Source organism: Tropicimonas marinistellae (assembly GCF_001509585.1).
Lineage (GTDB): Bacteria > Pseudomonadota > Alphaproteobacteria > Rhodobacterales > Rhodobacteraceae > Tropicimonas > Tropicimonas marinistellae.
In genome coordinates this window covers 114,203-344,888 of sequence record NZ_LNCI01000001.1, presented here as the reverse complement: position 1 = coordinate 344,888, position 230,686 = coordinate 114,203, and the positions used below count along the sequence as shown (strand labels likewise).

The following is a 230,686-nucleotide window of genomic DNA, read 5'->3' as shown; positions in this document are numbered from 1 at the left end:
GCGCCGCTGGCTCCAACCTGCGGGCGAAGACACATTCGACGGTCGCATTGCCTTTTGCGCCGCAGGCTTGGAGGCAGCGGCCCAGATAGTCGGTGGAGGCTCCGGCGAGTTCGGGTAAAAGCACCTTAAGCCGCCACGGACGGGCGCGCGGCGACATTGGCGCGCCACTTTCGATTGCCGCGCGTGCCTGCTCGACCCTCTGTCGCGTGGTCTCCCGGACAGTCCCGCGGTTATGCAGCACTCGGTCGACCGTCGCCGTTCCAACCCCCGCCAGTCGGGCAATCTCGGCAATCGTGGCGCGGCGGCTCACGTCCATGGCGTAGAACTCCAAATCAAATCACATCATTCACCTCATTTAGCATCACCAATGATGTAACTGGTGCATCAGTATTTATCCGTGATCCGAAATTGATTGCGACTCTACCGCCGGTTCCGGCTTGCTTAGAGGGACACTTGGAGAGGAACGTATGGACAAGCTGCGTGTAGGCCTGATCGGGTGCGGAAAGATCAGCGATATCTACATTAAGAACTGCAAGAGCTTTGACCGCCTGGAGATCGTCGCCTGTGCGAGCCTCGACATTTCCGAGAGCCGGGCGAAGGCGGCGCAATACGGCATCCCGCGTGCAACGGTTCCCGAAGCGGTCATTGCTGCGCAAGACGTGGATGCGATCCTGAACCTGACCATCCCAGCGGCGCATTCGCAGATCAGCCGCGCAGCGCTGGAATCTGGCAAGCATGTCTATTCCGAGAAACCCTTCGTGACCGATCTGGACGAGGGGCGGGCAATCCTGTCGCTTGGCCGGGACAAGGGCCTGCTCGTGGGCAACGCGCCCGACACGTTCCTCGGCGGGCGCTGGCAGACCGTGCGAAAACTGCTCGACAGCGGCGTGATCGGCGCGCCCACGGGCGTGGCCGCCTTCGTGCCGACCCATGGTGTAGAGCGGCACCATCCCAACCCCGATTTCTACTATGCGACGGGCGGCGGGCCGCTTCTGGACCTTGGCCCGTACTACCTAACGGCCCTCGTGTTTTGCCTCGGCCCCATTCGGCGCGTGGCGGGCATGGCGCGCAAGACCTTCCCCGAGCGCATGATCGAGAACGGCCCGCGTCATGGCGAGATGATGCCGGTCGCGGTCGACACCCATTGTCTCAGCCTGATGGAGTTCGACTCCGGCGTCATCGGCCAGATGATGGTGAGTTTCGATGTCTGGGAGAGCGAGACGCCCCGGCTGGAGATCTATGGAGAAGAGGGCACGATCTGTATCCCCGATCCCGATCCCGGCGATGGCGCGAATATCTTTCAGGGGCCGGTCTGGTACCGGACCCGGGCCACGTCGCGCTGGACCATGCGTCCCCGGCCCAAGGCGCCGGCGGAATGGTCGGTGGCCGAAAACACGCATGGGTACAACTACGACGCCCGCGGGATCGGCCTGCTCGATATGGCGCAGGCGGTCCGGGAAGGCCGCCAGCCGCGCGCCAGCGGCGAGATGGCCTTTCACGTCTACGAGGCGATGGAGGGGATGCTCTCCTCCGCCGAGACCGGCCGCTTTGTCGATCTGACCAGCCGCTGCGCGCAGCCTGAACCCCTACCTGAAACCTTCCCGCAAGGCCGAAACTGATGCCGATCGAAACCCTCTCCATCTCCGAGCCATTTTTCACAACGCGCATCGTCTCCGATGAGCCCAAACTGGAGATTCATGGCAAGGTCATCGTGCTGAACCTGAGCGAAACGCCGATTGGCATCCGCGACCAAGAGCTTCGTTACTTGCAATCGACGGTTGTGCGCGATGTTGAGCTGCGCGATCTCGACCATGCCGTGATTGTTGAACGCTTCGCCGACTATCCCGACGAGGCGGCGCTTTTTGAGGAGGTCAAGAAGGTCTGGCCCTCGGCTTTCGACGTCCGGCAGGAAGAGCGCCTGCGCGGCGTCAGCCATTACATGTCGCCCAAGGTCTGGATCGGTCAGTTCGGCTTCACCTTCTACCATTCCGGCTCGGTTCCGCTGAATGTCGGGCTGCACCGCGACCACGCCTTCTGCCCGGTGCCGGGCTTCCGCGAGGTGCATACCCAGATCGTGGGCTTCGGAAAGATGCAGCAATGCCGCGAAAGGGATGTCGACACGCTCTATCTCGAAGAGCCGATGGCGCCCGGCAGCACGCATCGCCCGATGTTCGATGCCGAAGGGAACTATCCCTGGCACCAGTTCGAAACGATCACGCCCTCGATTTTTATGGCAGTTGAAATGCTGCCCGAAGGCGCCACGCCCCCAGAATGAGGCCCGCGATGAAGCTATTCCCCGAAAATCAAGACTTCGACGGTCCTTTTCCGCAGCTCAACCGCAGGCTGCGCCTCGGGATCGCTGGCGGCGGGCGGATCGCCGCGACGCAGGCAATGGCCGCCCGGATGAGCGACCACTGGGAGGTGGTCGCCGGCGCGCTTTCCTCCGATCCGGAAAATGCGAAGGCACGAGCGGCCGGGTTCCGGATCGCCCCGGATCGCGCCTATGCCTCCTTCGAGGAGATGGCCGAGGGCGAGGCGCGCCATCCCGAGGGTGTGGACGCAGTGATGATCACGACGCCCAACCACCTGCACCACGCTGCAGCTAAGGCTTTCCTGAATGCCGGCATCGACGTGCTCTGTGACAAGCCGCTGACCAACGAGATGTCCGAGGCCGAGGATCTGATCGGGCTTGCCGAAACCTCGGGCTGCGTCTTCGGCGTGTCTTATGTGATGTCCTGCTTTCCGATGATCCGGCAAGCGCGCCAGATCGTGGCCGAGGGCGGGCTGGGCCGGATCAACCAGATCCATGTCGAGTTTCTGCAGGACTGGATGACGCCCGACGAGGTGGCCGACGCGCCCCACGTCAAATGGCGCCTCGACCCGTCCAAGACCGGGAAAACCAGCTGCGTCGGCGATATCGGAACCCATGCCGCGCATCTGGCACAATTCGTCAGCGGGCTCACGCTGACCGATCTCAGGGCCGAGTTCCACGTCTGCGGCGCTCCCAAACCCGTGGAGGACACGTTCTTCGCCTGGACCCGCCATACCGGCGAGGTGCCGGGAACATTGATGGCAACCCGGTTGGCACCGGGGAACCGTGGTGGTCTGCGGCTGCGCATTTTCGGCTCCGAAGGGGGCATCGAGTGGGATCTGGAGAAGGCCGAACAGCTCCGGTTCAATCGCTTCGGCGAGGCGGACCGGATCATCAGCCGCGGTCACGGCCACGGCGTCAGCCCGTCGGTTGAACGGCTGGTGCGGACCGCGCGCGGATTCCCGGAAGGCATCATCGAGGCCTGGGGCAATCTCTACACGGAGTTCGCCATGGCCGTCGTGGCGCGCAAGGATGGGGTCGGTATCCCCGAGGGGTGGCTGGGCCTGCCAACTGTTGCCCACGGCGCTGACGGGGTACGGTTCATAGAAGCCACCGTTCGTTCGAACGAGGCGGGCGGAGAATGGGTGCGGCTGTAACGGCCCGCCCGACAGGCGAAAGGTAAGGCGGGAGAGACGCCATGTATGACAAGCATTCGTCCAGCTATCCCGCCGCGCAACGGCGTCTGCGGCTCGGCTTCGTCGGCGGCGGGCGCGGCTCGCTGGTCGCTCAATGGCACGCGAATGGCGCGCGCCTTTCGGGTCGCTGGGAGATCGTCGCCGGGGCCCTGTCGTCGGACCCGGAAACGGCGCGCAGGTCCGGGAAAGACTGGCTCATCGCCGAAGAGCGCAGCTATTCCGACTTTTCCGTGATGGCGCGGGAAGAGGCGGCGCGGACCGATGGTATCGACGCGGTCGCGATCTGCACGCCCAATTTCCTGCACAGGCCGGTCGCCGAGGCGTTCATGGCGGCCGGGATCGATATCATCTGCGACAAGCCCGTTGCGCTCACGCGGCAAGACTGCGCCGCGATGGCCGAGATCGCGGAAAACACCGGCGTCGTCTTTGCCGTCACCTATCCCTACGCCTATCATCCCATGGTTGTTCAAGCGGCCTGCATGGTTGCCGAGGGGGCAATCGGCTCCGTGCGCCAGGTCATGGTCGAATATGCGCAGGACGGGCGCGCAGGTGCATTCGACCCGAGCGTCAAGCAACTGGCCTGGCGGCTGGACCCCGCCAAAGGCGGCAGAACGGCCACGACCGGAGATATTGGCACCCACGCCGTCCACATGATGGAGTTCGTCACCGGCCAGCGGATCGCGAAGCTGCGTGCGGATTTCCACGTCTGCGGCGGCGAGAAGCCGATGGAAGACACGTCCTTCATCAACTTCCGGCTGGAAAACGGCGCTCCGGGCGTGATGTGGCTGTCGCAGGCCGCAATTGGCAACACGACTGGGCTGCGCTTGCGGGTGTACGGCGAAAAGGGCGGGATCGAATGGGATCATGAGATGCCCGAACACCTGCACGTAAACATGCGCAACGCACCACGTCAGACGATCACCCGTGGTGCCGGCGCGGGCATGCATCCCCGCGCGGAGCGCATGATCCGCTTGCCGCGCGGCCACGGCGAGGCGCTGTCCGATGCCTGGGCCAATCTCTATACCGAGGCGGCGGTTGCCATTGAGGCGCGTCGCGACCGGGTTGCGCTTGAGGATGGTCTGCTCAACCTTCCGCTGCTCGCAGAGGGCGCGCGTGGGGTCGACTTCTTTCATGCCGCGGCTGACAGCAACGATGCCGGAGGGGCTTGGACAGACCTATAGTCATTGTCTCGCCGCATGTTCAGCATTTTGCAGTAGACGAAATTGGGGCTGGACCGTTTTCATCGATAAGCAACATGTATACTCGTTCCACTGCCCGCCGGTCAGCCTGCGTCCAAGAAATCGTTCATTACGTACGTTGCCGACATCGTTGCGCCGTACAATTAACGGCCGGAGCGCGCCCTTCTTGAACGATGCCGCGTTTGCGAACGGTGTTGATGGATACCAACGTCGAACGGCAGGTTGGTAGGTTACAGCCGCCGTACGCTGGGCTTCGGAGATCTCCCGAAAGCAGCCCCAAAGGCAAATCCCGGGTCGCCGACGCCGGGTTGGCGCTGCGGATGGGAGTGGCGGATCTGAGGAAACGTCATGGAAAACGTAGACCTTCCTGTTGTCCGAGCTTGCCGACAACCGTGGAACAAGGGGCGAATTGTCGGTCAGAAGCGACCGCTGCTGCCCAAGCAGGTTTGGGCCATCCGGGAACGACTGGAACTTGCCGAGCGGTATCGTGACCTGGCCCTCTTCAATCTTGCCATCGACAGCAAACTGCGAGGGTGCGATCTCGTGAAACTCAAGGTCGCGGATGTTTACGCTGCCGGACTGGTCAAGGAGCGCGCTTCGATCATCCAAAGCAAAACGGACAAACCAGTTCGGTTCGAGATTTCGGAAGGAACGCGCAGATCGATCTCGCAGTGAATCGCGGATCCTTTGATGATCGGTTCGGAGTTCCTATGGCCAGGCCGCTTCCATGAGCGGCCGCTCGTCTCCAGCCGCAAGTATGCGCGCCTGGTTCGAGAATGGGTCCAGTCGATCGGCCCGGACCCCACTTCGTACGGAACGCATTCGATGCGTCGAACCAAGGTTGCGCAGATATATCGTAAGACTGGCAACCTGAGAGCGGTGCAACTCCTACTGGGACAAATGAAGATGGATAGCACTGTCCGTTATCTCGGTGTCGATCTGGAAGATGCGCTCTCAATCGCCGAGTCCGTCGAGCTTTGACGAGTTGGGCCGATCTACCCGATCGGCCCACCACTTCACGACGTTTTCAGAGTCAGCTTAGCCGACTTCGCGGACATCCGCGGCAGCGCAGCACTCCCTGCGTGGTCGCCAGTTGTCAGACTCTGCAATCAGGAACCGGACATTCTTCGCTCACCACATCAAAGGTGAATCTGTCGGACAGACCGTTTTTCATGGAGAACCCAACTGTCGCATCGTAGTCGTAGCAATCTGCATGGTTCGGATCGGCGAATTCCGATAAGCATCGCCCCTCTGCCAATTCGGGTTCTTTCAAACGCGTTTCGCATCTCCGACACCCTGATTTGGGTCTCAGGGAGTACGGAGTAAGTATTAACAGTGAGCCTGATTGAGCGGAGGTATGTCGTATGCTCAGGTATATTTCGAAGCGCACTTTGATAAGTGGGTTGGTTGCTGTGGCAGCGGTGATCAGCGCTGGCATCATCTGGATTATTTCTTATGGACCCGGGGCTTGGACTGACAATATCTCGAATCGCGAACTCTTCGACACGACCGCGGACGCAGGCCTTCCGAGAGAGGCAAATGGACAATCTGCTGAGCTCCTTTCGGCCTTTCACGGGCTCGATGCGCTGCCACGCCTCTCCAATGTGATTTGCAGAGGATCAGAGGGCAAAACTGGAATGCCTGTGATCTTCTCAACGGAGATAGACGTCGCCACGATGCAGGCGGGTGACTTTCAGGTCACAACACGGTCAGGTGCGATCGGGACTATGCACTGCGCGTCAGTTTTGCCCGCCACCGATCCGGGCGAGTTGCGCACGGTCCTTCTGATAGGGCAACTGGGACCTGCTGACAGCGATCCGCCGGTCAAAGTTGACGTCGTCGGGCATCTGCACTCCATCGACGGAACAGTGGATTTTCGTGGAGCCAGCGTGTCGGTGATACCCCTCGAAGACGGGCCGTCGATCACTCTGGCCGAAGTCGTGGAAGACTGGACACTTGTCGGAACTCTGGGCCCGCGTCGCGTTAGGGGCAGCCTCTGCCCAAAAGAGGGCATCGTCCAGGCAATCCGTGTCACGTGGGAGGGCGGCGTGACGCTGGAAGACGGTACCGAACCAGGCGAGGCGGAGCGCGATCTTTACACGATCACGGTCGAGGCAACCGATGGGACACGGCGCGACGTAAAGCCTGCAGCTCTGGCCAACCTGGGTGATGGGGACAACAACCACATGCTCTGCATGGACACGAAAGACCAGCCGATCTCGGTTTCTTTCCCAGAGGGCATCCTGACGGACCCGAATGATGATCTGAACCCGGCCACAAAGGTGGACGTCACACTGTAACGCTGAGCGTTTGAAGTCCTATTCTTGGCTCTGGGACCTGCTTCCTCGGCACACGTCCATGATAGCGCGGGATCGACCCATAGGACGGTCCTTGCACAACCGGACTGAGCGACCTCTCTCGGGCGCGCTACTGCCAATCACCGCTCCGTTGCGTGTTCGCCAGCACAGCCATAGTCCCCAGACCGACCGTCGGCGGGCGCCGTCAACCAACAAAGTCCGCTGCCGTCATTCGCAGCGCTGGCAAGGAGTTGGGAAGATGCGGACAAAGGTGCCGATGAGGTTGGCCAATTGGATGGCCGATCTTGCTGCTCGGCCTCAGCGTGCTCCAAGCATGGATGTCGCGCCTCGACCCGCGGCGTACATCTGATCTGGCGTCGCCTTTGCTCGCAGCAATGCCGAGATGCCCACCACCGAGTTCACGAAATGCGCCGCGAGATCGTCCAGGTCTGCCGCGTCGTCCACATCGCCTTCTTTGCGTGCGTTCTCGAGAGCGTTGCGGAACCCCTTCGCAAGGCGTTGTAGATAGGCATCGACATACCTCGCACTGCCTGGATCAAGGGCCGCCCTTTCGACAGCGGTGTTTGCCATGAGGCAACCAAGACCCCGATACCTTGTTTCGCTCGCGGAGGCGTATCCGAGAAAGGCTTCGCGTATTGTTTGAGCGTTCGCGCCTCGAGCCTCTATCGGAGAAAGCACACGCGCGAGGTTGATTTCGCTATAGCGCTCGAGCGCGGCTTCAAAGAGTTCCTGCTTCGACCCGAACTCGGCATACATACTCTTCCGGTTCATCCCCAGCTCTTCCACCAGTTCCGCCGTGCTTGTGGCGGAATAGCCTTGCCTTCGAAACAGCTCTATCGCGCGGTCCAGAACGTCCTCGCGTTTGTATCCCTTTGGGCTTGGCATCGTCGTCCTCACTTTTTTCGTTGACTCAAAGGTAATCGATCAGTTACCCATGTCAAGGTAACCGATCAGTTACCTAAGCAGAGCTGATCAGACGAAGCCTGGACACGGAGAGAGAACATGGACACCAACGCAGTTACAGTCGTCTACAAATGGACGGCCAAGCCGGGCCGGCTTGCGGCTCTGACGACGATCTACAAAGGCGTCACAGACGCCATGGAAGCCAACGAGCCCGGGGCATTGGCCGTACATGTCTACGTGTCGGAGGACGAAGGCGCGCTCTATGTCCGCGACGAGTTTGCAGACGCGGCTGCAGTCGGCTTCCACCTTCAGGAAACGGCGGGACCCCACTTCCAAAGCCTGCTCGAAGTGGCCACGCCCGGCGCGTTCTACTTTTTCGGCAAACTTCCATCAGAGTTAAAGCAGGCCATTCAAGGCATGGGCTTGGCTGCCGAGTTCGGCGACCATGTCGCTGGCTTCAATCGCTAAATCCAGTCAACTTCACCTGACAAAGGATAGACCAATGTTCAACACGAGCCTCAAAGCCACAGCCGCTGCAGCACTGATCGCCATCGGCTGATGTTACAGTCGGCGGCGTAAAGGGTCGCGGCAATGTCGAGCAGATCATGCACCATTTCCGGGACAGCCGTGACCTGCTTGCGACCAAGCTCGCCAACCCGAAAACGCATGCTGACGGCGGTGCCGTCGATGTCGAAGGGCAATTGCTCCTTCTGCCCGCCCGCAAGCGGGCCGTTCAGGCGGATGCGGACCTCACGCGGCATCGCTCCGCCGTTCCAGCTCGCTCCGCAGCTTCTTCATCGAGAAGAGGGTGAACTCGCGGATGTCCTCCGGTTCGGCCCCGCGGCCTTGCCAGATCGTCTTGCCGTACCAGCCACCGGCATAGCTCTCCACGATCCGCGCAGCTTCCCAGGCATGTTGGTCCAGCACCTGATCGAAGGCCCGGCGATCTGCGTCATTGGCAAAACGCTGTCCCGGGCCTACGTGATTAGAAAGCTCGCGGCGGAGATAATGTTGCAGCGTCTGCTCCACGGCGCGGGCGAAATAACTGCGCGTCAGGGAGCCGAAGCGGTCACCCGAGGCGAGCCGACCGAGCGCGGTACGGATCCGGGCTGGCGTGGGATCGAAAAGGCTCGGCAGGTCCCGATCAAAGCGCTCCGATAGTGTTGTCAGCAGGGATGTCAGCCCGATCTCGCCAATGTCGGTGCGGTGCCCGGCCCTCAGCCATTCACGGTCGACCGCCTACGCGATCCCGGAGAGCAGCGCGGGAACGGAATCGAGATTTGTGATGCCAAGCCCAGCCATGGAATCACGCAAGGCGGGGCCTCGCGCCGTGTGCGGCAATTCGGTGAGCAGGCCGACAACGGTCAGGACTGCGGGTCTCTGGCTGCGCTCCTCAGCGCGTCTCTCGCGGCAATAGCTGCTGCCGAAGCAACCGCCGCGACCGCGCGTCCGCTTGCAGGAGGTCGACAACCTCCCGCCATTTCCGCGTCTGCGGCAGATCGCCAGGCCGAAAATGCCCCAAAACCCGTTCCTCCCACATGGGAGGACGCCCGATCTCGCCTCAAGGCCAGATGGAATCGCATCAGATGCCTTTCAAATCCCGGACGGATCAGCGCGGGCAATCGCCAACCCGGCCAGAAATGGTGCGATCCCGGTGCGATCGGGGCGCAAGTTGCCTGTCGCGGGCGCCATCTAACTGTCTGATTTCATTGGTGGAGCCGATCGGGATCGAACCGACGACCTCGTCATTGCGAACGACGCGCTCTCCCAACTGAGCTACGGCCCCACGGGGGCTTCCCTTCGCCCAACGGTGCCGCGATGTCAAGCCGGAAGCGACGCGTGATCGCGCACGAAGGCCGCGATCTGCGCTGCCGGGCGGGCACCGGACAAGCGCGCCACCTCTCGGCCACGGTCGAACAGGATCAGCTGCGGGATACCGCGGATATTGTAATGCACCGTCGCGTCGGGGTTGCGTTGCGTGTCCACCTTTGCAAACCGCACCTTGCCGCGCAGCGTCTCCGCCGCCTTGGAAAACTCCGGCGCCATCGCCCGGCACGGGCCGCACCACGGCGCCCAGAAATCCACCAGAAGCGGCAGACCGTCATGGCGGATCGCCGACTGCATGTCCCGGAAGTCCAGTTCGTGCACGCGCCCGTCCGCCAGGCGCGCACCGCAGGTGCCGCACTTGGGGCCCGCTTCCATCTTTCCGGCCGGGAGCCGGTTGGTCACACCGCAGGAAAAGCACGTAAGTTTCAGGTCGCGGCCCATGGGATCGGCTCCTTAACATTCATCATCACGAATATATAGGGCGCGGCATCGCCGTTCCAACCCCGCCCGATCCCCGGCAGGGACTCACTCACGCCCACCGGAAATCAATGGCATTCCACCGGAATCCGGTGTCGGGGCCGCCGATTCCTGACGATATTTTCATCACGCGCATCCAGCGAGCCCCGAAACAGCCGTGCAAGACCCGCAGTTTGCGCTGAATCAAATCCGCGGTTCGCATTTCCGTGACACTCTCATGCAAGGGAGGCCGTAACGCCAGCAAGGAGTAAGCGATGCCGCCGACACAAGACGACATAACGCGGGTCAAGCAGAGCTTCGAAGATCTGCGCCCATATTTGGAGCCAACCTCCGTGCACTTCTACGAAGCGCTGTTCAAGCGCGCACCGGAGTTGCGCGAGTTGTTCCGGGAGGATCTGAAGGGTCAGGGCATGCGGTTCATGAACACCCTCGGCCTGATCCTCGCCGACATGGAGCACCCCGAGGATTCGACCATCGACTACGCGGAGCTCGGACGCCTGCACACGACGCTCGGCATACGCCAGTCGCATTTCGTCCCGATGGAAGACGCGCTGATCGAGTCGCTGGCCGACAAGCTCGGCGATGCCCTGACGCCCGAACTGGAGGACGCCTGGCGGCGTGCCTACAAGGCGTTCAGCGCCAAGCTCATCGAAGCGGGCGACATTCCCGCCTAGAATGTGGGGCGACCGCCTGACAGCGAGTGTCAGGCATCGCTCCGTCCGCCACGCGCCGTGCTCATCGCGGCCTGCGCCGGACGATGGTCCGGGCCGAACCGGAAGGTGTGGATCACCCCGTAGCCGGGCGCGGGGTGAGGTGTGGGATGCGTCTCACAGATCGACGTCCGGCCGGGAGGTCCCTCGCGACGAAGCCGTCGCGCGGAGGGAGCGAAAAATCTCCAACAATTTCTGATCGTTGTTCGAATGCCGGATGCGTGATAGGCTCTTCTGACTTTTTTCGCGGTTTTCTAAGTAAAGAGACAGGGGGGACAAATGGCTATCTGGAAGTACTACGAAGCGAACAAGGGAATTCACGGTTTCCGGTGGGATACGGAATATTATGACATCAATCCCAAGTCGAACAAGATCGTGCTGACCTACAATGAGAGCCTCGGGCGGAGTTTTGAGGACGACCGGAATGCCTATCGTATCGAGTTCCTGACAAAGGGCGCAAAGACCTACAAGCCAGAGGAAGGCCCCAACAAGGGCGAGGATCAGTACTACGCAGGCTCAGTTACCGAAATCCGGATGTTTGATGCGACCGGAAACCTTCAGATCAAGGTGACGAATATCGACGTGCCGCTGGTCGCCATGCAAGGCTGGTACAACCGGGAAGAGGATTTCGACCGCGTCTTCACCTTTCTCGATAGCTTCAAGTCCACGCATATGGGCTCCGACAACGGCAAGCCGAAAACCTGGGACCTGGAGCTGAGCTGGGACGATATCCGCACCGGACGCGGCAACGACACGGTCAATGCCAATGGCGGTCATGATTTCATCCAGGACATGGGAGGGAAGGATTCCTACAACGGTGGCGCCGGGTACGACCAATTGAGCTACGAGGAATGGTACTATAACCCGGATGGCGCCGTTTCGGGGATCAAGGCCGATCTGAAGGCCGGAACGATTGTCGGCCCCGACGGAGCGAAGGACAGCGTCAAGGGCATCGAAGGGGTCCGCGGCACGTTCCTCAAGGATGTCATCCGCGGCGATGGAAAGGACAACACGATGGTCGGCTTTGCCGGCAACGACGTCCTCGACGGCCGCGGCGGCTGGGACAGGCTTCGTTACGACCGCGACGACGACCAGGGCGGCTATGCCGGCATCCGTGCCGACATGAAGAAAGGGAAGATCAAGGACGGGTTCGGCACCACCGATACCATCAAGAGCATCGAACGGGTCGACGGCTCGGACGAGCGCGATGTCTTCATCGACAGCGGGAAGGACCACGGTTTCAGAGGCCGCGACGGGAATGACTTGTTCCGCATCTACGGCGGCAACGACTGGATGAACGGCGACGAGGGCGCCGACACCTTCAAGTTCTATGGTGACAGCTTCGGATCGGACTATGTCGGCGATTACAACGCCGGCGACGGCGACAGCCTGACCATCATGGCCGCGACCAAGAAGAGCGATCTGAAGATCCTGTCACGCGATGGCGGCAACGACACGCTGGTACGCCTGAACAAGAACGCCGAAGTCTATCTGGAAGACGTGAACCCCGGGAGCGTGGACGCGGGCGACTTCATCGCCTGAGGCGCGCCCGCGCCTTTTTCCCTCTTTCTGGTCGGCCGCCGATCGGCTCGCAGCGGGCGCCGCATTCGGCGCCCGTTGATCTTTCCTGGTCGTCACGCCCAACCGGCGGTGGCCGGTCGCGCGGTGGCTTTGTGGCGCGAGCGGCCTCATCGGTTAAGACCATGGGCACGGCCGTGCCGCTCAGCCGGGATCGGGGGCACACATCCCCCCGGTGATTTCATCGGGGGCTCCTTGCCGTCGAACTCTCGTTGTCACAAAGAACCCGGCCCGCCCCCTCGCCACGAACTGGTGCGCAAGCACCCGTGTTGAAGGTCAATCAGCTTGCTTCCCGTCGATCCATCCGCCCGCGGCTGCCATTGGCGGCCGCAGGCGGCAACCGCGCGTCAGCCCAGAACGTCGTTGCAACGCCCGCAGGTGCCCGCGTGGGCATGCGTTCCCACGTCCGGCAGGATCTTCCAGCAGCGTTGGCATTTCTCGCCCTCGGCCCGGGCGAAGATCACGCCGACACCTGGCACGTCCTCCAGGGTAAAGGCCCCGTCCGGGACCGGCGTGGCGGTGACGGTGATCGCCGAGGTGATGCAGAGATCGGCGAAGAAATCCGGATTGAGCAGCTCCAGCATGTCCTCGGGCACATGGACGACAGGTGCCGCCTCCAGCGAGGAGCCGATCACCTTGTCGCGCCGCGCGATTTCCAGCGCGCCGGTCACGACGCGGCGCACGTCGCGGATGCGTACGCCCTTCTCCGCCAGCTCCGGGTTCAGCCATTCCTTCGGCGTTTCGGGGAAATCCTGCAGGTGGACGGAGCTGTCCTCGCCCGGGAAGCGCTCCAGCCAGACCTCCTCCATGGTGAAGACCAGGATCGGCGCAAGCCACGTGGTCAGCCGATGGAACAGGATGTCGAGCATGGTGAGCGCGGCCAGGCGGCGCGGGTTGTGGTCGGCGTCGCAGTAGAGCGCATCCTTGCGCACGTCGAGGTAGTAGGACGACAGGTTGAGCGTCGCGAAGTTGAAGACCGCTTGCAGCACGCTCTGGAAATCGAACTTCGCATACCCCTCGCGGACGACCACGTCGAGTTCCGCCAGCCGGTGCAGAACCACCTTTTCCAGCATCGGCATGTCGTCGTAGGCGACACGCTTCTCCTCCTCGAACTCGGGCAGTGACCCGAGGATGAAGCGCAGCGTGTTGCGCAGCCGCCGGTAGCTGTCGGCCACGCCTTTCAGGATCTCCGGCCCGATCCGCTGGTCGGCGGTGTAATCCGTCTGCGCAACCCACAGGCGCAGGATGTCCGCGCCGTACTGCCGGATCACGTCCTCCGGCGCGACCGTGTTGCCGAGCGACTTGGACATCTTGTTGCCCTTCTCGTCCAGCGTGAACCCGTGCGTTACCACGTTGCGGTAGGGCGCGCGCCCGAGCGTGCCGCAGGCCTGCAGCAGCGAGGAATGGAACCAGCCGCGGTGCTGGTCGGTGCCCTCCATGTAGACATCGGCGATGCCGTCCTCGGTGCCGTCCTCGCGGTCGCGCAGCACGAAGGCATGGGTGGATCCGGAATCGAACCAGACATCGAGGATGTCGAAGATCTGCTCGTAGGCGTCCGGATCGTGATCGTTGCCGAGGAAGCGCGCCTTGGCGCCATCGGCATACCAGGCATCCGCGCCTTCCGCTTCGAAGGCGGCGACGATGCGGGCGTTGACGGCCGGGTCGCGCAGCAGGAAATCCGGATCGTCCGGCCGGGCACCGGCCTTGACGAAACAGGTGAGCGGCACGCCCCAGGCGCGCTGCCGCGACAGCACCCAGTCGGGCCGCGTCTCGATCATCGAATGCAGGCGGTTGCGGCCGGCCGGCGGCGTCCAGGCCACCAGCTCGTCGATGGAACGCAGGGCGCGCGCGCGTACCGTCTTGCCATAGGTGTCCTGCCCGTCGCCCACCTCGCGGTCGATGGCGACGAACCATTGCGGCGTGTTGCGGAAGATCAGCGGCGCCTTGGAGCGCCAGGAATGCGGGTAGGAATGCTTGATCCGGCCGCGCGCGATCAGCGCCCCGGCGCCGGCCATCGCGTCGATCACCCGCTTGTTGGCGTCCTTCTCCTTGCCCTTGTGATCGAAGATCACCGCGCCGCCGAAAAGCGGCAGGTCGGGCCGGAACGTGCCGTCTTCCAGCACGTTATAGGTCATCGGCAGCCCATGCTTGACACCGAGGATGTAGTCGTCGGCACCGTGGCTGGGCGCGGTATGGACAAAGCCGGTGCCCGCCTCGTCGGTCACGTGATCGCCCGGCAGGAGCGGCACGTCGTAATCCCACTCGCCCTCGCCGCCCGTGATCCCGCGGAACGGATGCGCGCAGACCATCAGGTCGAGCTGCCCGGCCGTGACATCGCGCAACCGCTCGAACCCCTCGACCCGCGCGGCCTTCATCACCTCCCCGGCCAGGTTGTCCGCGAGCAGGTACTGCTCGCCCACCGTCGCCCAGTTGTCCTCCGGCGCCGCCGTCACTTCGTAGAGCCCGTAGGACAGCGCCGGGTTGAAGGCCACCGCCCGGTTCGACGGGATCGTCCAGGGCGTCGTGGTCCAGATCACCACGTTCACGCCGCGCAGTTCCGACCGCGCGCCGGTGGGCTCGACCGCCCGGATCACCGGGAACTTCACCCAGATCGTGTGGCTCTGGTGGTCGTGGTATTCCACCTCCGCCTCGGCCAGCGCGGTTTTCTCCACCACCGACCACATGACCGGCTTGGACCCCTGGTAGAGCGTCCCGTTCATCAGGAATTTCATGAATTCCTCGGCGATCACCGCCTCCGCATGGAAGTCCATGGTCAGGTACGGATCGTCCCACTTGCCGGTCACGCCCAGCCGCTTGAACTCCTCGCGCTGGATACCGACCCATTTCTCGGCAAAGGCGCGGCATTCCTGGCGCAGCTCCAGCACCGGAACCTCGTCCTTGTTCTTGCCCTTCTGGCGGTACTGCTCCTCGATCTTCCATTCGATCGGCAGGCCATGGCAGTCCCAGCCGGGCACGTAGCGGGAATCGTGGCCGAGCATCTGGTGCGACCGCACGATCATGTCCTTGATCGTCTTGTTCAGCGCATGGCCGATGTGCAGGTTCCCGTTGGCATAGGGCGGGCCGTCATGCAGCGTGAAGGGCGTACGCGGTTCCGCCTCCGCCTTCTCCCGCAGCCGCTCGTAGATGCCGATCTGCTCCCACCGCTCCAGCCAGCCGGGTTCGCGCTTCGGCAATCCGGCACGCATCGGGAAACCCGTGCGCGGCAGGTTGAGGGTGTCCTTGTAATCGGGGGCGGTCGTCTCGGGTGTATCGGCACACATGGCCTGCGTCCTTCGGATTGGTCGTCTTGTCGGGGAGAGGGTCGGCGCGGGCTTCCATGCGCCTTGTCCCGGCGGCTCGATACTCAGAGCGCCGGGCTGCTAATTCGAATGATGATCGACCGTATCAGCATCTTGCCCAGCGCTATACCCGCCCCGCCCGCAAGGGTCCAGAGCGTGCGACGCCGAGGGAGCCGGAGCGCAACGGGAGCCGCGCCAGCACCGGCCCGTGGGAGTGAGCCGGGACCGTGGCCCCGGTGGGGCCGCGCAAGCCCGGCGAACGCTCCTACGCCGGAACGTCGACCTTTAGTGTGCAACCAACTGCATCGCTCGGGCGGCGCACCCTGCCCCACCAAAGCGCCAGCCCGCCCGGACGGGCCGGCGCCGGCACGGCGGCTTCGCCTCGTTCCGTGCCGGGATTTCTCCAAAAACCTGCGCTGAGCCGGCCATTGTCCGCTGTACGGCGCTTCGCACTTGCAGCATGGGACGACGCTGTCACGACCGGCCCGGAGCCGACCTTGCGGTCATTCTCGGCAGCGCAGCAATCCCTAGTTTGCAAAGCTTGTAGCCAGCCCTTCGAGTGAGTGCCGGACGTTCGCGTCGGGCAACATGAAGGTCAGTTCAGCGGACAAAGTCGTCGTCCGTGCGAGGGGCCGCTACAACTGCAATTGGCGCATAGCTTTCATATGAAGGCACAGGGTTCATAGGCCATCCAAAACAGTCCATCGACGCAGGATGCAACGAACGTCTCGAACGTGCACAAAGTGCACGTTGTGTGGGTGCAGAAACCCTGTTCTGTTGGTGAAGCCCTGAAATGCTCACTACGGACTCTGAGCGGCGATCAACGCCACCAGTTCTCGCTCGAACGTCGCCAGGTCATTTCTGACACTCTTGGACATTTTACGAACAAAGCCTGCAACGAGCAAAAAAATGACGACAGGCAGCCCTAAATTATACACGAGAATTCCGTAACCGTAGTAGCAGCTAACTGGTACGTTGAGGTTTAATGTGGAGTAACCGAGCCCCGCAACTGCAATCGCAACAAGAACTAGAACTGCCCCGAATACGGTTGCTCCAAAGGACTGCACACTTTGCTCTAGAGTCACCAACTGGTTTCTAATTCTTCTTACGCGCTGCCGTTGACCGTTTAAGTTGTTCGACTCAACTGCATCACGCAGACGGTCAGTCTTTCGGTAGAGACTAGACAACCCTCCGACAGTGATGATTTGTAGCACCGCGAGGCCCAAAAACAGGCCGATACCGACGCTCTGGACGCTTGAAAATTCTCTCAATTCAATCGTATGAGGGTAGCAGGCGCAAATTTTTTCGAGCAAGGAAATCATTGTGAGTACCTTAGGTCCAGCCGTTGTTGACGCTCTGACCAAAAGAGAGATGAGCGTCGCGGAGTTGGCAGATCGTGCAGACGTTCCAATAGATGAACTCGCTGATGCGATTGAGCGCAATAGCTCTCTCACCGACGATCAACTTTTTCGAGTTGCTGACGAGCTTGCGGTTCCGATTAGGGCACTGTTTTCTGAGGTGCCTCTTCCTCTGAGCGTAGTTCCTGACTTCAGACGGAGAACTCCAAGGCCGGGCCTCTACCACAAAGGGACACTTAACGCGCTTGGTTTTGTCGAGAAGCTATCGAGTACGTTGTCTTCGCTGCCCCACAACGTCGCGCCGAACTCGACAGTCGAACGTTTCGACGGACAATTAACCAAGAGAAACGCAATCAATCTCGCCGAGTCATGGCGGAAAAGGTGGGGAATTACCGACCGCCAGCAACTCGACTGGAGGAGTTCTCACGCCGTCTACAACAGCCTGCGCGACTTCATCGAAGGCATGGGCGTGTTTGTTGTTCACCGGACCTTTGGGACTGATGAAGTTGCAGGCGTCTACACCAAAGTCGGTGACGGCCCAGATGTGGTTGTCATCAACACCACCGGTTCAAACAAAGCTCGGAAACTGTTTACGCTCGCCCATGAGTTTTGCCACGTTCTCATTGGCAAGACCGGCGCCTCCAATCCGTCTGTTCTCAAGAACAGTGTTGAAAGGTTCTGCAACAAGTTCGCGGCGCATCTTCTAGCGCCCGATCATTTGATTGGGCGCGCTATTAAGGAGTTCAAGTATCCAGGCGGCTTGGATCGAGACGACGTGCGGCGGTTTGCTGCGAAAATTGGTCTTAGCCAACATGCGACAGCTCTTCGGCTCGTTGAATTCGGTGCCGCTTCCGACGCGAACTACTCGAGATGGCGATCGTTGTTCGCAGGAGTAGTGCCGCCCGGCGATCAAAGTGACGGGGGCGGTGGGACCAGTGACCCAATTCGAAACAAAAGGACGCAGTACGGTACCTCTTTGATCCGAGCGCTCGCGGTAGCCGTTCGCGAAGACTATCTCGACGAGATTGATGTCTATCGTCTCTCGGGTATCAAACCAAAATATCAGAAACCACTTTTCGAGGGCTGACTCACATGGCCTCCGAAAAAGTAGTTCCTGAGATGGTGATCGACCTTCACGGGATCGTAGAAGCGCTTACGACCGGCAACAACCAAGTGAAGTCTACCGTCATCGACTCCATTCAAAGCGGCAAGATGCAAGTCGTGGGCGGAGTAAGCAAAGAGTTGAAGGATCTGTATCCCGACACCTATCAGGACTTTCAGACCATCAAGCCGAAGAAGTACATGCACGTTCGTGTCGCCCACGAAACGGCTTCGGGCGTTCTCATGGAGAGCTTTGGCGCAGGCATTCTTGGCGGAATACCACTTCCAGAGAGGTTTGAGCTTCTAGCTCTCTGCTTGAAGGAAGGCGTAGATCTCGTTACCGCCGGCAAGTCTCTACGGGATTGCAAGTCGATCAAAAAGAAATGTTCTCTCAATGGAACGCAGGTGATCGACGTCAAGAAACTGTCGTAGCTCAACGTCAGATTTTTGGTGCCCGCTGGGTATTCTCAGTTGATCGCTACCCCTGGTATCAATCACGTCGTCGCTCAGTCCTAACAATACGGAGCTGCCATCCGGGTTGGAAAAAGCAGACCTTCACGACGTTCAGGGACAAAGCCCGGGTCTCATGCACCGCGATTGGTACTCGCGGAACCACAAGCACAGCGGCTTTGATGATACGAGTGCCGCTTCTCTGATGGATAGGTGATGGGCTCTCCACAGCCAATCGCAGCACCGATCCTGAACGGCGGCTTCGGGTTCAGGGAATGACGCTGCACGTGCGAAGCGCCCGCACAACGTGAGCGGCAGATATGCGCAGATAGCAGCCGCACGGGCCGAGCAGATGAACGACGGAATATTCCGCAATTCGACCATTGCATATCTTACGATAAACGTCTGCTCTCCCTCGCCTTGGCCGGTTTCCGACTGACCAGGTTTCTATTGGTCACGAACGACGCGCGTGGCTCGAAGATCGGCACGCCCACCACGGAAATTCGGTGAGGGGCAACCGCGCGACGGATGGCGGCGGCTGACGCCCCAAAGCGTTAAGCCTTGGTAAAGACGCCCCCACAAGCCCTTGATTTTCCTCAACCGGACCGGTGTCTCACGCGTGGGACACGCCACGTCCCCCGACCCTATTCCGCCGACCCGAAGAGCCCCGCGAGAGCCCGTTTGACCAGCGAGGAGACCGAAGGCTTGTTCAGCCGCACGAAAGGCAGCGGCCGGCAGACCTCGATCGCCGCAACCCCCACGCGGGCCGTCAGCGCGCCGTTGACCACCCCCTCGCCGAAGCGCCGCGAGACCCGGCTGAGCAGGCCGCCCCCGGCCACCGACTGGATCAGGTCGTCGCCCACAGCCACCGCGCCGGTCGCCACCAGGTGGGTCAGCACGGAGCGGGTGAGCCGCAGGCTGCCCAGCGTGCCGGAGCGGCCGCCATAGATCTCCCCGATCCGCCGGATCATCCGAATGGTGGAGACCAGCGCCGTGATCATGTCCGCCAGCGCCAGCGGCACGATCGCGGTGACCGTGGCCACGTTCCGCGCGGCCGTCTCGACCTCCCGCCGCGCCGCCTCGTCCAGCGGCGCCATCAGCTCCGCCTCCGCAAGCCCGAGCAGCGCATCCGCGTCGAATTGCTCGCCGGCCCGCTCCTTGAGCCGCTGCCGGCCCCATTCCATCTCCCGCCGCGGGGCATAGAGCGCGTCGAGCCGGGCCACGACCTTCCGGGCCGCGCCGAGATCCTGCGCGGCCAATGCCGCGCCCGCCTCGCGGTGAATCCCGTCGAGCCGGCCGAGGCGGAAGAAGCCCGCAGCCTCCCGCAAAGCAAGCCCCAGCAGCGACAGGCCGAGGACCGCGACCAATGCGAGCGCCACGCCGCCGAGCAGCGCGTTGCTTGCCAGCAAGCCCGTCACGAAATTCCACGCCGCCACCGACGCCGCAAACCCGATCAGCGACAGCAGCGCGCCCAGGAAAACGCGACCAAGCGGCGAGCCCCGCCGCCCGCCCAGCGCGACCACCGATTGCATCGCCCGCCCCTGCGGCGGCCTCTCCGGCAGATCCGGAACCGGTGGCGCCTCGGCCGGGCCGGGGGAGGCCGAACCGGACGGCGCCTCGATATCGATGACGACGGGTTTCTTGGTCGGCTCACTCATTGTCGGCTCCATTCCAGCCGCACATCTGGCAGCCGCTCCGCGTTCTCAGATCCGTCCGTCGTCCCGACCTCCCGGAACCCATGGCACCGATAGAATCGGCGTGCACGCCCATTTGCCTTGAAGGTCCAGAGCGCAAGATGCGGCCGGGCTTCCTGGGCCGCACCCAGCAAGGCCGAGCCTATACCCGCGCATCGCGCCGAATGCGCCACATAGAGCGCCGGTATCTCCGCCCCGTCGAGGCTCAGAAAACCCGTCACGGCGGGTGCGTCGGCCTGCTCAATTTCCGCGACGGTGATCTTCGTCTCGCTTTGGAGCCGTGCGAGGAATTGCTCTGTCTCCGAAAGGTCGTGCAGCGCGGGCATCCAGGCGGTCGCGTCCAGCCATTCCTGCAGTATTTCGGCCATGGCCGGCACGTCGGCCGGGGTTGCTGGTCGGAGCCGTGTCATGTCAGCCGGTCCCCGATCAGGAATTCGGTCGCCTGATCGAGCCGGATATGCGGCGGCCCCTCGCCCAGCTTCAAGGTTTCCGCCGCGGGCGCGAAACGCATGACCGAGAAATCGTCGTCAAGCCAGCTCTCCGCGCCGTTCCGCGCCGGAGCGAGCAGACGGGCCGGGTCCTCCGGCAGGGTTCCCGGGTACAGGGCGGCTTCCCGCCCGGTATCCATCAGACGGCCGCGCACCATGTCGAGCTCGGTTCCATCCACCTCGCGCGTTTCCTCCACCGTCGCCCGCAACGCGGCGATTGCCATCGCGCGGGTTTTCGCGCCGGCGAAATCCGCCCGGTCCCGCGCCTGACGCAGCAGCGCCTCCATAATTGCGGTCATCCGGCCGTGCTGGCTGTGGTGGATATGATCGGCCTTTGTTGCGGCGAAGAGAATCCGGTCCACCCGTTTCTGCCCCAGCAGGCGGGCAAGCCACGCGGTCGGACCGGGCCGAAACGCGCCGAGGATGCTGTTCATGGATCGACCGAGGTCCTCCATCGCACGCGGTCCGGCGTGAACGGCACCAAGCAGATCCACCAGCACCACCTGCCGGTCGATCCGAGCAAAGTGCTCCCTGAAGAACGGTTTGACGACCCGCGATTTATAGGCCTCGTAGCGCCGCTCCATTTCACGCCTGAGCGAGCCGCGCCCGGAAGAGGCCGCAGGCATCGGCACGAAGGTGAGCGCAGGCGAACCCTCCATCTCGCCGGGCATCAGGAACCGTCCGGGTGTGCAATCCGAATATCCCGCGGCGCGTGCCGCCCGCAGGTATCCGGTGTAGCTGTGCGTGAGTGCCTGCGCAGCGGGTTCCTCAAAGCCCATCGCCGGGTCCGATGCGTCGAGCGTGGCAAGAAACTCTGCCGCTTCAGGTCGAGATCGCGCCAGGGCCAGAACACCCTCGGACCAGGCTTCGTAGTCCCTGTCGAGCAGTTCGAGATCGAGCAGCCATTCGCCGGGATAGTCGATGATGTCCAGATGCACAGTGCGTGGCCCCGATAGGGAACCCAACATGCCGCGCGGCTGGATCCTGAGCGACAGGCGTAGCTCAGAGACCGCGCTCGTGGGTTCTGGCCAGCGCGGCTGCGGACCGGTGAGCGCGGCGAGATGGTCTTCGAAGGCGAAGCGCGGGATGGTGTCGTCGGGCTGCGGTTGCAGCCACGCGGCGGTGATCTGACCATCCGCCGCAGCACGCAGCCCGGGCATCCTGCCGCGATCCATCAGGTTTGACACCAGCGAGGTGATGAAAACGGTCTTTCCGGCGCGGGCGAACCCCGTCACGCCAAGGCGGATCGTCGGCTCGAAGAACGCCTCCGAGACAACGGCGCCGGCCGCTTCCACGCCCTGCGCGAGCCCATCTGCAATCCGACCGATGACCACCAGCACTCCCCATTTCAGCCCAGCCCTACATATGGCCGGCAATCGGCCCTGCCTAGGGTACGATGTGCGCTGAAGAACCGACGAATGGACAGGACGCCTCGGGAAGGGTAAGCGCCGGGCATGCCCCGCTACGCACTGAAGATCGAATATGACGGCGCACCCTTCGCCGGCTGGCAGCGCCAAAAGGACCATCCGTCGGTCCAGCAAGCCGTCGAGGCTGCGATTGCGCGCCTGCAGCCTGGCCCGATCACCATTGCGGCCGCCGGCCGGACGGACGCGGGGGTGCACGCGCTCGGCCAGGTCGCACACGTGGACATGGCCCGGGCATGGGACCCGTTCCGCCTGTCCGAAGCCCTAAATTTTCACTTGAAGCCGAACCCGGTGGCCATTGTCGCCATCGCCCCCGTCCCGGATGACTGGCACGCTCGGTTTTCCGCGACAGAGCGGCAGTACTTGTTCCGCCTTTTGATGCGGCGCGCACCCGCTACCTTGCTGGCCGGGCAGGTCTGGCAAGTGCCGCACGCGCTTGACGCCAGCGCCATGCAGGCGGCGGCCGGATTTCTTGTCGGACGGCACGATTTCACGACATTCCGCGCCTCCGAGTGCCAGGCGGACAGCCCGGTGCGCACGCTGGATCAGCTGGATATCGAACCTGTGGATGGGCCCATGGGGCAGGAAATCCACTTCCACGTTCGTGCACGGTCGTTTCTTCACAACCAGGTGCGTAGTTTCGTGGGAACGCTGGAACGTGTCGGCGCGGGCGCATGGACGCCCGGTGACGTCAAAGAAGCGTTAGACGCGCAAGACAGGGCCGCATGTGGGCCGGTGTGCCCGCCACAGGGGCTGTACCTGGCCAGGGTGGGCTATCCGGACGATCCGTTTGTGGGGTCGCTTCCGGGCTGACGACGGTCGGGCGTCAGAACCGGTCAAGCAGCCGCTTCAGGTAGTCGAGTTCCAGCTCGGGCCGCTCCCGGTCTCCGGACCGCCGACGGATTTCATCGAGCAGGTCGCGTGCGCGACGATAGATGTCCTCGCCTTGGAGCAGGTTCTCGTCGCTGCCGAAGCTCCCCGAGGTGCCGGCCTCGCGCCCGAGCGGGTCACGTTGCGTGTCGCTGTCGGCCCGCCCGAACTGCTCGCCCTGCCCCTCCTGGCCGCGCTGCTGCTGCGCCATTGCCTCGCCAAGGTTGCGCATCCCCTCGCGGATTGCCTCCATCGCCCGGGATTGCTCATCTATTGCACCGGCCAGATCGTTGCCCTCCAGCGCGTCCTCGGCGCGATCCATCGCGCCCTCGGCTTCACCCAGCGATTCACGCGCCGCATCGCCGGCCTCCGTGCCCGCACCGGGAAGATTCTGCCGCAACCCTTCCAGCCGCCTGCGGAGCGCCCCCTGGCGTTCTGCAAGCTCTTCTGCGTCCGGTGCTCCCTGCTGGCCGGATTGTCCGGGCTGCGACGGTTGGCCATCGGGACTTGCATCGCCCATCTGGCCCTGACCTTGCTGGCCCTGCCCCATCTGACCCTGCCCCGGCTGGCCCTGACCTTGCTGACCCTGTTGACCCTGCTGACCGAAATTCGGATTGAACTGTTCCTGCAGATTGCGGAATGCCTCGTCAGACAGGCCCTGCTGGTCGCGCAACGTCTCTGCCAACCCCTGCATCGCCTGATCGCCCGGCGACTGGCCTTGCTGCCCCTGCCCGCCCTGCGTGACCTGCATGTTCTCCATCATCTGGCGAAGCTGCTCCATCAGAGCCATCGCTTCCTCGGTCCGACCCTCCTCCATGAGCTGCTGCAACCGGTCCAGCAGCTCCTGCAGCTGATCGCCGGTCATCGTCTGGGTATTCTCGGACATTTCTGTCTGCGCATTCGGGTCCTGCTGTTCGGCAAGCTGACGCATGTAGTCCTGAAGCGCCTCGCGGAACTCATCCATCAGCGCCGCGATTTCCTCATCTGTTGCGCCGTCCCGGATCGCCTCGGTCAGCCTGTCCTGCGCCCGGCGCAAACGCTCCAGGGCGTCTGACAGATCGCCTTCCTCGATCTGCAAGGCGATGATCCAGAGCGCTTCGGCAACCTCCTCCTGCACCTCCGCGGAGAGACCGCCTGCGGCGTCCGTTCCGACTTCCAGCCGGCGGATCGCGACGCGGAGCGGCAAATAGCTCCCACCGTCGCGAATGATCTCGTCGGGGCGGTGCGTTACCGCCCGCAGCACTTGCGCCACCCGCGGTCCGTTCGCCCGCGCCCAGAGAAGGTCGCGGCGTTGTTCGATCAGCGCCGCAGCCAATGGATCGAAGAACCGCCGCCCCGGAAGATGCATCTCCAGCGGCGCGCTCTCGCCCTCCTGACCCGCCGCATCCACCGCCGTGAAGGTAAGCGCTACCGGCAGCCCGACCCAAGGGTGTTTCGAGAAATCCTCGATCAGTGTTTCGACGAAATCCCGCCGGTCGCCGGAGATCGTCATCGGCAGATCCAACGTGATCGGCTCACGCGGATCGGGTTCGACCGCTAGACCGTGTTGCCGCGACAAGGCCGGCATATCGAGCGAGATCAGCGCCTGCCCCGCCGACACCCCGTAGTCGTCGGTGGCCCGGAATGGCTGGCTCATCCGGCCATTGGCTTCGCGCTCCAGGTCGCCTTCCGCGGCAATGCTCGGCGGAGCGTCCGACACGATCTCAACGCGCCATTCCCGTCCGCCCGGCCCCATGATTGCCAGCCGTCCGCCTTGTGCGATCTCGAAGTCCTGGTTCGCGTCGGTGGCCGGGACGATTTCTTCGCCCTCACGTCCTGAGACGGTCTCGTCCACGCTGAGCGCACCGACTTCGCCGTACAGGCGCAACGTCACCCGGCTTCCGGCCGGAGCCGACAGGACGCCGGCGCCAATATCGTTCAGATAGAGGCTCGGCAGGCCCGTATAGGCTGGAGGTTCCACCCATCCTTCCCAAGCGGGCCCGCCCGCGAGATCCAGATCGCTGCCGCGTGCAACCGTCTGGCCCACATTGGCGACGTGCCAGATCGAGCCAAAGAGCACCCCGAGCACCAGGGCCACGAGGGCGACGTAGCGAAGCGCGAAAGGGTCTCGCGTGGACAATCTCAGATCCGGCGGCACCCGCCGGGCAGACGCGGCGCGCTCCGCCATGCGGCGCTGGTGTGCCTCCCAGACCGCGGTCGATTCCGCGTCTCCCGCACCGATCGCCTGAACGTCGCCCAATGCTTGAAGCGGACGACCGGGCAGCGTCTCGTCCAGCCGCGCGACCGCTTCTGCGCGGCTAGGCCAGCGAAAACGGCGGAGGCCCGCGACGATGAACCAAAGCAACGTGGCGGTAACCGCCAGCGCCCCGATCCAGAGAACCTCGACCGGCGCTGTTTCGTGCAAGCCGAGCAAAACGAGCGCAGCAACGCTAAAGAGAACCGTCCAGACGGGCCAGAAGGCTATCGTCAGGCGTTCGGCGACCATCCCCAGGCGAGTGAGCCGCAAGGGTCTGCCAAGGCGCTCGAGAGCGGGTGGTCTTGGGGCGTCCGGCTCCATCTCGCTCCTTTCGATGCCCGCCTGGCGGGCAGGGAGGGGGGCCGTACTACAACAGCCACTCGGGAATGTTATCGCGCGAGATCATTTCGTCAAAGGTCGGACGCGCGCGAATGACGGCGAATTGATCCCCGCGCACCAGCACCTCCGGGATCAGCGGCCTGGTGTTGTATTCTGAAGCCATCACTGCCCCGTAGGCGCCGGCTGACCGGAAAGCGACGAGATCGCCTGCCTTTAGGGGGGGCATGTGCCGCCCGCGAGCAAAGGTATCGCCGGTTTCACAGACCGGGCCAACGATGTCGAACGGCACCTGTTCCACACCTGCGGCGGGTTCGACCACGGGCACGATATCGTGATGTGCATCGTACATCGACGGGCGTACCAGATCGTTCATTGCGCCATCGAGAATCAGGAAATCCCGACCTTCTCCGTTTTTCACGTAGATGACCGCGCTCACCATGATCCCGGCGTTGCCCGAAATCAGCCGCCCCGGCTCTATCTCCACCTCGCACCCCAGGTGCCCAACGGTGCGCTTGATCATCTCACCGTAATCGCTGGGCAAGGGCGGCGCTTCGTTGCTGCGGGTGTAGGGAATGCCGAGGCCACCGCCGAGGTCGAGCCGCCGGATGGCGTGCCCATCTGCGCGCAGCAGTTCAACGAGCCCCGCCACCTTGGTATAGGCAAGTTCGAAGGGTTCGAGTTCGGTAAGCTGCGAGCCGATATGGACGTCGACACCGATCACCTCAAGCCCCGGCAGCGCCGCCGCCCGCGCGTAAACCTCGCGCGCCCGCGCTATTGGAATACCGAACTTGTTCTCCGACTTCCCGGTCGCGATCTTCGCATGCGTGCGAGCATCGACGTCGGGATTGATCCGCAATGTAACCGGCGCGGTGACGCCCATGCTGTCGGCAATCGCGCTCAGGATCTCCAGTTCCGGCTCGCTTTCGACGTTGAACTGCCGGATGCCGCCTTCCAACGCGGCGCGCATCTCCGAGCCGGTCTTGCCGACGCCGGAGAAAACGATCCGTTCCCCTGGCACCCCGGCAGCCTTGGCTCGTGCATATTCGCCGCCCGAGACCACGTCCATTCCCGCACCAAGGGCGGCCAGCGTTCGCAATATGGCCTGGTTCGAATTCGACTTCATCGCAAAGCAGACGAGGTGGTCCAGCGGGTCAAGTGCCTCGTCAAACAAGCGGAAATGCCGCTCGAGCGTCGCGGTAGAGTACACATACACGGGCGTACCAACCGCCGCGGCGATCTCGGCGACCGGTACGTCTTCGGCATAAAGCGCGCCGTCGCGGTAAAGAAAATGGTCCATGCTGGCGCGTCCCTGGCGGCTCCGGTCGAATCCGGGTCTTACCACACCAACGAGTGGCCGCAATCGCGGGACTCGCTTTCAGTGACAGGATCGATGTATCAACGCGGTCCAACAGGGGCGGGTGCTCCGAAGAAACAACGACAAAACGACGGAAACCGGCCGAATGGACTCACTCAGCAAGAGAGTGCGAAAGCGCGTTGAAACGATGATCGACAGCCCGGCGATATCTGGTCCGATCTGTCGAGTAATCTCTCGCAACTTACGCGCCCGGGCGGACAACATCGAATGGAGTTACGAAGGACGCGATGCGCTGGCGGCGGAGGTGCAATCGGGCCAGGCAGTGATCATGGTACTCTGGCACGGGCGTTTGCCGGCGGCACCGATTGGCTGGGACACCAATTGGGGCAAGCTCTGCGTGGTGACCTCTGCGGCACCGCCCGGAAAGATGGTGGGGCGCGTCATGCAGCAATTCGGGCATGACACGATCCGGATGCGCGACCGAAAGGCGAACAGGGCCGCCGTGATGCAGGTTGCCCGCATGGCACGCGGCCGCACCTCCATCGGATTTGCGGCTGACGGCCCGCTCGGACCGGCACGGAAGGCAAAATCCGTCCCAATCGACTGGGCACGCCTCACGGGCGCTCCGATCTGGCTCTATTCCGCGTCCTACGAGCGATTTCGCTGCATTGAAAAATCATGGGACAGGATGGCGATGCCCGTGTCGGGCGGGCGGGGAATAATGCTCTACGAACGGTGGGACGCAGAAATCCCGAAACGGATGGATGCCGATTGCCGAGAAAAGCTGCGCCTCAAACTTGAGGACGATCTCAATGCCCTGACATTGCGGGCAGACCAGCGTGTCGGTCACTCGGGGTTGATCAACTGAGCCGATCTCCCTCCGGGCGAGCATCGGACGGACCTAACAGCGGTTGCAGATCAGCGGATTCAACTGCCCCCGACAACGCCAACACTCGCAGTACCGCTGATCGTTACACCCGGTGCGCTCGTGTCGGAATTGTCGGCTGGCGGAAGCGGCTCTCCATCCACGCCACAGGATGCCAGCGTCAACACAATCGTCAAAGGCGCCAGTAGTCTCAATATCCGTTCCATGAAATTCCCTCGATGTAATTGCCGTTCGGGCCTAGCCGATGCGCGTCTTCCACTCGGCGATCCGGGACCGCACCTGATCGGGAGCGGTTCCGCCAAAGGACGTCCGGCTCGCGACCGAGTTCTCGACGCCCAACACATCGAAGACGGCATCGGTGATACCGGCGTGAACCGATTGCATGTCCTGCAAACTCAGGTCCGGTAAGTCGCACGCCTGCGCCTCGGCCATGGCAACCAGCGACCCGGTGACATGGTGCGCCTCTCGGAACGGCAGGTCGAGCACGCGCACCAGCCAGTCGGCCAGATCGGTCGCGGTCGAAAAGCCGCTCGATGCCGCAGCGGCCAGTGCGTCGCGGTTGGCGACCATGTCGCTGACCATGCCTGTCATCGCCGCCAGCGCCAGCATTAGCGTATCGGCCGCATCGAACACCTGCTCCTTGTCCTCCTGCATGTCCTTGGAATAGGCCAGCGGAAGACCCTTCATCACCGTGAGCAAGGCGATGTTCGCGCCCAGGATACGGCCGATCTTCGCCCGGATCAGCTCGGCAGCGTCCGGGTTCTTTTTCTGCGGCATGATCGAAGAGCCGGTGGAGAAGCGGTCCGACAAGGTCACGAAACGGAACTGCGCCGACGACCAGATCACCAGTTCTTCTGCCAGGCGGCTGAGATGCATCGCGCAAATGCTGGCGGCGGCCAGGAACTCCAGCGCAAAATCGCGGTCGCTGACCGCGTCGAGCGAGTTTGCCATCGGGCGGTCGAACCCGAGCGCCGATGCGGTCGCTTCCCGATCAATGGGAAAGGACGTGCCGGCAAGGGCCGCCGCGCCGAGCGGGCATTCATTCATTCGCGCACGCGCATCCTGAAACCGGCTCAGGTCCCGCCCGAACATCTCGACATAGGCCATCATGTGGTGGCCCCAGGTCACCGGCTGCGCTGTTTGCAGATGGGTAAAGCCGGGCATCACCCAGCCGGCCCCGACCTCGGCCTGCTCCAGCAGCGCCTCTTGCAACGCGCGCAAGCCGTCGATGGCCGCATCGCACTGGTCCCGCACCCACAACCGGAAATCCGTCGCAACCTGATCGTTGCGCGACCGTGCCGTGTGCAGCCTTCCCGCCGGCTCGCCGATCAGTTCCTTCAGCCGCGCCTCGACATTCATGTGAATATCTTCCAGGGCAGCGGAGAACTCGAACGAACCGCCCTCGATCTCTGACAAGACCGTGAGAAGCCCTTCCCGTATCGCCTCGGCATCGCTATCGCTTACGATGCCCGTTGCTGCCAGCATCGCGGCGTGGGCGCGGGAGCCCTCGATGTCCTGACGGGCCAGGCGGCGGTCGAAATCGATGGAGGCGTTGATGGCCTCCATGATCGCGTCGGGACCGGCGGCAAAGCGCCCGCCCCACATCTGGTTGGCGGCCTTGGAAGAGACATCGGTCATGGATCGGACCCCGGAGGAAAAGATGAAGCACTTGTTGGCCGCAGTGGTCTATACGGGCCTCGCTCTGATGGCAAATCCAGGCGCTGCGGACATCGCGGATCTGGAAGCTCTGCGCGATGGCGACATGAAAAAGCTCGTGTTCCATGCCCAGCCGCAGCCGGTGCCGGACATTGCCGTGATCGACGCGGATGGAGCCGAACGCCGCCTGTCAGAGATGCAGGGCGACTGGCTGGTCGTGAATTTCTGGGCGACTTGGTGCGCACCCTGCCGCAAGGAGATGCCGACACTCTCCAACCTGCAGACGCACTTTTCCGAGCAACCCGTCGAGGTCGTCACGATTGCCACGGGCCGGAATGCACCTGCCGCGATCCGGCGGTTTTTCGACGAAATCGACGTAGCAAACCTGCCCGAACTCCGGGATCCGAAACAGGAACTGGCGCGGAAGATGGGAATCCTCGGGCTCCCTATCACGGTGATCATCGACCCGCAGGGTCAGGAAGTGGCACGGCTTCGGGGCGACGCCCATTGGGACAGTGACAGCGCCATTGCGATTCTGGACGCGCTCGTAGCCGGTTCATGAGGCCGTTGCCCACGGGTAGTGTACGCCCGACGCCAAAATAGCACACCGCTAGACGAGCCTGCGGGTATGATTTGCCGAACGTGCGAAATCGCGCGATTATTACGTAGTAGTCACTCACTCACAGTCAGGCCTTGAGATCGTCGCCGGTCGTTCCACTCACTCGGCAAGCGTTGGGCATATTCGAAGACGTCGCGCATCAACGGCGATGGTTCTGGGTCAAGGCCCGGGAAAAGGAAATGGCGTTCAGTTACTCGGTTCACGCGGATCTCAACCTACTCTTCATGCGCTATTCGGGGTGCGTCTCGCTAAACGACCAACGGCGCCTGGTCAGATACTTGGCGAGCGACGATGTCTACCGGCCGGAACTCGCGAAGCTCTGCGATTCGTCGAGCCTGGTCGAGGCAAACCTCCGCCTCAGCGACCTGATCGCGCTGCGCGACCGGTTGCATGCACGGTACGTCGGGCTACCGGGGCCGATCCTGTGGGCGCACTATGCACCCTCCGACTATGCGTTCGGAATGGCGCGCATGTGGAACATGTTGCTGGAGGAGATCCCCGCGATCCATTGCGAGGTCTTCTCGCACGCAGAAGAAACGCTTGAATTTCTTGGTATGAATCGCCCCGAAATCGCGAACCGTCTTGGCCTCGCTATCTAGGTGTCCCGACAGTGAGACCATGCGCGCCCCCGCGCGCATACACACTCCGTCAGGTGGAGATCTGGCCACCCGCGGCTTGCCAATTGCCAAGCGATCCCAGGTCGTAGACCTCATTGTGCCCGAGTTTGCGCAATAGCTTGCCCGCAATGGCGGAACGCGCTCCCGTCGCACAATAGACGATCACTGCCTGCGCCCGCACGAGGGATGGTTCGCAACTCGCGTTCCTTGGATCCGCGCGCTCACGAAGCGCCCCAAGCGGTATGTTGATCGCCCCTCGGGCATGTCCGCTCTGCCGCAGCTCTGCCAGTTCGCGCACGTCGATCAAGGCCGCCTCACCGGATTCCACCAGTTCAACCGCCCGCGTACCGCTCACAGGTTTTGCCTTCTCCGCAAAGGGATTCAGCAGTGTCATCAGCATCGCCATCGCGCCTCGTATATGTTTTCCTGCATATATCCACGAAGGCGCTAGGCGTTCAACCTGCACTGGTCACCTGCGCATCGCGGCAACCTCGGCGTGGCGCGGACAAGTGATCAAATGGTCGTTCACCATGCCAACGGCTTGCATGAAGGCATAGACGATGGTGGGCCCGCAGAACCGGAACCCCGCGGCCTTCAACTCTTTGGAGAGCGTGCGCGACAGGTCGGTTTGTGCGGGAACCTCTGCCATAGTTGAAAACCGGTTGCAGATCGGCACACCGTCAAGCCTGTCCCACAAAAAGGTAGAGAAGCCCTTTTGCGCCTCGATCTCCAAATAGGCACGCGCATTCCCGATCGTCGCCTCGATCTTTCCTCTGTGGCGCACGATTCCCGGGTTGGCGAGCAGGGTTTCGATTTCGGCCTCACCCCAGCCCGCAATCACTTCCGGTGCGAATCCGCAAAACGCATCCTGAAAGTTCTCGCGTTTCTTGAGGATCGTGATCCACGACAAACCGGCCTGGAACCCGTCGAGGATGAGTTTCTCCCAGAGGGCCCGGGAGTCGAACTCCGGAACTCCCCATTCCGTGTCGTGGTAGGCCACGTAAATGGGCTCCTGCCCAACCCAGCCGCATCGCTCGCCCATTGCCGATTCCACCCCAGCATCAAAACCAATTTCGAACAAAATTAGAACAAAACGCGAAGATTTACCAGATATTCAAAACCCGGAGCGTAAATGTGGCGGCGCATTCGCGGGAGTAGCCATGCAACCCGAACCGGAAATAAGCATTCTCGACAGCGTTGGTGTCGACGGGCTGGCCAATCCACTGGCCGCGGCCGTATCGCAACGCGACAAGAACGTTTTGTCGCTGGTCCGCCGGTCGCTCGACCGCAAGGACGTGCTCCTTGCATTCCAGCCGGTCGTCGAAGCACGACGGACCGATCATACCGCCTTCTACGAGGGGCTCATACGTGTGGTCGACGACACGGGACGGATCATTCCGGCGAAGGACTTCATCGATGTTTGCGAGACGAACGAGATCGGTCGAATCATGGATTGTCTCGCTCTCGAACTGGGGCTTACTTCGTTGAGCAGGGCGCCGAACCTGCGGCTGGCAATCAATATGTCGGCCCGCTCCATCGGGTATCCCCGGTGGACGAAGACATTGGAGGAGGGTCTCCAAGCGGATGCGACCGCAGGGGAGCGACTGATAATCGAGATCACGGAATCGTCTGCCATCCTGATGCCTGACATCACCAAGGTGTTCATGGAGCGGCTGCAAGATATGGGAATCAGCTTCGCACTGGACGATTTCGGTGCCGGCTACACGGCCTTCCGCCACCTCAGGGACCTGGACTTCGACATCATCAAGATTGCCGGCGAGTTCATCACCGGCATTCACGCAAACCCGGACAACCGGATTCTCACGCAAGCACTGGTCTCAATCGCCCAGCAGTTCGACATGCTGACCGTTGCCGAAGCAGTGGAAAGCCAGGCAGACGCGCTCCTGTTGTCACAGATGGGTGTGGACTGTCTGCAAGGGTTCTTCTTCGGCGTGCCAACCACACGGCCGACATGGCCGGAGTTTCCGTCGCGAGCGCGCAGCACAGCGTAGGAGACCACCGCCCGCGCATTCCGAATTGAGTTCACACCGATCGCGACGTCAAATTCGGCTGCGGGCCTCTCGCCTTCCCAAAGGCATTCATTCTCCGCGCGGACCACAGTACAACGATTCGACCGGAATGGATGGGCGAACCACCCAATCCCGAGCCCCGTATGAGCCCGCTGTTTTGCGCACTCGGTCACCGAACGGTTCTCCAGAAATCGCACAACCCACGGTTTTTCCAACCCAATCGCCTCGCGTCGCAAGGCCGTTAACTCCGCAGGACGCGCGGATTTGAATGCGGCCGGGGTGGGACACCCTGTCTGTTGCAACGAACCCTAGCCCCCCCTTACCAAGTTGTTAGCTTGGGGGGGCCAGGTCTGAATCGACGGAAACATGCCCCCGAAACGATGACTTGAAAAGGAGCCATCATGACCAACGTCGTTATCGCATCGGCCGGCCGCACCGCCGTCGGCAGTTTCCTCGGATCGTTTGCCAATACCCCGGCACATGATCTGGGCGCCACGGTGCTCAAGGCAGTCGTCGAACGCGCCGGCGTGGACCCTTCCGAGGTTTCGGAGACAATTCTGGGCCAGGTGCTGACCGCCGCTCAGGGTCAGAACCCCGCCCGTCAGGCGCATATCAATGCCGGGTTTCCGCAGGAATCCGCCGCCTGGGGCATCAACCAGGTCTGCGGCTCGGGGCTGCGCACCGTTGCGCTTGCCGCGCAGCACATTCAACTGGGCGACGCCGCCATTGTCGCCGCTGGCGGCCAGGAGAGCATGTCGCTTTCGCCCCATGCCGCTGCATTGCGCGCTGGCCAGAAGATGGGCGACATGAAGTATGTCGACACGATGATCAAGGACGGCCTTTGGGACGCCTTCAACGGCTACCACATGGGACAGACCGCTGAGAACGTCGCCGAGAAATGGCAGATCTCCCGCGACATGCAGGATGAATTCGCCGTCGCCTCGCAGAACAAGGCCGAGGCAGCGCAGGCCGCCGGCAAGTTTGCCGATGAGATCGTTCCCTTCACCGTCAAGACCCGCAAGGGCGACATCGTGGTCGAAAGCGACGAGTACATCCGCAAGGGCGCCACGATCGAGGCCATGCAGAAGCTGCGCCCGGCCTTCATCAAGGACGGCACCGTCACGGCCGCCAATGCCTCGGGCATCAATGACGGCGCGGCCGCGGTGCTCTGCATGAGCGCAGATGAAGCCGAGAAGCGCGGCATCGAGCCCCTCGCCCGCATTGCCTCCTATGCCACCGCTGGTCTCGACCCGTCGATCATGGGCGTCGGGCCAATCTACGCCTCGCGCAAGGCACTGGAGAAAGCCGGCTGGTCCGTGGACGACCTCGATCTGGTCGAAGCCAACGAAGCCTTCGCCGCCCAGGCCTGCGCCGTGAACAAGGACATGGGCTGGGATCCGTCGATCGTGAACGTGAACGGCGGCGCCATCGCAATCGGCCACCCGATCGGCGCTTCTGGCTGCCGCGTACTCAACACCCTGCTGTTCGAGATGAAGCGTCGCGACGCGAAAAAGGGCCTTGCAACGCTGTGCATCGGTGGCGGCATGGGCGTGGCCCTATGCGTCGAACGCCCGTAACACCTCGGCCCCGGAGGAATATGGACCAAGGGGCGCCCGTCCGGCGCCCCTTTTCTTTCTGTTTCGACGGCGCCGCCCCTTGATGCGACACGTAGACTACGCAAGATTGTTGCTGGGGAGGCGGCAGGTCGATTAACAGAGTTGCCGAAGATTTATGCCAGACTGGAGGAAAGCCATGGCAAGAGTTGCAGTCGTCACCGGAGGAACCCGAGGCATCGGCGCCGCGATTTCGATGGGATTGAAAGAAGCCGGTTACGAAGTCGCCGCGAACTTCGGAGGGAACGAGGAGGCAGCCGCCAAGTTTTCCGCGGAGACCGGGATCAAGACCTACAAATGGTCCGTGGCCGATTACGAAGGTTGCGAGAACGGCATCAAGCAGGTCGAGGCCGATCTCGGCCCGGTCGACATCCTGATCAACAATGCTGGCATTACCCGGGATGCCATGTTCCACCGTATGACCGTGCAGCAGTGGAACGACGTGATCGACACCAACCTGCACGGCGTCTTCAACATGACCCACCCGGTCTACCCCGGCATGCGCGAGCGCAAGTGGGGCCGTATCGTCAACATCTCGTCGATCAATGGCCAGAAGGGTCAGGCCGGACAGACGAACTACTCGGCGTCAAAGGCAGGCGACCTGGGCTTCACGAAGGCTCTGGCACAGGAAGGCGCACGCTTCGGCGTCACTGTGAACGCCGTGTGCCCGGGGTACATCGGCACCGAGATGGTGAAGGCGATCGACGAGAAGATCCTCAACGAAAAGATCATTCCGCTGATCCCGGTTGGCCGCCTCGGCGAACCCGAAGAGATCGCCCGCTGCGTGGTCTTCCTCGCTTCCGAAGAGGCCGGTTTCATCACCGGATCGACGATTTCCGCCAATGGTGGACAATTCTTCGTCTAGGTCAGGCACGTCGTCTCTACGCAGCCCCCGCCGGCGTTCCGGCGGGGGTTTTTTCGTGCCCGATTCACACGCTGACCGTCCGGCTGCGAGGACGCCGCAGGTAGAAGACAGGGCGACGCAACGCACCAAAAATATGCGCGAAAACCTCCGCGCGTTCGCGATGGGCGCGGCGAATGGCCAAACGGTTGATATTGCTCGTGGGGACTTCGAACATTGTTTGCTCCGAAGGCTTGGATTCAGCATAATTGATGTGAAACCACTATGCGCATCACCAAACTTGAGGACAAACGAGACTTCTCAAGCCTTCAGTTAAGTTTTACTTGATTGATATGAGCAACCGCCTTCCTCCTCTCACCGCTTTGCGTGCATTCGAAGCCGCAGCAAGGCACCTGTCATTTTCAAAGGCCGCGGAAGAATTGCGGGTCACGCCAGCAGCCCTTTCCTTCCAAATAAAGTCTCTGGAGGAACACCTCGGCCAACCGGTATTCCGCCGCCTGAACCGCGCGGTAGAACTCACCGAAGCCGGGCGTGTGCTGGCGCCAGGAGTGAGCGACGGCTTTTCGGCGCTCAACAGCGCCTGGCGGTCGGCCCGGCGACTTCAGGAGACACAAACGCTCAACATAACCGCGGGTCCGGCATTTACCTCCAAGTGGCTTGCGCCGCGCCTCTTCGACTTCGCCGCAGCCCACCCAGACCTGGAGCTGCGCTTCGTCGCGACGCTGAAGTTGGCCGACCTGGAACGCGACCCGGTCGATGCTGCCATTCGGTTCGGCGAAGTGGTGGACCCGGCACTGTTCTCGCGCGAGATTTTTCGGGACTGGGTAACCCCGATGATGAGCCCCGCCCTCGCGGAACAGGTCACGGGCATGGAGTGCTTGCGGAAATTCCCGATATTGCACCAGGACGACATCGGCTTTCTGCGGCATCCGGTGGATTGGGCGGCCTGGTTTCGCGCGGCCGGTCTTGGAAAGGCGCCCACGTCGGGCCCGCACTTCGGTCAGGCCGACCACGCGATCAATGCGGCCGTGGCCGGACTGGGCATTGTGCTAGGCCGCGCCACACTCGCGGAGGACGATATCAAGGCCGGCCGGCTCGTGGCGCCATTCCCGCTCGCACTGCGTTCCAGCGCGGCCTACCGGTTTCTCTGTCGCCGTGGCGCGGAGACACAACCGAAGATCGCTGCGTTCCTGGACTGGATGATATCGGAATCGCGCGGCCACGCTGAGTTGGAAAAGGGCCGGACATTTGTCGACGCCGGACAGCTTCCACCGGCTTGACCTGACACGGCGCCTCACGCAAAGGGGACCCATGACACGATCTCGCGCCACCGCCATCGGTTTCATTGCCGTTCTGCTCTGGGCTCTGTTGGCGCTCTTTACCGTCGGGAGCGCGCCCGTGCCCCCGTTGCAACTGACTGCGATGAGCTTCCTGATCGGCGGCGCAATCGGCGTGGTCTGGACACTCGCCTCCGGCGGACTTCACCGCTTGCGGGGCGTCAGCTGGAAGGTCTACGCATTCGGCACGGCGGGCCTTTTCGGCTATCATTTCTTCTATTTCTCCGCGTTGCGCCTCGCCCCTCCCGCCCAAGCGGGGCTAATCGCTTATCTCTGGCCATTGCTGATTGTGCTCATGTCGGGACTTTTGCCTGGCGAACGCCTGCGGGCCGGTCACTTGCTGGGCGGTGCGCTTGGCTTTGCCGGTGCCGCGCTGATCATCCTGGGCGATGGGGCCGGTTTCAGCGGATCTGCGCTGCCAGGATACGGCCTGGCACTGCTCTGCGCTTTCTTTTGGTCAGGGTACTCCGTGCTGTCGCGCCGCCTCGGACACGCGCCGACGGAAACGGTCGCGGTGTTCTGCCTGGCAACCGCATTACTTTCGGCAGTCGCGCATTTGACGTTGGAAGAAACGGTTCTGCCGCAATCACTCACCGGCTGGGCGAGCATTGTCGCTCTCGGCCTCGGCCCTGTCGGCCTCGCATTCTACGTATGGGATATCGGGGTGAAGCAGGGAGATATACAGCTTTTGGGTGTGGCTAGCTATGCAGCGCCCTTGTTGTCCACCCTGGCGCTGGTACTCGCCGGTCTGGCCGCTCCGACGCCAAGGCTTGCCCTGGCGGCGGCGTTGATCACAGGGGGCGCTGCGCTGGCCGCCTGGGCCGGAAGCCGCGCCCCCAAGAAGGTTACACAGCGCTCAGCCGTGTGATCTCTTCCTTGATTCGGAGCTTCTGTTTCTTGAGTTCTACGATTTCGAGGTCGTCGGAGCCTGGAGCCTGTTGAATTTGTTCCACCTGGGCCGAAAGTGCAGCGTGCTTCTTACGAAGTTCCACAACGCGGGCGGACTCGGACATGGTCGATCTCTCCTCTCAAGCTATGGTCACGACTCAAGTCGACCACGATTTTTTTCGCTTGTCACGCTGAACCCGCATCCAAGGTAATTATTTTGCGTCTCCCCTGTGAAGCTTTGGCGACAATGCTTATATGTCCGCCGCACCGAAACCAGGAAGCGCGTTGCCGTTGCGTAGGACGGATGAGATTTCCGGCGTGTAGTCATCGCCGTCGCGCAGATGCCGGTCGCCAGCGTGCACAACCAGCGGCGCATGGAGCCGCAATGGCGCGCGCGCGCCCTTTCTCGCCCTCAGGAGAATCAGCCGTGCATCCCGCCCCTGTCTGGGAGACAGGGGTTGAAGCTGGATTGAACCCAATCCGGAAAGGCCGCGGAGAATTTGGTCGAGCCGGTCGGCTCGATGGATCATCGTGAGCCAGCCCTTCGGGGCCAGTCGGCGGCCAGCAACATCCAGCCAGACATCGAGCGGCGTCTCTTCGCCCATTGCCGCTTCGCGCGCGGTATGCGGCGAGGCATGCGACTGCCAGCGCTGGAAGTACGGTGGGTTCGCGATGACGTGATCGAACCGCTGCTGGCGGATCTCCGTCGGAATGGACGTGAGATCGCATGTCTCGACGTGTAACGGCAATCCGGTTTCCGCCGCGTTGCGTCGTGCGAGGTCGGCAATCTCCGGCTGCCGTTCCAATCCAACCACGCGCAGCTCCTGCACGCGCGTCGCCAGGCAAAGCGATGCCGTACCGACCCCACAGCCCAACTCCAGCACCGATTGTCCGGGTGCGGCGGGGCATGCAGCTGCCAGCAGGACCGGGTCGATCCCGGCCCGGTAACCGCGCGCGGGCTGCCATAGCGACAAGCGACCACCGAGGTAATCGTCGCGGGTAAGCGCCTCGCCGCGTGCGGCATCCATGTCACCGGTCCTCTGTCACATCCAGATCATTGTCGCGCAGTGCAGCACGGGCCATGAACAGATCCGCGTCGCGCACCATCAACCGGCGCGGCAAAACGCCGATCGACCCTTCGAGGACGCTCATATGGACGTCCATTTCGAAGCAGTCTATATCCTCTCCAGCGAGGAGGGATTTCGCAAAAGCGATGACCGTCGGGTCGTTGGTGCGCAAAACCTCTTTCATGGCATTGACTTAAGCAAACCCCTCCGGCGCTGTCGAGATGGGGTGACGAGAGCGTGATGAGCCTGGACGACGCTTCCGAGAAACCGCACGACCGGCTGGCCCGGGTTCTGGCCGATGACATGGGCCGCGTGAACGATCTCATCCGCACCCGGATGGCCTCCGAACACGCGCCGCGCATACCGGAGGTAACGGCGCATCTGGTCGAGGCCGGTGGCAAGCGGCTCCGCCCGATGCTGACGCTGGCGGCGGCCCGGATGTGCGGATACAGCGGCGAAAACCACGTGAAGCTCGCAGCGACAGTGGAGTTCATCCACACCGCCACGCTGCTGCACGACGATGTTGTGGATGAAAGCGCGCAACGGCGCGGACGCCCGACGGCCAACCTTTTGTGGGACAACAAGTCGTCGGTTCTGGTGGGCGACTACCTCTTCGCCCGGTCCTTCCAGCTGATGGTCGAGACCGAAAGCCTCCGGGTGATGGACATCCTGTCTGACGCCTCTGCGACGATCGCGGAGGGCGAGGTTCTCCAACTGACCGCGGCGCAGGATCTTTCGACGGACGAGGCGATCTATCTGCAAGTAATCCGCGGCAAGACAGCCGCGCTCTTTGCCGCCGCCTGTGAAGTTGGCGGTGTGGTGGCCGGGGTGGAGGAAGCGAAGATCGCCGCCTTGCGTGCCTATGGCGATGCGCTCGGCGTCAGCTTCCAAATCGTCGACGACCTTCTGGATTACGGCGGCGACACCGTGGCGACAGGCAAGAATATCGGCGACGACTTCCGCGAACGAAAGCTGACGCTGCCGGTGATCAAGGCCGTCGCCAGGGCCGACGCGGAAGAGCGTGCATTCTGGGAACGCGTGATCGAGAAGGGGCGTCAGGAAGACGGCGACCTGGAAGAGGCACTCTCCTTGCTCGACAGGCACAACGCCATGGATGACACCCGCGCCGAAGCGCTCGATTGGGCAAGTAAGGCGAAATCGGCACTCCACGAACTGCCCGAGGGCGAAATCCGCGACATGCTTGTGGACTTGGCAGATTTCGTGGTGGCACGGGTGCACTGATAGGCCCTGTGCCTCCCGCGCGGATGGCACACAGCGACCGGCGATGATGCCTCTTTTCTACCCAAGCGTGGTTGCGGCGACCCACCATTCCGGCTGACCCGCTGAAATCACCTCGGCGGCTGCGCGCGCGGCGGTGCCCGTTGGGAAGAGCCCGAAACAGGTCGCCCCTGACCCGGACATACGCGCCAGAAGGCAATCCGACTGTGCACGCAAGGCGTTGAGCACGGATGCGACGGCAGGTGCGACGGAAATCGCGGGGGATTCGAGATCGTTGCGTTGCGCCGCAATCCATCGAGACGTCTCGACTGGGTTGAAGAAATGCTCCGGTAAAGTCGGCATCGCGGCATTGTCCCGGCTGTCGAGCGCAGCAAAAACCGCTGGCGTTGCCACTTCGACACCGGGGTTGACGAGTACGGCTGGAAGCGGCGGAAGCGGCGTCACGTCCGAGAGCCGCTCACCAACGCCCTGCATGCGTACCGCCTTTCCATGCAGGCAAACCGGAACATCTGCACCCAGCCCGAGGACAGCCTCCGGCGAGGGCATGTAGCCCCCGGTGAGTCGGGAAAGGGCACGCAGAGTGGCCGCCGCATCTGCCGAGCCGCCGCCGATACCAGAGGCGGCCGGAAGATGTTTGTCGAGCGTCAGCGCCGCCGTGACCCCATTCATGAGGCCAGCAGCTTGCAAAACAAGGTTGCGCCCGTCCGTGGGCACGCCCACGGCGCGGCGCCCCGTGACCGTCAGGCCCAGCTCCGGCGCGACCGCCGCGACGATCCGGTCCCCGACATCGGCGAACGACACAAGGCTGTCGAGCAGATGGTACCCATCGGCCCGTCGGCCCGTGACATGCAGTGTCAGATTGACTTTGGCCGGCGCAAATTCCTCAACCGCCGTCATTGGCTACGGCGAGCGGCTCGGCGCCTTCTTCCTTCAGCACGATGTCCAGGCCGACCTCGAGCTTGCGACGGATACGCTTGGCCTCTTCGGGCTCTGGATCAAAGGAGAGCGCCCGGTGCCACTGGAACTCCGCCTCGATCCGTCGCCCAACAGCCCAATAGGCATCGCCCAGATGGTCGTTCACGATCGGATCTACGGCCATCAACTCCGCCGCACGTTCCAGTTCGACGACGGCCTCGTCGTACCGACCGAGCCGGTAGAGCACCCAACCTAGGGAATCGGTGATGTAGCCGCTCCCCGGTTGTGCGGCGACGGCTTCCTCGATCATTTGCAACGCCTCGTCGAGGTTGGTCTGCATCTCGACATAGGAATAGCCGAGGTAATTCAGGACTTGCGGCTGTCCGGGGTTAAGCTCCAGCGCCTTGCGGAAATCGGCCTCTGCCTGCTCCCACCGCTTCTCGCGCTCATGAGTAATGCCGCGAGCATAGTAGACGATCCACTGTCCGCGCTCATCCTCCTCGAACAGCGCAACTGCGGCGTCGTAGGCCTTGCTCGCTTCGTCGTAGCGTTCCTCCCCACGAAGTGCGTCGCCAAGCGTGATCTGCACGACGGGCAATGTCCCGTGAGTTTCGGCAAGCTGTTCGAGCACCTCAATCGCCGCTTCCTTGCGGCCAGCGGAATGCAATGCATCTGCGCGCCCGATCTCGGCCACGTGGAAACCCGGGTCGTCGCGCGGAACGCGGTTGTACGCCTCCGTCGCCAACTCGTATTGCTCTTGCGATTCCAGCAAGTTGGCGGTGAGCAGGATCGCGTCCACGTGGTCCGGCTGCAGATACTCCGCGATACGCGCGTAGAGCAGCGTGTAGCTATCGGCTGCCTCACCCTCCAGGGCACCAGCGACGGTGTAAAACACTTCGGACAGACCGTCCTGAACGCTCCCGATCTGCGTGTAGGGGACAGTCTCGCCGTTCTCCAGGCGCGTTTTGAGTTCCTCAAGCCCCTTGTCCAGGTCGCTGCCCCAACCGGCCTCGATAAGCTCAAGTGCCGCTGCGTTTTGGCCTAGCTGGCTGAGCACTTGCGAGTGAGCAAACGCTCCGCGCCGTGTGAGACGCAGGGGCGCGCCGCCGTCACCAGAGAAGATGCGCTCCGCGCCTTCGAAGTCGCCGGCAAACCCCAGGGCCAAAGCCTTGTGGTACAGCGCGAAGGCGGACATGCCCGTGTTCTCTGCAGCAGCGTCGAAGGCAGCCATCGCGGCATCGACTTCGCCGGCGCCGAGCAAGCACCAGGCGACGACGAGTCCGTCGACCAACGGGCCAACCGACATGTCCTTCGCAACGCCGTCAACGACGCCCTTGTACTCGCCATCGGCTAGCATGTTCGCCATGACTGCCATGTTGGCCATCTGGCTGCCGATTCCGAGTTCGCGCATCTGGCGGGCCACGGTCACGGCAGAATCCAGCTTTCCGAGGCCGATAAACGCCATCAGCGCGTTTTCCTGCAGGCCCGGGTTGTCCCGGTCGCGCACCAGCGCTTGTGTGTAATAGTCCGCAGCGGCGCGGAAATCGCTGTGGAAACTGGCGTGGCGCGCTGCGAGGTAGGCGCCGGCAAAGCCGCGTCCCAGCGGCTCTTCGTCAGCACCCGCTGGGAGCGAAAGCGTCAGGCCAAGGGCGAGGGACAGGCAGATCGGTCGGATGAAGGGCAAGTGCAGCCTCGTTTGCAATTGATGCGGCAGAGCGTAGCGCTGCAAGGCGGCCGAAACAATACAGGCACAGCCGTTGCGGCCGCCGCACGACCCTCACCTGACGGCATCGTGAGCGAAGGCATGCCTGTTCCCCGCCGCAAAGGCGCCCGCCAGCCGCTCACATGTTCGGGTAGTTCGGCCCATCGCCACCCTGCGGGACCGTCCAGGTGATGTTTTGGCTGGGATCCTTGATATCGCAGGTCTTGCAATGCACGCAGTTCTGAAAATTGATCACAAAGCGCGGCGCCTTGTCGTCCTCCTCCACGAATTCGTAAACACCTGCCGGGCAATAGCGGGCGGAGGGCCCGGCGAATTTCGGCAGGTTCGTTTTCACAGGCACGGCCGGATCAGCTAACCGCAGGTGGCAGGGTTGGCTCTCTTCGTGATTGGTGAACGAGAAGCTGACATTGGTGAGCCGGTCGAAGGAGAGGACACCGTCTGGCTTCGGATAGGCGATCGGTTCGAACTTCGACGCCTCGCCAGTGGCCGCGGCATCCGTTTTCCCGTGTTTCATCGTGCCGAACGGGTTCCAGCCCACGGTCGAACCGAGCCACATGTCCAACCCGCCCAGGGCCAACCCTCCAACGAGTCCGAACTTCGACCAGAGTGGCTTGACGTTCCGGACCGGCTTGAGGTCCTTGCCGACTGGCCCGCTGCGCAGGGCGTCGTCGTAGGATGCGAGAACATCGCCTTCGCGGCCGGCCTGAAGCCCCTCGAAAGCCGCCTCTGCCGCGGCTTTGCCTGAGTGCATGGCATTGTGGATCCCCTTGATCCGCGGCACGTTGATGAGCCCCGACGAACAGCCAAGCAGCAAACCGCCTGGAAACGCGCTTTGCGGAATCGACTGGAACCCGCCCTCGGAGATCGCGCGGGCACCGTAGGCCACCCGCTTTCCGCCCTTCAGCAACTCCGCCACCATCGGATGATGCTTGAACCGCTGGAACTCCATGTAGGGGAACAGATGCGGGTTGGCGTAGTTCAGATGGACCACGAAACCGACGCAGACCTGGTTGTTCTCCATGTGATAGATGAACGATCCGCCACCTGCGTTTGACCCAAGCGGCCAGCCCATCGTGTGCGTGACGGTCCCTTCGCGATGCTTGGCCGGGTCGATCTCCCACAGCTCCTTCATGCCAAGGCCGAACTTTGGCACGTCGCTATCGGCATCCAGCCCGTATTTCGCGATAGCTTCCTTGGCGAGCGACCCGCGCACCCCTTCGGAGATGAACACGTACTTGCCGTTCAGGATCATGCCGGGCTCATAGGCCGGCCCTGGCGTGCCATCGGCATTCTTGCCGAACTCGCCGGCAACCACGCCTTTCACCTCTCCGTTCTCGCCATAGACCAGTTCAGAACAGGCCATGCCGGGGAAGATCTCCACGCCCATCGCCTCGGCCTGTTCGGCCATCCAGCGGCACACGTTCCCGAGGCTGACAATGTAGCAGTGATGATTGTCCATCAGCGGCGGCATCATCGCGTTCGGCAGGCGAACCTCGCCGCCTTCGCCCAGAACGAAGAACTCGTCCTGCTTGACTGCGGTGGTGATTGGCGCACCGCGTTCTTTCCAGTCGGGAATGAGCGCATCCAGCCCCGCCGGGTCCATCACCGCGCCGGAGAGGATGTGCGCCCCGACCTCGGAGCCCTTCTCCAAAACGACGACGTTCAGATCCGGGTCAAGTTGCTTCAGGCGGATCGCTGCCGACAATCCCGAGGGCCCCGCCCCGACAATGACGACATCGCAATCCATCGCTTCGCGTTCGATTTCGCTCATGGCTTTTCCCGATTCTGGCTCTGGCTTGTTCAGAAATTAGCGTTCGCCATGCGTAATGGACAGAAAAGTACCCCGTCAATTGTGACGCGGCAGCACAATGACGCAGTGCAGCGACACGTCTCATTGGGTGGAAACTGCGGGTGTGCGCCGCTGGCGGATACTGGCTTTGCGTTTCGGGAGCGGTGCGCCGGAGGCTTGACAATCCTTGGCCCGCTTGGGTTAAGGGCGTTCAACCAAATCCCCACAACCGGAAACCGTGCAAGGGAAAGAATGGAAAAGATACCTATGACCCGCGCGGGTTTTGCCGCGCTGGACGACGAACTGAAAGTGCTGAAATCGGTCGACCGGCCCGCCATCATCAAGGCGATTGCCGAAGCGCGGGAACATGGCGATCTGTCGGAAAACGCCGAATACCATTCCGCCCGGGAAAAGCAGAGCTTCATCGAGGGCCGGATCAAGGAACTTGAAGCGCTGATCTCGCTGGCAAACGTTATCGACCCGTCTTCACTCTCCGGCGCGATCAAGTTCGGCGCCACCGTGACCATCGTCGACGAGGATACCGACGAGGAAAAGACCTACCAGATCGTCGGCGAGCCGGAAGCGGACCTCGAAAAGGGCCTCCTTAACATCAAATCGCCGATCGCGAGCGCACTGATCGGCAAGGAAGAGGGCGACAGTATCGAAGTTCGCACACCGGGCGGCGAAAGAAGCTATGAGGTACTTACCATCAAGTATGTCTGAGTCGGGCTGAAGGCGCGCATGAATCTCAACGGACATTCATCGGAGCAAGGCAGCAACGGGCGCGCAAGCGCGCGCGGCGGCATGGACGCAACAGACGTGATTGCGCTCGTTTTGAGCGCCCTCTGGCTGCTCGGGACCGGGCTTTTCTTCCTCGTTCTTCCGGAAGCGTCGCCGGCTGATCAAGCGGTCAATGATCCGGTGCGCTTCCTGATGATGGTGCTCGCCGCGGTCCTTCCTGTCGCGATGATCTGGGTCGCCGCAACGGCCGCAAAAAGCGCCCGGCACATGCGGGAGGAGAGCCGCCGGTTGAATGCATCCATTGATGCGGTGCGATTGGCTCAGGCGAGTCATGCCGAAACACGTCCCGATGGTCTTCGCCCGCCACTGGAGCAGAAGCTCGACGAGCTCGTGCGGGTCCAGAAGAAAACCGAAGCTGCACTGGCGCATCTCACGTCCGTCAATGCACGCGCGGCCACAGCGGCGCACGACGCCGCGGCCGTCTCGGCACGCCCCGCGCTTGGCGCGGCGGAGTCAACGCCGGCCGAGAAACCCGAACCCGAACAGCCCTCGCTTGCGCTCGGCACCACGGCGGAACACTTGGCCGAACCGCTCTCCGCGGCGGATTTCATCAAGGCACTGAATTTCCCTGAAGACACGCAGGACAAGGACGGTTTTCGCGCTCTGCGGCTTGCCCTTAAGGACCGAACCGCGAGTCCGCTCGTCCGGTCCGCACAAGATGTACTGACCTTGCTTGCCGAGGACGGCATCTACATGGATGACCTTTCGCCGGATCGTGCACGACCGGAGATATGGCGCAAGTTCGCCGCCGGTGATCGCGGACGCACCATTGCATCCCTTGGCGGCATTCGCGATCGCTCCAGCCTGGCGCTGACGGCAGGGCGCATGCGGCAGGATCCGGTGTTCCGCGATTGCGCGCACCATTTCCTGCGCCGTTTCGATTCCACGTTCGCCACCTTCGAAAAGGGTGCCGACGATGCAGAGATCGCAGCGTTCGCCGATACGCGTAGCGCCCGCGCGTTCATGTTGATTGGACGTGTCTCCGGAACCTTCGACTGAGACCTACCGGCGGTCGACTGGACGGCACATCGTGGTGGCGTGGTGAAACCCGAAAAGAGAGGCGAAGATACCCGTGTCTTCCCGGCCTTTCGGCAGGAAGCCGTGGCGCTCGTAGAGGGCACGGGCCCGCAAGTTGGTATCGACAACGCTCAGTCTAACCTCTGTCAGGCCCCGCTCGCGCGCCTCTGAAACCACCGCATCGATGAGGGCCGAACCGATGCCCATTCCACGCACGTCCTGATCGACGAATATGCCATCCAGCAACAATTGTCCGTCTTTGAGTTGGCGGTCCATCAGGTCCAGCAACGGCCCACGCCAGAGGGCTCCGAACCGGCCATAGACGCGGGCAAGGTCTGAAAAATCACCCGAGATGAGACCGCCATGGCGCGTCTTGAAGCCCGCGACACCCAGAATCCGTCCGGTATCTGAGCGCGCGACAAGCGCATGATCGAGGCGCAACGCTTTTTCGATGAACTTGAGCGCGCGCATTTCCGGGGCCATGATCCGACCGAGTTTTCCAGAAAACGCCTGCCAGAACAGCGCTGCCACCTGGGCACGCTCCTCCTCATCGAAACCACGTTCGATCGTTGCACGCGGCATGCTCCGGCAGCCACCGGTCGCTTCCCGGACCTGCCACGTTGCTCGGAACGCGTCTCGTTGGATTGCAAGTCTACTCTGCATCGCCTATCCGCCTCACGGTGCAATCTAGAGATCGCCCGTGCCCGACTCAAACCTCAAATCGATATATTTCAGCGGGCTCCGCGCAAGCGCGCCGTTCCTGCTCGTGGTCGCGCCATTTGCCATTCTCTTCGGCGTTGTGGCAATGGAGGCCGGGCTGGACCTTGCCCAGACCATGGGATTTACCGTGGTTGTCGTTGCCGGAGCTGCCCAGTTCACCGCCCTGCAATTGATGTCGGACGAGGCACCGGCGATTGTTGTGCTCGTTTCCGCGCTCGCCGTGAACCTGCGAATGGCCATGTATTCCGCGTCAATGGTGCCCTATCTGGGCGCCGCCCCTCTCTGGCAGCGGGCGCTCATCAGCTATTCTCTCTTCGATCAGAACTACGCGGCCTGCATCGCGCGATATGAGCTCGATCGGCAAATGACCTTGCCGCAGCGCGTTGCCTTCTACCTTGGCGCGACCACACCGCTGCTGCCGGTCTGGATTGGCTTCACATTGTTGGGCGCATTGATCGGGCGTCAGATCCCGCCGGCGCTCGCCCTGGATTTTGCCCTTCCGATCACCTTTATCGCCCTTGTCGGCCCCGCTTTGCGCACCGTTGCGCATGTCGCGGCGGCATTTGTATCGGTCGCGCTGTCGCTCGCATTCGCCGGGCTGCCATTCAATCTCGGTCTGATCGTCGCCGCCGTCGCCGCCCTGGCGACCGGTGCAGAGGTCGAGCGGCGCTTCTACCCGCGGGGGCTGCCATGAATTACTCCGATATCACGGTCTGGACCATCATCCTCGTGCTCGGCGTGGGGACGTTCCTGATCAGGTTCTCGTTCCTGGGGCTCATCGGTGAACGAAAGCTGCCGGATTGGGTGCTGCGTCACCTGCGGTATACACCGGTTGCGGTCATCCCGGGGCTGATCGCCCCGCTCGTTGCCTGGCCAGACGCCACCGGCGGCTCTCCCGATCCGGCCCGGATGATTGCGGCGGCCGTGACGGCACTCGTGGGCTATCTGACCCGGAACGTGCTCGCCGCCGTCTTGTCCGGCATGGCGAGCCTCTATGCCGGACTCGCGCTCATCGGCTAGACCTGGGAGCGCGCGCCTCCAAGGAGTGCTGACGTTTATTGTTGGCGCGCTGCGGCCGCCGCAGCCGCTTGCTGCCGCCGCCGCTCCTGTACGCTGGGCTCCGGACCGTAAACCACGCGGATGTCCTCGCGCGCCTTTGGGCTGTCGGTGATGAGGTCCGAACGGTCGTCTGGACTGTCATCGTAATAACGCCGGATCGTCGCGCCCGGGATCTCGTCGAACGCCCGCATGACCTTTTTGGGTCGCGGCGACGCCGGAATGCTCTCAAACCCGGGTACGCCCCGCACGATGCGATGGATCGACGTGGTACAGAATGCCTTCGAAACCGCACCGTAGGCCTGCGCGCGCTGCAGCGCGATCTCTGCCTGTTCCGGTGTCACGACCACGTCATGGCGTACGACGTGGTAGGTCTCTCGCGCATGATAGTCGATGTAGAAGTCGACCATGCTGTCGGTGATGCCGTAGTGCACATCGGCACGCTGCGGCACATGGGGATGATAGAAGGTGCCGGCCGGATCGAAGATGATCCGCTGCGACCCGCTGATCATGAGTCCGCTGTGCGCCCCGTCGTGGGAACGGTTGTTGATCATCGTGAACAACGTGATCGTCGGCGGGCCGTCGTCCCGGAACGCCGCCGCCTGCACCTCCTGATCCGTCGCCCAGGGCCCGGTATCGGTACAGGCTCCCAGCAGAAGTGGCAGACATACTGCCAGAACGATGGCTCTCATATGCCCGCGCCGCCTCTCAGTTCTTTTGTCAGCCGTTGACCAGAGCCATGAAGATCAGCACGACGATGCAGAGGATCGAGACCCTGACGACCATCTTGATGAAGCCGTCGAAGGTTTGTTCCTGCGTGGTCGTATCCATACTTCCGTGCTCGTAGGTGTGTTCCGACATGTTGCGGGCTCCCTGTCTCTGTCCTGTGGCCCGCCCTGCTTAGCCCAGATGCCCGAGCCTGTTAAGAGCCGCAATGCCCCCCGTGGCAACCCGGCATCAGCTTGCCTGATCGCCGGCCAGGGCTTCGGCCAGCCTGAACCCGATGCGGCGAGGCTCGCCGACCTCCGGCCGCTTCGGCAAGGCACGCAAGATCACGTTGAGCTGGCTCACGTGCTGAATAAGCTGCGTTCGCGTTCCATCAGCATCCGATCCGTAGAACGTTACGATATCAGGGTCGAAATAGCCGATCCCCTCGATTCGCAGCACGCCCGCGCTGGCGCCGGTGAACCCCATGGCGATCTCGTGATCCCCGTCCAACAGCTCCTCGAAATTCTTGATGTAGAGGATCAGGCGCTCATAGGCCCATTTGGCCGGGCTCTTGCTCTCGGGCGGAGTCCGCGCAATCTCCGGCAAGGGTTGGCATTCAACTGTCCGTGCACCGGGGTCCGCGTGAATGGCATGGGCGCGGGGCACCCCTCGCCCGGCGGCTTCCCTATCGTCGCTCCCCATTGTCTCCTCCGCGATTCCGTTACCCCTCCCCGGCCCGTCTCCATGCCCACGCACCGTCTTCGCGGCGCTGGCGAGTGATGCGACCGGCGCGATACAGATGATTGAGGTGGCCGATGGATTCCGCAAGGGCAAGTCCGTATTCCCCTGCCCCGATCTCCCGGCGGAAGAGCGCCGGGAAGCAATCGTGCGCGGTTCGGGGCTCTGTCAGATGCTCCATCAACCGCTCGAGAGCGAAATGGTGGTTCTCCACCAGTTGCCGCATCCTGGCAGGGAGACCGGTGAAGGGAAGCTTGTGCCCCGGCAGGACCAGCTGCTCCTCCGTCGCGAAACGGGCCAGACGCTCGCAACTCTCAATCCAGGCACCCACCGGGTCCGAATCCGGCTCCGTGGGATAGACGCCGAGATTGGGCGAAATCGACGGCAGAAGCTGGTCGCCGCCCAGCACCAGCGGCTCCTCCCTGCACCAGAATGTCGCGTGTTCTGCCGCATGACCGTTGCCCATGTGCACGTCCCACGTGCGCCCGCCGATACGAACCGTGTCGCCTTCGGCGATGCGGGTGAACCCCAGCGGCATCGGCCAAACCACGTCAGCGAAGTTGAAGGGGCGTTCCGAGGCGCGTTTGTCGAACACCTCCTGCTCCATGCCCGCAGCCCGATAGAATGCCAGTGTTTCCTCCGGCCACGTATCCTGCTCATCCAGCGTCAGCATTCGCGCATAGAGCCAGGCGGTTCGGCTTGCGACCAAATCGGCCCCGTGCTCCGACTGAAACCAACCCACGAGCCCGACGTGATCGGGGTGATGATGCGTCAGCACGACACGGCGCACCGGTTTGCCGGACAGCGGCCCATGCTCCAGGATCGATGTCCAGATCGCCCGTATCTTTGGGCTGGAGAGCCCGGTGTCGATCACCGTCCAACCGTCGCCGTCGTCCAGGGCAAAAATGTTGACGTGATTGAGTGCCATCGGCAGCGGTAAACGCAGCCAAAACACGCCCTCGGCCACTTCGATGGCAGCGCCCTCCGCTGGCGGCGCCTCCCAAGGATACCGGATCGGATCGAAACCTAGAATTTCCAAAGGGTTACACCGCCTCCAGGTCTTCAACCGAAAGGTCAAATAGCCCGCCAGCGCCCTCCCCGACTGCCGCCAGAAGCCCCTGATGCTCAGGCAGAATACGGGTAATGAAAAAACGCGCCAGCGCAGTTCGGGCACCGCTGCCACCCTCCGCCAGCGCGGCTTTGAGGTGGTAATGCCCCCCCAACACGCGTGCGAAGGCGCGCAGATAGGCCACGCAGCCGGCGAAACGGTCCTGCATCTCCTGCTCGACGAGCCATTCGGTCGCCTCCCGGAGTGTCTCGGCGGCCTTCCACACGGGTTCAGCCATTGCCGGAAGAAACTCCCGTGCAGCCTCCGCTCCCGCTTCGACCTCGTCAAGCAAGGCGAATGCCGCGGCGCCGCCATCCATCATCTTGCGAGCGACCAGGTCCATCGCCTGGATCCCGTTGGTTCCCTCGTAGATCTGCGTCACCCGAACATCGCGCGCGAATTGTGCGGCGCCGGTTTCTTCAACGTAGCCCATCCCGCCGTGCACCTGTATGCCGAGTTGCGCCATCTCGTGCCCGATGTCGGTCCCATGCGCCTTGGCGATCGGCGTCAGCAACGCGGCGCGCGCGGTCCAATCCACGTCGCCCGTGGCATGACCCATGTCGATCGAAAGCGCCGTATCGAGTGCGATCGCGCGCGCGGCAAAGGTCTCTGCCCGCATCTGTGTCACCATCCGGCGCACGTCGGGATGCTCGATGATCGTCCCGGTGCCGCCGACCCTGCCCTGCTTGCGCTCCAGCGCAAATCCGACGGCTTTCTGTGTCGCCGCCTCGGCGATACCGATCCCCTGGCACCCGACGCCGAGGCGGGCGTTGTTCATCATGGTGAACATTGCTGCCATGCCACCGTTCTGTTCACCGACGAGCCAACCGGTCGCGCCGTCGAACTCCATCACGCAGGTGGCCGAACCGTGAAGGCCCAACTTGTGCTCGAGGCTCACGACCCTGACGTTGTTCGAAACGCCCGGATTCCCGCTAGCTTCTGGCAGGTTCCGCGGCACCAGGAACAGGCTGATGCCCTTGGTCCCGGGAACGGCGCCGGGTAGCCGCGCCAGCACGAGATGGCAGACGTTGTCGACGAAATCCGCATCGCCCCAGGTAATGAAGATCTTCTGTCCGGAAATGGTGTAGCTGCCGTCACCCTTGGGTTCCGCTTTCGTCACCAGCGCGCCGACGTCCGATCCGGCGCCGGGTTCCGTGAGGTTCATCGTACCGGACCATTCCCCGGAAATGAGTTTGGGCAGGTAAAGCGCCTTCAACTCGTCGGTTGCATGCGCCGCGAGCGCCTCGATTTGTCCTTGGGTCAACAGCGGGTTCAACTGCAGTGAAAGGTTGGCCCCGGACATCATATCGTTAATCGCCGTCTGCAGTGTCACCGGCAGGCCCATGCCTCCGTGTTCTTCCGGGGCGGAAACGCACACCCAGCCGCCCTCGGCAATCGCCGCGTAGGCTTCTGCAAAGCCCGGTGCCGCACGCACGCGACCATTCTCCAGACGCGACGGCGTTTCGTCGCCCGCCCGATTCACGGGTGCAATGACCTCTTCACATAGCTTTCCGGCCTCCGTCAGGATCGCGTCGGATACGTCTGGCGTCGCATCCGCGAAGTGATCCGTTTTGGCCAGCAGGCCGAAATTCACGACATTTGCGAGCAGGAAGCGAAAATCCGATACCGGAGCGCGATATGACATGTTTGGTCACCCCTATGTGTGGCCTTGGCAGGACGCCGCAAGATGCGTATCACCCTTGGCTTCAGGACAAACTAGCGAGTGCGCAATGAACGCACAAAGACCGACGCAGCGTCACGAGAGCGCATGAGCCAAGTAACCGAACGTCTCGACCCGGATGACGCTGGTCTTGCAAGAGCCGCGCAACTGCTGGCGCAGGGGCAGCTTGTCGCCTTTCCGACCGAGACGGTCTACGGCCTCGGCGCGGATGCGCGGCAGGGCGAGGCCGTGGCGCATATCTTCGAGGCAAAAGGGCGGCCACGCTTCAATCCGCTTATCGTGCATGTGGCCGATTTCGAAGCCGCGCAGCAGATCGGTCGTTTCAATGCGGATGCCGCCGCGCTTGCGGATGCCTTCTGGCCGGGTCCGCTCACACTCGTTGTACCGCTGCGTGACGATGCGGGTTTGTCCGACCTCGTCACGGCCGGTCTTCAGACCGTTGGCATCCGCGTTCCGGCCGGCGCCGTTTCACAAGCGTTGCTGAACGGCTTCGGCGGTCCGGTGGCCGCACCTTCGGCCAACCCGTCCGGCAAGGTCAGCCCGACCGAGGCTGCGCATGTTCTCGATGGCCTCGACGGTCGTATCGCGGCGGTCGTCGATGGCGGTGCGGCCAAGGTCGGCGTGGAATCGACGATTGTCGGTGCGTTCGATCACCCTCGCTTGCTGCGTCCAGGAGGCTTGCCGGCAGAAGCAATCGAGGATGCACTTGGCCGTCCGCTGGCCCATGCCCCTGCCGGGCCGACCCCAAACGCCCCGGGTCAGCTTGCCTCGCATTATGCACCCAACGCGCCGCTGAGGTTGAACGTCACGCATCCGCGGTCAGGCGAACGCCTTCTTGGTTTCGGCCCCGCTGCGGAAAGGGCAACGCTTAACCTTTCGCCTTCGGGGGATCTCGTGGAGGCAGCGGCAAACCTTTTTGCGTTCCTGCGCCGGATTGACGGACCTTCGCCAATCGCGGTTTCCCCGATCCCCGATCATGGGTTGGGGCGCGCAATCAACGACCGGCTGGTCCGCGCCGCAGCGCCTCGCAACTGAACCACAGGAGACAATGCGGGCGGCTGACGTGCCGCGCGTGGTCACGCGCGTCCAGCGCTTGCGCTCAGCGTCAGCGGATCGACCCCGAGGGTCGCGAGCGCCATTTCCCATTTCTGCGAATTGTCACGGCAGAAAACGATCTCGCTCGTGGCGTCGCAGGTTAACCACCCGTTGTGTGCGATCTCCCCCTCCAGCTGCCCAGGCGCCCAACCGGAGTACCCCAGAGCCAGAAGCGCCTGGCGGGGTCCACGGTGATGCGCCATGTCCTCCAGTATCTCCAGCGTCGCGGTCATCGCGAAGGTGTCATCCACCTTCAGCGTCGCGTCCGTAAGACTGTATTCGCCCGAATGCAGCACGAAGCCACGGCCGTGTTCCACCGGGCCGCCCACGTGAATCTGCGTCGGCAGGTCCGCGTCCGAAGCGTCGATATCCAGCTGCTCCAGCAGGTCAGCCAAGGCAAGATCCATCGCTGGCTGGTTGATGATAAGCCCCATGGCGCCGTCTTCTGAATGGGCGCACATAAAGATGACCGACCGATCGAAACGGGGGTCACCCATACCGGGCATGGCAATGAGCAATTTGCCGGAGAGATCCATCGAAGTGTCGGTCATTGCCCAAACAATGCGCCTCTGCGGCGACGCGCACAAGTGCCTGTGATCTGCGGGCGGCGTTCCGTCGCCACTATGTGATTTCCCTCCGAGACGCGTCTGGCTAATGTTCGGCCCATGATCGTGAAGCTGTTCCACACAACCATCGCCGCCCTCACCGCCATCGCGGTTTCGCCCGTTGCGGTTGCAGGCGGCGGTCTGCCGTCCAACGTCGTGACCGGCGACGTCAGGGAAGGGTGGGTAACGGAATCAGGTACACGCATGGTCGCGCTGCACCTGCAGCTTGCGCCGGGATGGAAAACCTACTGGCGCGCACCCGGAGATGCCGGCATTCCGCCAACCTTCACTTGGGAAGGATCCGAGAACCTTGGCGGTGTTAGCTATCACTGGCCAAGCCCGGAAGTCTTCACCTCCTACGGAATGCGCAGCATCGGCTACAAGCACGAGCTGGTCCTTCCCCTCGAATTGCATCCAACCGCACCGGGCGTTCCGATCCGCCTTCGCGGTACGATGGACCTCGGCGTTTGCGAAACGATCTGCGTGCCGGCCCGTTTGACCTTTCACGCCGACCTGGAAGGTGCGGGCCATTCAGACCCCGAAATCCACCGGGCACTTGCTAAGCGGCCCGTGCCGGGCCAGCGGGCAGGTGTGGATGGTGTCGACTGCAACCTGGACCCGATCCCCGACGGACTGCAGCTCAGCGCGACCATTCAAATGCCGAGAATCGGGGGCGAGGAGGTCGCGTTGGTGGAAGCCGGCGATCCACGAATCTGGGTGTCGGAACCAGAAACGTATCGAAGCGGCGGCACGCTTCAGGTCCGCGCGGATCTTGTCCCGCCCGACGGAAAGCCAATGGCTCTGGACCGCAGCGCATTGCGTTTCACGGTGATCGGCGCGCGGCAAGCCGTTGACATCCGCGGTTGCGCAACCAACTGACGACGCAATTGCGGCATTCCCCCACTGGTCGGCGAGACGACGCACGCGTCAAGGAAGCTCGCTAGCCCGTGGCCGCGATGCGGTCAGCCAAACAGCGCCCAGGACGAACACGCCCAGGACGATCGCCACGCAGCCGATGGAGAATAGCCCAAGCGCCGCGCGCGCGCTTTCCGGATCGATGCCGGTGAGCTCGGCGAGTGGCGGCCAGACGCCACCGGCAAACAGCGCATGCCCCATGGTCGATGTAAACAGCGCCACGATCAGCCCGGCGGCCGTCAGCGTGAACCGCGACACGGCCCGAGCGCGGCCGGGCCGGCGGAATGAGCGCAACAGCGTCTCAAACTGGCGTACCACGTCCTGCTGGATCGCGAGCAGCGACGGAACCAGCAGCAGCACAAGAACCACGCCGAAGCCCAGACCGTAGATGAGCGTAATGACGGTAGGTTTGAGAAACTGTGCCTGCCGTGAGGGTTCGTACAGCAGCGGCGCCAGACCGATCACGGTCGTCATCGTGGTCAGCAGCACGGGGCGCAAACGGTCGGCAGCCGCATCGACGATTGCCGGCAGAACTCCCCTTTCGCGGGCGTATTCGTCGACGGTTGTGACCAGGACGATGGAATCGTTGATGATGATACCCGACATTCCAATGAGCCCGATGACAGAGAACATCGAGAACGGCAGCCCCCAAGCGGCATGGCCGAAGATCGCGCCGATGAAGCCGAACGGGATCACAGCCATGATGAGCAATGGCCGGAACCAGCTCGAAAAGACCCATGACAGCGTCAGGTAGATCCCCATCAGGCAAAAGCCGAAACCGACCATAGCGTCGTTCAGGAAGTCCCGCTCCTGCTCGGCAAGTCCCGACAGACGATAAGAGACGCCGAATTCGGCTTCGATCTGCGGGAGCACGTCATCCCGCAGGGTGTCCACGATTTCCTGCGCCCGCACCGGATCGTCGTCGGCGATATCGCCCGTAACGCTGACGACCCGAATTCCGTTCTCGCGCCGGATGGTCGTGAAGCCGTCGCGGCGGCTCACCTCTACGATATCCGCCAGCGGAACGTACTCGCCGGAGGGCGTGCGCAGTTGCGTCCGGCTCATGAAGTCGGCCGTCAGTTCGTTCTCAGGAAGTTCCACGCGAATCTCGGCGCTGCGCGGCCCCATCGGGTAGGTCGCCGCTTCGATCCCGTTGAGCCGGTTGCGCAGGACCCGGCCAAGCGCCTCGATGGTGAAGCCGAGCGCCTCGCCCTGCGGGGTGAGGTCGAGGATCAGCTCTTCCTTGTCGTAGGCAAGGTTGTCCTCGACAGCCGATACCTCCCCGAACCGTGCAACTTCGCCCTTCAATCGCTCGGCCGCCGCTTTCAGCACAGAGGGGCTGGCCCCGAAGAACTGCACGTCCAGCGAGTCACCGCCCGGCCCGGCACGCCAACCGCGGAAGGAGATCGTTTCGACCAGAGGGTGTCGCTCCACCCGGTCCTGCAGGTCACTGACAAACTGGAAGCTGGAATAGGGGCGCAAGTCCGGATCGATCAGTTCCACGGCAATCGAGCCGAGCTGGTCGGAGTCCTTCCCTTCGGTTCCCGACAGGCCACGACCGGTATTGCCACCCACCTCAGCCAGCGCATAAGCCACCGGTCGCGTACCGTATTTTTCACCGTACTCGACATCGAGCGCCTCAACCGCTGCCTGAAAAGCCCGCATCTGAGCCAGGGATTCCGCGCGCCCGGCACCGGGGGCCATGGCGAAATTTCCCGACACCGATCCCTCCTCCGGCGCGGAGAAAAACCGCCATTGCACGTCTCCGCGCACGAACACTGCGACCTGCGTCGACAGAATGAAGATCAGCCCCGCCACAACCGGGTAGCGGGCGCGGATAACCAAGGCCATGAATGGCCGGAAGACCCTGTCACGGAACCAGACGAAGCCGCGATTGACCGTGCGCGACGGCCAATCGTACCAGGAGTCGTTCTTGCTCGACGCGTGCAGCGAATGAGCCAGGTGGTTCGGAAGGATCAGGAAACACTCCACCAGCGACGCAATCAGCACGACAATCACGGTGAAGGGAATGTCGGCGATCAAGTCGCCGAAGCGCCCTCCGATAAAGGTCAGGCCGGCAAAGGCAATCACGGTGGTCACGGTGGCGGAAAAGACCGGCGCAGTCATCCGACGCGCGGCGTTTTCAGACGCAACGACAGGATGCTCGCCGAGGCGTCGCACGCGGAAATCTGCATGTTCGCCAACAACGATGGCGTCGTCGACGATGATGCCGAGCGTGATCAGCAGTGCGAAGAGCGAGATCATGTTTAGGGTGAGCCCGGCCATCCACATCAGGAAGATCGCGGTCAGCATGGCAACCGGTATACCGGCGGCCACCCACAGCGCCGTGCGGGCATTCAGAAACAGGAACAACAGCCCCACAACCAGCGCCAGGCCCATCCCCGCATTCTCGATCAGAACCTTTAGACGGCTCGAGATCGCTTCGGACCGCGTGCGGATCAATTCGATGCTGACGCCATCCGGAAGGCCCTCCAGCATGGAAGCTGCAACCTCCTCCACCGTCGCCTGTATCTCCAGAGCATCGCCTTGGGCAGACCGGTCCACACGTAGCGAGATCGCCGGGTGCTCTCCACGGAAGTAGCTTCGGTCGCGATCCGTGCCTTCGACGCGAATCGTCGCCAGGTCACCGATTGTCAGCCGCGTCCCGTCCCGATTAGAGCGAAGGATGATCCCGGCGATTTCCTCGGCCGAACGCTTTTCCGTGCCGGTCCTGACGCGTGCATTCGCCCCGGACACCTCCCCGGCCGGGGCGGCGTCGACCTCCCCGGCAATCGCCTGGGCGATCTCGGCCATGGTTACGTTGTGCCGCACAAGAGACAGCGTCGGCACTTCGACCACGACCTGCGGCGCGGCCAAGCCCCGGATTGTCGTGCGTGTCACACCCTCGGAGTAAAGCCGCAGGACGAACTCATCGGTGTAGCGGGCCAAGAGATCGACACTCACCGGACCGGCGATGACAACGTCCGACACCCTGTCGCGCCAGGCATCGCGCCGCACGCTCGGTTCGTCGGCATCTTCAGGCAGCGTGGTGATCGCATCGACGGCCTGCTGCACGTCATCGGCGGCCCGGCCCATGTCATAGCCGGGCTCGAACTCCAGCTCTATGGAAGCCCGTCCCTCCCTCGCAATCGATTCCGAGCTTTCCACCCCATCGACAGCCAGAAGAGTCGGTTCCAGGATCTCCACGATGGCGGCGTCGACATCCTCGGCGCCGGCGCCGTCCCAGGTGACGGAGACGGTGACGCTGTCGAGCACGACATCGGGGAAGTACTGCGCGCGCATTCGTGGGAAGGCCGCGAGACCGGCAACGATCAGTATCACGAGGAGGAGGTTTGCCGCCGTGCGGTGGCGTGTGAAATAGCTCAGGATACCGGGGCGTTGCGGCTTGGGAGCGTCGGCGTGCATGCCCTCAGCCCCCCATCCGGCTCTCGATACGTTCGACCATCCCGGCCGGCACGTTGTCTTCCTGCAGTTGCGACAGGATACGCGCCTTGGCCTCCGCAGGCATCCGGCTGTTCGCTTCGACCGCGGCAATCAGCGCCGCGCGACGCTCCGTCGACAACGTGATCATTGCTCCGTCACCGGACGCAGCACCTGCCAGTGCAGGCGCGTTTTCGGCCGTCAGGTCTCGTACGCGAATGCCCGCTCCAAGGAGTGGGGAGCGTTCGGCAACGATGCGCCGGCCCTCCAGCCCGGCGGCAGCGACGATAACGTCGTCACCCTGCCGACGCAGCAACTCGGTTTGAGCGACCTCAAGCCGGTCGTCTTCGTCGATGGCGAGCACGGTGTTGGCGGAATCCAGCGCCGTTGCCGGTAGGACCGCGACGTCGGTCAGAGCCGGTTCCTCCACGTGAACCGTTACAAAATCTCCCGGGCGGAAGCCGGCAAAGCGATCCAGACGCGCGAATAGCAAGCGCCCCGTCTGACCCTCGCCAACCGACGCGTCCACGCGCGAGATGTGACCGGCGGCCTCCAGATCCAAGCCCAGAACATCCAAAGTGACCCGGACCGGCGCCCCGATCAGGCGGCCGGTATCGTCCAGCAGCCGGGCGTATTGCGTGGTGGAAAGCCTGAACGCCACTTCCAGAGCCTCCGGGTCGATCAGCGTGCCGAGCCTCTCGTTTTGCGTCACCAGACCGCCCTCGACGACCGAGACGTCGGCAAGGGTTCCGCTGAATGCCGCGCGCACCTCCGTATCCTCAAGGTCGCGCTCGGCTTCATCCAGCGCGATGCGCGCCCGCGCCAGCAGGTTGCCCGCCAGATCCACCCTGTTCTCCGCCGCGGCCTCCGCCATACGACGGCTCACAACCGCCTGGTTCGCGCTCGCCTCCGCCAGGGCGGCGGTTTCGATTGCCGCCTCAGTGCCGACGCCGCGCCGTGCCAAGTCCTGTTGCCGGATCAACGCCTGTGTTCGCAGGTCCGCCTGCGCCTGGGAGGCCTGTAATTCGTCCCGCACGAGTTGCAGGTTGCGCTCCGCGTCCCTGAGTTCTGCTTCCGCTTCGGCAACCTCGGTGCGCGCGATTTCGAAAGCGGCTTCGGCGTCCTTCGGGTCCACGCGCGCCAGGAGCGCACCCGCGGCGACGAACCCGCCAGACTCCATGTTCTCGGCCAGTTCGACAATCCGTCCGCCCGCGCCGGCCCGCACCTCCAGCGTCCGCCTGCTTTGAATCTCGCCGAACGCAAGCATCGTGGGCGTGATCTGCGTCGAAACCACGTCCACCGAATTCACACCGAAAACCCGTTCACTCGCGGGGCGCTGTTGCGTCTCGCGATTCATCCGCACCTCGACAGCATCGAGGAACACCCGACCGCCGTAGGCGAGCAACCCGACCGTCAATGACAGCAGCAACAATCCGGTCAGGGATCTGCGTAGAAATTTCATTCGGGCGCGCCCTTTTCGTCAGAGACAACCGCTTTCCAAATCTATTCCGAAACGTCAATTCGGCAAAGCCACAGACCTGTTACGGGCGTCCCGGCTGTTTCTGTCGCGCGTAATTCACTTTTAACCGCTCATTTCCGGCGCAGATGCTCGTCGAGGCGGGGGAGTATTTCCACGAAGTTGCAGGGCCGGTGGCGATAGTCGAGTTGCGGCGCGAGGATTTCGTCCCACGCGTCTTTGCACGCTCCTGGGCTACCGGGAAGCGCGAAAAGATACGTTCCGCGTGCCACACCGCCGGTTGCGCGGGACTGTACCGCGGATGTGCCGATCTTTTTCATCGATACAAAGGTGAACACCGTACCGAAGGCGTCGATCTCCTTTTCATAGACGTCCCTGTGAGCCTCCACGGTCACATCGCGCCCCGTGAGGCCGGTTCCGCCGGTAGAGATGACCACATCGACCTCGGCATCGTCGCACCAATGGGAGAGTTGCGCGGCAATCTCGGTGCGCTCATCGGTCAATATCTTGCGGTCTGCCAGGGTGTGACCCGCCGCTTCGATCCGACCGGCAAGAACGTCACCGGAGCGATCATCCGACAGTGACCGACTGTCGGAGACCGTCAGCACTGCGATTCGAACTGGTACGAACGGTTTTTCTTCGTCGATACGGCTCATGGACGCTCCTCAGCCCTGCTGCGCAACCGGGCTTTCAGGGACAGAAGATCCGACCAGGCCTCACGTTTGGCCGCCGGATTGCGCAAGAGATATGCGGGATGGAACATGGGCAGCGCCGGCAGGCCAAGCACATCAGCCCAATTGCCGCGAAGCCGGGTAATACCGCGCCGCCCGAGCATTGCCTGACAGGAAATATTCCCCATCAGCACCAGCAGGTCCGGCTCGACCAGCGCGACGTGACGCTCCACGAAGGGCTTGAGCATCGCGATTTCTTCCGGTTTCGGATCGCGATTCTGCGGTGGCCGCCATGGCAGGATATTGGTGATGTAGACAGCGGATCCCGGATCGGGTGCCCCGCGCGCCAAACCGATGGCGCCCAGCATCCGGTCGAGCAATTGCCCCGCGCGCCCAACGAAGGGCTTTCCCTGAATGTCCTCGTCGCGGCCGGGTGCTTCGCCGATGATCATTACGCGCGCCCCCGGCTGGCCGTCGGAAAAGACGAGCGTGCGCGCCGCTTTCTTGAGTTCGCAATGCTCGTAGGCCGCTAGCGCCGCGCGCAGTTCTTCCAGCGTCGTGGCCCCTGCGGCGGCGGCGCGCGCCTCGCCAATCGGATCTTCCTTGGCCTTTGGCTGAACGGCAGGCGTGACTTGCCGCCCTGTCCCGACCTGCGCCGGTGCAGCAGCCGCGGCACGCCGCCGCTCCGCTTCCTCCCGGCTCAGCGCATAGCGGTCGAGCGGCGCATCCGCGACACAGGTATCGGCCCCGAGCGCGATCTGGAAATCGAGCGCGGCGATCATCGCTTCCGTGGATAGGTCGTTGGCCATACGCCCTTGCTAGCCGATTGCGCAGGTATCGGGAAGCGGTCGCGGATGCCGCGACCGGAGCGGCGCGGTGCCGCGGCGAGGCACGGCCCGTTGCCCGGCCCTGCCCCTCTGCTATAAGCGCGCCAGCAGATCGGAGGCGCCTATGACATTCCGCGGCAGACATCTTCTGGGAATCGAACCGCTTCACCCGATCGAAATCGCGACGATCCTGGATCTCGCCGATACCTATGTGGACCTCAACAGGGGCGCGGTGAAACACTCCGACACCCTCGCCGGGCTCACCCAGATCAACATGTTCTTTGAGAATTCCACCCGCACACAGGCGAGCTTCGAGCTTGCCGGCAAGCGTCTCGGCGCGGACGTGATGAACATGGCGATGCAGGCCAGTTCCATCAAAAAGGGCGAAACGCTGATCGATACCGCGCTCACGCTCAATGCGATGCACCCCGATCTTCTGGTCGTGCGGCACCCTCACTCCGGCGCCGTCGACCTGCTGTCGCAGAAGGTCAATTGCGCGGTGTTGAACGCCGGCGACGGGCGGCACGAACATCCCACGCAAGCCTTGCTGGACGCATTGACCATCCAACGCGCGAAAGGGCGGCTTAACCGGCTCAATATCGCGATCTGCGGCGACATCGCCCATAGCCGCGTCGCGAGGTCGAATATCCTGCTGCTCGGCAAGATGGAAAACCGCGTGAGACTGGTCGGGCCGCCGACGCTGATCCCCTCCGGCGCGGCCGATTGGGGCGTCGAAGTCTATGGCGACATGGCCGAAGGGCTGGAAGGCTGCGACGTTGTGATGATGCTACGGCTCCAGAAGGAGCGTATGGACGGTGGTTTCATCCCGTCGGAGCGGGAGTATTACCATCGTTTCGGCTTGGATGCCGAGAAGCTGGCACATGCGAAGAAGGATGCCATCGTCATGCACCCCGGTCCCATGAACCGTGGCGTGGAGATCGACGGCACCATCGCAGACGACATCAACCGTTCGGTGATCCAGGAACAGGTGGAAATGGGCGTCGCGGTACGCATGGCGGCGATGGACCTGCTGGCGCGCAACCTGCGGGAGGCGCGTGGCGATGACAGTGTCTGAGGCGCCGACAGCGGGACGGGTCATGCAGAGCTGGAGCGCTGATCGGCGGGTCTACATTCGTGACCATATTCGCCTCGCCCTGTTCGGCGCGGCGGCAACGACGGCTATCTTGTATTTGCTGGGCAATCCGAGCGCTTGGGTGGGGATACCCGCATCGCTGCTCGCGATCGGAATCCGAGGCTGGTATGTGGCCTCGGAGGAACTCGCGATACGGTGGGATCTGACCGATCTCGCCGTCGCAGGCTCCCATGGTCGCCAAGTGCCGCTGGGCGACATCGCGAAGGTGCGGCGGCTGGGCAGTGCCGTACAAATCATCACCCATGCCGGTGACAAGCTCCTGATGAAGTACCTCGCCGATCCGGATGCGACGCGTACGGCCATCGCGCGAACCGCGGGAGTGTCAGCCGAATGAGCGGCACACGCGGCGATTGGGACGGGATTCTCGCACCTGGGGAAAAAATCCTATGGCAGGGGCGTCCCGAGCCGGGGCTGTCGTTTCGCGGGCTCGATCCAAGGCGCGTTCTTTTCGGACTGGCGATGCTCGCCATCGCGGTGTTCTGGACCCTGGGCGCCGCCCGCGCGACGAGCGACGCGCCGCTGGTCTTGCGTCTGCTGTTCCCGCTGGTGGGCGTCTTGTTCATCGCACAAGGGGCGCGGCTCGCGGGTGGCGCGCGCGTTTGGCAGGCTTGGTTACGGGCGCGGAGCTGGTACTCGCTCAGCAACCGGCGCGCATTCATCGCAACCGAGATCTTCGGTCGGCGAGGGCTGAACTCATGGCCAATCACTGCCGACACCGCGATTGGCTTCGACGAAGGTCCGCCGGCAAGCGTGTACTTCGCCGATGCCGGGTCGCGTTTTGGCAGGGGCGGCCGAGTCGGATTTGAACGCATATCGGAGGGGCGCGAGGTGTTGAACCTGATGCGCCGGATCCAGAGGGGGGCCGCATGACGGAGCAGACACTCACCAATGTCCGGCTGATCGACCCGGAGGCGGGGACTGACCGGATCGGCACGCTGACGATCCGGGACGGCCAAATTGCCTCCGTGGCGGTTGGATCCGCGGCCGCAGCCGGCGCCGTGGACTGCCGCGGCAAATGTCTCGCACCGGGGATCGTCGATATCGGCGTGAAGGTGTGCGAACCCGGCGAGCGGCACAAGGAGAGCTTCCGCTCAGCGGGCCGGGCGGCGGCAGCGGGTGGCGTCACGACGATGGTCACGCGCGCTGACACGTTGCCAGCCATCGACACGCCCGAGTCGCTCGAATTCGTCACCCGCCGGGCCTTGGAAGACAGCCCGGTTCGGATCGCGCCGCTGGCAGCGCTCACAAAGGGGCGACAGGGTCGCGAGATGGTTGAAATCGGCTTCCTACAGGATGCCGGTGCCGTCGCCTTCTCCGATGGCGACACCGTTACGACGGATACCAAGGTGCTGAGCCGCGCGCTCACCTATGCCCGGTCGCTCGATGCGCTCGTGATCGCGCATCCGCAGGAGCCGGGCCTGTCCGGGGGCGCGGCTGTCACCTCGGGCAAATTCGCCTCGCTCAAGGGGCTACCGGCCGTCTCGCCAATGGCCGAGCGGATGGGACTCGACCGGGATATCGCGCTCGTGGAGATGACGGGCGTGAAGTATCACGCCGACCAGATCACCACTCGGCGCGCGCTGCCGGCGCTGGAGCGGGCAAAGAACAACGGCTTTGACGTTACCGCCGGTACGTCAATCCACCATCTCACGCTCAACCTTCTGGACGTTGGAGAATACCGCACCTTCTTCAAGATCAAGCCGCCGCTCCGGTCGGAGAGTGACCGCCTGGCCGTTGTGGAAGCCGTGGGCTCCGGATTGATCGACACGATCTCCTCCATGCACACGCCGCAGGACGAGGAGAGTAAGCGCCTGCCCTTCGAGGAAGCGGCGTCCGGCGCCGTGGCGCTGGAAACGCTCTTGCCTGCTGCCATGCGGCTCTACCATGCGGAGCTGTTGACCCTGCCGCAGCTCTTCCGGGCAATGGCACTCAACCCTGCGCGGCGCCTTGGCCTCCCCGGCGGGCGCCTTAGCCCCGGCGCACCGGCCGATCTGGTATTGTTCGACCCGGATGCCCCCTTCATCCTCGACCGGTTCAAGCTCCGGTCGAAATCAAAGAACACCCCTTTCGACGGCCAGCGCATGGAAGGGAAAGTGCTGGCGACCTGGGTCGGCGGAACGCTCGTTCACGGAACACCTGGCTGAACCGAGACCCTCCCGCCCCCTCGGCCCGCGCTTTCGCGCAGGCTCGGGGTTGGGCCGGGCCGCCCTTCGGGCGGTGAACCGTGGCGGGATGATCGCGACAGCAGTGACCTGCGTCCGGACCAGGCGCGAAACGTGGACTTTCCCGCCTTGCGCAGGAATAGTCCCGACACCGAACGACAGGAGCCGAAATGCCCGCACTCGAAACAGGTGTACTGCCGCTGATCGCCACAGCCGTGCTGGCCTATCTGCTCGGTTCTGTCCCTTTCGGTATGGTGATGGCGCGAGTCTTCGGGCTGGGCGATCTGCGCGCCATCGGCTCCGGCAACATCGGAGCGACGAATGTCCTGAGAACAGGCAACAAGCTGGCCGCCTTCCTGACGCTTCTGTGCGACGCAGCTAAGGGAGGTGTCGCGGTTCTGATCGCGCGGGCCGCGCTCGGTACGGATGCCGCGCAGGTCGCCGCGCTCTGCGCCTTCCTGGGGCACCTTTATCCGGTATGGCTCGGTTTTCGAGGCGGCAAGGGCGTTGCGACCTTTCTCGGCGTTCAGCTGGCGCTCGACTGGCGGATCGGGCTGGCCTGCTGCGGCACCTGGCTCGCGGTGGCGGTTCTGACCCGCTACTCTTCGCTCTCGGCGCTGGTGGCTGCGGGCACGTCAACGCTTTGGGCCCTGCTGCTCGGTCGCCCGGACGTGAGCCTGTTGGCATTACTGCTCACGGCGCTGGTCTTCGTCCGGCATCGGGACAACATTGGCCGGTTAACGCGCGGCGAGGAGTCGAGGATCGGCGGCGGCAAAAGCTGATCCGGCATATCTCTGTCGCGGCACCGTCCACCATATCGACACACCCGAAAACCGGCACCGTTCAGTATGAATACTCCGTGAAGATCGGCGTGAGATCTCCGCCCCAAGGGCCGTTGTAGCGCTCCAGGAGTTCGTCGGCCGGAGTGCGCTCGCTCTCGATGCTCTCCTGCAGTGCATTCAGGAAGTGGGTTTCGTCGGGAATGAGCCCGGCGGCCCCGGGAATGCAGCGCGCACGCAAGCCAGCTTCCGCGATCGCGACAGCCTCCCGCGCGAGATCCAGTATCCGAACGCCGTTGCTTTGGCCTTGCAAACCATCCACCGATGCCGCGACACGCAGTCCCTCCCGCGTTTCGGCATCGAGACCTTTCACCAAATCCCACGCAGCATCCAGCGCGCCCTGCTCGTATGTCAGGCCAACCCAGAACGCGGGCAGCGCGCATAGTCGCCGCCACGGCCCACCGTCGGCCCCGCGCATCTCCATGTACTTCTTGATCCGCGCCTCGGGGAAAATCGTTGTGAGGTGGTCGGCCCAGTCCGAAAGCGTCGGAACTTCTCCAGGCAGCGCAGGCAATTCGCCCTTCAGAAAGTCGCGGAAGGACTGACCAAGCGCGTTGATGTACTTTCCGTCGCGGTAGACGAAGTACATGGGCACGTCGAGCGCATAGTCGACATAGCGTTCAAACCCCATGCCGTCCTCGAAGACAAAGGGCAGGAGACCGGTGCGCGCCGGATCCAGGTCGCGCCAGATGCGTGATCTCCACGATTTGTGACCATTCGGCTTGCCCTCCAGAAACGGCGAATTGGCAAACAGCGCCGTCGCCACCGGCTGCAACGCCAGCGCCACGCGGAGCTTTTTGACCATGTCAGCCTCGGAGGCGAAATCGAGGTTCACCTGCACCGTGCACGTCCGGTACATCATCTGCTTGCCGAGTGCGCCCACCTTGTCCATGTAGTCGGTCATCAACCGGTACCGGCCCTTTGGCATCTGGGGCATATCCTCGTGGGCCCAGGTCGGCGCGGTGCCGAGGCCGATGAAGCCTGCTCCGATCCCGTCTGCCACGGATTTCACTTCGCGCAGGTGCTCGTTCACCTCGTCGCAGGTCTCATGGATCGAGGTCAGGGGCGCCCCGGAGAGTTCCAGTTGCCCACCCGGTTCAAGACTGATGTTTGCACCGTTCAGTTCCAGCCCGATGATATTGCCTTGCTCAAGGATCGGCTCCCAGCCGTAGCTGTCGCGCAGTCCCTCCAGCATTGCCTTGATCGACCGCGGCCCGTCGTACGGCAACGGGCGCAGCGTATCGCGGCAATAGCCGAACTTCTCGTGCTCCGTCCCGATGCGCCACGATTCTTTGGGCTTGCAGCCGCTCTCGAGGTATTCCGCAAGCTGCTCGTGGCTCTCGATAGGGCCGCCGCCGGATTGGGGGATGGACATCTTTGTGGGTCTCCGGACATTCGCGAAACCCGGCTTAGGTGCGCTCCGGACCGGCGCAAGTCAAGGGGGAGCAACGGATGGTTTACCCGAGGCAGCCTATCGCTGAGGTCGACGGTCACCGAAGTCGCGGGGGTCCGGCAGAGGCATCGCGGCGCCAGATCGTGCGAGCGGAAGCCGCGTCACCGTCCAATGCCGACATCAGCGACGCTGCCTCCATTCCCGGCAACGTCGCGAAGTGATCGTAGAGCCGGTCGGCACCGGCTGCGGCGAGCGGCACCAGCAGCGTCTGGCCATCGCTCTGACGAAGCCGCCAGCACCGTCGGCTTCCGCCGACTTCCAGCACGTCGATCTCGACGAGTTCCGACAGGTCGATCGAGCCACCCATCACCGGTCCGAGGTAGGAAATGCGAGCCTCGTCGATTTCCACAACGCCAGGAGCATCCACGTCGAGGCGAAACCGCATGCGGCGCCATGCCAGCAGCGTCAACGCCAGTGCGGCAACTGTCACAAGCCCGCCGAGGACAAGCATTGCCGCTCCACCCAGACCGGCGAGCCAGATGCCGGCCAAAGCGCCCGCGAGCCCCGACAAGACCTCGCGCCAGCGATGCAACGCCTTTGCAACTTCCGGACGGATGAAACTCAAGCCGGCGCCCCCACGGGTTGCGGATCCCGGAAAATCAGCAAGGTGAAGTGACCGATCTGCTCGAAGCCGATTGCCTCGTAGGCACGCGACGCAGCCGGACCGGACGCAAACAGGATCGCCCGTTCCACACCGTCGGTGCGTGCGCGTTGCAGGTGAAGCGCGACCGCGCGGCGGGCATGTCCCTGACCGCGCAGTTCGTCCGCTGTGAAGACATTGCCGACCTGAACCATATCGGGAAGAATTGCGTTGAAAGACGTCATGGCGCAGGGCGTACCGTCGTTCAATTCCAGGACCATGAGCGTGCCGCGCGCCATCATGGCGTCGATTTCGCCAGGGGCTGTCGCGATGGCATCTTCGGGTGAGTAATAGACCGTCTCAACCAGATACTCCTCGCGCCATGCGATCAGCCGCTTGCGGTCCTCCGCGACAGCCTTTCGCAGGCGGCTCTCCCCTGGCGGAACACGCAGCCGGGCAAGATCCAGCGCATAGAGCGGTTCGTCATCGTCGAGCTGTGCATGCACGTGGTCCAGCCCGAGCGCAGTTCGGGCGCGCGTCACCTGGTCGCTCTCACCGAGGATCGCCTTGATCCGCTCACCGCCGAGCAGACGGCGCAGGCTCCCGGAGGGCGCGCCTTCCGGCAATTGCACCAGTACGAAGCCGCCAGTCGTAAAGCCCAAAACGCCGGTCAGGCGCTGACCGTCCTCCAGCAACCACATCTGCGTCGCATGTTGTGCGTCGCCTCCGCAGGGGCCAAAGGCACGCAAGTTAGAGCGCAGGAACATGGAGGTTTCGCTGCGCGCGCGCAGGTAGCGGTCAATCCTGACCGCGTCATCAAGGACCGCGGGACGAAATTCCATCACCAATCCCCCAGGCTGCTTTGCCACAGCGTCATCGCGGCGACCGCGGCGGTATCTGCACGCAGGATCCGCGGCCCGAGACTTACGGCGACGGCCTGTGGCAGAGCCTCAAGCTGCGCACGCTCCGTATCGGAAAAACCGCCTTCGGGACCGATCAGGATCGCCCACGGACCTCGCTTGCCTGTCAGCGCGTCGCAAGCGCCAACCCGCGCTTCGTCACAGAACATCAATCGCCGCTCAACCGGCCACTCTGCCAGAACCCGTTCAAGCCGCTGCATCTCGGCAACCTCCGGCACGAAAGTCCCGCCGCATTGCTCCGCGGCCTCGATGGCATGAGCTTGCAATCGGTCGCGCCGGATTCGTTCCGAATTCGTGAAGGCGGTCTGCACCGGGCAGATCCGCGCCGCACCCATTTCTGCGGCCTTCTCGACAATGAAATCGGTGCGGGCTTTCTTGATGGGCGCGAACAGCAGCCAGAGATCGGGCGGAACCTGCAACGGGCGCGTTTTCTCAATGCAATGCAGACTGCCGCCACGCTTGCCAGCGACGGAAATTTCGGCGCGGTACTCGCCCGAGACACCGTCGAACACGCGCAGATCGTCACCCGGACCGAGCCGCATTACCCCGAAAAGGTAGTGCGCCTGCTCCCGCGTCAGCGAAACGCTTTGCCCCTCGGCAAGGCTTTGTTCTACATACAGGCGGACCCTAGCCATCGACCTCATCCCCAGACCTGGGCGGACCATATGACCGAGTTGCCGAATACGCCAGAGACCTCCACCGAAACCGACAACACGCCCGTTCCAGGCGCTGTCGCAGACGCCGTGAAAGGCAATTGGGTCGACGGAGTTTCCCCGCCCGTGTTGCGACCTTACCTGCGACTGTCACGTGCAGACCGGCCGGTAGGCTTCTGGACCCTGATCATCCCAAGTTGGTGGGGGCTAATGGCGGCCATCGCGGCGACGGGTTGGCGCGGCTTCGACATTTGGATTGCCATCGCCGTGGTACTGGGCGCGATTCTCATGCGCGGCGCCGGCTGTACCTGGAACGACATCACCGATCGAGAAATTGACGCGCGCGTGGAACGCACGAGATCCCGCCCGCTGCCCTCCGGCCAGGTGACGGTAAAGAACGCAACGGTCTGGATGGGCATACAGCTGCTTCTCGCCTTCCTGATCCTCCTGACGTTCAACGCCACCGCAATCTGGGTCGGCGTTGCCTCGCTGGCGCTGGTGGTGATCTACCCATTTGGAAAGCGCTTCACCTGGTGGCCGCAGTTCATCCTCGGGCTGAATCTCAATTGGGGCGTGCTGGTTGCATGGGCAGCGCATACCGGCGAGATCTCCCTCGCGCCGCTCTTCCTGTTCTTCGGGGGCGTCGCGTGGACGATCTACTACGACACGATCTACGCTCACCAAGACATCGAGGATGATACGCTTATCGGCGTGAAGTCGACTGCGCGGCTGTTCGGTGACGATACCCCCGCATGGCTCAGGCTCTTCATGATGGTGACGGTACTCATGATGACCGTGGGTGTGATCCTCGCGTTCACGCCCGGTGCAAGCGCCTTGTCGCTGGCTTTCGCCCTGATCGGCGCATGGGCAATGGGCCTGCACATGACCTGGCAGATGGCCAACCTGAAACTGGATGATCCACAATCCTGCCTTTCGACGTTCCGCGCCCTCACACACACCGGCCTGATCTTCGCCGCCGGGCTGTTGCTGGCGCTACTTGTCTGAGCCTTGAGCCGGCCCCGGCGCCGGCGCATGCCAAACACCTCCGGCCCAATCGGCGGTTTCCCGCCCGTGAGGAGGCCGGGGCGCTTGTTGATCCCCTGTGCGCGGCCCTCTACAAATCCGCCACAAACAACAACGAAGATACGCCTTGATGCGCCTGGGTCCGAAAATCATCTCCGCAATCTCTCTGGCGCTCGCGGCCGCCGGATGTTGGCTCGTCGCGACCATCGCCGCGGATATCATCGAAACGCGGTCCGGCAAGGCCGTTCGTATCGCCTTGATCGAAGCGGATCACGACTGGGCGGATGTTCACACAGACGGGTTGCAAGTGCATATCGGCGGTATCGCCCCCACCGAGGCACAACGCTTCGACGCATTGCATATTGCCGGAACGATGGTGGACGCGACGCGGATCGTGGATGGCACAACGGTAACGCCATCCGAGCCGCTGGCGCCACCGCGCTTTTCCATTGAAATCCTGCGCAACGATGAGGGCGTCACCCTGATCGGGCTGGTACCCACGTCGCTCGACCGCGCGTCGATGGTGAACGAGATCACGGCGCTGGCAGAAGGCGCCGAGGTCACAGACCTGCTGGAAGTGGCAAGCTATCCCGAACCGCGGGATTGGGAGAGTGCCGTTCACTTCGGAATGAACGTACTGGCGCGCTTACCACGCTCCAAGGTGTCGATTTCTGCTGGGCAGGTCGGCGTGGAAGCGATTGCGGAATCCGCGGAAGAAAAAGCCACGCTGGAAGCCGCAATCACCAAGCGCGTGCCGAAATCTGTTTCACTCCGCCACAATATTTCGGCGCCACGCCCGGTGATCACACCCTTTACCCTGCGCTTCTTGATCGACGAATCCGGACCGCATTTCGATGCATGCTCGGTGGATACCGCGCGCAACCAGGGTCGAATTCTGGAAGCTGCAACGCAGGCAGGTGCAACCGGAAGGGTCAATTGCACGCTCGGACTGGGCGTGCCGACGCCGGAATGGACCAATGCGGCAATTCTCGGAATCGGTGCCGTGGCCGAGCTTGGCGCTGGATCGATCACATTCGCCGATGCCGACGTCACACTGGTGGCAACCGAGACCACGGACCCGGCTCTGTTCGACCGGGTCGTCGGCGAGCTGGAATCGAATCTGCCCGACGTCTTCTCCCTGCATTCGGTCTTGCCCGAACCAACGGAGCAGACAGAAGACGGCTCGATCCAGGCGCCGCCCGAGTTCACCGCCACACGAAACCCAGCCGGGCGGGTACAACTTCGGGGGCGGCTCAACAACGCGATGGTACGGCAAACCGTTGAAAGCTATGCCAAGGCCCGTTTCGGCGCGGATTCCGTGTATACGGCCGCACGGATCGACGAAACCCTTCCGGAACCCTGGCCGATGCGTGTGCTCGCAGGGCTCGAGGCCCTGTCGGAACTGGATCACGGATCGGCGCTGGTGAAGGAATCCTACGTCGACATTCGCGGCACCACCGGCAACCCCGAGGCCAAGGCGGAGATTTCTCGAATACTCGCAGAGAAACTGGGGGACGCGCAGAATTTCGGGATCAACGTGACCTATGACGAAGCGCTCGATCCCGTCGCGTCGCTGCCCACGCCTGATGAATGCCTGGAACAGATCCGCGCCGTGCAGGCCCGCGAGAAGATATCCTTTGCCCCAAGTTCAACCGACATCGAAGGGGCAGCGATCGGGATCGTCAATGAGATCGCGGACATACTGAAATCCTGCAAGGACGTGCAGATGGAAATCGAGATCGCTGGCCATACAGACAGCCAGGGTCGCGAGGAAATGAACCTCGAACTGTCGCAGGCACGCGCGGACGCGGTTCTCGAGGCGCTCATCGCGCGCCGTGTGCTGACATCAGGCATCGTCTCGACCGGCTACGGCGAGACCGACCCGATTGCCGACAATGACACCGAAGAGGGCCGAGAGGAAAACCGCCGCATCGAGTTTCGCCTCGTGGCCGAAGAATCGGACGGTCTGGCCACTGGTGGGGATGAAACGGATGGCGGATCCGAGGAAACAGGGGCTGAGGCCCAAGAAGAGGCAACAGGCACGAAGACGGACTCCGGTCCATCCGACACCACCGAAGAACCTGGTGCACCATCTGAAGTCGATGGCGTGACGGGCGCTGCGCCAGAGGCTGATCCTGACGCACAGCCTGCGGCGGCTGAAGGACAGGTTGCAGAGAGCCCCGACACCAGTCGCGAGAACACAGACGAGGCTGCCGAAGACAGCACGGAGGATACCCAGTGAACCGTTCCGAATTCATCATTGCCACGGCAGCCGTCCTGTTCGTGGCATTTCTTCTGGGCTGGTTCGCCTCCTGGATCATCCATCGCGTCACCCGCGTCACGCAGTCGGACATGGGCGAGCTGGACAAGATGGCTCAGGACTTGCACGAGGCCGAAGAAACCCGAGATCAGGCAATCACCTATCTGCAGCAGCGTGAGGCTGAGCTCACCAATCAACTGACCCAGAGCGAGGCGGAGTTGCAGGCGGCCATGGACGGGCTTCGCGACGCGCGCCAGGAGGCCGAGGAACTGCGCGCCCATATCGAACGAAACCGGGAAGGTGCCTGACCGGACCGAACCGGTCTCGGCACGGGGCGTCGATCACCAGCGATCCAACGCGGATTCGTCGCTGTCTTTGGCCGACACCCAGCTATCGCCGTCGCGATTGCGTTCCTTCTTCCAGAACGGCGCGCGGGATTTAAGGTAGTCCATGAGGAACTCGGCCGCCTCGAATGCGTCCTTGCGGTGCCGCGCCGCGGTCGCAACCATCATGATCTGCTCACCGGGTTTCAATGAGCCATAGCGGTGTATCACGAGCGCTCCGGCAAGTGACCATCGGGAAACGGCCTGCGCGGCTATTTGTTCGAGCGCCTTTTCCGTCATACCCGGATAGTGCTCGATCACCATTTCAGACAGCTCACCGCTGTCGTCGCGAACAATACCAGAGAAACTGACCACGGCCCCGGCGCCGCGCGTACGAGCGGTGAATGCCTCCAGCTCTTTGCCGGAGCGAAACGCCTCTGCCTGAACACGGATTTCCATTCAACCGCCTGTCATTGGCGGGAAAAATGCCACTTCACGGGCCCCCGAGAGAGACGCGTCAAAATCCGCCAATTCCTGATCGATCGCGACCCGCAGAGCGGACAGGTCGGAAAAGGCGAGCGCGTAGCGTTCCTCGCGACCGCGCAATTCCTCTACAAGATCGGCCACGGTAGATGCCGAGGTTTCCAGTCGCTCCTTCGGAAGGCCAATGCGTTCGCGGACCCAGGCGAAATAGAGAACGTCAATCATGGGCCTAGTCCTTCAGATAGGGCCGGGCCTTGTTGAAGTAGTCCCAACCGGTGATGGCCGTTAGAGCGGCTGCAATCCAGAGAAGCACGAAGCCGCCGTTCAGGCAAATCGTCGCGGCGATGGACTTCCATCTCAAGCCGAAAAGGTCTTCCTCCGCGCCCTCGATCACTGCTGCGGCCGTGGCGCTGTCCATCCCCGCCGTAAGCGCCTCTATCCCGCTCACGAGCCCGCCAAAAGCCATCAGAACCGAGATTGCGATCATCTGGATCGTCGTTTTCCACTTGGCGAGTTTTGTCACCTTGAGCGTTCCAGCGGTATCGCCCAGAAATTCACGCAAACCCGATACGAAAACCTCGCGTAGCAGGATTACTGCGGCCGGAATCACGAGTAGCGGCGCAAGCCCCATGAGACCGACAAGCGCGGCCAACGCGACAACGACCATCGCCTTGTCGGCGATCGGGTCAAGCATCGTGCCGAGCTTGGTTTGCTGGTCCCAGGCACGCGCAAGCTTGCCGTCAATCCAGTCGGTGACCGAGGCACCGACAAACAATACCAACGCCGCCCAATCCGCCACCGGCCGCGGCAGGATCACGAAGGACAACAGCACCATTGGCGCCGAAACGAGCCGAAACACGGTGAGGATATTGGGGATCGTCCAGGTCATGCACCGGGTCTACCGCGACACTTTCGGCAGGGAAAGAGCAAGGCGTGGGATAAGTTGACGCCGTACCTATTCTACCCAGACAACAACGCTGAGAAAGCCCGCTCCATGACAGAGACCACTGCCATACTACGTGTCGCCATGGCACAGGCGCCGCCAACGACCGATCTGGACCGTCTGTTCACCGAGGTCGCCAACCGGCGCGCGGATATCCTGCTCTTTCCGGAGATGTTCTCGAACGGTTACGCCCGGTTTGACCCGGAGATCCCGGGCGCGCGCGCGTATTGGCTGGATGGCGCGGTTGATGCAGATAGTGCATATATTTCCGGGTTTCGCCGGGCGGCAAAGCGCTACGGCTTTGCCATTGTGGCGACGTTTCTCGAAGCGGCTCGGCCGAAACCTTTCAACACCGCCTGTCTCATTGACCGCAGGGGCGAGATCGTGCTGTGGCAGCGCAAACGGCACATCTGCTTCTTCGACGCGCCGGAAGAGGCTTGTGCGGCGGGTGAGTCCTCGTCGGTGGTGGTATTGGAGACGGCGGCGGGCCCGGTGCGGGCTGGCCTCATGATCTGCATGGATCGGGAGTTTCCGCACGTGGCGGAGGAACTAATGCGGAATCAGGCCGAACTCGTGCTCGTTCCGAACAGTTGCGCCCTGATGACGGATCCGCACGTGGGGGATGTGCGCGTGGCAGGAATTCGCGCGATGGGGTTTCAGTCCGTCATGGGTATCGCCGTCGCCAACTACCCCGCGCCAAAGGATGACGGCCACTCGCTGGCCGTGGATGCGCTTGGACGGGTACTGAAGATGGGAGACGACGCGCCGGGACTCGTCATGGCCGACTTCGACCTCACGGAGATCAGGGCATTGCAGGCGCAGGAATGGTTTCGACGGCGCCCGTAGCAAACAATGGCCGCCGGGCGAAAACGGGGACTGCGGTCGATTGCGGTATGGACCGCTGTCTCGTCAACGCTGTCCGCGTCTTCGACGCTCACGATGAGAACGCGAATACACCGGTCCCACTACCACGCGGAGCGCCGCCGTCCGGATCGACTACGGACGTCGGGTCGGTGAAAGCGATTCTCTCCAGCACGCCATCTTTGTCGAGATGACATTGTCGACCGCGGCGAGGGGAACTGAACGGACTGCGGGGCGGAAGTTACGCCTGCGCGTTGAAATAGTGATAGATCCGCTCAGCCAACCCTGCACTGATACCCTCCACCGCCTTGAGATCGGCGAGGTTAGCCCGGCTCACGGCCTTGGCGGACCCGAAATGAGCAAGCAGCGCGCGCTTGCGGGTCGCGCCCACGCCCGGAATTTCCTCCAGCGGTGTCGCACCGACCGCCTTCGCGCGTTTCTGCCGATGTGCACCTATGGCAAATCGGTGCGCTTCGTCACGCAGACGCTGGACAAAATAGAGCACGGGGTCATTGTGCCGGAGCGCGAAGGGGCGCCCGCCGGGCCGGTGGAACTCCTCTTTGCCGGCATCCCGGTCAAGTCCTTTGGCAATGCCTACGAATGGAACATCCTCGACACCGAGTTCGGCCATTATCTCGGCCACAGCGCTCACCTGCCCCGCCCCGCCGTCAATCAACAGAAGGTCTGGCCAGGCCTCCGACTGGCGGTCCGGATCCTCCTTCAAAATGCGTTGGAACCGGCGGGTAAGAACTTCTTTCATCATGCCGAAGTCGTCGCCGGGTGTGAGATCCTCGCCGCGGATGTTGAACTTGCGATACTGGCTCTTGGCGAAACCGTCCGGCCCGGCAACGATCATCGCACCCACGGCATTGGTGCCCTGGATATGGGAGTTGTCGTAGACCTCGATCCGGCGTGGTGGCGCACCGAGGTCGAAAGCCTCACCCAACCCGGCGAGCAACCGCGACTGCGCCGCCGATTCCGACATCTTGCGAGCCAGGGACTCACGCGCGTTGCGGATGGCCCCGGCGACGAGTTCCGACTTTTCGCCCCGCTGCGGGACCAAGATTTCGACCTTGCGGCCGGCCTTCTCGGAAAGAACCTCGACCAGCAGATCGCGATCATCGATGTCATGCGAGAGGATCACCTGCCGGGGTGGCTCCTTACCGTCATAGAATTGCGCCAGGAACGATCGCATCACCTCTCCGGGCGATTGCGTGCCTCCTGTCCGGGGGTAGTAGTCGTGGTTGCCCCAGTTCTGGTTGGCCCGGATAAAGAATACCTGCACACAGGCCTGCCCGCTCTCCATGTGGAGCCCGACGACATCCCCCTCCGCCACGCCACGCGGGTTTATTCCCTGGGTCGATTGCACTTGGGTCAACGCACGGATCCGATCCCGCAGGGCCGCCGCGCGCTCGAACTCCATCGCGTCGGAGGCGGCTTGCATCTCGCCGGCCAGGTCGGCCTGAATACTCGTGGAACGACCTTGCAGGAATTGCTCCGCATCATCGACCAGCGCTCCGTATTCCTTTGCGGAGACGTATCCGACGCAGGGCGCACAGCAGCGCTTGATTTGGTAGAGCAGGCAGGGGCGCGTCCGGCTTTCAAACGTAGCGTCGGAACAATTCCTCAGCAGGAACACCTTCTGCAACTGGTTCAGCGTCCGGTTCACCGCGCCGGCGCTGGCGAACGGTCCGTAATAGGCACCCTTCTCCTTTTTGGCGCCCCGGTGCTTCTTGATCTGCGGGAAGTCATGCGCCTTGGAAACGAGGATGTTCGGGAACGACTTGTCGTCTCTCAGCAGCACGTTGTAGCGCGGCTTAAGCTGCTTGATCAGGTTTTGCTCCAGCAGCAGCGCTTCGGCCTCGGTCCTGGTTGTCAGGAACATCATCGAGGCCGTTTCGGAAATCATCCGCTCGATACGCGGGCTATGTCCGGTGCGCCGTGCATAGCTGGCCACCCGCGCCTTCAGATTGCGCGCCTTTCCAACATAGAGGACCCGCGCCTGCCCATCGAGCATGCGGTAGACGCCGGGCGAAGTCTCGAGCGACGGCAGGTAGCCATGAATGCACTGGTAGCCGCGCGGGCGATCTTCGGGCGACGCGTCGCTATCGGATTGTGATCTCTCCGAATCCGTCACCTGCGCCTCTCGTTAACCTTTCGATTCCTTGGATCGCTGCAACTTACGGGCCCCGAGAGCAACTGAAAACATGTCCACGGTTTCTGTGGATAACCCACGGGATAACCACCTGTCGCAAGCAAATTCTTCTTGTTTTTTGGGCGATTGATTGATTTGATTAAATTTTGTGCGTTTTGATAACTAACTGATTTAACGAAAAACTTTTCGCTTTGGCTTCCAATTGCTTGATTTTTCTAAAGGTTTCCTAACGGATTTGTGAAGGCAAACTCGACGGTGCATAAGTGACCCCAAGTCAGTGCTCACACGTCACTCCGGACCGAGCACATCGGGGGTTTTCCAACCCAGATGCTGGCCACCATCGGTGCATAGAAGCTGCCCCGTAACAGCGGGCGCATCGATGAAATACCCTAGCGCCGCAGTAATATCTTCAGGATTGGACCCCCGTTGCAAAACCGTTGCGTTTCGCTGGCGAGCGAAGTGATCTTCGGTCTGCCTATCGCCGATCAGCGTTGGACCGGGTCCTATTGCATTTACACGCACGTCCGGCGCGAGTGCCTGCGCCGCGGTCCGCGTAAAGGCCCACAGACCCATCTTGGCGATCGTGTAGCTCATGAAGGCCGGCGTGAGTTTCCGCACCCGCTGGTCCAACAGATTGATCACCAACGCTTGCGAGAGGGGTTCCCCGCGATGGTCAAGGATCGCCTTGGGTGCCTGCTCCGCGAAATGCTGGGTCAGCACCACGGGCGCACGCAGATTCGACTCCATGTTCCGGTCCCATATCTCACGGGTACCGCTGCGGAGTGTGTCGTACTCGAAAATGGAGGCGTTATTTACCAAAAGGTTGAACGGCCCGCCCAGTTCATCCGCCGCCCTGGGTAAGAGCCGTTGAACTTGTGCCTCATCCGTCAGATCGGCATGCACTGCCACGGCGCGCCGTCCGTAGGAACGGATCTCCGCCACCACCGCGTCCGCCTCCGCTGACGAACGATGGAAGTGCACGGCGACATCATGGCCGCGCTCGGCCAAAAACAGAGACATCGCCCGCCCGAGGCGCCGACCGCTACCGGTAACCAAAGCGCGTTTTTCGGTCATTTCACTCCCCGAAACCGTCTATTTCAGACCACAACCACGACCAGATACACCACATAGACCGCCGTCAGGATACCGCCACAGACGCGCCCCATGTCCCACCGCATAAACACGAATGGAAAGAGCACCAACGCCGAAAGAAGCATGACCCAGATGTCGAAGCGGAGCGTTTGGGGATCAACCGGGATCGGCCCTACGAAGCTCGCGATGCCGATAATGGCAAGCATGTTGAAGAGATTGGAACCGATGACATTGCCCATTGCCACCTCGGTCTGACCCCGAATTGCAGCCATAACGGTCGTTGCCAGTTCCGGCAACGAGGTTCCGATCGCGACGAGTGTCAGTCCAATCACCGTGTCCGGCACCTGTAGTTCTGCCGCGATACGAACCGACGAATCCACAAGGATATCGGCGCCGAGCGGCAGGCCGATCAAACCGAGTCCCAAGTAGATGAGCGTTTTCCACGTGGGCAGGGAAGCATCGGCTCCTTCGACTTCATCCAGGCCATCTTGTGCACAGGCGGCGGCCTCCGCCGCGTGTCGCGTGTTGCGCCGGTGCTGGCGCGCCGTGCGCAACGCGTCACCAAGCAACAAGCCCAGCATCAGGAGCAGAACGGTTCCATCGATCCAGTTGAACAGGTCCGTAAATGCCAAACCGATGAAAACAAGGGTGGCAATTATCATCAGCGTGTAATTCTTGCGGGTCTCGCATCCGGACGTATGCAGCCCGGTCAGCAACGCGGGCACACCGAGCACCAAGAGTACATTCGCAATATTCGACCCGATCACGTTGCCAAGCGCAATCCCTGGCGCCCCTGTCATGATCGCCTGCACCGAGACGAGCAACTCGGGCGCAGAGGTTCCGAACGCGACGATGGTTAGCGAGACAAGCAGGGCTGGAACCCCAAGGCGCAGAGCGAGGTTCACCGCCCCCTTCACCAACGCATCCCCCGCCAAAAGCAGGATCACCAACCCCAGACTGGCCAGGGCGATATCCTCTAGCATTCATTCATCCTTCTGACAGGGGCACGGACCTTTGCCGACGATATAAGCGCCGCATGCCTTGCACTTGCGTGGTTTGGCCGGCTTCGCATCCGAGCGGCCGATACGCCGGGCGCCGCCGGGCCAACGCAGCCGCCCGAACATGCCCAACACGGCAATCCCGATGAGAAAGAAGGTGACGACCTTGACCAACACTAGAGCCCGTACCGCGCCCAGAGTGCGCGCTCCTCAAGCCCGAGCGCGACTGACTCAGCCGCCGCCAATCCAAACCGGCGAAGCAAGCCCCGGCGCGGACCATGAACCGCAAACCGTGTATTGTCGCCGTAGCGCTCCTTCATCACCGCCGCGAGGTGCCCCACCCCATCGGCGAGCCCAATATCGACCGCCTTCTGTCCCACCCAGACATTTCCGGTGAAGAGAGGCGTCTCGCCGTCGAGGCGATCACCGCGACGGGACTTCACATGTTCAATGAAGCTCTGATGGATCTGTTCCTGCAGCGCCGTCAGACGTGCTACGTCTTCCGGCTTTTCCGGTTGGAATGGATCGAGGAAGCTCTTCGACTCCCCGGCCGTATGGACGCGGCGCTCGACCCCGAAACGCGCAATGAAGTCCTGCAAGCCGAAGGAGGCGGAAATCACCCCGATAGATCCCACGATAGAGGTTTCGTCCAAGATGATGTCGTCCGCTGCGCAGGCAAGCCAATAGCCGCCGGATGCGGCCACATCCTCGACAAACGCCGTAACCGGGAGATCCTTCTCCTTTGCCAGCCGCCGGATTCGCCCGGCGATCAGCGAGGATTGCGCCGCCGACCCGCCCGGCGAATTGATGACCAGCGCAACCGCCTTCGGTTTGCCGCGCCGGAATGCGCGCTCGATCATGCCAGCACAGCCGGCATCGTTCAATCCGCGGCGACCCGCAGCAATCATGCCGCCCAGACGGATCACCGAGACCAGGGGGGCACGGTTGAAAAAGGGAAAAGAGCGCTTCATGCGGCCCCATGTAGGGAGCGATACCGGGGCAGGCAAGGCAACCGCGCCAGCAGCTTCACAGTGTTGCCGACTTGTCGGTTTCTCTCAGAGGTACTCACGCTTGCGGCAATACGAGGATGGCACGGAAATCATTCACATTGGTCAGAGTCGGTCCGGTGACGACCTGACCGGAGACCGCCTCGAAAAAAGTGTGCGCATCGTTGCCTGAAAGCGCAGCGACAGGATCCACGCCGGCCTCGGCAGCCAGCCGGAGGGTCTCCGGGCCGATCATGGCCCCGGCAACCTCGGCCGCACCGTCAACCCCGTCCGTATCGCAGGCCAGCGCGTGAATGTTCGGCGCGCCGTCGAGTGCGATCGCCAGTGCAAGAGCATATTCCGCGTTCGGCCCGCCAATACCGCTGCCGCGTCGGGTAACTGTCAACTCGCCGCCCGATAGCAGAAGTACTGGGCGTTGAGAACGAACCGCGAGTGCCGCCTCTGCGTGCTTTTGCGCCACATCTCGCGCTTCACCTTCGACGGCATCCCCGAGTGCTACGACCTCGCAGCCCTCCGCTTCAGCCATCTCACGTGCCGCTGCGAGCGACAGTGACGGGGCGGCGACCACGCGGTTTTCCACGCGGGAGAGCCTTGTGTCGCCGGGAGGGATCACACCTGTCGGGGCCGCCAGAACATCGTGAACCGATTGCGGCACCTCCACCTTCCACCTGTCGATGATCTCGCGCACCTCGTCGGGAGTGCTGGCGTCGCCGACAGTCGGCCCTGATCCGATGAAAGCCGGATCGTCACCGGGAACATCGGAAATCATCAAAGCCAGCATGCGCGCAGGATGCGCAGCCGCCGCGAGCTGGCCGCCCTTCACACGGCTGAGGTGCTTTCGGACGATGTTCATCTTGCCGATTGGCGCGCCGGAGGCCAGCAGCGCGGCGTTCACCGCTTGTTTCTCAGCCAATGTGATCTCTCCGGCCGGCTGAACCAGCAGTGCCGAGGCACCGCCTGAGATCAGCGCGAGCACAAGATCTCCCGGCCCAAGGTCCTCCAGCAACGCCAGCATCCGCGCGGTGGCGACCAGACCGGCCTCGTCTGGTACCGGGTGCGCCGCTTCGACGATCTCGATACCATCGCAAGGCCGGGCGTAGCCGTAGCGGGTAATCACGAGCCCCTCGCAAGGACCCCAGTTGCGTTCCACGGCCTCGGCCATGCGGGCTGAGGCCTTTCCTGCGCCGACGATGACGACTCGCCCAGCGGGCTTGTCAGGCAGTTCTGCGCGAAGAACAGCCATCGGGTCGGCCACTTCCACCGCACGATCGAACAACGCGCGCAAGAGGCTTTCGGGGGAAGAACAGTGCATTCGCCTTGCCTTTTCGTCTGGTCGGTCAGCCTGATACCGCGAGCCCGTCCGCGGAAAAGAAGAGCTGCCACTTCGGATCGAAGATCAGGCTAACCTGATCACCCGGCCGGTGCCCGTCTTCGGACGAAACCCGTACCGTGACCTGCCCGAGCGCACCTGCATCCACGATCAGGTATGTATCTGCTCCCAGATACTCGACGACGTCTACCACGCCGTCGCAGGCGCCCGCACCGGATGCGCCCACAGTGATGTGCTCGGGGCGAACGCCTATATGCGCGGCAGGGGTGCCAAACCCGTACTCACCACCACGACCGCCTTCGAGGTAGTAGGTGCCCGCCTCGGTTCTGCAGGGCAGGACATTCATCTTCGGCGAACCGATGAATTGCGCCACAAAGAGATTGCCCGGACGCTCGTAGAGTTCCTTTGGCGTGCCTATCTGCGCGATCCTGCCGGCCTCCAGCACGACGATACGGTCGGCGAGCGTCATCGCCTCCACCTGGTCATGGGTGACGTAGATCATCGTCGTGCCAAGCGCTTGGTGCAGCTTGGCGATCTCGTAACGCATCTCTACCCGCAGCGCTGCGTCAAGGTTCGACAACGGCTCATCGAAGAGGAAGGCGGTGGGATCACGCACGATCGACCGGCCAATGGCCACGCGCTGCCGCTGACCACCCGAGAGATCCTTGGGCCGGCGTTCCAGATAGGGCTCGAGCTTCAGCACCCGCGCGGCCTCCGCGACCTTGGTTTCGATCTCCGCCTTCGGAGCGCCAGAGGTCTTGAGCGAGAACCCCATGTTGTCGGCCACCGACATATGCGGGTAGAGCGCATAAGATTGAAAAACCATCGTCAACCCGCGCTTGGCCGGCGGCTCTGCGGTGACATCCGCCTCGTCGATCAGGATACGTCCGCGCGAGGTTTCCTCCAGACCGCCAATCATCCGCAACAACGTTGATTTCCCGCAGCCTGAGGGGCCGACGAAGATCACGAACTCGCCGTCCGGGATCTGCAAGTCCACGCCCTTGATTACCTGTGTCTCACCGAACCATTTCTCGACGGCGTCCAGCGTGATCGCTCCCATCAGAAGATCCTCTCATTCGCCGCAGGCGATGCCCAGGCCAGCCAAACGGCGGCCGTCCATGAAAAATGTCCGCCCCCGGCCGGTGTTCCGTCCAAAGGACTGAAATACTCGAAAAAGCCGCTGGCCTCTATAAGCCGGCGCGAATCCTTGCGGACGCGTCGCGCCAGTTCGTCATGCCCGGTTTCCGCCAGTCCCAGCCCGATCAGCGTATTGACGATCCCCCAGACCGGTCCGCGCCAGTAGCGTAGCGCATCGAACTCTGGATGGTCGGGATCGAGCGAAGGCACGAGATAGGTCAGGGCCGCGGCCTGCCGCTCCAAATGGCCCAACATACGCGCATCATCGATACCTGCGTACCAGCAGAGAAAGCTCGCGTTGGTCAGCGCGCCGGCGAAGGCGCCGGTCCGAAGGTCGATGGAATCGAAGTACTCGCCATCGGGGTTCCAATGGTTGCGCGCGCCCGCTTCCAGCGTGGCGATCCAACCGGCGATTTCTTCGGCCGGCTCACCCAAATCGCGCGCCATCGCTAACAGGTCCCGACAAGCGCGCAAGAGGATGAAGGTCATGCCAACGTCGGCCACACGAAACGGACCCGCTTCGCGAATGACGGCCTCGTCCCACCCACATTCGCGGCCGAAATAGACCATGGCGAGATACTTGTCGTACTCCGCCTTCTTCGGCCGCTGGTCGGCCGCCACCTCCTGCAGGTCGCGGCGCTTGTACTCACCGACGCCGGAGGTATCGACGGTGCCCATCGCCGCATCCCAGTCTACCGCATTGTCTCGCCCCGTTTCCCAGGGGTGCGTAACGGCAACCATGCCGCGCTCCACCCGCTCGGTCATGAACCAGCGGTGCCAGCCGAGGAGTATGCCGAATACCGACGCCATGTGTGTCCGGCCGTAGTCCGGATCGGCCTTGTACACGGCCCGCGCAAGCGTTGCCGCCACCGGTGGCTGGGTGATGCCGGAAGTCGGTGGCGTCCTGCCTGTGCCCCAGACCTCCGGCCCGGGGAAATAGCCGGGTGCGGTATCGTGGAAGACCATATGCGGCATCATCCCGTTTTCCCATTGGTTGGCCAGTAGCGTTTCGATTTCCACCCAGGCACGCGGCACGTCGAAGGTCGAAAACCCCCAGGCGGCGAAGCAGGAATCCCAGTTCCACTGAAAGGGATAGAGGTTGTCGGTGGGCACGGTGTAGGTACCGCGATCGTTGTCGCGCAGGACCTCTCGGGCCGCCTGATCCGCATCATTCCCCACGTCGCTAGCCCTTCACCGATCCGGCAGTCAGACCGCGCGTCATGAATTTCTCCAGACCGAGGAACAGCACCATGATCGGTACAGTGGCGATCACCGCCCCCGCCATCAGGTGCTGGCGCGGCACCTCTGACGAATTCAGCATCGCGACGCCGCGCGTGAGCGTGAATTTCGACGGGTCGTCCAGCAACATGAAGGCCAGCAGGAATTCGTTCCAGGCGATCATGAACACATAGAGCGATACCGATGCCAGCGCTGGCAGGCTGAGCGGCAAGGTTATCTTCCAAATGACCTGCAGCCGCGAAAGGCCATCCATCAACCCGGCATCCTCCACTTCCGACGGCAACCCGCGAAAATAGCCCTGAAGCATGTAGAGAGACACCGGAATCGTTGTCACGGGATAGATCAGCACCAGCCCGAAGATCGAGTTCCGCAGCCCGGTGACCGAGAAGACAATGTAGATCGGCAGCGCCACGACGATCATCGGCACCATGTAGATCAGCAGGATCGAGCGTGAGAAGGCCGCCCGGCCGGTAAAACGCAGCCGCGCCACCGCATAGGCACCGGGCACCGAGAACAGCAGCGTGATCAGCACCGTCAGCACCGAGACGTAGAAGGACGTCCAGAGGTAGGATCCAAAATGGAAATCCTCGAACAATTCACGGTAGCTGCGGAAGAGATCCCAGCCTTTCGAGAGATCAACAGAGAAATCGAGCGGATTCGCCAGTAGCGCCTGTTGCGATTTCAGTGAGGTCATAACCATGACGTAGAAGGGAATGACCACGATGGCGGTGAAGAAAATATAGCCGAAACCCGTCAGGAAGCGGAGCAGGACCTCCTCGAACTCGTGCCGGGTCATCTCGCCCGTGGGCTGCCGCGCCAGGATGACGGAGAGCGGCCAGCCGGCACCGATGCCAGTGACCAGCGATGCCAGCGCAACCTGCACGGTATCGACACCGTCGCCGACCTGCACCGCGCCAATGCCGGCTGCCGTCATCATGAAGGCGGCGATTGCGCCCGTGACGATCAGCAGCCACGCATTGCGAATCGTCAGTGCGGCGCCGCCAAGTGTGACCCCCAGAAGGATAGAACCGGCGAGACCCGGCCTGAAGGCATTCCCCGTTGCAAACGACATCGCGACGGCAACGGCGGTTGCGACGATGAGCAGCCAAAGCGCGCCTACGACTGGACCGACGATCGCTCCCTTCCGCAATGTCTTCATGCCTGAGCTCCCGCATGTCGCAAGCGTTCGCCGCGGAGGTGATCACGTCGGTTCACAACCCTTCCTCCCGGCTGATGAATCTGAAGAAAAAGAACGAGAACACGAGAAGAATTGCGAAAATCAACACGGCGACAGCCGCACCAGCGCCGATGTTGGAGATGGCGAACGCCTGTTCGTAGACGTTGACCGTCAGCGTGCGCGTCCCGGCGCTACCACCTGTAAGCAGGAAAATGTCGTCGAACTTGTTGAAGGTCCAGATGAAGCGGAGCAGGAACAGGACGGAGAGAATACCGAGTAGCATCGGCAGGCTGAGGTACCAGAATTTCTGGAACGGCGAGGCGCCGTCCATGTCTGCCGCCTCATACATATCGTGGTCGATCGATTGCAGGCGTGCCAGAATGAAGAGGAACGACAGCGGGAAATAGCGCCAGACTTCGAACAGGATCACCATGATAAGCGCCAGCGGCTTCTGTCCGAAGAAGTTGATACCCGCTCCGGTGAGCCCCATGCGGATCAACAATTCGTTGGCCGATCCGGATGTCGGGTCAAACAACGTCACCCAGGTAAAGGCCACGGCGATAACCGGCGCGACGTAGGGAAAGAGGTAGAGCCCCCGAAGAACCCCCTGCCCGCGAAACTCCCGGTTGAGCAGCAGTGCGGCGAAGAGCCCGACGACTAGCGCGCCGATAGTCCCGAAGATCGTGTAGGCGAGGGTCACGCCAAGAACGGACCAGAACTCTGCGCCGTCGAAGATGCGGCGGAAATTATCGAGGGTGAACTCGGCGTTGGTCAGTACATTGTCAGCCGTCCCGGTCACGACGGGGAGGCTCTCCTCCGGATCGCCGCCCCAGTCGAAGAATGCTTGCCCGACCTCAACCTCGATGCGGAACCGTGAGTTGAACTTCGGATCGATGTCTCCGAAATCGCAGAAGAAATCCTGTCCGCTCAATGAGCACCCTTCCGGCATCTCGCCGACGAGGGATATGCCCGGCGGCCAATGGTCCGACAGGGTGACACCGGATATCACCTCGTCCTGGCTGGAATTGCGAAGCCTGTACTCGACTTCGGCCACATCCCCCGCCGCAGCGGGACGACCGCGCAGGCTCTCTCGCACCACTGGTACAGGTGGGCGCAGGTCCGCGAGGCCGATGGGCTTGAAGGAGATCCAGAAGATCGACAGCAACGGAAGAATGATCACCATTGCCACGCTGAAGATCGTGGGCAGAAGCAAACCCCAGGCGAGGCGTGCCTCACGTCGGGCGAGTGGCCCCGTGCCCTTGGGTGGGACAGCGGACGTCATCGTACATTCCGGACCTTACCGGCGGTGAGCACCGCCGGTACATGAAGTGCATTCGCCAGATCGCAACTGGTCACTGGATCTTGCCCAGTTCCTCATTCATCGCGGCAATCGTCTCGGCCGCATCCCGCTCCCCGTCGATGTACTCGCGGACGTAGCGGTTGATCGCCTGGCTGTTGATGATCTTGGAGGCGAGTCCGAGTTGCCCTTCCTTTACGCCCCAACGCTGTGCCACGTCGAGCCCACCGACGATCTCGTCGATCATCTCCGGCGCGTAAAGTTCGGACAGCGGCGCCTTGCGATCCACGCCGACCGGAAGCTGTGCCCACGCGTTCGAGAACTCGCTGGGGTCCGCGGCCGTGCCCTTGCGGACCGGGAACTTCCCTTCGGGCGCGATCGAAAGTGTCTGGGCATACCCCTCGTCCATCGCGAATTTCACGAATTCCACGGCGCTTTCGGTATCCGCATCCGCGGTGATCCCGAAGAGGTTGGTGCTGGACCAGGCCGCACCGTCCGAATTCGACGGGCCGGAGAAGTTCGTCACGATACCGGTCAACGATGCCAGTTCCGTGCTGGTCGGATCGTCATTTATCGTCGGTGGGTTGCTGTCACGAAGGCCTGCGAGTTCGTCCAGGATGAACGGCGACCAGATGATCATTGCAGCCTTGCCGTCGAAATAAATCTCGCGCGACTGCTTCCAGAAGAGTTCCCCCGCCGGCGACGCTTCCACAATCGCCTTGTAGAAATCCAGTACTTCGGTGGTCTTCGCCTCGTCGAGCGGCGCAAAGCCGTTCGCGTCAACTGGCGAGACTCCGTTGGCAAGGAACACATGCTCGAGAACCTGGCTCATGAAATTGTCATCTGCCTTCGTGGCAGCGACGAAACCATACATCTCGGGCGGGTTGTGCAGCGCCTCCACGGCGGCGAGCACGGCGTCGTAAGTCGTCGGGGCTTCGAGACCAGCGCCGTCGAACAGGTCCTTTCGGTAGACGATCATCTGTGTCCAGCCATCGGAAGGCACGCTGGCCCAACCGTCTTCGGTACGCGCCATCTCCAGCGTTCCCGCAGCGAAGGTCGCCGAGTCCAGCGCCTCTATCACTTCGGTCGCGGCCTCCGCGTCGAGAATTCCGGCCTCCACCCACGGCAAGGCGTATGACAGCGGATGATAGATTACGTCCGGCAAGTCGCCCGCCGCAAAGGCGGCGGTCGCACGGGTGGCCAGCTCGTTCTCCTCAACCGGGATCACCTCCACGTCGATGCCGGTCGCGTCCGTGAACTGGGCTGCCATCTCCTGTTGGCGCTCGAGACGCGCTGGCTGAATCTCCGTGGTCCAGAAACGGACCGTATCGGCCTCAGCAGCAAGGGCAGACAGCGCGAACGCGCAGGCTGTCCCACCGAAAAGAGCTGATTTACTGATCATGTATTCCTCCCTGACAATCTTAAGCGACTTCGACCGGCGGATAACCTCCTGGGATTTCCAGGAAAGAACTCCCAGCCGGCAGCATCGGCAAAGGGAACCGATGTATCCCCGCGACAGGACTGACGCGGGGCAATTCGGCCCATTCAATAGGTTATCTGCGCCAACAAAAGGCTTCCAAAGCGATTTCGGCAATAGAAAAACGCCCGTTGCTCAAGATTTGGGCAATACGACCGGGCAACCGCAAGCTCGGTCAACCCTGCGTATCATCGTCGGTGTCCGGCAAGCCAAGGTCCCGCTGCGCCCTGCGGATAAGATGGTTCGCAAGAGCGCTCGCCAAGGCGACGAAAAGCCCGATCCCGACGACGATGTATCCAACGGTGAACAGTCTGCCTGCCGACGTCTGGGGAGCCAGATCGCCATACCCGACAGTGGCGATTGTGACGGTTGCGAAATAAATCGAGTCGACAACGCCCCAACCTTCAAGAAAGGAATACACCACCGCACCGGCAAAAACGACGGTGGCGGTAAGCGCAAGCAGAAGCCTGACGCCTGGATCGGAAACAGCATCCAAGAAGCCGTGGATAAACGTATGCCGGCGCTTCTTCTGGCTATCTCTGGGCATCCGGTTCCTCCCCCCAACAACGCCTCACGCTCGGTACCGAAGAGACGTCAAGCCAAGGGAGACCGGCGCAGGATAACCCACAGTGAAGGCAATCGACAGCGGCGGATTATCCCAGGATCTTGGCCTTCTGCGCGGCGAATTCCTCTTCGCTGATCACACCCTTCTCTTTCAGATCTGCCAGCTTGGCCAGTTCATCAGCGGCCGACGGCGCGCCCGCGGCCTCGCGGATATAGGCTTTCTGGGCCTCCTGCAGATCCGCCGCCGCCTGTCGCCGCCGCTCTTGCATGCTGTCTCCACGCAGAACGAGATACAGCAGAACGCCGAGCCACGGCACGACGATGACGCCCAGCAACCAGAGACCTTTGTTGAGGCCGCTGAGGTCCTCCGACGAGAAGATGTCGGCGACGACCGAGATCAATGTCCAGAACCAGGCAACAAGCAGAAAGATCAGAAAGATCGACCAGAAGATGTGTAGAATTGGCATGGTCCACTCCAATAGCGACGCGGGGAAACGAACTCTGCCCCAACCTTAGCGAAGAGATGGAACGAACGGCAGAAAAATCGCTATCAACGCGATTGGTTGCACAACGCACATCCGTTTCGGCGGCCACGTTTCGCAGCTAGTATCAACGCGACTCGGTCATACAATGGGAGCCGCCAAATGGTCCGTACGCTGATATCCGCCTTGCTCTACGTCCTTGCCAATGGCGTCGGGCTCCTGATCGCCGCCGCGTTGGTTGAAGGGTTTTCCCTGGATTTCGTTGGATTTGTCGTTGCAACGCTGCTGCTATCGGTGGTCGAAGCCGTCGCAGGCCCTCTGCTGACCAAAATGTCGACGAAGAACGTGCCCGCGATGCAAGGTGGTGTGGCATTGGTAACGACCTTTGTCGGGCTCGGCATCACCAACGTTCTGGTCGGCGGAATGACGATCTCGGGCATCACGGCCTGGCTCGCGGCGACACTTCTCGTCTGGCTCGGCGCGCTGATCGCCAACATCGTCCTGCCCATGGTGATGTTCAAGAAAACAATGCACGCCGGTACCGGCTCACCCAAGAGCTAGGGTCGGACTGGCTTAGATCCGCAAACCGATACGAATTGGGGCGGCTCCGCGACCGCCCCAAACAGGGATAGGGTTGATTGTCGGAGCGTCTATTCCGACGCAGTCACCGCCACGGCGATTGCACGGTCTATGATGACAGCGATCCTGTCGCCCGGCACGCGTGCTGCGGCAAAGGCCTGCATCTCAGGTTGGACCTGCACGCGTTCCAATGTGCCATCGTCCAGCTTGACCGTCGCGATTTCGGTTGCCGCGTCGTAGGACACGAACTCGACAACTCCACTCAGGGTGCCAACCATCCCGGCTGCCGGTTTTTCGCCAGGAGCTGCCACGCCGCCGATCGCCTCGCCGATGGCTCCGCCTGGATCGTCCGGGTCAGCCATCCCCACGGCGACGGATTCGTAGTAGTCCAATGTGATCACGTCGCCCACTTCGATCTGACCGAAATTCTGGACCTGTGGACCGGCACGGAAGGTCACCGCGGTCCGGCCGTCCCGCACCTTGAAGAGCCGGCTTTCCTGATCGATGGCTTCGACGGTTCCGCTCAGGGAAATGGTCTCCGTCCGCTCGGCAAAGGACGTGTCTTTACCCGGCAACCAAGAGCACCCTGCCGCGCCAAGAAGTGCAAGCGACGCCAGAACGATTTTGAAATTCATTGTTATGTTCCACCCATTTGTCGCGGCGCCGGCATGGCACCGTCACGCGCAGGCTAGGCTACGTGACCAACCATTTAAAGGGGCCAGTCACACATCACATCGCAGTACGCGCCTGCCAGAGTTCCGGAAAAAGCTCCACGTCCAGCAATCGGCGAAGATATGAGACCCCGGTCGTCCCCCCGGTACCCGATTTGGCGCCAATGACGCGCTCGACGGTCGTAACGTGGTTGAAGCGCCAACAACGCAGTGCGTCTTCCAGGGCGACGAACGCTTCGGCGAGATCAAAGAGGTCGGGCTGGCCGTCCGGATCCGAGTAGACGGCTTGCCACGCCCGCAAGACCGCCGGTTCCGAGCGGTATGGTTGCGCTTGCGGGATCAGTGCCGTGTGTAGCCCCGCGCCTGATCGTGCGTCCAAAAGCGAAAGCGCCGCCTGGTAGACGGAAGGCCGTCCGAGTTCGTCGCGCAACGCCTGCAGCGCATCTGCGTTTGAGGCATGCGCCTCCAACTGCGACACGGCGCGATTTCCAAGCATGAATTCGATCATCCGATATTGGTGGGACTGGAACCCAGATGCGGAACCGAGCGCATTGCGAAAGGAGGTGAAGTCCACCGGAGTCAACGTGCGCAGCACGTCCCAACTCTTCACGAGGAGTTCTAACACGACCGTGGTACGGTCGAGCGCCTTCAGCGCGGGGCGCAGATGCCCCAGCAAGAGCTGTTTGCGCGCCACACCGAGCTCCTCGATGATGAGCTTCAACCACAGTTCGCTGGTCTGGTGCTGGATGATGAAGAGCATCTCGTCGTGTCGACCGGAGATCGGGCGTTGCGCCGACAGAAGCCGGTCCAGCATCAGATGGCTGCCGTAGCTGAGATCATCGTTTTGCAACTTGGGGCCTCATCGTCGCTGCGACCGGGCGTACGTGCCCGGTCAGGCAGGACTAGCGGCCAGGGGGCTTCGGATCAATGCCGGCTCGCGCTCGATCAACCAGCCAGCAGCATCGCATTGAAATCCACTAGGTAGCGTTCCGACAGCGGCAAGCTGGCAGCACCGAGGGACCGCGCATCCTGACCGATTGTACCCTCGCGGATCTCTGGCCGGTCGATACCGTTGATATCGAGAGATTGAATCGCGTGTTCTGTTCCGTCTGTGAGACGCTTGCGTACAGGTGCCGGCAGCCAACCGTCGATCATGACCGCTTCGAAATCGACGACGGAGGCCGCTGCTGAGATTGCATAGGCGAGTGCATTGCAGGAATCACTTATCCAGCGGTTCAGAATGTCGCTCGGGACGTCCCATCCCTGGGGCGGATCCCAAAGCGTATGTGTTGGCTTCCCGGCCGCGCGTATCCGCTGTTCCAGGACTGCCAGCGACGCCACGTCCACGAGTTGTACGCGTTCCCCATCCGGCGCAGGGACCGGAATCGACCCGAGCGCGGCGGCATTTCCCGTCCGACCGGTGTAGAGGCTTCCATTGAGAACGAGGCCCCCGCCGATGAAGTAACCGATAAAAAAGTGCAGGAATTCCCGCGGACGTTCTCCGCTGCCAAAAACCAGCTCCGCACCGCAAGCCGCGGAGGCGTCGTTCCGCAAATAGACCGGGAAATCCACCAATGCCGCCAGCTCCGCCTGGATATCGCGGCTGCGCCATGCATCCATATCGGATGCGGGGGCACCTATCGACACAGCCCAGTCCCATAGCCTGAACGGAATAGCGATACCCAATCCGGCAATTCGCCCCGATTGGTCTGCGGGCAACTGTCCGCGCAGTTCCTCCATGGCACCCAGAGCGAATCGAATAATGGCATCGGGCGTCGGATAAGGGTGCGTCAGATGAACCCGCCCTAGAACGGCACCGACGAAATTCACCATGATCAGGTCGACCGAGCGTCGGCCCACCTTGAGGCCGAAGAAATACGCGCCGTCCGGGGCGAGGTGCATCGGCACGGAAGGCTGTCCAACCCGCCCACGGATTGGTTCACCGCGTTCCAGCAACCCGTCCTCCTCCAAACCACGCATGATGACGGATATTGTCTGCGCCGATAGGCCGGACGCGCGCGCGATTTCAACTTTTGCCATTGGCCCATGCAGGCGAAGCAACGAAAGCACGAGGCGCTCGTTATGCGCACGGAGTCCGCTCTGGTTCGACCCACGAACGGAACTCTTGAGATCCCTGGCAGCGCTGTGCCCTGCCGTCGGTGTCGCCACGATCATTCCTCCCATTGATCAAAAGAATGCGTAGGAGTGCAGCAGCTGTCAATAATAAATAAGGGTGATTTATTTATCTTGACATCCCGTTGTGATTCCCTGTTTCTTAGGGGCGGACGGGGGCAGGTGCGGCGTCGCCATCCCCGCCGAAACCGGGCCTTGGGAGGGCCCGTGTGAATGAAATGGGAGGAAAAATCCGTGAAATCTCGTAAGACTCTCGCCCGGACTCTGCTTGGTGCATCGGCTCTCGGGCTATTGGGTGTGGCTGGCGCAGCCCAGGCCCAAGACCTGTCGGCCTGTCTGATCACCAAGACGGACACCAACCCGTTCTTTGTGAAAATGAAGGAAGGCGCGACTGCAAAGGCCGAAGAACTCGGAATTACGCTTAAATCATATGCCGGTAAGGTCGACGGCGACCATGAATCACAGGTCGCAGCGATTGAAACCTGCATCGCCGACGGCGCCAAGGGAATCCTGATAACGGCATCCGATACTTCGTCCATCGTTTCGTCGGTGCAGCAAGCGCGCGACGCCGGGCTGGTGGTAATCGCACTCGACACGCCGTTGGATCCGATCGACGCCGCCGACGCGACCTTTGCCACCGACAACTTCCTTGCCGGGGAACTCATTGGTCAATGGGCTGCCGCAGCACTGGGTGACGCCGCCGCCGATGCCAAGATTGCAATGCTTGACCTCGCCGTCAGCCAGCCGACCGTGGGCGTGTTGCGCGATCAGGGCTTTCTGACCGGATTTGGGATCGACGTCAAAGACCCCGGCAAATGGGGCGACGAGGACGACCCACGCATCGTCGGCAATGACGTGACCGCCGGCAACGAGGAAGGCGGCCGCAAGGCAATGGAGAGCCTTCTCGCCAAAGACCCGATGATCAATGTTGTCTACACGATCAACGAACCCGCCGCTGCGGGCGCCTATGAAGCGCTGAAAGCGATCGGACGTGAGAACGATGTACTGATCGTTTCCGTGGATGGCGGCTGCCCCGGCGTACAGAACGTCGCTGACGGTGTCATCGGTGCAACCTCGCAGCAATACCCGCTCGACATGGCCTCGTTGGGGATCGAGGCGATCAAGAAATGGGCCGATGAAGGCGTGAAGCCCGAACCAACTGAAGGCAAGGACTTCTTCGACACCGGTGTGAAACTCATCACCGACGCGCCGGTCGATGGTGTCGAATCCATCGACTCCAAAATGGGTATGGATCTCTGCTGGGGCTGACGCCCGAAAACTCCATCAAGCAAACGCCTAACGGGGGGCGGTCCGTACCGCCCCTCGCCTTCGGGCTAACTGGAACTGCCGTGACAGGCGGTTCAAGCCAGCGAGCAGAGTCAGGGAGATTGGAATGTCCGACACAGATGGCGCAAACTCCGACGCCGGAAAACTAAGCTACGAGTCCGTCCTGAAGGACGCCGCGACCAACGTGGCCGAGTTCGACCAAGACGAAAGCTTCGGCCGGAAGCTCCAGAACTGGCTACATGCCACACCGGCCGCCGTGCCCGTGTTCGTTCTAATCATGGCCGTGATCGTGTTCGGACTTATTCTCGGCAGCAAGTTCTTCTCGCCATTTGCAATGACGCTCATCCTGCAACAGGTAATGATCGTCGGAATCACGGCTTCGGCCCAGACACTCGTCATCCTGACCGCGGGTATCGACCTGTCGGTTGGCGCGATCATGGTGTTCTCGTCGGTTATCATGGGCCAGTTCACTTTCCGCTACGGGATTCCGGCGGAAATCTCCATCGGCATTGGCCTCATGGCCGGCGCGCTGATGGGATTCATCAATGGCGTTCTCGTCGCCTATGTCAAACTGCCACCATTCATCGTGACCTTGGGCACATGGCAGATCTTCCTTGCCGCAAACTTCCTCTACTCGGCGAACGAAACGATCCGAGCGCAGGAAATCGAGGAACAGGCACCCGCGCTCCAGCTATTCGGCGAAAGCTTCCGGTTTGGAGGCGCGGTCTTCACCTATGGCGCGGTGGCCATGCTGGTTATCGTTTTCCTGCTGGCCTATGTCCTTCGCAATACGGCGTGGGGTCGGCATGTCTATGCCGTGGGCGATGACCAGGAGGCCGCCGAGCTTTCCGGCGTGAAGGTCAAGAACACGCTCATCCAAGTCTACACGCTCTCCGGTCTCATCTGCGCATTTGCCGGGTGGTGCCTGATTGGACGCATCGGGTCGGTTTCGCCCACATCCGGCCAAAACGCCAACATCGAGGCGATCACCGCCGTGGTGATCGGGGGCGTCTCGCTCTTCGGTGGACGCGGGTCGATCCTCGGCGCTCTCGCGGGAGGCCTCATCGTCGGCGTGTTCTCACTTGGCCTCCGCATGATCGGCACAGATCCGCAATGGACCTACTTGCTGATCGGTGCGCTCATCATCTTCGCGGTCACCGTCGACCAATGGATCAGAAAGGGAACGGCATGAGCACGGCACCCATCCTTCAGGCACGCGGCCTGGTCAAGAAATTCGGCAAGGTCACCGCGCTCAACGGCTGCGATTTCGAACTCTATCCCGGCGAGGTTCTCGCGGTGATCGGCGACAACGGGGCAGGAAAGTCGGTGATGATCAAATCACTCTCCGGCGCCATCCAGCCCGACTCGGGCGTCGTCGAACTGGACAGCCAACCTGTCCACTTCAATTCGCCGCTCGAAGCGCGTGCCGCTGGGATCGAGACCGTCTACCAGACCCTCGCGATGTCCCCTGCCCTGTCGATCGCGGACAACATGTTCATGGGGCGGGAGTTGCGCAAACCCGGTTGGCGAGGGAAGTACCTTCGCCAGCTCGACAAGTCCTCCATGGACGCCTTTGCACGGGAGAAGCTCAATGAGCTTGGCCTGATGACCATTCAGAATATCCGGCAGGCGGTGGAAACTCTCTCAGGAGGTCAGCGGCAAGGCATCGCAGTGGCCCGCGCGGCGGCATTCGGTTCGAAGGTCATCATCCTTGACGAACCCACCGCGGCGCTCGGCGTCAAGGAGAGCCGCCGGGTACTGGAACTCATTCAAGACGTCCGATCCCGCGGGATACCGATCGTGCTCATTTCGCACAATATGCCGCACGTGTTCGAGGTGGCGGACCGCATCCATATCCACCGTCTTGGCAGGCGCCTTTGCGTTATCAAACCATCGGATCACTCGATGTCCGAAGCGGTGGCGATGATGACCGGCGCAATGGAGCCCCCCAAAGAGGTCCAGGCTGCCTAACGGTAACCTGGAAAAACCGAACAGGGAGCGCCGGACCACCCCTCCGACCGTACGATAGGTTGGTCTCCCCCGGTCCGGTGGTCCCTGTTCACCTTTCGACCAAGGCAAAGCGAAACTATTCGTGACTCTCTGAACTGCGTCAGGAAGACCCGGGCGGAGAGGAGCGAAAAACCGGTATTTGCCGGGTCTCCGCCAAGTACGGCACACCTTCGGTGTACCCGGTACCGCCGCGCTCACCCAGGTACCGGCGGGCAAGTTCGAAATGCGCCTGCCGCCATCGCCCCAACTGGCGGGCGAACTCAGTCATCTCCGCGTCCAGCAACGCGAGATCATCCGGCTCCGATGCCCGATCATCCCGAAGCGTCTCAAGTGCCGCGGAAAGCGAAGGAACACCCGCGCGCACCTCTTCCTGCACCTGCGGCACGGAACGATACGCCACCGAGTTCAATCGCTCGGCACCCGGAGCGGAGCAAAGTGCCTCCACCCGCTTGTAGCCGGTCGACTGAATAGCGCTCGCGCCCTCCGTAAACCGGCGGAAATCATGAAATGCAGCCGGCTGCAGAGAGCCGATGAGCGGAAAAAGACGCAAGGCTTCGCGCAAGAGAACGTTTGCCAACTTCAGCCGCTCGACGGCTCTGGCGGGTGCCGTGGGCAAAGCGCTCACAGCCTCCTGCAAAACGGTCGCGATCCACGCAAACGTCACTTCAAAGCTCTGAAGAACCCGAAGGAAAAGGTATTCGTCATGCACCACGTGAACGGGGATCATGCTGGCATCCAGCCGATGCCGCCATGCCTTTGAAACGCGCGCGCGAGCATGATCGGCGACAGACCGTGCGTCGCCTTCCGGACCCGCATTCCGAAGAACAATACTCTCTCGCTCAAGGGTTGGCCGAAGGGCCGCGAGAACAAGCCGAAGGCGACGACGTGCGAGGTCCGGCGCGGGCCGTTTTTCCGGCAGGATCTCCGCCGTGCCTTCCAGAGCGTCCAACTCAAAACCTGCCAAGTCCCCGAGCAGCGCCAATTGAGCGGCATCGCGTTGGCACAACACCTCGCGTCGCGTCAGTCCGGGCGCTGTCATCCGGTCCAGGCCAAGCACCGGAAGGGCACAATAGCTGGCGTAGTCGTAACGTCCATCGACCTTGTCCAGCGCAACAAAGAGGAAGTCGTCGAGGCGGCGTCGATCAACCTCCGCGCCCTCGATGCGCTGCCAGTTATCGCGCAAGCCGTCGAGCCGCGCCGTGACGTTCCGCGCTACGAAATGCTTGCCGCTTGCCCTGTAGGTTGCAAGTGTCTCGGCGTAGGGAAAGCGACCTGCCGTCGGTGCCTGCATCCAACGGTCGAACGCCGCCGCGAAGCGCTCTGCGCCAGAAGGCCCGGGCAGCGTCGATGTGGACCGATCTGAGATGACCGAGGTCTCCTCTGGCAGGTTCGCATGTGCGGTGGTTGCACCCGATTTGTAGAGGCCACGCTACCGCCGGGCAACTGTTTCCGCAACGCAGCATCGCACCTCACCGCCCACGTAACGAAGCCGTTAGCGTCCCAAAACTCACCCTTGCAGGTGATTACTCCGGAAAATGGCAGGCCGCAGCGTGAGCCGTCGCGTCGAGCTCGGGACGTTCCTGGCGACATTTGTCCTGCGCCTTCCAGCATCGTGGCGAGAAGGGGCACCCCGGCGGGATATCGACCGGAGAGGGCAACTCGCCCGTAAGCTTGATCCGCTCCTTCCGCAACGTGGGGTCGGCCATCGGCGTCGCTGAGAGCAGTGCCTTGGTGTAGGGGTGCCGTTGATGGGCGAAGATCTCTTCCTTGCTGCCAACTTCGACCGGACGACCGAGATACATCACGATGACGTCGTCGGCGACATGTTTCACCACGGAAAGATCATGGCTGATAAAGAGATAGGCGAGCCCGAGACGCTCTTGCAGATCGACCAGCAGGTTTAGGATCTGACTCTGGATCGAAAGGTCCAGCGCCGAAACGGGTTCGTCCAGAACGAGCACCTTCGGCTCCAGCATCAGCGCCCGTCCCACGGCGATCCGTTGCCGCTGACCGCCGGAGAACATGTGCGGATATCGGTCATAGTGCTCCGGGCGCAAGCCAACCAGATCCAGCATTTCCCGCGCCCGCCGGGTCCGTTCGTCGGGCGACAGGTCGGGGCGATTGATCAGCAGTGGTTCCTCGAGGATCTGCCCGCAGCGCTGACGCGGGTTGAGCGAGCCGTAAGGGTCTTGAAACACGATCTGAACGGTGGTGCGCAACGCGTCGTGCGTACCAGGCGCGGCCAAGGTGCCATCAAGCGAAAAGCTGCCGGACACGGGCTCTTCGATCATGGTGATGCAACGGGCGAGCGTGGACTTCCCGCATCCGGATTCCCCCACCACCGCCAACGTCTTTCCGGCTTCAAGCGTGAATGAGGCTCCGGTCAGGGCGCGCACCACACGATCCTGCCCGAATAACCCGCCCTTCAGAACGTATTCCTGCGTGAGGTTCTCGGCGACGAGGACTGGCTCGGTCATGCGTCTTGCTCCACAGGGACGTTAATCGGGTAGTGGCACCGGGCGACCCCGAGTTCGGGTCCGGCGACCGGCGGTGGCGTTGTCCGGCAAAGGTCGGTCGCCATGGCGCAGCGCGGGCTGAAAAGACATCCCTTGGGCCGGTCGAATTGACCGGGCACGACACCGGGGATCGTGGGCAGGTGCTTTGTCGTGGCACGCTCTGGCAGCGCCGCCAGGAGTGCTGCGGTGTAGGGGTGATGCGGCGTATTGAACAGCGGCACCACCGCCTGCTGTTCGACCTTCTGACCGGCATACTGCACCGATACACGATCGGCCGTTTCTGCCACCACGCCCATGTCGTGCGTGATAAGCACAAGCGCCATACCCGTCTCTTCTTGCAGGCTCGTCAGCAGTTCAAGGATCTGCGCTTGAATCGTCACGTCCAGCGCCGTCGTGGGTTCGTCGGCAATCAACAGCTTCGGTTTACAGGCGATAGCCATGGCGATCATGACCCGCTGATTCATGCCGCCCGACATTTGGTGCGGAAACGCCGACAGGCGGGTTTCGGGGGCAGGAATACCCACTTGTTCGAAAAGCTCGACGGCCCGCGCTTGGCGCGCATTGCGGTCCATCCCCAGGTGAATGCGGAGCGCCTCCTTAATCTGGAAACCCACCGTATAGCAGGGGTTGAGCGAGGTCATCGGCTCCTGAAAGATCATCGACATGTCCTTGCCGATGATCCGCCGCCGCTGCTTCGGAGTAATCCCGCGCAGGTCGCTACCGTCAAAAGTCATGACATCCGATGTGATCGTCGCGGTCCAGGGTAAAAGCCCCATCATGGCCAGGAACGCCACGGACTTGCCGGAGCCGGATTCTCCCACGACCGCGGTTATATCCCCGGGCTCCAATGTCAGGTCGAATCCGTCCACGGCCCGAAAAGTACCGGATGTCGTTGCAAAATCGACCGAGAGGTTGCGGACTTCGAGCAGCGCCATGTCGTCAGCTCCTCTTCAGCTTGGGGTCGAGCGCGTCGCGCAGCCCGTCGCCCATGAGGTTGATGGCGATCACGGTAATGAGGATCGCGAGCCCCGGGAAGGTGACGACCCACCAGGCACGCAGAATGAACTCGCGCGCCTCGGCCAACATGGTTCCCCACTCCGGTGTAGGCGGCTGCGCGCCCATGCCTAGGAATCCGAGCGCGGCGGCATCGAGGATCGCGGTCGAGAAAGAGAGAGCCGCCTGCACGATGATCGGCGCCAGGCAGTTGGGCAGAACCGTGACAAACATCATCCGCCAACGGCTCGCGCCGACCACCTTGGCAGAGGTCACGTAGTCCTTGTGCCGTTCGGCCAACACCGAGGCCCGTGTAAGGCGTACGTAGTGCGGCTGCAGAACGATAGCGATGGCGATCATCGCGTTCAGGAGCGTCGGGCCGAGGATGGCCACCAGCACCAGTGCCAGAAGCAGCGAGGGGAAGGCGAGGATCACGTCCATTGTACGCATGATGATCGAGTCGAGCCATTTCGGCGCAAATCCGGCCAGCAGGCCGACGGTAATGCCGCCAGAGGCCGCGACTACGACCACCACGATGCCGACAAAGAACGAATAGCGTGCGCCGTGCAGGAGCCGTGACAGCAGGTCCCGCCCCAATGCGTCAGTGCCGAGGACAAACCGCCACTCGCCGCCTTCCTGCCAGGCCGGTGGCTGCAGCAAATGGTCTCTGTATTGCAGTGTCGGATCGTGCGGCGCGAGCAACGGCGCGAAGACCGCGACGAAGAGGAAGGCGAGGAAGACCCACAGGCCGACGACGGCGCCCCGGTTCTCCCGGAAGTAGAACCAGAATTCTCTCAGGCGACCGGGCCGCTCGACGGAGACTGTTGCATCTGCCATGTCAGGCCTTCCTGATCTTGGGATTGATGAGGCCGTAGAGGACATCGACCGTCAGGTTCACGATCATCACCATGACCGCGATCAGCAAGAGCCCGCCCTGCACCACCGGGTAATCCCGGCGGTATATGGAATCGAGCATCCATTTGCCGATACCAGGCCAGGAGAAGATCGACTCAGTGAGAATCGCACCGCCAAGCAGTGTTCCGACGAGCAGGCCCACCACGGTTACCACCGGGATCAACGCATTGCGCAATGCGTGAATGAAGGTCACGCGGTTGGGCGGCAAACCCTTGGCGCGGGCAGTGCGGATGTAGTCCTCCGACAATACCTCCAGCATCGCCGAGCGAGTTTGTCGCGCAATGACTGCGAGCGGGATCGTACCAAGCACGATCGTTGGCAGGATAAGGTGCACCGCAGCGGACCGGAAGGCGCCTGCCTGACCCGAAAGCAGCGAGTCGATCAGCATGAAGCCCGTCACGTCGTCGAAATAAAACAACAGCGAGATCCGCCCCGAGACCGGTGTCCAGCCAAGCCAGCCGGAAAAGACGATGATCATGAGCAACGCCCACCAGAAGATCGGCATGGAGTATCCAACAAGCGCGGTGGACATCAGCGCGCGGTCGAAGAGCTTGCCACGGTTGATTGCGGCGATGATGCCTGCGGGCAGGCCAAGCACCACCGCAAAGATCATTGCGCAGATCGACAATTCGAGCGTCGCTGGGAAAAGCGCAAAAAACTCTTCGAAAACCGGCTTCTTGGTGACAAACGACGTACCGAGATCACCTCGTAGAACACCGGTCATGTAGTCCCAGTATTGAATCACCAACGGCCGGTCGAAGCCGAATTGTGCCTGCAACTCGGCATATCGTTCCGCGCTCACCCCGCGCTCGCCGGCCATCACGATGATCGGATCGCCCGGAAGCAACCGGATGAATGAAAACGAGATGAGCGTCACGCCGATGAAGGTCGGCACGAAGGTCAACAGGCGCGACAGCAAGAACTTCAGCATTGTCCAACCACGGTCAATTCCTTGGGAAAGGTCGTGAGCGAGCGGCACCCCGTTTCGGTGACGAGCACGTCGTCCTCGATGCGTATTCCGAACGCTCCGTCGCCGTATAGCCCCGGCTCGATGGTAAACACCATACCCGGTTCCAGTATTTCATGGTTGCCGCGCATGATCTGTGGCGCCTCGTGGACGGCGCGGCCGAGGCCATGGCCGGTTTTCGTACGGATCCAGTCGGACCAAGGCGACGCCTCGAGCACCGCCGTACACGCGTCATCCACATCGTGTGCCGTTACTCCCGGGCGGGTGATTTCGTGGCCTTTGAGGTTGGCGGCCAAAACTACCTCATAGACCGAACGCGCCTCGTCCGTTGCGTGTCCGACAAAGACCGTGCGCGTGATGTCTGCATTCAGCCCGTCGACCCGCGCGCCGAAGTCGAACAACAGCGTATCTCCGTCCCTCAAGGCATAGTCGGTGCGTGCATGCGCGTGGGGTTTCGCCGAATTGTCGCCAGCGGCCACAATCGGACCGAAGGCATGTTCCTGCGCGCCGTTACGAAAAAGCGCCTGTGTCAGAAGGCTTTCGACCTCGGCCTCGGTCTGGCCGGTCCGCACCTGCTCCAACACTTCGGCCAGCGCTTGTTCCGACGCCCTGATTGCGCATTCCAGCGTCGCGATTTCTTGCGGTGACTTCACCCTGCGCAGTGCGGATATCTCTCGTTCCGCATCGACGATCTGCAATCCCGGATAGGCCGTTTTCAGCGCGTGATGAACAAAAACGCGCATCACCTGCCCTTCGACAGCCAATGTGCCGAGCGGAGTTTGCTTTGCCAGCGCCGCGAAGGCACTTGCGTATCCGTCCTGATCTCTCCAGTCGAAGACCTTCCCTTCGAAGCCGAGCGCATCGAAGCTTCTCATTTCGAGGTTTGGAACCACCGCTGCCGGCGCATTCTCCACTGGGACGATGACAACCAGCGGACGCTCAAGACTGTGAAATGAGGTATTGTACAGGCGCTCGAAATTTGGGCCGGGCACAAGGGCCACGGCATCGGCGCCGACGTCTCTGGCCGTGCGGCGCAGGGCGCTATAGCGATCCATCTGGGATAAAACCTGGCGGAACGAACCGGGGCGTTGTTACGCCCCGGTCCACATCACGTTTATTCGGCGAGGCTGACGCCGTAGAAGATGTGCCCGCCGAGCGGGTGCACCTTGTAGCCTTCCACCTCTGGGCGCATTGGCATGAAGACGACCGAGTGGGCGATGGTGGCCCAGGGCGCTTGCTCCTTGAAGACGACTTGAGCCTCCTCATAGAGCTTAGCACGCTCTTCCTGGGTCGGCAGCACCTTGGCATCCTGGATCAGTTTCTCGAACGGTTCGTGGCACCACTGAGCCCTGTTCGAGCCGCCAACACCGTCACAGCCCAAGAGCACGGCCAGGAAGTTGTCCGGATCGCCGTTGTCGCCCGTCCAGCCAAGCAGCACCGCGCCATCGCGGTCCACGGCCTTGGAACGATCCAGGTATTCGCCCCACTCATAGGAGACGATTTCGACGTCCACGCCGATATTGGAAAAATCGGCCTGGATCAGCTCAGCCATGCGACGGGCATTGGGGTTGTAGGGGCGTTGCACCGGCATCGCCCAGACCTTCATGGACAGATCGGAGACACCTTCCGCTTCCAGCGCCGCCTTTGCCGCATCGGGATCGAACGCATCGTCTTCAATCGCGTCATTGTAGGACCAGATGGTCGGCGGGATCGGGTTCTTGGCGATCTCGCCGGAGCCCTGGAACACCACGTCGATAATGGCCTGCTTATCGATGGCCATGTTGAGCGCCTTGCGGACCTTCGGGTTGTCAAATGGCGGCAACTGAGTGTTGTAGGCCAAGTAGCCCACGTTCAGACCCTGCTGTTCCATCACGTTGACGTCCGGGTTGTCCTTCATCGCCTGGATGTCTGCCGGGTTCGGATAGGGCATTACGTGGCATTCGCCGGCCTGAAGCTTCTGGTACCGCACCGAAGCATCCGGTGTGATCGCAAAGACCAGATTTTCAATCGCGGCCGGATCGCGCCAGTAGTCGTCGTTGCGCATGTAGCGCACCACGGCGTCCTTTTGGTAGGCGACGAACTTGAACGGGCCGGTACCGATGGGTGCCTGGTTGAGCATCTCGGGCGTGCCGGCTTCCAGCATCGCGTCGGCGTATTCCTTCGACATGATCGAAGCAAAACCCATTGCGAGGTTGGAGATCATCGGCGCTTCGGGGCGGGCCAGCACGAACTTGACGGTGTAATCGTCGACCTTGACGATTTCCTTGATCAGATCCGGCATCGACATGCCGTTGAAGTACTCCCACGTGCCGCCGGAAACTTGGTTGTAGGGGTTCTCCGGGTCGCCCTGGCGCATGAACGAAAAGATCACGTCGTCCGCATTGAAGTCGCGGGAGGGCGTGAACTGGTCATTGCCATGGAACTTCACACCTTGGCGAAGATTGAAGGTGTATTCGGTGCCGTCCTCGGAAACTTCCCAGCTTTCGGCAAGCCCGGGGATGACATTCGTCGTGCCGGTCTCGAACAAGGTGAGCTTGTCGTAGATCGTGTGTTCGGACGCGTCGAAGGTCGTGCCGGACGTATAGAGTGCCGGGTCGAACCCTTCGGGCGAGCCTTCGGAGCAATAGACGAGGGTCTGAGCCGATGCCGCCCCGGCCAGAGCCGTTGCACACATCATGGCTGCGGTGATTGTCCGCGAAAATTTCATTGATTTTCTCCCTGCAAGGTCTGCCCACTTACGGGGCACATGCAAAAAGTTAGACTACCAAACCGATGTGGATGCAAGTTGTGCGGCGCAATCCCGTTACGACAGGCACATCAAATAATCGATGCCTCTTCGACATGGACGGCGATGCGGTGAACGGGCGGAAGCAGGCTTGGAAAGTCCAAGACTATGGATTGCCTGCTGGCCGGTGGGATTATTCCTTCTCCATCGTGCATTGGAGAGGGTGTTGGTGGCGCCGCGCGAAATCCATCACTTGGGCGACCTTGGTCTCCGCCACCTCGTGGCTGAACACACCGACAACCGCGACGCCCTTCTTGTGTACGACGAGCATTAACTCGAACGCCTGGGCATGGGTCATACCGAAGAAACGTTCGAGTATGTGCACGACGAATTCCATCGGCGTGTAGTCGTCGTTCAGAAGGAGGACCTTGTACAGTGGCGGGCGTTGCGTGCGCGGGCGCGTTTTGGTCGCGACGCCGGTTTCGCCATCGGTCTGGTCGTCGTCGGAGGACAAAAAGGGCTCGCTGAGGCGGGTCAAGGCGCGGTGCGCTCCATTGGCTACTGGGAAATCCGGCGTCGTCTGCGTTTATATAGCTGCTAGGTATGGTCTGAAAAGGGTTCAGACGAGGCGAGCGAGGGCAACGCCCATGAAAGTAACGACAATCGGCTTCGATGCCGACGATACGCTCTGGCACAATGAGCGATTTTACGTCCTCACGCAGGACCGATTCGCCGACCTACTGAGCGACTATACCGACCGAACGACCCTCGACGAACGCCTGCTCGACTCCGAGAAACGCAACATCGGCCACTACGGATACGGCATCAAGGGCTTCATGTTGTCGATGATCGAAACGGCCATAGAGGTCACGGATGGGCGCGTTCCGGCAACGGTGATCAACCGGATTCTCGAGATTGGTCAGGATATGTTGCGCCATCCGATCGAGTTGCTTCCGCACGCGGAAGCCGCGGTAAAGGCCATGGCCGCGTCGCATCACCGCGTTTTGCTCATCACCAAGGGCGATCTGCTCGACCAGGAGCGCAAGCTGACGGAATCGGGCTTGTGGGAGTATTTCGATGGGGTCGAAATCGTCTCGGAGAAGTCACCCGACGTCTACGGGCGGATATTCAGCGAGCACGGGGATGGTGCGGACCGCGCCATGATGGTCGGCAATTCGATGAAATCCGACGTGGTTCCGGCAATCGCTGCCGGCGCCTGGGGCATTCACGTGCCCTTTCACCTGGCCTGGGCTCTGGAGGCCGCCGAACCACCCGAAGGACACGACCGTTACCGGGTTTTGGATGATCTCGGCAATCTGCCGGAATTGGTGGCCGAAATCGGCTAAAATCTTGTAGCTAGGCGGGTTTTGCCCCCGACATCTTGCGCTTGTTGCTTGAATACCACCCGAAAACACGTTGAATTCGAACGCTTTTCGACTCCATCGGAGCGTGCTACGATGCCCGGGAGCAAAAAAGAATCCGACCCTGAAAACAGGGCGGCTTGAGGCAGACAGAGGCAGGCTTCGTGATGACGACGAGCACTTGTGGGCGCCGTGCGCTCGCATTCCCCGTGATTCTCATTCTGACCTTCGCCGTGATGATCGGCACGTCCATTCGTGCCGGCGCGGCTCCATATGCAGCCATGGTCATGGACGCCCGAACTGGGGAGGTTCTGCATTCCCGCAATGCCGACACGCGGCTGCACCCGGCGTCTCTCACCAAGATGATGACGCTCTACATTGCATTCGAGGCCGTCGAACATGGCGAGATCGGGCTCGATACCAAGGTGCGCATCTCCAAGAAGGCGGCAAACGAGGTTCCTTCCAAGCTCGGTCTGAAGGCCGGTCAACAGATCGAGCTTCGCTACCTGATCCGCGCGGCCGCGGTAAAATCGGCCAACGATGCCGCGACCGCCATTGGCGAAGCGATTTCCGGTAGCGAGGCGGCCTTCGCCCGCCGTATGAACCGCACGGCAAAGGCGCTCGGCATGACGCGCACGACCTTCAAGAACATGAACGGCCTGACCGAATCCGGGCACCTTTCGACGGCGCGGGACATGACGATCCTCGGACGACACCTGTTCTACGACTATCCCGAATACTACAACCTGTTTTCCCGGCGTTCGACGGACGCCAAGATCCGGACAGTCTATAACACGAACCGCAAGTTCCTGGCGGCCTACAAGGGCGCGGACGGGATCAAGACAGGCTACACCAACGCCGCCGGCTCTAACCTCGTCGCCTCTGCCCATCGCGGCAACACCCGGATTATCACAACCGTCTTCGGCGCCAGTTCAAGTGCAGCCCGCAACGCGAAGGTTGCCGAATTGATGGACCTGGGCTTCAAGCGTGCGCCGCGGCACGCCGCTGTCCGCAAGCCGAATCCACCCCGTTATGCCGGCAATGATTCCACGCCAGCCGCCAAGACCGTGAAAGTCGCCCGCGCAGTAAGCCGATCGGTGCGCCCACTCGGTCGCCCGGTCCAGGCTCCGGTGGCGAACGTCAAAATCGCCGCAATGCAAAGCGGTATCGAAGCCGCCGTTGCAATGGCCACGAACGCGACCACCGCATCAGCAAGCACCGACAGCGCCGATGAACAGATGCCGAGTGCGACCCCGGCGGCACAGGAAATCCGCGTGGCCGCGAGTGCGACCAGCGCACTGCCGATGCCCCGCCCCAAACGCATGGACTTCGCCGCCGCTATTCCGGCGAAAGAACCCACAGGCGAGCAGGTCGTCGTCTCCCGGGTTTCAACCTCAGGTGGACGTCACTGGGGGATCAATGTCGGCAGCTACCCCTCTCGGTACAAGGCTGAGCGGGTTCTTCTGAAAACTGCCCTGACCGAGATGTCCACACTCGACGGCGCGCTTCGCAAGGTCGCACAGCGCAACAGTGGCTTTGACGCGAACTTCCTCGGCCTCAGCGAAGAACAGGCTGCATTGGCCTGCCGTCGGCTCGAAGCGCGCGGTGCGGAATGCTCGACTTTCGGACCAAACGGCTCTTAAGCCCGAGCACAAGGCAAAACACACTGAACGGCGGCCAACACGGTCGCCGTTCTTTCGTTCGCGGGCAAGTCCAATGCGATATTCGCTCAGCGCTTGCGTGGCGTCTTCGGGTGCTCGTCGTACTCGTCCGACAAGATACGATGACTGTCGCCCTCCGGATCGTCGTACTGGTCACTCCGGACGGTCCAGAAAAAGGCTACAAGCCCAAGGCCGCCGAGAAAGAGCGAGATAGGTATCAGGAACGCCAAAACTTCCACCGCTTCACCTCAGCCGCAATGAGTTGAGCGAGACCGTGATTGATGAGGCCGACATCGCAAGCGCCGCCGCGAGAGGCGTCGCAAAACCGGCGATCGCAATCGGCACTGCTATCACGTTGTAAAGAGTCGCGATGGTGAAATTCTGCTTGATCCGGGTCACGGCCGAGCGTGCCGTCGTCACCGCGGAGGCGAGCGGGGCGATGTCCTCGCCCAGCAACACGATGTCTGACGCGACCCGGGCGGCGTCAAGCGCAGACGCTGGCGAGATGGACACATGGGCGGCGGCAAGCGCGGCCGTATCGTTGAGTCCGTCACCCACCATCAGAACCCGCCGGCCCGCACCGCGGAGGGCTTCGATGCGTCTGGCCTTGTCCTCCGGAAGCGCTTCGGCGGTGACATCGTCGATCCCGAGCCGCCGCGCGAAGGTTTCCACTGCCGTCTGCGCATCCCCTGAAACAAGCGCCACGGAAAGGCCAGTCTCCTTCAGCCCCTGCACCGCTTCCACCGCGCCGGGGCGCAGCCGGTCGGTGAACGTGAACCGGATCGGCGGCATACCCTCGATTGAAAGCCAGCTTGCGGTCCGCTCACCGGCTTCCGCACCGACCCAGTCCGCGCGGCCAAGCCGCACCCTGTGCCCGCGCCAAGTGCCTTGCGTACCATAGCCGGGCACTTCGGTCAGCGATTCCACACGGTCGACAGCATGTCCCCGAACCTGCGCCGCTTCGCTGAGGGCGCGTGACAGTGGATGAGACGAGCCTTCCGCCATCGCGGCCGCCAGTCGCAGATCTTCGTCCGACCAGGTGTCGTCTTCTTCCAGTATCGGCGCGCCAAGAGTTAGTGTGCCCGTCTTGTCAAAGACGACCGTGTCGACCTCCGCCAACCGCTCCAGCGCGGTGCCGTCCTTTATCAGCATTCCCCGCCGAAACAGCCGCCCCGAGGCCGCGGTGGTGACGGCTGGCACCGCCAGCCCGAGCGCACAGGGACAGGTAATGATGAGCACGGCCGCGGCAATGTTGATCGCAAGACGCACGTCGCCGGTATAGAGATACCAGCCAACCGCGGCGACAAAGGACAGGATATGCACGCCGGGGGCGTAGAGGCCCGCGGCCCGGTCTGCCAGCGACGTGTAGCGGTTCCGTGAGCTTTCGGCCATTGCGACCAGATCCGCCATGCGATGCAGGGAACTGTCACGACCGGCCGCGGTCACCCGTACGGTTAGTGGACCCGTAAGGTTGACCTCTCCCGCGCTCACTGCCTGCCCTTGCTCAGCAAAAACCGGCACCGTCTCACCTGTCAGTAGCGAGCGATCAATCTCGCTCGTACCCTCAACGATCTGGCCGTCGACCGGCATTCGACCGCCCGGTCGCACCCGGATCAGATCTCCCGGCACCAGATCGGCAACGTTGACGGTCTCCTCCCCGTTGTCCGAAAGGCGCTCCGCCCGCGGCACCTCAAGCGCTGCGAGTTCTTCCGCCGCCGACCGCGCGATTGCCCGTGTGCGATGGTCCAAATAACGGCCAGCCAGGAGAAAGAACGTGAGCGAAATAGCGGCATCGAAATACGCGTGCTCGCCCGAATGCGCCGTCTCGTAGAGAGAGGTTCCGAGTGCCAGCAGGATGGCAAGCGTGATTGGCACATCCATGTTGAGCCGCCCATGCCTAAGTGCCGCCCAGGCATTGCGGAAGAAAGGTTGTCCGGAAAAGGCGACCGCGGGAATCGCGATCAGAGCGGAAATCCAATGGAACAGGTCACGTGTGGCATCGGCGGCGCCGGACCAGACCGCAACTGAAAGAAGCATCACGTTCATCGCGGCGAACCCAGCCACCGCGAGCCGCATCAGCAGGTCCCGCCCTTGGCGATCCGTCGCGGTGGCACTCAATACCGCGCTTTCCAACTCGTGCGCTTCGTAGCCGACGCCTGCCACTGCCGCCACGAGGGCCTGGGCGGTAACCTCCGGATCGGCTTCGACAGTTGCCCGTTTGAGCGATAGGTTCACCCGCGCGGAACGCACCCCCGGGTGATCGTCCAATGCACGCTCGACAGTCGTGATGCACGCCGCACAATGAATACCGGGCAGCGAAAGCATCAATCGACCCGGTCCGACCGCCCCATCCTGCGCGCCACTGGCCGCAATACGACGTGCCATCGGAGCCGCGTCGCAGGCTGGACAAGCTGAGGCCGTTGGCGGTTCGGTGTAGGTGCTGTCAGTCATTCCCGCTCAGTTATCGAGATGCAGAGAAAGCCTCTTCTTGAAGGCCGTCCCGTCCGGTGCCGTGGCAACCATCCTAATATCCCAGTTACCAGGCGGCAGGTCCAATGGCGCCGTAAATGTTCCATCGTTGTAGGTGAACTCGGGAGCGACATCATCGCGGACGTGCGTCGCACGACCTACGATTGCATCGATACTCTTCACCTCAACCGGATAGCCGCTCCTGCCGGTGAAGGCGATGGTCAACATACCGTCCGAAACATCTGCCTCGACGTTCCAGCCGAGCGCTTCCTGTGCCGCCCGATCCGCATCGAAGGACTGACTTGCTACGTAGCTGTTCTTCACCTCCAGGCCCGGGAATGTCCCCACGGCGAGCACGGCCATGGTGACGTTGACGCCGATGATAACGGCGAAGGCGCCGGCGGTGATGAAGAAGACCTTGCGACCGGTCAGTGTCATACTCAGTTCGCTCCAGTTCCGACGAAAGTGGAGTCCTTATACACCCTCTCGCCGTTCGACAAATCCTCGATCCAGAAACGGACGTCCGTGCGGTCGGCCATGGCCGGCTCGGTTCCTTTCGGGGCAAGCACGTACACGCGCTGCTTTCCGGTGGTGTCTGCCGGAACCATGAAGCTCTCGTAGGGCGTCCCTTCGATGGCAATGCGCAAGCTTGGATCGTCCGTCGTCAGCGTAACCCGGAAACGCCGATCCTCTCCGTGCTTGTTGCGAAGGCCGAAATCGTAGGTATTGCGTATCGTCCCGTCGGACAGTGTGACAAAAATCGGTTGGCGTACCGGATGCACGGTTGCAGAGATATCAGGACGGACGAAGAGCGCCACGACAAGGCCGATACCTACCGCCGACCACAGGAAGGTGTAGAGCATCGTTCTTACACGAAACACGTGGGTCCAAGCAGATCGAGGTTTCGCGCCGTCGCGCTCGCGTACTTCGTCGCTGAGCGCCAGGTACCCGATGAGCCCGCGCTCCTTACCGACCTTGTCCATAATGTCGTCGCAGGCATCGATGCAGAGGCCGCAGGTGATGCACCCCAATTGCTGTCCGTCACGGATGTCGACGCCCATCGGGCAGACATTCACGCAGGCCATGCAATCGATGCAGTCTCCGAGTTCACCGGCGGATGCCGCCTTGCGGTGTTTACCACGCGGTTCACCGCGCCACTCCCGATAGCCAATGGTCAGAGTGTCCGGGTCCATCATGGCGGCCTGGATCCGAGGCCAGGGGCACATATAGATACATACCTGCTCGCGCATGAAGCCGCCGAAGACCAGCGTCGTGAATGTCAGCACTGCGACCGACGTATAGGACGCGGGGTGAGCCGTACCGGTGAACAACTCCCTCAGCAGAGTCGGCGCATCGGTGAAATAGAACACCCACGCGCCGCCTGTTGCCACGGCGATCAGCGTCCAGGCGACATATTTCGTCACCCGGAGGCGTAGCTTCTTCGCATCCATTTTCTTTTGGCGGTGCAAACGCAAGCGTGCGTTCCTGTCGCCTTCAATCCAGCGTTCAACGAGGATGAACAGATCCGTCCACACGGTTTGCGGGCACGTGTATCCGCACCAGACACGCCCAAGCGCCGACGTGAACAGAAACAGGCCCAGTCCCGCCATGATCAGTAGCCCGGCGACGAAATAGAATTCGTGTGGCCATATCTCGATCCAGAAGAAGAAGAACCGCCGGTTCGCCATATCCACGAGCACAGCTTGATCAGGAAGGTTCGGACCGCGGTCCCACCGGATCCATGGCGTCAGGTAGTAGATACCCAGCGTCACGATCATGATGCCCCACTTCAGGTTGCGGAAGCGACCGCGCACCTTGCGAGGGAAGACGGGTTCTCGAGCGGCATAGAGCTGCTCGGGTTGGCTGCCAGTGTCGCTCACGGAAGCTCTCCGGTGGCTGAAGGTTCGCGATTTCGCCCGTTCTAGGGGCGGGCGGGAAAAGGCGTCTTTGATATGCATCAATTATGATCGCGCACCCGCGGGTTCATTCAGACATATCAAAAGGCGGTGCAACAGGCCCTGCGCCCGCGTGTCGCGTTCAATCAACTGAATGTGAGTTTGCGATATACAAAGAAAGGCGCCCCAGCTCTCCTAGGAAACGCGCGAACAGGACGGAGAGCCGGGGCGTATCTTCCAGGGGAGGACACCCTCTGGAAACGCTATGTTCTGGTAGTTGGGCCAACGAGCGAGCCGCTGCTCTCACGTCCGCCGCAACCTATGGTCTTGGTGTAGTTTTCCCGCCCGGAACCGACATTGATCCAGATCAAATACGAGTGTCAGATGTGTTTTATTTGAGGAATACCCGACATGCGCCATAGGCAACGGCTGCCGCGAAACACCCGAACGCACCGCCCATGTTGCCGCCCGCCGCTTGTCCAGGGACCAAAAAAAACGCCGCCGGCAAGAAGCCGGCGGCGGCAAGAATACTGACGTGCTTGGAGCCGGTCATCACTCCATGGAATCGACGCCACCGCCGAGGCTGTGGACATATACCGAAACCGCACGAATCATTGCTTCGTCGACAACCGCGGCAGGCGCACCGCCACGCGGCGGCATCACGCCGGCTCGGCCACTCCAGATCGTTTCATACAGGGTTTCGGCATCGCCGCCATAAAGCCAGATCGCGTCCGTGAGGTTAGGCGCTCCAAGCGAAATCTCGCCCGTTCCGTCTTCCATGTGGCAAGAGGCGCAATTGTCCATGAACAGCGTTTCGCCGGGGCCGGCCAGTGCCTCGTCGTACTCCTGTCCGGAGATTTTCAACACGTAGGCGACCGTCTGGTTGATTTCCTCATCGGTGAGCAGGTCGTCCCTGCCAAAGGCAAGCATGTCGCCAAACCGCGAGTCGTCGTCATAACGAATACCGTAGGCGATCGTCGTGTGGATCTCCTCGATCGTGCCGCCCCAGAGCCAGGCGTCATCAACCAAGGCCGGATAGCCGAGGTTCTGCGCGCCTTGCGCGCCGGCGCCGTGACACTGGGCGCACCAGGTCCGGAACACGGCAGCGCCGGCATTCTGAGCGTAGCTGTTCAACTCCGGATCCGCGGCGATCTCTGTCAGCTCAGCGTCGACGAGACGCTGCTGGATACCGGAATTCGCTTCCTCGAATCTGGCGATCTCGGAAGCCACTTCAGCGCGGGTCGAATGGCCCAATAGTCCGGCCGTCGCTCCGTTTACGAGCGGCCACGCAGGGTACATGACGGTGTAGATCAGCCCCCATATGACGGTGGCGTAGAACGTCCAGAGCCACCAGCGCGGGAGGGGATTGTTGAATTCCTCAATTCCATCCCAGCTATGGCCGGTCGTTCCGACCTCGGCCTTTTCTTTCTTCACAGGTTGTTTGCTCATTCCCGATCCTCCTTGGGGTCAGGCGCCGCCGGGACAACTGGTGCGTCCTCGTGGCGGAAGATGATGTTTGCACTGTCGCGTTGCTCCTTGGCGCTGCCTGGGCGGAAAACCCAGAAGACCACGCCAAGGAAAAACAGCACGAGGAACAGCAGCATCCAGCTGTCCGCGAACTGGCGAAGGAGGGAGTATGTATCCATGCCCCCCCGCTCCTCAGCGACTGGCGACAGGTTCGAAGGTCGAGAAGTCCACGGATGTGCCGAGCATCTGCAGATAGGCGATAAGCGCGTCCATCTCCGAGATCCCCGGTTCACCGTCGAAATTGCGCACCTGCGCACCCGGATACCGTTCGAGAAGCGCATCGTAGTCGCTATCCGGATCGGCCTGGGCCGCGAAGTCCGAATGGGCGCTTTCGAGCATCTCGTCCGTGTAGGGGACGCCGACAGTCCGGTTGGTCCGCATCACATCCTCGATGTACTTCCCGTCGATCATGCGATTGAGCAGGAAGCCGTATTTCGGCATCACCGATTCCGGCACGACCGACTGCGGGTCCACAAGGTGATCCACATGCCAGTCATCGGAATAGCGGCCGCCAACCCGGGCCAGATCGGGGCCCGTCCGCTTGGATCCCCACTGGAACGGATGATCGTACTTGGATTCCGCCGCCAGCGAGTAGTGACCATAGCGCTCCACCTCGTCACGCATCGGACGGATCATCTGGCTATGGCAGACGTAGCAGCCTTCGCGGATATAGATGTTCCGTCCTTCCAGTTCGAGTGGCGAGTACGGGCGCACGCCGTCCACATCCTCGATCGTGTTCTCGAGGTAGAAGAGCGGTGCAATCTCCACGATGCCCCCGATCGTCACCACAAGAAAGCTGAGCGCGAGGAGAATCGACGCATTGGTCTCGACGATCTTATGCTTGTCGATAATAGCCATCTGTCGTGACCTCCCTTATTCGGCCGGCGCCGCGACAGTCGCGGGCGCGGATTTCGGCTCGCCGCGGGTCACGGTGAGCCAGAGGTTGACGACCATGATAATGGCGCCGGTGAGATAGAGCACGCCGCCCAAGCCACGTACCACGTACATCGGGAACTTCGCTGCCACGGTGTCGGCAAAAGAGTTCACGAGGAAGCCATTGGCGTCGACTTCACGCCACATCAGGCCTTCCATGATACCGGTCACCCACATTGACGCCGCGTAGAGCACGATGCCGATGGTGGCGAGCCAGAAATGCCAGTTGACGGCAGCCGAGGAGTAGAGCTTCTCCCGGCCCCACAGGCGCGGCGTGAGGAAGTAGAGCGCGCCGAAGGTGATCATGCCGTTCCAACCGAGCGCACCGGAGTGCACGTGGCCGATGGTCCAGTCGGTGTAGTGGCTGAGCGAGTTCACCGCCTTGATCGACATCATCGGACCTTCGAAGGTGGACATGCCGTAAAAGCCGACCGAGACCACCATCATGCGGATGATCGGGTCGGTGCGCAGCTTGTCCCAGGCGCCGGAGAGCGTCATCAGGCCGTTGATCATGCCGCCCCAGGAAGGCATCCAGAGCATCACCGAGAACACCATGCCGAGGGTCGAGGCCCAGTCCGGCAGCGCGGTGTAGTGCAGGTGGTGCGGGCCAGCCCAGATATACAGGAAGATCAGTGCCCAGAAGTGGATGATCGACAGCTTGTAGGAGAAGACCGGGCGTTCAGCCTGTTTCGGCACGAAATAGTACATCATGCCCAGGAAGCCCGCGGTCAGGAAGAAGCCCACAGCATTGTGGCCGTACCACCACTGCGTCATCGCATCCTGCACGCCGGCAAAGACCTGCACCGATTTTGCGCCGAAGAGCGAAACCGGGATGGAGAGGTTGTTGACGATGTGCAGCATCGCGATGGTGACGATGAAGCTCAGGAAGAACCAGTTGGCCACATAGATGTGCTTTTCCTGGCGCTTGAAAATCGTGCCGAGGAAAACCGCCAGATAGGCAACCCAGACGATCGTGAGCCAAAGGTCCACATACCATTCCGGCTCGGCGTATTCCTTGGATTGCGTGGCGCCGAGCAGATAGCCGGTTGCGGCCAGCACGATGAAGAGGTTGTACCCCCAGAAGACGAACCATGCGAGGTTGCCGCCCCAGAGGCGTGCCGCCGAGGTGCGTTGCACCACGTAGAAGGAGGTTGCCAGAAGCGCATTGCCGCCGAAGGCGAAGATCACGGCCGACGTGTGCAACGGCCGAAGACGGCCGAAGTTCATGTAGGGTTGCGCCCATTCGAAGTTCAGCACCGGGAAGGCGAGTTGAAACGCGATGAACGTCCCGGCAAGGAATCCAACCACGCCCCAGAATGCCGTGGCTACGACGCCGTAGCGCACGACCCCGTCAAGATAGCCCGTTGCCACCTCCGGTGCCGGCTTTTCCTCGTCAATCTGACGCACGCTCCAAATGAATGCCGCACCGGCCGCGAGCATAATTATGATCGCATGCACGAGATAGGCTGCATCGCGCGCGTAGTTGGCCGCGATCGCTGCTGCCAGCGCGATCAGCCCCAACGCCACGATCTTGGCGTAATCCCACATGATGTGTCCCTTGGTTATGATGCGGGGGGAGCACAGACTCCCCCCTCATGGTGTTTCTCATTCGCTTCTGAGGATATGAGCCAGGTGGTGCCTTGATCTAGGTCAATGTCGTCGCAGGCGCCGCTTGAGGCAGGTCAAGGTGTCGCGACCCGCTGACGCCTAGATTGATTGCCGAAAGACATAGTTCACCCGAAGGCGAACCAGATGGCCTACAAATCAATCCTCACCGTCGTCACCGGCACGGACCTCGATTCTTCCGCCCTCGCCGGTGCAACTGCCATGGCGAAGGCTCAGGATGCGCACCTGGACATCCTGGCCCTGGGAATCGATCACTCGACGCCGGGGTACTACTACGCCGGTACCAACGCACTCATCGAACAGGCAACGCTCGAGCGCGCCCGAAAAGAGGCCTCGGATATCGATGATGCCGTGCGTATCGCAATGGAGCACGAAAGCTGCCGCTGGTCGAGCGACGCAGCTCTGGCGCAAATCGGTACGATTCAGAACCTCGTCGGCAACCGCGCCCGATTCTCGGATTTGGTGATTCTGCCCAAACCCTATGGCGAGGAAAAGGGCGTTGCAGACGAAGCCGTGCTGGAGGCGTCTCTGTTCGCAGGGAATGTTCCCGTCCTCGTGATGCCCAACGGCACAATGCCCGCGTCGCTCGACAAGATCGTCGTCGCCTGGAACCAGAGTGCCGAAGCGTTGGACTCGGTCCGTGCCGCGCTCCCGTTGCTACAGCAGGCCGCGATGACCAACATTGTCATTATTGATCCTCCGCGCCACGGACCGGACCGTTCGGATCCAGGCGGCCTGCTCTCGCAAATGATCGCGCGCCACGGCGTGCGCGCAGAAATCTCCGTGATCGCCGCAACCATGCCCCGTACCGCGGACGTTCTCGCGCGCCACTGCGACGATCAACAGGCCGATCTGCTTGTCATGGGAGCGTATGGCCACTCGCGGTTTCGCGAGGCGATCATGGGAGGCGCCACGCGGGACATGCTGGAGGCGGCGCAGATACCTGTCTTCATGAGTCATTGAGAGGGCCGGACGGCAACGTCGGACGACGGTTGCCGCGCCTGTACGCCGTTCAGTCCTGCCGGTGTGTTTCCGCGCGAGTTGCGGGCCGATTGAGCGTACTGGCTAAACCAACATTCCGCCGTCGGTATCGTCGCCGGTCTCCAGCATCAACCGGTCGAAATCCGGCACTGAAACATGCCGCTTTCCAGCCAGTTCGATCACGCCTTCGCGTTTGAGCGCCGAAACCTGGCGGCTGACAGTTTCCAGCGTGAGACCGAGATAGTCTGCCATGGCCTCTCGCGTGAGTGGCAAATCGAATTCCATCGGCCCCTGTGCCTGGCCGAACTTCAGCGTCGCGTTGCGCCGGGCGATAATCGCCAACAGGCTTGCGATCTTCTCCCGCGCCGTCTTTCGACCCAGCAGCAGCATCCATTCGCGTGCGGCGTCCAATTCGTCCAGCGTCATCTCCAGCAGGCGCTGCGCAATATGCGGCGTGGACCGCATAAGATCCTCGAAAGGGCGGCGCCGGAAACAGCACATCACAACCTCTGTCGTGGCGGTCACGTCGTATGTTGCCATCTCGCGGCCCGGCCGGCCCATGAAATCCGACGGAAGCAAAAGGCCGACCATCTGCGTCCGCCCGTCCTCGAGGGTTTGGCTAAGGGTCGCGATTCCGCTGACCACCGTTGCGACGAAATCGAGTTTATCGCCCGTCCAGGCGATGGTCTGACCGGCCTCAAACGTCCGGTAATACTTCATTTCTTCGAGTTGATCCAACTCGGTCGCATCGCAGCGCGCGCAAACTGCCCGATGCCTAATCGGGCAATTACCACAGTCAACATGCGTCAGTTCGATTTCCTGCATCTCCATTCGCGCGCGCCCTCCTTGATCTTGATCAAGGCTGTTCAAGCGTCCTTTCCCTAAACGTAGGCGCATGGAAACGGTATCGCAACTCGCGAAACTCGGGCTTTTTGATGCCCGCGTCCCTCGCTACACCAGCTATCCAACGGCGCCGCACTTCAACAAGAAGGTCGGATCAGACCACTTCACCACCTGGGTCGGTCGCCTGCCCGCCAACTCGAGAATATCTCTCTACATACATATTCCTTTCTGTAGAAGACTCTGTTGGTTCTGCGCGTGCCGAACGCAGGGTACCTCCAGCCTGTCACCGGTCGCGGCATACCTCGAGACGCTCAAGTCCGAGATCGATATGCTCGGCGCTGCGCTTCCCGAGGGCGTCAAATTGTCCGCGCTTCATTGGGGGGGCGGAACGCCCACCCTGCTCAGCGCCGAGATGATGGCCGACCTTGCCGATTCGGTTTTCCGGTCGATACCGATGGCCAAGGACGGCGAGTTCTCCGTCGAGATCGATCCAAATGAAATCGACGACGCCCGTCTCGACGCACTTGCTGCGTCCGGAATGACACGTGCGTCCATTGGCGTTCAGGATTTCGATCCGGCGATCCAGAAGATCATCGGCCGTGAACAGAGCTTCGAAGTCACCCAAGCTGCGGTGGACGGTATCCGTTCCCGTGGCGTGACCAGCCTCAACGCCGATATCCTCTACGGTCTGCCGAACCAGTGCCGAAACAAGATTTCGGAATCGGTGCAAAAGCTCCTCTCGCTTTCGCCCGACCGGGTTGCGCTCTATGGGTATGCGCATGTGCCCTGGATGGCACGGCGGCAAACTCTGATTCCGTCAGAATCGCTGCCGACACCGCAGGAGCGCCTGAACCTGTTCGAAACGGCCCGGGAGTTGTTCGTCTGGGACGGCTACGACGAGATCGGCATCGACCACTTCGCGCGGCAGAACGATTCGATGGCCGTTGCGGCGCGCGACGGAACCCTGCGGAGAAACTTCCAAGGCTACACAGTCGATCCTGCGCCGGCGCTGATCGGCTTGGGGGCGTCCGCCATTTCGCGCTTCCCGCAGGGCTACGCGCAGAATATTTCCGGCACGGGCGACTATACCCGGGAGATCCGCGCCGGTCGTTTCGCGACCGGGCGTGGCCATGTATTCACCGGACAAGACGAAATGCGCGCCCGGATGATTGAGACACTGATGTGCAACTTCCGCGTGGATCGCGGTGAGATCCTGCGCGATTGGAGTGGCGCGTCCGAAACACTGGACACGATGTTCGCTGAAGTGAAACGCACGTTCGGCGAATTCGTGACAGTCACCAGGAACGGCCTGGAGATCCCGCCGCAGGGTCGTCCGCTGACGCGGATGATCGCACGCGCATTCGATGCCTACGAGATGGACAAGGCGGGCCACAGCCACGCAATATGAAGTCGGCCGCGGATAGGCATCGGTCGACGTCATATTCGCAATGGCGTACTGGCAAGTTCGGGAGAGGATACCCTCCAGGGTATGTCACGCACTATTCGGTTCGCGAACCGATCCGGCGTGCGTGTCGCCGAGGTTGAAGGCCGCCGCGATCAATTCCCGCGTGTAGTCGGTCTTGGGCGCCTCGAATATCTCCCGTGCGCTCCCGCTTTCCACGATGTCTCCCTGCTTCATAACCATCACCTTGTGCGAAAGCGCGCGAACCACGCGCAAATCGTGGCTGATGAAGAGGTAGGCCAACCCGTGCTTCGCCTGGAGCCGGCGCAACAGGTCTACAATCTGCACTTGCACCGTCATGTCCAGCGCCGATGTCGGCTCGTCGAGAACCACAAGGCGTGGCTGCAAAATCATCGCTCGGGCGATCGCAACACGCTGCCGCTGACCGCCTGAAAACTCGTGCGGATAGCGATGCATCGTGGCCGGATCGAGACCGACCTCCGCCATGATATCCGCCACCTGCTCGCGCGAAGACCGATTGCGGTCGACCTTATGAACGCCGAGCCCCTCGGCGATAATCTCCTCTACGGTCATGCGCGGGCTGAGGCTGCCGTAGGGATCCTGAAAAACAATTTGCATATGACGCCGCAAATCGCGCAGTTGGCGTTGCGGTTTGCCTTGCACGTTGTCCCCGAGGAAGACAACGGGCCCCTCGCTTGCGATAAGGCGCATGACCGCGAGCGCGAGCGTGGTCTTGCCCGATCCGCTTTCGCCGACAATCCCCAGGGTCTCTCCGGAGCGGATCGAAATCGATGCATCGTTCACCGCCTTCACATGACCCACAGTCCGCCGCAGGAAGCCGCGCTGGATCGGAAACCAGATCCGCAGCCCGTCCGTCGACACGACCTCTTCCGGCGCTCCTTCAAGCGGCGGCATCGTACCGCTCGGCTCGGCCGCCAGCAGCTTCCGGGTGTAGGGATGCTGCGGGTTGGAGAAAATCTCTGACGTGGCCCCGGTCTCGACGATTTCACCGTCCTTCATCACGCAAACCCGATCGGCAATCTTCCGAACGATCCCGAGGTCGTGGGTGATGAACAGCAAGCTCATGCGCTCCGAGCGCTTCAACTCCGCCAGGAGTTCCAGAATCTGTGCTTGGATCGTCACGTCCAGCGCGGTCGTCGGTTCGTCGGCAATCAGTAGATCCGGCCCGTTTGCCAGCGCCATCGCGATCATGACACGCTGCCGCTGACCGCCCGAAAGCTGATGCGGATAGGCACCAAGGCGGCTCTCGGGATCGCGAATGCCCACCTTGTTCAGCAATTCCAGAACACGCGTCCGCGCGGCCGCACCCGTCACGCCCTGATGCAGTGCGATGGACTCGGTGAGCTGCCGCTCCAGCGTGTGCAACGGATTGAGCGAGGTCATCGGCTCCTGGAAGATGAAGCTGATGTCATTGCCACGCGTCGCCATCAGCTCGCTTTCCGGAGCGCCCACCATCTCTCGACCGTCGTAGGTGATGGATCCCGCAATGCTGGCGTTGTCGCCCAGAAGCGAAACCGTCGACAGCGCCGTGACAGATTTGCCCGACCCGCTCTCCCCGACAAGAGCCACCGTCTCGCCCTCGCCCACATCGAAGGAGACCCCTTTGACCGCGGGAATATCCCGGCCATCCTGGCGAAAGGACACCCGAAGGTCGCGAACTGTCAGAAGGCCCCGTTCAGGCATCGCCACTCCTCACTCCGGCCCCGGTTTCTTCTGGCCACAAGTATCCTCGGGGGGAGTCCTGGCCGCTCGCGGCCAGGACGGGGGGCAGACGGCCCCCCTTCGACCTTTTCACGTGGCTCATCACTGGAACGTCTTTCGCGGATCGAACGCGTCCCGCACGCCCTCGAAAATGAAGACCAGCAGCGACAGCATGGCGGCGAAGACGATGAAGGCCGTGAAACCAAGCCATGGCGCCTGGAGGTTCTGCTTGGCCTGCAAGGTCAGTTCCCCCAACGACGGCGCGGAGGATGGCAGGCCGAAACCTAGGAAATCGAGAGAGGCCAGCGTACCGATGGTCGCGGTCACAATGAAGGGCAGCATGGTCAGGGTGGCCACCATCGCGTTGGGCAGCATATGCCGGAACATGATCTTCCAGTTGGAGACGCCGAGGGCCTTGGCCGCGCGTACATATTCCAGGTTGCGCGCCCGCAGGAATTCCGCCCGTACCACGCCAACCAGCGCCGGCCAGCCGAACAGCACTGTCAGTATGACAAGAAGCCAGAAACTTCGGCCGAGAATCGCGAACATGATGATGATGATGTAGAGCTGTGGCGTGGAGGACCAGATCTCGATCACCCGCTGGAACACCAGGTCGATCCAGCCGCCGAAATACCCCTGCACGGCCCCCGCGATGATCCCGATGATCGAGGCGCAGACGGTAACGATCAGCGTGAAAACAATCGACAGCCGGAACCCGTATATCACCCGCGCAAGCACATCTCGTGTCGCCTGGTCTGTGCCCAGCCAATGCTGCGCGTCGGGCGGTGACGGTGCGGGTTGGTTGAGGTTGTTCGGCGTGTTGTAGCTGTAGGGAATGATGGGCCAGACCATCCAACCCTGGTGGACCGCTTCACCGTTGATCTCCGTTGCGCCCTCCTGAACCTGCGCAATGACTCCATCGGGATCGTCGAAACAGTCGATCAGACCACCTGAGACGATCAGGCAGCGCACCTCCGCATCGCGATAAACGGCCTCGGTCGGGAAATCGCCGCCGAACGTCGTTTCTGCGTAAAAATTACCGACCGGAAAGAAAAGCTCGCCGCGATAGTTCACAATGATCGGCCGATCGTTCGCGATATACTCGGCGAAGAGCGACAGGCCGAACAGAACCGCGAAGATGATCAACGACCAATAGGCGCGACGATTGCGCTTGAAGTTCCGCCAGCGCCGCTGGTTGAGTGGCGAGAGCGCGAAACGGCGCTTTTCCGGGATGGCGGCAACGGTTTCGGCGGCTTGTTCTGTCATGTCACACCCGCCGGCTTTCGAAGTCGATCCGAGGATCAACAAGGACGTACATCAGGTCGGACAGAAGTCCGACCAGCAGCCCGATCAGACCGAAGACATAGAGCGTGCCGAAAACGATGGGATAGTCGCGCGCTACAGCAGCCTCGAACCCGAGCCGACCCAGCCCGTCCAACGAGAAGATCGTCTCGATAATGATCGATGCCCCGAAGAAGACGCCCAGAAAAGCTGCCGGGAACCCGGCGATCACGATCAGCATCGCGTTGCGGAATACGTGGCCATAGAGAACCCCGGATTCGCTCAACCCCTTTGCCTTGGCGGTGATCACGTATTGCTTCTTGATCTCATCGAGAAACGAGTTCTTCGTTAACAGGGTCAGCGTGGCAAAACTCGAAATCGTTGAGGCGACGACGGGTAGCGTGATGTGCCAGAAATAGTCGCCGATCTTCCCCAGAAGGCTCAGCTCATGCCAGTTTTCTGAGGTCAGCCCGCGGAGCGGGAAGATCTGCCAGTAGGATCCTCCTGCGAAAAGGACAAGCAGCAGGATGGCGAAGAGAAAACCGGGGATCGCGTAGGCCACGATGATAATCCCGGACGTCCAGGTGTCGAAGGATGTTCCGTCCTTTACGGCCTTGCGGATACCGAGTGGAATCGACACCAGATAGGCGATCACCGTGGACCATAACCCCAGTGTGATCGACACCGGCATCTTCTCCAAAACGAGATCGACCACAGAGATAGAGCGGAAGTAACTGTCGCCGAAATCGAAGCGCATGTAGTTGCCCAGCATGGTGAAGAAGCGCTCCACCGGCGGCTTGTCGAATCCGAATTCCTTTTCGAGTTGCGCGATGAACTCCGGCGGCAGACCTCGGGCGCCGATGTAGTCTTCATTGGCCGTCTCAAGTTCCGCACCGCCGCTGCCAGCCCCCGAGAACCCCTCGAAGACGTCGCCCTGCCCTTCGAGCTGGGCAATCACCTGTTCGATCGGCCCGCCTGGGACGAACTGGATGAGCGTGAAGTTGATCAGCATGATCCCGAACAGCGTCGGGATGATGAGCAGTAGCCGGCGGAGGATATAGGCGCCCATGTTATTTCAGCGCGCCCGCCTCTTTGAGTGCCGTTGCCTTGTCGGGGTTCACCCACCAGAAGCTGAGATAGCCCAGATCGTAGGCTGGCAGGTTTTCCGGGTATTCGTACATATCGTACGACGCGACCCAATAGTCAGGAATATAACCGTCTGGTATCACGAAAAGCTCATATCGCAGCGCCCGATCAAGCGCCATGAGCGCAACATCGGTCTCCTGCTGAGACTGCGCTTCGAACGATGCATCAATGATCGCATCGACCAGCGGGCTGGCGAGCCCCGCAGGATTGAAGAGGCTGAAGGCCGCTTCCTTGGATCCGTACATCTGGCTCAGACCGCCCCCTGTCGACAGGAACGAGCTATAGCGGGTCGAATAGAGGATGTCGTAATCGCGGTCGCGCCGGCGAAGGGTGTATTGTGACGGGTCGACCTTCTCGAAGGTCGCATCCACGCCGATCTGCCGCAGGTTTTGCACGAAAACCTCGTGCATCGACTCGACCGAGGCCTGGATATTCGTCGGGATCAATAGGTTCACCGCGAGCGTCTTGCCGTCGGCATTGCGCCTCATCCCGTCCGACCCCGCCGTCCACCCGGCTTCTTCCAGCAAGCGCGAGGCTTGGCGCAGGTTCCGCCGGTCGGACACGTTCCCCGGGTTGGATTCGTGCATGACCCGGACAGGCTCTGCCAGCAGGTCCTCCGGCACCACGTCGCCGAGCGACTGGAGGAACTCCAGCTCCGCACCCTCGGGCACGCCCATCGCCTCGATATGCGTTCCCTGAACAAAGGAGGACCTTGGCGCATAGAGACCATATAGCAGCGACTGGTTCGTCCATTCGAAGTTGAACGCCAGCGATATAGCCTCGCGCACGCGCTTGTCCTGCAGTTGTGGTTTCGCGAGATTGAAAACGAACCCGGAGGGCGTGGCCGGGCTGCCGTCCGTGATCTCCTCCAGCTTGATCGCGCCGTTCTTCACCTTCGGGAAATCGTAGTTGGAAGCCCAGACCTTTGGATCGCTTTCTGTGCGGAAGGTATATTCTCCCGCTTTGAACGCTTCGAACAGAGCGGTCTGATCAGCGAAGTACTCAACGCGGATCGTGTCGTAGTTGTAACGGCCGCGATTGTACGGGAGGTCCGCGCCCCAATAGTCTTCGCGCCGCTTGTAGACGATTTGCCGGTTCACATCGAAGCTGTCGAGCTGGTACGGCCCGGATCCGACGGCGACCTCCAGCCGCGGCTCGTCGAGCCGGCGGGATTCGTCAGCCTCGAACCACGCTTTGGAAAACACCGTGGTGGAACCCACGGTCTCGATACGGGACCGTTTGGTCAGTTCGGTATTGAAGGTGAATTTCACCGTGTGATCGTCCAGCGCCTCCGCGCTCGTCACCATCTCACCGACTGCTGCCGCATAGGACGGAAGACCCTGGGTGATAAACAGTTTGTGGCTGTAGACCACATCTTCGGCCGTCACCGGCGTGCCATCCCAGAATGTCGCCTCGGGCCGCATGTGGAATATAACCCACGACTTGTCTTCGGGATATTCGAGGCTTTCGGCGAGGATGCCGTAGTACTGGCCAACCTGATCCTCGACGCTTTCGATAAGCGAATCGTACTGGATCGAGGTCAGCGCGCCAGCACGTCCTTTGCGCGAGTAGGGATTGAGACTGTCGAAAGTGCCGGATGCCCCGATTGCCAGTTCCCCGCCCTTCGGCGCGTCGGGGTTCACAAAATCGAAATGCTGGTAGTCTGCCGGATAGGCAAGTTCGCCAAAAAAGGAGTAACCGTGGGTGGAAATGACCGTGTCGGAGGTATCGGCGGTCGCAGAACACGCCGCGACTAGCGCAACCCCGGTGAAAATGGCACGAATCCCGGCCATGTGACATGTTGGGATACGTGCAATCGCCCCGGCTTTCCGAATTCGCATAGGCAGGTCCCTTTGAGGAGTTCCGTCCAGTACTACTTGACCGTTTACCTACCTATGCGACGACCGGATTATCAAGTTGCGATTGCGTGACACCCCGTGATTGACGCGAATGCCCGCGCCTCCCTCCGGAGAGCGCGGGCATTGCCGGAAATACAGCCGCTCCATGGAGCGGTGATGCCTCAGTTGGCTTGCAGGTACGCTATGATATCGGCGCGTTCCTCTGCCTTCTTGAAGCCGGCGAAGGACATCTTGGTTCCCGGAGCAAAGCTCTTCGGGTTTTCCAGGAAGCCATCGAGGTTTTCCGGGGTCCAGACATCGGCCACAGCAATCAGCGCCCCGGAGTAAGCGAAGTCCGCAATCGCGTCGACCTCGCGGCCAACGATGTTATGCAGCGTCGGACCGGTCTTGTTCACGCCTTCGTCAAGAACGTGGCAAGCCTGACATTTCTTGAAGAGCTTCTCGCCTTTCGAGACATCCGCGTTGGCAAGGAGGGCTTCGAAATCGACCTCTTCGGCCTCTTCGGCGCCATGGCCCCCACCGTCGCCGGTGTCGATCACATAGGCCTGAGCGTGATCATCGCCGTGACCGCCACCGACGTGAAACAGGATTTCGGCGGCCCAAACGCCAAGGAGGTAGACCAAAAGGGAGCCGCAAAGGGCGCCGACGGTCTTGGTGAGGGTCATCGTGTCGAACATGTCGCATCCCGCTAAATGAACGTTTCGCGCATCTATCATGTTTCCGGGCCTATCGCGCAAGGTGTAGTTTACGCGACTGGCCGCCATATCGTCGCATCAACTTGAATATATCCGCGAAAGATCAATGACAGACCGCCCCCGCATCGCTTTCCAAGGAGAACTTGGTGCCTATTCGCACCAAGCCTGTCACGACGCGCGTCCGGGCTACGAGCCCCTGCCATGCCGGAGCTTTGAAGACACGATACGTGCCGTCCAGAGCGGCGCTGCGGAACTCGCCATGCTTCCGGTGGAAAACACCACCTATGGCAGAGTGGCCGATATTCACCGACTCCTGCCGGAAAGCGGGCTGCACATCGTCGATGAGGCCTTCGTACGGGTTCATATCAGTCTGATGGCGATGCCAGGCGTGCACATAGACGAGATTGAAACAGTGCGCGCCCACCTCGTCCTTTTGCCGCAGTGTCAGAATTTTCTCGACCAGTTCGGCATTCGAGGCGAGCCGGCTGCGGACAGCGCCGGCGCCGCGGCAGACATCGCCCGCCGAGGGCTCCGAAATGTTGGCGCCTTGGCCTCCGACCTTGCGGCGGAAGCCTACGGGCTCGAGATTCTCGCCCGGCATATCGAAGATCAGGCGCACAACACGACGCGCTTTCTAATAATGTCCGAAAAGCCCGACCACACGCCGCGCGGTGACAGCATGATGACCACGTTTGTCTTCAGGGTCAGGAACATCCCGGCTGCGCTCTACAAAGCGCTCGGTGGTTTCGCCACCAACGGCGTAAACATGACGAAGCTCGAAAGCTACATGGTGGACGGTTCGTTTTCCGCGACGCAGTTCTACGCCGATATCGAGGGCCATCCGGACGATCCCGGCGTCAAACTCGCGCTGGACGAGTTGGATTACTTCACCGATCGTCTCGACGTCCTAGGAGTTTATCCTGCCGACCCGAAACGCCACTGATGCCTCAAAACTCGAACTAGGTCCTGCCGAGGTAACGCGCAAATCGACGCATCCGCCGGCGAAACTTCTGATTGAGCGTGGTTTTTCCGAGCTTCAACGTCTGAATCAGAATGCGGCCCGGAATTGACCGTGCTGTCATGTCGAGGGAGGTTCCCATTCTGGTTCGGGCATTCCCCAAGGGTTCAAGTTCGAACCGCGCCAAGACGTCGACGCCGCCGACGTTGGACTCGAACACCAAAAGCCCGGGCGCATCACAGGAGACCACCTCCGTAAAGAGTTTGCGCCTGACCCCGCGAAACTCAAAATGGGTCGTCCAAGACGTGCCCACTCCGAAGTTCTGCGGCTCCGGATGCCGGATCACCTCTGCGCCGCGCGACCGCGCCGCCTGTTCGAACATCTCGGCATTCGTCAGCGCTGCCCACACCCGATCGGCCGGCGCTTCGATTTCGTCACGAGTCGAAAACTTCATGCACTGCCTCTGTAGGATACGGCCACTTGAGGGTTGTTTCGCGTCAATCCAACCGGTCCGCAAGCCAGTTCGAGAGCAGGAAGCGTGCAATCGCGCCTTCGCGGCCCGTCCGGATAGTGGCGTGGTCGCCAGCCATAACCGACAGCATTTCTTCTCGACTGACCCATAGCGCCTCCTCGATCTCGGCAGGATCAACGCAGATGTCGCGCGTCAGCGCATCGCCACGGCACCCAATCATCAGCGACGCAGGGAACGGCCAGGGCTGAGACGCCAGATACGACACCGCGCCGACAGACACACCGGCTTCCTCGAACACTTCGCGGCGCACTGCCGCTTCAAGCGTCTCACCCGGTTCCACAAATCCGGCGAGCAACGAAAACATGCCCTCCGGCCAACCCGGGCTGCGCCCCATCAGTACAGAGTTCCCATGCGTGATCAACATGATCACGACCGGGTCGGTTCGAGGAAAATGAAGTCTGCCGCAGGTCGTGCACTTTCGTTGCCAACCGGCTTCGACCGGCGTGGACCCCGCACCGCACCGGGCGCAGAACCGATGCGCGCGGTGCCACTCGATCAACGCTCGCGCCGTCGCCGCCAGTTCTGCATCCAACGGGGATAGCCGCGCCATGACCGCGCGCAACTCCACGAATCGGCAGTCCTCCGGCAAGTCCGGGAAGTGTTGCTCCGTGGGGTCGACGAAAGCACCGACCGTCGCTGTATCCTGCCCTTCGGGCTCCCAGCTGGAAACATCCTGAGCAAACCAGGCGGCCCCATCCGCCTTTCCCAGAAAGAAGGGCACTTCCTGGAAAAAACCGCGCAACAGGGACCGGTCGGGAACCGGCGCAAGCACCAACGCGTCGCCGCCCTGAACCAAGGGTTTGGATCGCCACATCGGCAAAATCCGTGCATCCGGCGTGCTTAGAAGGTGCGCCAATGCGTCGTTGTCCCGCCTGATATGGGCGGCTCTGTCCAGCCCGCCGCCACCAAAAGTCACAGTCTCCGCCAGTCGCATTGGCACATGTCCCCAAACTTGCTTGAAGCTGCAATCGCATGGCTTCAAACGCGACGCAATTCGCCTGCCGGAGATATTCGCCAGCCCCACCGACTCCTCGCACGAAACCTGCTATAGTCGTTTCGGAAAAAGACGTTGACGTTGGGACAGTTCCGGACATTCATCTGCGTGTGATGCGTCGGAGGTATCCCGCCACTCGCTTTGCAATCAGATGGGGTGCTCTATGAAACGCATGAACAAGTTCGACATTTCCCGCCGCGGCTTCCTGGCGGGCAGCATTGCAGGGGCCTCCTTGATTACTCTCCATCCCTTCTCCGCACGCGCCGCCTCCAACCAAGCGCATTTGCGGATCATGGAAACAACAGACCTGCACGTTCACGTCTACCCGTACGACTACTATTCCGACCGGGCCGTCGACACCGTGGGCCTGTCGCGAACCGCGACGATTATCGACGGCATCCGGGCCGAGGCCACCAACTCCATGCTCGTCGACAATGGCGACTTCCTTCAGGGAAACCCGATGGGCGACTACATCGCCTATGAGCGGGGCATGAAAGAAGGCGACATGCATCCGATCATTAGCGCGATGAATGCTGCCGGCTTCGACGCTTCGACGCTCGGCAACCACGAGTTCAACTACGGCCTGGATTTCCTTGAGAAGTCGTTGGCCGGGGCCGAATTCCCCGTCGTCTGTGCGAATATTGCGAAGAAGATGGGGGCAGAACCAACCCAGGACACCACGCTCCTGAAACCCTACGTGATTCTCGAACGCGAAATCGAGATGGGCGATGGCACGAAACACCCCATTCGCGTCGGTCTCATCGGCTTTGTCCCACCGCAAGTCATGAACTGGGATCGCCGGCACCTGGAAGGCAACGTAGAGAGCCGCGACATCGTATCGACGGCCGAAGCCTGGGTGCCACAAATGCGTGAAGAAGGATGCGATATCATCCTCGCGCTCAGCCACTCCGGCATCGGGGCCGCCGACCGTTCCGATCTGATGGAAAACGCCTCCGTTCCGCTGGCCGCCGTCGACGGGATCGACGCGGTTATGACGGGGCACTCGCATCTCGTCTTCCCTTCACCCACCTATGCCGACTACGCCGCGGTAGATGCCGATGCGGGCACAATCCACGGCAAGCCCGCGGTCATGGGCGGATTCTGGGGCTCGCACATGGGGCTCATCGACCTGATGCTGGAACGCGACGGCGATGCTTGGCGTGTCGTGAACTTCGAGACCGAGGCGCGCCCCATCTCCAAACGCAACGAGGACCGGTCCGTCACCGCCCTGGTCGAGGACGATCAGTCAGTGCTCGACGCCGTCAAGGACGTGCACGAAGAAACGCTGGCCTACGTACGGCGCGCCGTCGGTAAAACCGCCGCGCCGCTACATTCCTACTTCGCACTCGTGGCAGACGACCCGTCGGTACAGATCGTCTCCATCGCTCAGAAATGGTACGTAGGGGAAATGCTCAAGGGCACGGAGTACGAAGGGCTTCCACTCCTGTCGGCTGCGGCGCCCTTCAAGGCCGGCGGTCGCGGCGGACCGGACTACTACACAGATGTCGCCCCGGGTGACGTCGCAATCAAGAACGTGGCCGACCTTTACCTTTACCCCAATATCGTGCGCGCAGTGAAGGTGACCGGCGCGCAGCTCAAGGGCTGGCTGGAGCGTTCTGCCGGCATGTTCAACCAGATCGAACCGGGTAGCACCGACGCCGTTCTGCTGAACCCCTCGTTCCCGTCCTACAATTTCGACGTGATCGACGGCGTTAGCTACCAGATCGACCTGTCGCAACCTTCGCGGTTCGGCCCCAAAGGTGAGGAACTGAACCCAGATGCCAGCCGGATCGTGAACCTCGAGTTTAACGGCCAGCCAGTGACAGACGACATGGAGTTCGTCATTGCCACCAACAATTACCGTGCGAGTGGCGGTGGTGACTTCCCTGGCGCAAGCCCGGAGACGACCATCCTCGAAGCGCCGGACACCAACCGCGACGTGATCGTGCGCTACATCGTCGAGCAAGGGACAATCAACCCAACGGCAGACGATAACTGGTCCTTCGCGCCGATGCCGGGTACGACCGTTCTGTTCGAGACCGGCCCCAAAGCCGCCGAACATATCGGCGACGTGAAGGCGGTAAAGATCGAACCGGCCGGCGACGGCACCAACGGCTTCGCGAGTTACCGCATCACGCTCTGAACATTGCGTACGGGGCGCATTGGCGCGCCCCGGCGCCACCCAAACAAGCCTTGAATCCGCGGTTTGGCTATTGAACGGTATCTAGCGCCAAACCCATTGCGGCGGTCCTTCTCCGGAGCAAGCACCGCGGCGTGCGGCGTTTGGACGGACAGGCGAGAATGGGCTCGCAGCGTTGGAAATACGGCGATACAGTCCGGCCCATGACACGTCCACCGCTGATCGTCTTTTCGGATCTCGACGGCACATTGCTGGACCACGCAACATATTCGCCAGCACCCGCCCGTGCCGCTCTCGACCGCCTGAGAGCCGCAGCGATACCCCTGGTTCTCGCGTCCTCCAAGACCGCCGTAGAGATCGACGTATTGCGTCGCGAAATTGGCTGCGAAGCGTATCCGGCGATCGTGGAGAATGGCGCCGGCCTTCTTGAAGCCGACCCCACGGAGAGCGACACAGACTACACGCGTCTGCGCGCGGCCCTCGATCAAGTCACCCCCGATCTGCGTGCCCACTTCGCTGGCTTTGCCGACCTTGGTGTTGACGGTGTCGCGCTGGCAACAGGTTTGGCCCCCGAAGACGCCGCGAACGCTTCGAGGCGGCAGTTTTCGGAACCCGGCCTCTGGAACGGAAGCAACGCGGAACTGGACTCGTTCCTGCAAGAACTGGAAGCGCTCGGCGTCAGCGCCCGCCACGGAGGTCGTTTTCTGACACTCTCGTTCGGCGGTACGAAGGCCGACCGAATGGCCGAGGTCGCTTCCCGCTACGACAATCCGCCGAAACTGGCACTCGGAGATGCGCCAAACGACCGGGAGATGATCGAGGCGGCCGATTACGGCGTGATCGTCGCCAATCCGCATGGCACCCCGCTTCCACCACTGCCGGGAGAGGCAGCGGGCCGCATTCACCGGACATCTGCACCGGGACCTGAGGGATGGAACAGCGCCGTGCTCGACCTCCTCGACAGCTTGAATATCTAGGACAGGAGACGCCTCCCATGGCCGACTTCCACCAGAACGGAAACATCGCAACGCTGCACAACCTGCGTTCGACGAGCACGGAAGCGCTTACGGCCGAACTCGCGAGCTTCGGAAGCAGCCGGAAGATATCGCTCATCCTGCCATCGCTGTTCTCCGAACTTGAGGGGGAGGCCCTGCCGGCAATTCTCGACGAACTGGCACAGGTGCCGTTCCTCCACCGCATCGTCATCGGACTGGACCGTGCAGACGAGGCCCAGTTCCGTCATGCCCGCCAGTTCTTCTCGGTTCTGCCGCAAAACCATGTGGTGATCTGGAACGACAGCCCGCGAATGCTGGCGATCCAACAGCGTCTGGACGAGCTTGGGCTCGCACCGAACGAACCGGGCAAGGGAAAGAACGTCTGGACCTGCCTTGGGTACCTGCTGGCCTGCGCCGACAGCTCGGTGGTCGCCATCCACGATTGCGATATCGTTACCTATTCGCGCGACATGCTGGCCCGCCTTGTCTATCCGGTGGCAAATCCGAGCTTCCCCTACCAAGTCGCCAAGGGCTTCTACCCCCGCACGGACGGCAAGAAGCTCAACGGACGGGTGACACGGCTGCTGGTTTCGCCCCTGCTGATCGCACTGAAACGTGTGGTGGGCGACCGCGATTATCTCGATTACCTCCGAAGCTTCCGGTACCCGCTCTCCGGTGAATTCGCGATGCGCGCGCCCATTCTGGCGGACCTGCGAATTCCTTCGGACTGGGGGCTTGAAATCGGCGTGCTGAGCGAGGCTTGGCGAAATCTCGCACCGAAATCCGTCTGCCAGGTGGAAATCTCGGACGCCTACGATCACAAACACCAGCCTTTGAGCGAGGAGGATTCCACGGCCGGATTGTCTCGCATGTCCATCGACATCTGCAAGGCGATCTTCCGCAAGCTGGCAGCCGACGGAACCGTGTTTTCCGAAGAGATATTCCGGTCTCTTAAGGCGACGTACTACCGATCCGCGCTCGACCTCCTCGATTGCTACTACAACGACGCAAAGATGAACGGGCTTGCGGTCGACAGGCACAAGGAAGAGCAGTCGATCGAGCTATTTGCCCAAAACATTGTCATTGCTGGGCACATCTTCCTTGAGAACCCCGCTGAGACGCCGTTCATACCCACCTGGAACCGCGTCCACGCAGCCGACCCCGACCTGCTGACCGACATGCTCTGGGCGGTCGACCAGGACGCAGTCGAGTACTCCTGACACTTGCCAGTCAATACGAGATTCGTTCTACGCGGGGAGCTGTCGGCGCGGGAGTGCCCCGCGCCAACAATCGGTTACGTTCGGAACACTCGGTAGATGGCCGGGATCACGAGCACGGTCAGCAGGGTCGAGCTTAGCAATCCGAAAAGCAGCGACAGCGCCAGACCCTGAAAAATGGGGTCGGCCAGGATCACGGCCGCACCGATCATCGCGGCAACAGCCGTGAGCAGGATTGGCTTGAAGCGGATCGACCCCGCTTCGATCAGCGTCTCAACCTTGTCAGCCAAGGGGTCCGCGTGGCGGATGAAATCCACCAGGAGGATCGAATTCCGCACGATTATCCCTGCAAGCGCGATGAAACCGATCATCGACGGCGCTGAAAAGGGTGCGTTGAATGCCCAATGCCCGGCCATGATACCGATAAAGGTGAGAGGAACCGGCGTCAGGATCACCAGCGGTAACAGGAAAGAACCGAACTGCGCGACGACCAAGATGTAGATGCCGAGCAGCGCGACTGCGAAGGCAGCACCCATGTCACGAAACGTCACCCAGGTAACCTCCCACTCGCCGTCCCAGAGCAAGGTTACAGCGGCCTCATCTTCGGGCTGTCCGTTCAGCCGGATCTCGGGCTTCGTACCCTCCTCCCACTCCATCGCGTCGAGCGCATCGGCCACGGCGAGCATTCCGTAGAGCGGCGCTTCGAAGTCGCCGGCGAGTTCGGCCATCACCATCTCGGCCGATCTGCCATTGTGGCGGAAGATCGGGAAGGACGCCTTTTCCTCGGTGATCTCCACCACATCGCCGAGCTCAACCACGCCACGGGCGCCCGGCAGCGCATTTGCCGGAATGGGCGTGGAGAGGAACCGCTCGTCCACAACACGGTCCGCTTTGTCGCGCTCCACAGTTATCGGAATCGGGTAGCGGCCACCGCCCCGATGCGAGTAACCCACGGTCTGCCCGGCGTTGAGGATCGCCAGGGTGTCGAACACGTCGCTTTCCTGCACACCGTAGAATTCGAGCTGGTCGGCGGAAATTGTCGCCCGAAGCCGCCGCGGCTGCACGCCGTAGCTGTCGTCGACATCTACGACAAAGGGAACACTCTCGAAGGCCTCGCGGATCTTCGCAGCCGCCTCACGACGTGTTTCACCGTCCGGGCCGTAGACCTCGGCCAGCAAGGTCGCGATAACGGGCGGCCCCGGCGGCGGTTCGACCGTTTTGAGACTCGTGCCTTCGGGAACATCAAGCTGCGAGATACGCTCCCGGATTTCCAGCGCGATGTCGTGGCTTGTGCGCTCACGATCGTGCTTCGGGGTGAGATTGATCTGTACGTCCCCCATTTCCGGTTTTGCCCGCAGGTAGTAGTGCCGGACCAATCCGTTGAAGTTGAACGGTGCTGCGTCGCCTGCGTGGGTCTGCGCCGATATCACCTCGGGCAACTCCAGCACGCTTTGCGCAACGTCCTGAGCAACGGCATCGGTGTCCTCGACCGACGCCCCCTCTGGCAGGTCGATCACCACAGACAGTTCCGACTTGTTGTCGAATGGCAGGAGCTTGACGGTCACGTCCTTCGTGTAGAGCAGACCGAGTGACCCGAATGATACCGCGGCGGCCACAAGCAGGAATAGCAGGCTGCCTGCCTTTGTCCGCAAGAGCGGCCGTGCAACCGCGGCATAGATCCGCCCCAAAGCGCCACCATGGTGAGCCTCTCCGGAAGGGTCATGGGAGGGCGCGCGGCCGGCTATCTTGACCATAAGCCAGGGTGTCACGATGACCGCGACGAAGAAGGAGAAGATCATCGCCGCCGACGCATTTGCCGGTATGGGGCTCATGTATGGCCCCATGAGCCCGGACACGAAGAGCATCGGTAGGAGCGCCGCGACAACCGTCAGCGTGGCAACGATCGTCGGATTGCCAACCTCGGCAACAGCGCGGATCGCCTTGGTCACCCGGTCAGCCTTGTCCGGCATAGCCCAGTGGCGTGCAATGTTCTCGATCACAACGATGGCGTCATCCACCAGGATACCGATGGAGAAAATCAGGGCGAACAGCGAGACGCGGTTCAACGTGTAGCCCATGATCCACGCGGCGAAGAGCGTGAGAAGGATAGTCACTGGTATCACGATCGCGACAACGAGCGCTTCACGCCAGCCGATCGCGAAGAACACGAGCGCCACGATGGAAATGGTCGCAAGCCCCAGATGGAACAAAAGCTCATTCGCCTTTTCGTTCGCCGTCTCTCCATAGTCGCGCGTCACGTCGATATCGACGCTGTCGGGGATCAGTTCATGCTCCAGCTCTTCGACACGATGCAGGATCTCTTCGGCCACGATCACGGCGTTGGCACCGGCCCGTTTTGCCACCGCCAGCGTCACCGCCGGTGTCCGAGTTATCGCGCCATCTGTATCGCGCGTGACATTCGCAACGATCCGATCCGATGTGTCCGGCACGAATGAGACGTCCGCCACGTCGCGTACGTAGACCGGCCGGTCATCGCGGGTCGTGACAAGAAGGTTCGCGACATCTGCGGGCGCCTTTAGCGTCTGGCCGGCGACAAGGGCAATCTGTTCGCCGCCGTCGCGGACCAATCCGGTCGAAAATGCGCGGTTCGCGCCCTGAACCTTGCCAGCCAGTTGCTGAAGCGTCACCCCATAGAGCGCCAGACGCTCCGGGTCCGGCGCAATTCGGATCGCTTCCGGCGCCTCGCCGACGATATACGTCAGGCCCACATTGTCGATCTTGGCCACCTCGACCTGCAATTGGCGGGCGATCCGGGTGAGGTCGTTCGCGGTCACATCGCCTGTCGGATCTGTTGGGGTCAGTGTCAGCGAGACAATGGCCACGTCGTCAATACCGCGCCCGACGATGAGAGGGTCTTCGATCCCCATCGGGATGCGGTCCATATTGGCGCGGACCTTCTCATGTACCCTGAGAATTGCCGCGTCTGACGAGGTACCAACGAGAAACCGCGCGGTGACCATCGCGTAGTCGTCACTCGTCTGGGAATACACATGCTCCACGCCGTTGATGCCCTGCACGATGGTTTCCATCGGTTCGGTTACGAGCTTCATCGCATCCTCTGCCATAAGGCCGGGTGCCTGGATGTGAATGTCCACGAGCGGCACGGAAATCTGTGGCTCTTCTTCACGCGGCAGGCTGACGAGGGCGATCAGACCGACTGCAAGTGAGGCGAGAATGATCAATGGGGTCAGCGCGGATTGAATGAACGCGCTGGTCAAACCGCCAGCTATGCCGCGGCGGGTGATGGTAGGTTTTTCACTCATGACCTTGAACCAGTTTTTCGCCGCCCTTCAGGCCGGATAGAACTTCGACCATCGGTTCACCGTCCAGTTCGACGGGCTCACCCAGTACGACCGTGCGCTGAGCTATAGAGCCATCGCCACGTTCGACGGCAACAAAATCCAGTCCCATCCGAGATGTCACAGCGTCCGGTGGCACGACGACGGCCTTAGTGGATCCAATGGGCAGGCGCACCAGAACGCGGGCGTCAACGAAGTCCTGGCTCAGACCTTCGACTTCGACGTCCGCAATTACACGCCCGCTTTCGATCTGTGGATAGATCTTGGCAAGGCGACCGTCGCGCATCTGGTCGCTTCCGTCGATACGGATCGCGTCCCCCTCCTTGAGGTAGGCTGCATGCCGTTCCGGAACCGCCAGCCGCAAGAAGAATCCACCGCCGCCAATCTCGGCAATCGTCTCGCCAGCCAGCACCACGGCGCCGGCCGTTACGGGTACACTCAATACCGTTCCGGACAAAGGCGCCAACACAGCGCCCTCGGCTTCCTGCTGAAGCAACACATTGCGATCCGCCTCCGCCGCATCGATCTGGCCGGAGATGACGTCCACCTGGGTTCGCAGGGAGTCGAGATTCTGTGCCGTTGCCACTCCCCGTGAAAGGAGGTTTTCACCCCGTTGCAACTCGGTCTTCGCATTTTCCAGCTGTGCCTTCAGCGCACGCAACTGCGCATCGATCGCCCCGAGCTTCAAGTCGAGTTTCTCGTCCTGAACGGTCGCGATGTGCTGACCCCTTTCGACCCGCGAGCCTTCCTCGACGGACAGATCCACCAGTGTTCCACCGAGCCGCGACCGGGCCGGGATGCTGTCGCGGGTCTCGATGCGCCCGAAAACAGCCTTCCATTCTGTGACCTCGGCTTGTCTTGCCTGCATGGCGGTCTCCGCCAGCGCGGCAGAGGGCAACGCAATGGCGAGCAGAACTGGAAGCATGAATCTTGGCATTGGAAACTCCTTTCCATACGGCGGCCGGATAACATATGCCATTTTTTGAATGTTATTCAAGCCCCGAGTGAATCGCACCCTCAAAGCCCATGGCCGCGACTCAATAGTTTATACTATTTATTGTTATATTTCAATATTTTACCGCAGACCCAAACAATGAAACACCACAAGAAAGGCGACGCTTTGCGCCGCCTTTTTGAGGAGATCGAATGCGCGGGTGTCAAACGACGGGTTTGATCCGGCTCGGTTCGTCCGTCTCGAGGTACGCTTCTTCCTCGGGCGTTAAGTCGATCTCGTCATAGCCGCTGAACATCGGCCGGACGTGCTCCCAAACGGAATGCCCGGTGGTCATCAGGTAGAGATGCATGACCACAAACGAGAGGATTCCGAAGGCTGCGAGCACATGCAGGTTTCCAACTATCTCGATCCAGAAACCCGAACTCTGCGCCGGCTCCCAAAGCCGGTAGGTCAGATAAGCGATACCAGTGATCCAGATCGTCGGGAATATCAGTGCCTTCAGCGTCAGATAGGCCATCGCCTGCAACGGATTGTGCTTGCGCCAATAGGCCTTCCTGTAAGGGTGCTTATCCCCTTTGAATATTCCGAAACCGTAGAAACGGATCACCTGCCAAAGCCCATTGGTCGTCGGAACATAGTGCTTCCAGGTGCCCGTCGTGAAGTGCCAGAAGATCGCGAAGATCCATAGCAGCATCAGAAGAAGCGCGGCATAGGTATGCACGACCACGGCTTGCTGGTACGGAATCCACTCGTGGAGCCCGTAGAGTCGGAAGCCGGTGAACGTCATGACCAGCACAAGGATCACCTGTGTCCAATGCCAGAATCGTTCGAACGGCGGGTAGATTTTGACCAATCGCTCTGACATCTCAGTGCTCCTTCATGTTCTTGCGGCCGACGAAGCGCATGATCGCATGACCGACGATTCCCAACAGCGTTAGCGCGAGGATCAGCGCACCCAGTTTGCCGCCGGGCCCCATTGGGTTAGCGCCCGGGATGTGGATACCAGCGATATTCGCCAGCCGGCCATCTTGCCTGTGGCACTCCTCACATGCGACGTGATCCTCGGCCGGAGCAACCATGTGCGTCACGGGCCAGTACATCTCTGTCGAGACGAAGTCATAGCTCCCGGAATACTCCGTGCCGGACGCTTTCGCGCCTGCTTCGAACGACTTGTCCCAATCCCATTTGCCCCAGTACGCCGTTTCCGAACCTGGGCCGAAAAGGTGCGGATAGAGCAGGCGATTTCGCTCGGTGTCATAGGGCTGCTTGCCGCGCATGACCTTGAATGGCCAGATCCGGCTCTTCTCATCATCCTGGCTGCCGGAGATGGTGTTGACCTCGACGATCCCTGACGGATCGATCTCATGATCGGCGTTTGCGTATTCGACTTGGCCATCGAACCAGAAATACTCCGGCTGCAAATCCTCGCCCCATTCGAAATCGCCCTTCATCGTCACGTAGGTGGGCTTTTTCTTCCCGGCGCCAGACTCATACTTGGCAACCTTCATCGGCTTGCCGTCGTCACCCATCTTGCCTGCCGTGGACCAGTCCCAGAGCGTCTTTGTTGGAACGCCTCCCTTGGCGTACTCAGGGATGTGGCAAGTCTGGCAGGCGATCTTGTCGCGGTGGGAATTGAGCTTGAAGCCAATGAGCGAAAAGGCGTCATGTGGCTCAGTGCCGTGGCAGCTTTCGCATGTGGCCACATCTCGCCGCTGCCCCGGGAGTCCGGCACCTTCGGTGTCCTTGGCGGTCACATTGTAACGTGAACCGTGCCAGATATGGCGGTCGCTCACGTGGCATTCCTGGCAATCGAAGTTGAGCCCATCCTCGGCCATGTGCACGTCGATTGCTTCGGTCGGGTGATGCAGGACCGATGAGAGGTCACCGTGTTTCACATTGTCGCCGCCGCCTCCGTAGAAGTGGCAGTTTCCGCAATTGTCGCGATCGGGCAGGCCGACGCTTTGCGCGACCAGTTTCAAGTCAACAGGTTTTGCTGGTTTTCCGGTATTTGTGACAGCGCCTTCCTTGACCTCGGCTCCAAAAGGCTGGCCAGCTCCGGCGGGGATCTTGAAGTACGTGTCTGACTTGTCGTGGCAGACCAGGCAGTCCACGGCGCTCGTCTCTTCCGGCGGAGGCGTATTCATGTCCTTCCAGCCATATCCGACATGGCAGGAGGTGCAGCGAGGTTCGTTTCCGGCGACCCCAACGCAATACGAATTGATGACGTTGTTCTTGCCGAGATCCTGTCCGGTGTCGGGATGCGTGTAGTCCCAACTCCAGTGGATTGACTGCTTGACCTGATCAGCGGCTTCCGTGTGACAGCTCAGGCACGCTTCCGTGACCTCTGGACCACTCGCGAACTGCTTTTGGAGGACTTCCAGCTTGGAGTGATCCACCGTCGTGTTGGACGTTTCCTCCGGAATGGATTGGGACTGCTGCGCAGAGACCGGTCCGAGACCGGACAGGACAAGTCCGAGGCCGACAATTGCTGTGGTTAATCCGGATCTCATGAGCATATCCCTCCCTGTCCTGGATGCCAGCAGGCTCTACTGCGCTTCCACGGATACACGGGTGGCGGAAATTGTCCTTGATCTACAACAAATTATGAATATTTGAATGTAATTGACAAAAACGGAAAAATATATCTCGCTTCAAGCCAATTTGCGACGTTAATTTACTCTAAATGATAGCTAATTTTTTATATTATGTATTTTCTATTCATCTTTTAATCTACGAGCGCCCCTGCAGAAGGTCACGCTTTCCAAAAAAGCTTGACGAATGTTGCTCGCGCAGCACCACTCGGCCCACTCGCTGCAGGTCTCGCTCCGCCGTCCAAGCCCCGAGTACCGAAGGCTCCAGAACGCTTGCGCGTTCGGCACTCAAGTGACTGGAAGCTTGATTGAAAAACGCCGTTTGCGACGTCACGCACGTCCAGACCAAATACGCGTCTCCGCGACCTACACTCGCCATGTGTGAATGAAAAAAAGCCCGGGCTCTTTGCCCGGGCCAGTCCAACAGGGAGGTTACCACGCCGATCCCCGGCGCGATGAATAAACCCTAACGAAGAAGGGTTAAGAGAATCCTGCGAGTGGAAATCAGAACGTATCTCTCATGCGACAAGACGATAGCCACCCGATTCCGTGACCAGCAGCCGCGCATTGGAAGGATCTGGTTCGATCTTCTGCCGCAGGCGATAGATGTGCGTCTCCAACGTATGGGTCGTCACGCCGGCGTTGTATCCCCAGACTTCATGTAGCAGCACATCGCGCGCCACCACGCCTTCAGTGGCCCGGTAGAGGAACTTGAGAATATTCGTCTCTTTCTCAGTCAGCCGAACCTTGCGGTCGTTTTCGTCGATCAACATCTTCATCGCCGGCTTGAACGTGTACGGGCCGAGCTGGAACACTGCGTCCTCAGATTGCTCGTGCTGGCGGAGTTGTGCGCGGATCCTGGCAAGCAGAACCGGGAACTTGAACGGTTTGGTAACGTAGTCATTTGCCCCGGCATCGAGCCCAAGGATGGTGTCAGCGTCGCTGTCGTGTCCGGTAAGCATCAACACCGGGCACTTGACCCCCTGCTTGCGCATCAACCGGCAGAGTTCGCGCCCATCGGTGTCCGGCAGCCCCACATCGAGTATCACGAGGTCAAACAACCCGGCCTTGACCTTCTCCATCGCTTCGTGGCCATTCGCAGCCTCGAAAACATCGAAATCCTCCGTCATCACGAGTTGTTCGCTCAACGCCTCGCGCAGGTCTTCCTCATCGTCGACCAACAGGATTTTCTTCAGCGTTCCCATGCGGAAATCCTCCGTTTCTTTTTCCGCAAATGCGCAGCAACATCGGCTGCGGCAAGAATTGCTGCAGGATTCTCACGCCGTTGTGTGGGATTGAAAGCGAATGTTTCAGCTTCCGGGCCGATGTGTTACATGCTAACGCTCCGGCTCGAACCAAGCGAGCGAACATGAGCCTATCCCCCTCTCCCGCCGAACGCCGCGCACGCGCACGCGCGGATTTACGGATGGGCTTGCCCGTGTGCCTGACCGCGGATGGCACCTCCGCACTCGTCGCCGCTGTCGAAACCTTGACTCCGATCCGCTTTGAAGAACTCACCACAGGCGCAGACGCCGTGCTTGCCATCACGGCGCGTCGTGCGGAGACCCTGAAAGCAAGACCTTACGACGGCGACCTCGCCCGGATCGTTCTTGCGCCGGGCGCTACCCTGAGTTGGGCCCAATCCGTTGCCGACCCTGCCGACGACCTTTCCGACCCGATGAAGGGCCCGTTCCGAACGGAACGCGACGGATCGGCCAACTTGCATCGTTCGGCCATTGCATTGGCCAAGGAGGCACGCCTACTGCCAGCCATCCTGCTACGTCCATTGAGGAGCTCGGAAGACGCGACCGCGCTCGACCTGACGACCCTCGACCTCGCAACCGATGACGTACCACGTAACGCCGCGACATACGCGGAGGTCGTCTCGGCCCGGCTTCCAATGGAACTCGCGCGCGCTGGCCGGTTGCACATATTCCGCCCCAACGACGGGGGAGAAGAGCACTACGCCGTCGAGGTTGGTCAACCGGACCGCGACCAGCCAGTGCTCGCGCGCCTGCACTCCGCCTGTTTCACAGGTGACTTGCTCGGATCGCTCAAGTGCGACTGTGGCCCGCAATTACGCGCCGCGCTCGCCGCCATGGGGCAGGAAGGCGCGGGTATTCTGCTCTATCTCAATCAGGAAGGTCGCGGTATCGGTCTTGCCAACAAGATGCGCGCGTACAGTCTTCAGGATCAAGGTTTCGATACGGTCGAAGCCAATCATCGGCTCGGCTTCGAAGACGACGAGCGAGACTTTCGCATTGGCGCGGCGCTTTTGCGCGAGATGGGTTTTTCCAGTGTCCGCCTGATGACCAACAACCCGGCAAAAATCGACATGATGCGAGCGCAGGGTGTAGAAGTGATCGAACGGGTCCCGCTCAAGGTCGGTCACACCAAGGAGAACGCCACGTATCTCGCGACAAAGGCGGCGAAATCCGGACATCTCCTGTGACCCCTGAAGATCTCGTCCTCACGCCGCGCGGATTGCGTTTCAAGGGCCGGTATTTTCCCGTTGCCGTCGGGCGCGGAGGCCTCAGCACAGCAAAACGGGAAGGCGACGGTGCCACCCCGTGCGGCATCCACCACATCGTTCATACGCTGTACCGTCCGGACAGGCTCGCGCGTCCCGCCCCCTGGGCTACTCCGATCAGGCCGGGCGACCTGTGGTCCGACGACCCCTCCGATCCGGAGTACAACCGCCCAATTCGCGCGCCGCACCGTTTCGGGCATGAATCGCTGCGGCGACCCGACCCGCTTTACGACATCGTTCTTGTGACAGACTGGAACTCGCCAATTGCCACGCTCGGGCGCGGCTCGGCGATCTTCTTGCACATCTGGCGCAAAAAGTGCCACCCGACCGAGGGCTGTATCGCGCTCCGCCGCGACCACCTGCTGTGGGCCGCCGCACGGATTGCCCCCGGAACGCGGCTCTTCGTGCCCGCCCCTTCTTCTGTCTGAAAATATCCCCGCCGGAGGCGTGATACGACAGCCCGCCATCACCCGTAATCGCGCGGTCCGAATATGGCGGAGCCGACACGGATGTGGGTTGCGCCTTGCGCTATCGCTCGCTCGAAGTCACTGCTCATTCCCATCGACAAACCGTCTAGGCCATTGCGCTCCGCGATCTTGGCAAGCAGCGCGAAATGCAGGCTCGGTTCCTCCTCCACCGGGGGAATGCACATCAGGCCCTCAACCGGCAGATCCAAGGCGCGTGCCTCGGCAATGAAGGCGTCAGCATCACGTGGCAGAATGCCCGCCTTCTGCGGTTCCTCACCTGTGTTCACCTGAATGAAGAGCGGTGGGCAGTGGCCGGTCTCCTGCGCCAGGCGGGCGAGCGTATTGGCCAGCTTCGGACGGTCCAGCGTGTGGATGACGTCGAACAGGTCGATCGCAACGCGCGCCTTGTTGGTCTGCAATGGACCGATCAAATGCAGCTCCAGCCCGCCGAAGCGTTCCCTGAATGCCGGCCATTTGCCCTGCGCTTCCTGCACTCTGTTCTCGCCGAAAACCCGGTGCCCGGCGTCCAGCACCGCTTCGACCCTCTCCAGCGGCTGCACCTTGGAGACCGCAATGAGCGTGGTGCTTCCGGTAGCCCTGCCCGCATCGGCCTCCGCCTTGGCAATCCGGCCTCGAATGTCGTCCAGCCCCATCACAGCACTCCTTCCCGCTCCAGCGCCGCGGTAAGCGGAGCAAGGTCGGCGGCGTATTTCTCCCAAGCCCGAGCAGAAGACCTGTAAATGGGTTGGCGCACCTGGCTGACCGAGAGAGTCTTCACCTCTCCTTTTGCAGCATGGAAATCGAGACAGCCATCTTCCCACTCGAGGCCGGCCGCGGCCACCAATGCGCGTGTTTGTTCTTCGGGGTGTGCCACAAGCTCCTCGTAGTGCAACTCATGGAAACCGTCCGGAAGCGTCCGCCGCCAGAAATCCAGTATCTGCACGAAAGACGCATAGTAGCCGGCCAGGTCCTCAAGGTCGTATGCGTATCGGTGCGTGCCAGGCGCGAACATGTTCTTGTAAATCGAATACAGCAGGTCACGCGGGTCGCGGCGCACGACGATAACCTTGGAATCGGGCAGCGCCCGCTTCAGGAATCCGATAATCAGATGGGTCTGGATCGCCTTGTCGGTCACGATCCGGTCAAACGGTATCGCGGCGCGCATCGCGTCTTCATAATCAGACGCGAAACGCCGGTAGTCTTCCTCATCGAGAGACCTTGCCTTGGAGAAGCCGGAACGCGGGCCACCGAGAATATCATAGGCAAGGCGCAGCGCGTGGGGCTGCTCACCAGCAGCACTCACTTGTGAATGCGCGTTGAGGATCTGCTCCACGAGTGTGGTCCCGGAGCGGGGCAAACCGGTAACGAAGATCGGTGCAAAACCGTTTCCAGCCGCGGAGATGGGCGTGAAGTCCTCCCCTGAGAATGCGCGGATCAAGCCGTCGACCTCCGCCTTTCGGCTGCGAATATCGAAGCGATACGCGGATTTCATGGCGCGATTTGCAGGCTTGAGGTAGCGGAAGACGTGATCGGTTTTTCCCGTGTCTTCCATCGCCTTCGCCAATGCGAATTGAAGCTGCACGCGGGCCTCGGGCGACTGGTGCTTGTCGGATTCGGCCTTCTTCATGGTACGGATCAGCGGATCGCCGGGCTTGAGCTTGCGGCTCACGGCCAGCATCCGATAAATCTCGCCGCGCCGAGGATCGCGCTTCATTGCCCGTTTCAAGACGGTCTCAGCCTCCTCCATTGCGCCCTGACGTTGCAGCAGCAACGCCTTGTCGATCAATGGGTTGGCGGATTTCGGTTGCACCGCACTCCAGCGGTCATAGGTTGCCAGGGCTTTCTCGTTCAGTCCCGCCGCCGCATATGCGCCCGCGAGCGCTTCGAGGATCGTCGGCTCGTCAGGCCGGCGGGCGTCGGCCGTTTCCAGATGCGCGATACCCACGTCCGTACGACCTGCTGCAAGTGCCATTCGGCCGAGCTGAAACTCGATCTCCGGAAGCACTGCGCCGCTGTTGTGCAACGACTGCAGCATCGCCTGAGCGTCGTCGCGCTTGCCGGCCTTCAACAACGTCATGGCGCGGCGGAAGTCTGACTGGATCTTCGATGGGTTCAGTGGAAGCACGTCGGCACCGGTGTTTGCTCACCCGTTCTGCTACCATCGTTCTCCCGCAAAAGAAAAGAGCGGGCGAATGCCCGCTCTTTCCAAAGAACTTTCCGATCCGGAGATCAGAAGGACATGCTCAGACCCAGCGAGTAGGTGTCGAAGTCCGTCTTGGCTTTCTCGTCGAAGATCTTGATGTCGACGTCGGAGTTGCCGTAGGCGGCAAGAACGCTGAGGCCACCGCCGAGGTCGTAGCCAGCGGCAACACCGTAACCGGTCGAGTCGAACGCGCCGCCACCGTCGCCTTCGAAGGAATGCTCACCGTAGTTCACGTGGAACGAGAACTCTTCGAACGCGTAACCAGCGCCGAGGCCCCAGTAGGAACCGGAGTCGAGGTCGTCACCCGAGAAGTCAGCGTAGACGCCACCGATGCTCAGGCCGTTGTCGGTGCTGTAGCCAGCCGACAGACCCCAGGAGGACACGTCTTCGCCGAGGTTGACGAGGAACGACGAGTTGTCGACGGCGTCGTAGTCGATGCCGAAGAACGTCTCGAGTGCCGCAATCTCATCGTCGGTGAAGTCGGCTGCCGCAAGGGACTCGAACAGGTCGAGAGCTGCAGCGTCGGTCAGGTCGAACCCGATGGCGCCGTTCGGCGCGTATTCGTAACCGATGCCGAGGTCAAGGGTGCCGCCGCCGAGTTCAGGCGACCAGGAAGCACCGACGGCCCACTGGTAGTCGCCAGCGTCTTCGACCGAATCAACGTTGCCATCAGCGTCGAACGTCGTGCGCTCGAAGTCGGAGCTGTCGTCCTGCTCCAACGACACCGCGAAGCCGAAGGCGTCGAAGGTGTAGTCGTAGCGGAGAACCTGACCGTCATAGGCGGTGCCCTTCAGGAAGTCGCCCTGGCGACCGAAGTGCGCGGTTTCCGAATCGTCGATCGAACCGGGGTTGCCCCAGCTATCGATCGAGTCGACGGCCCAGGTGAAGGCCGAGTCGGTGTCGCCCAGCGTCACCGTGCCGAACTCACCGGAGACGTAGATCGCCACGCCCTGGTTGGAGAAGCTGTCGCCCAGCTTCCCGGCCTCGTCCAGATCGACTTTGGTGCCGAAGGTCAGGCCGCCGTCGGTTTCACCCGACATAGCGAAGCTGACATCAACGTCCTGGAAGAATTGAGCATCTTGGCCTTTGCCGCCAACAACACCCATTTCAGCCGAGCCGGAGAGAGAGACTTCAGCAGCCGCGGCGCCTGCAAAGGCGACCAGGGCGGTCGAAGCGAGAAGAACCTTTTTCATCGTTTTCCCTCGTGTATTTCAAGATTCCACCACAACCCGGGAATCCGAATTGGGTATGCGCAACTGTCTCGCTCTACGGTCGCTCTTTTGCAAGCCAGCGTTGGAATTGCTTAATCCGGCCGCGTTTTTTGGTGCAGCTTTGCCACAGTGGCGGAACCCTGCCGAACTCCTAAGGACTTGTGGGGCAGTGAGCGCTCGGATAGACCTTGCGAAAATGATGGATGAGGGCAGAAACGGCATGACCATTCAGCATGTGAGGCGGACCAGCGCCGCACTTGGCCTGGCATTCCTCATGGCCGCCTGCAGCAGCAATCCGATTACCGATACCAACCCTGCGAACGTGCCCGATGAGTTCAACCCCGCACTTGACGACTATGGCCGGGAGCGGGACACGATCTGGGACCTGTTCAGCAATATCGACGACCCCAACACGACGCTCGAGGTCAACCGCTATATCTGGAACGCCTCGCTGGACGTGCTGAACTTCATGCCAGTGGAACGTGTCGACCCGTTCTCGGGTATCATCGTCATGGGCTACGGCACGCCGCCCGGTGGGCGCACCGCCTACCGCGCCACCGTTTACGTGACCGACCCTGCGCTCGACGCCCGCTCGCTGAAAGTGGCGCTGGCGTCTCGCGCCGGACCGGCCGACCCGGACACGGTGCGCGCGATCGAGGATGCCATCCTCTCCCGCGCCCGCCAACTCCGGATCAAGCATTCGGCGCTCTAGGCTGCGGGCAATCCCGCTCTGGACGCTGACGGGCGGCGCGCTTATCAAGCCGCGCAACGCATGAACGCACGTGAGCCGAGGTAGCGCGATGTCCCGCCTTATCCCATCCGAGATCGAACCCAAGTGGCAGGCCGCCTGGGAGGCAGCCGAATGCTTCTCGGCCGTCCGCGATCCGGACAAGCCGAAGTATTACGTGCTTGAGATGTTCCCCTATCCGTCGGGGCGCATCCATATCGGCCATGTGCGTAACTACACCATGGGCGACGTCATCGCGCGTTACAAATCCTCCTGCGGTTTCAGCGTCTTGCACCCAATGGGCTGGGACGCTTTCGGAATGCCGGCAGAGAACGCGGCAATGGCCTCGGGCGGGCATCCCAAGGACTGGACCTATTCCAACATCGCCGACATGCGGGACCAGATGAAGCCCCTTGGCCTGTCCATCGACTGGTCCCGCGAGTTCGCGACCTGCGATCCTGAGTACTACGCCCAGCAGCAGCGCATGTTCATCGACATGCTCGACGCGGGGCTGATCTACCGCAAGAGCGCCGTGGTCAACTGGGACCCGGTCGACATGACGGTGCTGGCCAACGAGCAGGTCGAGAACGGGCGCGGCTGGCGCTCCGGCGCGCTGGTGGAGCGCAAGGAACTGACGCAGTGGTTCTTCAAGATCTCGGATTTCTCCGAAGAGCTGCTGGAGGCGCTGGACGGTCTGACCGACTGGCCGGAAAAGGTGCGCTTGATGCAAGCCAACTGGATCGGCAAGAGCCGCGGCCTTCAGTTTGCCTTCGAGACGTTGGACGCGCCGGAGGGATTCGAGAAGATCGAGGTCTACACGACCCGGCCAGATACGCTGATGGGCGCAAGCTTCATCGGCATCTCGCCCGACCACCCGCTGGCCAAGGCGCTGGAGGAGGGGAACGCGGAGATCGCCGAGTTCTGCGCCGAATGCCGCCGCACGGGCACCTCGGAGGAGGAACTTGAAAAAGCCGAGAAACGCGGCTTCGACACCGGCCTCAGGGTCCGCCACCCGCTCGACGCAGAGTGGGACCTGCCCGTCTACATCGCCAATTTCATCCTGATGGACTATGGTACCGGCGCGATCTTTGGCTGCCCGGCTCACGACGCGCGCGACCTGGAATTCGCCCGCAAGTACGACCTTCCCGTCATCTCGACCTACGCGCCGATTGCGCCCGAGGACGGTTTTATCGCACCCGAGGACGGCGGCGAGGCCTATGTGCCCGCGAAATCCGAGAGTGTCGCCTACGTCAGGGGATTCGCCGGCGCCGAGGTGCAGACCGGTGACGAGGGCGTCGCCACTGCCATCGACCTTTTTGAGGAGAGGGGCTTGGGCGAGGGCGTCACCAAGTTCCGCCTGCGCGACTGGGGATTGTCCCGTCAGCGCTACTGGGGCTGCCCGATCCCGGTGGTGCATTGCGAGGCTTGCGGCGTCGTGCCGGAGAAGCGGGAGAACCTGCCCGTTGAACTGCCATACGACGAGGAAGGCGAACCGATCGACTTCTCGGTCCCCGGCAACCCGCTGGACCGTCATCCGTCCTGGCGCGACGTGCCCTGCCCCTCCTGCGGCGAGCCTGCAAAACGCGAAACCGACACGATGGACACGTTCGTGGATTCCTCTTGGTATTTCGCCCGTTTCACCGCCCCCCACGCGGAGACACCGACGGTGGCGGCGGATGCCGCGTATTGGATGAACGTCGACCAGTATATCGGCGGCATCGAACACGCGATCCTGCACCTGCTCTACTCGCGCTTCTATGCCCGCGCCATGCACCTGACCGGGCACCTGCCGGAGAAATGCAAGGAGCCATTCAACGCGCTCTTCACCCAAGGCATGGTGACACACGAGATTTACCTGACCCGCGACGAGAACGACCGCCCGGTCTACCACCTGCCAGAAGACGTCGTGCGAAGCGAGGAGGGCGTCACACTCAAGACGACCGGCGAACTGGTCGAGGTGGTCCCCTCCGCCAAGATGTCGAAATCCAAGAAGAACGTGGTGGACCCGGTTTCCATCGTGACGCAATACGGCGCGGATACGGCCCGCTGGTTCGTGATGTCGGACAGCCCGCCGGAGCGCGATGTCGAATGGACCGCCGCCGGTGCCGAGGCCGCATTCAAGCATCTCGGTCGGGTCTGGCGTCTGGCGGACGAGGTCCGCCAGCGGGCCGACGAGGTGGCCCCGCAGGGCGCCTCCGAGGAGGACCGGGCCCTGGAGAAGGCCACCCACCGCGCCATCGCCGACGTGACGGAGGGAATCGAGGGATTCGCCTTCAACACCTCCATCGCCAAGCTCTACGGCTTCACCAACACCATCGCGAAATCAAAGGCCAGCGCCAGCGCGAAGGCGACGGCCCTGCGGACCATGGCACAGCTCATGTCGCCGATGACGCCGCATCTGGCGGAAGAGGTCTGGTCGATGCTCGACGGCGAAGGGCTGGTCGCGCAAGCCGCTTGGCCCAAGGCCGATCCAGCGCTGCTTGTCGACGATTCGATCACGATGCCGATCCAGATCAACGGCAAGCGGCGCGGCGAGCTGGAGGTCGCCAAGGACGCCGACAAGACCGTGGTGGAGTCTCTGGTACTGGAACATCCGGCGGTTGTGAAAGCGCTCGATGGCGGAGTACCCAGAAAGCTGATCGTCGTGCCCGGACGAATCGTGAATGTCGTGGTCTGACCGCCGGAAAGTCCTCGCCGCACTCGCGGCGGCAGCCTGCCTGTCGGGCTGCGGGTTCACGCCTGTCTATGCGCCCGGCGGCGCCGGCGACCGTCTTCACGGCCAGATACTGGCCGACGCCCCCGGCAACCGGGACGGCTACACCTTCGTGGCGCATTTCGAAGACCGTCTTGGCCGCGCAACCGACGCTGCGCCATTTGCGCTGGCCTACGAGATCGACACCGACAGCGAGGGGCTGGCCGTTACGCCGGACCAGGAGACGCTCCGCTACCAGTTGACGGGCACGATCCGCTATCGCATCACCGACCGGGCGACCGGCAGGGTGTTGACCTCTGGGCAGGTCAACAGCTTCACCTCCTATTCGGCGATCGGCACGACTGTCGCCACGCGTGCCTCCCAGACCGATGCCGAGCAGCGCCTGATGGTCGTACTCGCGGATCAACTGGTCGCTCGGTTGTTGGCCAGCGCCGATGGGTGGCTGCCGTGAAACTGTCCACGCGCGATGCCAGTGCTTTCTTCGCGCGGCCTGATCCGGCCCGGGCAGGCGTTCTCATCTACGGGGCGGATGCGATGCGCGTGGCCCTGAAGCGGCAAGACATGATCGCTGCGCTTGTGGGTCCGACCGGCGAGGAGGAAATGCGCCTCAGCCGAATTGCCGCGACCGACTTGCGGCGCGATCCCGCCGCTTTGCTCGACGCGGTGAAAGCTGTCGGGTTTTTCCCCGGCCCCCGCGCTGTGCTCGTAGAAGACGCCGGCGACGGCACGACGCCGGCATTGCAAGCAGCCCTGGAAGATTGGCAGGCGGGCGACGCGATGATCGTCGCAACTGCAGGCCCCCTGCCCGCCCGCTCCAAGCTTCGCAAGCTCTTCGAGAGCGCCGGAAATGCGCTCTCTGCCGCGATCTACGACGACCCGCCCAGCCGGGCAGAAATCGAGACAGAACTCAGGCGCGCTGGACTCGCGCAGGTTTTGCCTGAGGCGATGGAGGATCTGGATGCGCTCGCGCGCGCGCTGGACCCCGGGGACTTTCGTCAAACGCTGGAGAAGATCTCGCTCTATAAGATCGCCGATCCGGAACCCCTGACGAGCACCGAAATCGCGGATTTGGCTCCTGTAACCATTGAGGCGGCGACCGATGACCTGCTGCATGCAGTCGCCGAGGGCCAGGCGGCGCGGGTCGGACCGCTGATGCAGAAACTCGGCGGCCAGGGCGAAACTCCAGTTGGACTGATCATCGCCGCGACACGGCATTTCCGCGCCCTGCATGCCGCTGCCGCAGACCCGAAAGGACCGGCCGCCGGCCTCGCGCGACAGCGACCGCCGGTGTTCGGCCCACGCCGCGACCGAATGATCCGGCAGGCGCAAGACTGGGGTTTGATGCGCCTTGAACGCGCCTTGCCGCAGCTTGTGGACACCGATCTCGCGCTGAGGTCCGCCGGGCAGACCGCCCCCCAGATGGCGTTGGTTGAACGGCTGTTCATACGGCTCTCACGGCTGCGCAGCGCAAGGCTCTGAGCGGCTGGCAATTGCCCCTTTACGCTCCCCGGCCCCCGTGCAAGCCTGTTGCCCGCCGCGCCACCGTGTTTGCGGCGAGCGGCACGAGGGAGGACGTAATGTACACTGTCGTCGGAGACGTGCAGAGCCGCGCCTTGCGCGTGCTCTGGATGCTGGAGGAACTGGGTGTGCCCTACAAGCACATGGCCGCGCCTCCGCGCTCGGAGGATGTGATCGCGTTCAATCCCGCGGGCAAGGTGCCTATCCTGCTGGTCGACGGCACGCCCATCACCGATTCCACGGCGATCCTGACGTTCCTCTCCGACCGCCATGGCGCGTTGACCTTCCCGGCCGGCACGCTGGAGCGGGCACGGCAGGACAGCCTTACGCAATTCCTGCTCGACGAGTTCGATGCGGCGCTGTGGATGGCCGCACGTCACAGTTTCGTGCTGCCAGCCGAGCTTCGGCAAGCCGCGATAAAGGACAGCCTCAAATGGGAATTCGCCCGCAGCCAGAAAGTCCTTGCGGCGCGAATGGCAGACGGGCCCTATTTGATGGGCGACCAGATGACCGTGCCCGATTTCATTCTCACCCATTGCGGCGCGTGGGCCGAGGTTGCGGGGTTTCCGATAACAGAAACACGTTTTGCCAACTACCTCGCACGAATGGAGACACGACCGGCACTGGAACGCGTACGCGCGTTTTGACGCGTGCCTGGCAGGCGTCACCAGGCGAGAGACCGCGCGTCATAAACGCCCCGCTGCCGCGCGCCCGGCCCAACGACCGGTCGCCATACAAGCGGTCAGCAGATAACCGCCGGTAGGCGCCTCCCAATCCAGCATCTCACCCGCCACGTGAACATCCGGCCGCGCGTGCAAGGTCAACCCCGCATCGACCCCGTCCCATGCAACCCCACCAGCGGTGGAAATCGCTTCATCCAGCGGGCGGAGACCGGCGCACCTAACCGTCAACGCCTTGACGCTGGCCGCAATCTCTTCCGGCGTGTTGGGAAGCGGTTGCGCGAATTCCATGAGCAGCGCCATCTGCGGCGGGTCGAGACGCAGGGCTTTTCTAAGGTGGTTGCCGATGCTCTGTCGGCCACGCGGCCGGGCCACACGCTCGGCAACCTTGGCAATTGGCCAATCCGGCCGAAGGTCGACCCGCAGCGGTGCGCCCTCGCGTATCGCCCGACAGACAGCATAGATCCCGCCGCCCTCCAACCCGCGCTCGGATATCACGAACTCCCCCCGTGAGTTCAACGTCCCGGCTGAGAGCGCAACACCCTTGATCGGAGCACCGAAATGGCGGGCCATCACCGGGCTCCAGTTCACGCAGAGCCCTGCATTCGCCGGTTGAAATGGTCTCAGTGGCACCCCTTCTCGCGCCAGGATCTGTGCCCATTGACCATCTGAGCCTAGTCGTGCCCAACTGGCCCCGCCAAGGGCAAGCACGGTCACTCCGGCTTCGCACTTCCGTTCCCCGTCCGGCGTGCCGAACACGGTGGCATGCCCCTGCCATCCCTGCCACCGCCAGCGGGTTCTAAATTGAACGCCTTTTCCGGAGAGTCGGGCGATCCATGCGCGCAACAACGGCGAGGCTTTCATGGCGACCGGAAAAACCCGTCCGCTCGACCCTGTGAAGAGTTCCTGCCCCAAGGTTTCTGCCCATTCGCAAACATCCCTCGGACCGAATTCAGCGAGCATCGGCGCAAGCTTCGGCTCCGCCTCGCCATAGGCCGCCCGAAACACCTCCGGCGAATCCTGCTTCGTGAGATTCAGCCCCGACTTCCCTGCCATCAGGAACTTGCGTCCAACCGACGGCTTGCCCTCGCAGACCAGAACCCGCGCGCCGGCATCCGCAAGCATCTCCGCGGCCATCAACCCGGCCGGTCCCGCGCCAATAACAAGTGCCTGCACGTCTTCCATATCTCAGCCCTGCCGTATGGCCTTGCCCCTCCGCAGGACGCGCACCATCATTTGGCGACACCTCCGCACCAAGTGCGGTGTGTCAAGAAAACGTTGTTAGCGCGATAGACACTTGCCCGACAGATCAAACACCGCGGCCGAACCAATCTGCCCTCTCTGCGGACGGCCGATCCCGACGCACGCGCGCCAGAGTGTGCACCATCTCGTACCTCGCCTGCGTGGCGGAAAAGGCGGCCCAACCGTCTTGCTGCACCAGATTTGCCACGACCAGATCCACGCGGCACTCAGCGAGACCGAACTGGCGCGGGATTACTCGACAATCGCAAGCCTTCGTGCTCACCCCCAATTGGCGCGGTTTGTTGCGTGGGTCTCCAAACGCCCACCGGAGTTCCACGCGCGTACGCCCGGCCCGCGCCGAAAGCGGTGAAGTAATCGGCGCAGGTTTGGCGTGACGCGGATTCCCCGTTCCTCCATAACGAAAACGCCGGCACCTCCGCTGGTATTTCGATTCAGGTCGAATCAGGGAAATGAAAGTATGCTCAACGAATTCAAGAAATTCATCTCACGCGGCAATGTCATGGACATGGCCGTCGGTATCATTATCGGTGCCGCATTCACTGCAATCGTTACCTCTCTCGTGGAGGATCTCGTAAATCCCTTCATAAGCCTCTTCACCGGCGGGATCGATTTTTCCGGCCTCGGCTTCCGACTTGGCGAGGGGGAAAACTCGGCCACTTTCGCCTACGGCAATTTCATCATGGCGGTTGTCAACTTCCTGATCATCGCCTGGGTCGTATTCCTGCTCATAAAGGCGGTGAACAAGGCGCAAGATCTCGCACAAGACCTGGTCGCCGCCGAAGCGGAAGAGGAAACGCCCGCCGACCCGGAGCCGACCGAAAAGGACCTACTGATCGAGATCCGCGACGCACTGAAGGCGCGCGGCTAAGTCCAAGGCGATTCATCGAAGCCCGTGGTCCCGGGCTCTAGCCCGGGATCATCTGTTTGATACCCTTTCGGATTTCAGCCGGAGCAGCGCACGCCGCCTCCGTCAGTTCGGCCACCGTGTCAGCCAGCGCCTCTCGCGCCACCACCCGATCGACCAGCCCCCAGGAGAGCGCTGTCTCGGCGTCGATTTTTTGGCTCGCCATAAGGATCATCTTGCTGCGCGCGGGTCCGATAAGCGCGGACATGCGGGCTGGATCGGATGGTTGCGGCAAGAATCCGAGCTTCATCACGGGGTAGAAGAACTTCGCCGACGGCACTGCGATGCGGATGTCGCATGCCAGCGCCATGCCAAACGCTCCGCCGGCAAGCGTTCCGTTCAGTGCGGCCAGCGTCAGACAGGGCAGTCGCGCAATTCGGCCGCTGACACGCTCCCATATTCCGTCCGTGGCAAGTCCGGCCCGTGCCTCCTCCAGATCGGCGCCCGCCGAAAACACATTTCCAGTACCGGTCAGCACGAAACCGGCGATTTCCGACCGCTCCGCCTCCTCGGCCGCTTTCTCTACCGCAAGCAACATGTCTCGGGTCAGCGAATTGGCTTTGTCTGGACGGTTTAGCCGCAACGTCCAAACGGCGTCGTGTTTCTCAACCTCGATCACTCTATAAGCCCCACCTTGCGCCGGATTTCCTCGTCTCGCAGCGAAACCTCTTTGCCCTCGAACTCATCCGCCTCAACGCCACACATCCACAGCAGCGCCCGCGCCGGCCAGTCGGCGGGAATGTGATCGTCCCATTCCAGTTTGCTCACAGGGTTAATGCCGCTTTTCTTTATTACCCGTTGCATTTCGGTTTGAACCGTTCCCGGCGAAAGCCCCATCGCGCGGATTCCCAAATGCGCATACTCCTTGTCGAGCGAGCGGGTCAGCATCGCCGCCCCGGCTTTCGACGCGCAATAGGCACTCCAGGCTTCCACCGGACCGTGGGCTGCTCCCGAACTAACCGTCAGGATCGTCCCGCCGCCCTGATCCAGCATGACCGGCAGCGCCGCGCGCATGCCGTGGAACACGCCCTTGAGATTGACATCGATCACCTGCCCCCAGGCCTCCGGATCGGCCTCCGCCATATGGGAGATCGGGTCCACCACACCTGCGTTGTTGACGAGCACGTCGAGTTTCCCGAAGGCCTGCACCGTCGCGCTAACGGCCGCCTGCATCTCCCAGTACCGCGAGATGTCGCAAGGGATTGCCAGGGCTGCCTCGCCGATTTCTCCGGCCAGCCCCGCGAGCACCTCATTGCTGCGCGCCACCAGCGCCACATTGGCTCCGGCTGCCGCAAAGACACGCGCAGCCTCGGCGCCAATCCCTCGGCTGGCCCCGGTGATCAGAACCACCTTGCCGGTCATATCGGTCATTGTCCGCACCTCCAATCCACCAAGCTCCGCTAACGGAATGCCGTTTTTTTTGCCGCAGCGAAAGGGGGGAGCCAAGGCGGGTTCGGTTGCCTGACCGGGTAGCCGGAAGCTGCGCGAACGGCCATAGATGCCGAATCGAACGCGAGACCTCCCGCCCCCTCGTCCACACGGACAACCGGCCAGTGTCAGAGCAAAGTGGTATTCACGGCCTGTCGGAGCCCAAACGGCCTTGGGAAGCAAGCTCATTCGCGATTGGCTAGACTGCGTGCAAACGCCGACACATGCGATGCAGCGGGATGTGGTATGATCTCGAAGCGGGAACATTCCGTCTCAGGATGACCGGCCGGTTTCGAGCGCCTCGCATGATCGTGACACGTGTTGTCCAACACGTTGGACCACGGACCCGACGACCCTTGACCGGGCGCAATCACTGGCAGATGGTCGGCGCAAGGAATTTCCAAGGGAAGGACGTTTCGCAATGAAACAGTGGATTCTGGGCGGCGTTTCGGCCGCGGCTCTGGTGGCCGGTGCGGATGCCGGGTGGAGCCTGACGGCACAGCAGGCATGGGAGAACTGGAAGACGGCGGCCGAAAGCTATGGCCAGACGCTCAGTAGCTCCGGCGAAGCGACAATGGACGGCAAGTTGACGGTGAGCGGTGTCACGCTCACTGCCGACTTCGACGAGATGACGGCGACCGGTACGATCGAAGAGGTCGTTTTTTCCGAACAGAGCGACGGAAGCGTTGCCATCACGATGTCCGAGTCGTTTCCCTTCGTCGTATCCGGCATCGACGAGGCTGGCGACAAGGTGAACGTCGTTGTCACCATCTCGCAGCCCGGGATGGTCATGAGCGCATCGGACGCGGGCGGCGCCACTGCGTTTTCCTACGAATCTCCCGCCATCAGCGTTCAGGTCGACGAATTGTCGCTCAATGACCAGACCGTCCCGCTGGATCTGTCGGCGACCGCCAGCGCAGTCGAGGGCGCTTACACACTCGATGGCACCGCGCCCGGAAGCGTCGAATCCAATTTCGGAGCGGCCAGCGCCACGCTTGATCTGGACATGCAGGACCCGGAAGGCGATGGCACGATAAAGGTGAATGCCACGGTGGCCGACATAGCCTCGCAGACCAGCGGGCGGAACATGGACATGTCCATGTCCGACGACATGGCTCAGATGCTCGCCGCCGGCTTTCAAAGCCGGGGATCAGGCACCTACGGCCCCGTCACTTTCGCGTTTGATTTCCAGGACGGCAGTGAGACGGCGATGGCAAGCGGCAGCCTGACCGGCGGGCAGGCAGAGTTTGGGATCGATGCGTCCGGGATGGTTTACGACGTCGCCTACGAAGGGCTCGACGTGACCGTGTCGGGCAGCGACATCCCGCTGCCGCAAATCACCGCGCAGGCCGGCCGCAGCGCCACGACGTTCCAGATTCCGGTCCAGCCGAGCGAGACTGCGTCCCCGTTTGCAATGAAGATGGCTCTCGAAGATCTGAGCGTCGGGGAGGAAATCTGGTCGATGTTCGACCCCGGCGCGGTCCTGCCGCGCGATCCGGCCACGTTGATCGTCGATCTGGCAGGTACGGGCCGCTGGTTGGTGGATATCTTCGACGAAACGGCCATGATGGGCACCGAGTTGCCGGGCGAACTCGAAGACCTCTCCCTCAATGCACTGAAGCTCGCCATAGGTGGTGCGGAATTGACCGGAGAAGGAGCGTTCACCTTCGACAACTCGGACACATCGACCTTCGATGGCGTCCCGCGGCCCGAAGGCAAGGCTGGCTTTAAACTCGTCGGCGGCAACGCACTGATCGACAATCTCGCCAAGATGGGTTTGATACCGCAGGATCAGGTGATGATGGTGCGGATGATGACCGGCATGTTCGCAAAGCCCGGCGCGGGGCCGGACGAACTGGTGTCCGAGATCGTCATCGATGGCAGCGGCAAGTTGCTGATCAACGGCGCGCCGATGCCGTTCTGATCCGGCAATCGACGTTCAGACTGCGAAACTAACAACACCCAGTGACGCCCCGCCCAACGGCGGGGCGTTTGCATTTGGATGTCGTTGATTGCGGGATTCAGATTGTGCCGCACGCGCCGCGTTGTGTCGCCGAAAACCAAATTGCGCCGAGAGCTAGTTTCAACGGCGCCCATTCCCCCGCCAGGTCGTGTAGATGAGCCAGAAGCCGCCCACGACCGATGCCGCGAACCCGAGCATCGCAAAGACGGAGAGACCAACCGGCAGTTTGGCCCCGGAAAAACTCATCACCATGGAGGACCCAACGATGAGTGCGGCAATGACGATGGCCATGGAAACGCGGGTAATCGAGCGCTCGAAGCGGTCGAGGTAGTGCTCCATACGCACGATGTCGATGCCGAGGTTGAGCTGCCCCCGCTGTGCCATTTGCAGCAGCTTCTTAAGATCGCGCGGCAGGCCAGTGACAAGATCCAACCCCTCCGCCGCCCCGTCTCGCGCCTTGCGCAGCACCCGGTCGGGCGCGTAGCGGCGCAGCATCTGGCGCTGCAGGAACGGCTCGGCGACGGCCACCATGTCGAAATCAGGATCAAGCTGCCGGCCCATGCCATCGAGTGAGGCGAATGCCTTGGCCATCAGCGTCAGATCCGAAGGCAGCGAGAGGTTGTGGTCTCGCATGGCGGCAAAGAGATCCCGCGTAAGCGAGGCGATATCGAGCCGGTCCAGCGCCACCCCGTGCACGCGGTCGATAAACGCATCGATGCGACCCTCCAGCGCAAGGTTGCGCCGATCGTCGGCATCCGCCCAGGTCAGCAGGATTTCGGTCACCTTGTCGGCCCGGCGTTCGACCATACCGTGAAGCAGGTCGACCATCTCGTCGCGCCGCTGGCGCGACAACTGACCGACCATTCCGAAGTCAATGAAAACGAGCCGGTCGTCGGGTAGGTAGAATACGTTCCCGGGATGCGGATCGGCGTGGAAGAACCGGTCCTCGAACATCATTTTCAGAACCGCTTCTGCGCCCCGCCGCGCAATCCGGCGCTTGTCGAAACCGCCCGCATCCACCGCCTCCCGATCGCTGCCGGCAACTCCGTCGATGAACGCCTGCACGTTCATCCTTTCGCTCGTGTAGTCCCAGTAGACTTTGGGCGTGGAAATCGCCGGATCATCCGCGAAGTTGCGGGCTATGGTTTCCGAATTCCGACCTTCGATGGCGAAATCGAGCTCGGTGTGGATAGAGTTTGCGAATTCCTGCAATATTGCTTCCGGCCGCAGTCGGGCCACATCTTCGAAGCGGCGAGTTGCAAAACGGGCAAGGCGGCGCAGCAACCGCAGGTCTGCCTCGATCATTCGGCGAATACCGGGGCGCCGGATCTTCACAACCACCTCATCGCCGCTCGCGAGGCACGCGCGGTGGGTCTGGGCGACCGACCCCGCGGCCAACGGCACCGTGTCGATCTCGGCAAAGACCTCGCGAAGCGGGCGTCCCAATTCGGCCTCGATCTCGGTCACCAGTTTATCGAACGGCAACGTCGGCACGCGGTCCCGGAGTTTTTCAAGTTCGCGAATGTAGTCGGGCGGCAGCAAATCCACACGTGTGGAGAGGATCTGCCCGAGCTTGACAAAGGTCGGCCCCATCTCTTCCAGCGCACGCCGCATTCTCTCCGGCGCCGGAACGTCCATCAGACGTTCGCTGTCGCTCCGGTGCAGGACCTCCCCGGCTTTCTCAACGATTTGATCAACACCGGCGTAGCGCAGGAAATCTCCGAATCCGTACCGGATCAAGATTGTTGAAAGCTCAGTCAGGCGGCGAAATTCGCTCGGAGACGCGGTGGATGCAGGCAACTAAGAGCCCTCTGTGTCGCAGATCTGGCGACCGCGGCTTGCGACCTGCCGGTTGTGGATATCCCGCTTGTTAGCGGCTGGAGCGGAAAGGGTCCATCCGCCTTTGCGCAATCCCGCATGCCAGCTGCGCGCAGCTTGGGAAGCCAAGCTCCCCGTACCGAACCGAGTTCGCGCAACCAAGGGCCGTTCGTTCGGGATTGTAAACCGACATCTCCGATCTCAGCTGCGGACCCGCAATCTCAGCACGCGCCCGTCACGGCCAATTTCGATGTCCCAATCCCGGCCACTGCCTTCGGCGAGGCGGGAAACGTCGCGCACGCCGGTCACGTCAACGCCATTAACGCGTCGCACGCGGTCGCCGGGGCGAAGGCCAAACCGTGCCGACTGCCCGTCGGCTTGCATCACGATCACGCCCGCAGCAGAAAGCGGCAAATCCAGTTCGTCGATCAGCTTCGGCGTGATGTCTGCGACCAGAAGCCCGGCCAAGGGGCCGCGACCTCCGAGCCGGCTTGGCTCTGACTGGTCTCCGTCTGGCGCCGGCCCAATCGCGACGTCGATCTCCGACTCTCTACCTTCGCGCAGAACGGCGACCCGTATGTCGCGGTCCGGACCGAATGTGAGCAAACGATACTCCAGTTCCGCCTCGCCGTTCACCGGCATGCCGCCGATGCGCAGTATCACGTCGCCGGTGCGCAAACCGGCCACGGCAAAGGGGCTCTGCGGATGCATCTCGGTGATCAGAGCCCCTTCAGGCCGCGCCTGCCCGAGCGCACCGGACAGCCCACCATCGACCGGCTGAACCTCGATTCCGGCCCAGGGGCGTAGGAAGTTTCCGTCGCCACGCCGCGCCTGCTCGACATATTGCGCCACCAGATTGGATGGAATCGCGAAGCCGATTCCGTTCGAACCGCCGGACCGCGTCAGGATCGACGTGTTGAGCCCCAGGAGTCGCCCAGACATATCCACCAGCGCGCCACCCGAATTTCCCGGGTTTATCGGCGCGTCCGTCTGGATGAAGTACCCCGGACCGGCCTGTGCCGCCGCGGCGCTTCGTGCGGTGGCGGAAACGATTCCGCTCGAAACCGTCTGCCCGACGCCAAATGGATTGCCGATTGCGAGCACCAGATCGCCGACCTCGGCCACGTCGGAATCGGCGAATTCCAATGAGGGCAGATCCGACGCTCCATTTAGCCGGATCACTGCGATATCCGCTTCCTCGTCGGCCAGCACCACATCGCCGGAAAACTCTCTGCGGTCCGGCAAGACCACACGGATGTCGGTTGCCTCCTGAACCACGTGGTAGTTCGAAACGACGACGCCATCAGCAGCGACAATCACTCCCGATCCCAGCGAGTTCTGGACACGCGGAACCGACCGGCCGTACCCTTGAAAAAACTGGGAAAAGAACGGATCGTCGGCAAAGGGACTGGCACGAAGCTCCTTAACCCAGGTCGCGTAGACGTTCACCACGGCGGGCGCGCTGCGCTTGACCACGGGCGCGAACGAGAGCTGCATTTCTGCTTTGTTTGCAGGCGGGCGCGTCTCGGCAGGTGCTGCTTGCACCGCGGCCAGGAAAAACGCTAGGGACAGCAAGGCTATACGCCGCATTGGCACTGGCTCCATTGCATTCGTTCTGTAGTCTGCCGTGTCAATATGCGCAGCGCTCGGCAACGTTCAACCGGGCTGGCGAGGTATGTGTCTTGCACCGCGTACCGATCCGACCTAGCTGCTGCAATGTTGCAAGACAGGAAACCGCCGATGACCCGACCGCTCGAGACTCTCACCGCCGCCCTTCTGGAAGCCGCCAAACAGGCAGGCGCAGAAGCCGCGGATGCCATCGCCATAGAGGGTACGTCGATCAGCATTGACGTGCGCGGTGGGACCTTGGAGCAGGCGGAGCGGTCCGAGAGCACGGATATCGGCGTGCGTGTGATGATCGGAAACCGGCAGGCTTGCGTATCGTCCTCCTCGACCGCGCCGGAGACATTGGCCGAGATGGCAGAACGCGCGGTCGCCATGGCGCGGGAAGCTCCCGAAGACCCCGGCGTCCGTCAGGCCAGGCCTGACCAGCTTGCAAAAGATACGGATTGCTCAGTGCTCGAGATGGACGACCCGGCTGGTGAACCTCTCCCAGAAGACCTCGAACGGTTGGCACGGGACGCAGAAGCGTCCGCGCTGGCCCATGATGGTATATCTCGCGTGGATTCCTCGACGGCGGTCTATGGCCGGCGGCAGGTTCAACTGGCCACCTCCGCCGGCTTTGCTGGCGGCTACGCCCGCACCGACTCGGCGCTGTTCACGGTCGCGATAACTGGCGAAGGCACGGGGATGGAGCGCGACTACTTCGGCGAGAGCCGGAGCCATCTTGCCGATCTGCCAAGCCCGGAAGACGTCGGGCGTATTGCAGCGGAACGCACGCTCGCCAGGGCAGGAGCCCGCAAGGCGCCAACAGGCGCGTTTCCGGTGCTGTTCGACGAACGCATTGCCGCATCCCTCGTTGGGCACCTTCTGGTCGCGATCAACGGAAGCGCCATTGTGCGGGGCGCTTCCTGGCTACGCGATGCGATGGGGCAGGAGGTTCTGCCCAAGGGAGTGTCGATCACCGAGCAACCCCGGCGATTGCGGGGCCCCTCGTCGCGGCTTTTCGATGCCGAGGGGCTACCGACAGCCGAACGCCACATCGTCCGCGACGGTACCCTGGAGGGCTGGGTGCTGGATCTTTCGACAGCGCACAAGCTCGGACAGGAAAGCACCGCAAATGCAGCGCGCGGTCCATCGGCGCCACCGTCCCCCTCGGTCACGAACATCGCGCTCACCGAAGGGGTTGCAAGCCGCAATGAGCTCGTCTCGCAGATGGGCACCGGTCTGCTGGTGACCTCGATGATCGGTTCGACGATCAATCCGACCACGGGCGACTACTCTCGTGGCGCGTCCGGGTTCTGGGTCGAGAACGGAGAAATCACCTATCCGGTCAACGAATGTACCATCGCAGGCAACTTGCGAGACATGCTGAAATCGTTGGTGCCGGCAAATGACGCACGCCCACACGTGGCGCGTGTGGTGCCCTCGCTGCTGGTCGAGGGGTTGACGCTTGCCGGGGGATGACCTTCAGCTGTTGACCGATGCCGCGGTCGCCGCGGGCGAGATCGCCTGCCGGCATTTCCACGCGGGACACGCCGTCTGGGACAAGGGAGCCGGCCAGGGCCCCGTGACCGAGGCCGATCTGGAGATCGACCGGATGCTGCATGCACGCCTCACGGGTGCGCGGCCGGACTACGGCTGGATGTCCGAGGAAAGCGAGGACGATGCGGGGTCCCGACTGGCCCGGCCGCGTACCTTCGTCGTCGATCCGATCGATGGAACCCGCGCCTTCACCGACGGGCACCGGACATGGGCCCATTCCCTGGCAGTCGCAAACCGGGGCGAAGTGACGGCGGCCGTAGTGTATCTGCCTCTTTTGCAAAGACTTTACACGGCAGAACGAGGCGGCGGGGCGCGTCTCAATGGCCGGACCATCCGCGCAAGCGGCCGTCCGGCGCTCCGTGGTGCCGATGTTCTTGCCGCCGGGCCGACACTCAAGCCGCAACACTGGCCTGGCGGCGTTCCAGATGTGACGCGCCACTTCCGCTCGTCCCTCGCCTACCGGCTGAGTCTTGTGGGACAGGGACGCTTCGATGCAATGCTGACTTTGCGCGACAGCTGGGAATGGGACATTGCCGCCGGCAGTCTCGTTGCTCAGGAAGCCGGCGCGAAAGTGAGCGACCGAAAGGGCGACCCGATAACGTTCAACAGCCCGCGCAGGCAAGCCTTCGGCGTTGTTTGCGCCACGCCGGCGGTCCACAAGGAAATGCTCGACCGTCTGAACCGTTGAAAAAGGTAATGGTCAGCAAAAAACCAAATCGGGGTGGACCACATCCGGAGGAGATGCCGTGTGCCGACGGCCGCGCGTGCGCCCCAAAGCCTGCGCTATTGGCCGCGACGACTGGCCCGCCGCCCTCGGCTTGACGCACCGCGCCCAACCTCTAGGGTGCCGCGCAACGGACTTCAGGACAGGAGGACCTCATGGTTCAGCGTCTGCATCTCGTCTTTGGCGGCGAATTGATCGACCCATCTAAGACAGCCTTCAAGGACGTCGACGATATTCATATCGTCGGTATGTTCCCCGACTATGCCTCTGCCCACGATGCGTGGAAGGAACATGCCCAGAAGACGGTGGATAACGCCCATATGAGGTATTTCATCGCCCACATTCACCGCCTGCGTGACGAGGAAGCCGAAGCCTCGGCAACCGAGGAACTGGGCTGAGCCGCCACAATTGGACGCGCTGACGATCCCCCGCCTCCGGGCCCGGCTTCTGGCGCCGGGACAGACGCGCAAGCTCGCGTCAGAGGCGCAGCGCGGGGGAGACGCTGGACGGGCGGCCGCTGAAAGGCTGGGGCGGATCGACACGCCCCGGCCACCAGGTGTCCTGATTTGGGTCCACGCGCCTGAGGGCGTCGACCCGCTGGCGCTCGTGTCGCTGCAGGAACGTCTGGAGGAAGAGGCCACAAGCGCAACGATCCTCTTGACCTCTGATACGGCCGTCGATCCGACGCTTGGTATCAGTTCACAAGATGTGATTTGCCAGTTGCCGCCAGTCGAAACCGCCCGGGCCGTGCAGCGTTTTCTCGACCACTGGATGCCCGACGTGTCGATTTGGCTGCGAACGGTCGACAAGCCGCTTTTGCTCGATGCCACGGCGCAACGAGCGATTCCACTTCTGCTGCAGGATGCCGTCGCACCTGTCGCCGTGGGCGGACGGGCACGCAACCTTCAGCGGCAATTGCTGGGCTTGTTCGACCGGATCCTCGCTCCGGATGTTACCCACTCGGAGTCGATCCGAACCCTCGGCGCAATTCCAGCGAGAATCGAAACCACAGGGCCGCTCACACGGGTAAACCAGCCCCCCGCATGTATCGAGTCCGAGCGCGAAGATCTTGCCGCCAAGCTTCACGCGCGTCCGATCTGGTTGGTCGCCTGCCCCGCTCCTTCAGAAATCGACGCCGTGCTGACGGCGCATCGCCTGGCCCTGCGCAGCATGCATCGTCTCCTACTCATTCTGGTGCCTGTTGCCGACCATCTTGGGCCGGACCTCGCCTCGGAGCTGACGCAAAAGGGATTTACCGTCGCGCGCAGAGAGGCCGGCGAAGATCCCGACGCCGGTAGCGACGTTTTCATTGTCGACTGCGTTGAAGAACTCGGGCTCTGCTACCGGCTGTCCCCGGTGGCATTTCTCGGTGGCACGTTGTCCGGCGCCGGCGTGCCGAACCCAATGGACGCTGCAACGCTTGGGTCCGCGATCATCGCCGGCCCAAACGCGGCGGGCGAGGCGCGTATCGCACTTGACGCACTGGATGACGCCGGCGCCTGCCGCCGCATTCCCGGACCAGCGGCGCTTGGCCCCACGGTTGTCGATCTGCTTGCACCCGACACGGCTGCACGGCTCGCTGTTAACGCTTGGGATGCGGCAACAGAAGGTGTGCAGGTTCTGGACCGGCTCGCGCAGCACGTGCTGTCGGCACTTCGTAACCGGGCGGTCTGATGCGGGCTCCGGCATTCTGGGACAACCCTCCGGACGCACCGGGCTGGCAAGCACGTCTACTCGCCCCACTTGGTCGGCTCTATGCGGCGGCGACCCGACGGCGGTTAAAAAGCACGACGCCTTATCGGGCTGGCGTGCCCGTGATTTGCATTGGCAACATCAATGCGGGCGGAACCGGCAAGACACCGACAGTGATTGCCATCGCGCAGAGACTCGGCACCGGAACCCATGTGGTTAGCCGCGGCCACGGTGGACGCTTGCAAGGCCCAATCCGGGTTGACCCGGCAAATCACAGCGCTGAGGATGTGGGCGACGAACCGTTGCTGATCGCAGCCTTCGCACCAACATGGGTTGCGCGCGAACGAGCAGCCGGAGTGGCCGCCGCCGAAAACGCAGGCGCGGCACGCATACTGATGGACGACGGGTTTCAGAATCCGTCGGTCTTCAAGGATCTCGGCATTGTTGTCGTGGATGCCGCGCACGGCTTCGGCAATGGGCGTTGTATCCCATCCGGTCCCCTTCGCGAACCCGTGGAATCCGGCCTGGCGCGGGGTGACCTGATGCTGAGCATCGGCACCGCATCAATGCAACAGCGCTTTGCCGGCCGTTGGAGCCACGCGATCCAAGCCGCCGCCCTGCCACATGCGACTGGCGTACTCGTGCCGCTCGCGACAGGGATGGACTGGCAAGGAACACGGGCGCTGGCATTCGCAGGAATTGGGCACCCGGAGAAGTTTTTCGCCACCCTCCGCGCTCTGGGGGCGGAAATCCTGCGGGCAGAGGCGCTGGAGGATCACCAGCCCTACACGCCTGCGCTGCTTTCCCGCCTGGAGACTGAGGCAAGGGTTCTGGGCGCGCAGCTCGTCACCACCGAAAAGGACGCCGTACGGATGCCGGCGTCCTTTCGACGGAACGTGCTGACGGTTCCGGTCAGGCTGGAACTGGACGACTGGGCGCCGCTCGACGCCCTCATCGACCAATTGCACTGACGGTCAGGTTACTCCGCGAGCTTCTCGTCCAGAACCTTGGCGAAGTCGGCGTAGCTCATGTTGCTGTATTTCTCGCCGTTGATGATGAAGCTCGGCGTCGCGTTGATACCGTGCTCCTCGGCATTGGCCTCGTACCAATCGACAAGCGCTTGTGCGGTACCTGCATCCTGCATGCAGGCGTTCACCTGCTCGTCAGTCAGCCCCGCCTTTCGGCCAATCTTGCGCAGGTTGTCGGCAACAGTGGCCGGCTCGCCGTGGGTCCATTCGCTCTGCTCGTCGTAGAGCAGTCCCTGAACACCGAAGTAGCGCATGGGATCGCAACGCGCGACCATACTTGCCCATAGCCCGTAGCGGTCGAAGTAGACATCTCGGAACGTGAACTGGATCTTTCCGGTATCGACGTAGTTTTCCTTGATATCGGGAAAGACGTTCTGCTCGAAATTGGCGCAGTGCCCGCAGGTGAACGAAGCGTATTCGATCACCTGTACCGATGCGTCAGGGTTGCCGAGGGACATCTCGACGATCTCGGCAGTCGCGGCCTCTCCGTCAGCGGCATGGGCGGCCGGTACGAGAGAATTGACCGGTCCGGCAGACTGGTGGCTCAACCAGTAGCCGAAGCCAGTCGCGGCAACGGCGCCCAGCACCGTGAGGGTAAGGTAACGCTTCATTCGGGTTTCTCCGATCGTCTCTTGTTCTTGGTGAGGACAAGCGCACCGAGGGTCGAGAGCGCATTTCGGAGTGTCTCGTCAGAGACATCTCCGGACAGATCCGCCGCCTTTCGTTGCGCACTTTCGTCCGGCGCGCTCGGCGCGGGATTCGGGGCAGGAGAGAATGCGGCTTGCCCTTCGGAAAAGCCCGTGGGCGCGGTCTGGGTGAAGCGAATACGCGAAATCGCGGCATATCCGTAGACCGCATTCACTTTCTCGCGGAGCCGGGGTTCCTGCATCTGCAACATCGGGGCATTGGCACCGGTGGTGAGCACTGTCAGGGTCGCACCGAAGCTTCCCCGCCCATAGCCAATGGAAACGGGACGCGCGATCGCTGCGATCTCGGCACCTGCAATCTCGGCCCAGTGTGTGAGCACACGCGATTCCGAGAAGCCGCGTTTTTCACTCGCTTGGCGGATACGCGTCGCCAATAGGCCCGAGGTCCGCTCGAACCCGCGCTTCCGCCGGGTGGGTTTGAATGGTTCACCGGATCGTGGGGACATGACGGTGGGCCTGGTGCCTGACTTCTGCTCAAGTTCACTCTATCTTAACCGCTGGTCCGCCGGGGGCCAGAGGGACCGCGTCGGGAGGCATAAACATTGCGTGACGAAAGCTTGCTGCCGGCCGGGGTGGCCCTGCTCGACTGGTACGACAGCCACGCGCGCGTTTTGCCATGGCGTATTGGCCCTGCCGACCGTCGTGCAGGCGTAACGCCGGATCCCTACGTCGTCTGGTTGAGCGAAATCATGCTTCAGCAGACGACCGTTGCCGCAGTTCGAGAGAAATTCTTGCGTTTTGTCATGCTCTGGCCTGAGGTCGGTGCGCTCGCCGCGGCTGAGGATGCGCAAGTGATGGCCGAGTGGGCAGGACTCGGCTACTACGCACGTGCCCGCAACCTTCTGAAATGTGCCCGCGTTGTCGCCGGCAAGTTGGACGGGCGCTTTCCCGACACCCGCGAGGAGTTGCTGGCGCTCCCTGGTGTCGGCCCCTACACCGCCGCCGCCATCGCCTCCATCGCCTTTGACCGCGTGGAGGTGGTCGTAGATGGCAATGTGGAGCGCGTTGTGGCGCGGCTGTTCGATGTTGACGCGCCACTGCCGAAAGCCAAGCCGGAACTGACGCGGCTGGCCGGGCTTCTGACACCTGAGACACGTCCGGGCGACCATGCACAGGCGATGATGGACCTCGGCGCGACGATCTGCACACCGACCGCGCCGGCTTGCGGAATCTGCCCGTTGTTGAATGTCTGCGCCGCCCACGCAAGCGGACGCGCGCCGGAACTTCCGCGAAAGGAACCCAAGAAGCCGAAGCCGGTCCGGCTCGGATACGCCTATGTCGCCCGACGAATCGATGGCGCGCTGCTGCTGGAGACCCGTCCGGAAAAGGGCTTGCTGGGGGGCATGCTCGCTTGGCCGGGCACGGAGTGGAATTCGGCTCCGCAGGCCGCTGTGCCCGTTGCGGGCAACTGGCAAAGTCTCGACGGTGAGGTACGCCACACATTCACGCATTTCCATCTCCGATTGGCGGTCGAGATTGCGGCGGTTCCCAACGACGCTCGCCCCAACAGAGGAGCGTTCATACCAGCGCGGGACTTCCGCCCCGAGGCGCTGCCGACGGTCATGCGCAAGGTCTGGAACCTCGCGTCACCGGCGCTTGGGTCGCTTTGACGTTTTTGGCCCGCTGGCGCAGAGTGGCGTCAGGTTGCACTGCCGCAAGAGGCTGCCAATGAATGCCGCTCGCCAAATTGACCGCTTTCAGGCAGCCGCGCCGTTCTGGCTCTCATTGGCGACCGTTCCATTGGCTATCCTGTCGGCAACACGCGGCGGCTGGTGGGCAATCTCGCTGCCCGTTTTTGCCTGGATCATCTTCACAGTGCTGGACCGGATCACTGGCCTCGACGAAGCGAATGCCGATCCCGATACACCGGAGCGCGACCTGTTCTGGTACCGATCTGTCACGATGATCTGGTTCCCGATCCAGGCCGGACTCACGTTGTGGGCCGTCGCCTACGTGCCCGATGCGGTCCACCTATCTCTTGCGGAGAAGTTCGCCATCTTCTTCGGACTTGGGGTGGTGTCCGGCACAATCGGCATTGTCTACGCGCACGAGTTGCTCCACCAATCCAACCGGCTGGAGCGTTGGCTGGGAGACTTGTTGCTGGCTTCCGTGCTCTACAGCCATTTCCGCACCGAGCATTTGCTGGTGCATCACGTCTACGTCGGCACGCCGCGCGATGCGGTCACTGCGCGATACAACGAAGGGTTTCACCGTTTCTTCGTCAGGGTATTGCGAGATTGCCCCGCCTCAGCATTCGCCGCCGAGAAACGGCTGCTCGCTCGCAGCGGGCGGCCCTGGCACGATCGTTCGAACCCATTCTGGCGGTACTGGCTCCTACAAATCGCGGCACTCGCCTTGGTCTATGTTTCCGGTGGTTGGACGGGACTGGGATTTTTCGCCTTCCAGGCGGTCGTCGCGATCTGGCAACTGGAAGCAGTCAACTACGTGGAGCACTATGGGCTGACACGTAAACACCTCGGAAATGGAAGATACGAGCACGTACTGCCGCGCCATAGCTGGAACGCATCGCACAGGGCAACGAACTGGTTGCTTATCAACCTTCAGCGGCATTCCGACCACCACTACAAACCCGCACGTCGCTTCCCGTTGCTGCAAACCTATGACATCGACGAAGCACCGCAGTTGCCACTCGGGTACCCGGCCATGACCTTCCTGGCGATGATCCCGCCACTTTGGCGGCGCCAGATGAACCCCCGCGTGCGTGCGTGGCGCCGACAATTCTACCCTGAAATCGAGGACTGGACGCCTTACAAACTAGGCACCACGCCAATGCCGCGGTAACGCTCCGAACGCCCGCACGACGTTTCGCCTAGGTTCACTGGTCGCAATTTGCAGCTGAACAAAAAAAGCCCCGCCATGAGGGGGCGGGGCTAAGTAGGTGCCATCGTGTCAGGCCACAGGCACCGGCGGTAACTTGGAGATTTCGTTCAGGACGGACGTGCCCGCATCTCGGCGCGGATCTGCTGACGCAGCACATCGATCGGCACCGGCTTGCCGTCGCGCTTGAAATGCCAGTAGGTCCAACCGTTGCAGGACGGCGCGCCTTCGAGCGCGGCGCCGACCTGGTGGATCGAGCCACGCGTATCGTTGGCGATCAGCGTACCGTCGGCGCGGATCTTCGCGGCCTTCCCGTTGGCCGATGTCAGCACTTCCCCCGGGCGCAACATGCCACGCTCGACGAGCTGCCCGAAAGGTACCCGCGGTTCGGCACGCTTCGAGGTCGAGACCTGAAGTGCTTCCTTTTCGAGCCGACGCACCCGGCCGATCCGGGCTTCGGCAACCTTGCGGTAATCGGCCTCTCGCTCGATGCCGATGAAATCGCGGCCGAGCATTTTGGCCACGGCGCCGGTGGTGCCGGTGCCGAAGAAGGGGTCGAGCACCACGTCGCCCGGGTTGGTCGTTCCGATCAGGACACGGTGCAGCAGGCTTTCCGGCTTTTGCGTCGGATGTGCCTTGTCGCCCTTGGCGTCCTTCAGCCGCTCGTGGCCATTACAGATCGGCAGGACCCAGTCGGAACGCATTTGCACGCCTTCGTTGAGCGCCTTGAGTGCCTCGTAGTTGAATGTGTACTTGCCACCCTCGGCCTTGCTCGCCCAGATCATTGTCTCGTGTGCGTTGGTCAACCGCTTGCCGCGGAAGTTCGGCATCGGATTGGATTTGCGCCAGACCACGTCGTTGAGGATCCAGAAGCCCGCATCCTGCATCTTGGCTCCGACCCGGAAAATATTGTGATAAGAACCGATCACCCAGATCGCGCCGTTTGGCTTGAGAAGTCGGCGCGCTTCCTTGAGCCAGCTTTCGGTGAAACCGTCGTAGGCGGCAAAGGACGAAAAGCTATCCCAGGCATCGTCAACTGCATCGACCATGGAATTATCCGGGCGGTGCAGCGTGCCCTTGAGCTGCAGGTTGTAGGGCGGATCGGCAAAGATCAGATCGACCGAGGCATCGGGGAGCTTGCGCATCTCCTCGACGCAATCGCCAGCAAGGATCGTGTTCAGCGGCAGGGCCGTGGCCGCTGCCTTCGTCTTGGTCGTCATCGTTCTGCCTCTGTCCCCGCGCCCTTTTATTTGGGCGTCTGAAGTTGGGGACAGAATGAGTCAAAGGCGATTCGCCGTCAAATTCTTTATTGAATCAATGACTTGGCAATTTTCCTTGATACAAGATATTGCGCACTGGCGCGAAGGAACGCCTATGATGTGGGGTTACCCCAAGATTTCGGAGCGCAAGTTTGTGTTCCGGAGTCGGGTATCCGGCATTGTGCTCCCAGCCATAGCCGGGGTGTTGTTGCGCCAAATCCACCATGAGTCCGTCACGCGCCACCTTGGCAACAATCGACGCGGCGGCGATTGACAGGCTCTTTGCATCGCCGCGAACCACGGTTTCGGCATTGCATGGCAAGCCGGGGGGCATCCGGTTGCCGTCGATCAAGGCGAAGTCGGGTGCCGGAGCGATCTCCAACAGCGCCTCGACCATAGCGCGTTGTGCGGCGCGAAGGATGTTCAGTCGTTCGATTTCCTCCACTCCGACATGAACGACCGCCACGTGTGCGGTCTCCCGGATTGCTTCGGCCAAGGAAGCACGGCGTTTGGGAGAGAGCTTCTTGCTGTCGTTGAGACCCTCGGGGATATGGTTGCGGTCGAGCACCACGGCCGCTGCCGTTACAGGGCCGGCAAGTGGTCCGCGCCCCACCTCGTCGATGCCAGCGACAATGCGGGCACCCCGCGCCCACGCTGCTTCTTCGAATGAAAGATCGGGTTTCATGCCCCATACCGACCCTGACAAGACGCCGGGCACAAGCGAAAACGGCGGGAGGCCACACCTCCCGCCGTTCCGGCACTGGGATCACTGGGGGAGCGCCCCGCACTCTGCCCGCGCGTTCCATCGGCCGGAGCGGTCCGATGTGGCGCACGCCTCAACGGATGCGATAGCCGTTTTTCTCCAGACATCCGCGGTTCCACACCAGCCTGTCACTGGCGTTGCCAGGCAGGTCGAGCACCCGCTCGCATTGATTGGGCAGGTTTGCGGTGCGAACACCTTCCCGTTCCAAACACCTGCGCGTCACGTACACACGATTTTCCCCATCGTGGCGAAAGGTCCGCTGACAGGTCGATGGAATGACCGAACTAGCATTTTTGCCCCATCCCGACCCAGGCCGTGACGACTGAGTCGGTTCCTTGACCACAACTCGTTTGGGTGGCTGCTGGACAACCACCCTGGAACGCGGTGCCGGTTTCTCGATAACCTTCGTAACCGGTCGGTTGGTGATATGACGGTGGACATGCACTTCCTTGGTTGCCTTCTTGTCGCGGTCCTCCGCCTGTTCGTGCAGAGCCTTGGCGATCAAGGCCGCGAAACCGACACCGAGCAGGATCTTGGCGATATCCTCCTGATTGGCAGCATGGGCGGGCGTAGGAGCGAGCGCACCGAGTGCGAGGGTGAGCGAAAGTGCAGTGGCGGCGACGGTCTTCAACATGGGAAACTCCTGATCCGGTCGGTGTGTCTGATCCGGCGGCGCACGGCCGCTGGCGGTGTGACCGGACACTCGGCCCAGAGTGCGAGATCGGGCAATATCGGCGCGCTGCTATCCGATAGCCACATCCTCAACCCCCTTGCGTTATTGAATAACTAGCGAAAACGAAGGATGGTCTGCGCATGAAACGCCTACCATTTCTCTCCTCACTCGCAGCCGCTCTGGTACTGCTCGCCAGCGCCGCTTCGGCCGGTTGTTACGCCGACTACAAGGCAAAGCGGGACAAGCCACTGCGGCTGCACTACGGTACCGCCGAAATCAACGGCAAGAATTGCACCGTGGCCGCGGCTGAAAAGCAGATTCGCAAACGCATCGCCAAGGACGGCTGGACGCTTCTGACGGTTCTCGGCGTATTCGACGACAACGGGCTGCAGGAGAGGAAAGAGAGTGCCGGGAAGTTCCACCTCCGTTACTGAGACGCTGCGGGCGGGAAACCGCGTGGTCACTGCCGGTATCGCTGCCATCGTCGGCATCCTGGTCCTGGCGGCGGGGTTGCTGTTTCTGAACCTGCCCGATGCGGATGCGTTCAACGCACGTGTCGAACGCATCTTCGTGGACAATGACGATCTGACCTCTCAGGCGGAGATCAAACTACTGGAGATTCTCGCCGAGAGCGGCACCTCCTTTGCCGACGTGCTGCAGAGCTACCGGCAGATCATCTTCGTATTGCTCATCTTCGCGACCGCCCTGTTGATCGCCGCCCTGGTTTTGTTGGTGATGGTCGTGACGCTCAACCGGCGGATGGGCGAGATCGAGAAGCAGGGTATTCAGGTAACGGACCTGATCATCAGTCGCGAGGAGCGTCTGGTCCTGCTCAACAACATGGAATTCAAGCTGACCGAAGCCGCAATCGAAACGCTGGCGGTGTTGGCGGAAGCGCGGATGGACGAAGAGGTGCTGACCGGCGCGCAACTCGAAGCCGTGATTCAAGGGCGGCGTCCGGAGGATTGCGAGGAAGCCGCCGGCGCCACCCGTATCAAGCGCCTGCGGGATTCTCTCGGGAACCAGATGGTGAGCGAACTATTGGTCCGCAACATCGCGCGCAGGGGATACGTTCTGGCGATCAACAAGGACGTGATCCGCATGGTCTGACTGCGCGGTACCGGCGAGTTTCGCTGCTTGGACTCGCCCCTTGGTGCCGGCCAAGCCACGCCTACTCGCGACCGGGGTTTTCCCCGCTCCCGGAACGTGCAACCATCTGAACCACAAGGAGGAGAGCGCCGGTTGCGGCGCTGAACAACCGAGGACAGGGCACACCCATGACCCATATTCTCGCCATCGATCAGGGAACGACGTCCAGCCGCGCGATCCTGTTCGACCGCGACATGCAGATCAAGGCCGTCGCTCAGGAGGAGTTCCCGCAGCACTACCCGGATTCGGGTTGGGTCGAGCACGACCCTGCCGATATCTGGTCGAGCGTGCTGCGTACCTCACGGGAGGTCATGCGGAATGCCGCTATCTCCGCGACCGAAGTGATGGCAATTGGAATTACCAATCAGCGCGAAACTACTCTGGTCTGGGACAGCGAAACGGGTGAGCCCATTCACAATGCCATCGTATGGCAGGACAGGCGTACCGCACCGATCTGCGAAGCGCTGCGTTCGGACGGGCACGAGGCGGCGGTCACTGAAAAGACCGGCCTTCTGCTAGACCCGTATTTCTCGGGCACCAAGCTCAAGTGGATACTGGATACTGTTCCTGGCGCCCGTGAACGGGCGCAGGCGGGAAAGCTGCTCTTCGGTACCGTCGACAGCTTTCTGATCTGGAAGCTGACGGGCGGGAAGGTCCACGCCACGGATGCCACGAACGCGGCGCGCACACTTCTCTACAATATCCATCGCGGCGGATGGAGCCGCCTGATGTGCGAACTGCTGGAAATCCCGGTGGAAATGCTGCCGGAGGTGCGCGATTGCGCGTCCGACTACGGCGAAACCGATCCTGAGCATTTCGGCGAACCGATCCCGATACTCGGCGTTGCCGGTGACCAACAAGCCGCCACCATCGGGCAGGCTTGTTTCGCGCCGGGCATGATGAAATCGACGTACGGGACCGGGTGCTTTGCGCTGCTCAACACAGGGGCAACGCCGGTAGCCTCCACGAACAGGTTGCTCACGACCGTCGCCTACCAGTTCAACGGCCAGCCCACCTACGCGCTGGAGGGGTCGATTTTCGTCGCGGGCGCGGTGGTGCAATGGCTGCGCGACGGATTGAAGATCATCTCGGCGGCACCAGAAAGCCAGCCGCTGGCCGAGGCTGCCGACCCATCTCAGAACGTCATTCTCGTGCCAGCTTTCACGGGACTCGGTGCGCCCTATTGGCACCCCAATAGCCGCGGCGCGATCTTCGGCCTGACCCGGAACACGGGGCCCGCAGAATTCGCCCGGGCCGCGCTTGAAAGCGTCGGTTTCCAGACCCGCGATCTGCTGGAGGCGATGCGTTCCGACTGGCCCGGAAGCGAAGCCGACCCGGTGCTGCGGGTTGATGGCGGGATGACAGCAAGCGACTGGGGCATGCAGTTTCTTGCCGATATTCTCGGCGCACCGGTGGACCGGCCCGAGATTCTGGAGACAACGGCGCTTGGCGCCGCCTGGTTGGCCGGTATGGAAGCGGGGCTTTACCCGGATCGCGATGGCTTCGCCGCGCACTGGTCACGGGATCGACGATTTGAACCGCTCATGGCAGACGATCTTCGAGATACGAAATATGCCGCTTGGAAACGGGCGGTACAGGCGACAATTGCTGCTAGTTAAAACGGCCGCGCACCGCACGACCTGACAGGACGACCTGACAGGTCAGAACGTCGCGCTGCGGCGCACCTGCCCCGTGTCCGGGCGCCGCCGGAGCATTTCGGCAATGCCGGTGTCGAGTGGCATGGAGGCCCTGAATCCTATGACGTCTTCGGCCCGATGAGGGTCTCCCGTGGAATGGCGAATGTCGCCAAGCCTCGTTGGGCCGAAGGTAATGGGCGCCTGAGAGCCCGCCACCCGATTCACCAACCGGGCAAGATCCAGAATCGACATGCCGCGCCCGGAGCAGATGTTAAGGACCGAGAAAAGCCCGGGCTCAGCGGCAATCGCCACCTTCATCGCCGCGGCTAGCGCAACACCGACTTCGTTAACGTGGATGAAATCGCGTGTCTGACCGCCGTCGCCGTTCACGGTAAGCGACGCACCATTGCGGGCGCCTTCGACGAAGCGCGTCAGTACACCGGAATAGGGCGAACTCGCGGACTGCCCTGGCCCGAATATGTTGAATGGCCGAACCGCAATACAGCGCGCGCCCCAAAGATCGGCGGCCTCCTTCATGTGCCGCTCGCTACCGAGTTTGTCGATCGCATAGGACGAAATCGGCGCGGGCACGGCATCTTCGTGAACCGGCAGTGCTTCCTGCTCGCCATAGACCGCTGCGGACGAGGTGAAGACGACCGGCAGGTCGCCCGTGGCCTCCAACAGCGTGACAGTCCCCTGCAGGTTGGTACGGCTGGCCTCGGCGCGATGGTTCGTACAAAGCTCGACCGACGAAATTGCCGCAAGATGGAACACACCGCTCACGCCGCGCATTGCCCGTTCAACAGCGCGACGATCACAGATGTCGCCTGTAACGAGTTCGGCTGTGTCAGGCAGGTTCGCGGGATCGCCGGACGAAAGATTGTCGAGCACCACGACCTCGACACCGTCGCGTTCAAGCAGGCGGCACAGGGCGGAACCGACAAAGCCGCAGCCGCCGGTGACAAGGAACCTGTTGGTTTCTCGGGAGGGTTTAGACTTCGTCCTCGTCATCCTGCGAACTATTCATGTTATATTCGTGGTGCGCAATCGCGTCTTCGACCTTGTCGTAGTACACGAGCTTTCCATTTTCCAACACCGCCCCCGATGTGCAAATTTGGCGCAGCAGTTTCATGCCGTGGCTCACCACGATTGCGCTACTTTTGGACAGACGGTCAAGGAAGTATTCCTTGCTTTTCGAGCGGAAGGCAGCATCCCCCACTGCGGTGCTTTCGTCCACGAGGTAGGTGTCGAAGTCGACCCCCATGGACAGGCCAAAGGCGAGCCGCGCGCGCATCCCGGAGGAGTATGTTCGAACAGGCATGTGGAAATGCTCGCCCAATTCGGCGAAATGGGCCACGAACTCCAGAAGCGAATCCGTGTCGATGCCATAGACACGCGCCACAAAGCGGATGTTCTGGGCACCGGTCAGTTCGGCGTGGAAGCTACCGGCAAACCCGACCGGCCACGATATCGTTCCGTCGGAACTCACGACACCGTTGTCGGGATCCATCGTTCCGGCGATGATTTTCATCAGGCTCGACTTGCCGGCGCCGTTGCGGCCGATAAGGGCAACGCTCTCGCCCGTCGGGAATACAGCGTTCACGTTGTCCAGTACCACTTTCCGGTTGCCGCCTGTGTAAAACGTCTTGCTGAGGTCGGATAGTCTGATCACATCGGCAGCCCTATCGTCGATCCCGTATGCTGTAGTAAACGAGCGCCCCGACAGACCAGGCCCCGATGGCAAACAGGGCAAACACACCCAGCAGGGTCATACGCTGCGGGTACTCCGAACTCTCGGCCAGGGTCGGATAGGTATAGGCAGCGAGGTACCGGCTCTTTCGTTGCGCCTCGGCTTGGGCGGCATCGAAATTGGCCTGCGCCGCGAGGTAGGTCTGTTCGGCGAATTCCCGATCCACGGTCAGGGACTCGTACTCGCCCACCAGCGTGGCGAAAGCCTGGTTGTCCCGCCCGCTTGTCCCGATTCCGATCTTGCTCCGTTCTTCGCCGATGCGTTTTTCGATCACGGCGATCCGCTGTTCCGCTTGCCGGATACGCGGGTCCTCGCTCCGCGTGTTGTCGCGAAGCAGATCCAGCTCGATCAACGCCTCCGCGAGTTGTCCCTGCAGCGTCGTCAACAGTCCCATCTGACCCTGCACGTCGATTGACGGATCCACGATCTGCGTGCGCGCACGGAATTCCGTCAACGCCGTTCGCGCCTCGCGAAGCCGCTTCTCGGCCAGCGCAAGTTCATCGCGAGCATATCGCGTGGTGTCGTCCCGCGCGATACTGGTGAGCCGGTTGATCGTGTCCGTGCTCTCCTCGTAAATCGCCAATGAAACAGCTTGCGCGTCTTCCGGAGTGAACGCCAAGACGCGTGTTTCGATCAGCCCGGAACCGCCGTCGTAGTAGATCGTCACCATGCGACGCCAGTAACGCACGAGGTCTTCGATCGGTGCATCGGGCTCTATGGTGAAGTACCAGTCGTTGTCGGGCTTAGAGTAGATACTGCGCAGATCCACCTGCGCATCGATCTTTTCCACAAGGGCCTGGCTCTGGATGTACTCGTAGAGGATATCAGCATCCGAACCACCGCTTCCGCCGATATCCAGAATACCGCCAATCATTTCAGAGGCCGAGGCAGAGTCCTCCTTGCGAACCGAGAAACCCATACTGGAACCGTATTGATCAGCGGCACGCTCGTAGAGATACCATGCAACGACCGCGCACGGCAGGGCCACGAGAAGCAGGAAACTGAGCATAACTCCGACATGGCGCTGCTTTCGTTTCGCAACCGGAGCAGGCGGCATAACTGGAAAGGCTGGCGCGCCGGCCTTCCGCGGTGAAACGTTGAGTTGGTTCGCCCGTCCGCCCTTTCGGCGCCGATTCTTGGACCCCTTTTCCTGCGAGGCGGACTTGCCTTTGGCACCAGCTTTCCCCGGCCGGTTTCCTCCCTGCGCTACGCTCTCTGTAATCGTGCCAGACCTCTTCTTTCGCCCCTTTCCAGCCGCTCCGGCCCCGTCGGCAGGCGGAGACGTCTTCGACGAACGCGCAGACGATTGTCGTTCGCCGTCCGGCGGCACGTCTTGTGGAACGTCTTCGCCGGACCCAGCAAGAGGCGCGATCTTGACGGAACCGCCACCGCGCAGGCGCACATCGTCTCTGGTCGCACGCAAGTTGAGCCGCCCGCGCTGACCCGGAAGCTCCGACGGTTCATCCAGTTGTGCCGGCAGTTTGATGCGAGGTGCGTTGCCGGTCGCAGTACCATCCGGCGCAGCTCGGTCATGCCGCAGAACCTTTACCACGGCGGCGCCACCCTGCGCGCTATCGCCCGGCAGATCTTCCGGCAAACCATCATCTTTTCCTGACGTCGGCGCCGTGGTCGCTCGAGGCCCGGCTGCTTCGTTCTTGCTCACGGTTCGTTCCTGCAAACCAATAAAGTCATGGAAGACTTCCTTTCCTTCCTACATAGTCCCGCCGAGTTAATCCAGTGGCGCGATCCAACAACGCATGACCGATACGGTGCCCGATACACAGATCCCGACCCTAAAACCCGCTGCACGCCCGCGGAGTTTCCGCACGTCACGGACGATTTTGGCTCTGATGATGCGTGAGATGCAGACGACTTACGGTCGGAGCCCGGGCGGATACCTTTGGGCGATTCTGGAACCGGTTGGCGCCATCGCCATGTTCACCTTCGTCATCTCGGTCGGCTTGAAAATCCGGACTCCGTCCCTTGGCTCGAACTTTGCCTTGTTCTACGCCACGGGGTTCCTGCCCTTTTCACTGGCGCTATCAACGGCGATGAAGGTCGCCAAATCACTGCAATACTCTCGCGCATTGCTTCAGTACCCTGGCGTTCAGTTTACCGATGCGATCATCGCCCGTTTCTTGCTCAATTTCCTGACGCATTTCATGGTGTTCTGCATCATCATCACGGGAATTCACGTGATCTTCAATCTCACGACGATCCGCGATTTCACGGCGATTGCGGCATCGTTATTCCTGTCGGGTTTCCTCGGTCTCGGTATCGGTACGCTAAACTCCTTCCTGTTCTCGATTTCGCCTCTCTGGACGTCTGCGTGGTCCATACTCACGCGACCGCTCCTGCTGATCTCGTGCGTCCTCTACGTGTTCGACGAGGTCCCACAACAGTACCAGGATCAGGTCCTTTACAACCCCCTCATCCATGTCATCGGACTCATGCGACGCGGGTTTTATGCGACATACGATGCCCATTACGCCTCGCCGCTTTATGTCATGGGGGTTGGTCTCGCTTGCCTTGTTCTAGGCCTGGTGTTGCTGTACCGCTACCACCGCGACATCCTGAATCGCTGATGCAATGGACGGCCATATCTTGGCCCGGCGCAATTCAGAAGAACGATAACCACCGGAGAACATGAAACTTCTCTACTACAACTGGGTCGACTACCTGGACGACCAGAACCGTGGTGGTGGCGTCAGCCAGTATCAGCGAAACGTGCTTGCCGAACTCGATCGGCGCAAGGGCATAGACTGCCTGTTCCTGTCGAGCGGGCTGGCGCATGATCTCCGGCACCGCCCCCCACGCTGGACGAAGGTCGCCCACGGACCCGCACAGGACCGGCATCGACGGTTCGAGATCGTCAACTCCGCGTGCCTGTCGCCATCACACCATTCCTTTGGCCACCCTGCGCAGGTGTCCGATGCAGCGACGCTTGACGCTTTTTCGGACTTCGTTCGCACCAACGGCCCATTCGACGTGATCCATTTCAACAACCTTGAAGGACTACCGGCCGAAGTCCTCGAGTTGCGCAAGGCGCTGCCGGGCACCCTCTTCGTGCTATCTCTGCACAACTACTATCCGTTCTGCCCTCAGGTGAATTTCTGGTACCGCGAAGCTGCGCATTGCGACAGCTATGCAGAGGGGTCGAAATGTGTGCGATGCCTGCCGTTCAAGCCGAATCCGAGAATGGTGCGCCTTTCGAATGCGGTGAACCTCGCGCTGCACAAGAATGGCGCCGGTCCCGGCACGCCAATCTACGACAATGCCGCGGGCCCCTTGATGCGCCTTGGTATCCGGTCAATTCGCAAGGTGGCGAACGCGAAAAGGTCAGTCGCGGCCACCAAGCACGAAGCCGAAGCCCCTTTCGACGCGCAGGCTGGCCCGACTGGTTCGCCGGAAGCTGCGCGCGCCTTCCGGGAGCGCCGATCGCGTTTCGTTGAACTGATCAATGAAAACTGTGATCGGGTTTTATGCGTCTCCGACAGAGTCCGGCAGATCGCAGAGGCACATGGAATCAGACCGGACTTGTTGCACACCAGCTACATCGGCTCCGACCATGCGGCACGATATGCCGAAACCTCCCCGCGCAGTTCACTGCTGCGCGCTGACGGTACGGCCGAGATGGCCTACCTTGGCTACATGCGGCGCGACAAGGGGTTTTACTTCCTGCTGGAAGCACTGGAAACGCTCGACCCCGCGCTTGCAGCGCGTCTGCACCTCGTCTTCGCGGCGGCCGGCCGGGATCCAAACGTATTGGCTACATTCGAGCGTCTGCGCCCGAGGTTTGCCTCGCTCACCTGGCACGACGGATACCAGCGCAACGAGATGGACGGCATTCTGGAAACTACCGATTTCGGGATAGTGCCGGTATTGTGGGAGGACAATCTGCCCCAAGTTGCCATCGAGATGCACAGTCGGCACATTCCCATTCTGACAGCCAACCGCGGTGGCGCTCAGGAGCTAGGACGCAGCGACGCGATGGTCTTTCGTTCTGAGGACGTCACGAGCCTGCACGCGCGACTTGCGGCAATCCTGTCGGGAGAGATCGACCTTGCGGGCTACTGGGCTGATGCGATGGCTCCTGTATCGCTGGAGACCCACATTAGCGACCTGCTGGCACATTATGCCGGCGAGGACGTAAACTGACCAGCAAAGCGTGCCGCATTCGGATAGCCAAACGCGCCCAATTGCGGCATATGTCGCGCTGACGGCAAGCCCGCGCCGTGGCGACGGAGCGGGCAGGAGTTCAGGATCCAAGGCAGGCAAAAGAACCGGGACCACAGGCATCTGGAAATGAAAATTCTTTACTACAATTGGGTGGACTACCTTGACCCTGAGCGACGGGGCGGTGGCGTTTCGGTTTACCAGCGAAATCTGATCGCGCATCTCGGTGAGAAAGACGATCTTTCGATCCGGTTCATCTGCTCGGGCATCTCGTATGACATGTTTTCCACGCGGCCGCGGTGGGAAAAAATCCGCCATGGTTCCCGTGATGACAGTCAGCGCCGGTTCGAATTGGTGAACTCAGGCGTCCTTGCGCCGGGGCACCATTCCTTCGGTCATCAAGCGCAGATCGACCATCCCGAAACCGTAGATGCGTTCTGTGACTTCGTCAGCGCGCAGGGTCCGTTCGACATCGTGCATTTCAACAACCTGGAAGGCATCCCGGCCTCCGTGATCTCAGCCATCAAGGCGCGGTTTCCGGGCACGAAAGTCATCCTGTCCCTCCACAACTATTACCCTGTCTGCCCGCAGGTAAACCTGTGGCACAAGGAGAGGGAAAACTGCCTGGACTACGATGGCGGCCGCAAATGCGGCACGTGCCTCAAATGGCAACCCGACCCGGACGACGTACGCAGCGCCAACGCTGTCGCATTTGCGCTCAAGAAGCTTCGTATCGAGCCTGGCGGCGTACTTTTTGGCCGGAGCTTCGCACTTGGAACGCGAGCTTCGAAGGCGTGGCTCAAGGCGTCGCAACGCTGGAAAGAGGAAAGCCGCGAAGTGCTCGCATTCGATCAGTCCAACCGCGACTGCTTGGAACCGCGAGAAGAAGGCGACCCGCTTGCGCGAGTCATCCCCGACAGCGAGCGCTTCCGGCAGCGGCGCGAGGATGTCGCTCGGATCCTGAACGAAAACTGCGACCGAATCCTTTGTGTCTCCAACCGCGTGGCGCAGGTGGCAGCGAAATTCGGAATAGATCAGACGCTGCTGGAAACCAGCTATATCGGGACCAAACACGCTGAACTCTATGAAACCACCCAGCCCAAAACGTCGCTGTTGAAACCCGATGGAACCGTCACGCTTGGCTTCATGGGGTATATGCGGCGCGACAAGGGATACTACTTCTTGATGAAGGCCCTCGCGTCGCTTCCGGACTCCCTGGCGCGGAGGATCCGGCTGGTGGTCTGCGCGAAGAAGGGCGAAAAGGATGCGATGGAGTTGTTGCGCAAAGCCGCCGACAACCTGTGCGAAGTGCGCCATGCGAACGGTTATTCCCATGACCAGATCGACCGTCTGTTGGAAGACGTAGATGTGGGCGTGGTGCCCGTTCAATGGGAAGACAATTTGCCCCAAGTCGCCATAGAGATGCACGCCCGCCATATCCCGCTGCTGACCAGCGACCTTGGCGGCGCACAAGAAGTCGGAAACGCGCCCTCGATGGTGTTTGAAGCTAACAGCATTGCGAGCTTCCGCCAGCGTATCCGGGAAATACTGGAAAACCGCATCGACCTTGACGCCTATTGGCGCAACGCGATGCCGCCGGTTTCCATGGAAGATCACGAAGAGAGCATTCTCGATATCTACCGTGACGTTCTTAAACCTGAGGACGCGTCGCGGGAGGAATCGCAGGCCGCTGCCGCAGAATAGCAAAGATCGAACACGCCGGTGGTCGCGCGCCGTCGCGTACGCGCCCCAGAACAGACGAAAGCGACTAACGATGACAGAACTGAACCTGCTGATGGTTGGCGCCGGACTTTCCGGAGCAGTGATCGGGCGCATGATGGCCGAAGCGGGACACCGCGTGACGATCTTGGACGCGCGTGACCACATCGCGGGCAACTGCCACACGGAGCGCGACGCTGATACCAATGTGATGCTGCACGTCTACGGGCCGCATATCTTCCACACCGACGATGCCGAGGTGTGGGACTACGTCAATCGCTTCGAGACCTTCCTGCCGTACAAGAACCGGGTGAAGACCACGAGTCAGGGCCAGGTGTTCTCGTTGCCGATCAACTTGCACACGATCAACCAATTCTACGGCAAGACAATGCGCCCGGACGAGGCGCGCGCCTTCATCGAAGAGATCGCCGACAAGTCGATCGAGGATCCGCAGACATTCGAGGAACAAGCCCTGCGGTTCGTCGGCCCGGACCTCTACGAGGCTTTCTTCAAGGGCTACACGATGAAGCAGTGGGGGGTCTCTCCCACCGAATTGCCCGCCTCAATCCTGAAACGACTGCCGGTACGCTTCAACTATGACGACAACTACTTCTTCCACCGGTTCCAAGGAATGCCGGAGAATGGCTACACCGACATGGTGGAACGTATCCTCGACCACCCCGGCATCACTGTTCACCTCGGAACGCGCTTCACCCGCGACATGGGGAAGAACTACGATCACGTGTTCTATTCCGGCCCGCTGGACGGCTATTTCGACTACGAACTCGGACGGCTTGGATACCGCACGCTCGACTTCGAGAAATTCTCCGGCACGGGCGACTACCAAGGCTGCGCGGTGATGAACTACGGCGATGTGGAAGTACCCTATACGCGCATCACCGAACACAAGCACTTCTCCCCGTGGGAGGAGCACGACGGGACAGTATGCTACCGCGAATACTCGCGCGCCTGCGGCCCGGACGATGTACCCTATTACCCAATCCGCCTGATGGACGAGAAAGAGATGTTGGGCCACTACGTCACCCGCGCCGAGGCGGAAGCGGGGGTGACGTTCGTTGGGCGCCTGGGCACCTATCGCTACCTCGATATGGATGTCACGATACGCGAAGCGCTTGATACTGGCCGCGCCTTCCTGCAGCATCTGGCGGATGGAACACGCATGCCGGTATTCACGAAACCGCCGGTCTGACGGCGGACCCGCCTGGCACTTCGAGTGATGCGGCGGCACGATGTTCGATAGGTCCGAATTCTCACTTTCCAAGCGGCCGCGGATTTCCATCATTGTCCCGGTCTTCAACGTCGCGCGCTACGTGGGCCCCTGTATTGCAAGTATTCGCGCCCAGACTTTCGCCGATTTCGAAGCAATCGTCGTGGACGACGGATCGACCGACACGAGCCGCTCTGAAATCTGGGCGGCGATTGACGAAGATCCCCGCTTTCGCGTGATCACCCGCGCAAATGGTGGCCTTTCGGCAGCTCGGAACACTGGGCTGGAAAGGGTGCGCGGCGACTTCATCGCATTCGTGGACAGCGACGACCGGATTGCGCCGAACTATCTCTTCGATCTCTTCGCCGCTGTACGTAGAACCGGCGCGGATTGGGCGGCATGTGCGGTGCGCTTCTGTCTACCCGACGGGTCAACGCACGATCACACGGCGATCCATGGCGTGTCGTTTCCCGCGGCGGCAAGCCCGAGAACCAAGGTTTTCGCGCTGCGAGACTGGGGCGATGTGATCCCTCACTTCCCATCAGCATGGAACAAGCTCTACCGGCGGCGTCTTGTTGAGGGACTGCGGTTCATCGAGGGGATCTACTACGAGGATCACCCTTATTTCTATGATGTCGCCTGCCGGACGAACCGGCTGGCATATGTTCCGCAACCGCTCTACTGGCAAACCCAGGGGCGCGCGGGTCAGATCACGGCGGAGGGTTCGGACCGGGTCTTTGAGCAATTCCGAATCCTCGACGAGATCCGCTCCAGGATGACGGACGACTACCGCCCGGGCCGCAAGCCGGCATTCGCACGCATCGCGACACGATTGATCTACGAGCGCAGCCTTCCTATCGCCGATCCAGACCTCCGCGACCGGTATATCGCGGCGTGCAGCGACTATTTCCGTGACAACGGATTGGAGTTCGACGGTTCGTGGGATTCATTCATCGATCCACTGTGGGGATGGCGTATTGCCGGCCGACTTGCGTTGAGCATCGTTGTCCAGGTCCGACGCCACGAGACCGATGCGCTGATACGCACGCTCCAGGCGCTTTCGCGTCTGCCAGTTCGCGATTTCGAGACAATCGTTGTTCCCGCAGAGATGTCGACCTCAGAGCGGGACCGGATCCGCGCACTTGTGGGCACGATGCGAGATTGCAAGGTGGTCGACCGGGTCGCTCTCGCAACGGCCGGAACGAAGGCGGCCGGGCTTGTCGCGGCCAAGGGCGCCTTCGCAATGTTTCTGAACGCAGGCGACAGGGTCGCGACGCCGGGCTCACTCCGGCCACGGTTGGTGGCGCTTGCTCGTGGCGATCCCGATCCTGCTTTTGCGGAAGATGCACAGAAGACGGGCGAGGTGCCTAACCGTATATGGCGTTGGCAGGATCTTATGCACCACACCCTGCCCGACCGATTGTAGTTCAGCCCAAGTTGTGATGGGTGTTGCCCAAACCAGATAGGGAGTTCGAGCAGTGCTGCTTGGTATTGAAACGGCAGGCGGGTCCCACTGGGACTGCAAGCTGGAGTTCGACCGCTTCGATTATGCCAACGTCGCATTCTTCGACGAAGCCGGTCAGGACATCCTGCTGCACCTCTCGTTTCGCGCAGCAGAAAATTTGCTCGTGTTGAACCGCCGCGCGAACCGGGTCTGGGAGGAGGAGGCACATATCGCTTGCGACTTCTCGGCGACCGGGAGCGATCTGCGCATCGAATTCGCTGACGAAGGTGCGACCATCTTCCTCGACGACTCCCCACTTTTGTCATGGCTTTCACACCCGAGCAAAGGTCAGGTTCGCTGGTTCGATCTCTACGGCGGTGTCCGCGATGTCCGCATTCATGGTGCCTCTGGTCAAGGTCGGCATGTACACGGAGAACTGAAGCATACGCCCGCGTTCGCCCTTGCCGGGTGGGGCGTGGAGGCGGGCAACGACACGCAAGTTATCCGGATTGAAAGCGTTTCCTCACCGTGCGAGCTGCCCCAACGATACGTGACGCGCCACGACATCGCCGATGCCGCCGGCTGCCAGAATACCTCTCTCGGCGTTGTGGCCATATTGCCCGCCACAATGTGGCAAGATGTTCCGGATGGCGACACGGCGAGCTTCCAGCTTACGTGCAACGGACGGCCTTGCGCGGATCCGGTAATGTTCGATCGCGACGCGCTGGTCGATACCATCGGTGCGATAGCGGCAGACGAAGAGGCGACCGCATTCGCGCTGATCTCCTCGATTGAACATGCCACGCACGCCGGAGTGGTTTCGAGGCTGAGCGCAACCGCCAGGAAGCGGCTTGCGCAGGCCGTGGGTACTTATGGCCTTTGGGATATCCCCGCCGCAGGGGAGTTTGCCGACGCGCAGGGCGCGGCGGTTCCGGAACCCATTGAGTCGGACGTCGACGTGATGAAAGTCGAAGCAGTCCAGCGCGCGTTCGGTTCGCAACTGAGGTCCGAACCCTGCCGAAGCCCCGCCGATGTCCTGCAAGACCCGCAGATCCGAAGCGCCATTGCAAGGCTGACGACCACTCAGCAACGCCTTCTTGCACTCAGGCTCACCGACACTTTTGCGGAAGCCGACGACATGGAAGCGTTGGCCGAAATCGCCACGACCTGCGCACTCCGCGAAGAGCCTGCACCGGATGCGGCATGGGCGCGGAGCTTCCGGCTGCCATATGACCTGCTCGCCGAGGATGGCGACGCCGTTGTCGGGTTCTTCAGGTGGCTTGAGGAACGCCCCGACGATTGGGTTTCCCGGACATCAATTGCTTGGGCGATCAAGCAAATCGTCACCGCATGCCCGCTCTGCCTGGACGATTCTGACAGAGAGGCCGCCGTTCGCACCTATGTCGAGTTTGTTACCTGGCAAGCCAGGGACTATTGGCAAGCGCCGTCGTGCCTGAACACGCTCGACGCTTTCGTCACGGTGCTCTCGCACCTCGATCGCTTCTCGACGAATTTCCAGGAGTGGGCAATAGACCGGGCATGGCGGCTATTCTGGCTCTCTCCGACCTTCTGGCGCCGATGGGATACAGATTCCGGCCTCACCGCGCTTCACACCGACCCACGACTGAACGCCGCCAGAAGGGCTTTCGACGCCGCGACGACAATCGTTCTGGAGGGACCGGACGCGACGTCCGCAACTCCAATGACCGTCGCGGGTACGCCAGACGGTGAACGATTGGTCCGGGAACTGGCCGCGACCGGTTGGACAGGCGACGATTCGGCGATGATGGCGGTCCGGCAAACACATGATCTGCTTCTGCGCCGTGCCGCCCTACCTGGTCAGAACTCCCCCATCGCCGAAAATCAGGCCGAGTTGGTCGCGGAAGCAATCCGGCGCCACACACCCGATATCCTGCACAACGAATATCACCACGTTCAAACCCGTGTCGGCGCTCGCGTGGCGGCACTCCTGGAGGCGCCGTCCGAAGCTCCATACGCCGAGCGCCTTCGCGGATTGCAAGCCGATCTACATCTTCTGGCTGGACGACGCAGCAATTTCATCGGGATCGCAATTGCCCTGAACCTGACATCCGCGCTCCTGCGTTGTGAACGCAATGACGATGCCGATATCACCGGAACCTTCGCATGCGCCCTGATCGAAGCGGTCCAGGAAAACGACGCGGAGGCCCTCACTGTCAGCCCGGCCGTGCGCATGGCCGTATTTGGATTGCGCCAGACTGCACAGGTGTGCGTGTCCGACCTCGCACAGCGGATCGTGAACATCTTACCGGCCGCCGAAGCGGAGGTACCGGAACCCGCCAAGGCCGACACAGAGTCCCGCCTGCCGCGTGATGCACGATCAACCTTCTTCGACACGGTTGTCATCGTGTTCTCCTGTCGAGCATTGCTCGACAGTCGCGTCGCCGCCCAACGCGAAACGTGGCTTAGAGATCTCAAGGCGCGGGGTATTCCGTACCTGATCGCCGTTGGCGACGGCGATGGTACCGTAGAAGGCGATGTTGTGTATCTCGACGCGCCGGACAGTTACGAAGGTCTGCCGAGAAAGGTGCTTGCTGCGGTACGGTGGGTTTACGAGAACACCCCCTTCAGCCACATGCTGAAGATCGACGACGATTGCTTCCTCGATGTGGACCGGTTCTTCTTCGGTCAGAGCTACCGCAAATTCGCCTACTACGGCCGAGGCATCCAAAGGTTGGTCGGTCAGACGGATCGTGTCTGGCACGTTTCCCGATCCGGCAACGACGCCAGCGCGCCGGAGATTGACAAGTCGCCGGAACCCTCGACCTACACGGATGGCGGAACCGGATACGTGCTTAACCGCACCATAATGCAGATCTTGCTACGGAACTCCGAGACAGAGGAGGGTGCGCAACTGATCCTGACTTCGATCATGGAGGATAAGTTGATCGGGGATCTGTTATGGATGACAGGGATTCTCCCGGACTCCGAGGACTACGACTCCTGTGTGTTGCGACGCCCTCATTCTGCCGGCGTGCCAATCAGCCGTTGGATGAACGCCTTTCTTCCCGGCCCGGCAAGCCCGGCAAAGATCGCGCATCTTGACGCGGCCGCGCTTCAGGCCAAGGCGGCTGAGCACCATTCGTCAGGAAAGCTCTTTCCAAGAAAGGTCTGGCCGACTGTCGCACCGGCATTCGTAGGGTGGAACCACAATGCCCTGAGCCTCGTTGGCACCGAAGAGCGACTGCAGAAAACCAACGAGCAAGAACTCGTTGTGATCTCCGCCGCTCGCAATGAGCGCGAAATGCTTCCACTCTTTCTCCGACACTACAGGACACTTGGGGTGAAAGGGTTTCTCATCGCGGACAATTGCTCCGACGACGGCAGTCTTGAGTACCTGCATGAGCAGCCGGATGTCGCTGTCTTCTCTGTCGACAGCGATTACGCAAACTCGGAATACGGGGTCGCCTGGCAGCAGGCGCTCATGGCGAACTTTCGATTGAACCGGTGGTCCCTTGTGGCAGACGTCGACGAGTTTCTGGTGCTCGCCAACGGCGAGACGTCGCTGCCAGAGGTGGTTAGCTCCGGCGCACTGGGCAACGCGGATGCTGCGCGTGTCTTTATGCTCGACCTCTACCCGGCCGGACCGCTAGCCGAGGCAAATTTCGACGACAGCGATCCCTTTGCAGTCGCAACCCATGTGGACAGGGAGCCATTCCGGGCGGAAACGGCGTTTTCCGGCCCTTTCTCGAACGCGCGGACATGGACGAGCAACCTGCGACACCGCCTGCTCGCCAATTCGCGGCCTGACCTCTTCGTTGCCCAGAAATACGCGCTCTTGCGATATCGCCCGTGGATGCGACTGACGGCCGGACTGCATTTCTTGGCCGAGGCCGAGGTCGCACAGCGAGAGTTCATCTTCGCCCATTTCAAGTATCACGCGGGCTTTCACGAGAAGATCCGTCGAGAAATCCGCCGGAAGCAGCATTTCAATAACGCCGAGGAATACAGGCGCTATCGCGATCTGATGTCCGAGGGGCAAGACGTGCTGTTCGACCCCGATGTTTCGGTGCCGTGGCGTGAATGCGAATGGGTTCGCGAAAGGCTTAGGTGACTTGCTGCCAGAAAGGACGAGCGGCCTAGGTGTGAACCACCTGGATCTCTAGGCATCGGCGCTGGCAAGCGAGGTAACCTCGCTATGAGGACGGCTGCGCTTCCCTACAAGTCCATCCTTCACACCATGCCAGACCATCCGGTAATACGTGCGCCGGACCTCACCGTAGTGGCGTCCCGCCGACAGCCACTTCAGCAGAATTACGAGAAACGCCGGCCAGAAGAGCATACCCGCAGCAAGACGGTAGACGAGCAATCCGTTGCGTGCGGTGTAGTAGGCTTTCCAGATCGGATTGTAGAGACATGCATCGCCATTGTAGGCGCGGTTGAAATCGTGCTCGAAACGCAGGTCCGGCACGAACCCGATGCGCATTCCCGCCTTTCTTAAACCCAGCGTATAGAGCACGTCATCGCCGTAGATGAACAGGCTACCGTCTGGATAGCCGGCCTTCGCAATTGTCTCCCGCGGCAAAAACAGGCCGACGAACGAGGTTGCGTCGATCTCCTGAGGCGAGGACTCGTATGCTTCGTCTGGAATATGGAAACCGCCACGTGACCGCCCCACGAGCGACTTCAGTGCGGTCCGGAAAAAGGTCGGCATATGCCAGAACGGGTTGATGGTCGGCCGGTTCATTTCACAGATCTCGCCGTCCTTCTGGTAGACTGCGGCCGAGACAGCGTCCCACTCCGACATGTCCTGCTCCAGAAAGGTCGAAAAGCATCCGGGTTCCGGGCGCGCATCGTCGTCCATGATCACGACCCAGTCGGGATCGTCGAGTTCCATCGCCTTGCGCAGCCCCAACTCGAAGCCGCCCGCGCCGCCAAGATTACCGGGTGCCATGATGACTCGAACCCGTGGATTGTCGATGGTCCGAAGCCATTCTTTCGTGCCATCCGTCGACCCGTTGTCGATGACGATCAATCGGTCGCAGGGCTCGTCGAGAAGCCGCGCTATGGTGCGCTTGACCTGGTCGAGGCGGTTGAACGTGACCACGACAGCTGCAAGACGGGTCGGCGCATTTAGCCCCACGTCAGAAGACCGACCCACATGGGGCACGACCGAACTGTCCACAACGGAAGCCATGTCCGAAATCTCTTCGGCGCTGCGATAATGCTGGAGCACAGAATCCCCGCTCTCTGCTTCAACCGAACGATCTCGTCACCATACAAACGATGCTTCGCCAGAGGCGGAAACACCGGGAACGATTGCAGAAATGACATCCACTGCTTCGACCCCCTATGCGAATGCCTCGCAGGAATGTGTGCATTTGTCAAAAGCCAAACCACAGGAAGCTCGGCAAGAAACCGCCCGTTTATGGTTTGTATGTCACGGTCTATTGCGCGAACTGGTCGGTGATTCCCACAACAGTGCCCAACAGGCCGAAGACGGTGCGCGCAGCGTTCACCGGCGATTCTGTCACCAGCACTGTGTCCCCGGAATAGACCGGGAAGCGTCCCGCACTGAAAAGCCCGTCACCACTGGTCAGATCGACCGTGAAAACGACCCAGCTGTTGCCCGGCCCGGACCCATCACCGCGGACGGCTGAGGCAGGGTATTCCCGCAAGACCAGCACGCCCTGCGGGTTTGCCCGATTCGCTTCGAGGCCACCGATTAGAGACATGGCATCGAGCGTGGAGATTCGGTCTTCGGTGAAGTAGACGATCTCTTCCTTCCCGGTCGCCCCGAGAGCTCGGAAGAAGCGTTCATCGTCCACCAGCGCGACCTTGTCGCCGCCTTTGAGCACGGTATCCTGAGAGGGGTTTTCGACGATTGTCTGCAGCGACGTTCCATAGGTTCTACCGCTGCGGATCAGGCGTACTTGCGGATTGCGCAAGCTTTCGTCCGGTCCTCCACCCTGGCTAATGAGGCTCAGCACCGAGAAACGGCCATCGGGCAGCGGTACCGTGCCGGGCTGGTTCACGCCGCTCACCAGGCTGACCGACCCGCGGGACCCTGGTTCGACTGACAGCTGCACCTGCGCAGATGGAACAATGGCGAGCATTTCGCTTTCGATCATGCGGCGGGCGCGGTCTGGAGACAGACCGGCGACGTCGAGATACCCCAGGTAAGGAACGAAGATCTGACCGTTGTCGGTAACCCGGAGGTTGCCCACATCGACCAGTTTCTGCCCAGGCGAAGCCATGAGCGAGTTCTCTTCACTGTCCCATACAACGAGGCTGACAGTGTCGAACGGCTGAATCGTAATGTCTCTCGGACCAGCCTGGCTGGAAAGCCACCCGAAATTGCGCACATTGTCCGTCGCCGGCCAATGGGAGAGTGCCGAGAGATTGGCACGCGTCACTGCATATATCGCGAAATCCGGACTCTCATCGTCGTTGCGCGCCAGGATTTCGGATTCGACCGGCGCGCCTCGGGGAAGTGCGCAGGCGCCAAGCAGGACGAGTACGGCACAGGACCGAATCAGGTTCAGCATGAATCCCCCAGGATCATTATCACGGCGAAGGTTGGCAGAACCCGGCCCGATGGCACAGATACCGCTACGTGCGGATGGGGGTCAACCACTTGGTCGCGGAGAGAGATCCCCGACTGCCGCAGGTTTATGCGATATCGAAGATCAGGTCATTGGCCGAGAGAAGATCGAGGGTCAGCCCCCTGACCGTCACCACATCGGTATCGCTGAAGTGTAATTGCACCCCGTCAGCGACTGGCGTCGCAATCTTCTTGACCTCGCGCAGTGACGTCAGCGCCCAGTCGGAGACGTCCAATCTGTCTCGCCCATCCTGCCAATCGCGAACGACGTCACGACCGCAACCCTTACCGAAGACGAAGGTGTCGCGCCCGGATCCTCCGGCGAGCACATCGCGCCCATGGCCCCCGACCAATCGATCGTGCCCCGCATCGCCCCTTAACGTATCGCCGCCGTCGCCGCCTTTGAGCGTGTCTGCGTCCTGCCCCCCAATGAGACGGTCTGCATGTTTGTTCCCGGCAAGCAGATCGCTCCCCTTGCCGCCATAGAGCACATCCGCGCCATTGCCGCCCTCGACCCTGTCCGCGCCGCTTTCCCCGTACAACTTGTCACTCCCCGTGTGGCCACGCAGCGAATCTTTGCCAGCCTGACCTCTCAATACGTCTGCGCCAGCTCCGCCAAGGAGCGTGTCCGCGCCTTGACCGCCGAAGAGCTTGTCCCGCCCCTCTTGGCCCAGGAGTCGGTCCGCTCCGCGCAGCCCGTCGAGCCGGTCCGCGCCATCGCCACCTTCCAGCCGATTGGCGGCCTTGTTCCCTAAGATCCTGTCGTCGCCCGCACCCGAACGAAAGTTCTCGATAAGAGTGCCGGGAGCGATCGCCATATTGTCGGTGCGGCTTCCGACACTGGAGAAAGACCCTGCACGCAGGTCGACATCCTGATCTCGCCGGGTGTCAGAGAAATTGATCGTATCCACGCCGCCGTCGTCGACAATCGTAAAAGCGGTCGTTGCCCAATTGTCCTCCAGAACGTCGTAGAAATCCTTGGCGCTGGAGCCGACCCCGTAGGTCGTATTGCCGGTGCGCAACGTGCCGGTGCTGCCATACAACTCCCGGATTGCGAGAATATCGGCAATCTGGGGTGTAAGGACATAGGCCAGTGATGCGTCAAGCGCCGTATTCTCCTCTTGGGAGAAGTAGGACATCACCGTGAACTGCCAACTGTCGTTGGCGAATGTCGCGTCGGTGGAGAATTCGTTCCCATCGTTTTCAGTGGCGCCGTAGTCCGCCGGATGCCCGAGCCCAAGAGCGTGGCCGATCTCGTGGATAAAGGTTCGGAGCGAATAGGCATCGTATGTGTATTCGTCGCCTTCTATCCACGCCTTCGAGATATTGATGCGTGCCTGTTCGATCTCTCCTGTGCTCCAGGCCGTCGTTGACGTACGCGCACCGCTGCTTTCATCGTCGAATACGATGCGCGCCTTGCGATCGGACGCGGTCGAAAACCGGATTCCGGTTGCGGCAGTCCACGCTTCCAGCGCCTCTTGCACGAACCATTGGCCAGCCTTGCTCATTGCGCTGTAATCGACCGTGAGCGTCTTCTTGGACGACGCGTCCAGATCGATGTTCTGATACCAGGTGTCGCCGCCGTGACTGTTCCATGATCCATGCAGCAGGATGTCTGCGATCTTTCCCACGCTGTGGGTCGGCAGTTTGGCGCTGGATGCCGAAACCTCGCCCCCGCCCGTCCCATCGTACAAGACACTGCTGGCTAGGGGGAGATCCCCCTGCCATTCGGCAAGGGAAGTGTCGTCATCCTGAGTGCCAACGTGAAGCCAAGCGCCCGCAAAAGGATTGAATTTCGAACAGATTTCACACATCTCGCCACCGCACTGAGGAATCGATTTCCCACAGTCATTTTGCCATGTGCCGGAATCGGCACAAGTTTCGTGTTGATCGGCTGGATACGACCAGACAGGAGCGGCGAATTAGCGGTTTGATACGGGCGCAATCATGGCGCCGAAATGCGCTTTGATTTCGATTTTAGCCGATTGAGGCGCCTTCCCGGAAGTGGAAGCAGCTTCCCGGCAGTCAGGTACAGAAGGTAGAGGTCAAGCCAGACCGACCAATTGTCCCGATAGATGCGATCCAGCCGTGCCTTTCTTGGGATACAGCGTCGCACATATACCGCTTCGGTCTGCTTGGCCGACTTGCAATCGCGCAGGAGCCATTCCTCATGCGAATGGAACATCACCGTCGCCAGCCCCGTGATCCCGGTCCTGCACAACAGAACCTCGGAATAAAGGTCGGGGAACATCCTGACATAGCGCCGCGCAGGGGGACGCGGACCGACGAAAGACATGTCGCCGATCAATACGTTGAACAATTGCGGCAACTCGTCGAGCCGGGTGCGACGAAGCTTTCGCCCCAGTCGCGTGATACGGTGTTTCTTGTCACCGCCAGACACACCAACTTCCGGTCCGGACCCGTTGGACATTGTCCGGAACTTCCACGCCGTAAAACGCTTTCCCGGCGCTTTCATTCGCCTCGCTTCATAGATGACCGGTTTGCCGTCGACCAGACGGACGAGCACCCAGATCATCACCATTATCGGCAAGGCCAGCACGAGCAGCAGAAGTGACAACAGGATGTCGAAAAGGCGTTTCGCGATAGGAACACGCGAATGAACCGAATGCTCCCAGCCAGTGCCTCGCCGGCCTTGTGATATCGTATCGACGTTAACGACCAACCGCGACGTACTCCTCGAAACCGGCGGTCTTGGCGTCTTCGGCGGAATAGATATTACGCAGGTCGGCCAAGCGTGCGTGCGCCATATTACTCGCGATCCGGCCCAAGTCCAATGCGCGGAACTCGTTCCATTCGGTGAGTATGACCAATGCATCCGCATCCGCCGCCGCATCGTAGGGATCTTCCACCCATTCAACACCCGGCAGAAGCGACTCGCCCTCTCGCTTGCCCTGCGGGTCAACAACCCGGACCTTGGCTCCGCCGCCAACCAGTGCGGGAACAATCGTCAAAGCCGGCGCATCGCGCATATCGTCGGTGTTCGGCTTGAACGTTACGCCCAGAATAGCCATTCGCTTGCCATTAAAGCTGCCGTCGCAAATGTCGCGCAGCTTCTCCAGCATGCGTCGCTTGATCTCGTCATTGACCTTGATGACCGTCTCGACAATCTGCTGGGGGGCGGCGTACTCCTGCCCGATCCGCGCCAGTGCACTGGTATCCTTCGGAAAACAGGAGCCACCATAGCCTGGACCGGCATGCAGAAACTTGTTGCCGATCCTGCCGTCCAGCCCGATGCCCTTGGAGACCGACTTGACATCGGCGCCGGTGCGCTCGCAGAGCGCCGCGATCTCATTGATGAACGTGATCTTCGTGGCAAGGAACGCGTTGGCGGCATACTTGATCATTTCGGCGGACTCGAGATCCGTATAGACGATCGGGAAGTCGCGCAGGAAAAGCGGGCGGTAGATTTCGCCCATGACCTCGCGGGCACGCTCTGAGCTGACCCCCACGACGACCCGGTCAGGGCGCATGAAATCGTCGATCGCCGCGCCTTCGCGTAAGAACTCTGGGTTGGAAGCGACATCGAATTCGAGCGACGGGTTGGCCTTTGCCACGACCTCGGCCACCTTGCGGTTGGTGCCCACGGGCACCGTGGATTTGGTGACGATCACCGTTCCATCACCGACGCAGCCCGCAATCTCCTCGGCGGCGGCGAATACGTAGGTCAGATCCGCATGGCCATCGCCGCGCCGCGTGGGCGTTCCCACGGCAATGAAGACGGCATCCGCACCTTCCACGGCTTGCGACAGATCTCCGGTAAAGGACAAGCGACCCGCGGCGACATTGCGGGCCATGAGTTCATCCAATCCGGGTTCGTAAATCGGCACCTCGCCGCGTTCCAGCATTTCAATCTTGGCTGGGTTCTTGTCGACACAAACAACTTCGTGGCCAAAGTCAGAGAAGCATACGCCGGACACCAGGCCAACATAGCCGGTGCCAATCATGGCAATCTTCATCTTTACGCCTCCGTTACGCTCAATTGTGGTCACGCGAATGGGGCATTGGGATACGACTGTCAACGTGGCGACGCGTCAACGCCCTTGCGAGACGCGCCAAGCTCGCAGATTTTCCGTCGCCGTAAGGAAGTTGCAACAGATATAGCGGGAGGCGAGACGATGACCCAACCCGACGGCCCCATGATCAGACCCGTGTGCCGTGTCCTGGCACTGGCCCTCACCGTGCTCGTAGTGCTGAATGCCGAGCCTGCGGACGCAGCCCGCTCTTGCGCGCGCGCGCCGGTAAGCGGTGTGGATCAACCAGTCGACCCGAAGCGAATCGACCAGCGGCGGCTCAATGCCGCGATCCTTTCCGAGGTGAACTATCTGCGTTGCCGGAAGGGGTTGTCGCAACTTGCCGCACCGGGCAGCCTTCAGAAAGTCGCCGCCGGGCACTCGCGCTGGATGGCCAGCAAGGGGCGTCTGACCCACATGTCGGATCGGCGAGGAAAGCAAACACCAAAGGACCGCGTGGTGTCCACGGGACTGGTAAAACGCATGGGATCCGAAAACATCGCCAAAGTCTCGCTCTACCGGCTCGACGAGGTCGGACGCTTCCGAATCGACGATGCCGCGGCGTGTCGCTTCCGAACGACGAATGGCAACCGAATCGGCCCACACACCTATGGCAGCCTCGCCCGCTACGTTGCGAATCTCTGGTATAATTCATCTAAGCATCGGAAAAATCTTATGGATGGCCGCGCGCGGATGACGGGAACAGGGGCGAGTTTCGACGCTCGCGGCCGCAATTGCGGCAACATTTACCTCACACAGAACTTTGCCGGCTAAGAACATGGGCATTCGTGCAACGGTCAGTGGTCACTCAAGCACAGCTTCGCTAGGGTGGTCAGAGGAAGCTTGCCTTTCTGTGTGTTTGTGCGATGTTACCCGAGAAACGCCGGGCATGCTGCTCGGCCCTGCGCTACAGGAGTCATTGAAATGCAGAAGTTTCTGATCTCGTCCGCGATGATCGTGGCCATGGCCGCTCCGTCCCTCGCCGGCGGTTATGAAGAGCCGGTGATCGAGCCCGCTCCCTTTGTTGTCGAAGAGCCGGTTGGCAGCCTCGGCGGCTACGGTGCAGCCGCGACCCTTCTGGGCGGCGCCGCGCTGATCGCGATCCTCGCCAGCGACGACGACGACGACGACGACGACAGCACCTCGAGCTCGACCACTGGCGAATAAGCCGGTTCGCTCGACACGCGAGTTTTCGGAAAGGCCGGCCTCGGATCGAGGCCGGCCTTTTCGTTTTTCGGTCTGATCTCAGCGGACGGCGATCCGATGCAAGGAGCATTCGGAGCGAAAGGCCCGTCAGGCTGACGGGCCACATTCAGATCAGTCCCAGTTCTTTTCCTCGTACCAGCGCACGAATGCCCCCACGCCCTTGGCCAAAGGGGTTGCCGGCAATTCGCCCACGAGCGCGGTCAACAGGCGCGTATCCGCCCAGGTTGCCGGGACGTCGCCGGGCTGCATGTCCATGTAGTTTTTCGCTGCTTCGGTCCCCATCGCGGTTTCGATGGCGGCAATGAAATCGCCAAGTTCCACGGGTTGGGAAAGGCCGATATTGACTACCCGCCACGGAGCAACAGGCGAAAGGCTGTCTCCCTCGATGGCACTGTCGCGCATCTCCGGCGCGGGTGGAACAACGTCGATCAAGCGCACCACACCTTCGACGAGATCCTCAACGTAGGTGAAATCGCGCTTCATGCGTCCGTGGTTGTAAACGTCGATCGGCTTTCCTTCGCGCATCGCTTTCACGAATTTGAAGAGTGCCATGTCGGGTCGTCCCCAAGGCCCGTAGACGGTGAAGAACCGGAACATCGTGACGGGCAAGTTGAAGAGATGCGAATAGGAATGCGCCATCGCCTCATTGGATTTTTTCGTCGCCGCGTAAAACGACATCTGCGTGTCGACCTTGTCGGTCTCTGCATAGGGCATATCCGTGTTCGCCCCGTAGACGGACGAGGTGGAGGCCATCAGCATATGTGCCGGCGGATAGGCACGTGCCGCCTCCAACAATTCGAACGTCCCCATGAGATTGCTCTCGACGTAGGATCGCGGCGCCTCCAGCGAATAGCGGACACCCGCCTGCGCGGCGAGATGGACCACGACATCGGGGCGGTGTTCCGCCATCAGCTCGGTCAACCGACCGGGTTCCTCCAAACGGGCTTCAACAGTGGTGAAACTGTCTGACCCCTGTAGGATCTCCAACCGTCTCTGCTTCAGTGAAACATCGTAGTAATCGGTCATCGCATCGAACCCGATGACCCGCCAGCCGTCGGCCAACAACCGGCGGCTCAGGTGAAATCCGATAAACCCGGCGGAACCGGTGACAAGTGCCGTGCGAACCATGAAAACTCCTGCTCAAGCAACCTAATTGGTGACAGCCTTAGCAGAGCTTCCATGACCGAAAAACACTCAGTTCCGCAGAACCTGCGTGGCCAAGTACCCCATCTGCGGGCTGATCCATTGCTTGGATTGCGGAATCTCGCCGGAGCCCGTCACCCAGTAGATATTGCTGACCTTGATGCCCTCGGCGCGACAGATTTCCTTCATCCGCGTCGTGGAGATCTTTCCCCCTGTACCGAGCGCAACGGTGTCGGCACCATCGGAACCGATGGTGCATGTCAGCACCATTGGAACCTCATGGTTGTTGCCATCGATATGGCGATAGACGCGCTGCACCTCACCGGCCCGCCGTTGCGTGATCAGGTTGATCGAGGCATCGGCATTGGAGGACAACAGGTCGTAGCCCAACCCGCGGGTCCCAGTGAGGACGCCGCGTTTGAAGGTCAGGCTTTGGCGGTCGGCCGTGGTCCAGGTCACGTAGTCTCGGTTGCGGCCGAACACCTTCAGAACCGCTGTTGCCTTGTTCACGTCAAGGACCGCGACCATCACCGGCCCCTGGATGCTGGCGACGGTGCGGGCGACGGCCGCCTGCTGACTTGCGGCCGCTGCGCGCGCGTCCTGAGCATTCGGTTGTGCGACCTCGCGTTTTGCCTGCTCGCCTTCGAAAGCAGCGGTGAATGCCCGCACGCCCTGCGCCTTATCCGGGGCATTGCCACAGGAGACGAGAAGTAACGCCACAACAGCAAAACCGAGCGTATGTGCAGCCATGCGACGGATGGGTGAATTGGCGATCATCTCCAGAATCTCCCGCCGCTGGCCTCGTACTCAGGTTCGTGTTTGTCGCGAACCTTGCCGTAGAGGCGTCCAGGTACGCTCACGCGCGCGCCGCCGTCCCGCGTCAGCGGCCGGATCCTGATACCGTAATCGGAGCGCGACGGCTGGCCGCTCGCCCAGTAGAGCGGGATGTTGAGATAGATCCCCTTGTCGAACGACCCTTCGCCAAACTCGTCGAATGGCACATCGGTGAACGTTGCAAACGCGCCGACCTGCCATCCATTGTCGAACCGCCGTTCCACCTTGAACGTCGCGCCATAGTCCCCGGCGAGGTAACGGCCGGCGTCGATCTGGCCATAGTAGCCGTTCTCGAAGTCATAGTAGACCGAGGCGTACCCGGTCCAGATATCATAGTCCTGCAAGCCCAGACCTTCGAAATCGCGCTGGACCGTATAGTTGAGCTCTGTGCCGAGCGCGAGGCGGCTGTCTACCGGCTTCCAGAGCACTTCCCCGGACATACCAGCATACATCCGCTCCAAGTATCCGACAGTGACCCTGCTGTACCACTCGCCCGCAGGTCGGCCATAGTGGGCCAGAACGAGGTTCTTAAGGTAGGTGGGGGTCTCACTGTAGAGCGCGAAATCGGACCGGACTCGAGGAAGCTCTGAGTTCGACTCGCGGGTAGACTCATCAAGGTTGCCTACGAGACGTTGCTTCACCCGCCCAGAGAGAACGAGACCCGGTGCAAGGACATATTCCCCACCAAGCGTCAGCCCGAGATCGGCCCGCAGCGGGTTATCCGGGTCGAACAGGCTGTAGTCGAGGTAGGGCGCCAGGAACCAAGTGAAACGGGGGAACGGGTCGCCCACTCGATCCTCGGGTGCCGCGAAACGCAGCGCCTCGGAGAATTCGGTTCGCTCTAGGATCGCCTCTGAGGAGGCATGCTCGAGCTGTTCGATATCGGTCCGGTTGACCGTGACACGAGAGATCGGAAGCCCGTCATCAACAGCAACGACGGAGAAGGTCTCAACGGATGCAGGCATCGCGCGTGTCAGGATGCGAGAAATGCGGCCAGTTGCCTGGGCCTGCGCATAATACCGGTTGTTCTTGACCTGGACCTCGACGCTGGTCGGCTCAAGTCGGATCGCCTCCAACTCGATTCCCTCCTTGGCCAGCGATGCTTTCAGCGTTTCATTGAACTGCTGTTGCTGTGCCGGCGTGGCGCTCGTCCATTCGATGTTCCAGGCTTCGGGGTCCACGGACTGCGAAGGACGCGGTCGCACGGGCAGTGGCGCAGGCTCGTTGCCCGGCCCGAAGAGTGGCCTCTTCGCATTCATCGAGAAATTGAGCTGAAGGCCGAACGTGTCGCCGTAGAGATACGCGGCCTGCAAGCTGACCCCGTCGTTGATCCGGTACTCGGCGCCGAAATTCCATGGGCTGTTGTAGTCCACCAAATCACGGTTCGTCTCGACCTGATAGGCATCGGAGGAGTACTCAGCCTTGAGAGTGAGCTTCTCTGTTGCAGCCCAGGAAACGCCACCGAAGGCTGCCATCGGCCCGGTGAAGAACTGGTCGAAATTCGCGGTCCCGCCGGTGTCCTCACGTTCCCGGTTCCGCTTGCTGTTTTCTGTGATTGGATTGTACGTCCCCAACCGCCCCCAGCCGAGACCCGCCGTGACGCGCAGATTGTCGCGAAATGTCTTGGTCGCCGCGAGGTATTCGGCGCTGTAGGCACCTGTACCGATGAAATCCTGGAACCCGATGGCGATTGCCGGAAGCCATTGCGTTTCGTCGACGAACTGGAAACGCAGGTCGAAGCTCCGATCGTAGAGCGGCTCCCCATCGCCGTAGAAGTCGGGTATGCGTGAGTACCTGAATGTCCCCGACAACCGCGGCGCAAACTGAAACGTCAGCGACGTTCGCGTTTGCTCGCCCGATTGCGCGAAGGTACCGACGAACTCCGCATCGGGCAGACTCTCCGCCGTTGGCATCTCCAGCAGGCCCGGAACGCCGTAGAGGTTGTAGCTGTTGGTGACCAAGGGTTCGGCGATGCCGCCCAACGGGTGGGCCGTCCCATATATCACCGCGGCCGCGGCAAACGCGCGCCCTGCCAATTTTCGCTGCTGCTCAGGCATGAATTGCCCCTGCCCTGCTCTTTTTTCGTCTGCCTCACTATACTGATTGTCTTACTGCACGGAACCATCGGTTACGCAAGCGGTGCGGAATGTGCTGTTTGTCGCGTGCGTTCACTCCGCTTACCGCGCGCTCAACGAATCTGAAGGCACTGCGCCTCCACGACGAAGAGGTTCTGCGGCCGATGCGCATAGGCACCGAGGTCCGGCGCGATCTGCCCTTGCGGTTGGACCTCGCACGGCTCCAGCCGCGTTTTTCTCTTCTTGGTGACAAGCAGAACGGGGCCCGTTGCATCAGCTGGCAGGGCGTATTTCAGCACGTAGTGATTTGGCGCCCGCCCCGCGGCCGGACGCGCGTAGATCGCGATACCACCGTCGCGCGCCTGATAAAACAGGTCGGCAAGCACATCCCTGTCGTCCGCGACCACGGCACTAACACCCACGTCAGCCGCCCGGCCGAGGATCTCGCGCGTCATCTCGGTGCGGCCGACATATCTCTCCAGCAGGTAGTTGCCTTCCGGACCAGCACGCCAGCCGGTGCCCCAGACGCTGGCGACCGGTAGCAGAACTGCGAGAAACAGATGGAAGGCCATGCTGCCCCACCGCCAACCTGGATGCTGAGTCAAAAGCCACGGGACGACTGCCAACGTTCCGGCAAGATAGGCGGTGGCTGCCCAATTCGGGTACGCCTTGCTGAGCAGCGCCTGGACACAGACGATCACCACGATTGGAATCGAAAAGGCCAGCAACAATTGCCGATCTGGCGAACAGCGGCGGAATCGGGCCGCCAGGACCAGCAGCGCTCCGAAGAGCACTGGCCCGAAGACTATGAACTGGTTGGCAAAGAACTCCGCAAGGCCCGTTACATTGAGTTGCGCCCGCTCCCCCGGGTCGCGAACCCAATCGGCATTGTCCAGCGTGTGTTCGACGGTGCTGAGCCCGTTTGCGAGGTTCCACCAGACATTGGGCGAAATCGCAACTGCGAATGCCGCGAGCGCGGCCAGCGCCGGCTTCCATCCGGGCCTACCCCACCACATAAGCGCTGCTGCGAGGGCAGCACAAATGACGAAATAGATCGCCGCATACTTCGCGAGAAAGGCAATGCCCAACAGGCCGCCGGCCAACGCTGCCCAGAGAACGGATCCGCCACGGTCGAGCCCATGCAGCCATGCCCAGAGAGCCAATGCCAGGAAGGGTACCATGATCGTGTCGGTCGAGATGAGAAGGCTGCCCAACACGACCATGGGCAGGGTAATGTAGGTGGCAACCACCCAAACGGCCGCGCGTGCGCCATAGCGTGGCGCAGCAATCGCGCCGAGGATCAGAGCCGTCACGCAATGCATGAGCGGCGCTGGCAACCGAACCCAGAATGGCGCGTCCGATCCGCCGAGTTCGGTGGATGCCCGGATCACCCAGCCGATCAGCGGCGGTTTGGAGTAGTATCCAAGCGCCATTTCCTGACCCCAAAGCCAGTACTGCGCTTCATCGACGAACAGGTCGGTCCGGTTGAGCGACAACATAAGAACCCGCAGCACGGTGACGCCGAGCGCAATCGCTACCGCTGGCGCGATCCAACCGCGGCTATCAATCGGAGTGGCGGCGGCGTTCGGCATGAATCAACCAAAGATTGCGACCGTAGATGACAATACCCATCGCCTGCCCGAGAATGAAGACAGGGTCCTTGCGATAGAGCGCGTAGGTCAGCAAAACCAGACCGCCACCAATGGACAGGTACCAGAAGGCCAGCGGAACGACGGATCGCCCCACGCGTTCGGATGCAATCCATTGAACCATGAACCGGGCCGTGAAGAGAAGTTGCCCGCCAAGCCCGATCATGACCCACCAGAATTCGCGCCAGTTTTCGACGGCCAGCCAGCGAAAGACCGCTTCACTCATCCGCAGTCTCCCCGCTACCGGGAAAAGTTTCCTGTGCCTGCGCCTTCTTGCGCCGCCGGATCAGCCAGGCGACCGCGAGCAGGTCCGGCACCCCGACAATCGCGCGGCGCAGATTGGTGTAGTTGGACTGCCCCGCCTGCCGTTCGCGATGACTAACGTCGACCAGCAGCACTTCCCAACCGTCCCGCCGAAAGAGTGCGGGCAGGTATCTGTGCATGTGGTCGAAATACGGAAGAGCAAGGAATGCGTCTCGCCGAAACCCTTTCAATCCGCATCCTGTATCGCGGGTCCCGTCGTGCAACACCCGCGCCCGAAGCCCGTTGGCAAAACGCGAGCCCCATTTCTTGCTCAGGCTATCCTGACGGGCGACCCGCTGCCCGGCGACGAGTCCAAGCCGGCCGGTCCGATCCTGCAACAGCGGGGTGAAGAGTTTGGGGAGTTCCGACGGTGGGTTCTGCCCGTCCCCATCGAGAGTACAGATGACAGAGCCACGCGCGGCGCTCACGCCACTATGCACGGCCGCGCTCTGGCCAGCAGAATGAGGATGACTTAGCAACCGGATACGCCTGTGGTTGGCAGCAAGGTTCATGGCGATTTCCGCAGTCTCGTCCGTCGAACCGTCGTCAACCACGACAATCTCGAAGTCCGTATCGGCGCAGGCCTCCGCGATACCCGACAGAAGAGACGCCACGTTCCCGGCCTCGTTCTTCATGGGAATCACGATGGACAACTCTGTCATCGGGGCCTCGCGAAGCGACCCGGCGCAAGTGCCGGCGTTTGGCGCCTTTAACCCGATCTTCGGGCTGGTGTCCACGCGGATGCCGTTACGGCCGGCGCAGCGTATCACCATAGGTGAGTTTCGGCATCAGGACGATCTGCTCGCCTCCGGCATGGGATGCTCCGCCGCCGTTCGCTGCCCGGTCGGCAATGACCCGTGCAGCTGCCTCTCCGATCTCGCGGCGACAGGAGTCCATCGTCGCTAACCGGCGCGGCAGCCCTTCAAGCAATTCAATTCCGTTGAAGCCGGCAAGTCCGAGATCGTTCGGGATATCGATCCCCTTTTCAAGGCAGTACAACAGCCCTCCGGCCCCAATGAGATCGTTGGAATAGTATAGGAAATCGAGATCCGGAGTCTGGGAGAGCATCCGTTCTGTCATCTCGCGGCCCTTGGCAAAGCCGGAAGTGCCCTCATAAAACTCCTGCGCGGCCAACTCGATGCCGGCTTTGGAGAGCGCATCTGTGAAGCCCTCCAGACGCTTTTTCGCCCGGTGATCCAACGGCATCTTCGTGCCGAGGAACCCAATCCGCCGATAGCCGCCATCAATGATGGCCTGAGCAATCTCGCGGCCGGCCCGCTTGTGCGAAATGCCAACTGCGGCATCGACAGGTTCGCCGTCTACGTCCATGATCTCGACCACCGGAATGCCGGCATTCCGTAGCATTGCGCGCGACACCTCCGTGCGCTCCAGCCCAGCAATGATCACTCCGGACGGCCGCCAACTCAGCATTTCGTAGAGGACCTTCTCCTCCTGCTCAGGCCGATAGTGCGTTACCCCGAGGACAGGCTGTAACTCCGTGTCTTCCAGGACGTGGGAGATACCATTGATCACCTCTGGGAAGACCATGTTCGACAGAGACGGAATGATCACAGCGACGAGGTTCACGCGGCTCGAGGCCAAAGCGCCGGCAATCTTGTTTGGTACGTATCCGAGCCGCTTGGCCGCTTCCAGAACTCGCTCTCGCGTTGTCGCGCTGACATCGCCGCGATTGCGCAACACCCGGCTGACCGTCATTTCGCTGACACCCGAAGCTTCCGAGACGTCTCGCAAGGTTAGGGGACGTCGGGTCTCGCCACGGACCGGCGATGAAGACGAGGCGGGAGAACGGTGGTCGTCGTGAGTCATGCGATTCTGTTAGCGCCGAATCTCGGTAGGTAAAAGCACCGGCATGCTGGCATTTCCCGATTGGTTGCACAATGCGCGCACCTCGCATCCGGCCCGGAGCGCATACGCGGAGGCGTATCATATTGGTCTTGAGAAACGTCGGCCAATCCGGCACCTAGGGGCCGTGGCCCCGTGGCTCAACTGGATAGAGCAATCCCCTCCTAAGGGATAGGTTACAGGTTCGAGTCCTGTCGGGGTCGCCAATTCACCTGCATTTTCTGCACAACGATGGTGTTGCCTAAGTGCCGCCCAATCCACTGCAGGGAATATGCGAATGGACACGGCAGGTGCGAAGGTGTTTCGCGCAGGTATCCCACGGTCGCGGGGTGGCTGTCCGCGTCCACCAAGGCGGCCACTGCCATACGTCAGTCGCATTCACATGTTATCGGCACGATATGCTCAGAAAGAAGCGTTCCAACACTTCGGAGTTCCTGTGGACCTGCGTTCATCTGCACTAGCAATTCTACTGGGTAGTGCACAAGCACCAACCGGCGCACAAAGCGGTACGGTCGCGATTGCCAATTGCACGGACTACGTGATGCAAATCTGCGGTCCCGAGGCAGCACCAGGCATGACGGTCTTGGCCACCCGGCCCATCGGGCGTGGTTCGCTCGTTACAATTCGAGATGGAGGCGACGCGGTTTGGGAGTGCCGTAGTCTTCCGGACGACTCGGTCGGAGAGGTTTCGATGCTGGGAGAACCGGAACGACGCAATATCGAACTGTCTGCAGACAAACCGCATGCCCTTCTTGAACACGCGCTCGGTCCTGTCGGGGCAGTCCACTTCATCGTCAGAGCAGAAGCTGGGAGCGTATTGTTTGCGCGCCTCATCAAAACGCCCGCCGACATCTCGTACGAATTGCACGGTCCCGATGGCACATCACTTCAATCGCTTCAGGTAGACGCAGGTACCGACAAGGCCTACTTGGGTCGCGTCTCTGAAACCGGAGACTACGTCCTGCGGGTCGTTAGCGATAGAATTGATGCATCATTTCTGCGTGCCATTGTTGCGGTCCACTAGGTGTGCGTGACCGGCGCAATCGGTACGACGTGCCGCCCCAGAACGTGGTTAATATCCGCCATCCAGACCCAAGGCAAACAAGGGTTTATGAGCGCCAAGCCCGGTTGCTGCGTTTAGTCGCACAACTGCTCCGTCCCCCGACATACATCGTCCGCGACCTGCAGAATCCGAGTACTGCACCCGTTGTGTTTCAACAATTGACGAGTTGTTTGCGACGCGGCCCAAACCATCCCAGGCATCCGACTTGATGGTAGTTCGGTTGCAAGTTGCCACATCAATAACTAGCGTGGCCGGAAGCCCTGTATTCACATCTCCTTCTGACAAACATGCCAAACAGCAAGTCACAAACCAAGGCAATCAACCTACGAATCGAAGTCGAGCATGAACAACTCGTCCGGGACGTCATCAGTCATATCCGGACGGGTGGCCCGGGATTTCGATCCGCCCTGCAACGCTTGCTGGAGGACGAAGGCGCCGCTCAGTACATCCCCGCGCGTGAATTGCTTGCCAAGTTTGCCGAACTCGAAGCGCGGATCAAAGCACTCGAACCCAGAACCTGATTTCCGTGGAGAGACGCCGCGAGAACGGTTCCATCGTTATTCGGCCTGCAAAAAGCGTACGGCACCGTCACCGAGAACGGCTGCTGTCAACTGACCGCCGCGCCAAGCACCCGTATCGATAGAGATGTGTCGGCCAGCGACTTGCGGCATCTCGACCATCGTATGGCCATGGACCACCCAGTTACCGTCGCGCCGCGGAACGGCAACCGACTTTGGCCGCGCCCAGAGAAGCACGCCTTCGCGTTGCGCCTGCATCGCGCGAGACGGTTCTGTCAATGCGTGCACAGCAATCAACGTACCCGACTGCCACCAGAGCGGGCGCGAATAGAGCCACTCCAACAAGTCATCGCCGAGCGCCTTCCGAAGCTCGTTCGCCCAGGCTTGAGATCGGGCTCCAAGTTTCATGTCGCAATAGCTCGGAACATCGAAACTGATGAGCGTTTCCTGTCCGCCGAATTGCAACCAGCGTTGCCCCAGCCCCAATGGGTCCTCAAGGAAATCGAGCATCATTCGGTCGTGGTTTCCCAGCAGACAGAAAACGCTCTCCGGGTTCGTTTGCTGCAACGAACGAAGGCGATGCAGCACGCCAGCGCTGTCGGACCCACGATCAATGTAGTCCCCGAGAAACACCAGATCTGCTGGACGACCGGCCCGGTCATCCATGATCTGTTCCAGCAGGAGCGCCATTTTTTCACTGCAGCCGTGAATGTCCCCCACAGCATAGGTGAGTCGTGTGGGGCGCGGTGCTTCGTTTTCCGGACCAAACGCGTCGGGGCCGACCATATAGCTCGGCCGCAGAATTCTGGACAGCAGGCTCACCGGTTCACCCTCAACGCGAGCGCGCTGCACTGGGCCGAACCGGAATAGAATCGACGTTCGGGGGTCACTGACGGCGCGCGAAACCAAATTGACATACCCAAATCAATGGGCATTGCTGGCGTCAAAACAAGAAAACAAACTGGTTCGATATGATTCCGTAAACAATACACTCGTTTTGGCGTTATTGTTTACAATGACTGCCCACCAAGATCTCGAATGCGGAGACAGAGCTGCGAAGCTAATACCCCATTTTGTGTCAAAGGGCCAATCGTAATCACTACGCCGGATCTCGTGCATCATGCCCGTAAATCCGGAATCGACAGGGTCAAACCTTCCTTTACGTGTTGCGGGTAACGCTTGTTTGTGGTGCGAAATCGAGGTGGTGGCATGAGCGCAGGATCTAACGCGCCAGTCATCATCAGACGCAAGAAGGTTGTGGCCGGAGGCGGCCACCACGGCGGAGCATGGAAGGTCGCATATGCGGACTTCGTGACCGCAATGATGGCCTTCTTCATGCTGATGTGGCTGCTTAACGCGACGACGGAGAAGCAAAGAAAGGGGATTGCCGACTATTTCAGTCCGACGATCCCGATAAACCGGGTTTCTGGAGGCGGAGATGGTAGTCTCGGCGGCGATTCTGTCTTCACGGAGGAAACGCTCGCGCAGAACGGCATCGGTGCAAGCAACAAGCATCCGGCCATCCGCAAAACGGCCCCGGCCGGGCAGATCCCGGCGACGGATAGAGAAACATTTAGCGAAATAGAGGACTTACTGGCCACAGGCGGCGAAAGCATGGCCGACGACAACACGCTTCGGCACGTGGTGACCAGCGTTACCGACGAAGGATTGATCGTGGAGTTGTTCTCGCTCGACGGGGACCCGCTATTTTTCGCCGGATCAAGCGAACCGACACCGCTTCTTGTGGACCTCATCGACCTTGTTGGACGGGTATTCTCCTACGCAACCAACAAGGTCGCGATCAAAGGGCACAGTCGTGCGCACGCCATCGTCCTCGCTGCAAATCCGACCTGGGATAATTCGCTGAGCCGGGCCGCTGCAGCGCGCGAGATGCTGGCGGAGCGGATATCCGCAACGCGTCTCGAACGTGTCAGCGGTCATGCCGACCGGCACCCAGCCGTCGAGAACCCGATGGCAGTACGAAACGACAGGCTGGAAATCGTTCTCATCCGCTCGGACCTGTCCGACTAACAATGGGGGGACGCATCGAATTTTCTCGTTAGCACCACATTAAGCGAGCTGTGTCCATATAGCTGGCAATTCGACGTCCCAGCAGAAGAAGGGCACACGTATGACCATTTCCTCGTCTCTCAATGCCGGCGTGTCCGGGCTGGCAGCCAATGCGAGCCGCTTAGCAACGATTTCCGACAATATCGCCAACTCCTCTACCTATGGGTACAAGCGGGCCGAAGCAGACTTCCACTCCATGGTAATCGAATCTGGAAGCGGCACCTATTCCGCCGGCGGCGTTCGGGTGACCACTCGGCGGTTGATCGACGAAGCGGGAGCTCTTGCCTCTACATCCAATTCAACTGACCTCGCGGTGCGCGGCCGTGGTTTCCTGCCAGTGACGACGGAATCCTCCATCGGAACCGACAATGGCGAAAGCCCCATGTACCTGACAACGACCGGCTCATTTCGAACCGACGAAGACGGTATCCTGAAAACGGAGTCCGGCCTTGTTTTGCTCGGGTGGCCAGCCGATGCCGATGGAACCATTCCTGACTACGCGCGCGACACGTCGGATGGGCTGGAGCCAGTGCAAATCAACGTGAACCAGTTCGCAGGTGAGCCGACAACGCAGATGTCACTTGGTGTCAACCTGCCCGCAACAGAAACAGAAGCCGGCGCTTCTGGCGATGCCTTGACCCTCCCTGTCGAATACTTCGACAACCTCGGCACCTCCCAGTCGGTCACAGTGACCTTCACACCTTCCGTACCCGCCGCAGCAACCGATCCGGCAACCAATACCTGGACGATGACGATCACCGATTCCGCCCAAGCAGGGGCAGTCATCGGTGAGTACACCCTTGTCTTCGACGAAACTCGCGCAAGCGGGGGTACGCTCGCGTCGGTTACCACCGTCAGCGGCGGTACGTACGACGACACCACCGGCGTGTTTGAGGTCGATGTGGCGGGTGGCCCTATCTCCATAGACATCGGCGCAGTCGGAACGGGAACCGGGCTCACCCAGCTGTCGGACAGCTTCGCCCCGACTGCGATCAGCAAAGACGGTTCCCCGGTGGGCAACATGACATCCGTGGAGATCGACGAGAATGGCTACGTCATCGCGAATTTCGACATTGGCATTTCCCGCGTCGTTTACCAGATCCCGCTCGTCGATATGCCCAACCCGAACGGGTTGGAGGCGCTCGACTATCAAACCTACAACACGACCAATGAGAGCGGCAGCTTCTTCCTTTGGGATGCGGGCGACGGGCCAACCGGCGATATCGTGAGCTACGCACTCGAAGAATCATCAACCGACGTCGCGGGCGAACTAACCGATCTCATCCAGACGCAGCGCGCCTATTCCTCCAATGCAAAGGTCATTCAGACAGTGGATGAGATGCTGCAGGAAACCACAAACATCAAGCGCTGAGAATAAGCTCAGGAAAGGTAGACGCGCATGACCTTCTCCACTGCGCTTTCCAATGCTCTTTCGGGCCTCACGGCGGTCAGCCGCGCGGCCGAAGTTGTGTCGAACAACGTGGCGAACGCGATGACCGAAGGGTACGCCCGTCGCGAGATCAGCCTGTCATCCCGCTCGGTCGGTGGAGTCGGGTCGGGTGTTCAGGTAGACGGGGTCGTGAGAGTTACCGACGAGCGGACAACGGCCGATCGCCGCCACGCCGAAGCGAGCATGGAAAACGCAAGTGCCGAGGCGTCTGCATGGTTGCGGATCGAAAATGCGGTTGGGCTTCCGACCGAAGAGGGGTCACTTGAGCACTATGTCAATGCCCTTGAGACCGCCTTGATCGACGCCGCAAGCCGACCGGACCAGGATGTAAGGCTGACCTCGGCCATTAGCGCGGCAAGCGAACTCGTTGACCATATTCGATCCACCTCCGACGAGTTGCAGGAAATGCGCACGGATGCCGAGAGCGACATTGCCTCTATGGTAGATCAGCTCAATTCCAGCCTGAAGCAGGTGGAAACGCTCAACTGGCAGATCTTCGAGATGACGAATTCCGGTCAGGACGCGTCCGGCCTGCTTGATCAGCGCCAGAACGTGATCGATTCCATCAGCGAGATCGTCCCGGTCAACCAGGTGGCCCGCGATGGCGGTCAGGTCGCGCTGTATACAAGCGGTGGCGCGATCATCCTCGATGGCCCGGCCGGAGAGTTCGAGTTTTCCCAGACTGGGATAATCACACCACACATGTCGTTGGAAGGTGGGGCATTGTCAGGTCTGACCCTGAACGGCAACACCCTCAACATTGGATCGAGCTACGATCCAATCGGTGGCGGAAAGCTCGCGGCGGCCTTCGAGATTCGCGACGAGATCGCTCCGACCGCGCAAGAAGAGCTGGATTCGGTCGCGCGCGACCTTGTTGAGCGGTTTCAGGATACCTCGCTGGACACGACCCTCGCGACAGGAGATGCCGGCTTGTTCACAGACGGCGGGTCAACGTTCGACACAGCTGACGAGGCAGGGCTTTCGGCCCGCATCGAGATCAACACCACCGTCGATCCCGACGTCGGAGGGGAGAGTTGGCGACTGCGGGACGGATTGCAGGCAGCGACAGAGGGCGATGTTGGAGACGCGTCATTGCTGACGGCCCTAGCCGAACGCCTCAATGAAGAACGTGTCGTTGCCTCCGGCATGTCCGCGGGTCAGGAACGCACCGTCGCCGAACTCGCGTCAGATCTTGTCTCCAAGATCTCAAGCCAGCAGCAGGCCGCCGAAGACCGACAGACATACGAATCGGCGCGTGTCGATGCATTGAAGACCGAGGAGGCGCGCACCGGCGTCGATACAGACGACGAAATGCAGAAACTCCTACTGATCGAAAACGCCTATGCTGCGAACGCCCGCGTCATACAAACGCTGGACGAACTGATGGATCAACTGCTGGGAATCTAGGTCATGGCACTCACCACTGTAGGCGATCTCGCGCTGAGCTACATTTTCCGAAGCAGGAATTCTCAGGTGAAGGCGGACATTACCAGGCTGACCGAAGAAGTCGCGACCGGGCAGGTCGCGTCGCTTGCGGACCGTTTGAACGGGAACTTCAGCACCATTTCGTCTGTCGAACACAGTCTCACTCAATTGGCGGCCTACGAATCCTCGATCACCGAAGCCTCCGGATTTGCCTCCGCCGTCCAAGACTCTCTGGAGGCGGTACGGGAGACAGCCGGCACTCTTTCGGCGGATCTGCTCACATTCAGCAACTCGGAAAACGGCACGATCTCAAGCGCACTCGGGACCGCATCGATGGACGCGTTCGATCTCGCCATCAGCAGGCTGAATATGCAGTTTGGAGGCCGGAGCCTTTTTGCGGGCGTCGCGACCAATTCTTCCGCGCTTGCCGACGCCAACACCATTCTCGAAGAACTGGAAACCGCGGTTTCGGGAGAAACTACGGCAACCGGGGTCGCCTCCGTGATCGATGCGTGGTTCGCGTCACCTGCCGGTTTCGAGACGATCGCGTATTCCGGGTCTGCGAAGGCCCTTTCGCCAATGTCCATCGGCGTGGGTCAGACGGTCAGCCTTGACGTTACCGCATCCGATACTGCCGTGCGCGAGACATTGAAGGGGCTTGCCATGGCCGTGCTAATCGACCGCCTTCCGCTCTCCAACTCACCGGCGGAACAAATGACCATGGCTGGCCTCGCCGGTCAGACGCTCTTGAACAGCAATGTGAGTATGCTCGAAGTGCAGGCCAAGGTCGGCGTTGTTCAGGAATCCCTCGAAACCGCGAGCACGCGAAATACCAGTGAGACCGCCGCGATGGAGTTGGCCCTCTCCGAGCTGATATCTGTCGATCAGTACGATGCGGCGGCGGCGCTCACGCAGGCGGAAACCCAGCTTGAACTGCTCTATGCCCTGACGGCGAGAACCGCGAGCCTGAAACTATCGGACTATATCTGATGCGCAGATTTATCGCGACGCTCCTATTGTCGTTTATTGCCTGCTGCCACGTGGCTGCGGCCAGTCCGGTACGCATCAAGGACCTTGTGGAATTTGACGGCGTGCGCGGCAACGATCTGGTTGGCTACGGTCTCGTTGTTGGCTTGCACGGGACGGGCGATGGATTGCGGAATTCGCCGTTCACCGAAGAAATCATGGCCAACATGCTCGAGCGACTGGGCGTCAATGTATCCGGTGAGCAATTCCGTCCGAAAAACGTCGCGGCCGTATTCGTGACGGCAACACTCCCACCGTTTTCACGCTCCGGCAGCAGGATCGATGTCTCTGTTTCGGCAATTGGCGACGCGAAGAGCCTGATGGGCGGCACGCTCATAATGACGCCCCTAACCGCCGCCGATGGCCAGATCTACGCCGTGGGTCAGGGCACGATCATTGCCGGTGGGGCTCAGGCCGAAGGTGAGGGAGCCAACGTGGTTGCCGGCGTTCCAACGGCGGGGGTAATCCCGTCCGGTGCACGAGTCGAAAGGGAGATCGACTTTGATTTCACGCAGCTCACGACCATCCGGCTGGCGCTCCGCGACCCCGATTTCACAACAGCCGGACGGATCGAGGCGGTGATCAACAGCAGCTTCGGGCGCGCCGTATCCCGCATGCTCGATGCCGGCACGGTCGAACTTGACATTGCGGCTTCGCGTACCGGCTCACCCGCGCGCACCATCAGCCGCGTCGAAAACCTGACGGTGGAACCGGAGCGCCGCGCACGGGTGATTGTCGACCAGCGATCCGGAACCATCGTCATGGGAGACGAGGTGCGGATTTCACGCGTCGCCGTATCTCAGGGAAACCTCACACTTCGGATCGAAGAAACTCCCGTCGCGGTCCAGCCAAACCCATTCGCGCCAGGCGAGACGGTCGTCCTGCCCCGCACGAATGCGGAAATCGTCGAAGAACCGGGGATCGGCCTGGCTGAGGTATCTGGTGGAACATCCCTGGCCGAAGTGGTCGCCGGCCTGAATGCGCTCGGCGTCGCTCCACGGGACCTGATCGATATCCTCAAGAGCATCAAGGCGGCCGGCGCTCTGCATGCGGAGTTCATCGTGCACTGACCGACCGGAATTCATCACGAGTTCAACTCGTTTGGGCCGAGACCGGCGCACCATACGGTAGAGACCTACGAGGCCCAATCCCATGGCGTGGTGAAGTTGCCCAAGAGGTGCCCCAACGCCGCTTCGTCGACATCTCCGCGACGCTCCAGTTTTGCGACAAGGCCGCGCTTCTTGTCTTCCACGACCTCGGAAACCTCGGCCGCGACGCCCTCTGCTTTCAAGGCCGCGTTGAACACCCGCGCGATTGCCATCTTTCGCAATTCCGGTTTGAAGACCTTTCCGACCGCAGTCTTGGGTAGTTCCGGCAGAACCTCCAGGTACTTTGGAACTGCGGCCCGCTCCGTAATCCGCGGCCTGATGAAATCCATCAAATCGGAAACACTTGCCTTGCCGCCATCGACAAGCTCGATGTAGGCGCAGGGCAGTTCGCCGGCGAAGGAATCCGGCTGGCCGATCGCACCCGCGAATGCCACAGCCGGATGCCCTGCCAGCGCCTCTTCAATGATCGCGGGGTCGATATTGTGACCACCTCGAATGATCAGGTCCTTTGCCCGACCGGTTATCCAGAGATACCCGTCACGATCGATGCGTCCCAGATCGCCCGTGCGCAGGTAGACGTCGTGGTGGAACAATTCGTGGTTCTTGTCGGCCTCGGTATATGTCGACCCTGCATAAACACCCGGATTGTCGATACAGATCTCTCCCACCTCGTCAGTTTCGCACTCAATCGGTCCATCGGCGGTGTGGCGGAGGATCTTGACCTCCGTGTGCGGAAACGGAATTCCGACGGATCCGATCTTCTTGTTTCCTTCCACTGGGTTGATCGCGACGAGACAGGTTGCCTCGGTCAATCCGTAGCCTTCAATGACCTCTACACCCGTGGTTGCCTCGAACCTGTTGTAGAGCTCGACTGGAAGCGGCGCGGATCCTGAGAATGCCTTGTCCAGTGATGAAATATCCGCATCGACCGGGCGCTGCATGAGCGCGGCGAAAGCCGTCGGCACACCAATGACAAATGTGACCTTCCATCGCTCCACGAGTTTCCAGAAATTGTCAAAGACGCCATCTCCGCGATACCCCTGCGGCGTCGGGAAAATCACGTGCGCGCCTGACGCGATCATCGACATGAGAACCGGATGAACCGCGAACACGTGGAACAACGGAAGCGGACAGAGGACGTTGTCGCTATCGTCGAACAGCATCCTGTCGCCGAGCCAGCCGTTGTAGATCATCCCCGAGTAGAGATGCTGCGCGACCTTTGGCGTACCGGTCGTACCACCCGTATGGAAATAGGCCGCTACCCTGTCGGCTTTGCTGTCGGAAAATGTCAGCCGGTCGCCCGGCTGTTGCTCAAGCAGCGCCGCGAAATCGCGAACCTTCGCTGTATGCTCGACCTGCGTCTTTGGCCGAAGGAACGGAACGATCCACTTCTTGGGTCCGGTCAAATACCGCAGAAGATCCACTTCTAGTACATGCCTGACATTTGGGGCGTGATCGACCGCTTCGGCAGCTTTCTGGGCCACATCCGATTTCGGGAATGCCTTAAGCGTGACCAGCACCTTGGCATTCGTCTCACGAAGGATGGCGGATATCTGGTCCGGTTCGAGAAGCGGATTGATCGGGTTTACAATACCGGCGACCATTCCACCGAGAAGGGTAATCACGGTCTCGCTGCAATTTGGGAGCAAGAAGGCCACCACGTCGCCCTCGCCGATTCCGAGCGAGCGGAACAAGTTTGCCGCCTGGGTTACCTTTCCAACGATTTCCGCCCACGTGAAGGTCTCCGCAGGTGCGCGGCGGTCGGACAAGAGCTGGAACGAAACGGCTGGTCGGGTACCGTGTTTTTCGCGGGCATTGCTCAGGAACTCGAACATCGTGGTCGGAACGTCGCGCGCCTCCCACGGCATTTCGTTTTCGATTGCGTTGCGATCGGCAATGGTCGCAAAGCCCATGTGTCGTCCTCCCCTAGTCGCGCCCTATCCTCCACGCCCGCAGCACACAACGCCAAGGCCCCCGCCGGCGCAAGTCTGACGCTGCGAAACGAGTTCCGAGCCGCCGCGTCAAACCACCTGCAAACGGTGCCGAAGTGCCAATTCGCCGGTCATACTCGCCGGAAAACGGGCCGGGTCCCGCCGCCGCCGATCACTCGGCTGCGAGGCCGTCGGTAAACTGCAATCGTGCGAGCCTCGCGTAAAGGCCACCTTCTGCCACGAGTGTATCGTGCGTACCGTCTGCCACGATACGCCCACCTTCGAACACGAGGATGCGGTCCGCCTGTTTTACAGTTGCCAGGCGGTGCGCGACGATCAGCGTCGTCCGTCCTCGGCTCATTTCAGCGACCGCGCGTTGGACAGCCTGTTCGCTTTCGGAGTCCAGGGCGGATGTCGCTTCGTCAAGGAGTAGAACCGGTGCGTCACGCAGTATTGCCCTCGCAATCGCGATCCTCTGCCGTTGCCCGCCCGACAGCATGACGCCCCGCTCTCCAACATAGCTGTCGTAGCCGTCTGGCAAGGCCGAAATGAAGTCGTGCGCTGCCGCCGCACGAGCTGCCGCCTCGACTTCCGCGTCGGTCGCATCGGGCCGGCCGAACCGGATATTCTCGCGCGCCGTGTCGGCAAAAACCACCGAGTCCTGGGGGACCAATGCAAATGCCTGGCGGAACTCCGAGCGCTCCATCTCCGAGAGCGGGACCCCGTCAAGACGGATCTCGCCCGACGAGGGATCGTAAAACCGAAGCAACAGCTGCAATACGGTCGACTTACCGGCGCCAGAGGGACCAACCAGCGCCACTTGTTCGCCCGGCGAGACGGTGAAGGTTGCGCCGTGTAGCGCCGCGTCTGCCGGTCGGGACGGATAGTGAAAGATCACATCATCAAACACGATCTCACCTGTCACAGGGGTCGGAACGGGTCGCGGATGCTCCGGATCCTTCACGTTGTCTTCGGCCGCTAAGAGCTCCACCAGCCGTTCGGTCGCCCCCGCGGCGCGCTGCAACTCGCCCCAGATCTCCGAGAGCGCCGCTACAGATCCGGCCATGATTCCGGCGTAGATCAGGAACTGCACAAGCTCGCCGGCCGTCATCACATCGGCACGTACGTCGCGCGCTCCGATCCAGAGTACGCCAAGTATGCCAGAGAACACGACGAAGATTATGACGATGGTCAACAGGGCACGCACGGATATCCGGGCCTTCGCGGACCTGTAGCTCGCTTCGGTGACTTCGGTGAACTGTTCGCGGCTTGCCGCCTCATGCGAAAAAGCCTGGACGGTCTGCGCCGCCTGGAGGGCTTCCGACGCGTTGCCCGAACTGCGCGCAATCCAATCCTGGTTCTCCCTGCTGAGGCTCCGCAACCGCCGGCCGAGCGCGAGAATTGGCAGGATAACGATTGGCACGATGGCCAGGACCATCAACGTGAGTTTCCCCGAGGTGACGAACATCATTGCCAATCCGCCGAGAAACATCAGCGTGTTACGCAGAAACCAACTGACGGAGGATCCGATGACCGACAGGATCAGCGTCGTGTCCGTGGTGATCCGGCTTATGACCTCGCCCGTCAGGAGCTTCTCGTAGTATGCCGGGCTCATACCGATCATCCGGCCGAACACGGCCGCGCGGATGTCTGCCACGACACGCTCGCCCAAACGCGTGACGACGTAGTAGCGCAATCCCGTTCCCAGCGCGAAGATCGCAGCGATACCGATTGCAGCCATGAAATAGCGGTCGAGAAGGTGGACCGCTCCGTCGCCGAATCCGTCAACGACGCGGCGCGCAGCAATCGGCAGAAGCAGTGACACGCTCGCGGTGATGGTAAGCGCGATACCTGCGAGTACCACGTATTGTCGATAGGGTGTCAGAAATGGGAACAGCGCGCGCAGGGCGCCCACGCGTTTCGACGATGCACGCTCCTGCTGAGCGTCCTTTCCGGGTTGCGCCATTCCTGCCCCCTCCTAGTGGTACATCGTGCAATAGCGACCCTTTTCCTGCGCGGCAACCGGGTCGGGTCGGGGGAGCGGACGCTTCGACGGCAAGGCGTTGCGCAGCCTGCCGCAATATGTCCATCTAGAATATCAGTTGACAATCCACTATGGTCCGCGCCGAACCGCGCGCCCAACGTCAACGCCGCGCGCAGACGCGAGAGACCCGATATGACAACCGATATCCTATGCCTTGGTGAGCCGATGCTGGAGTTTAACCAGCAACCAGACGGAAACTACAAACCCGGCCACGGCGGCGATACGTCGAACGCAGCCTGCGCCGCAGCACGCCAGGGCGCGAAGGTCGGGTATTTCACCCTGCTCGGGGAGGACACATTTGGGAACAGCTTTGTCGAGATGTGGAACCGCGAGGGGGTGGATGCTTCTTCGGTAAAGCGGGTTTCTACTGCGCCAACCGCCGTCTACTTCGTGACACACGGACCGAACGGGCACGAGTTCAGCTACTTCCGTGCGGGTTCCGCAGCCAGCACGATGAGTCCTGCGGACTTACCCAAGGAAGCACTTGAATCAACCCGTATCTTGCATGTTTCCGGAATCAGCCAGGCGATCTCCGCCACTGCTGCCGACGCGGTGTTCGCGGCAATCGAGACGGTCAAGGCCGCCGGAGGCACGGTGTCCTACGACACGAACCTGCGGTTGAAACTGTGGCCACTTACCCGGGCAAGGGCAGTCATTCACGAAGGTATATCGCAATGCGACATTGCGCTTCCGGGGCTTGATGACGCCCTGCACCTGACGGGATTGAAGGATCCAGACGCGATCGTTGACGTGTATCTGGGACTTGGAGCCAAAGTCGTGGCCCTGACGCTCGGGGCAAAAGGGGCGCTCGTGGCGACGCCGGACACGCGTGAACTCATAGCCGGGCGCAAGGCGGACGCCGTCGACGCCACCGGCGCCGGCGACACGTTTGATGGCGCGTTTCTTGCGCGGATTGCGGCGGGAGACGATCCGTTCGCTGCGGCGCATTACGCAAATGCTGCAGCCGCTCTGGCGACCCAGGGATACGGCGCCGTCGAACCAATGCCGTACCGCAAAGACGTTGAAGCCTTCCTTGCGGCGAACCAAGCCTGAACCGAATAAATCGCTCAGGCCTATGCTAAGGGAAACTTGCGCAAACGTGCGAGTTCCGACTCCAGGAGTTTTTCCGCGGCCTGCATCTTTCCGAAAGCCTTACGCGCCTTGGATTGCTCCGCCGCGAGTTCGGCCCGGCGCTGTGCAAGTTCCAAGTTAAGCCGCTGATGTTCCTGATCCGCCCAGATCAACCAGCCCGACGCCGCCGACAAGAGGCTTGGGTCGGGCCGGTCGGCTGCGAGAAGAAGCCTGTCGAGCGCTTTTTGCCGTTCTTCAGCAAGATCGCTGAGTTTTCCAATGGCAGCTCGCTCCGCAGCTACACGATCCTTCATACCTTGCCTCGCGGCTGCCCACGCAACCTCGGTCACTGCGCATAACCGCTTCAGCCCAATTCTCTTGCTCGGGTCTGTCCTCGTCATTCCGAAACCTTCGAACGCGCAAGGCGTTTCATCTTGTCCGCGAACCTGATGGCGGCAGCCACCGGGCGGTATTGTTCGGGAGGGATTTCCTCACCGACCTCGACAGTCGCGTGAAGTGCGCGAGCGGTCGGCGGGTCGCGATGTATCGGAACCCCGGCTTCGTTGGCGGCTTCCCGGATCTTGGCCGCCACATGATCCACCCCTTTGGCGACACAAACCGGCGGACCGGGGAATGTTGCATCCCATTTCAATGCGACGGCATAATGTTCGGGGTTCACGATCACCACGGCGCTTTGCGGCACGTCGCGTAGCATCGACCCCATGGCGATTTCGTGTCCGCGTTGACGCCGCTGTTGCTTGATGTGTGGGTCGCCCTCGCTGTCTTTTGTCTCGTCCTGCAATTCCTTGCGCGACATGCGGTTGCGCCGCCGGTGCTCGACCACCTGCCATGAGAGATCCAGCCCGCCAATCACGACAAGCAGCGCAACAAGGATACCGAGGAAATCGAGCGCCAGACGGCCCATCTGCGCGGCCACGCCCATTGGTTCCAGCCACATCGTGCCGGCGATCTGCTCTGCACGATGGAACAGGAAAACCGCGAGTACCGCAGACACGAACAGGAGTTTTGCGGAACTCTTGACGAACTCAAAAAGCCCTGACCTGCCGAACTTGTTTTTGGCGTTCTCAATCGGCGAGAGGCGCGACATTCGGAAAGCGAGTTTGGTCGGAGCGAACACCAACCCGCGGCGTGCCACGAGTGCCGCCAAGACGCCGAGTCCGGGCACCGCCAAAACCGGCATCATGGACGTCATCAAGAACGAGTGAAATCCAAGCGTGGACAGGTCCGTCGTGAATGCCGCTGTTCCGGAATCCACCCGCGCGATGTGCCGAAACACAGTCACACCGAGCGTCCCGAGGCGGTCACAAAACCAGCCGCCGGCAATCCAGGCAATGAGAAGGAAACACGCATAGGAGACGGCGGTAGACAGATCGTTCGATCGCGGTATCTCCCCCTTCCGCCGGGCATCGTCGAGCCGCTTCTGCGTCGGTTCGTGTTGCTTTTCGGATTCATCAGATGTGCTCACAGCGTCGCTCGCAGCGGGGCAGCCAGAACGGCGTCAAGCGCGTCGCGCCAGAGTTCCAGCATCAGCGGCGACAAGATCGCGAGCATCGCGAGTCCAGTCGCCGTGATCGCGGGCGCACCCACGAGAACAACCATAAGTTGCGGCATCGCCCGATTGATCGCACCGAGAGCGAGATTGTAGATGAACGCGGCGACGACGAAAGGCGCCGAAAAGGTGAAGGCCAGCGAGAAAGCTCCCGAAACCTTCGCAGTCCAGAACTCGGCCAAATCCGCGCTCCGGAAACCGGCACCGACGGGAAACCACTGATAGCTTCCGATGAATGCCTCCGTGAGACGGATGTGAAGTCCGGCCAACATGGCCAGCGCAAGGCCCGCGACGACCAGCACATGCCCGAATGCCGGGAGTGGTTCTGTCGACGCCCCGCCAAAGATCTGCGCAAGCGACGTCGACTGCGCGGCAATCGATCCTGCTATTTGCAATATGAAAATCATCATCCGGATCGACAGACCCAATACCGCGCCAACAAGTGTTTCTGCCGCAAGAACCGGAACCAAGGACAACGGTAGTTCGGCCCCCCCCGTGACACCCACGGTGGGGGTCACGATGATCGTGAATGCCACCGCGAGCGCCAAGCGAACGCGCTGCGGCACGGAGCGCTCGCCAAAACCCGGCAAGAAGAGGATCGCCGTGCCGATCCGGAGAAACACGACGAGAGCCATGACCAGCCAGGCACTTCCGATGTCCGCGAGGGCCAAAACGTTCTCCATCAGTGCGCCACCACGCCGACAATCGATGGCCGTTCGCCCGGCCCGAGTTCCTCGAATGAAAGCACAGGTGCCACGATCCGCTTCGCTGCAAGGACCGACGCAATAAACCGGCGCCGCCTGCTCGAGACGATCAACGCAGGATAGATCCCGGTTTCCGATGCCTTTGCCAGCTTGGTGGATATTCCGCCGGACAGGCGTCCAAACTCATCCGGAGGCAGCGCGACAGCCTCCTGGCCGGGCGGCCCGTCGACGCGATAGGTCGAGAAGCGTTCCTCCCACTCAGGCGCCAGTTGGATCAGAGGCAATGTCCCGTCGTCACGACGCAATTCAGCCACGATCTGAAAACCCAGCCTTTGGCGCACATGTTCGCATATCGCCTCCGGTGAAGAGAAACTTCCACGCGCTTCGGATATCGCCTCCAAGATGAGTGGCATGTTGCGGATTGAAACCCGTTCTTCCAACAACAGGCGCAGCACGGACAGAAGAACATCGAGTGGAACGCGGTCGGGGACGAGTTCGTCAATCAGTATCCGGTTGGCCTCGGATCGGACAGGATCGGATAGATTTGACAGTTCCTGCAACAACCGCCGTAGCGCCTTCAGCGTCAACAGACGGGCCAGGTTTTGTTTGATTACCTCTAGAATATGGGTTGCAAGCACCTCGGCCGGCGAAACGATCGTCGTTCCGACCATGACCGCCTTTTCGCGATCTGACGGAGCAATCCACCGCGCCGGTGCGCCATAGACCGGTTCTTCGACATCGTCGCCACTCGGCAGAACCGCCGCATCGCCAGAGACCAACGCCAGGAACTCACCAGGGCGTAGCCGGTCTCTCGCCTGCTCTACACCGTGAATTCTGACAACATAGGCGCCGGCAGCAAGCGACGCGTTATCGGTCAACCGGATTTCAGGAAGGATCAATCCGTAAGTTGCCGCGACGTGGTTACGAATGTTGGTAATTCGCGTTTCCAGCCCCGTCGCGGGGTCGAGAACCATTGAGACAAGGTCCGGAGCGAACTCGAGGTGAATGTCATCGAGGTCGAGAATGTCACCGATCCGCTTCTCTGGTTCGGCTACGTCCTGGGGCGCCGCTGCGGTATCCGGCTCGTCCGGATGCTCCGCACGGCGAAGTCCGCGCAGGCCCGTTGCGCACAGAACCAGTGCGCCGATCCCGAACGGAAGAAAGGGAAATCCTGGAACGAGGCCGAAAACCAGCATCAAAACGCCAACAGTCAGAAGCGCCGCGGGATGGCGGTTCAGTTGCGCAACGATCGCAAGATCGGTAGCGCCCGTATTGCCGCCACGCGCAAGCAGCAAAGCCGATGCAACGGAGATTATGACCGCCGGAATCTGTGAAACCAGACCGTCGCCCACCGTGAGAATCGCATAGGTCTCAAGGGCTTGACCGATCTGCATGTCGTGGACGGCCAGGCCCATGGTGAGCCCCATGACGAGGTTCAGAAGCGTGATCAGAAGCCCCGCGATAGCGTCGCCCTTGACGAATTTCGATGCACCATCAAGCGAACCAAAGAAAGTTGTTTCCGCTTGCTCGCGCTCGCGACGGAGCTTTGCTTCCTGATGGTCGATCGCGCCGGCCGACATGTCGCTATCGATGGCAAGCTGCTTGCCCGGCATTCCATCGAGCGCGAATCGTGCGCCGACCTCGGCCATCCGCGTCGCGCCTTTCGTGATCACTATGAAGTTGACTATGAGCAGAACGCAGAAAACGACGAGGCCGAGGAATACACTGCCGCCCATGACGAACATCGCGAAGCCATGAATTACATTGCCCGCCGCGGCCGTACCCGTATGGCCCTGCCCGATGATAAGCTTGGTGGATGAGACATTCAGTGACAGGCGCAACATGAGAGATGCCAAAAGCACTGTCGGGAAGGATGAGAAATCGAGTGGTCGCTCGATAAAGAGAGTGACCGTGAAGATCAGGATGGCCAGAGCAAAGGAGGCTGCGAGGCCGACATCGAGAACCCATGCCGGCATCGGAAGGATCATCATCACGATGATCGACATGAGAGCGACCGAAAGAAGCACGGTCGGATTCACGAGGCGGCGGAATTCGATCGATCGCTGTGTCATTCCCGCACCCCGAAAAGCGGCACGGCCGCGGGTCCATCACTCAGTGGCACGAGAGACGCGAGTGCCTGCGCTCCTCCCGGACGAAAGGGGGGCCGGCTTTGGGTACGGCGCCCGGTCGTACCGCTGGAGGCAGCAGGATCAAAGTCATCACCGGGAGAGCCGCGAAAGGATGCGAGAAGCGGGGCAAGGCGATTTCGGTAAACCTGGGCGTAGCGCGGCGTCCGCGAATGATACGCGACCGCTGCTTCTTCCCATGCGCCGTATTCCCCGTAGAGCCCGCGCAGAAAAGAAGCTGCATAACGAGCGTTTTCTGCAGGGTCGAACATCTCGCCAACACTTTCGAAATTTCTCCCATGCCATCTCAAATTCAACTGGAAACACCCGACATCGATATTCCGCACACCGCTTTTCACCAATGTCGTGACATAACTCACCGCCTCGGACTTTGTATCAAACCAATGACCTTTCCCCTCTGCATGAACTGTCCACGGCCAGGGGCGCAACTCTCCCCCAACGCGCCGGCCACTTTCCAGAGTCGCAATCGCACTTAATACTGCGAGTGGAACCTTTGCGTTGCGTGCCTCCACTTCCGCGCGATTCAGGCAAACATCGGATGACGTTACAAAGGCACTCGCCTGAAAAGGCAAAGATAATGCAAAGGTCAAAAGTGCGACGGTCGCAATCCGCAGCAGAGCCTGACCCCAAAATTGGGAAGCAGAAATCAACACGACATCGCGCAATTCATACCGCATTCGGGCGCCTTTCTGGTTCGTCCCGCGACAAGGAATAGGCGCTGTGAGTTACTCGATCGTTACCGTGTTTCGTGCTGTGCCGACTCAGCGGTGTTGAGGAGTGCCACAATGTTGTCACGCAACATGCGGCTTCGTTCGATATCGCCACGAATTCGTTCTAGCGAAATTTCTGTGGTATCAGGATCGCGCACCTCTTTTTCCTCGGCATTCGAGGGACGGCGCATCTCTGAAAACGATTTCTCAATTTCTGTACCGAATGCGTCGATCAGGTCTCGGTCCCCCGACAACCACGCCTCTTTACCCGCTGTATCGCGATCCGCGTTTTCGTCGAACAATGCCGCCGCCGCCGCATGCTCTTTCAGGTCTGATAGAGCCAGTGCACGTACTTCTCGGCTTTCTTGGCCGCGATCTCCCGCAACGAGAGTGAGTGCAAGAGAGGGATCTTGGCGAAACAACGCCACACGTGCCATCAATAGCCGATTGTTGTCGGCAAAGGTTCTACCCTTGGCCATCAGAAGCCGCTCCGCCGGCTTCCACAATCCCAACCCGAGCAAATGGTCGGCGGCGTCGCCGACTGTACGATCTTCGAGACTTGTGAAGACATGACCATGCACCGGAGACTCCATGAACCGGAGCAACGCGACATCATCTTCCACTCGCACCATCTGGTCCACAATCTCGGAGAGAAGAGTATCGATCTGATCTGTCGGTGTGGTTTTTCCGATCAACGACTCGTGGTGTTGAAGCGCAATATCGAACTCGCCGAGATGCGCACGCGCACGCGATGCAATTCGAACTAAATCATCGCCCTCATCGCTCCCCGTGAGCTCGAATGCCATGGCTTCAGCGAGAACGACTTGCTCCGGGTCGATCCGCGCCCTGTCAATGGCGTCTGACAGCATTTGGTGCATTGCTGCCGCCGACACCGCGCCATTCCGTGCGATCACGTCTGATAGGGCGGACTGAGCACTGAGTTGTGCATGTGGTGCAATATCCGTCGTTGCATCCAGGAGAGTAAGCTCGGAACTCGGATCAGCCGAAGCTCGTTCCGTTGAATCGCGCACAGCAGTCGCCGCGTCAGCAAATCCGCCGTCGTACAAATGACTTGCGAGCCTTGGACCAATCTGTCGCCGCAAGTTCGCCGGAAACCGAAAGAACCACTCCTGAACCGCATCGATATCAACATTTTCCAATGAGTTTTGAGACCCCGCCGCGACAACCGCCCACACGGCACCGGGGCTAGGGCAGCTTTCCTGCCCCAGAAGTGGATTTGGCTTTCGTACCGACCGACCGTCGAGGATCTGTCCGATTGTCCGGTATAGGTCTTCTTGCTCTAGCAAGCCCGGGAACTCGTCCAACACCGTCACTGCTTCGGCCCCAAATCCATTGGAAAGGTACTCCCGCACCAACACCTCAATGACCGCAGGAACGGGTTGATCGCGACCATCAAATAACTCAAGCCGAGCCCATCCTACTCGAAACGCTTCGCTGTATGACCCCGACCATTGTTCTGGATCGAGCAGGCTTTCGTCCAAGCAAGAAAAACCGGCCGCTCGAAGGGATTGTCCGCTGTCCTGCGAGATGAAGGAGCGGTCAAATACCGTTGCGCTAGCGACGTGCTTTCCCTCGTCAGCAGAGCGCGCTGGACCTACGCCAACGTCGTTGGGTTTCGCAGGATTCCTGCGCGCGCCTTCCGGTATGTCAATCGTCGCAAGTCCCTGGCTTGCCGCTCTACCGAGTTGCCGGAGCAACGAGGTCTCAAGCAGTGTATGGGCCGGTCGCGTCGACCGAGGTAATGGAACAAGGTTATCCCGCGTTGCGGCCACTACGCCCATTTCCGAATTCGGGATCGCCGGTGTATCTCCCGGATCGCTCACCTCAAGTCTCGGCGGCGCCAAGTGCGACCTGCCAAAAGGGAACGGAGACGAAGGCGTGCCTGAATTGGCTTGCCCAGTATCCGTTTGGTCGCTTTCTGCAACATCTATGGCAAGTGTATTCGTACCGGCGAGAAATACTTCGAGCACACAATTGCAGTCGCTCTCGAGCGAGAGTGTTCCTGTATTGGCATCGAACGAGACAGACTTGATCCTGTCGCGTGGAATAAGATCGAAAACTTTCGAGAGGTCCAGTAGGACATCAGTGCGATCCAGAACTATCTCAAACCCGGTGTCCGACGTGCGATACGTCCAGTTTATCGGGCGCTTGAAGACCAAGACAATCCTGGAAAACTCATCGTGCTCACCTGATAGAACGCGCACGGTCTCTGCTCGTGCCGGCGGCGTCAGAAAGCAAAACACCAGAAGAAGCAGTACGCAACGAGTCATGCGGCTTCCCTTTGTTTCACTTCCTTGAGTGCGTCTTCCAGATCCGAAAAACTCGGTCGAATATGGCTCGGCGTATTCTGCCGTCCAACTTCGATACAGATATTCGTTGCGTGGTTGTGAAGATTCGCAACCAGCACTTCGCGAATAAGCTGGTAGAAATGCGCGTCCTCCTGTGTGACGTCACTCACTTTGGCCGCAAAGGGACCGACGAGCCCATAGGCGAGAAACACACCTAGAAACGTCCCAACCAAGGCGCCGCCAATCAATTTCCCGAGAATCTCAGGAGGTTGGTCAATGGACCCCATTGTCTTGATAACACCAAGAACAGCGGCAACAATGCCGAGAGCGGGCAACCCATCTGCCATGGTCTGAAGCGCATGGCTGGAGTGCATGGAGTGCGCGTGGTTTGCATCGATGCGCTTTTCCAGAACCTCTTCGACCTGATGCGGGTCGTCGTAGTTCATCGACGCCGAGCGCAACGTGTCGCAGATCAAGTCGACGGCTTCCTTGTCGGCAAGTATCTTTTGATACACGCTGAAGATCGGCGAATTCTCAGGCGCTTCGATGTGCTCTTCAAGGCCGACCGGGTTCTGTCGCGCCAAACGAATCAGTTCGTAGAGCAGGCAAAGCAGATCTCGGTAATCCTCCGGCTTCCACTTGGGGCCCTTGAATACCTTACCGACGTCTTTCAACGTGTGTTTGATGGCTCCGATGTCATTCGAGATCACGAAAGCGCCGATGGCCGCGCCACCGATCATCGTGAATTCATACGGGAGTGACTTTAGAATTATCGCCATCTTGCCGCCGGCAGCGATATAGCCACCAAACACCATGACGAAGATGACGATAATTCCGACAATTCCAATCACGCGTTCGCTCCGCTAGCGATGTAGCAACTGCTCGGCAGGCTGACAGGCATCAGTTAATATTGGCTGATTGTGCGCTAATTGGTTGGAACATCAGAATTTCTTCCAGCGAGGACAACGCTGACGGTATAGGCTTTTTCAGACGATAGGCCTGACAGCACCGACGCGGCTGCAGCAGGTGCCATACGGGCAAGGAAACCGGCAGCAAACCTCGGGTCCATTTCCTCGAATACGGCTGCGGCATCTTTGGGCTTCATGGCTTCATAGACCTTCGCAAGCTTGTCGATGTCGGATTCAGCCGCGCCATCGGCTAGAGCGAGAGTTGATTTGAGCGCGTCTTCCGCCTCAGCCAGTGCGGACAGGTTTAACCGGATTTCCTTCTCCGCCATGGCAAGCGTCTGAAACCGGTGTTCGATGCTTTCCTCGCGCCTGTCGAGTTCGTCTGCACGATCTTGCAGAACGCGGATTGCACCACGCAGGTCACCGTCGGTCTCGCATACCTTTACTCCTGCGCTCTTGGCTTCGGCGCGTGCAAACTCCACGTTGTCGAGACCGCGGGCGAGCACCGGACCGGCGCTCCCGGCAAATCTGATTATGCCAGACGCAAAAAACAGCAGCGCTATGATAGACAAGGCCCCTTTACCTAAGCGTCGCTTGAACTTGCGTGATTTCATGTCCGGGCTTCCTCAGGATTGCCCCGTCGTGTACGCCGAACAACCCGCTCTTTCCCTTGCGCACCCGGAGTTGGCCCTTGTTCGGGAATGTCGTGTAGGGACGCGAGCAAAAGCTCGATCCGTTCGGCAGCGGCCTCGGCCCGCTCAGTCAGTTGCTCCAGCTTTTCGGCGGAGGCCTGAGACGTCGCCCGCGCCGTTTCAAGCGCTTTCGTCATCTCGTCGACCTGAACGGACAGTACTGCGACCGCCCCTCCGACCCCGTTTTCCAGGTTTGTGAAACGAGCCAAACGTCGCGAAAGAACATAGCAATACAGCGCGGCCCCGAGGGCTCCGGCGATGAGAAATGCGTCGGCAATCAGCGCCATCATTGTCTCCTAGTTCAGCACGAATTCTGTGACCAGCAGGTCGTGTACACGCCCCTCGCCGACGACAATTTGGATGCGCCGCAGCATCTGGGAACGGATACGGATGAGCGATGACGGGCGTTCGAGTTCCTCTTCGTCAAGCGCGCGGAGATATCCGTTCAGCACGTCCAGTATGCGCGGCATCAGAGACGTCACGGTTTCCGCCGCGCCTGGCGCGACCTCCACGTGGGCGCGAAAACGCAAATGCCGAAGTTGATCGCCGCCCGCAAGCGACACCAGAATGGGCTCAATCTGCACGAATGTTACATCGAGCGCAGACCCCTCGGCCTCATGACCCGCGTTCGGCGACGGCTCGAAATCGAGCATGCCCGAATAGGTAGCGTAGAACCCTGCCCCACCGAGGACTGTCGCCAGCAGCAGCCCGATACCGACCGATACGACCCCGCCCTTCTTTTTGCCGTCCGGTTCCGTTTCTGCAACCTGGGTGTCCGACATTTCCCTGTCCCCGTAAGCGTGTTGATCTCGTGATACCCCACCAACGGCTAACCGATTGTTAAGCGAGATATTCCAATGATGCCGTCGCAGGGCAGAAGCCCAAGCGAACGGAGGTTGTCGCGTGCAGAACGTTCTCGAAACCTGGTCCAACCTGGACAGCCGGCGTCGAATAATCGTCGTCGCAGCCGCCATCGCGGTGTTTGCAGCAGTGCTCCTGCTGTCACGAATCGCGGCGACCCGGCCAATGGAGCTGCTGTACGCAGGGTTGGAAAGCGGCGCCGCTGGTGAGGTCGTGACCGCGCTGGAACAGAGGGGCGTATCCTACGACGTCCGAGGGAGCGCGATTTATGTCGACGCCGCGTCACGCGACGAGATCCGCATGGTCCTCGCCAGCCAATCACTACCCTCGAACGGGAGTGCCGGGTACGAGTTGCTCGACGGACTCAACGGTTTCGGTACGACGTCACAGATGTTCGACGCCGCGTACTGGCGCGCGAAAGAGGGCGAACTGGCGCGCACGATCACAGCGACTCGCCAAGTGCGGAGTGCCCGTGTTCATATCTCGGCGTCCCCCAGCCGGGGATTTCGCAGCAACGGCGACATGTCCGCATCGGTTTCGGTTAGTGCCACCGCAAATGGCCTGACGGCCTCACAAGCTCGCTCTTTCCGCTTCCTCGTCGCCTCGGCTGTTTCGGGTTTGCAGCCTGACGATGTCACCGTGATCGATGGCGACAGCGGTCTCGTTCAGGGATCGGATGACTCGCAACCAGCAGAAAACGGAAGAAAGGCGGAGGGGTTGAAGCGCAACGTCGAGCGACTGCTCGAGGCACATGTGGGCCCCGGCAACGCCGTCGTCGAAGTGAGCGTTGAAACGGTCACGGAGCGCGAATCGATCACCGAGCGCCGGTTCGATCCGGAGGGACGCGTGGCAATCAGCACCGAGACCGAAGAACGGAGCACCAACAGCCAAGGCGGGGTATCGGGCGCCGTGTCTGTGGCCAGCAACCTCCCAGACGGCGACGCCGCGTCGGACGGCGCACAATCATCCAGCCAGAACAGCGAGAGCCGGGAACGGGTGAATTTCGAAGTCTCCGAAACGCATCGCGAAGTGTTGAAGGTGCCTGGGGCGATCCGCAGAGTGACCGTCGCCGTTCTCGTGAATGCGACGACGACGACCGATTCCTCCGGCGCGGAAGTAACCACTCCGCGCTCGGAAGAAGAACTCGCGGACTTGGAGTCGCTCATTGCCGCCGCCGTAGGATACGACGCGGACCGCGGGGATCAAATCACCATTCGATCCATGGCCTTTGAACCATACGCGGAAGGCGTAGACACCGCCGCTCATAGTCTGCTTGACCGACTCGACCTAACTCGCATCCTGCAAGTTGCCGGACTGGCGATCGTGGCTCTCATTCTTGGTCTCTTTGTCGTGCGACCAATCCTGACACGCACTGCTCCAGCCAAGGCGCTGGAGTTGCAGGCGTCATCCGATGCGACTGTTGGATCTACCGCCATACCGCCCGCCCCAGCCCTCACCGGTGAAATCGCCGACGACAGCTTCGCGCCAGACATGCAGGTCGTCACGGACTTTGACATGGGAGATGATTCCGGCTTCGGAGGACTACCAGACCTCCCTAGCCCTGACATCGATCCGGTCGCACGACTTAGGTCACTCATCAACGAGCGGCAGCAGGAAACCGTCGAAGTGCTGCGCAGCTGGATGGAAGACGACAGGAGGGATGCCTGATGGGAAGACCACTCAAGCTTGAATGCTTCGACACGGAGCCTGAGTCCGGCGCCTCGGTGGTGAAGCTGCCGGAATCCGAGCTGGAAGAGGAGCGCCTCCAGTCCTTCGACAATGGTTACAAGGCCGGGTGGGACGACGCGGCACAGGCACACAATCAACAGCAGGACAGCATTTCGCAGGAATTCGCAGATAACCTCCAACAGCTCTCCTTTACGTACCACGAGGCTCGGACCGCAGTGTTATGCGAAATGGAAGGGATTCTGCGGGGTATGGTCGAAAAAATCCTGCCGAAAACACTTAAGACATCGCTCGGTGAAATGATCGTCGAACGCTTGGCGAGTATTTCAGATGAAGCTTCCGAAACACCAGTGCAAATCATCGTTTCGCCAGAAAACGCAAACCGTTTCAGGACATTGCTGGCCGGTAAAGTCGCGCCCCCGTTAACTGTTCAGGTCGAACCCACCCTGGGTGAGGGACAAGCCTACCTACGTTTGGGAAAATCGGAAGAAAAACTCGACCTCGACACGGTTCTACTCGAACTCTCCGATGCCGTTTCCGACTACTTCGAATCCACCGATACCGTTCAGGGAGCATGCCATGCCTGATACCGAGAATAAAAACGTTCGGTCGAATCCTTTCTCAAGGGTGCCTGTCGAAATCGTCGTCTCTGTGGGGCATGCCCATCCGACGATTTCAGAACTGCTCGAAATGCAGCGAAATGCGGTTCTGTCACTCGACAAGCGTGTTGACGATCCGGTCGAGCTATACGTTGGCGACCGCTTGATAGCGCGCGGCCAACTCATCGAGCAAACCGGCAATCAGGAAGGGCAACTCGCGGTGCGTTTGACCGAGTTAACCGAAGGCGGCGAGAGCCTCAAACTATGATGCTGACGCCAAAGTGGGTCGCCCCGGTCGGGGTCGTGATCACGATTAGTTTCTTGGCAACGTCTCCAGCGGAAGCGCAGGAAGTGGTTCTGTCGCTCGGAGACGGGGGGTCATTGACGGCGACAAGCATCCAACTTTTCCTACTTGTTGGGTTTCTCAGCTTCGCTCCCGGGCTACTGATAATGGTGACTTGCTTCCCGCTGATTGTCACCGTGCTGTCGATCCTGCGTCAAGCGATCGGTTTGCAGCAGTCGCCCCCCAATATGCTGATCGTCTCTCTTGCGCTGGTGCTGACCTATTATGTCATGGATCCTGTCTTCACTGAGGCTTGGACAGATGGTTTGCATCCGCTCTTGGAGGACGAACTAGATGCACCTGCCGCAATGGAGCGAATCCTCGTTCCCTTTGAAAGGTTCATGGTCTCGCGCGCAGACCCGGAAACGATCGAAAGGATGGCGGCGCTTCGCCACTCCGGCGACCTTGGAGGGTTTAGTCCACAAAATCCACCAATGTCGGTGCTGATCCCCGGATTCCTGCTGAGCGAGATCTCCACGGCCTTCGAGATTGGCTTTCTGATCTTCCTGCCATTTCTAATCATCGATCTGGTCGTGGCCGCGATTCTAATGTCGATGGGGATGATGATGGTACCGCCCGCCCTGGTATCGCTTCCGTTCAAGCTGGCATTCTTCGCAATCGCCGACGGTTGGTCACTCATATCCGAGGCACTTGTCCGCGGATA

212 protein-coding genes, 2 tRNA genes and 1 pseudogene (2 of these 215 cut by a window edge) are annotated in these 230,686 nt (G+C 61.5%); 90 read left to right on the top strand and 125 right to left on the bottom strand.

Features of this window, described 5'->3' with window-relative positions; all coding sequences use genetic code 11:
• Positions 1-316: the start of a LacI family DNA-binding transcriptional regulator gene (locus ARC39_RS01580; RefSeq protein WP_068109016.1), read on the bottom strand. It extends 707 nt beyond the left edge of the window; the window shows 316 of its 1,023 coding nt (coding positions 1-316); its start codon is at positions 314-316; its stop codon lies beyond the left edge, outside the window.
• Positions 317-467: 151 nt separating this feature from the next.
• Between ARC39_RS01580 and ARC39_RS01575 the strand changes: the two genes are divergently transcribed.
• The 6 genes and pseudogenes from ARC39_RS01575 (at position 468) to ARC39_RS01550 (ending at position 7,006) form a co-directional block, all read left to right on the top strand.
• Positions 468-1,619, top strand: a complete 1,152-nt coding sequence (locus ARC39_RS01575; RefSeq protein WP_068109015.1) for a Gfo/Idh/MocA family protein — start codon at positions 468-470, stop codon at positions 1,617-1,619.
• Entirely contained in the window at positions 1,619-2,275 is a 657-nt protein-coding gene (locus ARC39_RS01570) for a hypothetical protein (RefSeq protein ID WP_068109011.1), read from the top strand. The genes ARC39_RS01575 and ARC39_RS01570 overlap by 1 nt, the downstream gene beginning before the upstream one ends.
• An 8-nt stretch (positions 2,276-2,283) precedes the next feature.
• Positions 2,284-3,468 carry a Gfo/Idh/MocA family protein gene (locus ARC39_RS01565; protein ID WP_236545089.1) on the top strand — a complete coding sequence of 395 codons (1,185 nt, stop codon included), beginning with the start codon at positions 2,284-2,286 and terminating at the stop codon, positions 3,466-3,468.
• Positions 3,469-3,509: 41 nt separating this feature from the next.
• Positions 3,510-4,688: a Gfo/Idh/MocA family protein gene (locus ARC39_RS01560; RefSeq protein WP_068109005.1), complete on the top strand. Its 1,179-nt coding sequence runs from the start codon at positions 3,510-3,512 to the stop codon at positions 4,686-4,688.
• A 366-nt stretch (positions 4,689-5,054) separates the two neighbouring features.
• Positions 5,055-5,687: pseudogene (locus ARC39_RS01555) on the top strand (tyrosine-type recombinase/integrase).
• Between the two features lie 431 nt (positions 5,688-6,118).
• Complete coding sequence (locus ARC39_RS01550) at positions 6,119-7,006, top strand: hypothetical protein (protein WP_149866270.1); 888 nt, start codon at positions 6,119-6,121, stop codon at positions 7,004-7,006.
• 315 nt (positions 7,007-7,321) lie between these two features.
• On the opposite strand, the gene ARC39_RS01545 is transcribed toward ARC39_RS01550, so the two are convergent.
• Entirely contained in the window at positions 7,322-7,909 is a 588-nt protein-coding gene (locus ARC39_RS01545; RefSeq protein ID WP_068108998.1) for a TetR/AcrR family transcriptional regulator, read from the bottom strand.
• Between the two features lie 117 nt (positions 7,910-8,026).
• On the opposite strand from ARC39_RS01545, the gene ARC39_RS01540 reads away from it, so the two are divergent.
• Positions 8,027-8,395: a putative quinol monooxygenase gene (locus ARC39_RS01540; RefSeq protein WP_068108995.1), complete on the top strand. Its 369-nt coding sequence runs from the start codon at positions 8,027-8,029 to the stop codon at positions 8,393-8,395.
• A 50-nt stretch (positions 8,396-8,445) separates the two neighbouring features.
• Here the strand turns inward: ARC39_RS01540 and ARC39_RS01535 are convergent, their stop codons facing one another.
• From ARC39_RS01535 to trxC, 4 genes are all read right to left on the bottom strand, one after another.
• Positions 8,446-8,688, bottom strand: a complete 243-nt coding sequence (locus ARC39_RS01535; protein ID WP_068108992.1) for a hypothetical protein — start codon at positions 8,686-8,688, stop codon at positions 8,446-8,448.
• On the bottom strand, positions 8,678-8,854 hold the full coding sequence (locus tag ARC39_RS25760; protein WP_161470915.1) for a hypothetical protein: 177 nt from the start codon (positions 8,852-8,854) through the stop codon (positions 8,678-8,680). The genes ARC39_RS01535 and ARC39_RS25760 overlap by 11 nt, the downstream gene beginning before the upstream one ends.
• A 783-nt stretch (positions 8,855-9,637) precedes the next feature.
• Positions 9,638-9,713 (bottom strand) — tRNA-Ala (locus ARC39_RS01520).
• A gap of 35 nt (positions 9,714-9,748) precedes the next feature.
• A complete protein-coding gene (gene trxC, locus ARC39_RS01515; protein ID WP_068108983.1) occupies positions 9,749-10,195 on the bottom strand; it encodes a thioredoxin TrxC in 447 nt (148 codons plus the stop codon).
• A 290-nt stretch (positions 10,196-10,485) separates the two neighbouring features.
• Here trxC and ARC39_RS01510 point away from each other — a divergent pair, with 290 nt between their 5' ends.
• On the top strand, positions 10,486-10,905 hold the full coding sequence (locus ARC39_RS01510; RefSeq protein ID WP_068108979.1) for a globin domain-containing protein: 420 nt from the start codon (positions 10,486-10,488) through the stop codon (positions 10,903-10,905).
• Between the two features lie 315 nt (positions 10,906-11,220).
• Positions 11,221-12,483: a calcium-binding protein gene (locus ARC39_RS01505; protein WP_068108976.1), complete on the top strand. Its 1,263-nt coding sequence runs from the start codon at positions 11,221-11,223 to the stop codon at positions 12,481-12,483.
• A 383-nt stretch (positions 12,484-12,866) separates the two neighbouring features.
• Here ARC39_RS01505 and ileS read toward each other — a convergent pair whose 3' ends face one another.
• The gene (gene ileS, locus ARC39_RS01500) at positions 12,867-15,800 is read right to left on the bottom strand and encodes an isoleucine--tRNA ligase (RefSeq protein ID WP_068108973.1); all 2,934 of its coding nucleotides are present in this window, start codon (positions 15,798-15,800) and stop codon (positions 12,867-12,869) included.
• An 818-nt stretch (positions 15,801-16,618) separates the two neighbouring features.
• The gene (locus tag ARC39_RS01495) at positions 16,619-17,140 is read right to left on the bottom strand and encodes a hypothetical protein (RefSeq protein ID WP_068108971.1); all 522 of its coding nucleotides are present in this window, start codon (positions 17,138-17,140) and stop codon (positions 16,619-16,621) included.
• Between the two features lies 1 nt (position 17,141).
• On the opposite strand from ARC39_RS01495, the gene ARC39_RS01490 reads away from it, so the two are divergent.
• Together ARC39_RS01490 and ARC39_RS01485 are read left to right on the top strand one after the other, a co-directional pair.
• A complete protein-coding gene (locus tag ARC39_RS01490) occupies positions 17,142-18,263 on the top strand; it encodes an ImmA/IrrE family metallo-endopeptidase (protein WP_068108969.1) in 1,122 nt (373 codons plus the stop codon).
• A 5-nt stretch (positions 18,264-18,268) separates the two neighbouring features.
• Entirely contained in the window at positions 18,269-18,709 is a 441-nt protein-coding gene (locus ARC39_RS01485; protein WP_068108966.1) for a hypothetical protein, read from the top strand.
• A 662-nt stretch (positions 18,710-19,371) separates the two neighbouring features.
• Here ARC39_RS01485 and ARC39_RS01480 read toward each other — a convergent pair.
• From ARC39_RS01480 to ARC39_RS01470, 3 genes are read right to left on the bottom strand one after another with little or no spacing between them, the layout of a single operon-like run.
• The gene (locus tag ARC39_RS01480) at positions 19,372-20,385 is read right to left on the bottom strand and encodes a YcjF family protein (RefSeq protein WP_068108964.1); all 1,014 of its coding nucleotides are present in this window, start codon (positions 20,383-20,385) and stop codon (positions 19,372-19,374) included.
• Positions 20,382-20,831: a GNAT family N-acetyltransferase gene (locus ARC39_RS01475; RefSeq protein WP_068108961.1), complete on the bottom strand. Its 450-nt coding sequence runs from the start codon at positions 20,829-20,831 to the stop codon at positions 20,382-20,384. Before ARC39_RS01475 ends, ARC39_RS01480 begins: the two co-directional genes overlap by 4 nt.
• Positions 20,828-22,243, bottom strand: coding sequence for a YcjX family GTP-binding protein (locus tag ARC39_RS01470; RefSeq protein WP_068110040.1), 1,416 nt, complete (start codon positions 22,241-22,243; stop codon positions 20,828-20,830). Before ARC39_RS01470 ends, ARC39_RS01475 begins: the two co-directional genes overlap by 4 nt.
• A 120-nt stretch (positions 22,244-22,363) precedes the next feature.
• On the opposite strand from ARC39_RS01470, the gene truA reads away from it, so the two are divergent.
• Positions 22,364-23,146 carry a tRNA pseudouridine(38-40) synthase TruA gene (truA, locus tag ARC39_RS01465; RefSeq protein WP_068108958.1) on the top strand — a complete coding sequence of 261 codons (783 nt, stop codon included), beginning with the start codon at positions 22,364-22,366 and terminating at the stop codon, positions 23,144-23,146.
• A gap of 13 nt (positions 23,147-23,159) precedes the next feature.
• Here the strand turns inward: truA and ARC39_RS01460 are convergent, their stop codons facing one another.
• Both ARC39_RS01460 and lysA read right to left on the bottom strand, forming a co-directional pair.
• A complete protein-coding gene (locus tag ARC39_RS01460) occupies positions 23,160-25,709 on the bottom strand; it encodes a TIGR02302 family protein (RefSeq protein ID WP_438273249.1) in 2,550 nt (849 codons plus the stop codon).
• A gap of 97 nt (positions 25,710-25,806) precedes the next feature.
• Entirely contained in the window at positions 25,807-27,075 is a 1,269-nt protein-coding gene (gene lysA, locus ARC39_RS01455; protein ID WP_068108954.1) for a diaminopimelate decarboxylase, read from the bottom strand.
• A gap of 163 nt (positions 27,076-27,238) precedes the next feature.
• Between lysA and ARC39_RS01450 the strand changes: the two genes are divergently transcribed.
• On the top strand, positions 27,239-27,961 hold the full coding sequence (locus tag ARC39_RS01450; RefSeq protein ID WP_068108952.1) for a lysophospholipid acyltransferase family protein: 723 nt from the start codon (positions 27,239-27,241) through the stop codon (positions 27,959-27,961).
• Positions 27,962-28,216: 255 nt separating this feature from the next.
• On the opposite strand, the gene argH is transcribed toward ARC39_RS01450, so the two are convergent.
• Positions 28,217-29,617 (bottom strand): argininosuccinate lyase, encoded by a 1,401-nt coding sequence (gene argH, locus ARC39_RS01445; protein WP_068108950.1) that lies wholly within the window; start codon positions 29,615-29,617, stop codon positions 28,217-28,219.
• Between argH and ARC39_RS01440 the strand changes: the two genes are divergently transcribed.
• Entirely contained in the window at positions 29,616-30,197 is a 582-nt protein-coding gene (locus ARC39_RS01440) for a TlpA family protein disulfide reductase (RefSeq protein ID WP_497006538.1), read from the top strand. The two genes, argH and ARC39_RS01440, sit on opposite strands and share 2 nt — an antisense overlap.
• 236 nt (positions 30,198-30,433) lie before the next feature.
• The gene (locus ARC39_RS01435; RefSeq protein WP_149866268.1) at positions 30,434-30,853 is read left to right on the top strand and encodes a hypothetical protein; all 420 of its coding nucleotides are present in this window, start codon (positions 30,434-30,436) and stop codon (positions 30,851-30,853) included.
• 49 nt (positions 30,854-30,902) lie between these two features.
• Here ARC39_RS01435 and ARC39_RS01430 read toward each other — a convergent pair whose 3' ends face one another.
• Complete coding sequence (locus ARC39_RS01430; RefSeq protein WP_161470914.1) at positions 30,903-31,265, bottom strand: rhodanese-like domain-containing protein; 363 nt, start codon at positions 31,263-31,265, stop codon at positions 30,903-30,905.
• Between the two features lie 75 nt (positions 31,266-31,340).
• Entirely contained in the window at positions 31,341-31,913 is a 573-nt protein-coding gene (locus tag ARC39_RS01425) for a DNA-3-methyladenine glycosylase I (protein WP_068108941.1), read from the bottom strand.
• Positions 31,914-32,031: 118 nt separating this feature from the next.
• Between ARC39_RS01425 and ARC39_RS01420 the strand changes: the two genes are divergently transcribed.
• The 5 genes from ARC39_RS01420 to yddG all read left to right on the top strand — a co-directional run bounded on the left by ARC39_RS01420 (position 32,032) and on the right by yddG (position 37,581).
• Complete coding sequence (locus tag ARC39_RS01420; RefSeq protein WP_068108937.1) at positions 32,032-32,883, top strand: EAL domain-containing protein; 852 nt, start codon at positions 32,032-32,034, stop codon at positions 32,881-32,883.
• Between the two features lie 419 nt (positions 32,884-33,302).
• Positions 33,303-34,478, top strand: coding sequence for an acetyl-CoA C-acetyltransferase (locus ARC39_RS01415; RefSeq protein WP_068108933.1), 1,176 nt, complete (start codon positions 33,303-33,305; stop codon positions 34,476-34,478).
• Positions 34,479-34,653: 175 nt separating this feature from the next.
• Entirely contained in the window at positions 34,654-35,379 is a 726-nt protein-coding gene (phbB, locus tag ARC39_RS01410) for an acetoacetyl-CoA reductase (protein WP_068108931.1), read from the top strand.
• Positions 35,380-35,708: 329 nt separating this feature from the next.
• Positions 35,709-36,656: a transcriptional regulator GcvA gene (gcvA, locus tag ARC39_RS01405; protein ID WP_068110034.1), complete on the top strand. Its 948-nt coding sequence runs from the start codon at positions 35,709-35,711 to the stop codon at positions 36,654-36,656.
• A gap of 31 nt (positions 36,657-36,687) precedes the next feature.
• Complete coding sequence (yddG, locus tag ARC39_RS01400) at positions 36,688-37,581, top strand: aromatic amino acid exporter YddG (RefSeq protein ID WP_068108928.1); 894 nt, start codon at positions 36,688-36,690, stop codon at positions 37,579-37,581.
• Here yddG and ARC39_RS25135 read toward each other — a convergent pair.
• From ARC39_RS25135 to ARC39_RS01390, 3 genes are all read right to left on the bottom strand, one after another.
• The gene (locus tag ARC39_RS25135) at positions 37,559-37,726 is read right to left on the bottom strand and encodes a YdcH family protein (RefSeq protein ID WP_078059014.1); all 168 of its coding nucleotides are present in this window, start codon (positions 37,724-37,726) and stop codon (positions 37,559-37,561) included. The genes yddG and ARC39_RS25135 overlap by 23 nt on opposite strands.
• 126 nt (positions 37,727-37,852) lie before the next feature.
• The gene (locus tag ARC39_RS01395; RefSeq protein WP_068108924.1) at positions 37,853-38,629 is read right to left on the bottom strand and encodes a tRNA1(Val) (adenine(37)-N6)-methyltransferase; all 777 of its coding nucleotides are present in this window, start codon (positions 38,627-38,629) and stop codon (positions 37,853-37,855) included.
• Between the two features lies 1 nt (position 38,630).
• A complete protein-coding gene (locus tag ARC39_RS01390) occupies positions 38,631-38,852 on the bottom strand; it encodes a putative signal transducing protein (RefSeq protein WP_068108921.1) in 222 nt (73 codons plus the stop codon).
• 56 nt (positions 38,853-38,908) lie between these two features.
• On the opposite strand from ARC39_RS01390, the gene ARC39_RS01385 reads away from it, so the two are divergent.
• Positions 38,909-39,910 (top strand): polyprenyl synthetase family protein, encoded by a 1,002-nt coding sequence (locus tag ARC39_RS01385; protein WP_068108918.1) that lies wholly within the window; start codon positions 38,909-38,911, stop codon positions 39,908-39,910.
• Positions 39,911-39,967: 57 nt separating this feature from the next.
• Here ARC39_RS01385 and ARC39_RS01380 read toward each other — a convergent pair whose 3' ends face one another.
• The 3 genes from ARC39_RS01380 to ARC39_RS01370 all read right to left on the bottom strand — a co-directional run bounded on the left by ARC39_RS01380 (position 39,968) and on the right by ARC39_RS01370 (position 44,316).
• Positions 39,968-40,804 (bottom strand): 4-(cytidine 5'-diphospho)-2-C-methyl-D-erythritol kinase, encoded by an 837-nt coding sequence (locus ARC39_RS01380; protein ID WP_068108915.1) that lies wholly within the window; start codon positions 40,802-40,804, stop codon positions 39,968-39,970.
• Positions 40,791-42,506 carry a tetratricopeptide repeat protein gene (locus ARC39_RS01375; RefSeq protein WP_236545088.1) on the bottom strand — a complete coding sequence of 572 codons (1,716 nt, stop codon included), beginning with the start codon at positions 42,504-42,506 and terminating at the stop codon, positions 40,791-40,793. Before ARC39_RS01375 ends, ARC39_RS01380 begins: the two co-directional genes overlap by 14 nt.
• A gap of 157 nt (positions 42,507-42,663) precedes the next feature.
• Positions 42,664-44,316 (bottom strand): electron transfer flavoprotein-ubiquinone oxidoreductase, encoded by a 1,653-nt coding sequence (locus tag ARC39_RS01370; RefSeq protein WP_068108912.1) that lies wholly within the window; start codon positions 44,314-44,316, stop codon positions 42,664-42,666.
• Positions 44,317-44,586: 270 nt separating this feature from the next.
• Here ARC39_RS01370 and greA point away from each other — a divergent pair, with 270 nt between their 5' ends.
• Together greA and ARC39_RS01360 are read left to right on the top strand one after the other, a co-directional pair.
• Positions 44,587-45,057 carry a transcription elongation factor GreA gene (gene greA / locus ARC39_RS01365; RefSeq protein WP_068108910.1) on the top strand — a complete coding sequence of 157 codons (471 nt, stop codon included), beginning with the start codon at positions 44,587-44,589 and terminating at the stop codon, positions 45,055-45,057.
• A gap of 18 nt (positions 45,058-45,075) precedes the next feature.
• Positions 45,076-46,134, top strand: a complete 1,059-nt coding sequence (locus ARC39_RS01360) for a hypothetical protein (protein ID WP_078059013.1) — start codon at positions 45,076-45,078, stop codon at positions 46,132-46,134.
• Between the two features lie 3 nt (positions 46,135-46,137).
• On the opposite strand, the gene ARC39_RS01355 is transcribed toward ARC39_RS01360, so the two are convergent.
• Positions 46,138-46,734, bottom strand: a complete 597-nt coding sequence (locus ARC39_RS01355; RefSeq protein WP_068108907.1) for a GNAT family N-acetyltransferase — start codon at positions 46,732-46,734, stop codon at positions 46,138-46,140.
• Positions 46,735-46,852: 118 nt separating this feature from the next.
• Between ARC39_RS01355 and ARC39_RS01350 the strand changes: the two genes are divergently transcribed.
• Together ARC39_RS01350 and ARC39_RS01345 are read left to right on the top strand one after the other, a co-directional pair.
• A complete protein-coding gene (locus tag ARC39_RS01350) occupies positions 46,853-47,566 on the top strand; it encodes an AzlC family ABC transporter permease (protein WP_068108904.1) in 714 nt (237 codons plus the stop codon).
• Complete coding sequence (locus ARC39_RS01345) at positions 47,563-47,892, top strand: AzlD domain-containing protein (protein ID WP_068108900.1); 330 nt, start codon at positions 47,563-47,565, stop codon at positions 47,890-47,892. Before ARC39_RS01350 ends, ARC39_RS01345 begins: the two co-directional genes overlap by 4 nt.
• Before the next feature lie 35 nt (positions 47,893-47,927).
• Here the strand turns inward: ARC39_RS01345 and ARC39_RS01340 are convergent, their stop codons facing one another.
• The 5 genes from ARC39_RS01340 to ARC39_RS01320 all read right to left on the bottom strand — a co-directional run bounded on the left by ARC39_RS01340 (position 47,928) and on the right by ARC39_RS01320 (position 52,127).
• A complete protein-coding gene (locus ARC39_RS01340) occupies positions 47,928-48,620 on the bottom strand; it encodes a hypothetical protein (RefSeq protein WP_149866267.1) in 693 nt (230 codons plus the stop codon).
• Positions 48,621-48,648: 28 nt separating this feature from the next.
• The gene (locus tag ARC39_RS01335) at positions 48,649-48,789 is read right to left on the bottom strand and encodes an aa3-type cytochrome c oxidase subunit IV (RefSeq protein WP_068108897.1); all 141 of its coding nucleotides are present in this window, start codon (positions 48,787-48,789) and stop codon (positions 48,649-48,651) included.
• Positions 48,790-48,885: 96 nt separating this feature from the next.
• Positions 48,886-49,338: a DUF6173 family protein gene (locus tag ARC39_RS01330; RefSeq protein ID WP_068108895.1), complete on the bottom strand. Its 453-nt coding sequence runs from the start codon at positions 49,336-49,338 to the stop codon at positions 48,886-48,888.
• Between the two features lie 19 nt (positions 49,339-49,357).
• Complete coding sequence (locus ARC39_RS01325) at positions 49,358-50,413, bottom strand: MBL fold metallo-hydrolase (RefSeq protein WP_068108892.1); 1,056 nt, start codon at positions 50,411-50,413, stop codon at positions 49,358-49,360.
• Between the two features lie 4 nt (positions 50,414-50,417).
• Entirely contained in the window at positions 50,418-52,127 is a 1,710-nt protein-coding gene (locus ARC39_RS01320; RefSeq protein ID WP_068108889.1) for an acyl-CoA dehydrogenase, read from the bottom strand.
• 123 nt (positions 52,128-52,250) lie between these two features.
• Between ARC39_RS01320 and ARC39_RS01315 the strand changes: the two genes are divergently transcribed.
• The gene (locus tag ARC39_RS01315) at positions 52,251-53,198 is read left to right on the top strand and encodes an L-threonylcarbamoyladenylate synthase (RefSeq protein ID WP_068108886.1); all 948 of its coding nucleotides are present in this window, start codon (positions 52,251-52,253) and stop codon (positions 53,196-53,198) included.
• Between the two features lie 41 nt (positions 53,199-53,239).
• On the opposite strand, the gene ARC39_RS01310 is transcribed toward ARC39_RS01315, so the two are convergent.
• Complete coding sequence (locus tag ARC39_RS01310) at positions 53,240-53,809, bottom strand: YqgE/AlgH family protein (RefSeq protein WP_068108884.1); 570 nt, start codon at positions 53,807-53,809, stop codon at positions 53,240-53,242.
• Positions 53,810-53,923: 114 nt separating this feature from the next.
• Here ARC39_RS01310 and ARC39_RS01305 point away from each other — a divergent pair, with 114 nt between their 5' ends.
• The gene (locus ARC39_RS01305; protein ID WP_068108881.1) at positions 53,924-54,742 is read left to right on the top strand and encodes a protein-disulfide reductase DsbD domain-containing protein; all 819 of its coding nucleotides are present in this window, start codon (positions 53,924-53,926) and stop codon (positions 54,740-54,742) included.
• Positions 54,743-54,790: 48 nt separating this feature from the next.
• Here the strand turns inward: ARC39_RS01305 and ARC39_RS01300 are convergent, their stop codons facing one another.
• The 4 genes from ARC39_RS01300 to ARC39_RS01285 all read right to left on the bottom strand — a co-directional run bounded on the left by ARC39_RS01300 (position 54,791) and on the right by ARC39_RS01285 (position 61,176).
• Positions 54,791-58,204: an efflux RND transporter permease subunit gene (locus ARC39_RS01300; protein WP_068108879.1), complete on the bottom strand. Its 3,414-nt coding sequence runs from the start codon at positions 58,202-58,204 to the stop codon at positions 54,791-54,793.
• 4 nt (positions 58,205-58,208) lie between these two features.
• Entirely contained in the window at positions 58,209-59,681 is a 1,473-nt protein-coding gene (locus ARC39_RS01295; protein ID WP_068108876.1) for an efflux RND transporter periplasmic adaptor subunit, read from the bottom strand.
• 128 nt (positions 59,682-59,809) lie between these two features.
• Positions 59,810-60,352 carry a molybdenum cofactor biosynthesis protein B gene (gene moaB, locus ARC39_RS01290; protein WP_068108873.1) on the bottom strand — a complete coding sequence of 181 codons (543 nt, stop codon included), beginning with the start codon at positions 60,350-60,352 and terminating at the stop codon, positions 59,810-59,812.
• On the bottom strand, positions 60,349-61,176 hold the full coding sequence (locus tag ARC39_RS01285; RefSeq protein WP_068108869.1) for a uracil-DNA glycosylase: 828 nt from the start codon (positions 61,174-61,176) through the stop codon (positions 60,349-60,351). The genes moaB and ARC39_RS01285 overlap by 4 nt, the downstream gene beginning before the upstream one ends.
• A gap of 142 nt (positions 61,177-61,318) precedes the next feature.
• Between ARC39_RS01285 and ARC39_RS01280 the strand changes: the two genes are divergently transcribed.
• The 5 genes from ARC39_RS01280 to plsY all read left to right on the top strand — a co-directional run bounded on the left by ARC39_RS01280 (position 61,319) and on the right by plsY (position 65,291).
• Positions 61,319-62,269, top strand: coding sequence for an aspartate carbamoyltransferase catalytic subunit (locus ARC39_RS01280; RefSeq protein WP_068108866.1), 951 nt, complete (start codon positions 61,319-61,321; stop codon positions 62,267-62,269).
• A 22-nt stretch (positions 62,270-62,291) separates the two neighbouring features.
• Positions 62,292-62,681: a hypothetical protein gene (locus ARC39_RS01275; protein WP_236545087.1), complete on the top strand. Its 390-nt coding sequence runs from the start codon at positions 62,292-62,294 to the stop codon at positions 62,679-62,681.
• A complete protein-coding gene (locus tag ARC39_RS01270) occupies positions 62,678-63,217 on the top strand; it encodes a hypothetical protein (RefSeq protein WP_068108859.1) in 540 nt (179 codons plus the stop codon). The genes ARC39_RS01275 and ARC39_RS01270 overlap by 4 nt, the downstream gene beginning before the upstream one ends.
• Positions 63,214-64,491, top strand: coding sequence for a dihydroorotase (pyrC, locus tag ARC39_RS01265; RefSeq protein ID WP_068108857.1), 1,278 nt, complete (start codon positions 63,214-63,216; stop codon positions 64,489-64,491). The genes ARC39_RS01270 and pyrC overlap by 4 nt, the downstream gene beginning before the upstream one ends.
• A gap of 188 nt (positions 64,492-64,679) precedes the next feature.
• Positions 64,680-65,291 (top strand): glycerol-3-phosphate 1-O-acyltransferase PlsY, encoded by a 612-nt coding sequence (gene plsY / locus ARC39_RS01260; protein WP_068108855.1) that lies wholly within the window; start codon positions 64,680-64,682, stop codon positions 65,289-65,291.
• Positions 65,292-65,352: 61 nt separating this feature from the next.
• Here the strand turns inward: plsY and ARC39_RS01255 are convergent, their stop codons facing one another.
• The 4 genes from ARC39_RS01255 to ARC39_RS01240 all read right to left on the bottom strand — a co-directional run bounded on the left by ARC39_RS01255 (position 65,353) and on the right by ARC39_RS01240 (position 68,936).
• Positions 65,353-66,723, bottom strand: a complete 1,371-nt coding sequence (locus ARC39_RS01255) for a glutamate--cysteine ligase (protein ID WP_068108852.1) — start codon at positions 66,721-66,723, stop codon at positions 65,353-65,355.
• A 115-nt stretch (positions 66,724-66,838) separates the two neighbouring features.
• A complete protein-coding gene (locus ARC39_RS01250; protein WP_068108849.1) occupies positions 66,839-67,366 on the bottom strand; it encodes a hypothetical protein in 528 nt (175 codons plus the stop codon).
• Positions 67,363-68,223, bottom strand: a complete 861-nt coding sequence (locus ARC39_RS01245) for a GNAT family N-acetyltransferase (protein WP_068108846.1) — start codon at positions 68,221-68,223, stop codon at positions 67,363-67,365. The genes ARC39_RS01250 and ARC39_RS01245 overlap by 4 nt, the downstream gene beginning before the upstream one ends.
• Complete coding sequence (locus ARC39_RS01240) at positions 68,223-68,936, bottom strand: 16S rRNA (uracil(1498)-N(3))-methyltransferase (protein WP_068108844.1); 714 nt, start codon at positions 68,934-68,936, stop codon at positions 68,223-68,225. The genes ARC39_RS01245 and ARC39_RS01240 overlap by 1 nt, the downstream gene beginning before the upstream one ends.
• Positions 68,937-68,966: 30 nt before the next feature.
• Between ARC39_RS01240 and ubiA the strand changes: the two genes are divergently transcribed.
• From ubiA to ARC39_RS01225, 3 genes are all read left to right on the top strand, one after another.
• Positions 68,967-69,959 (top strand): 4-hydroxybenzoate octaprenyltransferase, encoded by a 993-nt coding sequence (gene ubiA, locus ARC39_RS01235; RefSeq protein WP_068108841.1) that lies wholly within the window; start codon positions 68,967-68,969, stop codon positions 69,957-69,959.
• Between the two features lie 148 nt (positions 69,960-70,107).
• Positions 70,108-72,219 (top strand): OmpA family protein, encoded by a 2,112-nt coding sequence (locus tag ARC39_RS01230; RefSeq protein ID WP_078059012.1) that lies wholly within the window; start codon positions 70,108-70,110, stop codon positions 72,217-72,219.
• Positions 72,216-72,545 carry a hypothetical protein gene (locus tag ARC39_RS01225; RefSeq protein WP_068108839.1) on the top strand — a complete coding sequence of 110 codons (330 nt, stop codon included), beginning with the start codon at positions 72,216-72,218 and terminating at the stop codon, positions 72,543-72,545. The genes ARC39_RS01230 and ARC39_RS01225 overlap by 4 nt, the downstream gene beginning before the upstream one ends.
• A gap of 33 nt (positions 72,546-72,578) precedes the next feature.
• Here the strand turns inward: ARC39_RS01225 and ARC39_RS01220 are convergent, their stop codons facing one another.
• Genes ARC39_RS01220 through pgsA form a run of 3 tightly spaced genes read right to left on the bottom strand, consistent with a single transcriptional unit; the run spans position 72,579 to position 73,932 of the window.
• Positions 72,579-73,019: a molybdenum cofactor biosynthesis protein MoaE gene (locus ARC39_RS01220; protein ID WP_068108836.1), complete on the bottom strand. Its 441-nt coding sequence runs from the start codon at positions 73,017-73,019 to the stop codon at positions 72,579-72,581.
• Positions 73,020-73,268, bottom strand: a complete 249-nt coding sequence (moaD, locus tag ARC39_RS01215) for a molybdopterin converting factor subunit 1 (RefSeq protein WP_068108833.1) — start codon at positions 73,266-73,268, stop codon at positions 73,020-73,022.
• Positions 73,269-73,272: 4 nt separating this feature from the next.
• The gene (gene pgsA / locus ARC39_RS01210) at positions 73,273-73,932 is read right to left on the bottom strand and encodes a CDP-diacylglycerol--glycerol-3-phosphate 3-phosphatidyltransferase (RefSeq protein ID WP_068108830.1); all 660 of its coding nucleotides are present in this window, start codon (positions 73,930-73,932) and stop codon (positions 73,273-73,275) included.
• Positions 73,933-74,037: 105 nt separating this feature from the next.
• Here pgsA and ARC39_RS01205 point away from each other — a divergent pair, with 105 nt between their 5' ends.
• Positions 74,038-74,832 carry a carbon-nitrogen hydrolase family protein gene (locus ARC39_RS01205; protein ID WP_068108826.1) on the top strand — a complete coding sequence of 265 codons (795 nt, stop codon included), beginning with the start codon at positions 74,038-74,040 and terminating at the stop codon, positions 74,830-74,832.
• 256 nt (positions 74,833-75,088) lie between these two features.
• On the opposite strand, the gene uvrC is transcribed toward ARC39_RS01205, so the two are convergent.
• The 12 genes from uvrC to ARC39_RS01140 form a co-directional block, all read right to left on the bottom strand.
• Positions 75,089-76,984, bottom strand: coding sequence for an excinuclease ABC subunit UvrC (gene uvrC, locus ARC39_RS01200; protein ID WP_068108823.1), 1,896 nt, complete (start codon positions 76,982-76,984; stop codon positions 75,089-75,091).
• A gap of 306 nt (positions 76,985-77,290) precedes the next feature.
• Positions 77,291-78,076 (bottom strand): SDR family oxidoreductase, encoded by a 786-nt coding sequence (locus ARC39_RS01195; RefSeq protein ID WP_068108819.1) that lies wholly within the window; start codon positions 78,074-78,076, stop codon positions 77,291-77,293.
• Between the two features lie 23 nt (positions 78,077-78,099).
• Positions 78,100-79,077, bottom strand: a complete 978-nt coding sequence (locus tag ARC39_RS01190) for a calcium/sodium antiporter (RefSeq protein WP_068108816.1) — start codon at positions 79,075-79,077, stop codon at positions 78,100-78,102.
• Between the two features lie 191 nt (positions 79,078-79,268).
• Positions 79,269-80,063 carry a S49 family peptidase gene (locus tag ARC39_RS01180; RefSeq protein WP_068108810.1) on the bottom strand — a complete coding sequence of 265 codons (795 nt, stop codon included), beginning with the start codon at positions 80,061-80,063 and terminating at the stop codon, positions 79,269-79,271.
• A gap of 94 nt (positions 80,064-80,157) precedes the next feature.
• Entirely contained in the window at positions 80,158-81,411 is a 1,254-nt protein-coding gene (locus tag ARC39_RS01175) for a glycerate kinase type-2 family protein (RefSeq protein ID WP_068108806.1), read from the bottom strand.
• A gap of 25 nt (positions 81,412-81,436) precedes the next feature.
• Positions 81,437-82,489, bottom strand: a complete 1,053-nt coding sequence (locus ARC39_RS01170; RefSeq protein ID WP_068108803.1) for an ABC transporter ATP-binding protein — start codon at positions 82,487-82,489, stop codon at positions 81,437-81,439.
• Entirely contained in the window at positions 82,489-83,745 is a 1,257-nt protein-coding gene (locus ARC39_RS01165; protein ID WP_068108800.1) for an MGH1-like glycoside hydrolase domain-containing protein, read from the bottom strand. Before ARC39_RS01165 ends, ARC39_RS01170 begins: the two co-directional genes overlap by 1 nt.
• A 4-nt stretch (positions 83,746-83,749) precedes the next feature.
• Positions 83,750-84,964 (bottom strand): carbohydrate ABC transporter permease, encoded by a 1,215-nt coding sequence (locus ARC39_RS01160; RefSeq protein WP_068108798.1) that lies wholly within the window; start codon positions 84,962-84,964, stop codon positions 83,750-83,752.
• 52 nt (positions 84,965-85,016) lie between these two features.
• Positions 85,017-86,264, bottom strand: a complete 1,248-nt coding sequence (locus tag ARC39_RS01155) for a carbohydrate ABC transporter permease (protein WP_068108795.1) — start codon at positions 86,262-86,264, stop codon at positions 85,017-85,019.
• Positions 86,265-86,334: 70 nt separating this feature from the next.
• The gene (locus tag ARC39_RS01150; RefSeq protein ID WP_068108792.1) at positions 86,335-87,681 is read right to left on the bottom strand and encodes an ABC transporter substrate-binding protein; all 1,347 of its coding nucleotides are present in this window, start codon (positions 87,679-87,681) and stop codon (positions 86,335-86,337) included.
• Positions 87,682-87,931: 250 nt separating this feature from the next.
• On the bottom strand, positions 87,932-88,303 hold the full coding sequence (locus ARC39_RS01145; RefSeq protein ID WP_068108789.1) for a potassium channel family protein: 372 nt from the start codon (positions 88,301-88,303) through the stop codon (positions 87,932-87,934).
• Between the two features lie 106 nt (positions 88,304-88,409).
• On the bottom strand, positions 88,410-88,787 hold the full coding sequence (locus ARC39_RS01140; RefSeq protein ID WP_068108785.1) for an SHOCT domain-containing protein: 378 nt from the start codon (positions 88,785-88,787) through the stop codon (positions 88,410-88,412).
• Positions 88,788-88,964: 177 nt separating this feature from the next.
• On the opposite strand from ARC39_RS01140, the gene ARC39_RS01135 reads away from it, so the two are divergent.
• A complete protein-coding gene (locus ARC39_RS01135; protein ID WP_068108783.1) occupies positions 88,965-89,363 on the top strand; it encodes a phage holin family protein in 399 nt (132 codons plus the stop codon).
• A gap of 89 nt (positions 89,364-89,452) precedes the next feature.
• Here ARC39_RS01135 and ARC39_RS01130 read toward each other — a convergent pair whose 3' ends face one another.
• The 3 genes from ARC39_RS01130 to ARC39_RS01120 all read right to left on the bottom strand — a co-directional run bounded on the left by ARC39_RS01130 (position 89,453) and on the right by ARC39_RS01120 (position 92,227).
• A complete protein-coding gene (locus ARC39_RS01130) occupies positions 89,453-90,016 on the bottom strand; it encodes a hypothetical protein (RefSeq protein ID WP_068108780.1) in 564 nt (187 codons plus the stop codon).
• 94 nt (positions 90,017-90,110) lie between these two features.
• On the bottom strand, positions 90,111-90,902 hold the full coding sequence (locus tag ARC39_RS01125; RefSeq protein WP_068108777.1) for a tryptophan 2,3-dioxygenase: 792 nt from the start codon (positions 90,900-90,902) through the stop codon (positions 90,111-90,113).
• A gap of 95 nt (positions 90,903-90,997) precedes the next feature.
• Entirely contained in the window at positions 90,998-92,227 is a 1,230-nt protein-coding gene (locus tag ARC39_RS01120; protein ID WP_068108774.1) for an ROK family transcriptional regulator, read from the bottom strand.
• Positions 92,228-92,449: 222 nt separating this feature from the next.
• On the opposite strand from ARC39_RS01120, the gene ARC39_RS01115 reads away from it, so the two are divergent.
• The 3 genes from ARC39_RS01115 to ARC39_RS01105 all read left to right on the top strand — a co-directional run bounded on the left by ARC39_RS01115 (position 92,450) and on the right by ARC39_RS01105 (position 95,443).
• Entirely contained in the window at positions 92,450-93,454 is a 1,005-nt protein-coding gene (locus tag ARC39_RS01115) for a sugar ABC transporter substrate-binding protein (protein ID WP_068110025.1), read from the top strand.
• Between the two features lie 124 nt (positions 93,455-93,578).
• Positions 93,579-94,664: an ABC transporter permease gene (locus ARC39_RS01110; protein ID WP_068108771.1), complete on the top strand. Its 1,086-nt coding sequence runs from the start codon at positions 93,579-93,581 to the stop codon at positions 94,662-94,664.
• Positions 94,661-95,443 (top strand): ATP-binding cassette domain-containing protein, encoded by a 783-nt coding sequence (locus ARC39_RS01105; RefSeq protein ID WP_068108768.1) that lies wholly within the window; start codon positions 94,661-94,663, stop codon positions 95,441-95,443. Before ARC39_RS01110 ends, ARC39_RS01105 begins: the two co-directional genes overlap by 4 nt.
• A gap of 139 nt (positions 95,444-95,582) precedes the next feature.
• Here the strand turns inward: ARC39_RS01105 and ARC39_RS01100 are convergent, their stop codons facing one another.
• From ARC39_RS01100 to clpS, 8 genes are all read right to left on the bottom strand, one after another.
• A complete protein-coding gene (locus ARC39_RS01100; protein ID WP_068108765.1) occupies positions 95,583-96,773 on the bottom strand; it encodes a tryptophan 2,3-dioxygenase in 1,191 nt (396 codons plus the stop codon).
• A gap of 232 nt (positions 96,774-97,005) precedes the next feature.
• Positions 97,006-97,959 (bottom strand): ABC transporter ATP-binding protein, encoded by a 954-nt coding sequence (locus ARC39_RS01095; RefSeq protein ID WP_068108763.1) that lies wholly within the window; start codon positions 97,957-97,959, stop codon positions 97,006-97,008.
• On the bottom strand, positions 97,956-98,933 hold the full coding sequence (locus ARC39_RS01090) for an ABC transporter ATP-binding protein (protein WP_068108756.1): 978 nt from the start codon (positions 98,931-98,933) through the stop codon (positions 97,956-97,958). Before ARC39_RS01090 ends, ARC39_RS01095 begins: the two co-directional genes overlap by 4 nt.
• A gap of 4 nt (positions 98,934-98,937) precedes the next feature.
• On the bottom strand, positions 98,938-99,828 hold the full coding sequence (locus ARC39_RS01085; protein ID WP_068108753.1) for an ABC transporter permease subunit: 891 nt from the start codon (positions 99,826-99,828) through the stop codon (positions 98,938-98,940).
• Between the two features lies 1 nt (position 99,829).
• Positions 99,830-100,837: an ABC transporter permease subunit gene (locus ARC39_RS01080; RefSeq protein WP_068108750.1), complete on the bottom strand. Its 1,008-nt coding sequence runs from the start codon at positions 100,835-100,837 to the stop codon at positions 99,830-99,832.
• Positions 100,831-101,928 (bottom strand): M24 family metallopeptidase, encoded by a 1,098-nt coding sequence (locus ARC39_RS01075; protein ID WP_068108745.1) that lies wholly within the window; start codon positions 101,926-101,928, stop codon positions 100,831-100,833. The genes ARC39_RS01080 and ARC39_RS01075 overlap by 7 nt, the downstream gene beginning before the upstream one ends.
• Before the next feature lie 59 nt (positions 101,929-101,987).
• On the bottom strand, positions 101,988-103,580 hold the full coding sequence (locus tag ARC39_RS01070; protein ID WP_068108742.1) for an ABC transporter substrate-binding protein: 1,593 nt from the start codon (positions 103,578-103,580) through the stop codon (positions 101,988-101,990).
• A 211-nt stretch (positions 103,581-103,791) separates the two neighbouring features.
• Complete coding sequence (clpS, locus tag ARC39_RS01065; RefSeq protein ID WP_201455704.1) at positions 103,792-104,112, bottom strand: ATP-dependent Clp protease adapter ClpS; 321 nt, start codon at positions 104,110-104,112, stop codon at positions 103,792-103,794.
• A gap of 133 nt (positions 104,113-104,245) precedes the next feature.
• On the opposite strand from clpS, the gene ARC39_RS01060 reads away from it, so the two are divergent.
• The gene (locus tag ARC39_RS01060; protein ID WP_068108736.1) at positions 104,246-104,944 is read left to right on the top strand and encodes an HAD family hydrolase; all 699 of its coding nucleotides are present in this window, start codon (positions 104,246-104,248) and stop codon (positions 104,942-104,944) included.
• 182 nt (positions 104,945-105,126) lie between these two features.
• Positions 105,127-106,602 carry a D-alanyl-D-alanine carboxypeptidase family protein gene (locus tag ARC39_RS01055; protein ID WP_078059009.1) on the top strand — a complete coding sequence of 492 codons (1,476 nt, stop codon included), beginning with the start codon at positions 105,127-105,129 and terminating at the stop codon, positions 106,600-106,602.
• Positions 106,603-106,688: 86 nt separating this feature from the next.
• Here the strand turns inward: ARC39_RS01055 and ccoS are convergent, their stop codons facing one another.
• The 8 genes from ccoS to ccoN form a co-directional block, all read right to left on the bottom strand.
• Positions 106,689-106,859 (bottom strand): cbb3-type cytochrome oxidase assembly protein CcoS, encoded by a 171-nt coding sequence (gene ccoS / locus ARC39_RS01050; RefSeq protein ID WP_068108733.1) that lies wholly within the window; start codon positions 106,857-106,859, stop codon positions 106,689-106,691.
• Between the two features lie 4 nt (positions 106,860-106,863).
• A complete protein-coding gene (locus tag ARC39_RS01045) occupies positions 106,864-109,005 on the bottom strand; it encodes a heavy metal translocating P-type ATPase (protein ID WP_149866265.1) in 2,142 nt (713 codons plus the stop codon).
• A gap of 72 nt (positions 109,006-109,077) precedes the next feature.
• The gene (locus tag ARC39_RS01040) at positions 109,078-109,527 is read right to left on the bottom strand and encodes a FixH family protein (RefSeq protein WP_068108727.1); all 450 of its coding nucleotides are present in this window, start codon (positions 109,525-109,527) and stop codon (positions 109,078-109,080) included.
• Between the two features lie 2 nt (positions 109,528-109,529).
• Positions 109,530-110,969, bottom strand: coding sequence for a cytochrome c oxidase accessory protein CcoG (gene ccoG, locus ARC39_RS01035; RefSeq protein WP_068108723.1), 1,440 nt, complete (start codon positions 110,967-110,969; stop codon positions 109,530-109,532).
• A 567-nt stretch (positions 110,970-111,536) separates the two neighbouring features.
• Entirely contained in the window at positions 111,537-112,433 is an 897-nt protein-coding gene (gene ccoP, locus ARC39_RS01030) for a cytochrome-c oxidase, cbb3-type subunit III (protein WP_068108721.1), read from the bottom strand.
• The gene (locus tag ARC39_RS01025; RefSeq protein ID WP_068108718.1) at positions 112,430-112,630 is read right to left on the bottom strand and encodes a CcoQ/FixQ family Cbb3-type cytochrome c oxidase assembly chaperone; all 201 of its coding nucleotides are present in this window, start codon (positions 112,628-112,630) and stop codon (positions 112,430-112,432) included. Before ARC39_RS01025 ends, ccoP begins: the two co-directional genes overlap by 4 nt.
• A gap of 13 nt (positions 112,631-112,643) precedes the next feature.
• The gene (gene ccoO / locus ARC39_RS01020) at positions 112,644-113,369 is read right to left on the bottom strand and encodes a cytochrome-c oxidase, cbb3-type subunit II (RefSeq protein ID WP_068108715.1); all 726 of its coding nucleotides are present in this window, start codon (positions 113,367-113,369) and stop codon (positions 112,644-112,646) included.
• 15 nt (positions 113,370-113,384) lie between these two features.
• Positions 113,385-114,992: a cytochrome-c oxidase, cbb3-type subunit I gene (gene ccoN, locus ARC39_RS01015; protein ID WP_068108712.1), complete on the bottom strand. Its 1,608-nt coding sequence runs from the start codon at positions 114,990-114,992 to the stop codon at positions 113,385-113,387.
• 204 nt (positions 114,993-115,196) lie between these two features.
• On the opposite strand from ccoN, the gene ARC39_RS01010 reads away from it, so the two are divergent.
• Complete coding sequence (locus tag ARC39_RS01010) at positions 115,197-116,033, top strand: universal stress protein (RefSeq protein ID WP_068108709.1); 837 nt, start codon at positions 115,197-115,199, stop codon at positions 116,031-116,033.
• A 102-nt stretch (positions 116,034-116,135) separates the two neighbouring features.
• Here ARC39_RS01010 and fnrL read toward each other — a convergent pair whose 3' ends face one another.
• Positions 116,136-116,882, bottom strand: a complete 747-nt coding sequence (gene fnrL / locus ARC39_RS01005; RefSeq protein WP_068108707.1) for a transcriptional regulator FnrL — start codon at positions 116,880-116,882, stop codon at positions 116,136-116,138.
• A 64-nt stretch (positions 116,883-116,946) separates the two neighbouring features.
• Between fnrL and hemN the strand changes: the two genes are divergently transcribed.
• On the top strand, positions 116,947-118,302 hold the full coding sequence (hemN, locus tag ARC39_RS01000; RefSeq protein WP_068108705.1) for an oxygen-independent coproporphyrinogen III oxidase: 1,356 nt from the start codon (positions 116,947-116,949) through the stop codon (positions 118,300-118,302).
• Between the two features lie 84 nt (positions 118,303-118,386).
• Here hemN and ARC39_RS00995 read toward each other — a convergent pair whose 3' ends face one another.
• The 5 genes from ARC39_RS00995 to ARC39_RS00975 form a co-directional block, all read right to left on the bottom strand.
• Positions 118,387-120,021, bottom strand: coding sequence for an ABC transporter ATP-binding protein (locus ARC39_RS00995; RefSeq protein ID WP_068108702.1), 1,635 nt, complete (start codon positions 120,019-120,021; stop codon positions 118,387-118,389).
• Positions 120,022-120,141: 120 nt separating this feature from the next.
• Complete coding sequence (locus tag ARC39_RS00990; protein ID WP_068108699.1) at positions 120,142-121,305, bottom strand: ABC transporter permease; 1,164 nt, start codon at positions 121,303-121,305, stop codon at positions 120,142-120,144.
• A gap of 1 nt (position 121,306) precedes the next feature.
• Entirely contained in the window at positions 121,307-122,389 is a 1,083-nt protein-coding gene (locus ARC39_RS00985) for a microcin C ABC transporter permease YejB (protein WP_068108697.1), read from the bottom strand.
• A gap of 1 nt (position 122,390) precedes the next feature.
• Positions 122,391-124,307 (bottom strand): extracellular solute-binding protein, encoded by a 1,917-nt coding sequence (locus ARC39_RS00980; protein WP_078059008.1) that lies wholly within the window; start codon positions 124,305-124,307, stop codon positions 122,391-122,393.
• 179 nt (positions 124,308-124,486) lie between these two features.
• Positions 124,487-125,002, bottom strand: a complete 516-nt coding sequence (locus tag ARC39_RS00975) for a c-type cytochrome (RefSeq protein ID WP_068108691.1) — start codon at positions 125,000-125,002, stop codon at positions 124,487-124,489.
• Between the two features lie 124 nt (positions 125,003-125,126).
• Here ARC39_RS00975 and ARC39_RS00970 point away from each other — a divergent pair, with 124 nt between their 5' ends.
• Positions 125,127-125,963, top strand: a complete 837-nt coding sequence (locus ARC39_RS00970; RefSeq protein ID WP_068108688.1) for a prephenate dehydratase — start codon at positions 125,127-125,129, stop codon at positions 125,961-125,963.
• A gap of 16 nt (positions 125,964-125,979) precedes the next feature.
• Here the strand turns inward: ARC39_RS00970 and ARC39_RS00965 are convergent, their stop codons facing one another.
• Both ARC39_RS00965 and nudC read right to left on the bottom strand, forming a co-directional pair.
• Positions 125,980-126,432: an SRPBCC family protein gene (locus ARC39_RS00965; protein ID WP_068108685.1), complete on the bottom strand. Its 453-nt coding sequence runs from the start codon at positions 126,430-126,432 to the stop codon at positions 125,980-125,982.
• A gap of 43 nt (positions 126,433-126,475) precedes the next feature.
• Positions 126,476-127,444, bottom strand: coding sequence for an NAD(+) diphosphatase (gene nudC, locus ARC39_RS00960; protein ID WP_068108681.1), 969 nt, complete (start codon positions 127,442-127,444; stop codon positions 126,476-126,478).
• A 223-nt stretch (positions 127,445-127,667) separates the two neighbouring features.
• On the opposite strand from nudC, the gene ARC39_RS00955 reads away from it, so the two are divergent.
• From ARC39_RS00955 to ARC39_RS00945, 3 genes are all read left to right on the top strand, one after another.
• Positions 127,668-129,647: a bifunctional 2',3'-cyclic-nucleotide 2'-phosphodiesterase/3'-nucleotidase gene (locus tag ARC39_RS00955; protein ID WP_068108679.1), complete on the top strand. Its 1,980-nt coding sequence runs from the start codon at positions 127,668-127,670 to the stop codon at positions 129,645-129,647.
• A 200-nt stretch (positions 129,648-129,847) separates the two neighbouring features.
• Positions 129,848-130,621, top strand: a complete 774-nt coding sequence (locus ARC39_RS00950) for an HAD-IIB family hydrolase (RefSeq protein WP_068108676.1) — start codon at positions 129,848-129,850, stop codon at positions 130,619-130,621.
• Between the two features lie 17 nt (positions 130,622-130,638).
• A complete protein-coding gene (locus tag ARC39_RS00945; RefSeq protein WP_068108674.1) occupies positions 130,639-131,859 on the top strand; it encodes a glycosyltransferase family protein in 1,221 nt (406 codons plus the stop codon).
• A 74-nt stretch (positions 131,860-131,933) separates the two neighbouring features.
• Here the strand turns inward: ARC39_RS00945 and ARC39_RS00940 are convergent, their stop codons facing one another.
• The 5 genes from ARC39_RS00940 to ARC39_RS00920 all read right to left on the bottom strand — a co-directional run bounded on the left by ARC39_RS00940 (position 131,934) and on the right by ARC39_RS00920 (position 139,927).
• Complete coding sequence (locus ARC39_RS00940) at positions 131,934-135,140, bottom strand: efflux RND transporter permease subunit (protein WP_068108671.1); 3,207 nt, start codon at positions 135,138-135,140, stop codon at positions 131,934-131,936.
• On the bottom strand, positions 135,133-136,113 hold the full coding sequence (locus ARC39_RS00935; protein WP_068108668.1) for an efflux RND transporter periplasmic adaptor subunit: 981 nt from the start codon (positions 136,111-136,113) through the stop codon (positions 135,133-135,135). Before ARC39_RS00935 ends, ARC39_RS00940 begins: the two co-directional genes overlap by 8 nt.
• 220 nt (positions 136,114-136,333) lie before the next feature.
• The gene (locus tag ARC39_RS00930; RefSeq protein ID WP_068108665.1) at positions 136,334-136,996 is read right to left on the bottom strand and encodes a cytochrome b/b6 domain-containing protein; all 663 of its coding nucleotides are present in this window, start codon (positions 136,994-136,996) and stop codon (positions 136,334-136,336) included.
• A 1-nt stretch (position 136,997) separates the two neighbouring features.
• Complete coding sequence (locus tag ARC39_RS00925) at positions 136,998-138,641, bottom strand: tetrathionate reductase family octaheme c-type cytochrome (protein WP_078059040.1); 1,644 nt, start codon at positions 138,639-138,641, stop codon at positions 136,998-137,000.
• 599 nt (positions 138,642-139,240) lie between these two features.
• Positions 139,241-139,927 carry a response regulator transcription factor gene (locus tag ARC39_RS00920; RefSeq protein WP_068108658.1) on the bottom strand — a complete coding sequence of 229 codons (687 nt, stop codon included), beginning with the start codon at positions 139,925-139,927 and terminating at the stop codon, positions 139,241-139,243.
• Positions 139,928-140,091: 164 nt separating this feature from the next.
• Between ARC39_RS00920 and ribA the strand changes: the two genes are divergently transcribed.
• Both ribA and ARC39_RS00910 read left to right on the top strand, forming a co-directional pair.
• Positions 140,092-141,174, top strand: a complete 1,083-nt coding sequence (gene ribA / locus ARC39_RS00915) for a GTP cyclohydrolase II (protein WP_068108657.1) — start codon at positions 140,092-140,094, stop codon at positions 141,172-141,174.
• Entirely contained in the window at positions 141,171-141,680 is a 510-nt protein-coding gene (locus tag ARC39_RS00910; protein ID WP_068108654.1) for a L,D-transpeptidase family protein, read from the top strand. Before ribA ends, ARC39_RS00910 begins: the two co-directional genes overlap by 4 nt.
• Positions 141,681-141,718: 38 nt before the next feature.
• Here ARC39_RS00910 and ARC39_RS00905 read toward each other — a convergent pair whose 3' ends face one another.
• From ARC39_RS00905 to ARC39_RS00895, 3 genes are all read right to left on the bottom strand, one after another.
• Entirely contained in the window at positions 141,719-142,372 is a 654-nt protein-coding gene (locus ARC39_RS00905) for a YggS family pyridoxal phosphate-dependent enzyme (protein ID WP_068108651.1), read from the bottom strand.
• Entirely contained in the window at positions 142,372-143,844 is a 1,473-nt protein-coding gene (locus tag ARC39_RS00900; protein WP_149866264.1) for a tetratricopeptide repeat-containing sulfotransferase family protein, read from the bottom strand. The genes ARC39_RS00905 and ARC39_RS00900 overlap by 1 nt, the downstream gene beginning before the upstream one ends.
• 104 nt (positions 143,845-143,948) lie before the next feature.
• Positions 143,949-145,115, bottom strand: a complete 1,167-nt coding sequence (locus ARC39_RS00895; RefSeq protein ID WP_068108643.1) for a porin — start codon at positions 145,113-145,115, stop codon at positions 143,949-143,951.
• A gap of 238 nt (positions 145,116-145,353) precedes the next feature.
• Between ARC39_RS00895 and ARC39_RS00890 the strand changes: the two genes are divergently transcribed.
• From ARC39_RS00890 to ARC39_RS00870, 5 genes are all read left to right on the top strand, one after another.
• The gene (locus tag ARC39_RS00890; protein WP_068110017.1) at positions 145,354-145,845 is read left to right on the top strand and encodes a DUF3576 domain-containing protein; all 492 of its coding nucleotides are present in this window, start codon (positions 145,354-145,356) and stop codon (positions 145,843-145,845) included.
• Between the two features lie 88 nt (positions 145,846-145,933).
• Positions 145,934-148,537, top strand: coding sequence for a leucine--tRNA ligase (leuS, locus tag ARC39_RS00885; protein WP_068108641.1), 2,604 nt, complete (start codon positions 145,934-145,936; stop codon positions 148,535-148,537).
• On the top strand, positions 148,524-149,024 hold the full coding sequence (gene lptE, locus ARC39_RS00880) for an LPS assembly lipoprotein LptE (protein WP_068108639.1): 501 nt from the start codon (positions 148,524-148,526) through the stop codon (positions 149,022-149,024). Before leuS ends, lptE begins: the two co-directional genes overlap by 14 nt.
• Positions 149,021-150,052, top strand: coding sequence for a DNA polymerase III subunit delta (holA, locus tag ARC39_RS00875; protein WP_068110014.1), 1,032 nt, complete (start codon positions 149,021-149,023; stop codon positions 150,050-150,052). The genes lptE and holA overlap by 4 nt, the downstream gene beginning before the upstream one ends.
• Positions 150,053-150,150: 98 nt before the next feature.
• Complete coding sequence (locus tag ARC39_RS00870) at positions 150,151-150,738, top strand: glutathione S-transferase family protein (RefSeq protein WP_068108636.1); 588 nt, start codon at positions 150,151-150,153, stop codon at positions 150,736-150,738.
• A gap of 39 nt (positions 150,739-150,777) precedes the next feature.
• Here the strand turns inward: ARC39_RS00870 and ARC39_RS00865 are convergent, their stop codons facing one another.
• On the bottom strand, positions 150,778-151,956 hold the full coding sequence (locus ARC39_RS00865; RefSeq protein WP_068108634.1) for a TIGR03862 family flavoprotein: 1,179 nt from the start codon (positions 151,954-151,956) through the stop codon (positions 150,778-150,780).
• 112 nt (positions 151,957-152,068) lie between these two features.
• Here ARC39_RS00865 and ARC39_RS25130 point away from each other — a divergent pair, with 112 nt between their 5' ends.
• Both ARC39_RS25130 and mscL read left to right on the top strand, forming a co-directional pair.
• Complete coding sequence (locus ARC39_RS25130) at positions 152,069-152,383, top strand: HNH endonuclease (RefSeq protein ID WP_078059007.1); 315 nt, start codon at positions 152,069-152,071, stop codon at positions 152,381-152,383.
• 108 nt (positions 152,384-152,491) lie between these two features.
• Entirely contained in the window at positions 152,492-152,902 is a 411-nt protein-coding gene (gene mscL / locus ARC39_RS00860) for a large conductance mechanosensitive channel protein MscL (RefSeq protein ID WP_068108630.1), read from the top strand.
• Between the two features lie 37 nt (positions 152,903-152,939).
• Here mscL and ARC39_RS00855 read toward each other — a convergent pair whose 3' ends face one another.
• Complete coding sequence (locus ARC39_RS00855) at positions 152,940-153,557, bottom strand: enoyl-CoA hydratase/isomerase family protein (protein WP_068108626.1); 618 nt, start codon at positions 153,555-153,557, stop codon at positions 152,940-152,942.
• Positions 153,554-154,309 carry an SDR family oxidoreductase gene (locus tag ARC39_RS00850; RefSeq protein ID WP_068108622.1) on the bottom strand — a complete coding sequence of 252 codons (756 nt, stop codon included), beginning with the start codon at positions 154,307-154,309 and terminating at the stop codon, positions 153,554-153,556. Before ARC39_RS00850 ends, ARC39_RS00855 begins: the two co-directional genes overlap by 4 nt.
• Positions 154,310-154,787: 478 nt before the next feature.
• On the opposite strand from ARC39_RS00850, the gene ARC39_RS00845 reads away from it, so the two are divergent.
• Complete coding sequence (locus tag ARC39_RS00845; protein WP_068108621.1) at positions 154,788-156,290, top strand: DUF2125 domain-containing protein; 1,503 nt, start codon at positions 154,788-154,790, stop codon at positions 156,288-156,290.
• A gap of 159 nt (positions 156,291-156,449) precedes the next feature.
• On the opposite strand, the gene ARC39_RS00840 is transcribed toward ARC39_RS00845, so the two are convergent.
• The gene (locus ARC39_RS00840; protein ID WP_236545085.1) at positions 156,450-158,069 is read right to left on the bottom strand and encodes an ABC1 kinase family protein; all 1,620 of its coding nucleotides are present in this window, start codon (positions 158,067-158,069) and stop codon (positions 156,450-156,452) included.
• A 279-nt stretch (positions 158,070-158,348) separates the two neighbouring features.
• Positions 158,349-159,737: a trypsin-like peptidase domain-containing protein gene (locus ARC39_RS00835; RefSeq protein WP_068108616.1), complete on the bottom strand. Its 1,389-nt coding sequence runs from the start codon at positions 159,735-159,737 to the stop codon at positions 158,349-158,351.
• A 150-nt stretch (positions 159,738-159,887) separates the two neighbouring features.
• Between ARC39_RS00835 and ARC39_RS00830 the strand changes: the two genes are divergently transcribed.
• From ARC39_RS00830 to lpxK, 5 genes are all read left to right on the top strand, one after another.
• Positions 159,888-161,234, top strand: coding sequence for a TldD/PmbA family protein (locus ARC39_RS00830; protein WP_068108613.1), 1,347 nt, complete (start codon positions 159,888-159,890; stop codon positions 161,232-161,234).
• Positions 161,221-162,000 (top strand): inositol monophosphatase family protein, encoded by a 780-nt coding sequence (locus tag ARC39_RS00825; RefSeq protein ID WP_068108611.1) that lies wholly within the window; start codon positions 161,221-161,223, stop codon positions 161,998-162,000. Before ARC39_RS00830 ends, ARC39_RS00825 begins: the two co-directional genes overlap by 14 nt.
• A 191-nt stretch (positions 162,001-162,191) precedes the next feature.
• Positions 162,192-162,434, top strand: a complete 243-nt coding sequence (locus tag ARC39_RS00820; RefSeq protein ID WP_068108609.1) for a DUF4170 domain-containing protein — start codon at positions 162,192-162,194, stop codon at positions 162,432-162,434.
• 10 nt (positions 162,435-162,444) lie between these two features.
• Positions 162,445-163,710, top strand: coding sequence for a 3-deoxy-D-manno-octulosonic acid transferase (locus ARC39_RS00815; RefSeq protein ID WP_068108606.1), 1,266 nt, complete (start codon positions 162,445-162,447; stop codon positions 163,708-163,710).
• On the top strand, positions 163,710-164,699 hold the full coding sequence (gene lpxK / locus ARC39_RS00810) for a tetraacyldisaccharide 4'-kinase (protein WP_068108604.1): 990 nt from the start codon (positions 163,710-163,712) through the stop codon (positions 164,697-164,699). Before ARC39_RS00815 ends, lpxK begins: the two co-directional genes overlap by 1 nt.
• An 8-nt stretch (positions 164,700-164,707) precedes the next feature.
• Here lpxK and ARC39_RS00805 read toward each other — a convergent pair whose 3' ends face one another.
• Together ARC39_RS00805 and ARC39_RS00800 are read right to left on the bottom strand one after the other, a co-directional pair.
• Positions 164,708-165,367, bottom strand: coding sequence for a DsbA family protein (locus ARC39_RS00805; protein ID WP_068108601.1), 660 nt, complete (start codon positions 165,365-165,367; stop codon positions 164,708-164,710).
• Entirely contained in the window at positions 165,364-165,783 is a 420-nt protein-coding gene (locus tag ARC39_RS00800; protein ID WP_438273248.1) for a DUF721 domain-containing protein, read from the bottom strand. Before ARC39_RS00800 ends, ARC39_RS00805 begins: the two co-directional genes overlap by 4 nt.
• Positions 165,784-166,005: 222 nt before the next feature.
• Between ARC39_RS00800 and ARC39_RS00795 the strand changes: the two genes are divergently transcribed.
• Positions 166,006-167,073 (top strand): A/G-specific adenine glycosylase, encoded by a 1,068-nt coding sequence (locus ARC39_RS00795; RefSeq protein ID WP_068108595.1) that lies wholly within the window; start codon positions 166,006-166,008, stop codon positions 167,071-167,073.
• A gap of 58 nt (positions 167,074-167,131) precedes the next feature.
• Positions 167,132-168,265, top strand: coding sequence for an alkane 1-monooxygenase (locus ARC39_RS00790; RefSeq protein ID WP_068108592.1), 1,134 nt, complete (start codon positions 167,132-167,134; stop codon positions 168,263-168,265).
• Positions 168,266-168,411: 146 nt separating this feature from the next.
• Here the strand turns inward: ARC39_RS00790 and ARC39_RS00785 are convergent, their stop codons facing one another.
• The 3 genes from ARC39_RS00785 to ARC39_RS00775 all read right to left on the bottom strand — a co-directional run bounded on the left by ARC39_RS00785 (position 168,412) and on the right by ARC39_RS00775 (position 170,957).
• Entirely contained in the window at positions 168,412-169,521 is a 1,110-nt protein-coding gene (locus ARC39_RS00785; RefSeq protein WP_068108589.1) for a site-specific DNA-methyltransferase, read from the bottom strand.
• A 94-nt stretch (positions 169,522-169,615) separates the two neighbouring features.
• Positions 169,616-170,245, bottom strand: a complete 630-nt coding sequence (gene rnhB, locus ARC39_RS00780) for a ribonuclease HII (RefSeq protein ID WP_068108587.1) — start codon at positions 170,243-170,245, stop codon at positions 169,616-169,618.
• 151 nt (positions 170,246-170,396) lie between these two features.
• Positions 170,397-170,957 (bottom strand): hypothetical protein, encoded by a 561-nt coding sequence (locus tag ARC39_RS00775; RefSeq protein ID WP_068108584.1) that lies wholly within the window; start codon positions 170,955-170,957, stop codon positions 170,397-170,399.
• A gap of 179 nt (positions 170,958-171,136) precedes the next feature.
• Between ARC39_RS00775 and ARC39_RS00770 the strand changes: the two genes are divergently transcribed.
• The 3 genes from ARC39_RS00770 (at position 171,137) to glpK (ending at position 173,764) form a co-directional block, all read left to right on the top strand.
• The gene (locus ARC39_RS00770; protein WP_068108581.1) at positions 171,137-171,430 is read left to right on the top strand and encodes a hypothetical protein; all 294 of its coding nucleotides are present in this window, start codon (positions 171,137-171,139) and stop codon (positions 171,428-171,430) included.
• Complete coding sequence (locus ARC39_RS00765; protein ID WP_068108578.1) at positions 171,402-172,106, top strand: winged helix-turn-helix domain-containing protein; 705 nt, start codon at positions 171,402-171,404, stop codon at positions 172,104-172,106. The genes ARC39_RS00770 and ARC39_RS00765 overlap by 29 nt, the downstream gene beginning before the upstream one ends.
• A 167-nt stretch (positions 172,107-172,273) precedes the next feature.
• Positions 172,274-173,764 (top strand): glycerol kinase GlpK, encoded by a 1,491-nt coding sequence (gene glpK, locus ARC39_RS00760; protein WP_068108575.1) that lies wholly within the window; start codon positions 172,274-172,276, stop codon positions 173,762-173,764.
• A gap of 42 nt (positions 173,765-173,806) precedes the next feature.
• Here glpK and ARC39_RS00755 read toward each other — a convergent pair whose 3' ends face one another.
• The 3 genes from ARC39_RS00755 to ARC39_RS00745 are packed head-to-tail and all read right to left on the bottom strand — an operon-like array spanning position 173,807 to position 176,541.
• Positions 173,807-174,793 carry an NAD-dependent epimerase/dehydratase family protein gene (locus ARC39_RS00755; protein ID WP_068108573.1) on the bottom strand — a complete coding sequence of 329 codons (987 nt, stop codon included), beginning with the start codon at positions 174,791-174,793 and terminating at the stop codon, positions 173,807-173,809.
• On the bottom strand, positions 174,774-175,454 hold the full coding sequence (locus ARC39_RS00750) for an ABC transporter ATP-binding protein (RefSeq protein ID WP_068108570.1): 681 nt from the start codon (positions 175,452-175,454) through the stop codon (positions 174,774-174,776). The genes ARC39_RS00755 and ARC39_RS00750 overlap by 20 nt, the downstream gene beginning before the upstream one ends.
• A gap of 10 nt (positions 175,455-175,464) precedes the next feature.
• Positions 175,465-176,541, bottom strand: a complete 1,077-nt coding sequence (locus ARC39_RS00745; protein ID WP_236545084.1) for a KpsE/RkpR family capsule polysaccharide export protein — start codon at positions 176,539-176,541, stop codon at positions 175,465-175,467.
• A gap of 324 nt (positions 176,542-176,865) precedes the next feature.
• On the opposite strand from ARC39_RS00745, the gene ARC39_RS25495 reads away from it, so the two are divergent.
• From ARC39_RS25495 to ARC39_RS00715, 7 genes are all read left to right on the top strand, one after another.
• Positions 176,866-177,147 carry a hypothetical protein gene (locus tag ARC39_RS25495; protein WP_149866263.1) on the top strand — a complete coding sequence of 94 codons (282 nt, stop codon included), beginning with the start codon at positions 176,866-176,868 and terminating at the stop codon, positions 177,145-177,147.
• 142 nt (positions 177,148-177,289) lie between these two features.
• Entirely contained in the window at positions 177,290-178,117 is an 828-nt protein-coding gene (locus ARC39_RS00740; RefSeq protein WP_078059005.1) for an ABC transporter permease, read from the top strand.
• A 61-nt stretch (positions 178,118-178,178) separates the two neighbouring features.
• On the top strand, positions 178,179-179,690 hold the full coding sequence (locus ARC39_RS00735; protein WP_068108567.1) for a glycosyltransferase family protein: 1,512 nt from the start codon (positions 178,179-178,181) through the stop codon (positions 179,688-179,690).
• Positions 179,691-179,837: 147 nt separating this feature from the next.
• Positions 179,838-181,412, top strand: a complete 1,575-nt coding sequence (locus tag ARC39_RS00730) for a glycosyltransferase (RefSeq protein ID WP_068108564.1) — start codon at positions 179,838-179,840, stop codon at positions 181,410-181,412.
• Positions 181,413-181,491: 79 nt separating this feature from the next.
• Positions 181,492-182,637 (top strand): UDP-galactopyranose mutase, encoded by a 1,146-nt coding sequence (glf, locus tag ARC39_RS00725; protein ID WP_303645108.1) that lies wholly within the window; start codon positions 181,492-181,494, stop codon positions 182,635-182,637.
• Positions 182,638-182,677: 40 nt separating this feature from the next.
• A complete protein-coding gene (locus ARC39_RS00720) occupies positions 182,678-184,081 on the top strand; it encodes a glycosyltransferase family 2 protein (RefSeq protein WP_068108556.1) in 1,404 nt (467 codons plus the stop codon).
• Positions 184,082-184,133: 52 nt separating this feature from the next.
• Positions 184,134-188,192, top strand: a complete 4,059-nt coding sequence (locus ARC39_RS00715; RefSeq protein WP_068108554.1) for a glycosyltransferase family 2 protein — start codon at positions 184,134-184,136, stop codon at positions 188,190-188,192.
• Positions 188,193-188,240: 48 nt separating this feature from the next.
• On the opposite strand, the gene ARC39_RS00710 is transcribed toward ARC39_RS00715, so the two are convergent.
• The 5 genes from ARC39_RS00710 to ARC39_RS00690 form a co-directional block, all read right to left on the bottom strand.
• Positions 188,241-189,275 carry a glycosyltransferase gene (locus tag ARC39_RS00710; protein WP_078059039.1) on the bottom strand — a complete coding sequence of 345 codons (1,035 nt, stop codon included), beginning with the start codon at positions 189,273-189,275 and terminating at the stop codon, positions 188,241-188,243.
• Between the two features lie 250 nt (positions 189,276-189,525).
• Positions 189,526-190,626, bottom strand: a complete 1,101-nt coding sequence (locus ARC39_RS00705) for a polysaccharide biosynthesis/export family protein (protein ID WP_078059004.1) — start codon at positions 190,624-190,626, stop codon at positions 189,526-189,528.
• Positions 190,627-190,750: 124 nt separating this feature from the next.
• Positions 190,751-192,313 carry a M10 family metallopeptidase C-terminal domain-containing protein gene (locus ARC39_RS00700; protein ID WP_149866262.1) on the bottom strand — a complete coding sequence of 521 codons (1,563 nt, stop codon included), beginning with the start codon at positions 192,311-192,313 and terminating at the stop codon, positions 190,751-190,753.
• A gap of 314 nt (positions 192,314-192,627) precedes the next feature.
• Entirely contained in the window at positions 192,628-193,287 is a 660-nt protein-coding gene (locus ARC39_RS00695) for a sugar transferase (protein WP_068109999.1), read from the bottom strand.
• A 67-nt stretch (positions 193,288-193,354) separates the two neighbouring features.
• Positions 193,355-194,659, bottom strand: coding sequence for a UDP-glucose dehydrogenase family protein (locus ARC39_RS00690; protein WP_068108546.1), 1,305 nt, complete (start codon positions 194,657-194,659; stop codon positions 193,355-193,357).
• A 159-nt stretch (positions 194,660-194,818) separates the two neighbouring features.
• Between ARC39_RS00690 and ARC39_RS00685 the strand changes: the two genes are divergently transcribed.
• Complete coding sequence (locus ARC39_RS00685; protein WP_068108543.1) at positions 194,819-195,487, top strand: CAP domain-containing protein; 669 nt, start codon at positions 194,819-194,821, stop codon at positions 195,485-195,487.
• A 150-nt stretch (positions 195,488-195,637) separates the two neighbouring features.
• Complete coding sequence (locus ARC39_RS00680) at positions 195,638-195,880, top strand: hypothetical protein (RefSeq protein WP_068108531.1); 243 nt, start codon at positions 195,638-195,640, stop codon at positions 195,878-195,880.
• Between the two features lie 150 nt (positions 195,881-196,030).
• Here ARC39_RS00680 and ARC39_RS00675 read toward each other — a convergent pair whose 3' ends face one another.
• From ARC39_RS00675 to ARC39_RS00645, 7 genes are all read right to left on the bottom strand, one after another.
• Positions 196,031-197,047: an NAD-dependent epimerase/dehydratase family protein gene (locus tag ARC39_RS00675; protein ID WP_068108527.1), complete on the bottom strand. Its 1,017-nt coding sequence runs from the start codon at positions 197,045-197,047 to the stop codon at positions 196,031-196,033.
• Between the two features lie 66 nt (positions 197,048-197,113).
• A complete protein-coding gene (locus ARC39_RS00670; RefSeq protein WP_068108524.1) occupies positions 197,114-197,839 on the bottom strand; it encodes a YjbF family lipoprotein in 726 nt (241 codons plus the stop codon).
• Complete coding sequence (locus ARC39_RS00665) at positions 197,836-199,953, bottom strand: YjbH domain-containing protein (RefSeq protein ID WP_068108520.1); 2,118 nt, start codon at positions 199,951-199,953, stop codon at positions 197,836-197,838. Before ARC39_RS00665 ends, ARC39_RS00670 begins: the two co-directional genes overlap by 4 nt.
• Before the next feature lie 131 nt (positions 199,954-200,084).
• Positions 200,085-201,563, bottom strand: coding sequence for an ArnT family glycosyltransferase (locus ARC39_RS00660; protein ID WP_068108518.1), 1,479 nt, complete (start codon positions 201,561-201,563; stop codon positions 200,085-200,087).
• Positions 201,535-201,846, bottom strand: a complete 312-nt coding sequence (locus ARC39_RS00655) for a lipid-A-disaccharide synthase N-terminal domain-containing protein (protein ID WP_068108515.1) — start codon at positions 201,844-201,846, stop codon at positions 201,535-201,537. Before ARC39_RS00655 ends, ARC39_RS00660 begins: the two co-directional genes overlap by 29 nt.
• Entirely contained in the window at positions 201,839-202,585 is a 747-nt protein-coding gene (locus ARC39_RS00650; protein ID WP_078059038.1) for a glycosyltransferase family 2 protein, read from the bottom strand. The genes ARC39_RS00655 and ARC39_RS00650 overlap by 8 nt, the downstream gene beginning before the upstream one ends.
• Before the next feature lie 85 nt (positions 202,586-202,670).
• Positions 202,671-203,750, bottom strand: a complete 1,080-nt coding sequence (locus tag ARC39_RS00645) for a LacI family DNA-binding transcriptional regulator (protein ID WP_068108513.1) — start codon at positions 203,748-203,750, stop codon at positions 202,671-202,673.
• A 165-nt stretch (positions 203,751-203,915) separates the two neighbouring features.
• On the opposite strand from ARC39_RS00645, the gene ARC39_RS00640 reads away from it, so the two are divergent.
• From ARC39_RS00640 to ARC39_RS00630, 3 genes are all read left to right on the top strand, one after another.
• Positions 203,916-203,992: transfer RNA gene (locus ARC39_RS00640), tRNA-Arg, on the top strand.
• A 485-nt stretch (positions 203,993-204,477) separates the two neighbouring features.
• Complete coding sequence (locus tag ARC39_RS00635) at positions 204,478-204,810, top strand: hypothetical protein (RefSeq protein WP_068108510.1); 333 nt, start codon at positions 204,478-204,480, stop codon at positions 204,808-204,810.
• Positions 204,811-205,136: 326 nt separating this feature from the next.
• Positions 205,137-205,370 carry a hypothetical protein gene (locus tag ARC39_RS00630; protein ID WP_068108507.1) on the top strand — a complete coding sequence of 78 codons (234 nt, stop codon included), beginning with the start codon at positions 205,137-205,139 and terminating at the stop codon, positions 205,368-205,370.
• Positions 205,371-205,406: 36 nt separating this feature from the next.
• On the opposite strand, the gene ARC39_RS00625 is transcribed toward ARC39_RS00630, so the two are convergent.
• Complete coding sequence (locus tag ARC39_RS00625) at positions 205,407-206,189, bottom strand: metallophosphoesterase family protein (RefSeq protein ID WP_068108504.1); 783 nt, start codon at positions 206,187-206,189, stop codon at positions 205,407-205,409.
• 387 nt (positions 206,190-206,576) lie between these two features.
• Between ARC39_RS00625 and ARC39_RS00620 the strand changes: the two genes are divergently transcribed.
• From ARC39_RS00620 to ARC39_RS00600, 5 genes are all read left to right on the top strand, one after another.
• On the top strand, positions 206,577-207,398 hold the full coding sequence (locus ARC39_RS00620; RefSeq protein WP_068108502.1) for a flagellar motor protein MotB: 822 nt from the start codon (positions 206,577-206,579) through the stop codon (positions 207,396-207,398).
• Between the two features lie 100 nt (positions 207,399-207,498).
• Complete coding sequence (locus ARC39_RS00615; RefSeq protein WP_068108499.1) at positions 207,499-208,809, top strand: flagellar hook protein FlgE; 1,311 nt, start codon at positions 207,499-207,501, stop codon at positions 208,807-208,809.
• Positions 208,810-208,836: 27 nt separating this feature from the next.
• Positions 208,837-210,294, top strand: coding sequence for a flagellar hook-associated protein FlgK (gene flgK / locus ARC39_RS00610; protein WP_068108495.1), 1,458 nt, complete (start codon positions 208,837-208,839; stop codon positions 210,292-210,294).
• A gap of 3 nt (positions 210,295-210,297) precedes the next feature.
• Positions 210,298-211,302 (top strand): flagellin family protein, encoded by a 1,005-nt coding sequence (locus ARC39_RS00605; RefSeq protein ID WP_068108492.1) that lies wholly within the window; start codon positions 210,298-210,300, stop codon positions 211,300-211,302.
• Entirely contained in the window at positions 211,302-212,408 is a 1,107-nt protein-coding gene (locus ARC39_RS00600) for a flagellar basal body P-ring protein FlgI (protein WP_068108489.1), read from the top strand. Before ARC39_RS00605 ends, ARC39_RS00600 begins: the two co-directional genes overlap by 1 nt.
• A gap of 65 nt (positions 212,409-212,473) precedes the next feature.
• On the opposite strand, the gene ARC39_RS00595 is transcribed toward ARC39_RS00600, so the two are convergent.
• Together ARC39_RS00595 and ARC39_RS00590 are read right to left on the bottom strand one after the other, a co-directional pair.
• Positions 212,474-214,360, bottom strand: coding sequence for an acyl-CoA synthetase (locus ARC39_RS00595; protein ID WP_068108486.1), 1,887 nt, complete (start codon positions 214,358-214,360; stop codon positions 212,474-212,476).
• A 190-nt stretch (positions 214,361-214,550) separates the two neighbouring features.
• Positions 214,551-216,344, bottom strand: coding sequence for an ABC transporter transmembrane domain-containing protein (locus tag ARC39_RS00590; RefSeq protein WP_068108483.1), 1,794 nt, complete (start codon positions 216,342-216,344; stop codon positions 214,551-214,553).
• A 210-nt stretch (positions 216,345-216,554) separates the two neighbouring features.
• Here ARC39_RS00590 and ARC39_RS00585 point away from each other — a divergent pair, with 210 nt between their 5' ends.
• Entirely contained in the window at positions 216,555-217,475 is a 921-nt protein-coding gene (locus tag ARC39_RS00585) for a sugar kinase (protein WP_068108480.1), read from the top strand.
• Between the two features lie 20 nt (positions 217,476-217,495).
• Here ARC39_RS00585 and ARC39_RS00580 read toward each other — a convergent pair whose 3' ends face one another.
• The 10 genes from ARC39_RS00580 to ARC39_RS00540 all read right to left on the bottom strand — a co-directional run bounded on the left by ARC39_RS00580 (position 217,496) and on the right by ARC39_RS00540 (position 227,315).
• Positions 217,496-217,807 (bottom strand): hypothetical protein, encoded by a 312-nt coding sequence (locus ARC39_RS00580; RefSeq protein ID WP_149866261.1) that lies wholly within the window; start codon positions 217,805-217,807, stop codon positions 217,496-217,498.
• Positions 217,808-217,890: 83 nt separating this feature from the next.
• Entirely contained in the window at positions 217,891-218,979 is a 1,089-nt protein-coding gene (locus ARC39_RS00575) for an EscU/YscU/HrcU family type III secretion system export apparatus switch protein (protein WP_068108475.1), read from the bottom strand.
• Positions 218,976-219,746 carry a flagellar biosynthetic protein FliR gene (locus tag ARC39_RS00570; protein WP_068108472.1) on the bottom strand — a complete coding sequence of 257 codons (771 nt, stop codon included), beginning with the start codon at positions 219,744-219,746 and terminating at the stop codon, positions 218,976-218,978. Before ARC39_RS00570 ends, ARC39_RS00575 begins: the two co-directional genes overlap by 4 nt.
• Positions 219,746-221,839, bottom strand: coding sequence for a flagellar biosynthesis protein FlhA (gene flhA, locus ARC39_RS00565; protein WP_068108468.1), 2,094 nt, complete (start codon positions 221,837-221,839; stop codon positions 219,746-219,748). Before flhA ends, ARC39_RS00570 begins: the two co-directional genes overlap by 1 nt.
• Complete coding sequence (locus ARC39_RS25125; protein WP_078059003.1) at positions 221,836-222,591, bottom strand: transglycosylase SLT domain-containing protein; 756 nt, start codon at positions 222,589-222,591, stop codon at positions 221,836-221,838. The genes flhA and ARC39_RS25125 overlap by 4 nt, the downstream gene beginning before the upstream one ends.
• A gap of 59 nt (positions 222,592-222,650) precedes the next feature.
• Complete coding sequence (locus tag ARC39_RS25490) at positions 222,651-224,915, bottom strand: hypothetical protein (RefSeq protein WP_149866260.1); 2,265 nt, start codon at positions 224,913-224,915, stop codon at positions 222,651-222,653.
• Positions 224,912-225,784, bottom strand: coding sequence for a flagellar motor stator protein MotA (gene motA, locus ARC39_RS00555; protein ID WP_068108461.1), 873 nt, complete (start codon positions 225,782-225,784; stop codon positions 224,912-224,914). The genes ARC39_RS25490 and motA overlap by 4 nt, the downstream gene beginning before the upstream one ends.
• Positions 225,785-225,858: 74 nt before the next feature.
• Positions 225,859-226,455: a MotE family protein gene (locus tag ARC39_RS00550; RefSeq protein ID WP_068108457.1), complete on the bottom strand. Its 597-nt coding sequence runs from the start codon at positions 226,453-226,455 to the stop codon at positions 225,859-225,861.
• Positions 226,452-226,820, bottom strand: coding sequence for a hypothetical protein (locus tag ARC39_RS00545; protein ID WP_068108455.1), 369 nt, complete (start codon positions 226,818-226,820; stop codon positions 226,452-226,454). The genes ARC39_RS00550 and ARC39_RS00545 overlap by 4 nt, the downstream gene beginning before the upstream one ends.
• A 9-nt stretch (positions 226,821-226,829) precedes the next feature.
• Positions 226,830-227,315: a flagellar basal body-associated FliL family protein gene (locus ARC39_RS00540; RefSeq protein ID WP_068108453.1), complete on the bottom strand. Its 486-nt coding sequence runs from the start codon at positions 227,313-227,315 to the stop codon at positions 226,830-226,832.
• Between the two features lie 121 nt (positions 227,316-227,436).
• Between ARC39_RS00540 and fliF the strand changes: the two genes are divergently transcribed.
• The 4 genes in view from fliF to fliP are tightly spaced (each overlapping or abutting the next) and all read left to right on the top strand, a layout consistent with a single transcriptional unit that may run on beyond the window.
• Complete coding sequence (gene fliF / locus ARC39_RS00535; protein WP_068108450.1) at positions 227,437-229,062, top strand: flagellar basal-body MS-ring/collar protein FliF; 1,626 nt, start codon at positions 227,437-227,439, stop codon at positions 229,060-229,062.
• Positions 229,062-229,667 (top strand): FliH/SctL family protein, encoded by a 606-nt coding sequence (locus tag ARC39_RS00530; protein WP_068108447.1) that lies wholly within the window; start codon positions 229,062-229,064, stop codon positions 229,665-229,667. Before fliF ends, ARC39_RS00530 begins: the two co-directional genes overlap by 1 nt.
• Positions 229,660-229,947, top strand: coding sequence for a FliM/FliN family flagellar motor switch protein (locus ARC39_RS00525; RefSeq protein WP_068108444.1), 288 nt, complete (start codon positions 229,660-229,662; stop codon positions 229,945-229,947). The genes ARC39_RS00530 and ARC39_RS00525 overlap by 8 nt, the downstream gene beginning before the upstream one ends.
• Positions 229,944-230,686, top strand: the 5' portion of a protein-coding gene (fliP, locus tag ARC39_RS00520) for a flagellar type III secretion system pore protein FliP (RefSeq protein ID WP_078059002.1). It continues 7 nt past the right edge of the window; 743 of the gene's 750 nt are visible here — the first part of the coding sequence; it begins with the start codon at positions 229,944-229,946; its stop codon lies beyond the right edge, outside the window. The genes ARC39_RS00525 and fliP overlap by 4 nt, the downstream gene beginning before the upstream one ends.

Coding starts and splice junctions, on each gene's coding strand:
- ARC39_RS00755 (WP_068108573.1), bottom strand. CDS start 174,793: ATGACGAGGACGAAGTCTAAACCCTCCCGAGAAACCAACAGGTTCCTT.
- leuS (WP_068108641.1), top strand. CDS start 145,934: ATGTCCCGCCTTATCCCATCCGAGATCGAACCCAAGTGGCAGGCCGCC.
- ARC39_RS01320 (WP_068108889.1), bottom strand. CDS start 52,127: ATGTCATATCGCGCTCCGGTATCGGATTTTCGCTTCCTGCTCGCAAAT.
- ARC39_RS01155 (WP_068108795.1), bottom strand. CDS start 86,264: ATGACGTCCGCTGTCCCACCCAAGGGCACGGGGCCACTCGCCCGACGT.
- ARC39_RS01360 (WP_078059013.1), top strand. CDS start 45,076: ATGAATCTCAACGGACATTCATCGGAGCAAGGCAGCAACGGGCGCGCA.
- ARC39_RS01425 (WP_068108941.1), bottom strand. CDS start 31,913: ATGGGCGAGCGATGCGGCTGGGTTGGGCAGGAGCCCATTTACGTGGCC.
- ARC39_RS25125 (WP_078059003.1), bottom strand. CDS start 222,591: ATGCGGTATGAATTGCGCGATGTCGTGTTGATTTCTGCTTCCCAATTT.
- ARC39_RS00865 (WP_068108634.1), bottom strand. CDS start 151,956: ATGGAAGACGTGCAGGCACTTGTTATTGGCGCGGGACCGGCCGGGTTG.
- ARC39_RS00975 (WP_068108691.1), bottom strand. CDS start 125,002: ATGTTCGACACGATGACCCTCACCAAGACCGTCGGCGCCCTTTGCGGC.
- flhA (WP_068108468.1), bottom strand. CDS start 221,839: ATGACACAGCGATCGATCGAATTCCGCCGCCTCGTGAATCCGACCGTG.
- ARC39_RS01475 (WP_068108961.1), bottom strand. CDS start 20,831: ATGACACGGCTCCGACCAGCAACCCCGGCCGACGTGCCGGCCATGGCC.
- ARC39_RS00710 (WP_078059039.1), bottom strand. CDS start 189,275: ATGGCTTCCGTTGTGGACAGTTCGGTCGTGCCCCATGTGGGTCGGTCT.
- ARC39_RS01070 (WP_068108742.1), bottom strand. CDS start 103,580: ATGAAATTTTCGCGGACAATCACCGCAGCCATGATGTGTGCAACGGCT.
- ARC39_RS01380 (WP_068108915.1), bottom strand. CDS start 40,804: ATGACGGCGGTTGAGGAATTTGCGCCGGCCAAAGTCAATCTGACACTG.
- ARC39_RS00660 (WP_068108518.1), bottom strand. CDS start 201,563: ATGCCGAACGCCGCCGCCACTCCGATTGATAGCCGCGGTTGGATCGCG.
- ARC39_RS00980 (WP_078059008.1), bottom strand. CDS start 124,307: ATGCGAATTCGGAAAGCCGGGGCGATTGCACGTATCCCAACATGTCAC.
- ARC39_RS00590 (WP_068108483.1), bottom strand. CDS start 216,344: ATGGCGCAACCCGGAAAGGACGCTCAGCAGGAGCGTGCATCGTCGAAA.
- ARC39_RS00690 (WP_068108546.1), bottom strand. CDS start 194,659: ATGAAGATTGCCATGATTGGCACCGGCTATGTTGGCCTGGTGTCCGGC.
- ARC39_RS01245 (WP_068108846.1), bottom strand. CDS start 68,223: ATGGAATTTCGTCCCGCGGTCCTTGATGACGCGGTCAGGATTGACCGC.
- ARC39_RS00785 (WP_068108589.1), bottom strand. CDS start 169,521: ATGACGACCAAGACGAAGGCAGCGGCCACGGCCCTGCCGCTGAACACG.
- ARC39_RS01090 (WP_068108756.1), bottom strand. CDS start 98,933: ATGGCGCTGCTCGAAGTCCGCAACCTCTCGGTCGATTTTGCAACGACA.
- lptE (WP_068108639.1), top strand. CDS start 148,524: ATGTCGTGGTCTGACCGCCGGAAAGTCCTCGCCGCACTCGCGGCGGCA.
- ARC39_RS01105 (WP_068108768.1), top strand. CDS start 94,661: ATGAGCACGGCACCCATCCTTCAGGCACGCGGCCTGGTCAAGAAATTC.
- ARC39_RS00530 (WP_068108447.1), top strand. CDS start 229,062: ATGGGAAGACCACTCAAGCTTGAATGCTTCGACACGGAGCCTGAGTCC.
- ccoN (WP_068108712.1), bottom strand. CDS start 114,992: ATGTGGGATTACGCCAAGATCGTGGCGTTGGGGCTGATCGCGCTGGCA.
- truA (WP_068108958.1), top strand. CDS start 22,364: ATGCCCCGCTACGCACTGAAGATCGAATATGACGGCGCACCCTTCGCC.
- ARC39_RS00770 (WP_068108581.1), top strand. CDS start 171,137: ATGAAACGCCTACCATTTCTCTCCTCACTCGCAGCCGCTCTGGTACTG.
- ARC39_RS01535 (WP_068108992.1), bottom strand. CDS start 8,688: ATGCCGCGTGAGGTCCGCATCCGCCTGAACGGCCCGCTTGCGGGCGGG.
- ARC39_RS01045 (WP_149866265.1), bottom strand. CDS start 109,005: ATGGCACGTCGTATTGCGGCCAGTGGCGCGCAGGATGGGGCGGTCGGA.
- ARC39_RS01420 (WP_068108937.1), top strand. CDS start 32,032: ATGCAACCCGAACCGGAAATAAGCATTCTCGACAGCGTTGGTGTCGAC.
- ARC39_RS01565 (WP_236545089.1), top strand. CDS start 2,284: ATGAAGCTATTCCCCGAAAATCAAGACTTCGACGGTCCTTTTCCGCAG.
- ARC39_RS01135 (WP_068108783.1), top strand. CDS start 88,965: ATGGTCCGTACGCTGATATCCGCCTTGCTCTACGTCCTTGCCAATGGC.
- ARC39_RS01560 (WP_068109005.1), top strand. CDS start 3,510: ATGTATGACAAGCATTCGTCCAGCTATCCCGCCGCGCAACGGCGTCTG.
- ARC39_RS00955 (WP_068108679.1), top strand. CDS start 127,668: ATGAAACGCATGAACAAGTTCGACATTTCCCGCCGCGGCTTCCTGGCG.
- ARC39_RS01305 (WP_068108881.1), top strand. CDS start 53,924: ATGATCGTGAAGCTGTTCCACACAACCATCGCCGCCCTCACCGCCATC.
- ARC39_RS01195 (WP_068108819.1), bottom strand. CDS start 78,076: ATGACCGAAAAACGCGCTTTGGTTACCGGTAGCGGTCGGCGCCTCGGG.
- ARC39_RS01295 (WP_068108876.1), bottom strand. CDS start 59,681: ATGAAATTTCTACGCAGATCCCTGACCGGATTGTTGCTGCTGTCATTG.
- ARC39_RS01415 (WP_068108933.1), top strand. CDS start 33,303: ATGACCAACGTCGTTATCGCATCGGCCGGCCGCACCGCCGTCGGCAGT.
- ARC39_RS01085 (WP_068108753.1), bottom strand. CDS start 99,828: ATGGCAGATGCAACAGTCTCCGTCGAGCGGCCCGGTCGCCTGAGAGAA.
- ARC39_RS00920 (WP_068108658.1), bottom strand. CDS start 139,927: ATGGGAACGCTGAAGAAAATCCTGTTGGTCGACGATGAGGAAGACCTG.
- mscL (WP_068108630.1), top strand. CDS start 152,492: ATGCTCAACGAATTCAAGAAATTCATCTCACGCGGCAATGTCATGGAC.
- ARC39_RS01335 (WP_068108897.1), bottom strand. CDS start 48,789: ATGTCGGAACACACCTACGAGCACGGAAGTATGGATACGACCACGCAG.
- ARC39_RS00550 (WP_068108457.1), bottom strand. CDS start 226,455: ATGAAATCACGCAAGTTCAAGCGACGCTTAGGTAAAGGGGCCTTGTCT.
- ARC39_RS01130 (WP_068108780.1), bottom strand. CDS start 90,016: ATGAATTTCAAAATCGTTCTGGCGTCGCTTGCACTTCTTGGCGCGGCA.
- ARC39_RS00675 (WP_068108527.1), bottom strand. CDS start 197,047: ATGGTTCGCACGGCACTTGTCACCGGTTCCGCCGGGTTTATCGGATTT.
- ARC39_RS01355 (WP_068108907.1), bottom strand. CDS start 46,734: ATGCCGCGTGCAACGATCGAACGTGGTTTCGATGAGGAGGAGCGTGCC.
- ARC39_RS00665 (WP_068108520.1), bottom strand. CDS start 199,953: ATGCCTGAGCAGCAGCGAAAATTGGCAGGGCGCGCGTTTGCCGCGGCC.
- ARC39_RS00850 (WP_068108622.1), bottom strand. CDS start 154,309: ATGACCGATATGACCGGCAAGGTGGTTCTGATCACCGGGGCCAGCCGA.
- ribA (WP_068108657.1), top strand. CDS start 140,092: ATGAGCCTATCCCCCTCTCCCGCCGAACGCCGCGCACGCGCACGCGCG.
- ileS (WP_068108973.1), bottom strand. CDS start 15,800: ATGTGTGCCGATACACCCGAGACGACCGCCCCCGATTACAAGGACACC.
- ARC39_RS01510 (WP_068108979.1), top strand. CDS start 10,486: ATGCCGCCGACACAAGACGACATAACGCGGGTCAAGCAGAGCTTCGAA.
- ARC39_RS01430 (WP_161470914.1), bottom strand. CDS start 31,265: ATGACACTGCTGAATCCCTTTGCGGAGAAGGCAAAACCTGTGAGCGGT.
- argH (WP_068108950.1), bottom strand. CDS start 29,617: ATGACCGATGTCTCTTCCAAGGCCGCCAACCAGATGTGGGGCGGGCGC.
- pyrC (WP_068108857.1), top strand. CDS start 63,214: ATGACGGAGCAGACACTCACCAATGTCCGGCTGATCGACCCGGAGGCG.
- ccoP (WP_068108721.1), bottom strand. CDS start 112,433: ATGAGCAAACAACCTGTGAAGAAAGAAAAGGCCGAGGTCGGAACGACC.
- ARC39_RS00925 (WP_078059040.1), bottom strand. CDS start 138,641: ATGAGATCCGGATTAACCACAGCAATTGTCGGCCTCGGACTTGTCCTG.
- ARC39_RS00580 (WP_149866261.1), bottom strand. CDS start 217,807: ATGAAGGATCGTGTAGCTGCGGAGCGAGCTGCCATTGGAAAACTCAGC.
- ARC39_RS01230 (WP_078059012.1), top strand. CDS start 70,108: ATGCGCCTGGGTCCGAAAATCATCTCCGCAATCTCTCTGGCGCTCGCG.
- ARC39_RS25490 (WP_149866260.1), bottom strand. CDS start 224,915: ATGACTCGTTGCGTACTGCTTCTTCTGGTGTTTTGCTTTCTGACGCCG.
- ARC39_RS01220 (WP_068108836.1), bottom strand. CDS start 73,019: ATGGAAATCCGTGTTCAGGCAGAGGCGTTTCGCTCCGGCAAAGAGCTG.
- ARC39_RS01310 (WP_068108884.1), bottom strand. CDS start 53,809: ATGACCGACACTTCGATGGATCTCTCCGGCAAATTGCTCATTGCCATG.
- ARC39_RS01300 (WP_068108879.1), bottom strand. CDS start 58,204: ATGCACGCCGACGCTCCCAAGCCGCAACGCCCCGGTATCCTGAGCTAT.
- ARC39_RS00730 (WP_068108564.1), top strand. CDS start 179,838: ATGAAAATTCTTTACTACAATTGGGTGGACTACCTTGACCCTGAGCGA.
- ARC39_RS00745 (WP_236545084.1), bottom strand. CDS start 176,541: ATGCTCAGTTTCCTGCTTCTCGTGGCCCTGCCGTGCGCGGTCGTTGCA.
- ARC39_RS01180 (WP_068108810.1), bottom strand. CDS start 80,063: ATGAAGCGCTCTTTTCCCTTTTTCAACCGTGCCCCCCTGGTCTCGGTG.
- ARC39_RS01370 (WP_068108912.1), bottom strand. CDS start 44,316: ATGAGCGAAATCGAACGCGAAGCGATGGATTGCGATGTCGTCATTGTC.
- ARC39_RS01270 (WP_068108859.1), top strand. CDS start 62,678: ATGAGCGGCACACGCGGCGATTGGGACGGGATTCTCGCACCTGGGGAA.
- ARC39_RS00870 (WP_068108636.1), top strand. CDS start 150,151: ATGTACACTGTCGTCGGAGACGTGCAGAGCCGCGCCTTGCGCGTGCTC.
- ARC39_RS01190 (WP_068108816.1), bottom strand. CDS start 79,077: ATGCTAGAGGATATCGCCCTGGCCAGTCTGGGGTTGGTGATCCTGCTT.
- ARC39_RS01120 (WP_068108774.1), bottom strand. CDS start 92,227: ATGATCGTGGCGACACCGACGGCAGGGCACAGCGCTGCCAGGGATCTC.
- greA (WP_068108910.1), top strand. CDS start 44,587: ATGGAAAAGATACCTATGACCCGCGCGGGTTTTGCCGCGCTGGACGAC.
- gcvA (WP_068110034.1), top strand. CDS start 35,709: ATGAGCAACCGCCTTCCTCCTCTCACCGCTTTGCGTGCATTCGAAGCC.
- ARC39_RS00990 (WP_068108699.1), bottom strand. CDS start 121,305: ATGACAGAACAAGCCGCCGAAACCGTTGCCGCCATCCCGGAAAAGCGC.
- ARC39_RS01495 (WP_068108971.1), bottom strand. CDS start 17,140: ATGATTTCCTTGCTCGAAAAAATTTGCGCCTGCTACCCTCATACGATT.
- ARC39_RS00630 (WP_068108507.1), top strand. CDS start 205,137: ATGCCAAACAGCAAGTCACAAACCAAGGCAATCAACCTACGAATCGAA.
- ARC39_RS25135 (WP_078059014.1), bottom strand. CDS start 37,726: ATGTCCGAGTCCGCCCGCGTTGTGGAACTTCGTAAGAAGCACGCTGCA.
- ARC39_RS01275 (WP_236545087.1), top strand. CDS start 62,292: ATGCAGAGCTGGAGCGCTGATCGGCGGGTCTACATTCGTGACCATATT.
- ARC39_RS00705 (WP_078059004.1), bottom strand. CDS start 190,626: ATGCTGAACCTGATTCGGTCCTGTGCCGTACTCGTCCTGCTTGGCGCC.
- ARC39_RS01575 (WP_068109015.1), top strand. CDS start 468: ATGGACAAGCTGCGTGTAGGCCTGATCGGGTGCGGAAAGATCAGCGAT.
- ARC39_RS01545 (WP_068108998.1), bottom strand. CDS start 7,909: ATGCCAAGCCCAAAGGGATACAAACGCGAGGACGTTCTGGACCGCGCG.
- ARC39_RS01150 (WP_068108792.1), bottom strand. CDS start 87,681: ATGATCAGTAAATCAGCTCTTTTCGGTGGGACAGCCTGCGCGTTCGCG.
- ARC39_RS00595 (WP_068108486.1), bottom strand. CDS start 214,360: ATGGGCTTTGCGACCATTGCCGATCGCAACGCAATCGAAAACGAAATG.
- ARC39_RS00790 (WP_068108592.1), top strand. CDS start 167,132: ATGAATGCCGCTCGCCAAATTGACCGCTTTCAGGCAGCCGCGCCGTTC.
- ARC39_RS00600 (WP_068108489.1), top strand. CDS start 211,302: ATGCGCAGATTTATCGCGACGCTCCTATTGTCGTTTATTGCCTGCTGC.
- moaB (WP_068108873.1), bottom strand. CDS start 60,352: ATGAGCCGTATCGACGAAGAAAAACCGTTCGTACCAGTTCGAATCGCA.
- ARC39_RS01040 (WP_068108727.1), bottom strand. CDS start 109,527: ATGACACTGACCGGTCGCAAGGTCTTCTTCATCACCGCCGGCGCCTTC.
- fnrL (WP_068108707.1), bottom strand. CDS start 116,882: ATGGAGATGCAGGAAATCGAACTGACGCATGTTGACTGTGGTAATTGC.
- yddG (WP_068108928.1), top strand. CDS start 36,688: ATGACACGATCTCGCGCCACCGCCATCGGTTTCATTGCCGTTCTGCTC.
- ARC39_RS00615 (WP_068108499.1), top strand. CDS start 207,499: ATGACCATTTCCTCGTCTCTCAATGCCGGCGTGTCCGGGCTGGCAGCC.
- ARC39_RS00645 (WP_068108513.1), bottom strand. CDS start 203,750: ATGACTCACGACGACCACCGTTCTCCCGCCTCGTCTTCATCGCCGGTC.
- ARC39_RS00830 (WP_068108613.1), top strand. CDS start 159,888: ATGACCCGACCGCTCGAGACTCTCACCGCCGCCCTTCTGGAAGCCGCC.
- lpxK (WP_068108604.1), top strand. CDS start 163,710: ATGCGGGCTCCGGCATTCTGGGACAACCCTCCGGACGCACCGGGCTGG.
- ARC39_RS00940 (WP_068108671.1), bottom strand. CDS start 135,140: ATGAGTGAAAAACCTACCATCACCCGCCGCGGCATAGCTGGCGGTTTG.
- hemN (WP_068108705.1), top strand. CDS start 116,947: ATGGAAACGGTATCGCAACTCGCGAAACTCGGGCTTTTTGATGCCCGC.
- ARC39_RS00905 (WP_068108651.1), bottom strand. CDS start 142,372: ATGGGGCTGGACGACATTCGAGGCCGGATTGCCAAGGCGGAGGCCGAT.
- ARC39_RS01060 (WP_068108736.1), top strand. CDS start 104,246: ATGAAAGTAACGACAATCGGCTTCGATGCCGACGATACGCTCTGGCAC.
- ARC39_RS00545 (WP_068108455.1), bottom strand. CDS start 226,820: ATGGCGCTGATTGCCGACGCATTTCTCATCGCCGGAGCCCTCGGGGCC.
- glpK (WP_068108575.1), top strand. CDS start 172,274: ATGACCCATATTCTCGCCATCGATCAGGGAACGACGTCCAGCCGCGCG.
- ARC39_RS00680 (WP_068108531.1), top strand. CDS start 195,638: ATGCAGAAGTTTCTGATCTCGTCCGCGATGATCGTGGCCATGGCCGCT.
- ARC39_RS01440 (WP_497006538.1), top strand. CDS start 29,616: ATGGATCGGACCCCGGAGGAAAAGATGAAGCACTTGTTGGCCGCAGTG.
- ARC39_RS01480 (WP_068108964.1), bottom strand. CDS start 20,385: ATGAGTGAGCCGACCAAGAAACCCGTCGTCATCGATATCGAGGCGCCG.
- ARC39_RS01055 (WP_078059009.1), top strand. CDS start 105,127: ATGACGACGAGCACTTGTGGGCGCCGTGCGCTCGCATTCCCCGTGATT.
- ARC39_RS00720 (WP_068108556.1), top strand. CDS start 182,678: ATGTTCGATAGGTCCGAATTCTCACTTTCCAAGCGGCCGCGGATTTCC.
- ARC39_RS01540 (WP_068108995.1), top strand. CDS start 8,027: ATGGACACCAACGCAGTTACAGTCGTCTACAAATGGACGGCCAAGCCG.
- ARC39_RS01570 (WP_068109011.1), top strand. CDS start 1,619: ATGCCGATCGAAACCCTCTCCATCTCCGAGCCATTTTTCACAACGCGC.
- ARC39_RS01110 (WP_068108771.1), top strand. CDS start 93,579: ATGTCCGACACAGATGGCGCAAACTCCGACGCCGGAAAACTAAGCTAC.
- ARC39_RS01160 (WP_068108798.1), bottom strand. CDS start 84,964: ATGAAGACATTGCGGAAGGGAGCGATCGTCGGTCCAGTCGTAGGCGCG.
- ARC39_RS01095 (WP_068108763.1), bottom strand. CDS start 97,959: ATGACCGAGCCAGTCCTCGTCGCCGAGAACCTCACGCAGGAATACGTT.
- ARC39_RS00895 (WP_068108643.1), bottom strand. CDS start 145,115: ATGAAAAAGGTTCTTCTCGCTTCGACCGCCCTGGTCGCCTTTGCAGGC.
- ARC39_RS00970 (WP_068108688.1), top strand. CDS start 125,127: ATGACAGACCGCCCCCGCATCGCTTTCCAAGGAGAACTTGGTGCCTAT.
- ARC39_RS00775 (WP_068108584.1), bottom strand. CDS start 170,957: ATGTTGAAGACCGTCGCCGCCACTGCACTTTCGCTCACCCTCGCACTC.
- nudC (WP_068108681.1), bottom strand. CDS start 127,444: ATGCGACTGGCGGAGACTGTGACTTTTGGTGGCGGCGGGCTGGACAGA.
- ARC39_RS00605 (WP_068108492.1), top strand. CDS start 210,298: ATGGCACTCACCACTGTAGGCGATCTCGCGCTGAGCTACATTTTCCGA.
- ARC39_RS01025 (WP_068108718.1), bottom strand. CDS start 112,630: ATGGATACATACTCCCTCCTTCGCCAGTTCGCGGACAGCTGGATGCTG.
- ARC39_RS01340 (WP_149866267.1), bottom strand. CDS start 48,620: ATGAGAGCCATCGTTCTGGCAGTATGTCTGCCACTTCTGCTGGGAGCC.
- ARC39_RS00845 (WP_068108621.1), top strand. CDS start 154,788: ATGAAACAGTGGATTCTGGGCGGCGTTTCGGCCGCGGCTCTGGTGGCC.
- ARC39_RS01345 (WP_068108900.1), top strand. CDS start 47,563: ATGAATTACTCCGATATCACGGTCTGGACCATCATCCTCGTGCTCGGC.
- ARC39_RS01315 (WP_068108886.1), top strand. CDS start 52,251: ATGAGCCAAGTAACCGAACGTCTCGACCCGGATGACGCTGGTCTTGCA.
- ARC39_RS00985 (WP_068108697.1), bottom strand. CDS start 122,389: ATGGGCGCCTATATCCTCCGCCGGCTACTGCTCATCATCCCGACGCTG.
- ARC39_RS00965 (WP_068108685.1), bottom strand. CDS start 126,432: ATGAAGTTTTCGACTCGTGACGAAATCGAAGCGCCGGCCGATCGGGTG.
- ARC39_RS01485 (WP_068108966.1), top strand. CDS start 18,269: ATGGCCTCCGAAAAAGTAGTTCCTGAGATGGTGATCGACCTTCACGGG.
- ARC39_RS00685 (WP_068108543.1), top strand. CDS start 194,819: ATGACCCAACCCGACGGCCCCATGATCAGACCCGTGTGCCGTGTCCTG.
- ARC39_RS00945 (WP_068108674.1), top strand. CDS start 130,639: ATGGCCGACTTCCACCAGAACGGAAACATCGCAACGCTGCACAACCTG.
- ARC39_RS01075 (WP_068108745.1), bottom strand. CDS start 101,928: ATGGATCGCTATAGCGCCCTGCGCCGCACGGCCAGAGACGTCGGCGCC.
- ARC39_RS00835 (WP_068108616.1), bottom strand. CDS start 159,737: ATGCGGCGTATAGCCTTGCTGTCCCTAGCGTTTTTCCTGGCCGCGGTG.
- trxC (WP_068108983.1), bottom strand. CDS start 10,195: ATGGGCCGCGACCTGAAACTTACGTGCTTTTCCTGCGGTGTGACCAAC.
- ARC39_RS01395 (WP_068108924.1), bottom strand. CDS start 38,629: ATGGATGCCGCACGCGGCGAGGCGCTTACCCGCGACGATTACCTCGGT.
- moaD (WP_068108833.1), bottom strand. CDS start 73,268: ATGATTGACGTTCTCTATTTCGCCTGGGTCCGCGAACGCATTGGCCTT.
- ARC39_RS00570 (WP_068108472.1), bottom strand. CDS start 219,746: ATGGAGAACGTTTTGGCCCTCGCGGACATCGGAAGTGCCTGGCTGGTC.
- ARC39_RS01240 (WP_068108844.1), bottom strand. CDS start 68,936: ATGGCTAGGGTCCGCCTGTATGTAGAACAAAGCCTTGCCGAGGGGCAA.
- ARC39_RS00995 (WP_068108702.1), bottom strand. CDS start 120,021: ATGCCTGAACGGGGCCTTCTGACAGTTCGCGACCTTCGGGTGTCCTTT.
- ARC39_RS00635 (WP_068108510.1), top strand. CDS start 204,478: ATGCTGGGAGAACCGGAACGACGCAATATCGAACTGTCTGCAGACAAA.
- ARC39_RS01505 (WP_068108976.1), top strand. CDS start 11,221: ATGGCTATCTGGAAGTACTACGAAGCGAACAAGGGAATTCACGGTTTC.
- ARC39_RS00950 (WP_068108676.1), top strand. CDS start 129,848: ATGACACGTCCACCGCTGATCGTCTTTTCGGATCTCGACGGCACATTG.
- ARC39_RS01100 (WP_068108765.1), bottom strand. CDS start 96,773: ATGCAGGCACCGACGGCAGGTCGCTTTCCCTACGCCGAGACACTTGCA.
- ARC39_RS00620 (WP_068108502.1), top strand. CDS start 206,577: ATGAGCGCAGGATCTAACGCGCCAGTCATCATCAGACGCAAGAAGGTT.
- ARC39_RS00655 (WP_068108515.1), bottom strand. CDS start 201,846: ATGAGTGAAGCGGTCTTTCGCTGGCTGGCCGTCGAAAACTGGCGCGAA.
- ARC39_RS01010 (WP_068108709.1), top strand. CDS start 115,197: ATGGCCTACAAATCAATCCTCACCGTCGTCACCGGCACGGACCTCGAT.
- ARC39_RS00650 (WP_078059038.1), bottom strand. CDS start 202,585: ATGACAGAGTTGTCCATCGTGATTCCCATGAAGAACGAGGCCGGGAAC.
- ARC39_RS01205 (WP_068108826.1), top strand. CDS start 74,038: ATGACAGAGACCACTGCCATACTACGTGTCGCCATGGCACAGGCGCCG.
- phbB (WP_068108931.1), top strand. CDS start 34,654: ATGGCAAGAGTTGCAGTCGTCACCGGAGGAACCCGAGGCATCGGCGCC.
- ARC39_RS01285 (WP_068108869.1), bottom strand. CDS start 61,176: ATGGCCAACGACCTATCCACGGAAGCGATGATCGCCGCGCTCGATTTC.
- ubiA (WP_068108841.1), top strand. CDS start 68,967: ATGACCGAGTTGCCGAATACGCCAGAGACCTCCACCGAAACCGACAAC.
- ARC39_RS00935 (WP_068108668.1), bottom strand. CDS start 136,113: ATGCCAAGATTCATGCTTCCAGTTCTGCTCGCCATTGCGTTGCCCTCT.
- ARC39_RS00930 (WP_068108665.1), bottom strand. CDS start 136,996: ATGTCAGAGCGATTGGTCAAAATCTACCCGCCGTTCGAACGATTCTGG.
- ARC39_RS00585 (WP_068108480.1), top strand. CDS start 216,555: ATGACAACCGATATCCTATGCCTTGGTGAGCCGATGCTGGAGTTTAAC.
- pgsA (WP_068108830.1), bottom strand. CDS start 73,932: ATGACCTGGACGATCCCCAATATCCTCACCGTGTTTCGGCTCGTTTCG.
- ARC39_RS01450 (WP_068108952.1), top strand. CDS start 27,239: ATGGACTCACTCAGCAAGAGAGTGCGAAAGCGCGTTGAAACGATGATC.
- ARC39_RS00540 (WP_068108453.1), bottom strand. CDS start 227,315: ATGTCGGACACCCAGGTTGCAGAAACGGAACCGGACGGCAAAAAGAAG.
- plsY (WP_068108855.1), top strand. CDS start 64,680: ATGCCCGCACTCGAAACAGGTGTACTGCCGCTGATCGCCACAGCCGTG.
- ARC39_RS01145 (WP_068108789.1), bottom strand. CDS start 88,303: ATGCCCAGAGATAGCCAGAAGAAGCGCCGGCATACGTTTATCCACGGC.
- ARC39_RS00890 (WP_068110017.1), top strand. CDS start 145,354: ATGACCATTCAGCATGTGAGGCGGACCAGCGCCGCACTTGGCCTGGCA.
- ARC39_RS00820 (WP_068108609.1), top strand. CDS start 162,192: ATGGTTCAGCGTCTGCATCTCGTCTTTGGCGGCGAATTGATCGACCCA.
- ARC39_RS00670 (WP_068108524.1), bottom strand. CDS start 197,839: ATGATCGCCAATTCACCCATCCGTCGCATGGCTGCACATACGCTCGGT.
- ARC39_RS01390 (WP_068108921.1), bottom strand. CDS start 38,852: ATGAAAGAGGTTTTGCGCACCAACGACCCGACGGTCATCGCTTTTGCG.
- ARC39_RS01175 (WP_068108806.1), bottom strand. CDS start 81,411: ATGCACTGTTCTTCCCCCGAAAGCCTCTTGCGCGCGTTGTTCGATCGT.
- ccoO (WP_068108715.1), bottom strand. CDS start 113,369: ATGGCTATTATCGACAAGCATAAGATCGTCGAGACCAATGCGTCGATT.
- ARC39_RS01385 (WP_068108918.1), top strand. CDS start 38,909: ATGAGCCTGGACGACGCTTCCGAGAAACCGCACGACCGGCTGGCCCGG.
- ARC39_RS00740 (WP_078059005.1), top strand. CDS start 177,290: ATGACCGATACGGTGCCCGATACACAGATCCCGACCCTAAAACCCGCT.
- ARC39_RS00525 (WP_068108444.1), top strand. CDS start 229,660: ATGCCTGATACCGAGAATAAAAACGTTCGGTCGAATCCTTTCTCAAGG.
- ARC39_RS01330 (WP_068108895.1), bottom strand. CDS start 49,338: ATGGGGAGCGACGATAGGGAAGCCGCCGGGCGAGGGGTGCCCCGCGCC.
- ARC39_RS00735 (WP_068108567.1), top strand. CDS start 178,179: ATGAAACTTCTCTACTACAACTGGGTCGACTACCTGGACGACCAGAAC.
- lysA (WP_068108954.1), bottom strand. CDS start 27,075: ATGGACCATTTTCTTTACCGCGACGGCGCGCTTTATGCCGAAGACGTA.
- ARC39_RS01140 (WP_068108785.1), bottom strand. CDS start 88,787: ATGCCAATTCTACACATCTTCTGGTCGATCTTTCTGATCTTTCTGCTT.
- ARC39_RS01435 (WP_149866268.1), top strand. CDS start 30,434: ATGGCGTTCAGTTACTCGGTTCACGCGGATCTCAACCTACTCTTCATG.
- ARC39_RS01080 (WP_068108750.1), bottom strand. CDS start 100,837: ATGCTGAAGTTCTTGCTGTCGCGCCTGTTGACCTTCGTGCCGACCTTC.
- rnhB (WP_068108587.1), bottom strand. CDS start 170,245: ATGAAACCCGATCTTTCATTCGAAGAAGCAGCGTGGGCGCGGGGTGCC.
- ARC39_RS01170 (WP_068108803.1), bottom strand. CDS start 82,489: ATGGGAGCGATCACGCTGGACGCCGTCGAGAAATGGTTCGGTGAGACA.
- ARC39_RS01280 (WP_068108866.1), top strand. CDS start 61,319: ATGACATTCCGCGGCAGACATCTTCTGGGAATCGAACCGCTTCACCCG.
- ARC39_RS01255 (WP_068108852.1), bottom strand. CDS start 66,723: ATGTCCATCCCCCAATCCGGCGGCGGCCCTATCGAGAGCCACGAGCAG.
- flgK (WP_068108495.1), top strand. CDS start 208,837: ATGACCTTCTCCACTGCGCTTTCCAATGCTCTTTCGGGCCTCACGGCG.
- ARC39_RS00805 (WP_068108601.1), bottom strand. CDS start 165,367: ATGAAGCGTTACCTTACCCTCACGGTGCTGGGCGCCGTTGCCGCGACT.